This window comes from Ancylomarina sp. YFZ004 (genome assembly GCF_054254355.1).
In genome coordinates this window covers 1-230,686 of record NZ_JBTCHQ010000007.1, presented here as the reverse complement: position 1 = coordinate 230,686, position 230,686 = coordinate 1, and the positions used below count along the sequence as shown (strand labels likewise).

Below are 230,686 nucleotides of genomic sequence, written 5' to 3'. Positions count from 1 at the left end.
GTTTAATTTGGTCGCGCTCATACAAAGCATTCGTTTCTTTCAGCGAGATTTGAGTTTCAACCTGAAACTTCTCTTTCTGATTTAATGCTTTATTCTCAAGCTCCATCTGTTCGTAATTTCTATTACGTATCAACAAATGAGAACGCCAATCGACAATCTGTTTCTCCAATAGCAGACAATCCTTATGCTTTAGTAAAAAAGCATCAATATCAGCCAGTTCTTTTGTCTTCTCTTCCTGGCTTTTATTTTTCGCTTCAAACAAGTCTTGCAATTTGGCAATTTGAATCCTACAATCATCTAGTGATTTCTGTGTTGCAAGTTTCTTCTCATTGCCATTCTTAATATCAGAATCGTGTTTGGCTACTTGATCTAATTTCGGCAACCAATTATTAAAATTCTCCTCAGTTTGCTGATGCTCATACTTAGACTTCGCTTCTTGTTTTTGAGCTTCGGCAATTTTCAAAATCAATTGCTTTAATGCTTCCTGTAGAACCAGAAGTCGAGCTTTACTACTCAACTGTTCTTTTTCAAGGCGTTTAATACCATCAAGCAATTCCTTATGAGGCTCAGCCCTTTTGTGTAATTCTAAAGCTTCAATAGTCGACTGATTTTTCTGCTTCTCAGCCTCTAAAAAGGTAATGCGCTGTTCCAGGCTTTCCTGCTCCTTAATCAGTTCGGTTTTCTTTTTATACCAATCTAAAATAAGCTCGACCTCTTTCAATTCGGCAGCTAGCTTTTCTATATCCTTTTTCAGCAAGTCTTGTTCTGCTTTCAAATCCTGTCGTACCTCATCGGTTAGCAGATCTTCTGCATTTATTTTTGCTCTTATCTCATCTAGTTTTCTTCTTTCTTCACCAATCTTACCACCAATCGTTTCACCTATCTTTTTATAGATATCTTCTCCTGTAATCTGTTCAAGCAGCTTGCCTTTATCTTGCGAACTAGCCGATAAAAAAGCAGCAAATTCACCTTGTGCCAACATAGCTGATCTTAAAAACTGAATGTAGTTCAATTGGATTACACGTTCCACTTCAGTTTTCACCTCGGTTTTCTTCTCAGCAATAATCTTACCTGTGGATAAATCCTTCAAACGCACCTCTTCCTTCGGATTAGCCAACACTTTACCACTTTTGGTCGTAAGTCTCATACTCCAATGCGCCTCGTAGCGTTTAGCTTGACTTTCGAAACTTACCCTCGCCATGGCTTCATTCGCTCCATAGCTTACCACATCAAGTAAATTGGCCTTAGCCGTCGTACTATTAAATCTGGGAACACTATGATATAAGGCAATGGTAATGGCATCCAAAATAGTTGTTTTGCCTGCACCCGTAGAGCCCGTGATTGCATACAAACCAACATCCTTAAACAAGTCACTCTCAAAATCAATAACAATAGGCGTTTTCGATTTCAATGAGTTGATATTCTGTAATTCTATTTTTAAGATTCTCATGGGTGGATCAGTCTAATTCTCTCTGGCTATTTGCAAAGCTTCATTAAAGGCATCAAAAATTTCAATATTTTCATCGATATCAAAATTCTGCTCCTTGCATTTCATTTTAAAAACCTCGAGTGGTTGCAGCTCTTTAATTTGTTTGGAACTCTCTATTAAAGCCTCCAAGCCTTGTATGTTTCGTTCGTTTTTTAAACTGATTTTCAAAACCTCCAAGTTCAGATCTTCAGCTGCCTTATTAATTTCCAGACTCTCAATTTTGGTATTTATGTTGTTATCGATCACCACTTCGACCCATGGTTTTAAAGCATAAGTCAACCTGTCAATCTTCATCAAGTCTGTGATGCAGTCCTCAACCGAACCTTTCACCCGAAGCACTTCCCGAAACTTAGGAACCAGAATATTTTCTATCCTCAGTGGCTTCTCCCCATCACTCTCAACCAAAATCACATTTTTGTCGTAGCCAATTTCGCTAAAGCTTAAGATTGTGGGTGAACCCGAATAGCGAATATGATCTGTTCCCCCAGCCTTTTGAGGGCGATGCAAATGACCCAGAGCCATATAATCGAAAACCTCAGGAAAATCATCAGCACCAATATCACCCAAACTTCCCACATAAATACTCTGCTCACTATCCGATGTAGATCCACCAATAGCAAACAAATGCCCCATACCAATGACAGGCACATTCTCCGATTTTAGGCTTTCACAATAGGCTCCTACTTCAGTATAATGATTCACCAAAGCCATTTTATATCTATCTCCAATATCGTCGAAGGATTCCCCTGCAACAGCTCGCCTGATATCCTGATCTCTCATGTATGGGACCGCTGCTACAATTACCTGTTCATCGCCAACATAAAGTTTAAAAACCTCATCGTCCACATTCTCTGTCACCTTACCAACTACCTGAACTTGCAATGCAGACAGCAAGGCCTTAGGTGCATTTATGGTTCCAGGAGCATCGTGATTACCACCCGTAATCACCACATGCTTACAAAAGCTATTCGCCAATTTAATCAGAAAATCATAATACATTTTCTGACTTTGAGTAGAGGGAACGCCTGTATCGAAGATATCACCTGATACCAACAAAACCGACACCTCCTCGGTTTTAATGTAAGTCTCTAACCAGGCTAAAAACTGCGATTGCTCTTCGTATTGCGATTGCTCATGAAGACGATGCCCCAAATGCCAATCGGATGTATGTAGTATTTTCATTTCTAGTTTTCTTTAATCGATAACTAAACAGCAGTAAAAAAACCCAGAATTTAATTGGGATTAATTCTTCAATATATTGATGCTCTTTGCGCAAGTTTCAGTTAAACTGTAATAAACAAAGTTAAGTAAATTGAATAGAAGATGAGAGAAGAATACTTCAAGTTTTTAATGAGGTTGAAATCTTTTTAGAACCAAGTTTCTGCATCTTTTTATTAAATATTGAGTGTATGAGTTCAAAGAAAACTTAGCTTCGGCATTCTTGTGCCACCAGTGATCTTCTGCGACGTATTTCCTTACTTAAAATGTTTGCTTAGCTAGATATGCTGTTGGGAAGGCATAAATACCCCTAGCCATGCAGATAGGGTTACCTGCAGCAGCTGAGACTTGAGGGTCTCACTCTTACTGTGATCCCGAATACTCGGGACCAATAGACTCTACAATATCAGTCATACCCTGACATTTACACCACGTCTATAGTTTTCGGGACATGACAATGCATAAATAATCATTAAAGTTATAGCTGCCCCAGATTTGTAATCTGGGGTAAAGAATTGGCGATTTTTAATCGCATAAACTGCAAAGAGGAATTATATATTCCCAACTCGAAACCTGCAGATAAGATATCTGCAGCAGTTATAGTCAGAGCCTGACATGTATTAATTTAAAGCCAGCCCTATGTTTATTTGAGGAATCGCGAAAGAAAGCAGACTAGGCTTCGTCAAATTTGGAAATGCTTCCTTCTATTAAAACAAAAAAAGCTTGACAGCTCTGATGATTCAGTTCTGTCAAGCTTACTAATTCTTAGTATTGTTTCCTTTACTTGCGAAAATCTATTAATGCTTTCTCTACTATCTCCAAATCGTTTTCTTCCATACGGATAATTTTATTTTTATCGTTGAAAACAAAATCAGAATAAGAAATTACGACCAAAGAAATTTCATTCTTTGGAAGAACTTTTGCTCTTCGTTCATCGTATATTCTTCGTAGCTCTTCTCTCGTCACAGTATTTGTATCCTCCTCGTCTTCCTCATCTTTATCGCGAATGGCTACAGGTCTAAAGTTCTGTATTTCTTTGTATTCTACAACCAATTGCAATTCTTCATAATAAGCATCAACAGGAAGCATGGTTTTTGTTTTCCCGTCTTTGTGCAGATCACCCATAAGGAAATCAAATCTTTTATGACGATTCGCTTTTAGAGATAATACTTTATCGCATAAACCAATGACATAGGTTTCGTCACTGTTTAAACGAATCGCAATCGGATCATTTTCCGGGTTCTTTTTTTCCTGTTTGTAGGGAGCATCCGGAGTGCTTGCATTGGCTGGAACAAAATACCAATAAGTATGTTCTCCATGTCTTTCGGCATGAACAAAGGGTATTAAAGCCAACTCATTGTTAGTATCGAGTTCTCTAAGGATTAAGCGAATTGGCAATCCTCTTTTAATATCTTTTGTAAAAATTCCAGCTTTAATAAAAGCAGGCATTAAATCTTTTACTGGTGCTATTGTAAGTGAAGCATTTGTGTTAAAATATTCTTCAATTACTGTGTTTATCTTTTCTACTTTGGAAAGATCTTTCATATTGATGTGACTTATTTATATATCTATTTGATCGTACCACAAAAAAGTGGGTAAGCATTATTCAACTTATTTGGCTCTATAATGGGCTGCAAAGATAGAGTTAAATTCACTGATAAAGGCTATGCGATCTTTTCTGTGTATAAAAAAAGGCCTGACAGGTGTTTTTACACTGTAGATTGGTTTTGATGAGCTACAAAAGAGATACATATCCCTAACTCACGGTATGTAGATAGGATATCTGCATGAACACTTGAACCAACTAGAGGAATTGATGTTTGTTGTGTATGCTGGAGATTGATTTTCTGTTTCATTCACAACACCCATAACGATTACAGCAGTTTTAATATCAAATGTATACTTAGACTTCCACTATTCTGTGAAGAAGTTTTAATGTGATTGCATTGTTTGGGTAGCTTGGCTGAAGTGAGGTATAAAAAAAGGGTGTCAAAATTGACACCCTTTTTCTAATTTAGTTATTAAGTTTTACGAATCGTTTCGTAATGACTGTTTCATCTGTTTGAATGGATATTAAATATATCCCTTCTTTTAAATCCTGGACATTCAACCTTAAGCTTTGATAGGCTTGAGCTGTTTTAATAAGCTGTCCTTTCATGTTTAAGATCTTGATATTTTTTAATTTATCCGTTGGGAAATCGATATTTATATAATCCGTTGTTGGATTAGGATACATCTTAATCTCCTCAACAAATACATCATCGATACCTGTTGGATAATCAACAAGAAAGCTTTGAGTTGCTTCTGTTGAATTGTAATTGTCATTCCCAAGCTGATAAGCTCGAATTGTGAATTGACCGATCACGGTTGGGGTAAATACGTTTGCATCTATTTCCCCTAATCCTTCGGTAATCTCAAACTCAATAGACAATAATGAAGTTGAACTTGCATTCAATACTTTAGATTCTTCTCCAAATACATAATCTTCAACTGGATCAAAAGTAATGGTTTGATCAGCCTTAAGCACATTTAAAGTTCGACTTAGTTCAGCTGATAAGATATTCTCATTTCCTGATTGAGTTGCCTTAATAACAATTTCACCAGCACCTGTAATACTTAGCGCTTTTCCTGTAAGACTTGCAGGGCCAGAGATCAATTCAAAGGCTACTTCCAAGTTTGATGTTGATGTAGCTGATAAATCGAAGGCTGCATCACCAAAGGTTTTGTCAGCTAACTCAGCAAAATCGATAGTTTGGTTTGCTTTACTAACAATGAAACTCTGTATTACAGGGTCTGCAGCTAAGTAATTCTCATTCCCTTCCTGAGAAGCTTTTACCACAATTTCACCAGCACCGTTAATCATTAATGAAGAACCAAGTAAAGTTGCAGGCCCACTAATTAATTCAAAACTTACTTTCAAATCAGCTCCTGCATCAGATCTCGCTACTAAATCATAGGATTCATTTTTGAATGGTCTGTCTGGAATTGCATCAAAGCTTATGATTTGAGATGCTTTGCTAACAGTAAATTTCTGAACGATAGGATCTGCAGCAAGATAATTTTCATTTCCTGCTTGGGTGGCCTTTACAGTAATCTCACCAACTCCATTGATCATCAATGAAGAACCAAGTAAAGTTGCAGGCCCACTAATTAATTCAAAAGTTATCTCTAATACATGTGCTGCATTTGAGCTAGCAGACAAGCCATAACTTTCATTTTTAAATGGTCTGTCTGGGATTGCATCAAAGCTTATGATTTGAGATGCTTTACTCACCGTAAATGTTTGTACAACTGGATCAGCAGCTAAATAATTCTCATTACCCGCTTGTGTTGCTTTCACCGTAATCTCACCAACTCCATTGATCATTAATGAAGAACCAAGTATGGTTGCAGGTCCACTAATTAATTCAAAAGTAAGAGGAAGCATAGAACTTGAACCAGACATCAAGCCCTGGCTCTCTGGTCGATACTCTCTGTCTTCTAATTTTGTAAAAGTGATCGTTTGACTTGTTTTCTGAACATCAAATTCACGAGTTTGTTCAACCGATGCATATTCATGATCACCTGCTTGAATGGCTTTAATCACAAAATGCCCTGCTCCTAATATAGAAAGGGTGTTTCCTTGAATTGAGCCATTACCTTCAAGTATCTCAAAAGTCACTTGTTTACCCGATGATACATTAGCTTCAAGAACAACTTCTTCTTTTGTGGTGTATTCAAAATTATCTATAGAAGTAAAGTTTAATGTTTGAGCATTCTGAACGACATTAAATGTATAAGACACCGGAGTGGCTGCGTTATAATTCGCATTTCCAAGCTGTTTGGCTTCAATAACAACTTCACCCAAGGCATTTAATGTTAAAATATTCCCACTTAAAGTCACATCACCTTTGACTATACTATAAGCAATAGTTAAACCAGAATTAGATGAGGCCTTTAGAGTTAAAGTACCCGATGCGAACAAAATGCTTTCTGCTCCAGAGAATGTAATTTCCTGATTTGATTTATTAACCGTTAAGGTATGTGTAATGGCATCTGCTCCCAAATAATTTGTATTACCAGCTTGAGTTGCTTTAATCACAACATCACCTGCTCCAGTTAAGGTTAAAGTTTCACCCACTAAAGTTGCTGGACCTAAAACCAATTCGAAAGCGACATCAAGTGTTGAAGTAGAAGTCGCTGATAAATCGAAAGCGACATCACCAAAGGTCTTGTTAGCAAGTTCTGCAAAAGTGATGGTTTGTGCTTTTTTATTAACTGTTAGGGTACGCATTACTTCTGTTCCAGCTAAATAATTTGTATTACCAGCTTGAGTTGCTTTTATCACAACATCACCTGCACCAGTTAAGGTTAAAGTTTCGCCCACTAAAGTTGCTGGTCCTGATACCAATTCGAAACTCACTTCTAAGTTGGATGTTGAAGTTGCTGATAAATCGAAAGCTACATCACCAAAGGTCTTGTTAGCAAATTCTGCAAAAGTGATGGTTTGTGCTTTTTTATCAACTGTTAGGGTACGAGTTACTTCTGTTCCAGCTAAATAGTTTGCATTCCCAGCTTGAGTGGCTTTAATCACAACATCACCTGCACCAGTTAAGGTCAGCGTTTTTCCAACTAAAGTTGCTGGACCTGATACCAATTCGAAGCTTACTTCTAAGTTGGATGTTGAAGATGCAGATAAATCGAAAGTCACATCACCAAAGGTCTTGTTAGCCAGCTCGGCAAAAGTGATGGTTTGTGCTTGTTTCACTGGAGTTCCGCTTGAAGTCCAAGCTTGATCCGTCTTATCACCCCATATATAATCGACCATTTGAGGGTAATCAATAAATGGGTTACGGTTGTTCTGCCATTCATAGATGACGTTGTTTCTATTTTTTTCAAAATCATCAACAGGATCTTCAGTATGCCATTTTAAAAGGGTCACTAAATCACCAATGGTATGAGAACCTGTCTCACTTGCAAAACCATTAACAACTGTCAAGGCATTATAACGAATTTCCATGTACAATAAAGAACGGGCAACATCGCCACGAGCGCTTAATGGAGGTGAATATGTATTAGTGGTTGTAGCGTCAGAAAAATCTTTATTCCCACGTGAGGAATTTTCATTCTTATGGGCAGCACGCAAATGGTGACCATCAGCATGACCGTGAGCCAAATCGTCAGCAGTCGTTTCGAAATACGCATCTTTCCCATCTGAGGTAGAAGTGGTTCCACTTTTAAAACCGCCTAATGATTGTGCCCAAACATGCTCTCTGTTCCACAGATCAGTTGAACTCGAATGACCATCCTGCTCTCCTTTATCAAGTCCAAGTTCACGATAAATCAACCAAACCTCATTGGGGTTTGCAGGATTTTCATCCGCTTCCTTCAACATCAACCAAATATCACCATAATTTTGACCGTGGGTTGTCGAATTCACAACCACAAGCTGTAAGGCGTCGCGTAAAGTCTGGGACGACTTATTCTCGATACCTGCATAATAATCGCCTGCGAAAGTCGACGTTACAACATCAAATGTTGGATTCTTTGGCGTTCCAAAAGCTTTCGCATTGGATTCAGCATTGGTTATCGTTATTTTTTCAGAATAATGGGATCCAATACTTACGCCATCACTTGCAGAGCTAATGGAAATCAAGGCGACTTCATCAGCCTCTTTATCTGCATCATCAAGCAAAGTAAATGTAACTGATCCTATTGTTGAATTCGCAGCTATGGTAATCGATGGACTGCTTAAACTGTAATCACTTTCAGTAACCTGAAAACCACCTACTGAAAGTTGAACCGTCTGAGGCGCTGTAACAGCAACAGAAGACGTCGCAGTTACAGTAATCTCTGTTTGCTCTTCTTCAACACCTGCATTGGTGGATACAGATAGGCTAACAAAGGGTAGATTGGTAGGTGTTAGATCTACAATCTCAGAATTCCCTTCGAATGACTGATGACTATAATAATTATCTCTATAACCATTAAACGTGATTTTTTTATGTAATACATTTAGATTACTCACCAAATTCCAACTTGGCTTTAAGGCTGTTCCCAACTGCAGATTTAAACACTTGGTAAAATCAACTTCATCCTTGGAATCAGCAACAGTCACATAGTTTCCATTATCAAAGGGAGACTCAAAATCATTACCAACACCAACAATATAGCCTACAGCATAATGAACATCTCTGGATACTCCCAACAAAATAGCCTCCTCGACAGTATAAGGATCCTCCTCGGTACCAGCATGCAAAAACATGTCGTCATCCTGAATAGTTAAAGTATAACTACCATCAATAACATTTACCAATTCGGAATTTGCAGACAACGAAAGCGTTAATTCTTCATCATACTCCTTATCACTTTCGTTTAATATATTTAAGCCAACAGTTCCAGTAGTTGCACCAGCAGGTATGGAAATAGTCGATCCTGATAATGAATAATCAGTATTGGCAATATTGTCACCTGAAATTTCTACATTGACATCAAGAGGAACGCCCAATGCAGCACTCAAGCTAGCTGTAAATACAAAATTTTCCGTATCGGCTTCTTTAGTAATCGAAACTTCGGGATTAACACTTAAAGACAGAACGGGTTTTGTCGAATGAATTGAAATCCCGGTCAGCTTCACATCATCAATAAAATAATGATCAAAAGTATTGTTTTTACTGGTCTTTTCATCGAAAAGAACCTTAAACTCGACTTTCTGAACTCCAGAAGGGATGTTATAAATATAAGGATTGTCAGTAGTCGATCCTGTAGCTAAATGCGGAGTCCCTCCAAAATCATATTTACTACTATTGTAACCGTCCACAAAAGTTTTCTGAACAAAATCGCCATCATCTTCCTTTACCCAAAATTCCAGATCATCACCTGAATCAGGACCATCAGCTGCATACCCGATGGATAATTTAAGATCATTGTATTGTGACACATCAATGGAACTGAAAACGATCCACAAATCACTATTTGAACCACTCGCAGAACCAGTCATTTTTAACGAATTGGCTCCCGATTGATATTTTTCAGGACCAATGGCTATTGTTCCATTATTGACCGTTTCAGTATAAGTCCATGTATCCGAAGCAGATGACTCAAAGCTTTGGAAAGCAATTACATCTTGTCCGAAACTTGGAAGAACGGTTAAAAACACCAATAAGAGACTGGGGAGGATCCTCCTACACCAGCTGATTAAAAAGGAATCTTTTAAAGCATTGTTCTTTAAAAGAATGAATGAGTAAAATTTCTTCATTTAGTTAATTTTAATTATTAGGAATAAGTACATTTTAGCTTTAGAATACATACGTTAAACCAGAGAGTTCGACAATTTTATTGTAAGTACTTCTCTCGTCATACTGGGAGATATGGAGCTATTCACAAACTGTTGAATAAACGATATAAAGACTATAAAACAGCACACAAACAGGCTATTGCGAATGCAAGAGTCATACAGATGCCAGTTTAAATTATAATACAGTAGATTAAGCCGCATAGAAATATGCGATAACGGATGGTTGTTTTAGTAGATCTTCAACTTAGGAATTAAAGAATTCCATCGTTGAGGGGATAACAAAAGTAAAAAAATTATCGAAAGTACAAGTGTTCAATATAATAGAAAATGTATTTTTCCCATGAATTAACAAAAACATATCATAAACCTAATACAAACTTCATGATCAAGGGGCCAGATCTTATGGATACTGTTTTATTTAATGATGAAAAGATGATATCGAATGAATCATTCCTTTGACAGTGATTTGATGTATTTTCTATAAGACGGTGACATTCTTTAGTTAGTTTGAATCGATAAGCTTGTTCATGGACAATTTTATGCAGGATGTTACAAAAGGCCTTCTGATTCTTCCGCTTTTAGTGAGGATATTTTGATACAAGGGTCGTGAGGTTTCAACGAGTTCGTGATTTGAGTTTAACATCTACTTCATGAATATAGATCTAAAAGCGTAAAATTAAATCTCAAGTGATATAAGATCAAATATGAATTCAAAATAGATTCACACTTGAAATTACAAAACACAAGAAGCTTCAATATCAACAAACTTAACAAAGTTACCGTGAAGGGGATCAAGGATTGCAAGTTCAAATCCTAACATCCAGACGAATTTTAAAGGGAGATTTCATGGAAGTCTCCCTTCTTTCATTTGACAAGCTTTAAAAACAATTAAACAGGCACTAAGATTTTTGAAACCCTGACGAACTTTTTGCAGCAGCCCGAGGAAAGAACGCCTTATTTCCTAAAACCTCAAAATTTTAATTTCTGTACGTCTGTTAGCTTGATGTTCGGCTTTGCTACATACCACACCATTTAAACATCGATTAATCAACTTGGATTCACCATATCCTTTGGCTACAACCCGGTCTTTTGAAATGCCTTTTGAAATGATAAAGGCAACAGCAGATTTAGCTCTTCGTTGTGATAATGCGAGGTTATAAGCATCGCTACCTCTAGAGTCGGTATGCGAGCTTAATTCAATTTTTAGGCTTGGATTATCCTCCATAATAAGAACCAATTTACCGAGTTCCATGGCAGCATCCTCTCTAATATTGGATTTATTTAAATCGTATAAAATATTTTCTAAAACAAAGGTTTTACCGACCTCTAAACGATCGAACTCTTCACGAATATGAATTTTATTACCAGTTAAATTATAGGTACTGATCTCATCATATTTCGACATCAAACTTTCTTTACGATACGCCAGCTTGTATTGTGTTTCACGCTTTAGTTGACATGAAAATATTCCTTCAATATCGCTCAATAATTCAAATTTTTCTTTTGTTTGATTATCCTGGACTGAAATCGTCAATCCCTCGATAGGACTTTGTCCTTCTTTTAAAACAAGCAATCCTTCAAAAAACAATGTGTTTTCGGTAGCCTGATGGACCGGAATGTAATAATCGGTTTTGTCCTTTAAGGCAGAGTCCGCGATTACAGCTTCACCATCGATAAAGCTTTCTTTTACCGATCTAATTTGATATGTCTGTCCTCCATGAACAAGAAATTCAAATTTCCCATTCTCTTCAGTAGTTACCCTTTCTATTGGTTGATCATTTTCATCATTTAAGGTGACAAGCGTATTCCCTAGAACCTCATTTGTAACTGCATGAAACACCTGACCTCTAACTAAGCTGGATTCAATTGAAAATTTATAGATATCATCGAAACTTTGCCCTTTCAAACGATTGGAGGCAAAATACCCTTTCCCATTCTTAATAATCAAACCAAAGTCATCTTTCGACGTATTGACAGGGTATCCCAAATTTATGGGCTTCGAATCTTTCTGATTTAAATCTATCGAAAAAAGATCTAGTCCTCCAAGTCCGACATGTCCTTTTGATGCAAAATATAAGTTTTGGTTTTCGGTGACAAAAGGAAACATCTCGTTCTCAAAAGTATTAATATGAGAACCTAAATTTTCGATTATCCCCCATCCGTTCTCGTTTCGATGACACACATACAAGTCTGTTCCACCAAAACCTCCAGGTCTATCTGAGATAAAATACAAGCTTTTAGCATCAGAGGATAATGCTGGGTGTCCTGTTGAATAGCCATCCATATTGAAAGGAAGCAATTTAGGTTCTGACCATTTATTACCTTCCTTTTTGCAATAATAGAGCTTAATACTAACTATTCCTTCCTGATTTCGTTTGACTCTTTTTGAATTAGAAACATGATTTCGAGTCAGAAACATCTCGTCACCTTCTTCATTAAAACAAACTGGGCCGTCATGATAATTCGTTGCCAACTTGTTTTCAAACAAACGTATTTTCATTAATTCACCGTCAGCTTCGACATTAGCCTTATACAATCTAAGGTAATTCTGATTATTCCACTTGTGATTTCTCTTAATCAAAGTATTTTTCTCTCTGGCTGAAGAAAAAACAAGTTGATTTTTATAAAAACAGACCCCAAAATCGGATGCTTCTGAATTTGCCTTTATGGCTTGAACTTTATATCGAATCGAATCTTTCATCAGATCCGAAATATTGATAGGATCGATCCGGGTTAATTTAACTTTTGAGTCACCTTTCAAATACTTATCCATCCATATTTGAGCTTGATTGTATTTCTTATTGCTTTGCAAAGCTTTCGCATAATACAAAAAATCATCATTTTCGGCACTAGACATCTTTACAACGCGAGCATACCATCGCTCCGTTTGTTCAGAATTATTAATCAATCTGTAAGATGTAGCTAGTCGTTTTGCAACAGATTCGTTTAAACTGTCTTTCTGCCAAAGAATCTCATACAACTCAATGGCCTCTTGATATGCAAAGGATTCAAAACATTTGTTAGCTCGTTCTGCTATCTGTGCTTTAACTGAAAAACTGGAAAATAAAATTCCAATAAAAAGTATAATACATGCTATTTTCTTCATGTTCTTTAATTTTATAGTTCCCAATCGCTTAAAAATACCTTGGTGTCATTATTTTCTTTTTGTTGAACTGAAAATCGAAAGCGACCATTATTTCATGCGTCCCATTACTATAACGACGAAGTTCTGATTCTGTTAAATCGAAAGCATAACCCACTCGAATTTGATCTGTTAATTGGTAATGAATTAAGAAGTTCATTGAATCTTCTATTCGATAACCAACACCTAACCATAGTTGATCGTAAAAAATAAAATTGGCAGAAAGGTCGATTGACAGAGGTGCATTCCATACTATTTTAGAAAGAATAGACGGTTTCAATTTGATGTAATTATTCAAATCGAATAAAGCTCCTGTAGTTAAAAAATAATGACGCTCTTTATAACCCAAACTGGTTGTATTGACTCCGTCATTATCATAACTATTCTTTAACACTCTGGGAATAGAGGCTCCTAAAAAGAAACGATCCGTATAGTAATAGAATCCCATTCCAAAATTTAGAATAAACTCCTCCGCGAAGTTCTGTTCAAAAGTTCCATCATTTTGTTGATTTATTGTTAGATTCATCAAATCAATTTGAATCATATCAAAACCACCTTTAATACCCATAGCAAGAGTTCCTCGCTCACCCAGTTTTAAATGGTAAGCAATATCAGCAAAGAAACTATTCTGCTTTACCGGGCCCAACTCATCATTAATAAATGCGAAACCAGCTCCAAGATTATATTTACTTACTGGAGCACTCAATGTCAAAGTGCGCGATTTTGGAGCACCATCGAATCCCACCCATTGTTCACGAGCCAAAAATATAGCACTCAACATATCGGTACTGCCAGCATAAGCTGGATTTACCGTTAATGGGTTATGCATGTATTGCGTGTACATAGGGTCTTGTTGAGCCTCCACTTGTTTAACAGAAACAAAGAGTAACAACAGTAAAACAGTGTATTTTATAGTGTTTAAAGATCTATTCATGTTTCTTTTTCTTAGTAGTTAATGTAAACAAAGCCTTTAATAATTTTCGCTCCGTTTCCAAGATCAATTATATAATAGTAAGTGCCTTCGGGTACAATCTTTGTCCCAACTGTCATATTGTTCTCAGCACGGCCATCCCAATCATTTTGATAGGCTTTCATTTGATATATCTTGGAACCCCAACGATTAAAAATTGATAATTTCGAATTAGGAAAATCCTTAATTCCTTTAATAACGAAGTAATCATTTACGCCATCACCATTTGGCGAAAATCCTTCAGGAACTAGAATATATTCTGCACAATCATCATAAGCATCTAAATAATCAGGTGTTCCATCGTCATCACAATCATCATCACCTTCCTGTTCGTCGGTAAATCCGTCATTGTCGCTATCAATATCCAGATAATCAGGAATACTATCACCATCGGTATCTACAGGAAGATCGGTACATGGATCTGAAATCTGTGCTTCATCTTCATCAGAAATACCATCATTATCACTATCTAAATCTTGATAATTGAGCTCAATATCAGAATCAGAATTCAAGCTTAAAGTTTCAACAGCATCAGGAATACTGTCTTCATCAGTATCCATTACGCCAATCTCAATTGTTACACTTGCTTGATCACATAAACCTGAAGGATCACAAACCTGATAAGTAAATTGATCAGTATTACAATATGAACCTAAATCAGCAATATAAGTTAGTGTTCCGTTCTCATTAACCTGAACCGTACCATTTTTCGGTTCATCAGTAATAACAACTGTTAATTGATCACCATCTACATCCAGATCATTATCAAGAATAGAGATTATTATCTCCTCATTATCTCTAACATCAATTCGATCATCGTCTGCAATAGGTGCATCGTTAATAGGTAAGACTGTAATTGAAACAGTTGCTAAAGACTGATCTCCATTTGCATCCTCAATAGTATAGGTAAATGTATCGACACCATTAAAGTTATCATCAGGTAAATAGGTATATGAACCATCAGCATTTACAAGAACAGTCCCGTTTGCTGGATTTGTGAAATCAGAAACCATCACTGGCCCATCACCCAAATTCGTATCATTACTTAATACATTACCCGAAACTTCTTTTTCTTCATCGGTTGAGTTTGAATCATCAATAGCAACAGGTAAATCATTAACAGGTTTTACTATAATCCTTACAGTTGCGGTAGATTTATCTCCATTTACATCTTCAATAGTATAAGTGAAGGTATCCGTTCCAAAGAAATCAGAATTTGGTGTATAAGTATATGATCCATCAGGATTAACGCTTAATATACCATTAGGAGTATCTGTATTAGAAATAACTGTTACAAGAACGTCTCCTAAATTAGTATCATTATCCATTAATAATCCGCTAATCGATGCATCTTCATCTAGCTCATAATTATCATCAATCGCAATTGGCAGATCGTTAACTGAATTAATGCTTATTGTAACTGTTGCAGTATCTTGATCACCATCGGAATCTTCCAAAGTATAAGTGAAAGTATCCGTTCCAAAGTAATCTGGATTTGGTGTATAGATATAAGTTCCATCGGAATTTACAACAACATTTCCATTCGCTGGATTGGTATTAGCAACAACAACTACTGGATTGTTTATGAAATCTTCATCATTGGCGAATAAATCACCAGTGCTAATCTCATCCTCATTAATGGTATCAAAATCATCCTTGGCAATTGGATCGTAATCCAACGGATCGACAACAATATTTACTTTTGCTGTTGATTCGTCACCATCGATATCCTTTAAGGTATATTCAAATGAATCATTACCAAAATACCCTGTATTTGGAGTGTAAGTAAATGATCCATCAGGATTAATCATCAACACACCATTTGCAGGATTCGTATTTGTTAGCACAACTACTGGAATATCAACTAATCGTTCATCATTATCAAACACATTACCACTAATCGAAGAATCTTCCTTCAACCATAGATTATCATCTACTGCCAATGGTGTATCACTTATCTGAGTAACTGTAATTATCACACTTGCTTCATCACACTTTTGAATTAGTGGAGCAACAGGATCATCACAAACCTGATAAGTAAAGCTTATATCTCCAAAGAAATCGGCATTTGGAACGAATGTGAATGTTCCATCTGCATTGAATATCAAACTTCCGTTGCTGTTTGCTGAACCACCATCAACAAGAGTGTAAATGAAGTTATCAGGCGTATTGTCCGGATCAAAATCAATTCCGTTACCGTTGTCTAACTTAACATCTCCACTTAATGGCGTATCTTCATCCATTGTAAATAAATCATCTTCAGCTACCGGATCATCGTTTACTGCCTCAACAGTAATTGTAAATGTTTGTACTTCCGATGTATCATCACCACCATTAGCAACTCCTCCATCGTCAGAAATGTAAACGCTTACAGTTGCCATTCCAAACATATGGTTTGCTGGTGTGAAACTTAAGTTTCCAGAAGCATCCAATGTTGGTTGAGCACTAAACAATGTGAAATTATCATTTATAATGTGTAAGGTCAAAGCCTGTCCTGCTTCATTAACAGGTCCTATTGATTGTGAATCAATTTGCCCATTAATAACAAGCATTCCAATATCTTCACTTACTTCAATGTCTTTTGGACTCATCAAGCTAAATGATGGTTCGTCATTCACTGCTGTGATAGAAATATTCATTGTATAGGTTTCAAAACTATATGCAATTCCATCGAACACTTTAAACTCGAATGAATCGTAGTTGATTCCATTCTCATTAGTAAGCGGCATGAATTTCAAATTAGAAATATCAGTATTTGCTATCTCCAAACCAGTAATAACAGGCAAGTTATTGAATTCTAAAGAACCTATCGATTCTGTACTTACGATCTTAATCCCTTCAAAATTGTCAGCCTCGGCATCTGAATAATTAGCAGAGAAGTTTGATTCAGAAAAACTCAATTCTTGATCTTCCAGGCCAGTTATACTTTCGTTATTTGCTGTTGGGAAATCATTAATTGTGATTGAAATTTCATCGTAAACATCAGAACATGCACCTGTTCCCAAACCTGTAGCAGTCATTCGAATCACTACATTACTGGTTGTAGATGGTGTAAATACAGGATTCAATGCATTAGCATCATCAAAAGTTCCTCCTGTGCTTGACCAGATAATAACTGCATAATTCTCAGCTGTTGCACCACTAACAGAATAAATTTCACCTTCGTTAATTAAAGCAGTTTCTACACCTGCATCTAGTATAACTGCTTGCCAAATCTTAAGTGTCATCACATCGCTATCAGTTCCACTAATTCCAGAAACACTCAAAGTCAATTGAACTTCGCCATTTGTTCTGTCTGCTTCACCAGGATTGTAAACTGCATTCAAGATATTTGCATCAGTAAACGTACCTGAACCATTCGTTGTCCAGATATATGTACTCGCATTGTTTTGACTTGCATCACTTAAAGCATAATCTGTATCCGAAGAACAAATTTCGGCATCATCCCCTGCATAACAATCAATATCATTATCAATTATTATTGCTGAAGCTGATACTGGTATTCCCAATACAGTGGTAACATCTCCAGAAGTAATTCCTGTCAGACTTACAATAACCGTTTCGGAAACTTCGAACAAATTATCATCTGTTACAAGAAGATCGATTGTGACTGTTTTACTTCCTGCAGGAATAGTAATTGTCCCTGTCAAGCTCGTAAAGTCACTTCCCTCTGTTGCCGTTCCATTTACAGAGTAACTAACAACAGTTGCAACTGTAGATGCTTTACTCAAGGATACTGTGAATTCAGCATTATTTATAGCAGGAGTACCTTCTTGAGCCGTATCATCAGAAGCTACAATTGTTACATCTGTAGAATCATCATCTCCTAAATTCATGTTTGCTGAACTAGTCGTTGATAGAGTTACAGAATTATTTGTAGAATTCAATGTTACAATAAGATCTTCCCCTCCTGATTCAACCAAATCATCATCAATTACCTCAACTGGAATTGTTAGTTCAACTGAATTGGCAGGAATCGTAATTGTTGTACCAAGATTATTAAAATCAGTTCCTTCGGTTGCAATCCCACTCACACTATACGTGATTTCTGTGTCAATATCAATAGGATTTGTAAATGTAAGAGTGAACAATCCGTTAGTTCCTGGCTCACTAGCTTGGGTTGTAACAGCAATACTCACTTCTGAAGAATCATTATCATTAATTGTTCCAGTAGCGTTTCCATCAGCGATAGTTATCTGCTGTGAATTTGTATTACTGACTGTAATCGTAGCAGTAAAAATTTCAGTTGACTCAACTGTCAGATCTCCCAATACCTCAACTGGAATATCAACTGTTGTTGTTCCTGCTAAAATGGTATAAGTCTGATTTGTCTGAGTTGTGAAATCTGTTCCGACTGCACTTGAGTTAGCTGTCGTAAAACTAATCACAATATCACTTTGTGCTGCTCCACTCATTGTGGCAACAAAATTGTGATTCGCATTTACATCACTCTCACTCACGGTGATATCAGAAATACTTATAGTGTAAGCATCATCATCATTAACAGTTGCTATTGCACTGCCTGTTCCGATTGTCACTTGTTGTGCATTCGCATTACTTATTGTAATGTCTGCAGTAAAGCTTTCTTGAGCTTCTGCAATATCGTCACCTAACACCTCAACTGGAATATTCACACTTGTGTTTCCTGCTAAAATGGTATAAGTCTGTCCTGACTGAGCTGTAAAATCTGTTCCAACTGCACTTCCGTTGCTTGTTGTAAAGCTGATCACAACATCTTCTTGTGCTGTACCACTCATGGTCGCCACAAAGTTGTGATTTGCATTAACATCAGTTTCACTTACGGTGATATCTGCAATACTTATAGTGTATGCATCATCATCGTTAATAGTGGCCGTTGTACTTCCAGTTCCGATAGTCACTTGTTGTGCATTCGCATCACTCATTGTGATTGATGCAGTAAAGCTCTCCTGAGCTTCTGCAATATCATCTCCCAATATCGCTACTGGAATGTTCACACTTGTGTTTCCTGCTAAAATGGTGTAAATCTGTGCTGACTGAGCTATAAAATCTGTTCCGACTGCACTTGAGTTTGTTGTTGTAAAGCTGATCACAACATCTTCTTGTGCTGCTCCACTCATGCTAACCACAAAGTTGTAATCAACATTAGCATCTGTTTCACTTATAGTGATATCTGCAATACTGATGGTGTATGCATCATCATCGTTAATCGTTGCTGTTGCATTTCCGGTTCCGATAATCACTTGCTGAGCATTCGTATTACTTATTGTGATTACTGCAGTGAAACTTTCTTGAGCTTCTGCAATATTATCCCCCAATACCGCTACTGGAATTTCAACTGTTGTTGAACCTGCAAGAATCGTATAAGTCTGTGCTGACTGAACAGTGAAATCTGTTCCATTGGCACTTCCATTGCTTGTTGTAAAGCTGATCACAACATCTTCTTGTGCTGTTCCACTCATAGTAGCCACAAAGTTGTGATTCGCATTTACATCACTTTCACTCACGGTGATATTTGCAATACTTATGGTGTAAGCATCATCATCGTTGACTGTTGCTGTTGCACTGCCTGTTCCGATTGTCACTTGTTGTGCATTCGCATTACTGATTGTAATGTCTGCAATGAAACTTTCTGTTGCCTCAGCAATATCATCTCCCAATATCGCTACTGGAATATTCACACTTGTTGAACCTGCAAGAATCGTATAAGTCTGTGCTGACTGAGCTGTGAAATCTGTTCCATCAGCACTTCCGTTGCTTGTTGTAAAGCTGATCACAATATCACTTTGCGCTGCTCCACTCATGGTGGCAACAAAATTGTGATTCGCATTTGCATCACTTTCACTCACGGTGATATCTGCAATACTAATTGTGTAAGCATCATCATCGTTAACTGTTGCTATTGCATTTCCATCAACAATTGTCATTTGCTGTGCATTCGCATTACTTATTGTAATTGCTGCAGTGAAACTTTCTTGAGCCTCTGCAATATCATCGCCTAATACTTCAACTGGAATATTCACACTTGTTAAACCTGCAGTAATCGTATAAGTCTGTGCTGACTGGGCTGTAAAATCTGTTCCAACTGCACTTCCATTTGTTGTTGTAAAGCTGATCACAACATCACTTTGCGCTGCTCCATTCATGCTTACAACAAAATTGTGATTCGCATTTGCATCACTTTCACTCACGGTGATATCAGCAATACTGATGGTGTAAGCATCATCATCGTTAATTGTTGCTATTGCATTTTCAGTTCCGATTGTTACTTGTTGTGCATTCGCATTACTGATTGTGATTGCTGCAGTGAAACTTTCTTGAGCCTCAGCAATATCATCGCCCAATACCGTTACTGGAATGTTCACACTTGTTGAACCTGCAGTAATCGTATAAGTCTGATTTGTTTGAGCTGTGAAATCTGTTCCATCAGCACTTCCGTTACTTGTTGTAAAGCTGATCACCACATCACTTTGTGCTGTTCCATTCATGGTCGCCACAAAGTTGTGATTAGCATTTACATCACTTTCACCTACAGTAATATCTGCAATACTAATTGTATAAACATCATCATCATTAATCGTTGCTGTTGCACTTCCAGTTCCAATAGTTACTTGCTGTGCATTGGCATCACTAATTATAATAGCTGCAGTGAAACTTTCTTGAGCCTCAGCAATATCATCGCCTAATATCGCTACTGGAATGTTCACACTTGTTGAACCTGCAGTAATCGTATAAGTCTGATTTGTTTGAGCTGTTAAATCTGTTCCATCGGCACTTCCGTTGCTTGTTGTAAAGCTGATCACAACATCTTCTTGTGCTGTTCCACTCATGGTCGCCACAAAATTGTGATTCGCATTTACATCAGTTTCACTCACGGTGATATTTGCAATACTGATGGTATAAGCATCATCATCGTTAACTGTTGCCGTTGCACTACCTGTTCCGATAGTTACTTGTTGTGCATTCGCATTACTTATTGTGATTGCTGCAGTAAAGCTTTCTGTTGCCTCAGCAATATCATCTCCCAATATCGCTACTGGAATGTCAACTGTTGTTGAACCTGCAAGAATCGTATAAGTCTGTGCTGACTGAGCTGTGAAATCTGTTCCGACTGCACTTCCATTAGTTGTGGTAAAGCTGATCACCACATCTTCTTGTGCTGTTCCACTCATGGTGGCAACAAAATTGTGATTCGCATTTACATCAGTTTCACTCACGGTGATATCTGCAATACTAATAGTGTAAGCATCATCATCGTTGATAGTTGCCGTTGCACTTCCAGTTCCGATAGTCACTTGTTGCGCATACGCATCACTGATTGTAATGTCTGCAATGAAGCTTTCTTGAGCTTCTGCAATATCATCTCCCAATATCGCTACTGGAATGTTGACACTTGTGTTTCCTGCTAAAATGGTATAAATCTGTGCGGTCTGAGCTGTAAAATCTGTTCCGACTGCACTTGAGTTGCTTGTTGTAAAGCTGATCACAACATCACTTTGTGCTGTTCCACTCATGGTCGCCACAAAATTGTGATTCGCATTTACATCAGTTTCACTCACGTTGATATTTGCAATACTAATTGTGTAAGCATCATCATCGTTAACTGTTGCTATTGCATTTCCATCAACAATTGTCATTTGCTGTGCATTCGCATTACTTATTGTAATTGCTGCAGTGAAACTTTCTTGAGCCTCAGCAATATCATCGCCCAATACCGTTACTGGAATGTTCACACTTGTTGAACCTGCAGTAATTGTATAAGTCTGTGCTGACTGAGCTGTGAAATCTGTTCCGACTGCACTTCCATTGCTTGTTGTAAAGCTAATCACAACATCACTTTGTGCTGTTCCACTCATGGTGGCAACAAAATTGTGATTCGCATTTGCATCACTTTCACTCACGGTGATATCAGCAATACTGATTGTGTAAGCATCATCATCGTTAATAGTTGCTGTTGCACTGCCTGTTCCGATTGTTACTTGTTGTGCATTCGCATCACTCATTGTGATCGCTGCAGTGAAGCTTTCTGTTGTCTCGGCAATGTCATCACCTAACACCTCAACTGGAATGTTCACACTTGTGTTTCCTGCTAAAATGGTATAAGTCTGTGCTGACTGAGCTGTGAAATCTGTTCCGACTGCACTTCCATTTGTTGTGGTAAAGCTGATCACAACATCACTTTGTGCTGTTCCACTCATGGTCGCCACAAAGTTGTGATTCGCATTTGCATCACTTTCACTCACGGTGATATTTGCAATACCAATTGTATAAGCATCATCATCGTTAACTGTTGCTATTGCACTTCCAGTTCCGATTGTCACTTGTTGTGCATTGACATTACTTATTGTAATTGCAGCTGTGAAAGCTTCCTGAGCCTCTGCAATATCATCTCCCAATATCGCTACTGGAATGTCAACTGTTGTTGAACCTGCAAGGATCGTATAAGTCTGATTTGTTTGAGCTGTGAAATCTGTTCCATCGGCACTTCCATTGCTTGTTGTAAAACTGATCACAACATCTTCTTGTGCCTCACCACTCATAGTAGCCACAAAGTTGTGATTCGCATTTGCATCAGTTTCACTCACGGTGATATCTGCAATACTAATTGTATAAACATCATCATCGTTAATCGTTGCTGTTGCACTTCCAGTTCCAATAGTTACTTGTTGTGCATTGGCATCACTAATTATAATAGCTGCAGTGAAACTTTCTTGAGCCTCAGCAATATCATCTCCTAATATCGCTACTGGAATGTTCACACTTGTTGAACCTGCAATAATTGTATAAGTCTGATTTGTTTGAGCTGTAAAATCTGTTCCATCGGCACTTCCATTGCTTGTTGTAAAGCTGATCACAACATTTTCTTGTGCTGTTCCACTCATGGTCGCCACAAAATTGAGATTCGCATTTGCATCAGTTTCACTTACGGTGATATCTGCAATACTGATGGTGTATGCATCATCATCGTTAATCGTTGCTGTTGCATTTCCGGTTCCGATAATCACTTGCTGAGCATTCGTATTACTTATTGTGATTACTGCAGTGAAACTTTCTTGAGCTTCTGCAATATTATCCCCCAATACCGCTACTGGAATTTCAACTGTTGTTGAACCTGCAAGAATCGTATAAGTCTGTGCTGACTGAACAGTGAAATCTGTTCCATTGGCACTTCCATTGCTTGTTGTAAAGCTGATCACAACATCTTCTTGTGCTGTTCCACTCATAGTAGCCACAAAGTTGTGATTCGCATTTACATCACTTTCACTCACGGTGATATTTGCAATACTTATGGTGTAAGCATCATCATCGTTGACTGTTGCTGTTGCACTGCCTGTTCCGATTGTCACTTGTTGTGCATTCGCATTACTGATTGTAATGTCTGCAATGAAACTTTCTGTTGCCTCAGCAATATCATCTCCCAATATCGCTACTGGAATATTCACACTTGTTGAACCTGCAAGAATCGTATAAGTCTGTGCTGACTGAGCTGTGAAATCTGTTCCATCAGCACTTCCGTTGCTTGTTGTAAAGCTGATCACAATATCACTTTGCGCTGCTCCACTCATGGTGGCAACAAAATTGTGATTCGCATTTGCATCACTTTCACTCACGGTGATATCTGCAATACTAATTGTGTAAGCATCATCATCGTTAACTGTTGCTATTGCATTTCCATCAACAATTGTCATTTGCTGTGCATTCGCATTACTTATTGTAATTGCTGCAGTGAAACTTTCTTGAGCCTCTGCAATATCATCGCCTAATACTTCAACTGGAATATTCACACTTGTTAAACCTGCAGTAATCGTATAAGTCTGTGCTGACTGGGCTGTAAAATCTGTTCCAACTGCACTTCCATTTGTTGTTGTAAAGCTGATCACAACATCACTTTGCGCTGCTCCATTCATGCTTACAACAAAATTGTGATTCGCATTTGCATCACTTTCACTCACGGTGATATCAGCAATACTGATGGTGTAAGCATCATCATCGTTAATTGTTGCTATTGCATTTTCAGTTCCGATTGTTACTTGTTGTGCATTCGCATTACTGATTGTGATTGCTGCAGTGAAACTTTCTTGAGCCTCAGCAATATCATCGCCCAATACCGTTACTGGAATGTTCACACTTGTTGAACCTGCAGTAATCGTATAAGTCTGATTTGTTTGAGCTGTGAAATCTGTTCCATCAGCACTTCCGTTACTTGTTGTAAAGCTGATCACCACATCACTTTGTGCTGTTCCATTCATGGTCGCCACAAAGTTGTGATTAGCATTTACATCACTTTCACCTACAGTAATATCTGCAATACTAATTGTATAAACATCATCATCATTAATCGTTGCTGTTGCACTTCCAGTTCCAATAGTTACTTGCTGTGCATTGGCATCACTAATTATAATAGCTGCAGTGAAACTTTCTTGAGCCTCAGCAATATCATCGCCTAATATCGCTACTGGAATGTTCACACTTGTTGAACCTGCAGTAATCGTATAAGTCTGATTTGTTTGAGCTGTTAAATCTGTTCCATCGGCACTTCCGTTGCTTGTTGTAAAGCTGATCACAACATCTTCTTGTGCTGTTCCACTCATGGTCGCCACAAAATTGTGATTCGCATTTGCATCAGTTTCACTTACGGTGATATTTGCAATACTGATCGTGTATGCATCATTATCTGTAATCGTACCTAAACCTTGTGGTTTAGAAATAGAAACTCCTGATTGTCCATTAACAATTAGATTCGATAAGTTGATGTGATACTCTTCTGTTGCTTCCGCAATAGCGTTTTCAATAATATTAACGGTAAAAGATTGAGTACTACTATTTGTATTACCAAAAGTAAATGTCGTAGTAGATATTGCAGTATAGTCAGAAGGTTCAACTGCTGTTGAATTCGCCGTAGCAAAATCTACAGTATAAGCGTTCTGAACTACTCCCGTTTGAGTAATAGTGAAACTAGCTGTTCCTGCTAATTCATTCACACTAACATCATCGATAGCCAGAGTGGCAAAATCATTGTCTGTTATTATTCCTGTAGCATCAGTACTTGCTCCACCGCCGGATAAAGTAACATCTTGACTGTTATTAATCAGGTTGCTTAAGCGTCCGATTATAGTTTCTGAAGGCTCTACAACATCATCATTAGTTAATGAAACTGTTACAGTTTGGCTATCAGCATTCCCAGCTCCAAAAATAAGAGTTGTTGTACCAACTGCTGTGTAATCGGATCCATCAAATGCACTTCCGTCTGCTGTTTCAAAATCAACAGAAATCACATTTTGAACCGAACGATTTAAAGCAATCGTAAAATCAGCTGTTCCTGTACCTTCATCAACGGTAAATCCTGTAATAGAAAAAATAGCGGCATCATCATCATTAATAGTACCTGTTGCAGTATCTGTTCCAAGTGCAATTTGCTGACCGTTTTTATTTACAATCGCAATCGTACCTATAAAAGATTCTTGGGGTTCATTTACCAAATTACTAATCACAACTACTGGAATATTAACACTTAAATCACCAGGTAGAATGGTATACTCAACCACTGATTGTGCTGTAAAGTCACTACCTGCAATTGCTGTACCTTCAGTTGTTGTAAAACTAATCACTACAGGATACTGAGCAACAATATCCATACTAGCAACAAAGTTATACGCCACATTAGCATCCGCTTCTGAATTTGTAAATCCAGTGAGGTTAATTGCTGTCACCTCATCATCATCAGTTATCGTACCTAAAGCCTGATTATCAGAAATTATTGCACTTCCTGTACTCACAATATTGCTTAAATCGATATGATAAGTTTCTGTTGATTCTGCAATTGCATTATCAATTATAGGGATTGTGATTGCTTCTGTTGCTGAGCTCAATGAACCAGCAGCAAAAGTTACAGTATTCATCACTGCAGCATAGTCATCTGGAGCTTCCGCTGTTACATCATTTGTAGTGAAATTAACAGTTAAAGCATCTTGTATATTACCGGTTAAAGTAAGCGTGAAAACTGCCTCACCACTTGCGATATCCTCAACTACACTTACATCATTAATTGCAATACTTGCCGCCTCATTATCGGTAATGGTTCCTGTTGCCGTTGCATCCGAGATACTAACCAAACCACCCGTAATTCCACTTAATGTAATCGTATAAGTTTCAGTGGGCTCTACAAGGTTATCATCTGTTATGGCAACTGTAAAGATTTTTGTCGTTCCACTTGTTGAACCTGCAGGGAATGTAAGAGTTCCTGAAGATAGAATATAATCAAAACCAACAAGAGCACTTGCATTATCACTTGTAGTATAATCTACAGAAAATTCGTCCTGAATATTTCCTGTTAAGCTTACTTTAAAAGTAGCCAGTCCGCCAGCAACATTTTCCGCAACACTAACATCTGCAATTGCAATACTAGCTGCATCATTATCATTAATTGTGTAAACAGCATTTGCATCTGCAATATTAACCTGCTGACTATTGTCATTTGTCAAGCTAATGGCTGCGTTAAATACTTCCTGAGGTTCCAAAATCTCATCACCTAAAACATCAATAGGAATATTAACTGATTTGCTTCCCGCTGGAATTGTTACAACAGTATTTGCCTGAGAAGTGTAGTCACTACCAGTCAATGCTGTACCATTTGAAGTATCAAATCTTAAAACAACATCATTTTCTGCGGCAATATTATTACTTACCACATAATTGATTGGTTGAGTTCCATTGGTTTCGGTTACCGTTTTATCCTCTAATGTTACTTGCATAACATCATTATCATTGATTGTACTTGTTGCACTAGCTGTAGTAATTTGTACCTGCTGTCCGTTCAATGTATTCAATGAAATTGTTCCGGTAAAAATTTCTGTTGGTTCAGCTATAATATCACCTAATATTGGTGTAACGATATTGGTTACTCCAGTTGTTTCTGAAGGTAATGTAACAGCTACATCTGTTAGCTGAGTATAATCACTTCCTTGTTTCGCAGAATCATCTGTTGTTGAAAACAATAATACTATTGTTGATTGAGAAGCAATATCTCTGCTTACAAAGAAGTTTTGAACCTGAGAACCATCAGTTTCAGTAAGTGTAAATCCATTCAATACTAAATGAACAATATCATTATCAGTAATGGTTCCTAGTCCCTGATTATCCGAAATACTAAGCCCTGCCTGATTACTCGTGATTAAGCCTGTTAGATTAATATTATAAGTTTCAGTTGCTTCAGCAATAGTATTCTCAATAATGTCAACAGTAAATGTTTGTACATTATTATTTACATCTCCAAAAGTAAGCTGTGTTGAAGTAATTGCATTGTAATCTGTTGGAGACAGAGCTGTAATATCTGCAGTTGAATAATTTACTGTGAAATCATTCTGAACAGTACCTGTAAGTGTTATTGTAAATGTTGCTGTTCCTGCTGATTCGGCAACACTCATATCATTAATTGCCAGAGTAGCCACATCATTATCTATGATAGTTCCTGAAACCTGAGTTGAAACTCCACCTCCTGAGAATGTTACTGCCTGATTTTTTGCATCAACTTTATTGCTAATTGTTCCATAAAAGCTTTCTGTTGGTTCTACGATACTACCATCGAGAATCGTAACTGTGACTGTTTGGACCAATGGGTTTACTGCTCCAAAATTGAGCGCTGTTCCACTAGTACGTGTGACGGATGTATAATCGGATCCTGCCAAAGTGGTATTGTCCGAAGTCGCAAAATCAATCGTAAATGCATCCTGAACAGCCCTATCCATTGTTATGGTGAAATCAGCAGTTCCTGCAGATTCATCAACAGTAAAACCTGTTATTGAAATAACTGCTGCATCATCATTGGTGATGATTCCTGTTCCAACTCCTTGGGTTGCAGAAATACTAATTGCAGGGTCAACGATTCCATTAACTAGTGCATTGCTTAAGTTGATTAAGAAAATTTCATCCAATTCAATTATTTCATCCCCATTAATTGGAATACTAATTGTTTGAACTTCAGAAGCCGTACCTACAAACGTAAGTGTACCTGTCTTATAGTCATAGTCTGAATTTGCAGTTGTTGCAGTATTATCTACTGTTACATAATCAACAGTTACACCTAATTCTACCGGATTACTTAAGCTTACATTGAAAACCAATTGAGTAGATCCTGAGTCACCTTCTACAATAGAAGGATCTGAAATTGATAAGACTGAAGAATCATCATTTTCAATTGTTCCTATTCCTATTTTATTTGCATTATCAATTGTTACATTTCTTCCAGGAGCAATAACAGAACTTAGAACAAGTTCGAAAGTCTCATCAGGCTCCAAAGCAAGATCTCCATTAACTGCCAAGCTTAATGTTTGTGTTTCATTTAATTGATTTCCAACAAAAGGAAGTAATCCTCCAATTGCTGTATAATCAGATGGTGATTTTGCAGTTCCATTTTGAGTATAATAAGAAACAGTATAGGCACCAACAACTTCAGCTCCAGAATGGGTAACAGTAAATACAAAATTGGTAGTTTCTGAATTGGTTTCGAATGCAGTTACATCATTTATGGCTAATACTGCAGCATCATTATCAGCATTGGTAACCGATACATTATCTGGATCATTCACCTTTGCAGGATCTTTATAAATAGGATCGCTCGTATTGGTTCTATCAACAGTTAAGTTTATAGAATAGGTGATATCACCATCAACAACAATATCTTCAACACTAGTAACCGTTATTGTTTGAGGGCTATTCCAATCTGTATGATCAAAAGTAAGTTGAGTATTATCAATTGTTCCTTCACTTGCATCACCACTTACCAAATCAACAATTACATTATAATTAATTGCATCAGTAGCAGGTTTACTTGTTAACACAACTGTAAAAGTAGCTGTACTTGGAGCAGTTTCACTTGTAGATAATGTTAATGGTGTTACAACAAAGCCTGCCGTATCATTATCAACATTGTTCATACTTGCATCATCAACCACTAAATTGCTGTATTTTGGATCTGTGGATGAAGTATTTCCTGTAATGATGCTGTAATCTACGTCACCATCATCAATATCATCATCCACTCCATTAATTGTTACAGTTTGAGCTGTATCCCAATCGGCAGAGGTAAATATAAATGTTGTAGAACCCAAAACGGCGCCTTCAGTTGAATCATCACTTGAAACAGTAATGCTTACATCTTGAGTTGGTTCTGTATTTAAAACGACACTAAATGAACCTGTACTGCCATCTTCACCTGTTATATTATCGTTTACAGTAACAGCTACTCCAGCCGTATCATTATCCTGATTTACTGCAGCAACAACTGTCGATTGAGATTCCTCATATCCGGAAGCATCATCAGTTCCTGCCTTATTAATGGATAATGTTACATTATAATTAATATCATCATCGGCTACATCATCATTAACACCTGTTACACGAATAGTTTGGGCTATATTCCAATTGGAAGCATCAAAGGTCAATTGACCTTTATCAGGAGTTCCTTCTCCAGCATCATTACTAACAACATCAATTATAACAGTACCTGTAGGAGCAGATTTTAAAAGAACTGTAAATTCTTCATAAGCTAAGTTCTCGCTTGTAGTGATATTAGTTTTATTAGCAATAATAGATTCACCACTTGCATTTACAGTAATCGTAAAGGCGCATAACACTGAACTACCCGCAGCATCAATCGCATGATAATTAACTGTAGTAGTACCTATATTATAATTGAATCCATTTACAGGATTAGTTGTTCCACTAATCGGACTGTTAACGGTACCTGTTCCGGTTGTTGCACCCGTTAACTCCCAATCAAGCTGAGTAACTTCACAGTTGTCATCATAAGTTGAAACTGGAATATCCGAAACTGTTACAAAAGTATCTCCACTTACAGCAAGTTTCGAAATATTTGCTGGACATGATGTAAATTCTGGATTCTCATCATCAGAAACCACAACATCAAAGTTTGTTACTCTATCCGCATTTCCATGATTATCAGAAGCGGTCCAAGTAACTGTAGTTCTACCTTTAGCAAAGGCAATCCCATTTAAAGTACTTCCTGTTCCAGTTGTAGCACCAGATAAAACATACGACATGGTACTTACGGTTCCACAATTATCTATTGGATTCCATGTGTCATCACCGTGTACATAGGTACAGGCAACAGCCGTATTTACATTTCTATCTGTTAAATCATCAACAGTTGGTCCTTGATCATCAACAACGGTAAGAGTTGACGAACAAGTTGCTTTAAGACCTGCTGCATCTGTTACTTCAAGATAAATTATTTGGACTGACAGATCACTACATTCATATGCAAGAGAAGTTGCATAACCAGACAATTCCGCTTTTGAAATTTCAAGCGAAATAGAGCAATTGTCAATGGATACATTATCAATATTAGCAGGAACTACAGTTGCATTACCCGATCGATCAAGAGAAACAGTAAAATCTTTACAGATTGCTGTAGGATTGATAATATCCTGAACAGTTACTGTTGCATCACATGTTGAAGAGTTACCATTTACATCGGTAACAGTTAGAGTAACTGTATTACTTCCTAAATCGCTACAAGTAAAATTGTATTTACTTAAGCTTAATGAAGCAACTCCACAATTGTCTGATGATCCATTATCAATATCAGCATTGATAATAGAAGCATTTCCAGATGCATCTAATTGAATTGTTTTGTTTTGACAAAGAGCTGTTGGCACTACATTATCTTGTATGGTGACTACTGATATACAGCTTGATACATTTCCATTATTATCAGTAACTGTAAGAGTTACCGTATTGGCTCCAATATTTACACAAGTAAAGCTAGAAACATCAATACTTCTTGATGCAATACCACATGCATCGTTTGATCCATTATCAATATCATTTGTAGTAATACTCGCATTTCCAGATGCATCTAACTGTACCGTTTTATCCTGACAAATTACCGTTGGATTTACATTATCCTCAATAGTAATTGTTGATGTACAAGAAGAACTATTACCATTATCGTCGGTAACAGTTAAAGTAACTATATTTGGACCAATATTAGTACAATCAAAAGTCGAGATATCTAAACTCATATTGATTCCACAAGCATCAGAAGAGCCATTATCAACCTGAGAAGGCGTAATTGATGCATTTCCACTGGCATTGAGCTGAACGGTTATGTTCTTGCAGGCTGCAACTGGGTCAATAAGATCCTGAACCGTAACTGCAGATGTACAGATTGCAGTATTCCCATTGTTATCAGTAACGGTTAGAGTAACCGTATTAACACCAATATTCGTACAATCAAAAGTCGATTTATCAATACTCAAAGAAGAAATACCACAAGCATCATTGGATCTATTGTCCAAATCAGAAGCAATAATCGTTGCATTTCCATCAACATCTAATTGAATGCTTATGTTTTGACAGATGGCCGTTGGAGCAATATTATCTTCAACTGTTAGAGTCGATGAACAAGTTGAAATATTCCCATGTTCATCTTCAACTGTTAATGTTATAGGTTGAGTTCCGACATCTGCACAAGTTAAGTTTGTTTTACTTAGGCTTAGTGTTACCGAACCACAAGCATCATTAGAACCATTATCAATATTAGATGTAGAAAGTGTTGCACTGCCAAAAGCATCAAGTTGAGCTGTGAAATTCTGACAAATAGCTACCGGATCAACATTATCTTCAACCAATACTGTGGCTGTACATTGAGAGCTGTTACCATTATCATCGGTAACTGTTAAGGTAACCGTATTGTTTCCGATATTGGAACAATCGAAACTTGTTTTGTCTAAACTTAGATTAACACCACAGGCATCAGTAGAATTATTGTTTATTTGAGCTGGTGTAATCGTAGCGTTTCCTGTTCCGTCTAACTGTACAGTTATATTCTGGCAAATTGCCACAGGGTTAATATTATCAACAATAGTAATTGTTGTGGTGCATTCATCGTAATTCCCCTGAGGGTCGGTGACTCTTAAAGTAACCGAATTTGACCCAATATCAGTACAATCAAAAGTATTTGGAGTTACAGTTTTAGTTAGGTTACAATTATCTGATGAGCCAACGGATAAATTATCGATGTCTGTTCCTGATAAAGTATAATTTCCTAAAGCATCCAAGTTTATTGTGATTGGATTACATACTGCATTTGGATCGATATGATCTTCAACTGTAACAGTTGCATTACAAGTCGATGAATTGCCATTAATATCTGTAACAGTAAGTACTACTACATTAGCACCTACATCAGAACAATCAAAAGTGATTTGCGATGCAGAAACACTTTGGATTCCACATGCATCAGTCGAGCCAGCATCCAACTGACTTGCCAAAATACTTGCTTGACCAAGAACGTCTAATTGAACTGTTATATTATTACATATCGCATTAGGCGGTGTTGCATCTTCTAATACAACAACTGCGGTATTACAAGTTGAAATATTACCCTGATTATCGGTTACAGTTAATAAAACTGTATTATTACCAACATCATTACAAGAGAAACTATTAGGTATTACTTCCATTGAAGCAATTCCCGATGGATCAGAAGATCCACTTCCAATAGCATTGATATCATCTGTATCCAAAGAATAGTTACCTGAGGCATTTAACTGTACAGTAACACTGTTACAATTTGCAGTTGGTACTTCTTCATCAATAACTTTAACCAAATATCTTCCTGTATTTGTATTACCATGGTTATCGGTTCCAGTCCAAACAACTTCATGTGTACCAATTGCAAATTGTACACCTTCAATACTAGTCGTTAGATCTGTTCCTACTTCTCCTGCTCCTTCAACATTGTAAGTTATTATCGTAGCATCACAATTATCTGTTACAAGCGGATTCCAATTGTCTCCTGCTATCACAGTATAATATCCTTGTCCTAGATCTGTATTTCTTGTTTGATTTGCGACCGTAGTTACGCTTGGATTTTCCACGTCAGAAATAGTAAACACTGTGGTACAAGTCGCACTAACATTATCGTCTAAATCATACAAGCGCCATATTACCGTTGTTGTTGGTTCAGAAACTGTTCCAACTGGAATAAACACACCCGCTAAAGTTGTTGTTAAATCTGTTCCTACTTGGGAACCTGAACCTATTTGATAGGTTAATTTTTTCAGCCCATTATTATCTGAGAAGCCATAAGGATCAACTTCGGCGCCAGGTACATCAAATGAACAAGCTCCAATATCTGCATTTTCAGCAACTGTTGAACTTGGGCAATTTGAAATTACAGGTATTTCATTATCCGAAACAATAACTTGAATTGGACAGCTCACAAAATTTCCAGTCATATCTATGGCTGTCCAAATTACATCGGTTGTACCCACTGGGAATGTTGCATTCGCGAGAGTATTACTATTGGTGTAATTATTACTGATAGTCGCAGAACAATTGTCACTAAATGTTGGGTTAAATTCATTTCCTTGAGCCAAATAATATGATTCTCCGGTATCTGTATTTCTATTAAATGGAGAACTTGATGGACACGTTATTGTTGGATTCTCATTATCTTCGACAATAATGTTGAAAGTATATGTAAATTGATTTCCTTTCTCATCAACTGCCATATATGTAACCTCTGTAGTTCCCACATCAAAAATTCCTCCTGAACCAGCATCGGCAGGACTGATAGTTACTGTAATATCTCCAGCAGCAGTTACATTATCAAGAAATTCAGGAGCTGTATAATTTACTACCACATTACATGCACCAGATGTTTGTGCAATCGTATTGGTAGGTTCTGTATCTACGTATGGATTCTCTGTATCAACTACGTATGCATAGAATTTAGCTTCACTTCTATTTCCCTTATCATCTTCGGCAAACCAAGTAATTGTATTTTCTCCCATTTGTAATTGGGTTCCTGCTAATGAGGCTACCGAGAACTCATTTACCAATTTAGTTACAATTCCACAATTATCAGCTGAAGTTACATCGTCAAATTCCAGACCTTGTACTGTATAGTAATTCTTATGAAAATCGGTACTCCTGGTCTGATTCCCTGGTACGGCAATAACTGGAGCCTCTTGATCTTCAATTGTTAGAAGAAATGAACAGGAAGCTTCGTTTCCATTTGCATCGGTTACTGTCCATGTTATTACAGTTTCTCCTGTTTCTCCAGCTCCAAAACCTCTTGAAATTTCAATTCCTGACAAAGTATTCGAACCGGTTCTTTCTAAATTAGTTTCAGCATCAATAAAACTCCAAACAACTGAAGCTATTTTGCAATTATCACTAAATGCTGTTGGATCAAATTCATTACCTAAAACACGATATGAACAATTTCCGGCATTGGTGTTTCGCGTTTGATTAGCAATACACGAAATTATTGGAATAACATCGGTTACAACAACATTAAATATACAGGTTGATTCATTATCATTATTATCAATTGCAGTATAAGTAACTGCAGTTGTGCCTACATCGAACAAACTCCCAGGAGAGTGAGTTGAAGTAAAACTCTTAACTCCACTACAATCGTCGGTAGCAGACAGTGCTGGCCAATTTGCAATTGCCTGACAATTTTCGCCAGATGCTTGCACGGTAATTGTAGAAGGACAGTTAGAAATCACGGGTCCTTCATTATCAACCACAGTAACTGTTTGATAGTGGACAGTAATATTTCCAGCCTCATCTCCAATGGTCCAACGAACTTTAGTTGTTCCAATTAAAAACGGAATTGGAGCGTCATTACTAATCACTAAGTCAATTATTGGCGTACAATTATCTGTTACAAGCGGATTTGATAAAATTGTTGTACTGATACAAGTATTTGGATCAATATTTACAATAACATCAGCAGGTAATGGACTAATAACAGGAGCTACGTTATCGCTTATTGTAACCTGATGGCTACATGTATTTGTATATTCACTTCCTCCAATGTTTTGTCTTGCTGTCCAGGTAATTGTTAAAATTCCCTTTGGGAAAACAGCACCATCAAGAGTTGTGTTATTTGGAGCATAAGGCAATACTCCTGAATCAGTAGTTTGCACATTATGAGTTAATGTTCTTCCAGCAATTATGGATAAATTAGCAAATTGTGCATCCAAATTACTTCCAGAGTTTGTATAAGAACAAGAATTACTTGCTGTATATTCAATTAAATTTGAAGGGCAATCTAAGATTGGATCAAAAGAATCAACTATCGTTACATTAACAGTACAGTTATCAGAATTACTAGAAATGTCAGTAGCTGTCCAAACAATGGCATGATCTCCTATTGATAATTGTACGCTATTTAGATTTCCAGAGTTATTCTTATCATTAACATATGATGTAAGATTACAATTCTCGTCAACATCTGGCTCAAACTCTGTACCAACAACGGTATAGTATATTACTTGAGAATTATTAAACTCTCTATAATGTGTAGATACAGGACAAGTAATAACAGGCGGAATATTATCAACCACCGTAACAAGCTGTGTATGACTAACAACATAACCACGAGAATCTCTTGCAGACCAATAAACATTAGTTACTCCAGCATCAAAATTGTTGCCAGATGGTGTTCGTGAATAAACAATATCTACAGGAGCATCACAATTATCCGTTCCGGTTGGTATTCCTAAATCGACACCAGTAGCTGTACAAGATCCACTATCAACATTAGCAGAAACACCTGCCGGCCAATTAATTGATGGTGCCTGATTATCAATTACAGTAATGGTATAAGTACAACAATTATTTACATCTGATCCATCAGTTGCTGTCCAAATAATATCAGTTACCCCTTTAGAAAGTATTGCTCCGTCAAGCGTATTTGTATTAGGAGCATATGGCGTAATTCCTGAATCTGCTGTTTGAATATTGTGACTTAAAGTAGCTGGAGAGGTAACATCCAATCCTGTACCTGAAACTGTGTAAGTACATACTCCAGCATCAGTATTTACTCGCGCATTTTCACGACAAGCAACAGATGGTGGATCATCATTATTAACAGTTACTGTGATTGTACAAGTAGAAACATTATCAACATTATCAGTAACAGTCCAAACAATATTGTTTACACCAACTGGAATTTGTGCACCACTTAAAGAAGAAGTTCCATTAAAATCATTCACCACACTCTTAATTCCTGAGCAATCAGTATTATAGTAAGGACCAAATTCATTACCATTGGCTGTGTAATAAGATTGTCCTACATCCACCTGACGACACAAATCTGAAGGCGACGGACAATCAATATAAGGAGCATCATCATCAAAAACTGTTACTTTTTGCGATGCCGATGATATATTTCCATGAGTATCCCTTACTCTCCATGTTACTATATTCTCACCAATATAATAAGATGATCGGGCATCATTTTGTATCCAACTAATCCCACAATTATCAGAGGTAGTTGGAGTTCCTAGGGATACACTATTAGCATAACAGCCAGAGTTCGTATTTACTGTAATATCAGCAGGTGCTGTAATTGATGGGAACTCATCGTCTCTAACAGTTACATAAAAACTACAAGAATTTGAATAATTTTGTCCATCAACTGTTCGGGATGCAGTCCAAGTAACCAGTGTTGTTCCTTGAGGAAATACAGCACTGCCAAGCGACGATAAATTGTTAAAGTCATTTACCAAAGTGGCACCATCGGTCGTCGAGCTAGCATCAAATTGAGTTCCAACAGTTATATAACTACATTGTCCTGTCGTATTTGATACAGACTGATCCCCCACACATGTAATTGCAGGATACAAATCGTCTACAATATTAATATTTACAGTACAAGTTGTTGTATTGCCTGTTACATCTAGGGCAGTCCAAATGATTGCGTGTGTACCTGGATTTAATTGTTCTCCGGTAAAACTTGATGTCCCATTTAAATTGTTAGTATAAGTAAACGAACAGTTATCAGAAGCCACAGGCTTAAATTCACCATTCCCAACTGTGTAGTATGTCTTTCCCTGATCCACCACTCGTAAATAATCATCTATTGGACAATCAATAACCGGATCAGTATCATCAACAACTGTTATTTGAATTGTCTTTTTTTGCTCATTTCCAAAATAATCAGCTACTGTCCACTCAACATCAGTTACACCAACTGGAAATTGCTCATAAGCCAATGTTTTATAATTATTCCAATTGTTCGTGATAGAGAAATTATCAGGCGTACAATTATCTACAATTCCCTGAGGATCGAACTCGGTTCCTAACGCTACATAAAAACAATTACTTGCAGACGCTGATCTGGATTCATTTGCAGATAAAGTGTAGGTAGGTTTTGCAATATCATTTACAGTAACCTGATACTGTATGATTGAAATATTACCTGCAGCATCTGTAGCCTTCCATGCCACTATGCTTACACCAACTTGAAATTCAAAATCTGCTAAAGTTGATGTATTGTTTTGATTGTTGACCAAAGTTAAAGTGGTACAATTATCGGTAGCAATTGGGTCAAACTCTGTTCCAACAGTTTTATACGAACACTTATCAGCTGGAGCATCTTTGGTTTGGTTGACAATTGTAGTAATCACTGGCACAGATAAATCAGCCACAGTTATTTTAAAACTACAAGTTTGGCTATTTCCACTTTGATCAGAAACAGTCCAAACAACATCATGGACTCCACCTACTAAAGTAACTCCAGCTAAACTTGTTGATGCGCCTCCCGATGTTCCATTTAAAGTATATGAAATCGTTAAATCGTTTAACCCATCACAATTATCAGTCAATTCTGTTGGATCGAACTCAGTTCCAATAATTACATACTCGCATGCATCAATAGGCATTTCTCTTGTTTCATTTCCATAACAAACAAATGATGGAGCTTGATTATCGGAAATAGTAATATCAAATAGCGTAGATACTACAGTATTGCCATTTACATCTGAAAGAGTCCAGACAACGACATAAGAGTGAGCGTTATCTTTTGGTAACTGCAAATTAGACAATGTGTTATTACCAGTAAAAACACTAAGTCCATTTTTTGTAATTTCATAGGTTGGTATCGCGGCATTACAATTATCTGCGACATTTCCCAAGTCAAAATCAGTTCCGGAAATGGTGTAATAACACTGCCCTGGGTCTGTATCAAAATTATAAGAATATGAATTTATAGGATCACCGTTAGGTTGGGTAAATGTTGGATCCTGATTATCTTCAACTTTTATATAAACAGTACATGTTGAGGTGTTATTACCATCTGTAGCTGTCCATTCAATTGCATGTACTCCAGTAGGTATTTGTTTTCCTTCCAAAGTTGATGTTCCATCAAAATCATTCGTCAACATCAAACTACACTCATCTGTAGCTGTTGGATTAAACTCTAATCCTTGTACTGTATAAAAACAAACACCAATATCAGCAAGCCTTTCAAAGGGTGAAAGCTCTGTACTTGAAGGACAAGTCAGGTCAGGTGGTGTTTGGTCAGCTACTGTAATATTAAAAGACATGTCAGTAACAAGACCAACTGCATCGGTTGCACGATATTTTATCTGAGTTGTTCCAGGAGAGAAAGTACTTCCACTAGCTGGCCCTTGAATTCTAGTCATACTAACTCCAGAACAATTATCGGTAAACGATGGTGCTGACCAAGATACAATAGCTTCACATTGTCCAAGGTCTACATTCTGTACAATGTCGGAGGTTTGCGAAATAACTGGAGCATCATCATCAACCACAGTAGCCTGAAAAGTTCTAGTACTACTGTTAACTCCATCACTAGCTGTCCAAACAACAGAATTTGTTCCTTTCGAAAATACGACTCCATCCAAACTACTAGCATTAACAGCTGTTCCTCCATTAATAGAATAAGTTTGAGAACTTAAAGCACAATTATCTGTAATAGTCACATCAAATTCCCCACCTGTTACCGTATATCCACAATCAGTATTGGTTCCTCTATTTTTATTTGTAGTTGCAGATATTATTGGCGCCTGATTATCGATTACTGTAATTGTAAAAGTTAATGCACTTGATGTTACATTATTACTTGCATCTGTTGCAATCCAGGAAATTAAATTGTCTCCTTTATTTAAATATTGTGATGCTAATGTTCCATCACCACTTAAATCAGTTGCTCCACTAATTACATAAGAAAATATTTCACCTCCACAATTATCTGCAACAATAGGGTCAAATTCTGCACCATTTACAGTGTAAAAACAATCACCCGAATTTGTATTTACTGATTTTGAAACAGTTCCAGATGTAGTTGTTACACTAGGAGTTGTATTATCAATAACAGTAATATTGGCATTACAAGTACTCTCATTACCCGCGGCATCTTTTACTATTAAGTTTACCGCATTTACTCCAATCTCAGAGCAACTAAATGACGTTTTACTCAGAGACATGATCAAATTTTCAGCATCCGTACAATTATCTGAAGAATTATCATTTACATCACTTGGAAGAAGACTTGCAATACCAGATTCATTCAAATAAATAGTTACAGGTTTACAAACTGCAATTGGAGCCTCGTTATCACTAACACTTACAACAAAAGAACAAACAGCACTTGTATTTCCTGCTTCATCAGTTAATATGTAGGTAACTGTTGTATTTCCAACAGGAAAACTTGAGCCTGAAGTATGTGATTTATTCCAGCTTAAAGTTCCAATACAATTATCAGAGCCAGTAGGCTCAGTCCAGCTAGCAGTTCCAAAGCAAGTTCCTTCATTTGTATCTACCGAAATATCTGCAGGACAATTCGCAATAATAGGTTTTTGATTATCCGTAACTGTAACTGTAAAACTACATGTGCTACTTACATTTACTTTTTCATCTGTTGCTGTATATGTAACTGTTGTTTCTCCAACCGAAAATTCGTCGCCAGGAGCGTGAGATTTTGTCCAAACCAAATTCGATGTTGACGTACAATTATCTGTCGCTGTTGGCTCGGTCCATGAAACATTTGCTGTACAAACTCCAGCATCACTTGTTCTTACAATACTTGAAGGACAATTACTTATAATTGGTTTTTCAGTATCATTTACTGTTATAGTAAAACTCTCAGCATGTGTTCTTGCTGCTGCATCGCTCGCTATATAAGTAATTGTTGTTACTCCAACTGGGAAAACAGATCCACTTGCAAGTCCGACAGATTGGCTTATGCTATGTCCTATGCAATTATCGGAAGAAGTTGGTGCAATCCAGTTAACTGTCGCACCACAAACACCAGAGTCGTTATTGACTACAATGTTATCAGGTAAACTTACAATTTCAGGATCTTCGGTATCTGTAATATTAATTGTAAAGCTTTCAGTTTTGATTAAACCAGCAGCATCGGTAGCTGTATATGTTATAGTAGATGTTCCAATAGGAAAAGTAGATCCACTTGCATCTCCGGCAGTTTGGAATATAGAGTGCCCTGAGCAATTGTCGTTTGAATTTGGTTCTATCCAGCTTACAATAGCTCCACAAACACCTGCATCATTCGTTTTGTTGATATCTGCTGGTAAATTTTCAATTACTGGATTTTGATTATCAGTAACAGTAATGGTAAAACTTTCATCAGTTGTTCTTCCCGCTACATCGGTTGCAGTATAAGTAATAGTCGATTCACCAACTGGAAATGTAGAACCTGATGGATCACCAATAGTTTGAGCAATACCAAATCCTGTACAGTTATCGTCAGCCGTTGGTTGGGTCCAACTTACAACAGCGCCACAATTTCCATTATCATTATTTATGGCAATATTTTCTGGTAAATTGATAATCTCAGGATCCTGCAAATCAACCAAAGTAACCTGAAAGACACAGCTTCCTTGATTCCCACTTTCATCCTCTGCCAAAATTGTTACATTTTGGATTATCCCATGACCTCCACTTATTTGGGTACCAGCGATAGGTGATTGACTATAGGTAATATTTCCTTCAAGACTACAATTATCAATTGCTACCACACTTAAAGATGAAATATAATCTGGCAATATAGCATCGCATGCATTGTTAGCCATTGCTAAATCCTGATTTCCCGGACAATTGGAAAATACAGGTGCAGTATTATCATTTACTGTTATGGAATAAGACCATTGTGCTGTATTTCCACTTGCATCTTCAGCGATCCAAACGATATTATTAGCCCCTTTATCTAAAGAGATTCCACTTAAGGATGTTGTATTATCAGTCCCAACTGGTGAACCGCCATTAATAGTATAAGTAAGTAATGTTACTGCACAATTATCTGTTAAAACAGTTGGGTCATAACTATTATCAAGTACAGTATAATTACAAATTGAGCTAGAAGCTGAAACAGTGCTACTGGTTGCAATTCCATTTATACTTGGATTAATATTGTCTTTTACTGTAACAACTGCCACGCATGAATTGAAATTTCCTTCTGCATCGAAAACAGTTAGGCTTACATTATTATCACCTAAATCAGCACAAGTAAAATCAGATTTACTAATTGTTCGGTTTGTGATACCACAATTGTCTGTTGATGAATTGTCCAAATCAGCAGCAACTATACTGGCATTGCCTGAAACGTCAAGGAAGACATCAATATTTTCACATATGGCTATAGGATCTTCATTATCTATTACAATACTTATAGACTGATCAACAGAACATCCCTGATCGCTAACCGCAACTAAGGTATATTGAGTGTCAACATTGATATTACTAACATATGGCAAGTCAGCAATTTTATTTGATTTTGGATTGTCCCATATTTCAATACGAACCTCGCCTGTAGCACTTGCGGTGATATTAAAGTCTAAGCCGGCACAAACCGAAGATAGAGGATTTGTTAAGTTAAGATTGCTTGGTAATGGATGTACAGTGATAGTTTGGGTAGCCGCATCAACAGGTAAATAAGTCCCAAACTTATCCCTAACACTTTCTAAAGAATATATAGTGGTCGATTCCGGGGATATAGCAATGGCATCTCCACCATAAGTTGGACTGTCGGGGTCTCCATCGCTATTATAAGCTGTAACTTCAATAGAAGTTGTTCCTTCCTTGTATACAATCGTATATGGTCCAACACTTGCACCAATAATGACTTGAAGCGAGGAGCTTTCTCCATAGCAAATAGCTTCTACGCCTTTATTGGTTATGAGGGCATCTTGACCGCTTACCTTATTTACAAAGCCAGAGAACAAAAAAATCGTCAACAATAAAAGTGACATCCTTAATCGAGATTTAAATAAATCTCTAACATTAAATTTGGAAAGTAAAATTGTTGCCATATTATTAAATTGAAAATTTAAATGTCATTACTATTATAAAGTTGGTAGCCTTACCAAAAAACTTTCTAAGAAATCACATCAATTAGAGGTAAGGTTATATTGGAATTATTGCTTGCTACTGAATTCGATAAATTAAACTATCAAATTCATAAGCACAAAAACTAACACATATTCGATCAACAAAACTTGAAATCATGAAAGGGTTATTTTCACCTATGTCTCCGAAGAGCTTAGACCATATGAAGAATGATGAAAAGTGGTTCAACAATGGAGCTGCGACTAAAAAAAACAAAACATTCATCATAGATCCCTGGGTGTTTTTTATTTAGACTAAATTCAAATACAGTATATGTAATAATCACACATATTAACACATACAACTATGTTTATTGTGACATAAATATACACAAACACTTGATTAAAAACATATTCCCATAGATAAATGCATCTTTTTTAGTGACTAAAACTCCACCTATCAGAACTAAATAATTATGAAGAACTAAAAATAAACAAGATCAAGCTTTCATAACAATCACAACAGGAAACCTAAAACAAATAACTAACTGACTTATAAAAAGTGTTTTACGTAAAAAACACTCCTAATCAAAGCATTTCACAAAACATCAAAACAAAACCAACAAAAAAACACATAATATTAACATTAGAATATCAAGAAAAATTCTTTAAAATTTTCGAAAAACATAAAACAACTAAGTTAAGCATCAAACTAAGCATCATTTCGTTACACCACAATAGGCTCCTCATAAATCTTTATATAAAAAAAGATCAACCATTTTCACAGTCGACCTTTTATATATTTAAAATTATAGAGTTACTCAATCTAACATACGATCCATATTTATCGATAATCAACCATTTTGAGGTATTGAAAAATAGAAGACACCTCTATCAAGCGATGAACTTAAACCTATCAATCCACTAATTCCTCTACGTAGGCTTTAGCAATACCCGAGACCAAACCACTGAAACTCAATTGCATTTTCCAAAACACACTCATATACAGCACTTGGAGGCAGAAGTTTTAGGAGGGTGTAATCTATGACGGACTTTTGCAACAGCCCAAGAAGAGAACATCTTAGCACCAAATTTTAAGAATCCAGATTATTATTCAAAAAAAGGAATGCCCAAACTGAGCATTCCTTTATATTATAGTGGTTGATAGAATTGACTAAATTTCGAGGATCATACTATTCCGCATTCATACCCATTAGAAAAACGACCAGATTTTCCTCATGCTCCATATTCAATTTCTTACGAAGGCGGTAGCGTTTTACCTCGACACTACGAGGTGAAATATTTAGAAGTGAAGCAATCTCCTTTGAAGTCATATTCATTCTTAAAAAGGCACAAAAACGAAGATCATTCGGTGTTAAATCAGGGAAACCTTTTTTTAAATTTAATAGAAAGGTTTCGTTCGCTTTATCAAAATTTTCATTGAAAACTGACCAGTGATCCTGACTTTTTATACCGGTTTGAATTAACTTATTGATATCAATCAAACGTTTTTTTGCAGCAGAAGCAACGGTGTATTTTTCTAATTTTTCTAATTGTTCCTTTAATTGATTGAGTAATTCATTCTTCTTAGTCACCATCATGGTGTAATTTGCAATCTCTTTTGATTTACTCTCAATTTCGATACGGAGGTGATCATTCTTCAGCTTTATGATCTGTTCTTCATTCTCCGCCTGCAATTTCAGGTAATATTTTTTTTTCTGTTTATCCAGCTTACTGTAATAGATCACTCGGAACAAACCAATAAAGACAAACAAAAGGACTAAATAAGCTATTTTAAATGGTCCTGAAAGATACCATGGAGGGAGGATTGTAAATTGATATTCAGTAATAGATGATAAGTTCCCATAATTATCGGTAGCACGTACTTTAAAGGTATAATCACCATGAGATAATTTTGAATAACGCACTTTATTTCGCCCCACAGGCTCTGACCAAAATGCATCATAGCCATCAAGTTTCCACTGATATTTCATTGCACCATAACGATATACAGGCAAAGCAAATTCAAAATTTAAATTATTATTTGAATTATTAATTTTCAAAGGGTTTTCCAAATCCAAATCGATTTGCTCCCTGGAAGTTTGCGAATTACAGCTGATTTTTTGAAGTATAACGCGATGTCCATCCAAAGATGCAGACGTTTCGTTTTTCTGATCTGTGAAAATTGAAAATCCATCATCCAGACAGATAAGAAACTGATCCTTACCTAAGTCTACAATATTCTCATAGCCATCAAGGGTATTTCCTCGTAAAAGTTGGAACGAAAGCGCATCTATCCTTTTTACCTTGCCATGTTCCATTTCTACTTTGGCACATTTACCTTTATTAAAGAACCAATAGTTATGCCTGTCAATAGATAATATTTTGTGAGATTTTTTAAAACTCTTAAGTTCATTATTCAGTTTCTGATACGGAGCGAGTTGTTCTGTATTATAATCATAGGAAAAAAGAGCTTTACCAGTCGAAAACACAACCTGTTCATCCACCTTAAAAACATTAATATTAAGATCTTCAGTTAAGCCCTCTTCACTGCCGAATTCATCTATATTCAAGACAGATGTCAAGTCCGTATTCAACTGTAGTTTATATAAACCTCTGTATGCATGACTTGCCCATAAATTCCCTTTGAAGTCGAATTCCAGAAACTCAGTAGGCTCATGGTAGCCCAAAATCATACGCGACATGAACCAATTTCCATGTTCTTTTTTGTAAATCACCAATCCAATATAAGTTCCTTGAATTAAGATATCGGGCTGATTGGGAACCTGCTTAAGAACCCAGCCTCCTGAAACATCCGATATCTTTTTAATTCCTTGATTTGAAATAGTAAAAGTGCCACTATTATGACCACAAAATAAAACATCATCAATAAGCTTTAAATCCCATACCTGACCTTGGGTATTTTCTACAAGAGAGAATTCCCCTCGCAATCTAAAATGTGTCATATCCCAATCAGCACAAAACAAGCCATGATTCGTTCCCAGATACAACTTATCTTGAAAAACGGCTGCACTATAGACAGTCCCCAGCTCTCCACTTCGATCTCGGTAGTAACGAAAAGTTGAATTCAAGTTGATAAAATCAATGCCATTATCCAAACTCAACCAAAGATTCTTGTGTTTATCTACCCTTAAACCGAGAATGGTATTATTTTGCAAACCACTTTTCTTCGTTAAATGACAGTATATTTTCCCCTTTCGATCCAATATCACAAGTCCCTGAGTAATGGTTCCGAAAATAAAATAGGATTCAGATCCTATTTCTACAGAAGTTGCCTTATTAAGTTGAGATTTTTTAAATAGAAAGTCCGCATCATTCTTCCAAGCTCTCAACTTGCCTCTACTATAGAGGTACAAACCTCCTAATTCAGTCCCGACCAACAATTCATCAGCAGAATAAGGCATAAGCACATTAATATTTTGTGGTGCTAATTGATCAGACCCCTCTAGTAAAACTAAAGTATCAGCCTTAATTTCATACAAACCCATCTGTTGAATACTCACCAGTAAACGGTTCTTAATCTTAAAAAGGGTAAATATATTGGCTGGCGTATCAATCATCTGCATACGCTTACCATCATAAGAAAAAATGCCAGCAAAAGATTGAAAATAAACCCTATTGTTTAAAACACAAATTTTCCAAATATCTTGATTTCTAATTGATTCCTCCGATACTAAATCAACCAGGGAAAAGTACTTAAACTGTCCTTTCGAATTCCGTTCCCAATAACCAAACTCTTCGTGAGCTCCCACATAAACTCTCCCGAGCGAATCAACAGCCACCGAACGAACAATTTGCTTACTTGGCAGTGGGAAAATCTTCCAGGATGCTCCATCATATTCAACTAAGCCATCAGAATTTGCAAAATACATGATACCGCTTTTTGCCTGGGTCACATCCCAATTCTGATTTGCCCCATGGTAATCTAATTTTTGGAAATTTTTCACAAAAGGGACTAAGAGATGATCTTGTTCAATACCACGATCTGAACATGTGCCTTGCAAATAAGACAAACAAAAAATCAAATTCAGAATAAATAAACGGATAGTCATAAACCAATGTATATATAAGGAGAAATTATTTTTAATTTATTCAACAAAACCTGTCCGATCACATTCGGGACTTGTCAAGAAATTAAATCATGAAACAGAAAGCTTCAGCAATTCAAGACTTCTCCTTCAAAATAAAAACTAAAAACTGACCTAAATAGTCGTCAAATATAAGTCGAAAAGGTTTGCAAACACAAAAAACCACCACAACAACACCACAACATCGCAAAATAAACAGAAGTATCACACCCACTAATAAAACACACTAACTCCTAAACATCAAGCAATTAAGCACCACAACACCGGAAATTAAATCTTGTTCAGTCTAAGTAGCAGTCCATTATTTTTTTTAAAACGTTTGCTCCGCAATATTTGTATCAGAAAAATTGCTTTAAAATTAGAAGCAAACGTTTTAACTAATATCTAAACCTAATACCCTACACTCATGAAAAAAACCCAGACTTACGTTTCCCTAATCAAAACTCTTTTCATTGCGACATGCTTAATCACAACATCATGTTCCAAAAATAAAGACAATAACGAATTCGAAAATGGGACTCTAAAGATTAATCCCGGCATTGCAGTTGATATAACAGTACAAGAACAAACCAAGAGTATAACAAACTCTGGTTTAAATACCGATGATTTTGAAGTTAGACTGAGAAGAACAAGTGCAGATTACAACAGATCATACAAATTAGGAGACATTACAGATAACGTGATTTCATTACCTGCAGCGAATGACTATGCCGTAGAGGTTAGTTCAGACTATTTAGGAGTAGATGATGGTAACGGAGGAATAAGATGGGGTGGAGCCAATTGGGATACCTATTATTATATAGGTGCTTATAGTCCTTTCGCGATAACTGAAGGGGAAACAACAAGCTTAGATTTTACGCTTATTCAAAATACCATTTTAATAGACCTTGATTTTACAAGTATAAAAACGAATATGCCTGCTGGATACGATAAAGTAGAAGCAAAAGTAGAAGCAGGTAACGATGCCAACAGATACTTAGTATACACTTCAGAAGAAACCCGCACAGGGCATTTTATTGCCCCTTTAACTTTCGTTGATGCAACAACAGCTACGGATTATGGCAAAGTGAACTATAAAATCACCGTAAAATTCACTGATACAAATAATGTTAACACTGAAAAAATACAGGAATTCTGGACTGAGGAATTTACTGCTAACCATAAATACAAATTAACAATTAAAAGCAGTGCTAAAGCAGGTTTAAATATAACAGTTGTTGATGAACCTATAGGTGACCCAATAATTTTTGATTTTTACATCAATTAAAAGCTAAATCAGAAGACCACTAAAGAAAAAAGGATACTTTGCAATTAAAATATCCGATCATTAAATAACAGTTACCTAATCTAATGAAACTAGCCATTAGCTAAATGAAATCTGAAAGGATAACAGTCTGAATGGCCACTTCCTACCGTTAACAATCGGGAGGAATAAAAAACACAAACTCATGAAAAGATTTTTTTTGATTCTATTAGCAACATTGCTCTGTAATGTTCTATGGGCACAAGACTTTACCGTAACAGGAAAAGTAAGCTCCCAGGAAGATGTCGAAGGCATACCAGGTGTCAGTGTCGCTGTAAAAGGTACAACTCATGGTACAACAACGGATATTAACGGGAACTACTCCATAAATACAAATTCTGAATCGATACTAATTTTCAGTTTTGTTGGGATGACTACGCAAGAAGTTGGAGTAAACAATCAAAATCAGATCGATATCACCCTTCTATCTTCTGCAACTGGCTTAGATGAAATTGTCGTGGTAGGTTATGGTGTACAAACAAAAAGTGATATAACAGGTTCTATCGTTGGAATTAAAGGTGATCAACTAAAAAACACGAGCTCATTATCACCTATGCAAGCTATACAGGGAAAACTTGCTGGTGTTCAAATTGTAAATTCAAGTGCACCAGGTTCGGCACCAACAATACGTATCAGGGGTGCAGGTACAATGAAGGGTGGAGCCGATCCTCTTTATGTCGTTGACGGTATCATCACAGGAGATGTACGTAATATTAATCAAGCAGATATCGTATCTGTGGATATCCTTAAGGATGCTTCTTCAGCATCAATCTATGGTGTTCGAGGTGCTAATGGTGTCATCATCATCACAACGAAATCAGGTACCAAAGGAAAAATGGAAGTGAATCTGAGTTCAAAAGTTGGAGTACATTCCATAATCAACGATGTAAAGATGGCTAATAGTAAGTTATTTGCTGATTATTCAAATGAAGCTGCTGCCTATGACAATGAAGAAGCACCATACGATCTATCGAAAATCAAATACAACACCGATTGGATGGATGCCATCACAAGACAGAGTTACACTCAAGAACACAATCTTTCAATTAACGGAGGAAGTGATAAAAACAGCTACTATTTCTCTTTAGGTTATATGGAAGATCAGGGAATTCTTAAGAGTAATGACTACAGCAGGTTATCGATAAGAATGAACAATACCTACAAACTAAGTGATAAGGTAAAAGTTGGAAATAATTTAAGTATCTCAAGATACAAATCAAACAATGCACCTTACTCTGCTTTTACCGACGCTTATCGTCAATCGCCTACTGTTCCGGTTCGAGATGAAGATGGTAAATATGGTTCTAGCATTAGAAATAATGTAGGAAACCCTGTGGCTAGCCTTGATTACACCAACAGTAAAGCTTGGGGAACCCGTATTCAGGGATCTGTATTTGCAGAATTAACACCTTTAAAAGGCTTAAGTTTTAAATCAACAATTAGTGTTGATGCGTCCTACTCAAAGGATAGATCTTACACTCCAGTCTATGAAGTATCATCTAACCAAAAAAGTGAAAATTCAAGTTTATCGACTGGCAGAGGAGAATATGCTACTTGGATCTGGGATAATATTCTAAGCTACTCGTTTAAACTTGCCGAAAAGCACGATTTTAAATTGATGGCTGGAACAACTGCTGAAAAAACAGAAACCACATGGCTAGGAGGTTCCAGACAAAATATTCCAGAACAATCACAATACTGGTACCTGGATGCAGGAGATGTAAAAACTGCTACAAATGGCAATGGTGGCGACATCTTCAGTAGAAATTCATATCTGGGACGTTTAAATTATGCTTTCGATAATAAGTATTTACTAACGGCTACACTTCGTAGAGATGGATCTTCTAAAATATCTCCTGATGAACGTTGGGGCACATTTCCTTCAGTGGGTTTAGGCTGGAGAATATCTGAAGAATCATTCATGCAAGATATTCAATGGCTTGATAATTTAAAATTAAGAACAAGCTGGGGTAAATTGGGAAATGATAATATTCCATCGGGTGCATTTATTGTGAACATGTATAATTCTGATTATGTATTTGGTGACACACAAGCCTTTACTAATGGAAGAAATATTGATAGCATAAAAGATCTTGGATTAAAGTGGGAAGTGACAACCGAATATGATTTAGGATTAGAATTTTCTTTCTTGAACAACAAAATAACAGGTGAAATCGACTATTACAACAAACTGACTACTGATGCTTTAATCGATGCACCTATTGACGATATATTTGGAAAAGGTGCCATCCTTACAAACAAAGCTGACATTCGTAACCAAGGCTTTGAATTAGCTTTAAACTGGAGAGAAAAAATCAATAGTGATTTGAATTTCACTATCGGGGTCAACCTAACACATAATAAGAATAGTCTAGAAAATATTGCTGGCGGACTTCCTATCACATCAGGTGATTTAGGTAACGGACAGGTAACAACACGAACAGAAGAAGGTGAAGAACTGGGTAGTTTCTGGGTATTTCAAACTGATGGAATTTTCCAGTCACAGGCCGATATTGACGCTTATACCAATGAAGATGGTGGAAAAATTCAAGCTGACGCAAAACCTGGTGATTTCCGATTAAAAGATACCAATGGTGATGGCCAACTTAATGACGAAGACCGTGAATATATGGGTTCTTATCAGCCTAAATTCTATTACGGATTAAACGCCGCAGTGAATTATAAAAACCTCGATTTCCAAATTGATTTCTACGGCAACGCTGGCAATAAAATTTACAATGGTAAAAAAGCACAACGTTGGGGTAACGAAAACATTGAAGCTTCTTTAGCTGGCAGATGGACTGTAGATAATCCTTCAAATACCATCCCAAGAGCATCAAACAATGTTCCAGTAGCATCTTCATACTATGTTGAATCGGGTAATTATATTAAAATCAGCAATATTACTTTAGGTTATTCACTTCCTAAAACATGGTTAAATACCGTTGGATTGGAAAAAGTAAGATGCTATATGACGGCTGTAAACCCTGTTATTTGGCAAGATTATAGTGGTTATACACCTGAATTACCAGGTGGAACTCTTAATTCAGGTATTGAATTAAATGCCTACCCTACTGCAGCAACCTATCTTTTGGGTGTAAACATTACATTCTAGATATTGAAAACGTACCATTTTAAGCATGGCTTTTAACACTAGTAAAAAAACTTAGAAAAAATGAATAAACGTATCTTAAATATATTAACCTCAGGCTTACTTATTTCCTGTTGTTTCATGCAGACATCCTGCCAGGACGATTTCCTTGAAATTGACTCTCAAGTCAACCAAACACCTGAAGATTACTTCTCATCATCGGATAATGCCGCATCAGAATTGGCCACTTCCGTATATAGCAACCTTCAAAGTTGGGATGAACATGTATTTCCATGGATTGGTGTATCCAGCATCACCTCTGACGATGCAGATAAGGGGAGTGATCCTGGGGATACGGGAACAGATAAACATGAGTTGGATAACTTCACTTTTAACGCCAGCAGCATTTCCTTTAATGGGATTTGGGCGGCCAACTACAGTGGAATCATGTCAGCTAACAAAGCTCTTGATGTGATTAAAAAGATGAGTGATGAGAACGAGTCTAAAAAACGAATTGAGGGCGAAGTGAAATTTTTACGTGCCTATTTCTATTGGAATTTAGTTAGATGTTTTGGTGGTGTTCCAAAAATCGACAAAATTCCTGATCCACTGAGTGAATCAGACCTTACTAATGCCAGAACCAGAGCATCTAAAGAAGCCATCTACGAATTAATTATCGCTGACCTTAAATTTGGAGCCGAGAATTTAGAAGAAAAAAGTCAAATGAATTCGGCTGACTTAGGACGTGCAACTAAAGGAGCAGCTAAGACATTTTTGGCTAAAGTTTATATGTATCAGAAAAACTGGACTGAAGCTCTACGTTTAAGTAATGAGGTGATCCTTTCAAATGAATACTCTTTGACAAGTGATTACGCTATGATTTGGAGAGAAGCAGGCGAAAATAATCAGGAGTCAATTTTTGAAGTTCAAGCAAGAGGAGTAAAACCAGCTAAAGGTATTGGTGGTTATTCTGAAGTACAAGGCGTAAGAGGTCAATTAGGCTGGGGATTTAACTCTCCATCAGAAGACCTTGAGAACAGCTATGAAACAGGTGATCCTCGTAAGGATGCAACTATTATTTACCCTGGAGAAACCTTGTGGGATGGTGTCGTGATTAATAGTGAAACACCTAATCCACGTTACAATGAAAAAGCCTACTTCAGCAAAACAAAAGAAACCTACAACGGAGACGCATGGCAATCAAATAAAAACATTCGTATTTTCCGTTATGCCGAAGTGCTTTTAATTCATGCTGAAGCAGCCAATGAACTTGGTCAGAGCGGAGTCGCATTAAGCTCTCTAAATGAAGTCAGATCAAGAGTTGGTTTAGACAATGCAAGTGCTGATAACTTAAAAGAAAAAATCTGGCACGAGAGAAGAGTAGAATTGGCTATGGAGCATGATCGTTTCTTCGATTTAGTACGCCAGGGCCGAGCTGGTCAGGTTTTGAGAGCACATGGCAAAAATTTTGTTGATGGAAAGCATGAGATTTTTCCAATTCCACAACGTCAAATTGAATTAAGCGAAGGCAAATTAATCCAGAACTCGGGTTATTAATTTTAAAAAATTGGAGACTACGGGAATAATTAAGCTCGTAGTCTCCCAACATAAATAGAAAATGATAATGCTACAAGTCTTTTTTAAATACTACCTTTTATCTATCATCCCTCTTTTGTTTGGGTGTTCGAGCTCTTCACCAGACGAGTTTATACCAGAGGAAGATAAAACACCTGAGGTGAAACTTACAGATGATCAATTAATGGACAAAGTTCAGGAGGCAAATATTGCCTATTTCTGGGATTTTGCTCACCCCGTTTCTGGTCTTAGTCGCGAAAGAAGTAATGAAAAACTAGATACGGTAACAACAGGTGGAACTGGCTTTGGAATCATGTCCATTATTGTGGGGGTCGAAAGAAATTTTATTCCCCGTCAACAAGCTGCAGAGCGCTTGGTAAAAATGACCGATTTCCTTGAAAATAAGACCACACGTTATCATGGTGTTTGGTCACACTGGCTTAGTGGTTCAACTGGAGAGACATTCGCATTCTCTCAAAAAGATAATGGTGGAGATCTTGTTGAAACATCTTTTCTTATTCAAGGTTTATTGACTGCCAGAGAGTTTTTTAATGCAGACAATGCTGACGAAAACAAATTACGCGCAACAATTACTCGTTTGTGGGAAGAAGTAGAATGGGACTGGTATGCTCAATCCGGAGAATACCTGCTTTGGCACTGGTCACCTAACTATCAGTTTGAAATGAATATGCCATTGCGCTCTTTCAATGAAACACAAATTGCCTACATCCTTGCAATGGCCTCTCCCACTCATCCTATCGACAAAACTGTTTACGAAAAAGGTTGGATTGGCAATAATTATGTGAAAGAATTAAATCCAACAAGTAGAGGTGATTATGGAGGACCTTTATTCTTCACCCACTATTCCTATTTAGGATTTAGTCCACACGTCACCGATAAACACATGGCTTTGGCTGGTTACGCATCTTATTTTGATCGTCATAAAAAACAAACCGATCTAAATCGCGAATGGTGTAAATCCAATCAAAGTAAATATGCCTACTATGGTGATAATTGTTGGGGCTTAACGGCTAGTGATGATCCGCAGTACGGTTATATGGCTCATGCGCCTAATAATGATAATGGAACCATCACACCAACTGCCGCCTTATCTTCTATTGTTTACACACCAGAGTTTTCTCTCAAAGCAATGCGATTCTTCTACGAAGATCTGGATGAGATAAACCTGTTTGGTAAATATGGTTTTAAAGATGCTTTCAATATTAGCAGAAACTGGGTAGCAAAATCTTACCTGGCCATTGATCAGGGCCCTATAGTCGTTATGATTGAAAACTACAGAACTGGATTAATCTGGAATACCTTCATGAAAAACCCTGAAATACAAACCGCTCTTGATAAAGCCGTAATGACAAGAACCAAGTAATTATTTTTTACTCATAATAAGAATTTACAAGGGCATTATGCCCTTGTATTAGAATCATATTGCCTAAATCCAAATTAAAAAATAAAACCTATGAGACTAAAAACAAAAGGCTTGAGCCTAATTCTAATGGCATTTTCAGCATTTGCGATTTCTTGCAGTTCTTCTGACAGAGAGGAAGAAATCATTATTGAGCCCATTGATCCCTGTACTGATATTGTAAAAAACATGAATATTATTTCAGACTTTGAATGCCAGCAAAACTTCTTTATTGGTGCAGATGCAAGCCTCGATACACAAGCTGCGATTGTAGATAATCCAAATAAAACAGAAGCTAACAAGAGTGAAAAATCAGGTAAATATATTGATAATGCTACTCAAGCTTGGGATAATATGGTCATTGACTTTTCTTCTGCTTACGACTTAACAAACTGTAGTCAACTCAAACTTAAGATTCATTCAGAACATACAGGTCTGCTTATTGCAAAACTTGAAGGAGGCACTCAAGCCGTGGAGCAACAAGTGCAAATGGAAAAAACCAATGAATGGGTTGAATATGCTTTTAATTTCAGAGAGGCTGTTGATATGGGCAATACCAAACTAATCCTGTTTTTCAATGCTGGTGTTGAAGATGGTCAAACTGAAGAAATCTATTATATCGATGATATTGAATTTATTGAAAATACATTTCCTATCGTTACAGATCCTTGCGAAGGAACCGAAAAAAATATGAGTATCATTTCTGATTTTGAATGCCAACAAAACTTTGCATTCACAGGAAATATTGAAACTGCTGACAATGCCTTTAAAACAGATATTAACCCTAGCGAAAAAATTGGTGAATTTACAGATGATGGGAAAAATGCATGGGATCACCTTTTAATTGATTACGAACAAGCCATTGATCTTTCAACGAAAGACAAACTCAAGTTCCTGATTCACTCAGATAAAAAAGTACAATTCCTAACTAAGCTTGAAGGGGGAACTTCTGATGCTAACGAAATTTGGAGTGATATTACAACAACTGGCGAGTGGACTGAATACACAATTGATTTTAGCTCTCAAGCTAATGAAAATCACACAAAGCTGGTTCTCTTTTTCAATGCAGGAAAAGATGATGGTGGATCTACAGACAGATATTATTTAGACAATATCCGTTGGGAATAAAACATTAAAACTTGAATAAAACGGGCAATCAATCGTCCGTTTTATTCAAACATGAAAATAACCAATAAAACAATTAAACTAGATGCGATTTAAATCTGTATTACTTGTAGTAGGATTAGTGATGTGCGGAGCATTGTCTTCTTTCGGGAAAGGCAACAAGAAAGCGACTCCCTGGGAAAAAGAGGCAAAAATGGAATCCTTTGTTGATTCACTATTGAACCTGATGACACTGGAAGAAAAACTGGGACAACTCACTCTGTTTTCAAGCAGCTGGGATATTACAGGCCCTGTCACTAACAACAACTATGTTGAAGATGTGATGAAAGGAAAAGTAGGTGCCATATTTAATGCATACAGTGCAGATTTCACTTATCGCATGCAAAAAGAAAACATGGAGAATACTCGTCTTGGTATTCCTTTGCTTTTTGGATATGATGTGATTCATGGTCACTGGACAACCTTCCCTATTCCATTAGCAGAATCTTGTTCTTGGGATTTAGACTGGATTGAAAAAAGTGCCCGAATTGCGGCAATAGAAGCCACTTCTGAAGGCCTTCACTGGACATTTGCTCCAATGGTTGACATCGCTAGAGATCCTCGTTGGGGACGTATTGCTGAAGGTGCTGGAGAAGATGTATTCTTAGGTTGTGAAATTGCCAAAGCTCGTGTTCACGGTTTTCAGGGTGATGATCTAAGTCTTGATAATACAATGCTAGCCTGTGCTAAACACTATGCCGCTTACGGAGTTGCTCAAGCGGGTCGTGACTACCATACTGTTGACGTTTCTAACCGAGAATTGTGGAACACTTATATGCCACCTTTTAAGGCGGCCTTAAATGCAGGTGTGGCAACATTCATGACATCTTTTAATGAGTTGGATGGAACGCCTTGTACCGGTAATGAGTACTTATTGGATGACGTTTTAAGAAAGCAATGGGGTTTTGATGGTTTTGTTGTGACTGATTACACATCTATCATGGAAATGACCGAACATGGCAACGTGAAAGATGCGAAAGAAGCTGGTGAAGTTGCTATCAATGCGGGTGTAGATATGGATATGCAATCTGGTATTTTCAATGATTTCTTACCACAATCGGTTAAAGAAGGTAAGGTATTGGAATCTCGTATCAACACAGCAGTTATTCAGATTCTAAAAATGAAATATCGCTTAGGTTTATTCGAAGATCCTTACAGATACAGCGATGTAAAAAGAGCTAAAAAAACTTTGATGAAACCAGAATTCATCAAAGCTTCTCGTGAGCTTGCCAAACGAAGCATTGTATTGTTGAAAAACGACAATCAAATACTTCCTTTGAAAAAGAATATCAAGAAATTAGCATTGATTGGACCTTACGTTAAAAATCGCAGAGATTTAGTAGGAACTTGGTCTGGTGCTGGTAAATGGGAAAAAGCTGTAACTGTAATGGAAGGTATTGAAAAGGCTGTTTCTAAAAAAACAGAGATTCTTTACGCTGAAGGAAGTCAACTATTTGGAGATGATAAATCAGGATTCGCTGAAGCCATAGCTACAGCAAATCAAGCTGATGCTGTTGTTTTATTTGTAGGCGAACCTCACGATTGGAGTGGAGAAGCTGCTAGTCGTACAGAATTGGAACTACCTGGTGTTCAGCCAGAGTTGGTTCAAGCAATTGTTGAAACAGGTAAACCTGTTATCATGGTGATGATGAACGGTCGTCCTTTAACAATCGACTGGGAAGCTGCAAATGTTCCTGCAATTTTAGAAGCATGGCACTTAGGCGTACAAGCAGGTCCTGCTATCGCTGATGTTTTGTTTGGTGACTATAACCCATCAGCAAAACTAACGGTAACATTCCCAAGAAGTGTGGGGCAAATTCCAATCTATTATAACATGAAACATACGGGTCGTCCAATGAATCCAAACCAGAAGTTTACATCTAAATATTTAGATAGCCCAAACACACCTCTATATCCATTTGGATTTGGTTTAAGCTATACCACTTTTGAATATTCTGACATTAAACTTGATACTCGTGAAATGGGTGTTAACGATTATATTACTGCTAGAATCAATGTGAAAAACACAGGAAATTTTGATGGTGAAGAAATTGTACAGCTATATATTCAAGATCTGGTAGGAAGTGTAACACGTCCAGTAAAAGAATTAAAACACTTTAAAAAAGTGTTCATCGCTAAAGGTGAATCTGTTGATCTGGAATTCAAAATTTCAGCCGACGATCTTGCTTTCTATCGTAAAGATATGAGCTACGGCGTTGAGGCCGGAGATTTCAAACTCTTCATCGGAACCAATTCTGATGATCTTAAAGAAACCCACTTTACTTTAACGCAAACCGCTCCCCTTGCGGAGAAATAAACAAAATGATAGGGGGAAGCAATTCTCCCTATTTTTATTTAAAACAAGCATCCATGAAGATTTTAAAACGACTACGATTCTTTTATCTTGCTCCCCTACTGGCTTTATTTGGCAGTGGATGTACTTCTCAAACAACAACCGTTAAATCACCTGATGAGAACATAAGTGTTACAATTGGTCAGGAAAACGGGATACCCTATTACAACCTGACGCTTGGTGAGGATACCCTTATCCAAAATTCCAAACTAGGCTTGCAATTCGCCCAACTTGATGCAAGCAAGAATTTCAAATTAAAAAGCATTAAAACCAGTCAGGCCGATACCCTTTGGGAAACTGTCTGGGGAGAAGATCAATTCATTAAGGAAAAGTCTAATAATATAAAGCTAAACTTTGAACAAACACAAAGTCCAAATCTGAAATTAGAGATGGAATTCCGTGTTTTTAACGATGGGATTGGCTTTCGATACATATTACCCGAGCAACAAAATATTGACAGTCTATTGTTAATTGATGAAAAAACACAATTTAACCTCGCCTCTGACAATAAATCGTGGTGGTTCCCTGTAGACTATGACAGTTACGAAAAACCTTACCAGTCGAACCTAATCAGCGAAATAGATTCAGTTCAAACTCCTTTTACGATGATCAGTCCAAAAGGCGTTTATATGAGTATTCACGAAGCTGCTTTAGTCGATTATGCTTCAATGACACTAAAGAAAAACACCCAGCAAAAACTTTCACTGGAGTGCAACTTAGTACCCTGGCCTGATGGAATCAAAGTAAGAGCCAACAAAACCATAAAAACACCTTGGCGAAGCATACAAGTGGGTAAAGAGGCAAAAGACCTTATCAATTCACGACTAATCCTCAATCTTAACGAGCCTTGTAAAATCAAAAATACAAGATGGATTAAACCGATGAAATATATGGGTATCTGGTGGGGTATGCATTTGGGACAACAAACATGGTTTACCGGACCAAAGCATGGTGCTACCACTCAAAATACAATGGATTTGATCGACTTTGCATCAGATCATCATTTCGATGGAGTTCTTGTTGAAGGATGGAACTATGATTGGAAGAAATTTGGCGAATGGGATTTTAAAAAGCCGTATCCAGATTTTGATATGGAAAAAATCACCAAATACAGTCAAGAAAAGAACGTTGCTTTAATTGGGCATCACGAAACTTCAGGCAATGTAGAACTCTATGAAACACAATTGGATTCAGCACTAAATTTTTATCAACACTATGGTATTCCCGCAATTAAAACGGGCTATGTAGGCCCCATTAAAAACGGACAATACCACCATGGTCAATGGATGATCAAGCATTTTCAGAAAGTGGTAGAAAAAGCGGCAGAACGAGGCATCAGCATCGTGGCTCACGAACCGATTAAGCCAACCGGACTGCGACGTACTTACCCTAACTTTCTTTCACGTGAAGGCGCTCTAGGGCAGGAATTTAATGCACCTTGGTCTTCGATAAATAATACGCCTGCTCATACCACTATCCTTCCTTTTACAAGGATGTTAGCAGGTCCTATGGATTTCACACCTGGTATTTTCAGCCTTACTTACGAAAAATATGGCATAAAGGATAAAAGAGTCAACACCACTTTGGCAAAGCAGTTGGCCTTATATGTGGTTATTTACAGTCCTGTTCAAATGGCTGCTGATCTACAGGAAAACTACGCAAATCATCCCGCATTCGATTTTATTAAAAGTGTGGCTGTAGACTGGGAACAATCCATCGCACTAAACGGCGAAATTGGTCAATATATTACAATGGCTCGTAAAGAACGAAAAGGAGAACGCTGGTTTCTGGGAAGTATTACCAACGAAAAAGAAAGAGATTTAAGCCTGCCTCTAAGCTTTTTGGATCCTAACAGAAAATATCTTGCAAAAATATACGCAGATACAGCTCAAACTGATTGGGAAAGAAACCCCTATCCCTACACCATTTCAGAAATGGAAGTTGATTCACAATCTATATTAAAAATGCATTTGGCAGCTGGTGGCGGTCAGGCTATCGAATTGACACCAATAGAAGAGTAATCGTTTTAGTATTAATAAAGTGTGTGCTTAATCCTTATGACACAAATTGAGATCAGTAATTATTATAAAATAGTCCATTAAAAATTAAACCAGACATTGAAATCAATGTAATAGAACAGGGAAAACCTAGAACGATAAGCACTTCAGGTTTTTCATTTTATAGACCGTTAATTTCTTTCTCTGATCTGAAATCTCACATCTAATTTAAAGTTCAAAATAAGAAAGTATGAATAATACATTTTCATTTTTAGATTACGCGATTTTCATCATCTATGGAATCGTAATATTAGGCGTTGGCTTATGGGTGTCTCGCGATAAGAAAGGGCATCAAAAAAATGCCGACGACTATTTCCTGGCAAGTAAGTCTTTGCCATGGTGGGCCATTGGTGCCTCGCTGATTGCAGCAAATATATCGGCAGAACAATTTATTGGCATGTCGGGTTCGGGTTTTGCTATCGGCTTAGCTATTGCTTCCTACGAGTGGATGGCAGCGATTACCCTGATTATTGTAGGAAAATATTTTCTACCAATTTTTATCGAAAAGGGACTCTATACCATTCCTGAGTTTGTCGAAAAACGTTATTCAACGAATCTGAAAACAATTTTGGCTGTGTTTTGGTTAGGTCTGTACATTTTTGTGAATCTGACTTCAGTGCTATATCTGGGTGCTCTGGCTATGGAAACCATTATGGGAATTCCCATGATTTATAGTATTTTAGGTTTGGCCCTTTTTGCTGCCAGTTATTCTCTTTATGGGGGCTTGTCCGCAGTGGCCTGGACTGATGTGATTCAAGTTGTTTTTTTAACCCTTGGCGGTTTGGCGACCACTTATTTAGCACTGAACCATGTTTCAGGAGGAGAAGGTGTTTGGGCGGGTTTCCAGCATATTTATAAAGCAGCACCAGATAGTTTTCATATGATTTTAGATAAGGCACATGCTCAATATGTGAACCTTCCGGGTATTGGTGTTTTGATTGGTGGTATGTGGGTGGCAAACCTTTATTACTGGGGTTTCAATCAATACATCATTCAAAGAACTCTTGCTGCCAAATCCTTAAAGGAATCGCAAAGAGGGATTGTATTTGCTGGTATATTAAAACTGATTATTCCATTAATCGTTGTGATTCCTGGTATTGCAGCTTATGTGATGGTGAACGATCCTTCAATTATGGCTCGTTTGGGTGATGCAGCTCAAAATAATGTACCAACAATGGAGGCTGCTGACAAAGCCTACCCATGGCTCTTGCAATTTTTGCCTAATGGATTTAAGGGTATTGCATTTGCCGCCTTGGCAGCAGCCATCGTATCTTCATTGGCATCTATGTTGAACTCGACCTCTACCATTTTCACAATGGATATCTACAAACCCTATTTCGATCCAAAGGCTTCGGATAGAAGGACTGTTAATGTGGGTAGACTTTCTGCAGCCGGTGCATTGCTTATAGCTTGTTTGATTGCGCCTTTCCTTAGCGGATTAGATCAAGCCTTCCAATACATTCAGGAATATACAGGTATGGTTAGTCCTGGTATCCTTGCTGTTTTCATTCTGGGCCTATTCTGGAAGAAAGCAACCAATAAAGCTGCGATTTGGGGTGCATTAATGTCGATTCCTGTGGCTCTATTCTTTAAATTTGGTCCTAAGGGCTGGGTTGAAGGAACAGCCATTGAAGGCTTCTTCCCAAATCTGCCTTTCCTTGATCAAATGGGACTGACTTTCCTGATTTCAATGCTATTCATTGTAGTCCTAAGTTATAAGCAAAACAAGGGTGCTGATGATGCTAAAGGGATTGAAATTAGTAGAGAGACCTTTAAAACGGGTAAAACATTTAATATTATAGCCTACTCAATTATTATTGTATTGGTGGCCTTATATGCTCTGTTCTGGTAAATGACATAAAGATTGGATCAGTTTTCACTATGTTGAGAGGTAAGAAATAATTATGGCTAGCTATTTCTGATTCTCACTCATATTAACTCATCCAATTTCTATATAATAAATAAGGCTGATTCTTTTAAGAATCAGCCTTATTTCGTGTGTACCTCATCAAGACAAAAGCAAGCATACACGACTAAAAATATCAAATACTCAAAATGAAAGAACGATTAAGATCTGTAAACTTGATTAAAAATAAAAAGCCATCGCAAGGGATGACTTAATTCAACTGATAAAATCTACTTGTTTTATTTGGAAAAATATTTCTTAAAGAACTTAGTTAAGCCTTTTTTGTTTCTCTGTTCAAAAGAAGGGTGAGCATGATACTCCTCTCCTATTATCTGATAATAAATGGCTTTCCAATTGGGTAGTCCGCCCAAATTTCTATCATCGATATAAATATCCGCATTAATTTTTCTGCTTATGCTGTCATCAAAAACTTCTTCTGGGTAATTTTTATTTACAGCATAAAATTCAAGCCCATTCTCTCTACAAAATCCAATGGCATCATCCAGTTCTTTTCCAGCACGGTAAGTCCACAAAATCAGCTGATGACCTTGTTCTTTTATCAATTTTAAACTTTCAATGGCAAAAGGAATCTCTTTTCCCAAATCAGGATATCGATGTTCTACGATTGTACCGTCAAAATCAACTGCTATAATCATGTCTAACTAATTGGTTTATTGCCTTAAATTATCAAAAGCATACGACATAATAGCAAAAACTGCACATTTTTTATAAATCATACCTTATTCTTTCTAGCAACAATGATTTTAATTCAACTATCACTCCTAAATACAATTTCTGATTCTAAAAAAAGCATCCAGTCAAAAAAAAATATATCCATATTTATCAAAGAAAAAGGAACTCTTTATTCAATAATAACTCAACGAACTTTCCCAACATGAGTATATTAGCAGCATGTAAAAAACGACTTAAATTAAGTTTTCGAATTACATTCCATTCTAAATAAGCTTCATTTACAGATTCCAGTACACATCTTATTGATAAGTAACGTTTTTTAAGACACTGAAAGACTGAACTTAAATAGATATTTTATAGATTTGCTCATTCAAAACTATTTAGAATAAGAACAAAAAAACATAAAATGGATCTTTTTAAGCCTATGAACTTAGAGGAAAAAAAATCGACTACACCTGAAGGTGATATTGAAAGAGTAAAATGTCTAATTGTTGGTTCAGGTCCAGCTGGCTATACTGCTGCTATCTATGCTGCTCGTGCTAATCTTAGCCCAGTTGTTATTGAAGGATTGCAACCTGGTGGACAGTTAACCACAACAACTGAAATTGATAACTTTCCTGGATACGCTGATGGTGTTACCGGTACTGAAATGATGGCTGATCTTAAGAAACAAGCTGAACGTTTTGGTACAGATTGCCGTTGGGGACTTGTTACTTCTGTTGATTTCTCATCACACCCACACAAAGTTGTAGTTGATGGCAACAAAACTATCGAAGCTGAGTCTGTTATTTTAGGAACAGGTGCTACTGCAAAATACTTGGGTATTGAGTCAGAGACCAAATATGCTGGATCAGGTGTTTCTGCTTGTGCAACTTGCGATGGTTTCTTTTACCGTGGTATGGATGTCGCTGTTGTTGGTGGTGGTGACACTGCTGCCGAAGAAGCAACTTACTTAGCTGGTCTTTGTAATAAAGTCTATTTAATTGTTCGTAAGCCTTTCTTACGTGCATCTAAAGCTATGCAAGATCGTGTGAACCGTACTGAGAATATCGAAGTTCTTTATGAGCACAATACAAAAGAGATCACTGGTGATGGTGTTGTTCAAGGCGCTACTTTAATCAAACGTTTAGGTCACGAAGATGAGCAAGAAGTTACAATCAAAGTAGATGGTTTCTTCTTAGCTATTGGTCACACACCAAACTCAGACTTCTTCAAGCAGTTTATTACAACTGATGAGAGTGGTTATGTGATTACTGAACCAGATTCAACTCGAACTAACGTTCCTGGTGTATTTGCTTGTGGCGACCTTAAAGACTCTGTATACCGTCAGGCAGTTACTTCTGCAGGTTCAGGTTGTATGGCTGCAATGGATGCTGAAAAATTTCTTGCTGAACGCGAGTAATACGTCTTCAAAATAATAAATCAAAACGCCACCTATTATGGGTGGCGTTTTTGTTTTCAGAAATCAAAGTTGGAATCAAAAAAAAACGCCCTTTTCAATAAAGAGCGTTTCGTATAATATTATAGAGTTTAGTTTACCACAACTTAAACTTGCTTGTACTCGCAGCCTTTTTAGGGGCTACTTTAGGAACTTCTGAATCTAAAATTGAGTTGATATAACTCATACATTTACCACATCCCGTATTAGCACCTGTGTATCGACGAATTTCCTCGATAGTCGTTGCATGCTTTTCGTGAATAGCCTTATCGATAGTCTCTCTGTCAACCATCTGACAATTACAAACAATATCTCTCATCCTATATTTCTATTTTCAATAATTACACTTTTGTTTAAAGCTCTTTGGCTTTTCTTACTGAAACAAAGATATAAAAAAAGACTCGCTATTTGTAACGAGTCTACATAAATATTATTGATGTATTGATTGAGTTTTACAATTGATTTTCCATAAAAATCTTCATATTCCGATACATATCAATAACATTGTCATTTTTAGGTAATGTTTCGAATATGGCTTTTATATAGCTTTTCTCGCTCACCATTTTAAAACTTCTCTTATGTTTCATATCAAAGACCCATGACATTTGATATAATTTCAAATCATTAAGCGTCTCAACATCTTCTCGTATTGCCACTTTCTCAGCCATAATTGCTTTGCCAATTTTCTTAGCAATAGCAGGCATATCCTTAAGCTCCATATCTAAATGTCTATTAGGATGCACCTTTTTATGGGTGTAATAATCAGAAACGATTCGCAACACATCAATTCTATCCGCATCACGAAGCAGATCAATCATGGCAAGTGATTGCTCATCAGAGATTTTTGGCAATTCGCTTAAATCATGCATGCTCACGCAATCAATCACCAACTGTCTTTCCTCTTCCTCCAAGCTCATTAACACCTCATGCTCTTCAATCACACTCAAACCAATCTTAATATGATTTGATAATTCATTATCAGCATAAGTGCCATGCTTCACCAACTGCTCAAATCGTCCAATATCATGTAAGAGAGCTGCTGTTTGAAGCAGAAATAAATTTGATTCATCAAGATTTACGCTCAAAGCCAACTCATTAACATTCTCTATAACCCAAGAAGCATGTTCTTTCAATAGATCAATATTAATCTGAATTTCAGGATCTTCGCTTGAAAATTCTAAAACGTAAGCATCGTACCAAGTTCTAATCTTATTGTAGGATTCTTCTATCACTGTAAGTTTAATTTGATAATTCCTGCAAAACTACATCTTTTCCTCAAATTGCAAAAGGATTTTGACCATGTACTTGCAAATTTCATCTCAGCATAAAAAAATAAGCAACAAGCCATTAGTTACAAGCAAATTACAAACTAAAAAAAATCGAAAACATGAAGAGAAAACAACACAACAATCAGGATTAATAGCCATCTAACAAAATTTGCACCCCAACTTAAAGCAAATTGCGAGGCGACAACTCCTCCTATAATATTACCGATGGCAGCAATCAGCCCCATACTATAATGCACCTGCCCATTAAGCATATACACCAATAAGGCAAAAGGACTGTATAGAAACACAATGAACACTTTTAGAGCATTAGCTTTGACCAAATCATAGCCGCCTTGTAAAACCAAGGCCGCTAAAAGAAAAATACCAACACCAATATGGATGAAGCCACCATATATTCCTATTAGAAAGAAAAGAAGAAAGGATTTTGGGCCCAAGCGTTTTTTCTGAAGCCCTTCAACACCTTTGAGCCATCTTTGAGGTTTAAAAAAAATAAAGACACCCATGATCAGCATCACAACTCCAATAACAATTTCAAAGACATCCTTATTAATATTAACAGCGATTTGAGCTCCTAAAATAGAACCCAAAACAGTTGGCAAGGCTAGAAACAAACCTCTTCTAATTTCTAAAGCACCTTGCCGTTTGAAATTTAAACTCGCAGATAAAGTCTGCATGATAACCCCTAAACGAATTGTTCCGTTGGCAAAGGGTGCCGATAAACCCAAAAACATAAATAAAGAATAGGATATAACCGTCCCACTCCCTGCTAGTGTGTTAACAAATCCTACCATAAAACCAGCAGTAATCAACAAAGCTATTATAGGCAAAGAGTAGATGTCTAATTCTTTTAGATACAGTATAATTTCAGACATAATCGTGATTTAGCACATTAATTGTATAGCTCTTATGACTATTTATACGACCTGTGAATTTATAGTTTTTATAACACAAATTAGACTGATTTTTAAATCATCAGAGCAATTCAAAAGAAAATCAAGAGACAGTATCCCTTCAATTAATAAATGACATTACACTAAATCGTAACAAACTTAAACGATTGAAATACCACATTCCAACCCATTTTTTGTGGGTAAAACAAGCTTCAATCTTAATTTTAGCTTATTTTTGTGTGAACTAAACCGTTAAAAAGTCCTATTTTCGCAGCAAGATTAAAAGTCTTCGTTCGATAGGAATAAAAAACGATTTCCAAAAAAAATGTTTACAGAAAAAGAGTTTGATTTTTTGATTATTGGTAGCGGATTAGCTGGACTATATGCAGCCAGTTATGCAGCTGACTTGGGACGTGTTGTTCTCGTAACTAAGACTAAACTTAATGTTAGCAATTCCTATTATGCCCAAGGGGGGATTGCTGCTGTAACAGATTCAAACGACTCTCCAGATTTACATTTGAAAGATACTTTTGAAGCTGGACGAGGCTTGTGCGATTATCCGCCTGTTAACATTCTAGTTAATGAAGGGCCTGAAAGAATCAAGGACCTAATAGATATGGGTATGCAGTTTGACACTCTTGAAGGTGAATTATCTCGCGGGCTCGAAGGAGGGCATCTAAGAAGACGTGTTTTGCATGCTGGTGGTGATTCCACAGGGAAAGAGTTGGTTCAGTTTTTAACTCAAAAAATACTTGATAACAAAAACATTGAAGTCATCGAAAACCAGATGGTTTATAAGCTTCTATGTGAAAAGAAACAATGTTTTGGTGCTCTCACCTATAATCCAAATGATCATACCAATCTTAAAATAAAGGCTAAACATACATTTTTAGCCATGGGGGGGGCTTCGGCAATTTATCAACGAACAACCAATCCAGATACTACAGTTGGTGATGGCATTGCTTTAGCTTATGCTGAAGGAGTTGAACTAGCCGATATGGAATTCATCCAATTTCACCCTTCTGCTTTTTACTCTAATGATGGCAGTACTTTTTTAATAAGTGAAGCCGTTCGTGGAGAAGGAGCCCAACTTTTCAATAAAAAAGGTGAACGTTTCATGCTCAACAAACATGAGCTTGCTGAATTAGCTCCTCGTGATGTGGTTGCCCGTTCTATTTTTGAGCAAATGCAAGAGAATAACGATGACTTTGTATATTTAAAACTCGATCATCTAGATTCGGAGAAGATAAAACGTCGTTTCCCTACGCTTTACAAAAGATGTGCTGAATTTGGAGTCGATATGTGCACTCAAGTGCCAATTGCTCCAGCTGCTCATTATATGGTCGGAGGAATTAAGACTGGACTAAATGGTGAAACTAATATTGCTAATCTTTATAGCTTTGGAGAACTTGCCTCTTCCGGTGTAATGGGAGCAAATCGTTTAGCATCCAATTCACTTTTGGAGTGTTTGGTATTTGGTAAACGAGCCATTATACATGCTACAAGTCAATCTACAAATAAAGATACTCCTGAGGTTGAAACAAAGGAATTGCATTATAATGCAGATATAGAAGCTGAGTTTCTAACTCAAGTCAACTTTATTGCTGATGCAATGAATAGCCAATTAGGCATTGTTCGTTGCCAGGCAGATATAAGTACTTTAATTGACAGCTTAGAAAGCATTAAGCAAAATTTCCCTTTCGAGGAAAATGAATATTATAGCACTCGAATGCTAAACTTACTACAAGTTTGCGAACTGATGTCTAACGCTGCACTTCAACGTGAAGAGAGTCGTGGTGGTCATATCAGAAGCGATTTCGAAAAAGAAAACAAAGCCTATATGGCTCATTCAATACAAACAAAGGACAAAGACTTGTACTTTGTTCCCATCGAAAACAAATAATAGAAGAATAAAAATGGAAGAAACCGGACTAAACATAGAGGAAGTCGATTTCATTATAGATCACGCCTTTCGCGAAGATATCGGAAGTGGCGACATTACAAGCAACAGTATAATTCCTGAAAGCACAACGGCTAAAGCTAGCATGACGGCTAAAGCTGATGGTGTTATTGCAGGTTTACCAATTGCTCGAAAAGTTTTTGAAAAATTAGACTCTAATCTTATTTGGAAGCCTCTTGTAAAAGATGGGGACAGCGTAAAAAAAGGAGATTTAATTGTTGAAATTGAAGCAAGTTTCAGAGCCCTGTTAACAGGAGAACGCCTAGCTCTTAATTTACTGCAACGTTTATCAGGTATTGCTAGCGAAACGGCTAAATACGTTAAGGAAGTTGAAGGGACTAAGGTTAAAATCTTAGATACTCGTAAAACGGTTCCTGGTCTACGCACCTTCGACAAGTATGCTGTAAAAATGGGTGGTGGTACCAATCATCGTATTGGTTTATTCGACCTTGCTATGATTAAAGACAATCACATTAAGATTGCTGGTGGAATAGCTAAGGCTGTTGATCAGGTTCGAGAAGCCATTTCTGCTGATATTAAAATCGAAGTAGAAACAACAACTCTTGACGAGGTCGCTCAGGCTGCCAATGCTGGTGCTGACATTATCATGCTAGATAATATGAGTAACGAACTCATGACAGAAGCAGTACAACTAATTGATGGCAGATGCCTTGTTGAAGCTTCGGGAAATATGAATATGGCTCGCTTAAAGGGCGTTGCAGCAACGGGTATCGATGTGATTTCAGTAGGTGCATTAACACATTCAGTTATAGCTCTTGATATCAGTCAGAATATTTGCCAATTATAATCAAAGATTAAGATGGAAAAACAAGAAATAATCAAGCAAATTGAAGACTTGAAAGCGAAGAAGAATGCTGTTATTCTTGCACACTATTATACCGATACAGAAATTCAGGATTTAGCTGATTACGTAGGTGATTCACTAGGTTTAGCACGTCAGGCTGCTGAAACTACAGCAGATATCATTGTATTCTGTGGTGTTCACTTTATGGCTGAAACCGCTGCTATTACATCTCCAGAGAAGAAGGTTTTAATTCCTGCTCAGCGTTGTGGTTGCTCATTAGCTGAAAGCATTACCGGAGCTGATATCAGAAAATGGAAGGACGCTAATCCTGATGGCTTAGTTGTTTCCTATGTCAATACAACTGCCGAAGTTAAGGCAGAGACAGACTATTGCTGTACTTCATCGAATGCTTTACAAGTAATAGAACATTTGGGCAAGGATCAAAAAATATTCTTTACTCCAGACAAAAACCTAGGTGCTTATTTAAATAAGAAAACAGGTTCTAATATGGAGTTATGGGATGGTGACTGTTGTGTTCATGAAAGAATATCTGCTGATATGGTTTTAGATATGCACCAGCAATACCCTGAAGCAGATATTTTAATTCATCCAGAAAGCAACTGCTCTGGAGATGATATGATTTTAGTTCATCCTAAAACATTCTTCTACTCCACTGCCGGAATTATAAAACACGCTAAAGAGTCGGATAAGAAACAATTTATTATCGCAACTGAAAAAGGTACTTTACACCAACTACAGAAAGAGAATCCTGATAAAGAGTTCATTTTGGTACATCCCAAAGTGATCTGTAGTTCTATGAAAAAAGTAACGTTACAAGGCTTATACGAAGCGCTGCTTCATGAGCAATATCGGGTTGTTATAGATCCTGAAATCATAAAAAAAGCTCAACTCTCTATAAACAGAATGTTAGAGATTGGATAAATACAAAAAGCCTTGTCAAATACGACAAGGCTTTTTTTATGTACATAACACATATCGAAAACAATAATTAACCTATCTATCTCAGTCATAATAAAAGCTTAACCCCTTACCACATCAAGCTATTTAGAACTATTCTTATTGATTTCACAAGCGATATCATATAGAAAATCATATCTTTATTCGGCATAAAAAAACAGCTCCATTGTGATGGGTTTTAGTGCATATCTATACCAACTTAACCATATTCGAAGACTTAAATATGTCTAAATTAACCACACCCATAGTCCTCCTTTTAATACTCTGTTCAGCCAGCTTTGGCTTTTCAACAGATAATAAAACAACAGATTCCATATCTGATCATTTACAACAGCAATTCGAAAAATATGAAAAAACGAATATCGATTCAAGTATGTTCTTTGCTCATAGACTCATAAAGCACTCACAAGAAATTTCCAACGACAGCCTATTAATAAGAACTCAACAAGATTTGGGGAGTCTCTTCAGAACAAACAAACAATTAGACTCTGCATTATATCATTACAATACTTCTCTTAAAATCGCAGAAAAAATAGATAAACCTTATTTTATTAGCAGAGCTCATATATTAATTGGAATTTACTATTCAAGCCAATCAGAACTTGAAAAAGCCAAACGTCATTATCAAACAGCTATAGAACTAACTCAACAACCTGATAACCGAAATTATAAAGCATTCGTAAATAATAAAATATACGCATTTAATCAACTTGGCAATATTTACAGGGAACAAGGCTATTTAAAAAAAGCACTTCAGGCTTTCTTAAATGCCAATACTATTGTTGAAGAAAACGATATTAATGACGAAAGGATAAACAGCCTTATTAATATTGCAAATGTATACAGCGCTGATGAACAATGGGAAGCCGCACTTATTAAACTAAATGAGGTCTTGACATTAGCCAAGAATGATAATAATATCTACCAACAAGCGTTAGCTAACAATAATATCGGAACAGTTTACGAAGCTCTAAATGACTATAACAAAGCCCTTATCTACTACCTTAAATCCTTAGAACTACGAAAATCTGGAGATATAACTTTGGGACTTTCATCTAATTATCACAACCTGGGCTCTATAAACTATCGACTTGGTGATTATGAACAGGCCATTTACTTCCTAAACACATCATTAGCGATCGCACAAGAAAATAACTCAAAAGTTGATTACATTTATAATTACGAATACCTGTCGAAAGTTTACATTAAGACAAAAGATTTTAAGAAAGCAGCTCATTTTATTTCAAAGGCCAAATCTGTGGCTGAGGAACTAAACTTGATAAAAAAGAAAGTTGATTTAGCAAAAATACATACTGAATATTATTTTGAGATAGGAAAATTAGTACTGGCGCAAAAAGCCTTCTCTGAATATGATTCTCTAAGAGATGATTTTAGTGAAACTGAAAAATCGGAGAAGATTATTCAAATGCAGACGCTGTATGAAACAGATAAAAAAGAAAAAGAAAACGACCTACTAAAAGCTCAAAATCAATTATCACAGCTTAATCTTGATAAAGAAATTCAAAGAAAAAATCAATTCATTATTGGCTTTGGAATTTCTATTGTGATACTCATTATAATCATCTTCCTTTTGCGAAGAATGTCTGGAGCCCACAAGACAATTAAGGACTTTAATATTAAATTGGAAGATTCAAATGAGAAACTAAGATTAATCAATAGCACCAAAGATAAATTCTTTTCAATTATTGCTCACGACTTACGCTCACCTTTGGGAGCTATTCTTAGCTTTTCAAATTTGATAGACGACGAATGCTCTTCATCAAAAGAGATAGAAACTGTTGCAGAATACAACACCTACTTAAACCAATCTGCACGTAATTTGAATTCACTTCTTGAAAACCTATTGCAATGGGCAAAATCTCAACTTGGTAATATAAAACATCAAGCTGTAGATTTCAACCTGTCTGAAGTGATTGAGGAAAATATCGAAATCCAAAGACTTAAAGCGAAAGAAAAATCAATCGAGATTAACTTTCATATTAAACAAGACATTCGTGTTTATGCAGATATTAACATGACGAATACGGTTATTCGCAACCTTCTTAGTAACGCCATCAAATTTTCACACCCTAAATCAGAAATTAATCTCTTTGCTAAAGTTGATGGCAAAATGCTTCAATTATCAGTTCAAGATTCTGGTGTAGGTATTAGTCAATCTCAACAAAATAAACTCTTTAAAATTGAAAGCAATACCTCAACATTAGGAACAAATAATGAAACAGGGACTGGTTTAGGTTTAATTCTTTGTAAAGAGTTTGTGGAAACTAATGGAGGGACTATCTGGATAGAAAGTAAAGAAAGCAAAGGGGCAAATTTTATATTTACTATCCCCTTACACAATTCTTAATTTATTTATACTGTTTATCAACCTCTGCAATTAACGAACTTAGATCTTTTACACCTAGAATGATTAAAGGTGCAGAAAATATTGCTCCAGATATACTATCAATATCTTTATCTATTTTAAAAGACTCTCCTTTGCTTTTTCCTATAAATTGTTTCAAGCAAGAACTATACATGATTTCGCACCCATAAATTGATCGGTAAACAAGGACTACGACTTTCTTAATAAGTAAGTCTGTATCAAATATCACCATATAATCGAAGTAATCATTTTTCCCATTTGAAGAAGTAAAGCAAACATACCCTAATTCTGATTCCACTGTTTTTAAAAGCGAAACATCCACATCTCTCAACTCAACTCAACTCAACTCAACTCAACTCAACTCAACTCAACTCAACTCAACTCAACCACCTTTTTGGGTGAGAAGTTCCACCAAAGTCTTATCAACTTTCTATAAACAGAATGTTAGAAATCGGATATAAATAACAAGGCTGCTTTTATAGTGCAAAAAACACATCGCGAACAGAAAGCAAGTGATATTTCAGTCATAACAAAACGCTTAATCTCATTAAACACCATACTATACAGAACTATTCTTATTGATTTCACAAGCTATTTCATATAGAAAATCATATCTTTAGTCGGCATAAAAACATGCATCATCATCATGATGTTTTTTACGCATGACTTTACCAATTAACCATATCCCAAGACTCATATATGTCTAAATTAACCACACCCATATTCCTCATTTTTTTCCTCTGTTCAGCCAGCTTTGGTTTTTCAACAGAAGATAAAACACATGATTCCATATCGAATTATCTAAAAACCCAATTCTATAAATACCAAGAAACAGATATTGATTCATGCTCCTACTTTGCCCAAAAACTTATAAAACACTATCATAAAAATTTAAACGATAGTCTTGTAATTACATCACAACAAAATCTAGGCTTTGCATACCAATTACATTTCAAATTAGACTCATCATTACAGCAGTACGAAGAAGCCTTACAACTTGCTAGGACAACAAATAGTCCCTATTTAATAGTCCGATCACATTTATTCATTGCGAATAACTACAAACATCGTTCTCAATTATTCAAATCTGAAAAGCAATATAAAATTGCTTTAAACCTATCTAAAAGTAACAAGCTTCGAAAATATGAAGCTATTTCTTATATCGACTTAGGGAATATTTATTCAGACTTAGGAAACTACTCTAAAGCATTAGATGTGTATTTAAAAGCTAATAACATTGTAGAAGCTTTTAACCTGAAAGATCTTAAATTCAGCACTCTTTTAAATATAACTAATACGTATGCCTATAAAAAACAATGGGATATATCTATAATAAAATTAAATGACTTACTAAAATCCACTAAAGATAGCCAAGCCCAAACTGCAATAATATACAATAATTTAGGTACAGCCTATGAAGAAAAAAAGGAATATCAAAAATCACTTGACTATTACCTTAAGGCTCTCGAAATCAATAAAAAATCGCAAACTCAGCGCAGTACAAGCTTAGGTCGAAACTATCACAATCTGGGATCAGTGCACTACTCCTTAGCCAATTACAATCTAGCAATAGAATATTTAGAGAAGTCTTTAGATATTGCTAAAAAAAGAAAGTCAAAAATAGATTATATTTACAACTATGAGTTTCTAGCAAAGGTTTATACAAAGCTTAAACAATTCAACAAAGCAAGCATCTTTCTTTCAGATGCGATTACCCTTGCAAAAGAGATCAAGATGAAAGATAAAGAACTCAATTTGGTCAAATTTAAAACTGAGTATTATTTTGCAACAGGAGATTTAAAGCTTGCAGAAAAAGCTTTCTTCGAATATGACTCTCTACGAGATCTCTTTATAAAAAACGAAAAATCAGAGAACATTATTCAAATGCAGACTCTGTATGAAACAGACAAAAAAGAAAAAGAAAACGACCTACTAAAAGCTCAAAATCAATTATCACAACTTAATCTTGATAAAGAAATTCAAAGAAAAAATCAATTCATTATAGGCTTTGGAATTTCTATTGTGATACTCATTATTATCATCTTCCTTTTGCGAAGAATGTCTGGAGCTCACAAGACAATTAAGGAATTTAACATTAAACTGGAAGAATCAAATGAGAAACTAAGATTAATCAATAGCACCAAAGATAAATTCTTTTCAATTATTGCACATGATTTACGCTCACCTTTGGGAGCTATTCTCAGCTTCTCAAATTTGATAGACGATGAATGCTCTTCATCTAAAGAGATAGAAACTGTTGCAGAATACAATACCTATTTAAACCAATCTTCACGTAATTTGAATTCATTACTTGAAAATCTATTGCAATGGTCTAAATCTCAGCTAGGAAGTATAAAATACGAAGCTATCATTTTTAACCTTTCAGAAGTGATTGAGGAAAATATAAAAATTCAGAGACTTAAAGCGAAAGAAAAGTCCATAGAGATAATCTCTCATGTAGATAAAAACATGCATGTTAATGCAGATATAAACATGATTAATACAGTCATACGTAACCTACTTAGTAACGGCATTAAATTTTCATTTGCGAATTCAGAGATTAATCTCTATGCTAAAGTTGATGGCAAGATGCTTCAATTATCAGTTCAGGATAAAGGCATTGGGATTAGTCAAGCGCAACAAGACAAACTCTTTAAAATTGATAGCAATCTGTCGACATTAGGAACTAATAATGAAACGGGAACGGGTTTGGGCTTGATTCTTTGTAAAGAGTTCGTGGAAACAAACGGAGGAAGCATTTGGATAGAGAGTGAAGAAAAGAAGGGTGCAAATTTCACGTTTACAATCCCTTTGCAAAATTCTTAATTCGATTCTTCTTGTTTAACAATTTCAGCAATCAACAAACTTAAATCTTTTACAACTAGAGTAATTGAAGGTGCAGAAAGTGTTGCACCTGATATACTATAAATATCTTTATCTATTTGTAAAGACTCTCCTCTGCTTTTTTCTATAAATTGTTTCAATCAAGATCGAGACATGATTTCGCCCCCATAAGTTGATCTGTAAACAAGCACAACAATTTTCTTAATAAGCAAGTATATATCGAATATCAACATATAATCGAGGTAATCATTTTTCCCTTTTGAAAAAGCAAAACAAACATACCCTAATTCTGAATCCGATATTTTAAAAGAGAAACCTTAACATTCTTCACCGATGTATATGATATACATAAAGGTATCCGAAACATCCATATCCATCAAACCATCGATCTTTCAGGGGGAAATCTCACCAAAATCACATCTTTTTTTTTTGAATTGATTTTGAAAAATCAAATAAATACACAAAGCCTTGTCAAAAACGACAAGGCTTTATCTGTACATAAGACACATCGAGAACAAAAAAAAACAGTGACTTACTATAGTCATCACAAATGCTTTATCCTTTTAAACATCAGATAATTTATAAGCATCTCTATTGATCATACATTTTATTTTACATAGAAATGACTACCTTTATTAAGAATTAAATTAATGTGTACCTATATTCCAAGACTAATACATGTCTAAAACAACTATAATTAGATCTCTATTTTACTTATTATCATTTAGTTGGCCCTTTAATTCTATGGCTCAGCAAAAGGATTCTATTTCTATATATCTTCAAGAACAATTCAATATATATGAATATACAAATATTGATTCTAGTGTTTACTATGCTCATCAGCTTATAAAGCACTACAGCAACATTTCAGAAGATAGCTTGCTGTTGAGTACACAACAAAACTTAGGACAAGTTTACAAGAATAATAGTCAAATTGATTCTTCAAATCACTACTATAATTTAACGTTTAAAAATCTTAAAATAAGTAAATACCCATTCTTAAGAGCTCGTTATCATTTATTAACAGGTGACAACTATCTTCACTTATCTAAATTTGATGAAGCTATAAAAGCATACGAGACCTCCTTTGACGTATCCAACAGATATCATTTTTATAAATATGCAACCAATTCTTTAGTAGAAATAGGATATATATACACATATCAAGGAATCTATAAGAAAGCTTTAGAGGCATTCTTAAAATCTGATTCAATCATTGATGCAAACAATTTTAAAGATCTAAAATCGGGTTCTTTGTTACATATCTCAAACATATACCTACACAACAAGCAATGGGATATGGCTATTTGTATGTTGAGAAAGTCAGAAACTTTAGCTATTAAAGAAAATGATATTGAAGGATTATATGTAGTCTACAATAATTTAGGAACAATACATGAGTCTAAATACCAGAATAAAAAAGCTCTCTCTTATTATGCTAAAGCCTTAGAATACCGAAAAAAAAGTGGCGACAAAAAAGATTTTGCGGATATATACCACAACCTTGGATCTGTAAATTATGAGCTCACGAATTATAATGTAGCCATAGATTTTTTAAATAAATCATTAGAAATAGCTATAGCAAATAATACGAAAATTGATTTCATATACAACTACGAATATCTAGCAAGAGTTTATTCAAAACTAAAGGATTTTGAAAAATCAGATGATTATCTCAATAAAGCTATAAATATTGCAAACGAACTCAATTTAACTGATAAGAAAGTTGAATTAGCTAAATTTAAAACTGAATACCATTTTCTTAAAGGAGAATTTGATTTAGCTCAAAAAGCCTTCAAAAAGTATGATTCATTAAAAGAAGCATTCATTAGCAAGGAAAAATCTGAAAGAATCATTCAGATGGAGACGCTGTACGAAATAGACAAAAAAGAAAAAGAAAACGACTTGCTAAAAGCTCAAAATCAATTATCACAGCTTAATCTTGAAAAAGAAATCCAAAGAAAAAACCAACTCTTTATATGCTTTGGAATTTCAATTGTGTTACTCATTTTTATCATCGCCCTTATGCGTCGAATGTCTGGAGCGAACAAGACAATTAAAGATTTTAATATTAAACTGGAAGAATCAAATAAAAAACTTAGATTAATCAATAGCACCAAAGATAAATTCTTTTCAATTATTGCACACGATTTACGATCCCCACTAGGAGCGATTCTTAGCTTTTCAAATTTGATAGACGACGAATGCTCTTCATCAAAAGAAATAGAAACTGTTGCAGAATATAATAGCTATTTAAACCAATCTGCACGTAATTTGAATTCGCTCCTTGAAAACCTATTGCAATGGTCAAAATCTCAACTTGGTAGCATTAAACACCTAGCTATAGATTTCAACCTATCTGAGGTGATTGAGGAAAATATAGAAATTCAAAGACTTAAAGCGAAAGAAAAATCAATCGAGATTAGCTTTCATATTGAACAAGACATTCGTGTTTATGCTGATATCAACATGACAAATACAGTTATTCGCAACTTACTTAGTAACGCCATCAAATTTTCATATCCTAAATCAGAAATTAATCTCTTTGCTAAAATTGATGGTAAGATGCTTCAATTATCTGTTCAAGATAATGGCATTGGTATTAGTCAAGCTCAACAAGATAAACTCTTTAAGATTGAAAGTAATACATCAACCCTAGGTACAAATAATGAAACAGGTACGGGATTAGGCTTAATTCTTTGTAAAGAGTTCGTGGAGACAAACGGAGGAAGCATTTGGATAGATAGTGAAGAAAAGAAGGGTGCAAATTTCACGTTTACAATCCCTTTACAAAATTCTTAATTCGACTCATGCTGCTTAATAATATCAGCGATCAACAAACTTAAATCTTTTACACCAAGAGTGATTGAAGGTGCAGAAAGTGTTGCGCCTGATATACTATCAATATCTTTATCTATTTGTAAAGATTCTCCTCTACTCTTTCCTATAAATTGTTTCAACCAAGAACGAGACATGATTTCCCCTCCATAAGTTGATCGATAAACAAGGACAACAACCTTCTTAATAAGCAGGTCAGTATCGAATATCACCATATAATCGAAGTAATCATTTTTCCCTTTTGAAGAAGCAAAACAAACATATCCCAATTCTGATTCCGCTGTTTTTAAAATCGAAACCTTAACATTTTTCACCGATGTATATGATGAGGTCAAAGTATCCGAAACATCCATATCTCTTAACTCAACAAGCTTTTTTGGGAAAAGTTTCACCAAAGTCTTATCAATTTTTTTTTGAATTGATTTAGGAAAATCGGCAGCATTAAGCAAGAGACTGAAAGTCAGCAAACAAATTAAAATAGCAGTCTTTCTCATAAATAAAGTTTAAAATAGAGATTGCGAAGCACATGGAAAACCACCTACTTCGCAATCAAAGATTATGATATCTTAGTTAATATTCTTTTAGAACCAAACACCAACTCCAAAGTTTACGAAGTGAGTTTTAACATCATTACCATCTTTTGAGTTCTGATAGTCAAATTTAACAACAGCACCCTTTGCTAAATGGTAACTTAAACCTACGAATAAGTCTTGACGATCATATGCTTTGTTAGCCGTTTCACCTGAAACCATTTTGTGTTGCGTATTGTAGTTTTCGTAACGTACAAATGGGATTAAAGATTGCTCTTTACCGTGAAGTAAATCATAACCAGCTTCAACATAGTAACCCATCATTTGCTTACCTAAATCAGAACCATCAGATACTTTATTATACTCATCAACATTATTTAAGAAAGAGTGGATATACTGACCTTTCAAACGCAATGCATCAAGTCTGTAGCGGAAATCCAGACCGATCATACTAATACCAACACGAGTTGAATCGGCAAAATTTTCAGCAATGCTATCATCTTTATCTAATCCATCGAAAGCAGATGACTGAGTCTTACCAAAGTAAGCAGAAAGACCTAAATTTAAACCTTTAACGCCATAGTAATCAACTTTTGCGGATAATGAAGGAGAAGTGAAAGTTGACTCAGCACCCTTCTGACGACCTTTACGTACGCCATCCTTAGCTCTAAGTTTACTTGATCCGTCATAACCATTGAAACCATTCATGATATACATTTGGTATTTCAAAGGCGCATTAGCTAATCGACCATTAACACCGAAACCAATCTCTCTCCATGTAGTTGGAACAATATACTTATCAACACTTGGACGCTCAACACCATTGAAAGTTGTTGGCTCGTGATATTCGTTTACAATACCCATTGGCACCAACATTAAACCTGCACGTAAACTTGTGTTTGGTCTTACATTGTAATTTATGAAAGCCTGCTCTACGTAAACTTCTTTTACGTGTTCAAACTCAAGCTCAGTAACGAATGAGGTCTTATCATTAAACTGATATCCAAAGAACATCACCATACGGTGAACATCCATATTACCATTATAACGGGTTTGTCCACTCACTTGCTGATTGTAGTGAATCTCGCCGTAACCGCCAATAGTTAACTTTTCATCTTTAACTCTTTCTAAAATCGTTGTACCAATACTTTTGTACTCATCCTTTACTTCTTGTGCTTTCAATCCGAAAGCAAAAGCAACAGCCATCAATAACAATAATCCTTTTTTCATTTTTTTATGTAGTTTAGATATATTCCTTTTTTTTAAACAAAAATTAAGCTTTGTTTGACGCTGCTAAACTAGATCTAATCTTAATAAGAGGAAATACCTACATGTAGGTATTTTTCTTGAACATCCCGAAATCACGGCCTACACATATTGAATAATCCATATATTTTTATACTTTCGTTCTTACAAACAGAATTTTAAAAGCCATGGATATCACACTCTATATAAAACAGTTTCTTATCGATTTCATTCAAATTCTTAATGAAATGTCACCCTATCTGCTCTTAGGTTTTCTATTTGCAGGTATTTTAAAAGTTGCCATTCCCCAGAAATTCATCGATAAGTATATGGGACAACAGAATAGTCGCTCCGTACTGAATGCCTCTCTTTTAGGGATCCCCATGCCTTTATGTTCTTGTGGTGTTATTCCGACTGGTATCTCCTTTTATAAAAGTGGAGCAAGTAAAGGCTCATCTGTCTCTTTTCTAATCTCAACACCTCAAACTGGAGTTGATTCAATATTAGTGACCTATTCCCTTCTTGGACTTCCATTTGCTATTATACGCCCTATTATCGCTTTAGTTACAGGCTATGTGGGTGGCATGTTGGCAAATCGCTACGATAAAAAGGATAATGGACTTGAAAAAAACACTCCAATTGAGACTGCCAGCTGCGATACAAATTGCGCTACCGGTTCAGATCAAGATTGTGGCTGTGAAGACTCTTGTGATACGAAAACAGACACAAAGCATTCTAAAATTTACAGCATGTTCAAGTATGCCTTTGTCGATTTCCTTCAGGATATTTCGAAATGGTTGGTTATCGGTTTGTTGCTTGCGGCACTTATTTCGGTAGCCCTTCCGGATGATTTCTTTGCAAGCTATGTCGGGAATGATTTTATTGGCATGCTTATTATTCTAGTTGCTTCAATTCCTCTTTATATCTGTGCAACCTCATCGGTACCTGTTGCAGCCGTATTATTAATGAAAGGCGTTTCACCTGGTGCGGCACTTGTCTTTTTAATGGCTGGCCCAGCAACAAATGCTGCTACCATCACGGTTTTAAACAAAGTTTTGGGAAAGAAAACGACATTCGCTTATCTAATTTCTATCATATTAGGAGCTCTTGTTTTCGGTTTATTGATTGATTATAGCCTACCAAGAGAATGGTTTACTTTAAAAGGCCTGCATTCCCATATGGGCGCACACGAAGGACACTTTTCCTTACCACTTTGGTTACAATGGGGAAGTAGTATTTCTCTTACCCTATTAATCATTAATGGATACATACAGAAGATGCTCTTAAAACGCAAGAATCTATCTTTAAGCGAAACAAAAGAGAAAACAGAAGACTATTTACTCGCCGTATTAGGTATGAGTTGTAATCACTGTAAAAACTCGGTAGAAAAACATATTGGAGCTCTAAAAAATATCGACTTAGCAGAAGTTAACCTAGAACAAAAACGACTTCATATTTCTGGTAAAAAAATCAAATTAGAAACGATTCAAAAAGAACTTGAGAGCTTAGGTTTCGAATATGGCGGTGAGCTTTAGAAAATAATTATTTCATTTTTAGATATTAAAAAAGGCAGCCTAACTGGCTGCCTTTTCGTTTCTAACCTAAACTTGAAGAAGTATAAATCTACTTATTCCATCCCCCACCTAATGCTTTATAAAGTTCAACAGTCGAATTCAATTGCTTGAACTTAGAATTTATCAAGTTGATTTCTGAAGAAAGGGCATTACTTCTGGCTGTTAATACTTCCAAATAGGTTGTATTACCATAAGCATTAATCAATAATTCTTCGGAGTAACTAACAGCATCACTTAAAGCTTTCAATTCCTGTTTTCTAATCTCATAACGTTCTTGTTCAGTCTTATAACTGTAAAGCGCATCTGACACTTCTTTGCTTGCATTCAACAAGGCTTTTTTGAAACTATACTTAGCCTCAGCCTGTCTTGCTTTTGCAACTTCATACTTTGTTCGAATACTTCTTTTATTGAATAAAGGTTGTGCTAAATTCCCGATTATATTACTAAAAATAGAACTGGTACTAAACCAATCTTCGAACTTAATACTTTCAAGACCTACAGTGGCATTAACACTCAAACTAGGATAAAAGTTACTTTTCGCAACATTGGTTAATTCGAAAGCATTTTTAAGCCCTAATTCAGCTGCCATCACATCAGGACGGTTGCTAAATAACTGAACAGGAAAACCCATTTTCAATTCCATACTAATTTGCTGTTCATCAAGCTTGCCTCTGTCAACTTCACCAACAGCTCTACCTAGTAATAATGAAATCGTATTCTCAAGTAAGGCAACATTCTGTTCAAAGTCCAACAGCAAGATTTGAGTACTATAAAGCTGTGCTTCAGTTTGCTTAACTGCAGCTTCGGTTACCCGTCCAGCCTCCTTTAGACTTTTCATTGTTTCAAGACTTTCCTTACGATTGGTAACAGTTCTTTGAGCCACTTCAACCTGAGCATCTAGCGCTAATAGCTGATAATAGGCAGAAGCCATATTGGCGACTAATGCACTTTCTACAGCTCTTCTAGAAGCCTCTGATTGTAAGTAGGCAGCCTGAGAAGCTCTTCGACTACTTCTAATCTTGCCCCAGATATCAGCCTCCCAAGAAATGCTTCCATTCAACTGGTAATTCTCATAATTTGGTCCATTACCTCCAGCAGCAATTCCAGAAGCACTATTATCTGATGCTTCATAATTACCTCCATTTGCACTTAAATTCACAGATGGTAGATAGCCCATCTTTCCTTGTTTAAAATAAGCCTCAGCAGCATTTACTCGCTCCACTGCCATTAATAAATCAAGGTTCGAATCCAGTGCTTCCACCACTAGATTCTTTAATTGTGTATCGGTAAATAAACTCTCCCAAGGCATACTAGCCAAAGTCGCCGAGTCTGATGTGGCTACATTTCTGTACTGATCCTGAATTTCGACTTCAGGTTGTTGATATTTTTTGGCTACAAAACAAGATTGTAAACTTGTTGAGGCTAAAGCCAAAAATATGATTCCGTATATTATTCTTTTTGTGTTCATTTATGTCTAGGATTATTGAACGCTTGTCAGTTCTGTTTCTTCATTTTTTTTTGCTTCTTCCATTTTTGGTGCTCCACTTATTTTCTCTTGAATAGTTTGGAAAATAACGAAGAATACAGGAATAACGAATACACCAAATACAGTACCAATTAACATACCTCCAACGGCTCCCGTACCAATAGAACGGTTCCCTACGGCACCAGCGCCTGTTGATAACATCAATGGCATTAGGCCTAGAATAAAAGCGAATGAAGTCATTAAGATCGGACGTAATCGCGCCTTGGCTCCTTCAATAGCAGCCAGTGCTTTTGTCATACCTTCACGTCGACGCTGAAGGGCAAACTCCACAATCAGAATCGCATTTTTCGCCAATAAACCAATCAACATGATTAGTGCTACCTGGAAATAGATATTGTTATCTAAACCAACCAAATTGATAAATAAAATACTTCCGAAAATCCCGATAGGCAATGACAAGATGATAGAAAAAGGAAGAATATAAGATTCATACTGAGCTGACAGAAGGAAATACACAAAAATCAAACTCAAAGCAAAAACAAGAATCGCTTTATTACCAGCTTTCTGTTCCTCACGAGTCATTCCTGAAAATTCATAACCATAGCTAGCAGGCAATACTTCTGCAGCCACTTCCTCAATAGCCTGAATGGCATCTCCCGTACTGTAACCTGGATTTACATTACCATTTACAGTCGCCGAATTAAACAGGTTAAAACGACTAACCACATCAGGTCCATTGACCTTGCTCAATTGCACAAACTGACTAACAGAAACCAATTCGCCTTTACCATTTTTAATGAAGATATTATCAAGCGATTCAGCAGTAGCTCTATCCTCAGGATCTGCCTGAATCATAACTCGATACTGTTTCCCGAATCGGTTAAAATCTGCTGCATACCAACTGCCATAATAACCTTGCAGAGTCATAAATAATCCGTTAACTGAAATACCTGCCTCTTTCACTTTCTCAACATTCACATCCATTTCGTACTGAGGAAATCCTGTATTGAAAGAAGTAATAGCATACTTGATTTCCGGTCGCTGATTCAATGCCATCAAAAACTTATTGGTATTGTTCATCAATCCATCAAAACTTCCATTGGTTTTGTCTTGCAATTGCATTTCAAATCCATCCGAATTACCAAATCCTCTTACCGTAGGTGGTGTAAAGAATAAGATACGAGCCTCAGAAATACCTGCCGTTTTACCAAACAATTGTCCGACCACAGCATTAACCTTCTGATGATCTTCCTTACGCTGAGCCCAGGGTTTTAACTTAATTACTGCAAAAGCCTTTGATCCACCTCGGGTGCCACTCAGCAAACTAAAGCCATTCACAAACATACGAGTATCAACAATATCCATTTCCTTGATAATAGCATCAACTTTATCAGCCACTTCAGCCGTACGATCAAGTGTTGATCCTGGAGGTAAGGTAATGTCACAAAAAATCATCCCTTGATCCTCGTTGGGAATAAAACCTGTTTGAGTGGTTTTAAACATCCAACCTGCCAACACAACAAACACAACAAGTATTAGACCTGACAACCATTTTTTATTGATTAAGAACCGAACCGAATTTGTATATCTGTCAGTCACTGCGTCAAAACCCGTATTGAATGAGGTATAAAAACGACTCTTTAATCCCTTTTTGTGAGCATCACTAGGATTATGCGGTTTCAGTAAAAGAGCACAAAGAGCAGGACTCAAAGTCAAGGCATTAATAGCCGAAATAACAATAGCTACAGCAAGAGTTAAAGCAAACTGCTGATAGAAAGCACCCGTTGGACCTTCAAGAAAGGAAACAGGTACAAATACCGCCGCCATAACAAGCGTAATGGAGATAATCGCTCCAGTGATTTCGTTCATGGCAGAAAGGGTCGCTTTCTTCCCACTCGTGGCACCTGCATCGAGCTTGGCGTGTACAGCCTCAACCACCACAATAGCATCATCGACTACAATACCAATGGCCAAAACCAAAGCAAATAGAGTCAGCATATTGATAGAAAATCCGAATAATTGCAAGCAAAAGAACGTACCAATAATAGAAACGGGTACAGCAATTGCAGGAATTAGAGTCGATCGGAAATCTTGAAGAAATAAGAAAACCACCAAGAACACAAGGAGAAATGCCTCAATTAAAGTCATGACAACATGATCGATGGAAGCATCTAAAAATTCATTGGTATTAAAAGGGATAACATACTTAATCCCCGGAGGAAAATCATTAGATGACTCTTCAAGCACTTTCTCAATCTCTTTCACAATTTCTTGCGCATTCGATCCTGCAGTTTGATAAACCGCCATAGCAACAGAAGGATAACCCGCCGTTTTATTTTGAATGGAGTAATTAAAGGCACCCAATTCAACTTTTGCCACATCCTTTAATCGCAAAAAGTTGTTATTGCCTTCTGATCGCAATATGATATCTTCATATTCAGACACTTCAGAAAACTTCCCTTTGTAACGTATTACATATTCGAATGACTGGGATGAATTCTCACCAAACTTGCCAGGTGCAGCCTCAATGTTTTGCTCATTCAAAGCATTCACAATATCCTGAGGAGACAAACCGTAAACAGCCATCTTTTCAGGCTTCAACCAAATCCTCATTGAATAATCGCGAGAACCAAATACATTGGCATCACCAACACCATTGATACGTTTGATCAATGGAATCATATTGATACGGGCATAATTCTCAACAAAAGTCGCATCGAAATCTTCATTCTCCGAATACAGAGAAAAGAACATCAACACACCATTCTGAACCTTCTCGGTTGTAAGTCCAGCCTTGATTACCTGTGATGGCAATTTGCTATTGACCGTGGCTACACGATTCTGAACTTTTACTGCAGCAATATCAGCATCAGTACCTAATTCGAAATAAACATTGATAGTTGCAGCTCCTGAATTACTTGAACTCGACGACATATAAGTCATGCCTTCTACCCCATTCACAGCCTCTTCGATTGGTACAACTACCGATTTTAATACGGTTTCAGCATTGGCACCAGGATAAGATGTCGAAATTTTCACCGTTGGAGGTGCAATTTCAGGGAATTGCTGAACAGGTAGAGAGGTTAAACCAAGTACGCCCAGAATTACAATTAATATGGAAATAACAGTCGAGAGTACCGGCCGTTCTATAAATTTTTGAAACATGATATACTTTTAGAATAATAATTATCAATTGATAATTAATGATTATTTATCAGACAAAACTTCTTCGTTAATTCCAGATTTAACAGCTAAACTAATAGAATTTGGTATAATTTGCATGCCTTCACGCAGCTTAATCAAACCATCATTCACAATAACCTCACCTGCTTCTACACCACTTTGTACAATAATTTGATTGCCCACTGTTTCAGAAACGATGACTTCTTTAGACTTCACCTTGTCTTCCTTACCTACCACATAAACAAAGCGTTTACCCTGTAATTCGAAAGTTGATTTCTGAGGCAATAGAATAGCACTTTTTATCTGAGTCGGAAACTTAATTGTTCCACTGTTACCATTACGCAACAACCTATTGGGATTTGAAAACTTAGCTCGATAATTAACACTACCTGTTCTGGGATTTACCATACCATTAATGGTTTCGATTTTACCCTTATACTCATACAAGCTACCATCTGCCAAAAACAATTCCACTTCAGGCATTAGCGCAATCTTCTCTGCCATGCTATTGCCACCTAAGCTTCGAATGAATTCCAAAAGCTGTTTCTCATTCATGGTAAAATAAGCATACATATTCTTAATATCTGAAACAGTGGTTAAGGGTTGAGCTTCGTTACGCCCAACTAAACTCCCTACTTTATATGGAATACTACCTACAATACCATCAACTGGACTACTGATTTTGGTGTAAGCCAAATTTTCCTTAGCATTCAAATAATTAGCCTTAACCGCATTCAATTGTGCAATGGCTGCATTTAGTTTACTCGTTGCAGTTTTCAATTCAATGGAACTGATAATATTTTTCTCAACCAGTGGTCTGATTTTTTCAAGTTCTACCTGTGCCACTTCAACCTGAGATTCAGCAAGCTCAACGTTAGATTTTGCAGCACTCAACTGTTGATTCAAAGTCTCAGCGCTAAGCTTAAACAAAAGTTGTCCTTTTTTAACTGTAGCTCCTTCGTCTATATATATCTTTTCAATAAAACCATCCACTTTAGGACGAATCTCAACATTCTGTTCGCCTTCAATATTGGTTGCATATTTTTTATAAACAGTCACATCCGATGTGGCAAGAGTCTGTACCTTAAAAGGCGAGATCTTATGTGCCATTTGAGGTTTATCCGTCTGATTACAGGATGACAAAGCCAATAGAGCTATGCCTAACATTGCTAGAAAATTTCTTTTTATCATGATATTTTTAATTATTTTCAAGTTTTAAGTATTCCAGTTCGTTTAGTTCGTCAAACACCGAACCTCTAAAACACAAGAACAAATACAGCAATTCTGTATTTAATTAATGAGTCTGATTTTAAATGATTAGTCTTGTGTGTTCATACCACAATTGACGCTTACATTTGTTTTAAGCGTTTCTAGGAGAGTCAGTGAATTTGAAAGAAAGTCGAGATAAGGGTAAGATTTATCAATATTTGTATCATCACTTATTTCATTGATTTCTTCCCTGAAATCAATGATTTCTTTGACAATTTGATATTCCGTTCTATACTGAACAATCTCCTCTTCAACGCGAGCAAGCAGAGACTCCGGCGAAAGGGTAAAGTACTTTTTACGGTCACCGGGTTTGGTATAGTAAGTAAGCATCCCCCTATTCGATAGCAATTGGATATTCGTGGAAATGGTACTCTTGCTGGCAGAAAGAAAAGTGACCAATTCGTCAAAGGTCGTTCCATCTCCCTTATTTACAAACAGGCTGGCAAAAATACGGGCTGCAATTGGAGGCAGGTTATCCTGTCGCTCCATAAAGAGACCAAATTTCTCGACCAATTCTTTTTTACGGATTTCTAAACTCTTCTCTGAATTCATAGTCTTTCATATTTATGATGCAAACATACGATTAGTTCGGTTAATGCCGAACCAAAAAATGTTAAAAAATAAAAAAACGTAAATTGAAGTTTTTAAACCAATAAAATTAGGGCATAAAGAAATCCAGATCGGAATGAATCGCTGATCTGGATTATAGTAAACCTCTATATTAAAACATCTTTTTATAGGTATCCAAATACAATTTTTCCACCTCATCCCTAGCCCATTGTGTCTTTCTTAGGAATTTCAAACTCGATTTCATCGTAGGATTTGACTGAAAACATCGTATCTGTATTCTCTCCCCTAATTCTTTCCACCCATAAACAGCATGTAAATATTCCAATATATCTACCAACTTAACACCATGCAAAAGATTCTTTGGCTGTTCTTGTTTGATCTTATCATTTTCTTCCATCAGGTAATAGCATTGGTTTTATTCGATCGACTTTTTAACTTCAATGCAAATGTAATCAAAGTAAAAAGGAATCTTACTTTCTTAAAGAATAAGACTCCTATTAAACATTTTGGATTATTAGAGAAATAAAACGCTATTACCCAACTTTCACATAAGATCGAGAGTTAGTTTGAAGGCTTGATTATAAATAACGACTTTATCATCTTTTTATCCACTTCAAATAATCATAATGAAAAACAAAGCAAACACACTACTAACCTAACACTTACACCTCAACACCAAAACAATTTTTCATGTCTCAAATACCCCTTCTTCTGTTTTTATTCCAGAGAAAAATAGGAAGAGCTATCTTTTTTTATTTATATTTAGATTGCTTAATTCGAAACTATGCATCAATTAACCACACTTATTTGAGTCAAATCAGATAGGTAATTGATCATAATTTTAATAAAAACCCTAACTATGACCAAAAGAATAACAAGAGTTCTTGTAGCAAATAGAGGTGAAATCGCCTTAAGAGTTATGAGATCATGTAGGGAAATTGGCATACAATCAATTGCTGTATACTCTGACGTTGATAGAACATCAATGCACGTGAGATATGCCAATTATGCCTACCCTATTGGACCTGCTCCATCTAATGAAAGCTATCTTAATATCGATAAGATTATTGAGGTTGCTAAAATATCAAAAGCCGATGCCATTCATCCTGGTTATGGTTTCCTCAGCGAGAATGCTGAGTTTTCAAAAAGATGTCAAGAAGAAGGCATCATTTTTATAGGCCCTACTCCTGAAATTATCTCGACAATGGGCGATAAGATTACAGCCCGAACAACCATGATTAATTCAGGTGTTCCTGTTGTTCCTGGAACCAAAGAAAACCTTAAGGATGACGAAATGGCTCTTCGAGTTATTAAAGAAGTCGGACTTCCGGTTATGATTAAAGCCTCGGCAGGAGGTGGGGGAAAAGGGATGAGAATGGTAGACAAAGAAGAGAATATCTTAAGCTCTCTTCGTGCTGCGAAATCAGAAGCCATGTCATCATTTGGTGACGATGCTGTTTATGTTGAAAAATACATATCCTCCCCTCATCACATCGAATTTCAAATCCTAGGTGATAAACATGGTCATGTTATCCATCTCTGCGAAAGAGAATGTTCGGTACAACGTCGACATCAAAAGGTTGTTGAAGAAACACCTTCACCCTTAATGACGCCTGAACTTAGAGAGAAGATGGGGAATTCTGCAGTTGAAGCAGCCAAAGCAGTAAACTATCATGGTGCAGGAACTATTGAATTCCTCGTTGATAATAATCTCAACTACTATTTCTTAGAAATGAATACTCGGCTTCAGGTTGAGCACCCTATCACCGAAAGGGTAACAGGTTACGATCTTGTTAAAGCTCAAATTCAGATTGCAGAAGGTCACCCTTTAGAAATAAAACAAGAAGATGTTTTCCAGTTTGGACACGCCATTGAATGTCGAATCTACGCCGAAGACACCAATAATGACTTTATGCCAAGTCCGGGAACAATTACACATATTACCGAGCCCATGGGTTTAGGTGTAAGAACTGACGGTTATGTGTACAAAGGTTATGAAATTCCTATTCATTACGACCCAATGATCTCCAAGCTTATTGTTTGGGCAAGAACTCGTTCCGAAGCTATTGAACGAATGCGTCGTGCATTATATGAGTATAAAATCACAGGCGTAAAAACCTCAATTCAATTCTTAGAACGTATTATGGATTGTCCTGATTTTAAAGAAGGCAACTACGACACCCATTTTATTCAGGATAACGAAGATTTCTTAATGGCTCCAGACTCGGCAAAAGATAGATTTGAAGATCTTGCAATCGTTGCAGCTTTTCTAGACTATAATCAAAAACTCAAAAATGCACCAGGTAGCGATGCTATTTCATCGGGAACCAAATGGAAGGAGTTCGGAAGACGATCTGCCATGCATAGAGCCAATAAAAACTAATCCACTTAAAATATAGATTATGTCACTAGAAATAAAACTGGGCGATAGAACCGCCAAAGTCGAATTGCTAGCAGAATCAGGCAATCAAATTAAAATAATGGTGGATGATAATGAATACGATTTGGATTGTTACCAAGTTGAAAAAGGCATTTATTCCATTTTATTCAAAGGGCGTTCGTATAATGTTGAACTCATAGAAACCGATTCTCCTAAAAAATATTCTGTCAATACGTTTTACCACTCATACGATGCTGAAATTATTGATGCTGAAACCAAATATCTACAAGCTAGAAAAGGTGATGAATTGGAAGACGAACAGAGTACTATTATTTCACCTATGCCTGGCAAAGTTGTTAAAATACAAGTTGCCATAGGCGACGAGGTTAAGAAAGGTGATACGGTCATCATCATTTCAGCAATGAAAATGGAAAGCGAATACAAAGCAGGGAAAGATGGTACCATTTCTGAGATTTTTGTAAACGAAGAAGATACAATTAAAGCTAATCAGGCTTTGGTACATATCGAATAATTTACACAATGAAGTGATGGGGTTTCCCTACTAGTTATTCTAATTTCTATCAATAAAAAAAGAAACATGCCTACTATAGAAGATAAAATAAAAAGATTTGAAGAGCTAAGTAAAAAAGCCGAATTGGGTGGTGGCGAAGAACGAATTGCAAAACATCATGCTGGCGGAAAGAAAACGGCTCGCGAAAGAATTAAGGATCTGATGGATCCTGATACCTTCACCGAAATCGACAAGATGGTGACTCACCGTTCTACTGATTTTGGGATGGAAAAGAGTAAGTTCCTAGGCGACGGTGTTGTCTCAGGTTATGGTAAAATAGATGGTCGACTGTGCTATGTATTTGCACAGGACTTTACTGTTTTTGGAGGTTCACTTAGCAGTGCAAATGCCGATAAAATTGTAAAAGTGACCAAGCTGGCGATGAAAATGGGAGCACCAATTATTGGGCTTAACGACTCGGGAGGAGCACGAATTCAAGAAGGTGTTCAATCCCTTGCAGGTTATGCAGACATTTTCTACCAGAATGTTCGTGGCTCGGGTGTTATTCCTCAAATTTCAGCCATTATGGGACCATGTGCTGGCGGAGCAGTTTACTCCCCTGCCCTTACCGATTTTATCATGATGGTAAAGGATACATCTTATATGTTCGTAACGGGCCCTGATGTGATCAAAACCGTCACTCACGAAGAAGTTACCAAAGAAGAATTGGGTGGAGCGATTACACATAACTCAAAATCGGGTGTAGCCCATTTGGTTGCTGACGACGACGAGCAAGCCATGATGATGCTACGAGAGCTGATGACCTTTCTCCCATCCAATAATATGGAAGATCCACCGGTAAAACCTTGTACTGACAATATTCACCGTGAGGATGAGAAATTGCAACACATGGTTCCTGTTGATCCCAACAAACCTTATAATATCAAAGACATTATCGAGATAGTTGTTGATGATAAGAATTTCTTTGAATTAATGCCACTTTATGCTCAGAATATCACCATTGGTTTTGCTCGTTTGGGTGGACAGCCAGTTGGTATAGTTGCTAATAATCCGGCCTTCTTAGCAGGCGTTTTAGATATCAATTCTTCGACAAAAGCTGCTCGTTTTGTACGCTTTTGCGATGCTTTCAATATTCCTCTGGTTACTTTTGTTGATGTACCAGGTTTCTTACCAGGAACCGAACAAGAGTATGGCGGTATTATTAAGCATGGGGCTAAGCTTTTGTATGCCTTTGCTGAAGCCACAGTGCCAAAAATAACTTTGATTACTCGTAAAGCTTATGGTGGCGCATACGATGTGATGGCTTCCAAGCATATTGGTGCCGATATCAATTACTCTTTCCCTACGGGTGAAATTGCCGTAATGGGTGCCGAGGGTGCTGTAAATATTATGAATAAAAACCTTAGCGACGAAGAAAGAGCTGCTGCTATTGAGGATTATCGTGATAAGTTTGCAAACCCTTACAAGGCTGCTGAGATGGGTTATATCGATGAAGTGATACAACCTAAACAATCGCGTTACAAGTTGATACAGGCTTTGGAAATGTGTCGTAATAAGAGCGAACACAATCCTCCAAAGAAACATGGAAATATTCCTCTTTAATCAGTTATATACAACAGAAATAAAGGCTACTGAATGTAATATTCAGTAGCCTTTTTTTTATAACACATAACAGGTATAAATGAATTCCCCCATAATTACAACATTTACAGAATACACATACTTAATAGCTTCCACGCCAAGAGCGTTAATATTTACGCAAAAAACGCAAAGGCATAGGATTAATTCCTACAGCTTTGCTTTCTCCAAGTTTTCCTATGCTTGCTTCATTTGAAATGAAAAGCACATTAAATGACTTCTATTTTTAATACACACAAAAATCTCTTTCTGTTAATTATGAAAATTCTGTAATTCTGTGAATCACCTTATTGAAAATTTCTTTATGAAGCGTCACTTTAAATTCCTTTACATGAAGTGGTTTCCCCTCATTTAAACAAGATTCTGAATAAAACGACACACATCAAAAAAGCACTATTAATCAGGGCCTTGCCCCATCTTTTTTTTTGTTTCCGCAGCGAATAAGCTTTAATTTTACATGTATGCTGAAATAGCATTGGAATAGCTATCAGCCATCGCACACCAGTAATTTTTTTTTAATCAAATCCAGAGGAGGTTTCTATGAATAAGTTGAGCGTAATTTTGGTCATGACTTTTGTATTGATGTTTGCTAATTCCCTGAAAGCACAATACATTATCGAACAAATTGAGTATGAAATCCCAATAAATTATGAGCTTCTTCCTGAAGGAACAAATTTTGAGGATCCTGTAGATGAGGCCAAGTTTTTTTTAAACCTCTCAGAAAAGAAACTAAAAGAATCAGCCTATAGTGAATATGAAGAAATTGACATTCTGAAATCAACAATCTATATAGGTGGTGACAACTTTGCAGTGGAAAGCCAGTCAAAAGAAGACGGCAAAATTACAGTGATATTAAACTATAACACCGGTATGATGTACTATGTCATCTGGTCTCAAAAAAAAGTATTTGAGATGTCAAAAGATGACATGGAAAATATTCAGGAAGAAGCCAATACATCAGTCCAAAAAATGTTGGCTCAACTCTCTCCGGAGATGCGGGAACAAGCAAAACTGGCAATGGAGCAAAAGAGTGACCTTGAGGAATCGAAGCAGGATATCGTATCAACCGGTAAAAAAATGACCAAATACGGCTACAAGTGTGAGCAATATATGATAACAGGTGACCATGATGTCATGACAATCTGGGCTTCTGCCGACCAACTTGGACTGGCTAAAAAAGCCCAAAGCGTATCCGAAAAATTAACCAAGATCTTCCCTACAGATGATCAGAAAAATAAAGATGAATGGGAACTTGTTTCCGGAAGTATCCCTATTGAAGTACGTACCTACCAAATGGATCCTATGGCAGGAGCCAGAATGGAGATACAGGCAATCACAAAAATAAATAAAACCAATCCTCCTGCAGAAAAATTCATTGCCCCTGGAGAAGCTGAGGGATTTACCAGAAGTTCATTCAAAGAGATGATGAACCAAATGATGCAAGGGAAAAGAGACAATTGAATAGATACTAATTTGAGGATGGATTATTAAAAGGAGTCTGTTTTTTTGAAAGGAGGATCACATTTATTACCCATAAATAATCATTAGCTTTCTTTTAATAGATCATCAATTTTTAATTAATATTAAAAATAATACGATGAAAAAACATCATTTACAAAGCTATTTACTGAAACTCACGATCATCTCCCTTCTATTTATGATGGTCGCCTGGACAATTAAGGACGAGGGCAAAATTCCTATCACAAGCTCATCAAGTGAGGCTCTGAACTTCTATTTGCAGGGGCGTGCTCTTTCTGAAAAATTCCTCAATGAGGAAAGTATTCAATACTACGAAAAAGCGATAGAATTAGATTCAAAATTCGCGATGGCCTACTTAAACTTAGCTTTCGCGCAAGCCAGCGCTAAGGGATTTTTTGAACTCTTTAACAAAGCTGTAGCTCTAGTTGATCATGTTTCAGAAGGTGAACGCCTACAGATTATGGGATGGCATGCCTTTTATATTGATAATGAGCCGATGAAACAGATAGAGTACTTCAAAAAACTAGTTGAAGCCTACCCAAAAGATGAGCGATCTCACTTTTCATTAGCTCTTAGTTACTACAATCAACAAGAATGGGAACCAGGGATTGAATCATTTAAGAAAGCGATAAAAATCGCTCCTGATTTTTCCCTAGCTTATAATACAATGGGCTATGCTTATATGTTTTTAGAAAATTATACCGAAGCTGAAAAAGCTTTTAAGAAATATACTGAACTCATTGATGATGATCCCAATCCTCAGGATTCTTATGCAGAGTTATTGATGAAAATGGGTAAGTATGACAAATCGATTGAGCATTATAAAAAAGCCTTGTCTCTGGATCCAAATTTTATTTTCTCATATGCCGGTATTGCCTCAAACCTTAACTATAAAAAGCAACATGAGGAAGCAAGAAAACAACTTCAGAAATACTACGATAAGGCCCACAATGATAGTGAGAGAGGACAAGCTTGCTTTGCTATGGCTATTTCTTATGTAGATGAAGGGAAGTTAGATCAGGCATTAATTGAGCTGAAAAATAAATATGCTTTAGATGAAAAGATTAAAGATGCTGGAGCTATGTCTCGCGACCTGGTTAGAATGGGTGACATTTTGCTGGATATGGGACGCTTTGATAAGGCAATGGCAAAATTCGATAAGGCAGTTCAGGTCATCGAAGAATCTAATCTTAAAAATGAGGTAAAAGAAAATTTTAATCGCAACTATTTCTATAATGCGGCATGTGTTGCAGCTATGAAAAAAGATTTTGTGACGGCAAAAGCCAAATCTGAAGAATTCAGAAAACAGGTTGAAGCCATAAATAATCCAAATCTGATTCGATTCTCTCACCAATTATCAGGCATAATTGCTCTTGAAGAAAAAGATTACGATAAAGCAATTGAAGAACTCCTCCAGGCTAATCAACAAAACCCATATAATCTTTACAGAATGGCCCTAGCGTACAAATACAAAGGAGATAAAGAAAAGGCCAAAAAACTTTGCACAAAAGCAGCAAAATTCAATGCACTTAATAACTTAAACTATGCTTTAATCAGAAATAAAGCAGAGAAACTATTAGCCGGAATGTAAGGACTTTAAAGTTTGACCTTATCAATTGTTTTCCCTTGGTTCTATGCTACCATTAATGAACACAAATACCAACGAAACACGAAAAAATTCCTCTTTAATCAGATTTAGACAACAGCAAGAAAGGCTTCTGAATGCAATATTCAGCAGCCTTTTTTTCTTATTTGTAAGATGTCGTAAAATTCCCCATAATTACAACATTTACAGAATACACATACTCTATACTTTCTGTTAATTATGAAAATTCTGTGAATCATCTTATGGTAAAATTTCCTTATGCATTGTCACCTCAAATTCCTTAACATGAAGAGGTTTTCCTTCGTTGAAAAACTTCGTGATATAAGGTGTTGCACAATGTGCATTGAATGTCTTCTCATCAAACCATTTCTCAATAAAAGTGATACTATTCTCATCTTCAATACACTGATTCAATTCGTATCGAATACATCCACCCTCTTGAAGCGTGGCAGGAATCAATGCGTGAAGATTCTTGATTAGTTCATTCACTTTACCAGGAACGGCAATAAATTTGGCAATACAAACCAACTGGCTTTCGTTTTTTCTAATATCCATTTCTCATTTTTTTTTATACGATTATTAAGATTGTTTCTTCTGCTGACGACGAGCCATCACAACCAGAATATAACCAATAATAACTGGACCATAAGCCGCAAACAGAAATTCCCCTAAAACCAACATCTTAAAATAAACAGCAAAGGTCAACCCACCACCAATCAGCATCAGAGCATAACCAATAAGACGTAAATCTTTAGGTTTCATTTTTCCAGCAGTCTGAGCGTGTTCCAATGTCTTTACATCAATCTCAATGATGATCTTCTTAATCTGAGCATCATCAAGATCTTTAGCTTTTAACTCTTTTCTTATTTCAGAGAAATCCATTCCTGATTTCTTTTTCTCTAAATAATAATCAACTAGTTCTTTAGTTTGACTCATCGTATTCATTTTTAAAGTTCAATAAAGGCAGTTCTCCTTTTTCTTCCTGAGTACACCTTTCCACAAATAGAAGAACCTAAAAATAAGTTTTTATTTGGGATTTGAGAAACGTCTGATGATTATACACAAATCCACAACAAAACGCTAACAGCATAACTTCAAGGACATGAGAGATGTTCCCGCAAAATGCGTAGTTCTATAACATATCTGAATTAAGATAAATAGTCTAAATTTGTATCTCCATCCAATAGAAATATCAATATACTGAATAGAAATCTGCTACACTTTTCTATCCAAAATTATAGCACACATATGAAAGAGAAGCAATCTTCTACTAGATTTCAATCGGGTAATGTGATCCTCGTGGCAGCGTCGCATATGTTACACGATATTTATTCGTCTTTTTTGGCACCACTTAGACCTTTACTGATAGAAAAGTTTGGTCTCAGCTTGGCATTGGCGTCTGTATGGGATCTCATTATGCGTCTCCCTTGGTTATTAAACCCTCTTATTGGAATCATTGCAGAACGAACGGCCCCCCGATATTTTATTATCTTAACCCCAGCCATCACTGCTATAGTCATGAGTCTTTTAGGCTTAGCTCCTTCTTTCACTATTATATGTATACTACTTTTCACAATGGGTATAAGTAGTGCCGTATTTCATGTGCCTGCTCCAACCATGGTTAAACGATTATCTGGTAAATCTACTGGACGTGGTATGAGTTATTATATGTTTGGTGGTGAATTAGCAAGAACTGCTGGACCTCTAATCATTACAGCATCGGTTTCTTACTGGGGACTTGAAGGCATATGGAAGTTGATTCCTTTCGGCTTAATTGCCTCATTTATTTTATTTTTAAAGCTTAGAAACATCAAAATTTCCGATGAGCTTAAAAGAAAGCAAACGGAAAGAAAAGATGTTTTACCCCTATTTAAAAAGTACTTACCTTTTTTCTGTGTGCTTATTGGTATCACACTGTTCAGAGCTATTATGAAATCAAGCTTAACGGCATTTCTACCTACCTTTTATTACTCTGAAAAAGGAGAGAGCCTTTGGTTTGCCAATTCGGCATTAGCGGCTTTTCAGCTTGCTGGTGCAATAGGAACCATTCTTGCAGGTGGTATTTCAGATCGAATTGGACGCAGATCTACTTTACTGGTAATAAGTATCATGTCGCCAATTATGATGTTCATGTTTATTAATACAGTAGGATGGCTCTCATTTGTATTTCTCATCTTATTAGGCTTCTTTGTTTTTGCTCCTGGCCCCGTTTTAATTGCTCTTGTACAAGATAGATCAAAAGATTTTCCCGTATTTATGAATAGTATTTATATGACGGTAAGCTTTATTACTTCAGCCATTGCAGTATTTTGCGCAGGTTTAATGGGAGACTGGCTCGGTCTGGAGAAAACATACCTTATAGCCTCTATTCTATCTTTAGGAGCTATCCCCTTTGTTTTGTTCTTAAAGAAGAAGTAAGAATATAGATACACAAATAAGGATAAACGAAAAGGTCTAATAAAAAGATCGAGATTATCAGTTTAAAATAACATGCGTTGAAGTGGAAACAAAAACAGCATAAACCGCACATATTCCATGGTGGGAATAAGCCTCTTTGACTATAACAATAAGTTTATTCCATTGTAGAGTCAAGGACTTCGACTTATCGCTAAATAATCTCTACTTCCTCAAATTCATATTAAATATGACGTCCCCAAAGACAGTTTAAAACTAATCGCTTTTATTACATCCTTGATAATTATGTTTTTAGCTGATTTTGTAAAATTCCGACTATTCAGTAACTTAAAATAAACTAAAACATAAATTTTGAGAGAATGGCATTAAACGAGATTTTTAACTCATGCCTTTTAATTTCAACTCTTTTTTAGTTCCCAATTCTTTATTTCATACTAGCTTTATAATCACTATAAATATGGATAAATCTAAAACTTCCGAACTTAAATGGCACCTAGAAGGTTTTCTTTTATCAAGAATAGAAGAAGCAATACTAGACGTAAAAGAAATACCCGAAGTAATGCATCGGGTAATAGTAAATCAGATAGTAGAAGATTATTGCCAAGAAATTAAGAACCATTACTCCATTCTTAAAAAGAAATTTGAAGATGAAAAACTAAGTGTTTGTTTCACAATACCCGAATTTAATCAAGTTATAGATGAGGTTGAATCTCATATTCTCAAGCTATTAACGGAATAAAAAGTAAGAAAGACCCTTGAAATAAAAAAGCTTCACAAATCGATGATTTGTGAAGCTTTTTTTTGTGCCCAAATCGGGACTCGAACCCGAACAACCATAAGGTCACCAGCCCCTCAAGCTGGCGCGTCTACCAATTTCGCCACCTGGGCTTGTTTTGCGTGACAACAAAAGTGAAAAATAATTCAGTTCAAATTCGAACAAAAGAAGGTGTATTAAGAACAATTGAATATTCCAACTATTTTATAACAATTAAGATCTCAATTACAGTTCATAAGATTAAAAAATAAATGAGACAGAAAGGTTTTTCTAGGATATATTTGCAGATATAGATTAGAACTAATATAAGGCCAATCTATCTCATCTAATGCAATTATTTTCTCTTCTCTAACAAGTAGATTATCAGAAATAAAATTAATAATGTCAAATAAAGTATAGTTTACATTCAAAGATCTTACTTATCTATAACACTTAAAACAAACCTACCAAATTCATACCGTACTGTCTTTGTAAAATTTACGTACAAAAAAAAGAGCAAAACCCAAAAACATATTTTTCTATCTTCATCCTATCAGTCAGATCAAAGACAATTCAGATGCGAACTTGTGACAAACAACGTCAAACATATTCTATTATGGGTTTTACTCTTTTACCGATCAACTAACAAACTATGATCTTGCGATATGTCTATTGTGGTTCATTCCTTATACTTAAGAATGACTAAGATCAAACTCTACTGAAAGCTTTGTTTCATTATCTGATTGATCTAATACAGACAAAGAAAGAATATACTTTCCGTAACGAGCTTTTTCCGAAATCAGAATATCAAAATTCAATGCTGCTTCCTTTTTCATATCAATGCTTGGTAAAGCATTGCCATGAGCATCCAAATCAGTTAAGCTATTAAATGAATAATCTTCAATATTTTTTCTTTGTTTAGTTCCACTCGATTCGATTTTAAGCACATAGGTTTTTAATTTAATATTATCTAATAGCTTGGCTTTCACTTTTACTATGCCTCCAGCTTTCACCGAAATACTAGTTGTAGGACTACTTAAAAAAATATTGGGTTTTGTATTATCAACTTTATCATTTTTGCTTTTACTACAGCTCATTAAACAAAACAATAAAAGAGAAATTATGACGTATTTTAGTATTTGCATTTCTTATTTTTTTAAAATGATGATGTGAAATTAGGCTACTAGAAAATTCCCTTAATAACAAGTATTTACTGTAAGCGTCACACATTATAATAGCGAATTGAAGAGAGCCAAATTGCTCCCTTTCAATTCACTTTCTTTAAAACTTATTTTACAATTTTCTTAGTAATAACCTCATTGTTATTTAATTCAATTCGAACTAAATACAAACCTGATTTTAAATCACTAAAGTTCAAGTTCATCTCTAACAAACCACTAACGTTATTAGATACCAAAACAAGCTTACCAATTACATTAAAAACTTTAACGCTCTTAATGCCATCACATCTTACTTTTAGATTATTAACAACCGGATTTGGATATAATTGCAATTCCGTTTCCAAAATAGGCTCAATACCTGTAGATATCATCACGCTTATTTCGAACTCTTTCTCAAAAGAAGCCCCTGCCTCATCAGAAACCTTCACAAGAATGCGATAAGATGATTTAGTCTCGAAATCCAGTTCCGTATTCAAAATCAAATTCTCACCCTCAATGCCAAAAGAATCATTATCAGCCTCATCTGTTACCAATTCGAAAGTATGAATATCACTTGCATCGACATCGACTGCCGATAAGGTTCCAATTATTGCTGAAAGAGCTTCCTCTTCAGAAATACTCGTATTGCTTAACATGACATCACTTGGCGCATGGTTCTCATCTACATCAGTTACCTGAATCGTAAATACTTTCTCAAAACTTGCTCCAGCAGCATCCGCAACTTTCACCTTAATGCTATACGACGTTTTAGTCTCAAAATCTAAAGCTGTATTCAGTTTCAAACTTGTACCTACAATTGTGAATGAAGCATTATCCGCACCTCCTGTAACTAGTTCGAAAGTATGAACATTACTCTTATCAGCATCAACTGCTGAGAAGCTACCAATTACAGTACCAACAGCGGCATCTTCAGAAACAGTCGCATTGCTTAGCTCGATACCCGTTGGGGCAAGGTTCTCATCCACGTCAGAAACGTTGATGGTGAATTCCTGCTCAACACTTGCTCCGGCTGCATCAGTCGCTTTCACTTTAATGCTATACGAAGTTTTGCTTTCGAAATCTAAGGCTGTATTCAATTTCAAGCTTGTGCCTACAATTGTGAATGAAGCATTATCAACTCCACCTGTAGCAAAGGCAAAAGTATGTGAATCGTTCTTGTCAGCGTCAACAGCTGATAAAGTACCAATCACGGTTTCAAGACTTGCATCTTCCGAAACAGTCGCATTGCTTAGCTCGATACCCGTTGGGGCAAGGTTCTCATCCACGTCAGAAACGTTGATGGTGAATTCCTGCTCAACACTTGCTCCAGCTGCATCAGTCGCTTTCACTTTAATGCTATACGAAGTTTTAGTTTCAAAATCTAAGGCTGCATCCAACTTCAGGCTTGCACCTGCAATTGTGAATGAAGCATTATCAACTCCACCTGTAGCAAAGGCAAAAGTATGCGTATCATTATTGTCTGCATCGACTGCTGATAAAGTACCAATTACAGTTTCAAGACTTGCATCTTCAGAAACAGTCGCATTGCTTAGCTCGATACCTGTTGGGGCAAGGTTCTCATCCACGTCAGAAACGTTGATGGTGAATTCCTGCTCAACACTTGCTCCGGCTGCATCAGTCGCTTTCACTTTAATGCTATACGAAGTTTTAGTTTCAAAATCTAAGGCTGCATTCAACTTCAGGCTTGCACCTCCAATTGTGAATGAAGCATTATCAACTCCACCTGTAGCAAAGGCAAAAGTATGCGTATCATTATTGTCTGCATCGACTGCTGATAAAGTACCAATTACAGTTTCAAGGGCTGCATCTTCTGAAACAGCTGCATTGCTTAACTCGATACCCGTTGGGGCAGTGTTTGGCTTTTCAATCTCAAGTTGAATGGCTTTAGTATAAACAGCTCCTGCTTTATCGATTGTACGTAAATTCAAGTACAACTTTCCAGTAAGGCTGCTAATGTCTGCATTTAACTTTAAGTAATTGTCTTCAACAATAAACTTAGCATTATCAGCATCTATCACACCATTAGCAGGATATAATCTAAAGCTATGCTCATCACTCTCATCAGCATCGATAGCTTCCAAATCGGCAACTACAGTACTAAGCGACTCATCAGATTTAAGTGTATACTTGCTTAAAAGTATGTCGGTAGGCTTCTTGTTCTCATCTACATCAATTACACTGATTGTAAATTCTTGTACAAATGTTCCTTCATGTTTATCAGTTACCTTTATACAGATATTAAGCACCTCACTTGTTTCAAAATCGAAAATGGCATTAGTAAACAACTCATTATCTCGAATTTCAAACTTGCCATTATCAGTCGAAACTTTACCCGCTTCGTCTACCAATTCGAAAGTGAATTTCTCACCAGCGTCGATATCCTCAGTACTAATGGTGGCTAAAAACACACCTGCTTCAGCATTTTCGGTGATACTTGATTTCGATAATGAAATTGCTGTAGGATTTGAATTCTCAAAAATATCATTCACACTAATCACAAATGCTTTTGTAAATGAATTCCCTTTATCATCGCTTACTTTTAGGTTGATCTTAAGTTCAGATTTTGTTTCAAAATCAAAGCTAGTTATAGCAGACAACTTTGTACCTTTAATACTAAACTTCGTATTATCAGCATCAACAAGGCCATCAGCAGCAACTAACTCAAAAGTATGAGAATCTTCAGTGTCAATATCTTCAACTGACAGATCAGCAACTAAAACAGGAGCTGTAAGATTTTCATCGATAGATAAAGCAGATAAGCTGATATTTGTAGGTGCCATGTTTTCATAAACATCCGCTACATGCACCTTAAATGCTATTTCTACTGTTTCTCCAAGTTTGTCTTTTGCTTGTACATAAATAGCATATTCCGATTTTGTTTCGAAATCGAGAACGGTATTCAATTGTAAAGACGAACCATCTATTGAGAAAAGTGCATTATCAGCATCGTTTGTTCCGTCACCATCTACAAAACTAAATGTATGCGTATCTGCCACATCCTCATCAACAGCTTTAAAGTCACCTATTGCTGTTAATGATTCAGCATCTTCAGCAATAGTATTACTTGACAAGGAGATGTTTAATGGCGTATGATTAGCTGCAGGTTCAGTAACAGAAATATAATCTGCTTTAGTAACAGAATTACTACCATCAGCATAGTTCACTGTCAGTTTAACAGAATAACTACCAGCATTTTCATAACTTACTAAAGGGTTCTGTTCAGTACTTTCAGCAGGACTAGCTCCAGTGAACTCCCATGCCCAAGATATTGCATCAGCTTCAGATTTATCAGAAAAAATAATCGATTTACCTTTTTCCAATTCTGTATTAGTAACAGTAAAACTCACAAAATGTGGATCAGGAGCTATATCAGTTACATTAATAGTATAATCCTCAACTTCTCCAGCATACTCTTTCAAACCACATGGGTTAGAACTGGCACTGTAGGCTGTTCTTATACGCATTAAAGTATGACCAAGTATAGCATCAGCAGGAATTGTAAGATCAAATGAATCAACAGAATCGCCATCTTCGCAATTGGCAGTTCGAACCAATTCGCTTTCTTCGAAAGTTTGATTTTGATTCCAATCAATCCATACAAAAACGGTATTAGGACCCCAATTATTACCGTAAGTAATACTCATAGGATATGCATTACCCATATTAAGATTTGCACGCTGGTTCGAAAAATCAGAATATTCACTTAATTCAGATGTATTATTAATCTCACCCAAAGTAACATTAGTTATTGGCAACCAGTTACCTTCGAATACATTTGAAGCTGTACAATATCCTGTAGGTGGTGTAAATACACTTGACTTTACTGTAATGTATGATACTTTCTCTTCATAACTTATTCCTAAATCATTACTTGCAGTAAGCTTTACTTTATAAACACCTGCAGTTTCGTACATAACAAGAGGATTCTGATCGGATGAAACAGTAGTTTTCGCACCTTCAAACTCCCATGACCAGGCTGTTGGTTCGTTACCAGAAAGGTCTGTAAATTGAATAGATTCTCCTTCATACAGACTATACCTATCAGCTTTAAACTCTGCAACAGGTTTATGAGCTTCACTTACCTTAATTAAATCCTCTGTTGTGACAGTCTCGGTTCCTTCAAGTGTTGTTACACTTAAACTAACAGAATAAGCTCCTTGGAAATAATAAGAAACCTTAGGATTAACTTCAGTACTTGTAGCTGGTTCTCCACCTTCAAAAGTCCACAAGTAAGTAGCATCTTTATTATAATCCGTTAGATTTACAAAACCAACCACATCGCCACTGTTTAAAGCTGTTACGTCAGTACTAAATGCTGGAGAAGGTACTTCTGCTGTTTCAGTAACAGTGATATAAGCAGGCATAGTTTTAATATCAGAACCTATCGCATTTGTTGCTGTAAGCTTAACCTGATAAGTTCCGGCTGTATTATACTGCACATACAAACTTGCCTTATCGCTAGTTAGCGTTTCAGCACTTTCGAATTCCCAAGCCCAACTTGTTGCCTTATTTTCCGAAGCATCTGAAAATAGAACACTTCCTCCTTTAACAATTGTTGTTTTATCAGTGATGAAATTTGCAACAGGTACAGTTGGTGCAGAAACTTGAATGGTATAATCTTCAGTTTCGCCAGCAGATGTCGTGATGCCACAAGGATCACAATTATCAGAATATGCTGTACGCAAACGCATTAAAGTTAAACCTGCTTTTGCATCAGAAGGTACTGGAACTTGAAAATTTGCCAAACCATCTTCATCCTCATTACGTTCAAAGAATACACGTTCCGATTCTTCGAATGTTTTATTCTGATCCCAGTCAATCCAAATAAATAAGCTATTAGGAGACCAACCGTTAGTACCATAAGAAACACTCATTCCATACGATTCGCCAGAAGTAAGATCAGCTACTTGATTTGTAAAATCAGAATATTCTGCAAGTTCTGACTCATTATCGATACCTTCAAGCTTCACACGACTAATATTTAACCAATTGCCATCTAAATTGGTGTTTCTTGCTTCACAATATCCTTCGGAAGAGAAATCCATTACATGAATAAAAGCCTCTTCTATTTTTTGACCTAAGCCAAATGTATTTTCAACGATAAGAGTCACACTGTGTGTTCCCTTAGTGTCATAAGTTACAACAGGATTTATCTCTGTAGAAGTTGCTGGTGTTCCTCCTTCAAAAATCCATTTCCATGAAGTTGGAATGCGTAATGAAGCATCAGAGAAAGTAATTTGACCACCCGTCTTCACAGTCGTTTTGTTTGCCGTAAAGTTAGCAATTGCCGGTCCTTCTTCGTAAACTGTAATAAACTTAGATTTCGTTAAAGTAGCATCACCATCTTTATTGGTAGCTGTTAAACTTACATCATAAACCCCTTTTTCTACATAATTTATAACAGGATTCTGATCAGTACTAGAAAGAGGCTGACCACCTTCAAGTGTCCAGTTCCATGACGTAGGTTCGTAAGTCGTTAGATCTTGAAAAGAAACTGACTCCAACTGGAATATAGAAGATTTATTCGCTGAAAAATCAACTTCAGGTTTAATTGGAATAAACTGTTTTGCTCCAGTAAAAATAGCTTCATTAGGCTTCTCGTTATAAGCGAAGTCTAATACTTGATAAGAACTACCATCGGCAGCCACAGAAATACGTACCCAGGCATAAAAAAAGTAGCCTTTATGATTTAACTGCAAACCAACATAACCTTCTTTGCCTCTCAAATCGGTGTAGGAATTATTACAAACGTCAAGTTGATTGTAATAACTAGAAGCAGGATTAGGATCTGTCCAACCTGCAGTGTTCACATCAATAATCACATTACTCTCTAATAACTTAACCTGTAGAGTTCCTTCATTACGAATAAGCTTGTTATCGTAATATTCCATTTTAAAATAGGTGTTATTTTCGCAATATGGTCCAACACCCGTTAAGCCTGGTATAATGTCAATATTAGTCCAATCATTATCTTTGGTACAAACAACATCTTCGTTATCTACATATACAACCTTATAAACATCTCTGTAATCCAAAGAAAAGGTAGACTCATTATATTCAACCTTATCCAAAGTTTTGTTTGCAAAAATTGCCTCTTTTAATGTAATCGTAAAATCGACATTATCAGATGATAAATGAGAGGGAGCATTACCCTCAATCACAACTTGTAATGAATCAGAACTGATGGCCGAAACTTCAAGATTTAATCCTTCAGGAAAATTTTCAACACTATAATGTGTTCCTAAAATAAGATTACCTGAACTTTGACTAAACTTAGCATTTGTAACCGTTATAAAGTTTTTACCATCAAAATTCCCATCATTTTCATAAGTCTCTTTGAAGGCTTCAATAGTAGCATCCAAGATAGCCTTATCACCAGTTAACTTCTGTCCTGCCTTAATAGGCGCTTCAGGTTCGTCATTATAGGCATAATCAAGAACAGTATACGACATAGCATCCGCAGCAACCGATATACGAATCCATCCAAAATGGTTGTATTCACCATTTTTCATCCTAACACCGACATAAGCCTCTTTGCCTAACCATTCGTGAAAAGTGTTGTTATCCAAATCAGGCTCATCTGGCCATTCCTTACCTTGATACCATTCATTTGAATTGGTTCCAATTAATGTTCCTGCTGAGAGAGGTATTAAATTTGAAGTTCCTGGAGAACAAATGATATAATTCTCATAGGTTTCTAACTTCATTCGCCCATCTTTATTATACCACCAAGCACCAAAACCGTGCGATGTATGCTTAGAACCGAACCATTTAAAAGCGTTGTCTTCATTGGCGGTAATCCCACCTAAATCAGTGTAGATAATATCCCAAGGTCCTTTAAACTTAACCTTAAGATCGAAAGTAGTATTCTCAACTCGATCAGAGATATTAGTTCTAAATAAGATATCTTTTAGGGTAATCGAGATTGCTCCCCCCTCAGATTTTACATTATTTAGAGCCTTTCCTTCCAGACTTACTGTCAGATTATTCGCATCAACAACAGTTATCTTGCATCGTAAACCTGCTGGAATATTTTGAACGGCAAAATGAGTCCCCTGAGTAAGCTCAGCTCCTTTTTCAAGAGTAAATTCATCATTTAACAAATTAATACTTGCTAAACCGTTAACAGCTCCATCGTTTGAATAGAGCTCGACAAATTCTGGATTTTTAACGCTAATTTTAGCATTCGTATTCTTAATCGTTTCACCCGCAATTATGAGTGCATTAGGTTGTTCATTATAAGCCCAATCTTTAACCGTATAGCTTTGTCCATCGGCAGCTACTTCTAAGCGAATCCAAGCGTAACAACGATTACCATTCAAATTAATGACACAACCAAGGTAACCTTCATTACCAACCCATTCTCTGTGATTTGTATCAGTTATAAACATCTCTTCAGGAAAAGCACCAGGTGTCACCCATACGTCTGCATTTGAATCAATTGAAGTTCCTTTAGTAAGCATTTTTGCATCCAACATTCCTTCATGACCAATAACATCGCGTTCATAAGTTTCAAATCGCAAATTTCCCTCATGGTACCATGCTCCGAAACTATTTTCAGATTCTCCTAAAGTAAATTTCTCCCAGGTTTCAACCTTATCCACCGTAATATCATCCATATCGTAATACACAATATTGTATTCATCGATATATTTAATATTGATATCAAAATTAACTGCATTTTTAATTTCAGATGCTTCTAAACCATCAAATAAGTCATCGAAAAATGTGATGTTCACCTTAGTCAAATCAACTTTATTGTGATTTTCTGCATAACCATTAAACTTGATATGAAGATAATCGTTTGGTAACACCTTAATTTCTTGAGTAAAACCAGCTGGTAAGCCTGTTATAGAATAATGTGTCCCGGCTGTTAGAACCGTATTTTCAGCAACAGTAAATGTACTGTTCATAAGTTTCGCAGAAAGAAAATTCTCCAATCGCCCATTATTATTAACTGGATCTTCACGTAGCGTGTCACCATTAAATTTCAGAGCCGATTCATGCGCTTGACCAGCAAGAATAGTTGCATTGGGCTTGGTATAATAAGCAGCATCGTGCACAGTAAATGTATTGCCATCTGCCGATACTGAAGCAGACATCCATCCATTATAAATGTCACCATCAGCCGAAAACTGAACACCTATATAAGCTCTTTTCCCCAACCAATCAGTATAATCCTTACTGTAAACAGTCGGTTGATCTGGATATGTTTCGAAGGCAAACCAGTTGGATTCCGAACTTATTTCGTCTCCATAATTTAAAGGAACAAGCTCATTGGTTCCTTCCTTGCAGATGACAGCCTTATTGTAGGTTTCAAATTTAAATTTAACATCTGGCAAAGCGCTAATGTCGCATCTCCATGCTCCATATTCAGCATTCACTTCACCCAAGTAAAACCATTGAAAAGTATTTCCATCATCAACCTGAACGTTATCAAGAGTTATATATTTGGTCTCATATTCATTACGGAATCGAAAACTGAACTTATTCACCTTATAATTCCAAACCTCATCAATAGGCTCGCTAAAGGCAGCAGGCAAAAATTCGAAGGTGATATCTTGTACTGAACTACTTTTATCGTGACTCGACGCTTTTCCATTAAAAGTAATCTTTACCTCGGTAGCACTCGTTCTTGTAAAAACAGGTATTAAGCCATTAGGCAGATTTAACACTTTAAAATGCGTTCCCAAAACAAACGTTTCATCTTTAAACTCCACATCTGTAACCTCAGTCAACACAGCTTCGATTTCAGAATCGACACTCCCATCATTAACAAGAGCTTCCGTTATTTCATAACTAGCATATGTTACGATATTCTTAGGATCAAAATCATCATTTACACCCGTGGCAATCAAGTTATCGTTCTGCCACAATGTAACACGGGAAGGCGAATTCAAAGCTGCAGTCATACGAATTACCTGATCTTTGGTAAACATTTCGTAATCGTCGGTATAATTCATGATATTCTGAGTATTTGTATACTCACCTTTACAATTCAACTCATCAACTCCCATCTGAGATTTATCTGCAACGGGAGTATCAGCACAATGGTCTCCACCATCAACTTCCGGACAACCTCCTATAAAAGGATGATCCAAATTGAAGAAGTGACCAAATTCATGTGATAAAATTCTTCGGAAATTTTCATCCCCATTATCCCCCAGATAAACACCATTGAAACAAACTCTTGCCAAGTTATTGTCCGACATCCATTTATTTGGTTTCCATGCAACTCCTGAATTATTTACCGAACCATCATCATACAGGTCATTCATTATATATACATTCGCATACTTGTAATTATCCCAAGCATACTTCTGAATTTCAGCATCATAACCACCACCATTCCCAAGTCCACTTTGCTCTGGGTGAAAGGTGACCCCACTACAGAGATTTCCATCGGGATCTATTTTAGCCAATCTAAACTCGACGGGTAACATACCCACAATATCCTTAAAACGCTCATGGATCTTGTCCTGCCCTACGGATTGCTGAGCATAATCTTCGCTGGTACGTCGAAGAGCATCTTCAACTAAACGGTAATTAACCTCTTTTCCCCCCTGCATTTTTCCAAAAACATGAAATACAACGGGTATTATAATTTTGTTATCCTCAACAGTAACATCTCGAAATTGCGATGCCTTTAATTGCTCAATCATCCTTTCCTGGATTTTCTGTTGATCGACATACTGCTTATAAACTTCAGGGTGGGTTTTCCAGAAAGCATCACGCTGCTCTATTTCTTTGTCAGCATGAGAACGTATTTGCTCTTTCTTTGTCTGTGAAAGACCATTCATTGGCAATGCCCAACAGGCAATAATTAAAGCCAATAAAAAATTAGTAGATTTTCTTTTCATTCTTAATGTTTTTGGTTTTCTATTGTCAGTTATTTAGATTAGTCTACGATACTAACCAATTGCACCCTTACCTAAACAAAAAAAAAACTTACAAATCCTAACAAGCACCTTAACACTAACTTACATAACATTGCAAAACACTGTGAGTTAATTCATAACAAACTCACACCACATTAAACAATAATTAAAAATTTATCAATCACATCAATCTTGGAACAAACATTATATGATACACAACAATATAAAACGCCCCTAATAAATCACACACCAGTACCTACTAGTCGAAAAATACATGTAGATTTGATAGATCTAAATTTAAGAACATAATATTATCAAAATGCCACGCCTTATTATTAAATCATAAATAATCTATATGCTAGCTGTCAAAATCAGATTTATTCTCATAACAATTTCATGTAGCTTATTTATTAAAACTGGTACAGCTCAGAATTCTTCAATAACAGAATCTTCATTTCAAATTGATTTGGAAGAATATGATGACGAAAAAAAAATAGAACTGCTAATTGCAAAAGCCGACCAAATAAGGACTAAGAATTTAAATGAGTCCACCTTTTATTACAAGTATGCTCTAGAGTTAGCGGAAAAGAAGAATCATCAAAAAAATGCACTTGTTGCAGCATACCAATTGGCTGGTAATTTTAAATTGGCAAATAGTTATTACTATGCTTTAAAATACTTTATAAGATATGGTGAAATTGCTTCGGCTTTGAAAGAAACCTATGAGATGGGGGTATCTTTCTATTACCAGGGAGAAATGTATTATCGGCTAAAAAATTATGAAAAAGCGGAAATCAGCTATCTTAAAGCGATTGAACACTTTAAAAAAGAGAACAGATATAACGACCTAGGGGATTGTTATTACAATTTGGGACTCCTATACCATAAATCAGATTTAAATAAAGCTTTAAGATATTATGAGAAAGCTCACCATTGCGAACAAAATTATGATCTAAATAGTGATTTTGATATATACTTAAATAATGTTGCCTGCATATATATTCAAAAAGGAGAACTCAAAAAAGCCAAAATCATGTTAGATTCGGCATATTCCATTTCTCACAACAACAACAAATCATTGTCATACCTACAAAGCAGTTATGGTGAGTATTATCAAGAAAAAAAGCAATATAAACAAGCAGAGAAAGCATATCTGGAATCCATTAACATACATCAAAAACTTTCGAACATTGTAGAGATTCATAAATTAAGTCTACAATTAAGCAATGTGTATAAAGAGATGAATAACTATAAATTGGCCTTATCTTTTTACAAACAACATAAAGAAATTCAAGATAGTATTGACAAAATAAATAACATCAAACAATATCAAAAACAAGAGTTTGAAAAAAACCTAAAACAATTAGAACATAATAATAAAATCAAAATACTGAATCAAAAAAGGAATGATCTATACTATAGAATAGTAATATTCTTTTTCTTCATCCTGCTGCTCTCAATAGTAACAACTATTTTATTCAAGAAAAAATTAGAGATGAAAAAAATTCACCTTTCAAAGGAAAACCAATCCCTTAAAGAAAGTTTACTCGTTGAAAAACTCGAAAACAAAAACAAAGAATTAACAACGAACGCTCTACTGCTTGGCGAGAGAAATGAATTGATGAAAAATGTATCCGAAAAATTAAATTCATGCAAGCCCAAACTTAAAAAGGCCAATGTAGAGATCATTCAAGAGGTAATTGATGATCTAAGTTCCAAAATAAATGAAAAGCAATGGGACGAGTTTGAACAAAATTTCTCAAACTTACATCCCGTTTTTTTTAATAATCTATTGGCTGAGTTCCCCACACTAAGTTCGAAAGAAGTTAAATTATGCTCCCTTTTGAAGCTGAATATGACATCAAAGGAAATTGCTCAAATAAACCATATGACCACAAATAGTGTGGAAGTATCCCGATCCAGATTACGCAAAAAACTTGATTTATCTAATTCAAATCTGAGTCTATTTGTCTTTTTATCAAAATATTAATCACTACACATAATTACTTTGGAAAATACAAACACAAAAAAGCATTGCCATTTAGCAATGCTTTTTTGTGTGCCCAAATCGGGACTCGAACCCGAACAACCATAAGGTCACCAGCCCCTCAAGCTGGCGCGTCTACCAATTTCGCCACCTGGGCTTGTTTTGCGTGACAACAAAAGTAATAAATATGTTCTATATGCAATGGAATAAGAGTATCAATTCAAATAAAAAAAGATCGATAATTGATCAAAAAACAGATTTTCAAAGCCTAAGCTCAAAGGTGCTTTCAAGGCTTTTTATATCTTTGTGCCATATTATAATAAATTCGATATGTCAGAACAGATACAAGACTATAGCTATCTCGATCAAATAGCCCTTCAAAAAGAGAAATGGAATGATTTAAACAAGTCTGAATTACAGGTGATGTGCTTCAGAACCTTCATGCTGTACGGGAAATCTCAAAATAAAAACATGATACTCACCATTTTCGAAATGTATGAGTTCCTCGTGGCCAATACCTCTACTACAGAACGGACAAAGATGTTAACGGCACTTAGTGCTAACATCAGAAAAAAGAACACAAAAGCTATTATGGGACTTTTCCCTTTTATTCAGGTGGAAGAAGATGCTAACATCATCCGAACAGCAGTTCAGTTTTTTGTCAATCTATCGGTTATCTCAAACAAGGAAGCCATTTCAGGTGCTAAAATTCTTTTAGAACTGATTCGTGAGGATTTAAACGATTCACGTTCGGCTTACGTTCTTTTAGGTTTGCTTGATATCGATAATGAGAAGCTGAATGCACAGGTTAGTCTTATCTATTCTGAGTTGGGAAGTGAAGTGAAAACTATTCTTCACAATAATGGGGTTAAGATTTAGAGAATTAATTCTCTTTTAAATGATATACAAAAAAACGACTGATCAAATGATCAGTCGTTTTTTGCATCCTATAGATATTGCTCGTAGAACTTACGGCACTCATCTTGTTCTTTAGGACTTCTTCCTTCTAAAGACTGCAATCTATAAAGAAGACATCTTTCATCAGGAGTCAAAATTCTTTCAAGCTGATCAGAATCAGCATGCTCATTCATAATTTCTTTAAGGCTTTCGATTACATTTGAATTCTTTTGTTTTACAAGCCATTCAATTAAATCTAATTTCTCGGATTGTAGATTCATCTTGTCAGTTTTGATTAGGTTTGGAATTAAAAATCTTTGACTACTTGCAAGTTAGGACTTTATGTAATAAAAGAATAATTTAATCACGATTTTTTTCTTTAATAAAACCAACTCTACTTCATTAACTATACATCAAATTCAAATAAATAGGAACAAAAAAAGCGATCCCAAATGGAATCGCTTTTCGAAATTATTTTAGAGATAAACTCTAGTTTGAAGGTACATTCACTAGAATATCCAGTAAGTGCTTCCAGAATTTATCTACAGTCTCAATATTAATTCTCTCGTCTGGCGAATGAACATCGCGTAGAGTTGGTCCAAAAGAAATCATATCCATATTTGGATACTTCTCTAGGAATAAACCACACTCTAAACCAGCGTGAATAGAACGTGCAATTGGCTCAACATTAAACAAACGCTCGTATGATGCAACAGCCACTTTCAAAATTGCTGAGCAAGGGTTAGGAGCCCAACCTGGGTAACCATCAGAATGTACAATTTCAGCACCTGCCATAGTGAAAGCAACACCAACATTCTGTGCAATATTGTATTTCTCGCTATCTACGTCGCTACGCTGCGAAGTGGTAATGAAAATTTTATCGCCATCGATAAACTTAACCGATGCTAAGTTATTTGAAGTCTCAACCATACCTGGCATACGTGTGCTCATGGTAAATACACCATGTGGACAAGCATAAAGGGCATCGAATAGATTATTTGAGGTCTCTTTATCACATACGAAAGCTGGCATATCAGTTGACTCAAGTTCAATTTTCAACTTAGGCTCAGCAATAGACCAAACATTTTCCATTTCAGCTGCATAAAGATTCAAATCGATACGGATTTGCTCCTTAAACTTAGAAGGAATAACAACAAGTGCAGTCGCTTCACGAGGAATAGCATTACGTAAGTTACCTCCTGCAAAATCAGCTAAACGTACATCGTACTTTTTGTTGATCTCCCAAAGGAAACGGTTTAGAATCTTATTAGAATTACCACGGTTCTTGTTGATCTCATCACCTGAGTGACCACCTTGCAAACCGCTTACGTCCAAACGAACAGCGAAATATCCAGCAGGAATATCTTCTCTAGTGTATGACATGGTCGCCAAAGTATCGATACCACCCGCACATCCTAAGAAAATCTCACCCTCATCTTCTGAGTCAAGATTCAAAAGGATGTCACCACTAACAAAACCAGGTTGAAGTGCGAAAGCTCCTGATAAACCTGTCTCCTCATCAACTGTAAACAAACACTCAATCGGGCCATGCTCAATGTCAGTAGAAGAAAGTAATGCCATTTCAGCAGCAACACCAATACCATCATCAGCACCTAGAGTTGTACCTTTTGCCTTCACCCATTCCCCATCAATCCAAGGAATAATAGGATCGGTATCGAAGTTGTGCTCAGTAGAAGAATTCTTCTCACAAACCATATCCATATGCGACTGTAAAACAACCGTCTTAAGATTTCCCTTCCCAGGAGTTGCAGACTTCTTTATTAGTACATTACCAATCTCATCACGCGTGGTTTCAAGATTTAATTTCTTACCAAAATCCATTAGGAATTCAATAATTTTTTCTTCTTTTTTTGATGGACGAGGAACCTGACAAATGTCCTCGAAATGATCCCAAATAACTTTAGGCTCTAATCCGCTAAGTACGCTCATTGTTTATTTTTTTATATGAGTTGATATGTATTCACTTATCAATCTCAATAAGTGTTAGTATTTAATTTTTCAAACCCAAAGGTAATAAAAGCTAGCATAAATTTAATATTCTATCTGTTTCCATTTAATGCGTTTAATGTATCTAAAACTTAAGTATTGCAAAGCTAGCATGATAGGTAAACCAACAATAACACCATATGGAATATATGTCAATCCCCAATGCGTTAATCCTATTAGAGCTGCCGATACCATCATTAAAATCCCCTTAATGAAGTTATCTCCAGAATCTTGCGATAATCTCTCTTTTGAAAAAGGCAATGCTTTGCTTTGCATTACTGTTACAAAGGAAGTTATTAGCGTAATAGATACCAGAGCATAAAGAATATCGGGAAGAACTTTATAGGACCAAAAATAGAGAATAAGACCGCCAATTATAGCGTAGAGAGGCCAAACATATTTTGCAAGTACAGCTTTAATAGTCCCTGACAAAATAACTCCAGGTTTTGAAATTGGCATAGAACTAAAGAACCAACTCGATTTGGGCTCATCGCTATATATGATATTCATACAAACTGCAAAGGCGGCAAAAATGGTAAAATAAAGAAACATCAAATAACTTTTAGATGCCAACAAACTCACCAGTTGATCCTCATCACCAAAACTTTTAACTACCATAATAGCAATAAAGACAAACACATAACCAAAAGCTGGAAAAGCTGTTTGCTTAAACTTTCGCTCTCTCCCACTCATCTTCCAAATCATTTTGAAACTGGTTCTTTCAACAGTACTTTGCGTTAAAAGGAGGGCCAGTTTTTCAGAATATTTTAAGCGTCCTTTTTTTTGAGTTTTAATTTTTTCAGGTTTAGAAGCAACCGCATCCATCTGACTTAAGCGTTGACTAAACTTTGGCGAAAGGTATTTTATAATAACCCAAAGACTTCCCAAAGGAAGAAGAAAGGATAAGGTTAAAAAGATAATATTCTCTAAACTATAAACAGAAGATATGATAGCTGTTATTGAACCAGAAAACCAGGCAGAAGGAACAAAGTATGTAAACCATTCAATGGTCATTTGTGAATTATACAAATCGTTCATCTCAATCAGACGTGGTAAAAGCTGATAAGCTCCCATAAAGATGATGGCCATTCCAATTTGAAAATAAACCATGATATCTTTTAACTTTTCACCATTAACAAATCGCATCAATCCCAAGTAGAATAAATTGGTAAGGAATAAGGTGAATAATGTAGCTAGAAAGATCATTAGTAAAAAGAACAAGCCTGCCACAAAGCCATAATTAATTACAGTAAAAAATAAAGAACCTATGGATAATGATAAGCTCAAATGCAAAAGATAAATAGCAATGTGCAAGAGCTTAGCCATCGTCATTGTCTTACTGTTTATAGGGCGAGGCAGAAGAATCGCATTATCTCTCGTATCAATTAACACAACCGAAAATTCAGATATCATTAACATAGCTATCATCATCATGATCATTGAAAAAACCATGGTATAAGCCGTAAAAGTATGATCCATGAAATCAATCAATATCCCTATAAAAATTCCAATAATCGCATACACAAATGATTGTAACAAGAGTTGATTACTCGAATCCGTCTTCTTTGTTGATGTCGAAAAACCACGACGGTTATCCATCGTTAATTTTACCCTAAGGATACTTTCTAATTGTTGGTAATCCACTCCCATCATTGTGAACAAGCCCTTGAAAAGGCGGATTATTCTAATAATAAAATTATCCATAGCTTAGTTCTCAAATACATTAATAATCTCGTTGGCTGTTTCGCTGTGTCCAGAGTTTCCTGTTAGCTTTGTGAACAGATTCTCTAAAGATTCGTTATTAGAATCTGAGTTCAACTCATCGTAACTACCATCAGCCAAGACAACACCATTATCGATCAAAATAATACGATCTGATATCTTCTCAACCACATCCATAATATGGGAACTATAAAAAATAGTTTTACCTTCTTTAGCCAATTGCTGTAGAACGCGCTTCACAATAATCACCGCATTGGCATCCAATCCTGATAAAGGTTCGTCCATAAAAATGATATCTGGATTATGTATCAAGCCTGATATGATAAGTATCTTCTGCTTCATCCCTTTCGAAAAACTATTCATGCGTTCATTGGCATGTGCTTTCATTTCGAACAAATCAAGAAGCTTGGCCGTTTTAGTCTGTATGTCGACCTCTTCCATCCCATGAAGTTCTCCAACAAATTGCAAGTATTCACTTGGAGTTAATGTATCGTACAAGGCTGCATTCTCTGGAATATAACCGATTCGCTTTTTAACAGCAATATCATCGGTTCTCAAATCCATATCCAAGACTTTAATATCGCCTTCAAAATCGGTCAGTATACCACAAAGAATTTTCACAGTAGTTGACTTACCAGCCCCATTAGGTCCAATATATCCAATAATTTGTCCTGATTTAATTTCCAAATCAAGGCCTTTTAAAACGTGATTGACTGCTCCTCCATTTTTATAAGATTTATGCAGGTTCTTTATTGATATGACTGTATTAGCTTCCATTGGTATTATTTTTTTTGATAAATGTGGCTTAAAACTACAATAAAAACTCAGATAGATACAATGTTAAATGATGAATTCTAGACCACATCTTAATTCAAAATCTATATCTTTTTGATTATAACTCAATTTTGTCAGCTCGCATTACACACAAATCAGCAAACTTTTCTGATTTTATGTCGTTTTGTCAGCCTCAGCTTCGTGGCATAAGCTTTGATCAATGCTCAATCGTAAATTTTAATATAACAATCAAAATTTAAAAATATGTCAACAGGAAAAATTGGTGTTACCAGTCAGGATCTGTTCCCGATTATTAAGAAGTTTTTATACTCAGATCACGATATCTTTTTACGTGAAATTGTTTCGAATGCAATCGATGCGACTCAAAAACTAAAGACATTGACTGCGACAGGCGAATTCAAAGGTGAATTGGGTGAACTTAAGGTTTCAGTGAAACTTGACAAAGAGGCTAAAACTCTAACTGTTTCTGACCGTGGTATTGGTCTAACAAAAGAAGAAGTTGAGAAATACATCAACCAAATTGCATTTTCAGGAGCTGAAGAGTTCATGGATAAATATAAAGATCAAGCCAATGCCATTATTGGTCACTTTGGTTTAGGTTTCTATTCTTCTTTCATGGTATCTGATAAGGTTGATATCATTACTCTTTCTCATAAAGAAGGTGCTGAAGCTGTGAAATGGAGTTGCGAAGGAAATCCTGAGTACACACTTGAAACAGTTGAGAAAGCTGAGCGTGGTACTGATATCGTGATGCATATCTCGGAAGAGGAAAAAGAATTTTTAGAAGAAAGTCGCATTCAGCAGCTTTTAGATAAGTATTGCAAATTCTTGCCTGTTGAAATTACTTTTGGAAACAAAAAAGAATGGAAAGATGGTAAAGACGTTGAGACTGAAGAAGTTAATGTTATAAACGACACCAACCCAGCATGGACTAAGAAGCCAGGTGATTTGACTGACGAGAAGTACAACGATTTCTACCGTCAGCTTTACCCAATGGGCGAAGATCCTTTGTTCCATATTCACTTGAATGTAGACTACCCATTTAACTTAACTGGTATTCTTTATTTCCCTAAGCTTAAGAACTCGGTTGAAATTCAGAAGAATAAGATTCAACTATACTGCAACCAGGTATTCGTTACCGATTCGGTTGAAGGTATCGTTCCTGAATTCTTGACTCTATTACATGGTGTAATCGATTCTCCAGATATTCCATTAAACGTTTCTCGTTCTTACTTACAGAGCGATAGTAATGTGAAGAAGATCTCTAACCATATCACTAAAAAAGTAGCTGATAGTCTTTTCGATATCTTTAAGAAAGACCGCGCTGACTTTGAAGCTAAGTGGGATGATTTAAGAATCTTTGTACAATATGGTATGCTTAGCGAAGAGAAATTCTACGATCGTGCTAAGAAGTTCATGTTGGTTAAGAATAGCGATGGTAAGTACTTCACAATTGAAGAGTACGAAGCAATCGTTAAGGAAAATCAGACTGACAAGGACGGTAACATGATTTGCCTATATTCAACTAACGCTGAAGAACAATACACCTATATCGACCAAGCTAAGGCTAAAGGTTACGATGTTCTAATAATGGACAGTCAGTTGGATAATCACCTGATTAACACTTTAGAGCAGAAGACTACGACAACTAAATATGTACGTGTCGATTCTGATATTGTTGACAAGTTGATTCAGAAAGATGAAGTGAAATCTTCAAGCTTATCTCAGGAGCAGAGAAACGATTTGATTCCTGTTTTCAACTCTCAGTTACCTAAAGAAAAGGTTAACTACATTGTTGCTTTCGAATCTTTAGGAGCAGAATCTCAGCCATTGATGATTACTCAAGCTGAATTTATGCGTCGTATGAAAGATATGGCTGCTATGAATCCAGGAATGGCGATGTATGGCGAGATGCCAGATTCGTACAACTTGGTTGTAAATACGGATCACGCACTTATCGAAACTATTCTTGCAAGTAAAGATGCTGAACTAAGCGATAAAATTGCAGTAGTTGCAGCAAAACTTGCTCCAGTAGTTGCAGAAAGAGAAGCTCTTGAAACTCTTAAGAAGGACAAGAAAGAAGATGAAGTTCCTCAGGAGGAAAAAGATAAAATGGCTGAGGTGCAGAAGCAAATTACTGAGATTAATTCTGAGCGCGAAGCCCTATTAACTGGCTTTGGTAAGGACAATCAAATTGTGAAACAATTGATCGACCTTGCTCTATTAGCTAACAACATGCTTAAAGGTGAAGAGCTTGCTAAGTTTGTGAAACGCAGCATCAACTTAATCAAATAATAAGTTCGAATCTTGTTATTTCAATTTATCTGATGAATTAACATACGGACAAATATTCATCAGATAATTATTAAACTAATAGAAAGCCACAACCTTTGGGAATGTGGCTTTCTTATTTTTATATAAAGCTTATCTTTGACTTAAATTTTGACACAATAATCCTATGGAAAGAACAGAATTCATTAGTTATATATTTGATGCCCTTTACGCTCAGCCAGAAAATGAGTCATTAGATATTGCTTGTTGGGGAATGGAGAATCTTCATACTGAGGACGACAGCCCAATATACGAATCGATTATCGAGGAGTTTTTATCGAACGAATGGGCAAAAGATCAAGGTTTAGGTTTTCTTGTTCTAACGCCTGAAGGTCGTGACATTATCAATGTGTTTGGTTCGTACACCGCTTTCATGGAAACTTACATGAAACCAGCTCCAGAACTTAAACCAGCTGTTACTTTAAAAACAATAAGCTTGGTACTTAACCTGCTTTTGGTCCTATTTATTGGCATGCTATTGATGACAAAAAACAATGATAGTAAGATTATTGAAGATCAAAAAACTCAGATTGAAGGACAGCAGATAACTATTGATTCATTACAAATGACATTGAAAAACAAAGCTAATACTGTAGATTAACTTAATCATTCAGTCGACTATTGAATTAACAAATTCACATAACAATCAACATAAAAGTAACTTGGGGACATTCTCCAAGTTTTTTCATTTTACCACTTCCCATTTACAGAGAATATAATTCCAACATAAATAATTTCTCGCTCATCATAAAAAAAAGACGTATTTTAGTATAAAAGCTACTAAATATGAAAGTTGAGAAAAATTTCAGCAATGATGAAATAAAACAGTTATGGGATGATTTTAGTGCAATAGCACAAGAAGAATTATTTCAAAACTTTAATATACACATTAGCGAACTCCATTCTATTTTAAAAGCCTACACAGAATATTATGGATCTCTACATATTTCAAAATCTGAAGATAAAAGTAATTTTGCCAGCTTAAGCGAATTCAAACAAGCCACACTTAAGCTATTAGTAAAAAGCCAAAAAGACATAAATGATCGTGATTATGGAAAGATGGCTCAGGCATATTTATCTAAACTCAACGCTTTAGATTTAAATAAAACTCTAAGTCGAAAGGAGAAATTCACGCCATACTCTTTCAATAAAAAGGATAGATTGTCCCTTCTATTCAAAAAATTGAGCATAAACACCAAGTTCAAATTAAAAGTTCGAAGAAGAAAACTCTTTAATATCTTCCGTAGAATGTTTAATAAGAATCTTTTGGGACTTGACACTTTCAAAAGGCGTAAAATTCCATATAAAAATATGGTGGATTACTACTTAGGCATTCATCTTCCCAAAGCTCTGGCAAATAGCTTCCAAGAAATTATGCAAGTAAAAAGCTTGGTTTTACTAGACTTATGGCAATTCGATAAGGATTTTGAAATAGATATTCAAAATCAATTATTAGAGAATCATAGCGATCAAATTCAGTTGAATTCTGACAATAAATCAATTAAGGAAGTCATCAACATACAAGAGCAACGTCTCAATGATTTAAGTAACAAACTAAAAGATGATATTGCTATAGCAAACTCAGATCAATTTGAAATGCTTGATCAGGCCTTGCTTTGTGTTGATTCGCCAGAACTAGCCCGGAAAAAATTTCATGCAAATGAAGTCAAGTCTGAACAAAACCAAGTCTTCACCACCATTGATTTGGAAAATCAAAAATGGAATAACACCCATATTACCCTAATTGATGATTGGTCCTTAGATCTTGAGATTGCACTACTTTATTTTACTGTTCTGGATGATTATACGAGTCTACATTCCAAAATAAGCAAGTTTATTGATGAACATTTAAGTCTAAATATTGAGCAATTAAACGAATTCATCACTTCTTCAAGCAAGCGAATTCAAGAAAATGCCACTACTCCCAAGGATCTGACTCAAGTTTTAAATGAAGAAAGGGCCAATATCAAGAATGAATTTATTGGCAAAATACTAGCTACAACAATTAAGAAATTATCAGGCAGTATTAATCAAGATATTGAAAAATTTAATACCAGAACGATCAAACTCATTAATAGTGTTTCAGATAAGCGCAGCTTTATAAAAAGTAAAAATTATGAGCGAGGCATTCGAAGTTCAGAGATCAATTGGCTATCACCCAAAGAACTGTTAAACTTTGAAGCTCTACCCCATTTTGAAGCATCCATAAAAGAGATTAAGCTATTTATTGAAGACAATATGAAAAAAGCAAGATTCAAACTTCTTGCTTTGGGAACTGTTAGTGATTTTAGTCTTGAATCAGCTCAAATCATGTTACAAAATAAAAAGGGGGCTCTTAAATCTACCGTTCAAGTAGCAGAAGAAGGTCTGAGTCGCGCTTTAATCCATTTAGATGAAGCGACAGAACTCATGGATGAGATAAAAAAAGAACCTCAGGAAAAGCTTCATCAGACCATTACAACATTCAATACTGAAATTCAGAAACTCAAAAATACCGATACCATTCTCGAGCTGAATTTAAAGATTGTGAAAATAAAGGCTATTGAACGATCAAAGAAGATTCGAAAAGACACCATATCCTGGATTCTCAACATAATTCCCAAAACTATCGACTTTTTTAAGAAGCATATTTCTGGTTCTACAGGTTATATTGCCGAAATAAAAAAACATCTGGGAATTCATGTAGCAAAAGTTCAAATCTCTCACGAATTACCTGAATTTATTCGTCAAACGGAGCTAGCACTAAAAAAACTACCCTTCGTATATCAACGCCTTTATCAACTAACACCCACCGATGAAGATCGTTTTTTTGTGAATCGTGAAACCGAATTAGAAAGCCTAAAAAAAGCTTTTTCGGATTGGAATAAGGATCGCTTTGTTACAACGGCTCTAATTTCAGAAAAAGGGAATGGAGCAACCTCTTTGTTAAAGATTTTCCTGAATAAAATTGAAACAGATATTCCTATCATTCACCAAGCAGCAGATAAAAAAATCTACAACAGCGAAGTATACTTGGCTTTTTTTGCTGAAATACTTGAAGAGGATAAATTTGAATCCAATGAAGAAATCATAGACTTCCTAAATAATAGATCCGATAGTCTGATTCTCATTCTGGAAAGCCTCCATCACTTTTTCATAAAAAAGGTAAATGGTTTCGAATGCCAGAAAATGCTTTTCGAACTCATGTCAAGAACATCAAAGAAAGTGTTCTGGATTGGGAGTTACACCATTCACTCTTGGGAATATCTAAAGAAAACCGTTGGTGTCTCTGAACATTTCATTAGGGAGGTACACTTGCAAAAATTTGACGGAAAAACTTTAGATGAAGTCATTTTTAAACGTAATAACCTTAGTGGCTATAAAATCGTATTTGAACCATCAAGAGAAAGCAAGAATTCCAAATCCTTTCAAAAAATGAATGAAGATGAAAAGCAAGTGTTTTTAAGAAAACAGTTTTTCATTGAACTCAATCAAATGTCTAATGGGAATGTTAGTTTAGCACAACTCTACTGGCTTCGTTCAACATGCTCTGTCAGCGACGACACCATAAACATTGGTTCGCTTAGAGAGATTGATGTTTCATTTGTTAAAGATCTTCCTGGAGAACATTTGTTTGCCATGCATGCCATACTCATACACGATGGTCTTAAACTGGAAGATTATGCAAGGGCCTTAAATATTCCCGAAAGTATGTGCAGAAACGTATTGAATCCAATGCTCGAAAAAGGATTACTAATTCGACCCAAAGAGAAATTCAATATCAATCCTATCATATTCCGACAGGTCGTCAGCTTATTAAAGTCTCATAATTTTATCAACTAATTGTATCATGATGAAACGTTTTACCATACGCCTTATATTCCTGCTGATAAGCTGCCTAAATCTACAAATATCCTTGGCTCAAGATACAAGCTTAGTCAATACTCTTGTCAGTCAGGATGACTCTTCAGTAAACAATTTTAAGCTAGATTATAAAAAGTCCGATACATTAATCGAGATCAACAAACCTATAGTAAGTAAAGATAGTATTGCCTCGCCGATTGACACAATTGAAGCCAATCATACTGATAATATTAAGCAGGAGCTTGATTATATTGAACTTGACACAACACAATTTAGTGCAAAAAAACTATTCGCCGATATTGAAGGAAAGGTGCCTGATAAGCCTAAAGAAGTATTAGAGATTATTTCTTTATCGAAGATTTTCTGGACCATTGTTCTTTTATTATTTGGCTATTATTTTATCAAATTGGTCATTAAGATACTTGATATCTTTTCTGAGAGAAGTGCAAGATTTCGGATCACGATAAAGGGTGTTATTCCTGTTTTCAGGATTGTATTTTGGGCCATCATCATTTTTGCCATCATAAAAGGGATTTATGATCCGCCCTTCGAAACGGTTATCGCCTTTACAGCCTCGGTTGGTATTGCAGTTGGTTTAGCAGCGCAAGATTTACTCAAAAATGTGTTCGGAGGTATGGCCTTGCTACTCGATAGGCCTTTTATGGTTGGAGATAAAATTGATAGTGGTAAATATTATGGGGAAGTTATTGAGATCGGATTAAGAGCCACACGCCTAGTCACTGCTGACGATTCGGTTGTTTCTGTACCCAATGCTGAACTCGTCAATTCGTCTGTATCTAATGCAAACTCAGGAGAGCTCAATTGCCAAGTGGTTGCTGAAATTTACCTCCCTATTGATATTGACACATTTATGGTGAGACAAATTGCTACCGAGAGTGCCCAAGTATCCCGATACGTTTACCTGAATAAACCCATTACAGTTTTGTTTTTTAACGAGGTAAAAGAAAGACGATCTTATCTTAAAATGAGGATAAAAGCCTATGTTATGGATATTCGCTACGAATTTCAATTCAAAAGTGATATGACAGAAATTGTTATACGTGAATTACTAAGAGAAGAACTTATATCAAAAGATGAGCTGTTTTAGATATCAGTCAAAAAAAATACCGACCTCATCAGAAGTCGGTATTTTCCTTTATATTATATGCGTATCATTCGCTTAGACTAAGTTCTTCATTCTTAAGTTCAGCATAGTAATTACAAAACTGTTCTGTTAATTTCTGATCATCAGCATCCTCAGGGCCTAAGATTTTTAAACACTCAATTTCCCCATCGACATTTAAAATGTATTTCTTCCTTAAAGCAATACTATCTTTACAAAAGTATAGGCAATCTATACGACAGTATTTATTTATCATCTCTAGTTTCAGTTTAATATTAGTCTCTATTCCTTTCACCAGAATTGTATCATGATTATTACTTTGAATATTCAATACATTATCTTTAAGATTACATTGATTTTTACTTGATTCTAAAACCTCTTTAACTCCATCTATATTAAGAACGAAATTAATATTTTCAGCTGTTACATAAGAATCATTAGAAAGTATCACCCTAATATCAAGTACGTTATTTTTAGAAGGAGAAATGTTAATTTTAAATTGAAGATTAGGCTTTTGTCTTTTAAAGAATAAAGCTTCAACAACACCATGTGGAGCTGGTTTAGAATCTCTTTCCAATCTTATATAATATTTCCCCTCATTACTAACTTGGTGAGGTGGAGTAAAGCTTTGTGGAATTTCTAAAATATAAATGTTACCTTCCTTATATTCAACTTCTTTAGCTCTTATCTTAATTGGAGCAGGTGAAATGTTACTAGAAATGCTTCTTACTAAATTATCTAGGTTCTTAATTCTGATTGATGGTATCGGATCACCTATACAAACTTTGACTTCGTTCTTTCCCCTTCTTATTTTTTTTTCAAATGGAGCTCCAACTATTAGAAGACCACCGCCTGTATTTAAAAAAGCACTGACTTCACGAAAAATATCTTCCATTTCAACCTTTCCTGCTTTAAATTCAAGAATCGAACTTTCTTCTTGCTCCGTACCAAAAAAGTCTAAAATATCATCTATCGTTAATTCATATATATCTTTATTAAAAATTATTTTTGAAAATTCCATCTCTTAGTATTTTATATTAATCTACAATATATAAACTACTGTTTAATGTAGAGCCTAGAAAATCAAAATAAATTAGACACACATAAAAAAAATACCGACCTCATCAGAAGTCGGTATTTTTATTATATCATCGCGCTTTAAGCTCCTATTTCACTTAGCTCTAGCCAACGCATCTCCTTTTCATCTATCAAATCCATGACCTCTTGAATACGAGCCGATTTAATCATCAAATCTTCATTCGATAGAGCTCCTGAACTCATAGCTGCTTCAATCTCGTCTTTTTCTTCATTCAAGCTTTCCATATCCTTCTCCAATTGTTCGAACTCACGCTTCTCGTTGAATGACATCTTGGTTTTGATTGTCTGCTTAGGCTTTTCCTTTTTTACTTTAACAGGTTTTTCAATCTGCTTCTGCTTTAGTTCTTCTACTAGCTGAGCATCACGATAAAGGGTATAGTTTCCTGTGAAGTTTCTGATTTGCCCCTGCCCTTCGAACACGAACATATGCTCTACAACCTTATCCATAAAGTAACGGTCGTGAGATACAATAATCAAACAACCTTTAAAATTCATCAGATAATCCTCCAATACATTCAGAGTCATAATATCCAAATCGTTGGTAGGCTCATCAAGAATAAGGAAGTTTGGATTTTTCATCAGTACCGTCATTAGGTACAATCGACGTTTTTCTCCCCCACTCAATTTCGATACCTGATTGTATTGTGTTTTAATTGGGAACAAGAAGTACTCCAGAAACTGAGAGGCCGACATTTCCCTACCATTACCTAGGTCTATGCTTTCAGCTATTTCTTTAATAACTTCAATAATCTTCTGACTCTCGTTTATCTTCATGCCATCTTGCTTATAATAGCCATAGACAACAGTTTCGCCAATTTCGATCTTTCCCGAGTCAGCCTCAATATTTTGAGTGATGATATTCAGGAAAGTTGATTTACCTGTACCGTTCTTACCAATGATCCCAATTTTCTCACCTCTTTGGAATTTATAAGAAAAGTCCTCTAATATTTTCAAATCACCGAAGCTCTTATTCAAATGTTCGAATTCGAGTATTTTGGTTCCTAGTCTGGCTGATTTGATATCAAGATCCAATTTCTCTTCCTTATATCCCGTACCAGCTTTATCTTTTATTTCATAAAAAGCATCAATTCTCGACTTGGCCTTTGTTCCTCTGGCTTGAGGCATACGGCGCATCCATTCCTGTTCTGTTTTTAAAAGGCTTTTAGCTTTGTTAGCTTCGGCATTCTGGTTATGAATTCTTTCTTCACGTTTTTCCAGATAATACGTATAATTCCCCTTATAGCTATGAATGTTATTGGCATCCATTTCGATAATCTCATTACAAACCCTATCAAGAAAATACCTATCGTGAGTTACCATCAAAAGAGTTCCTTTAGATTTTTTAAGAAACTCCTCAAGCCACTCAATCATTTCCAAATCTAAGTGGTTGGTTGGCTCATCAAGCATCAATAAATCAGGATCGGTAATCAAAACCTTTGCCAAACCTATACGCTTCTTCTGTCCTCCAGAAAGTTGAGATATAAGCTGATCGTAGTTGGTAATCTTCAGTTTCGAAAGAATCTGTTTCACCTTCACTTCGTAATCCCAGGCTTTATGCAAATCCATCTTTTCAAGAATCTCTGTCATGCCATCTTCCTGACCTGACTCAACCATCCTCTCATAATCGCGAATAACAGATAATACAGGATCAGTTGAGTTGAAAAGCTCATTGATAACCGTATTGTTCTCATTCATCTCAGGAATCTGCTCCAAATATCCCAGCTTAATATCTTTACGAAAAGAAATATCTCCACTGTCCTGGCTATCTTTTCCAGCAATAATGTTTAAGAGCGAGGTTTTACCCGTTCCATTTTTTGCGATCAGTGCAATCTTCTGTCCCTGCAGAACACCAAAATTTATATCGGTGAATAAAACCTTATCCCCGTAACTCTTGGTTAGGTTTTCTATTTGTAAGTATGATATCATGAATGGCTTTGCTTTCGATTAGTTTGCAAATTTACGAATTAGAAACGACACCCAAGCTTTTAAACTGATCTGAATACAAAAGCAGACTCTACTTTTTGAGATATTAAATAAAAATAAAAGATCTAATAGCAGACAGAGCGATCTCTTATTTAAAATCATTATTTTTATATGATTTTATAATTCATATTTTTGCCATATAGAATTCGCCTTTTAATCATCTTCACTAAAATAGAAGCCTTTATTCATGGCTCATTTCGTAAGCCTAATTAGTAAGAGAATACATGAGAAAGAAAGAACGTTTTGAAAAAGTCATAGCTTGGTTTCAGGAAAATATGCCCATAGCAGAAACCGAGCTTCGTTATACCAATCCATATGAGTTATTAGTAGCCGTTATTTTATCAGCACAATGCACCGATAAGCGTGTGAATATGATGACACCTGCCCTTTTTGAGAAATACCCTACGGCATTCGATCTTTCGCATGCCACACAGGAAGATATTTTTAATTTTATCCGTTCTTGTTCTTATCCTAACAATAAAGCCAAGCACCTATTGGGTATGGCTAAAATGCTGGTTGAAGATTTTAAGGAGGAAGTTCCAGATGATATTAAAGAGCTACAGAAAATGCCTGGAGTCGGTCGAAAAACAGCCAATGTAATTGCCTCTGTTGTTTACGATAAACCAGCCATGGCTGTAGATACTCACGTTTTTAGAGTTTCTGCCCGAATGGGTTTAACGACCAATTCCAAAACCCCTTTGGAAACTGAAAAGCAATTGATGAAGTATATTCCTGAGGAACATGTTGCAACTGCTCATCATTGGTTAATCTTACATGGTCGTTATGTTTGTATTGCCAGAAAACCAAAATGTAAATCTTGTGGTTTAAAGGACTTGTGTAAATTCTATATTAAAGAACAGAAAAAAGAACAAAATGTATAGTTACGAATACCCACGCCCAGCACTAACAGTTGATTGTGCTATTTTTTGTCTGCATAAAAATCAGAAATACATTCTACTAATTGAACGCGCTCAGGAACCATTCGCAAACAGCTGGGCTTTTCCTGGTGGCTTTGTTGATATGGATGAAGATCTGGACCTGGCAGCTTACCGTGAATTAAAAGAGGAAACAGGTTTTGAGAATTGTAAAATCAAGCAATTTAAAACCTACGGCAGTGTTAATCGTGATCCGCGAGGCAGAACCGTATCCGTGGTTTATAAGGGAGAACTCAATCTAGAGGAACTCCCAGAAGTAACAGGTATGGACGATGCCAAGCAAGCGAAATGGTGGCCAATAGATAGTTTGCCCAAATTAGCTTTCGATCATGATTTAATCATGTCTGAATTACTTAAACTGTGATGAGTTAATTTGATGATTTATTGATGCGTTGTTCTGAGCGAAGTCGAAGGATGAGGATGTGAGGATGTGAGGATGTGAGGATGTGAGGATGTGAGGATGTGAGGATGTGAAAAATAAAAAGATAATCTCTCAAACTATATTTGAGTTCTATTTATTTTTCACTTTAACCTTTATACTTTTTTTCTTTAACCTTTAAATTCCTTTATCCTTTAATACTTTGCTCAAGGTGCATCAAGCTATCAGGCCCCATATTAAATAGGAGATCTAGAATACTCAAGTTCTCAATAAAGCTTTGCTTATCGCTAAAGACCTGGTAGTATTCTTTAGAAACAAAAGATGGATCAACAATAGATTTTGATGCTTTGGGATGAATGCCTTCGCGGAAATCAACAAGTTGACCTAAATCTTCAATATAGTCATCCGTCTTCTTAATAGTGCAATCCAACTCAATTAGAGAATTGATCTCGTTCTGAATCTCCATATTGAAATCTAAAAGGAAATCCCACTTTCTATCGAAAAAACGCACCAAGTCATCAATATAAAACTCATAAAATGGTGATGATTTATAAGCGGACTCTATCCCTTTCCAATGTAGCTTCTGCCAATCGGTATCATAAGAAATACGCACATCCTTGCTTAGAATTTTCTTACTGCTTGCTTTCACAACTGGAACCGTTAAAGCCAACTCACCATTAGCTCCAAAAATATTACATCTGTTTCTATAGGATTGCTTCGAGTAGTTCTCAAATTGCTCAATCAAAACATTGGGAAATTGAACCAACTTGCTATAATATTGAATTGGGGCAAAATATGCAGTAGATAATAGGACTGTGTTTTCCATCTTCTTTTCTAGATTTTGTGCGAAGCTACAAAAATATGAATAAAAGAAGTGGCTGTATCGAAAGTTGAGCCACAAATTACTCAGATTAACACAAATTTTAATTTGGCATATATCATGTTCCGAAAGGTTTCATGATTAAATCTAGCTTGTGATAACTTTTTATTGATCTCGGGAGTTAATAATGAGATCCTCAAAAAACACTAATAATAGAGAGTGGGTTGCGTTAAGGGTTGTAGCGGATAGCCCACAGCTTGTTGAGCTTGATCGGGAGGTGAGTATCGTATACCATTGGGTATATAAATGAGCTTTTATAATTGCGAGGACTATGAGCGGAAGACCTGACTTTCGTCTCCTTTTAAGGAGCGAAAGAACGCCCAAAAGAATTTTAAGCACTATACTTAGATATAAAAAGAGGTCGCCTCAAATTAAAATTGAGACAACCTCTTAAATATTTAGATTAAGCAAAAGCTTTATTCAATTCCTTTAAAAAATCGATTCCATCTGATTTTACTCAAGAATGATTTATCCTTATCAAGAGACAACCAAACAAATGAAGCCTTCCCTACAATATGATCTTCTGGCACGTAACCCCAATAACGAGAGTCTGCTGACATGTGTCTATTGTCACCCATCATCCAATAGTAGTTCATCTTGAACGTATAAGAATTAGTTAATTCACCATTGATATATATACCATCCTCTTTCACATCCAGCTTATTTCCTTCATAAGCTGTAATTGCTCTTTCGTATAATGGAAGTGTTTTCTTACTTAAAGTAACACTTACTCCTTTTTTAGGCAATACGAAAGGTCCAAAATTGTCACGGTTCCAATTGTAATCTCTATTAAATGGAAAAACCTCTTCGTACATACCAAGTGGGTATAATACACGAGTTATAGATACCACATTATTAAGCTTCTTAAGTGCTTCAACCTTTGCCCCTGTTAAAGGCATCTCATACTCATTGGTACTTCTCTTTCCTCTATCGGCAAAAGCAATATTTAACTCATCCAATTTTCTTGGGTTAATCGAAGTACCGTTGGTTTTAACAATGTAATTGTATTGCATTTCTTCGATAGTAGCCTGCGCTTTACCATTTACAAACAACTGACCATCTTTCGAAATAAGAGTATCACCCGCTATGCCAACACATCGCTTAATGTAATTCTCACGCTTATCAACCGGACGAGAACGAATATCGTAACGCTGTCTCATAAATTTACGAGCCATATTTTTATAAGCCTTATCAGATTGCAATAAGCGACCTTTGCTCATATCATCTGCTTTAAATTGCTGCCCGTATCGACGGACATAGGAATGGAAGTCTGGATTCTCATTACCAACCCAAATTGTATCTCCAGCAGGGAAGTTGAAAACCACAACATCATCACGCTCAACATCACCAAAACCAGCCAAACGATGGTAAGGCCATTGTATCATTTCTGAATATGACTTCGTCGACTTAGTACCTGGCATAGTATGATGAGCAAAAGGAAATGATAAAGGTGTATTTGGCACCTTAGGACCATAAGCCATTTTACTAACAAAAAGATAATCACCTACCAACATGGATTTCTCCATTGAAGAAGTCGGAATGGTGTAGGCTTCAATAAAGAACATACGAATAAGTGTCGCTGCTATAACTGCAAATATTAAAGCATCAACCCATTCAACAATAAAACCTTGCTTTTTAACGCCACGTTTCTTCCAAAATGCCCAATGCACTTTCTTACTGATATAAACATCAAACAGAATAGGTAAACCTAAGACAAGCCAGAAATTACCGATCCAAATCATCATCAACAGATAGGTAATGGCAGCTAATGAAAACTTAAACCATTTATTCTTTAAAAATTCCTTCATAGGGCAATTATTTTATTTAGCAATCTAATGTCGTATTCAATCGATGCGAATCTACAAAATTATCAATTGTTTTAATGATATATGTACAGCAAAGTTAAATAGACCTAGAGATCAATTCTTATATATGCGCAACGGCTATCTTAAAAAGCTAGCCCTTATTCTTAATTCATTTTTTTATTCAACTCCTTTAAAAATTCGATTCCATCGTATCTTACTCAAAAAGGACTTATCCTTATCTAGAGATAACCATATGAATGATGCTTTCCCCACAATATGATCTTCAGGAACATATCCCCAGTATCGTGAATCAGCCGACATATGTCTGTTATCTCCCATCATCCAATAATAATTCATCTTGAAAGTATAGGTCGAAGCAAGATCTCCATTAATGAAAACACCTTCTTCTTTTACTTCCAACTTATTACCTTCATATGCTGTGATGACTCTAGTGTAAAGAGGTAAATTCTCTTTTGTAATAGAAACCGTCTCACCCTTTTTAGGCAGAACCAATGGTCCAAAATTATCTCGATTCCATTTGAATTTATCAGAGAATGGAAAAACATCTTCGTACACTCCAGCTGGAGATAAAACTCTTGTGATAGAAATCACATTTTTAAACGATCTAAGGGTCTCTACTTTAACACCTGTTAGTGGCATTAAATACTCCGAGGGGCTTAGTTTATCCCTATCTTCAATGGCTATATTAAGCTCATCCAACTTTCTCGGGTTGATCGAGGTCCCATTCGTTTTTACACGATAAAGAAATTGCATTTCCTCGATAGTAGCTTGTGCTTTTCCATTCACGAACAACTGTCCATCCTTCGATACTAAAGTATCGCCAGGCAAAGCCACACAACGCTTAATGTAATTTTCTCGTTTGTCAACAGGACGAATACGAATCTCGTTCTTACTTTCAAGAAATTTATATGCTTTTTTGTTGTAATAGGTATCTGTTTTTAAGGCATTCCCTTTTTGTTCATCTTCTATTTTGAATTGCTTACCGTAGTATCTGATATAAGAATAAATATCAGACTGTGTATCTCCCATCCAGATAGTATCCCCGGCAGGAAAATTGAAAACCACAACATCATCACGTTCAACTTTTCCAAAACCAGCTAATCGATGGTAAGGCCATTTAATCCATTCTGAATAGGACTTCGTAGATTCAGTTCCTGGCATAGTGTGGTGTGCAAATGGGAAGGACAAGGGTGTATTTGGTACCTTAGGACCGTAAGCCATCTTACTCACAAAAAGATAATCCCCCACCAACATCGATTTTTCCATAGATGAAGTCGGGATTGTATAAGCCTCGATAAAGAAAATTCGAATAAGAGTTGCAGCAACTACAGCAAATATGAGAGCGTCTATCCATTCTACAAAATAAGATTGCTTTTTTACACCACGCTTCTTCCAAAAAGCCCAATGTACTATTTTACTCACATATACATCAAACAATGCTGGCAAGCCTAACAAAAGCCATAAATTCCCGATCCATATCATCATCAGAATATAAATGATGGCAGCCAATGAAAATTTAAACCACTTATTCTTTAGAAACTCTTTCATATAATCTTTATAGGGTAAATCTTTATAGTTTTAACAAATCTTTCATTCCGAAGAATCCAGATTTGCCAGGCATAAACTCAGCTGCTAATACAGCTCCAAAAGCAAAGCCTTTTCGGCTATAAGCCTGATGTTGAATCTGAATTTCATCAACCTCAGAATGCCAGGTAATACTGTGAGTTCCTGGAACAGCTCCATGACGCTTAGCCACAATGCTCATTTCAGAATCTTTCGTACTTAAACCTTCAATCCATGAATTCTTCACTGGGTGATTCTCAAGAACGCCTTCGGCTAAAGATAATGCTGTTCCACTAGGTGAATCTAATTTATGGATATGATGAATCTCTTCCATGTCCACATCGTACTGATCGAAGCCAGACATCAGTTGAGCTAATTTCTTATTCAGTTCGAAAAATAAGTTAACGCCTAAACTAAAGTTTGAGGCGTAAAAGAAGCCCTTACCAACTTCACATCGAGACTTAATCCCATCCAATTGATCTAACCAACCTGTTGTACCAGAAACCACAGGAACTCCTGCATCAAAACAAGTCATATAATTCTGATAAGCGGAATCAGGATTTGTAAACTCAATGACAACATCAATCCCTTTTAAATTGTCAACAGTTAAATCAGCTTGGTTATTCTGATCTATTATCAAAGCAATTTCGTGCCCACGATCGAGAGAAATACTTTCGATTTCCTTACCCATCTTACCGTAACCAATCAATGCAATCTTCATGTTTCTTTAATTTTTAATCCCATCCTTTGTTTCTGTGGTTTAGAATGAGAAATGGCGAATAGTTCTTCTTTTCTAGATTGTGTAAAAGCTTAACTAAATATGCAGATATCAACACAATTCTATATTTGTTTATCGAATTTCAAAATTAGCAAATCAAAACAAGATTGCTGCATTTTGAGAGCTTAATAAAACTTAAGATTCCAAGTTTTTCGACAAGCTAGGTATATCACACCATAAATGAAACATTTAGCCATAGAAATAATTATAGATTCTAAGTACGTATTTTGAACCATAAATCTTATATTCATAGGTCAAAAAAATTGGCAATATATTTCGAATGGAACCGTTAACTAATTCCATTTGAATTGCACCTTAGATTTAAAACAATATCAACAGATGAATTATACAATTAGTTGCTTTCTACCTGTGGGAACTCAGGAAGAAACTCAATCTACTATAAAAGAATTACAAAGTTCAAACTTAGTTAATGAAATATTCCTAATTGGAGATCCTGATTTTGAAGTAGAAGGAGCAGGATTCTTATCTACAAAGTCTCTATTATCAAGTGAAACAATACATGAGATTGCAGAAAAATCAATTTCTGATTTCACATTAATCTATACTAAAACGAGTGCCCTAAAACTGGGTCAATTTGCCCTTAACCGCTTTGCCCAAATCGCATCAGACACACAAGCTAGCTTGACCTATTCTGATTTTAAAGTCATTAAGAATGCCACAGTTGAGAATCACCCAGTAATTGATTATCAGGCGGGAAGTTTAAGAGATGATTTTGATTTTGGCTCATTACTTTTCATTAATACGAAAGCTCTAAAAGAAACAATCATTTCAGTTGATAAAACCAATCGTTACGCTGCCTTATATTCACTTCGCTTAGCCCTTTCTGAACAATCAGAATTTATTCGTATTCCTGAATATTTGTATACCGATGAAGAGCTAGATACACGTAAATCAGGTGAAAAGATATTTGACTATGTTGATCCTAAGAACCGTGCTGTACAAGTTGAAATGGAGAAAGTCTGTACTGACTATTTAAAGCGAACCAAGGGATATCTAGAGCCAAAATTCTCTGATGTAGATTATAAATCTGAGAATTTCAAATTAGAAGCTTCGGTTATCATCCCTGTTCTCAATCGTGTCAAAACCCTTGAAGACGCTATTAAGTCCGTGATATCTCAAAAAAGTGATTTTGCTTTCAACTTAATCATTGTAGATAACCACTCGACAGATGGAACAACAGAACTTATTCAAAAATATGCTGAGCAAGATGACCGAATTATTCACCTCATTCCTGAACGCAAGGATTTAGGCATCGGTGGTTGCTGGAATGAGGCTGCACACCATAAAGACTGTGGTCGTTTTGCCATACAGCTTGACAGCGATGATTTGTATGCTGACGAAACAACGATCCAACAAATAATTGAAAGCTTTCATAAAGAGAAGTGTGCCATGGTTGTTGGTAGCTATCAGATGGTCAATTTTAAATTGGAAGAAATTCCTCCAGGTTTAATTGACCACAAAGAATGGACACCTGAAAATGGCCGCAACAATGCCTTACGTATAAATGGTTTAGGAGCTCCTCGTGCTTTCTATACTCCAATTTTGAGAGAGACTCCTCTTCCAAACGTCAACTATGGTGAAGATTATGCCCTAGGATTAGCAATTTCAAGAAAACATCAAATTGGTCGTATATACAATTCGCTGTACTTATGCCGCCGTTGGGAAGAAAATTCAGATGCCTCATTGAGTATTGAAAAAATGAATGCTCACAATAGCTATAAAGACAGAATTAGAACCATTGAGCTAAAGGCAAGACGAATTCAAAATTTATAAACATGAAATTCAAAGCAATATTCATTATTCTTGGTTTAATACTGTTTTTAGCTTCGTGTCAGGCTAAAACAGACAAAAACAAGAATGTTTTACCTCAGAACGAAGCTCAACAAATTGATTCAACTGATGTAGAATTGTTTAAATCCTTGAGCCGGTTTATATCAGATCCATCATTTGATTCTCTTTCAAATGGAAGTCTGATTATTGAAACAGGGAAACTGTTTTTACAAACCCCTTATGTGGGTGGAACGCTTGAGAATAGTGAGATTGAAAAAATGACGATCAATTTACATCAGCTTGATTGCACAACTTATCTTGAGAATGTTTTAGCTCTTTCAAAATTATCAGCCAGATCCGAAATCAATATCAATGAGTTCTCAAATGAGTTGCAATCTATTCGCTATCGCAATGGAGAACTGGGTGATTACACATCTCGCTTACATTATTTTACCGATTGGATATTTGATAATGAAGAAAAAGGCTTAGTCGTTGATGTAACAAAAAAGATTGGTGGAGAATCATACGATAAAACCATCAACTTTATGAGCATGCATATTAGCTCTTACCCAGCTCTAGTTAGTGACTCATCACTAATTAGAACGATTATACAAACTGAGAAAGACATTAATAATAGAAAACATTATTATATTCCTGAGAACAAAATTCAACAGGTAGAGAATCAAATTGAAGATGGTGATTTGATTGCAATAACAACCAAAATCAATGGTTTGGATGTGTCTCATACTGGAATCGCGATACATTTAAACGAGCGATTACACCTAATGCATGCATCTAGCAAAGCAAAAAAAGTCGTTATCTCAGACATGCCTTTAGCTGATATGATTCAAAAGAATCGTTTACAATCAGGAATAATCGTAGCGAGAGTCCTGTTAACAAAATAAACCTTGAGTTAATTATTTTCTCTTCATGAGAATCAACTACACTTAAAAGAGAACTAATGCAGAAAATCAATAAAGAAAACTTACAAGCCTTCTTAAACGAACAAAAGGAGAGTTGGCCTTTAGCAAAAACCAACTATAAAGGCTTAGATAAAGTAGAAGAAAAAGAATTCCAATTCGATGGTTTCAAAATTAAGGTTCAATATAATCCTGAACGAATAACATCCACTGCCGCAAAAGTCGACAAAGAAAGCATTGAAAAAAGACCCTGCTTTTTATGTGACGAGAATAGGCCAGCAGAGCAAGGGAAAATGGAGTTGGAAAATAACTACAGCCTGCTAGTAAACCCCTTCCCTATCCTCAAAGAACATTTCACCATTTCTAAAAACGAACATATCGATCAGAATTTTGTAGATCATATTGGCGAAATGGTTAGCCTTTCTGAAAGCTTAGAAGGTTATTCGGTGTTCTACAACGGACCTAAATCGGGAGCATCTGCACCAGATCATATGCATTTCCAGGCAGGTGAAAACGACTTTATGCCTATCGAAACAGAATACTTCGAAAGGAAGAAAAATTACGGGAAATTAGTCACTTGGAATGGTCGATTTGAAGTTTATCGTTTCAACCATTACTTGCGAAAAATGATCAGTGTTGAAGCTGACAGAGCCCAAGATATAGTCAGTGCTAGTAAAATATTTTATCGCTTTTTCGAAAAGACACAAACTGATGAAAAAGAGCCTTTGCTAAATGCAATTTGTTTATTCAAGAACAATAAATATCGACTTCATATTTTCCCAAGAAAACTACATCGTCCATCTCAGTTTTTTTATGAAGGGAACGAACAATTAATGATTAGCCCAGGTGCTGTAGATATGGGTGGTGTTATTATCACCCCTCGAAAAGAAGATTTCGATAAAATCACAAAAGAAGATATTGAAAGTATCTACAAGCAAGTTAGTTTGGATGATTTAGTATTCGATAAGCTTTGTCAGGATTTCACAAAATTGGTTATGCCTTAAAAATATATAAAACAAGAATGCAAGAACCAAAAATACGTATAGGCATTATGTACGACAAGGAAATCTCATTCAAACTGAATGGGATTTACTTGCTTCATAAAAACGGGAAAAACTATACGGATACGCAAGTCATTAAATACCTAAATGGCAAAATTGAATTTGATGGTTTAATACTCAAACCTGAAGAGTTGATTTTTAGTCCTGAGAATTACGAAAGCGACTCATTCGAATTGTTTGATGTAACCATAGGAATTAAATTTCACTGGGAACGAAAAGAGAATCAGTCCTTCAAAGGTAGCTTGCACTTTCTTTGTGAGGACGAGAAACTAACGGCTATCAATGTTCTTAAACTAGAAGATTATCTGGCAAGCGTTATTTCATCAGAGATGAAAGCGACTAGCAATATGGAGCTTCTAAAAGCGCATGCCGTTATCTCCCGTTCATGGCTAATGGCACAAGTTTTAAAAGGAAAAGCCATACTAGCTTCAGACCAAACCTATCAATCTGTAACTGAGAATTCTGAAGAATTGATCAAATGGTACGACAGAGAAGACCATCACAATTTCGATGTTTGTGCTGATGATCATTGCCAACGCTACCAAGGGATCACACGACAATCAAACAAAGCTGTTTTAAAAGCCATTGAAGCAACCAAAGGCATTCTTCTAACTAGCGATGGTGAAATATGTGATGCACGTTTTTCGAAGTGCTGTGGCGGTGTTTCAGAAACATTTGAAAATGTTTGGGAACCCAAAGCTCACAAATACCTACAAGCTATTATCGATGGAAAAGAATCTAGCTTAAAACTAGATTTAAGGAATGAAGTTAATGCCGAAAACTGGATTCATAGCTCACCTGATGTTTTCTGTAACAACAGCGATAAAGCAATTCTATCTCAAGTCTTGAATGATTACGATATGGAAACACCTGACTTTTTTCGTTGGGAAGTTAGGTACACACAAGATGAATTATCTGAACTAGTCAATAGAAAAACGGAGAAAGACTTTGGTCGCATATCAGATCTCATCCCAATAGAAAGAGGACTCTCAGGACGAATCATTAAGTTGAAAATTATCGGTGAAAAATTAACTTTTACTATTGGTAAAGAATTAGAAATCCGCAAGGCTCTTTCCGAATCACACCTGTACAGCTCAAATTTTATACTTGAAAAAGAAAACAACTCAACGAATTTTGTATTGAAAGGTGCAGGTTGGGGACATGGTGCTGGGCTTTGTCAGATTGGAGCTGCCGTGATGGGAGCAAAGGGCTATTCCCACAAAGAAATTCTATTACACTATTTTAAAGGTGCCGAATTAGAAAAAAAATATTAGAACAACATTTAAGCAATTGTATCGAATATGAATAAACAATCAAGATCACCCTGGGCATGGATTCCATCACTTTACTTTGCAGAAGGTTTGCCCTATGTCGTCGTAATGACAGTAGCAGTAATCATGTATAAACGTTTAGACATTTCGAATACTGATATTGCTTTATATACATCTTGGTTATACTTACCCTGGGTCATCAAACCTCTTTGGAGTCCCTTGGTTGATATTATTAAAAGTAAGCGTTGGTGGATAGTAGCCATGCAATTACTCATTGGTGCAGCCTTGGCAGGTGTAGCTTTCACAATTCCTACAACTAACTTTTTTAGAGCCTCGCTTGCCTTTCTTTGGTTATTAGCTTTCAGTTCTGCCACTCACGACATTGCTGCTGATGGCTTCTATATGTATGGTTTAGATAAGCATAAACAATCCTATTTCATTGGGATTCGCAGTACTTTCTATCGTCTGGCAATGATTACAGGACAAGGTCTTTTGATTATACTTGCAGGTTTTTTTGAGGAAATAAAACTTTTCGGACAAAGTGCTAAAAGCATTCCCCTAGCTTGGTCGTATACATTTGGAATCTTAACTGTCAGCTTTCTGATTATTGCCATATATCACAAATTTGCCCTACCTAAACCACAAGATGATAGTGACAGAAACATAAAAAGCTTTTCCGATGTATTTAATGATTTCGGAGAAACTTTCAGGTCATTCTTTGGGAAGAAAAACATTTGGACAATCATAGGGATGCTTCTTTTCTATCGTTTGGGTGAATCTCAATTGGTAAAAATGGCGTCTCCGTTCCTTTTAGATAGCAAAGAAATAGGTGGACTTGCCCTTTCAACCTCAGAAGTTGGTCTTATTTATGGAACTATTGGTGTTCTATCACTTACCATTGGAGGCATATTAGGTGGTTATTTGGCCTCTCTAAATGGACTCAAACATTGGATGTGGTGGATGGTTTTAGCCATCAACCTTCCTAACCTAGTCTACGTTTATTTGTCACAATCATTACCCGATTCATTCATTCTTATAAGTGTATCTGTAGCTATCGAGCAGTTTGGTTACGGCTTTGGCTTTACAGCTTTTATGCTTTATCAAATTTATGTTTCAGAAGGGAAGCACAAAACAGCTCATTTTGCTTTTTGCACTGGCTTTATGGCTTTAGGTATGATGCTGCCAGGAATGGTTTCTGGATGGATACAAGAAATGATTGGCTACCAACATTTTTTCATTTGGGTTATATTATGTACGATTCCTAGTTTTATAATGGTTAAATTTATAAATATTGATCCTAAGTTTGGGATCAAAGCGAATTAGAAATACCAATTGAAAAATAATTAATGTTTTACAAATAGATAGAAGTCCCTACTTATGAATCCACTCTTTCAATATATTATTGGTGAAACAGTCAGACGTCAACTTAAAGATAAACATCAAACCACATCTTCCGAAGAGTTCGACAGTATACTTATTAAAGCTAAAGTAGAATATACACACTTAATTCGAGAAAGTATATTCATACTAATAGGTATACTATCTGCTTGTTTCGGACTAAAAGGTTTTCTCCTGCCTAATGCATTTATAGACGGAGGAGTAACAGGAATCTCACTTATTGTAAGCGAACTAACAAACATTCCCTTATCCATCTTATTAGTTGTTATAAACATTCCCTTCTTACTAATGGCTTTCTCTACAATTAATAAACAATTTGCTGTAAGAAGTATTATTGCCATTTTTCTACTTGCCATATCGGTTCACTTTATCCCGGTTCCTATTATTACTGATGATAAATTATTAATTGCTGTCTTTGGTGGCTTTTTTCTAGGCGCAGGAATTGGATTGGCAATACGAGGTGGTTCAGTTATTGATGGAACCGAAATTTTAGCCATATTCATTAGTAAGAGAACATCATTGACAATTGGAGATGTTATCTTGGTTTTCAATGTGTTTATTTTCTTAATTGCAGCTTACGTATTTACCATTGAAATTGCCCTGTATGCTATGCTAACCTATTTGGCGGCATCAAAAACTATAGATTTTGTTGTATCCGGAATAGAAGAATATGTTGGTGTGACAATCATTTCGGACAAAAGTGAAGAAATTAGATTGGCTATAGTAGAGAAACTTGGACGAGGGTGTACGATATATAATGGCAAAAAAGGATTTGCACTCAAGGGACAAAAGTTAGAACCAACAGAAATCGTATACACACTTGTGACAAGATTAGAATTAGTGAAACTTCAAACAGAGATCGATAAAATTGATCGTGATGCATTTACTGTTATGCATAGCATTAAAGACGCTAAAGGGGGAATGATAAAAAAAAGACCTTTGCATTAATTCGATTAGTCCTTTTACAATTTTACGGCTTCAACAAAGTTTAAGTATCTTAGTTCTATTGAGAATTAGAACTATTATGGAATCTAAGCTATCCTATAAAGAAAAATGTGACTGTGCAAGAAGTAATTTCTGCACATATGTTAATCATGACAAATATTTCTCATCAAGTGAAAAGACCTATCTCACGAAGATCATCCTGAATGATAACATATCTGGGATATTATACGTCAGTAGTATTCTGGTAGCTTGGGCTTTTATAGCAGGACTCATCGATTCGATTCTCTTTCCAGGCATTATCGTTTATGCTATTTTCCATGGCGTAGTCGATTATAAAGTCCTCACGCCCCCTATCCTCTTCCTCGGAGGTAATATCCTTGCAAAACTGATTTATATATCAATTAGTCTAAGAGGAAAGGTTAAAGTCTACGATATTCTCATATCTGTACTTCCTTATGCAGGATCTGCTTATTTACTAAGAAAGTTTCTTACCAAGGATAAACTTTTATCTCAAGCTGTTTACGCCTTTCTTAAAATGAGGAAACTGGAAATCAAATATCAAGTCATTGCCTTTTTCAAGAGGAAACCCAAACTTTAATTCTGTATTTTAGGTATAAAAAAAAGGACTTGCTCATGAGCAAGTCCTTTTCAAAGTAAAATAATCTATAATGCTATTTAGCTGCTTGAGCTTTTCCCACTACAGCTTTAAAAGCTTCTGGGTGGTTCATTGCTAAATCGGCCAAAACCTTACGGTTAATCTCGATGTTCGCTTTATGCATTAGTCCGATTAATTGTGAATAAGAAAGACCTTCTAGTCTTGCAGCAGCGTTGATACGCTGAATCCACAATGCACGGAAATTTCCTTTTTTCTTTTTTCTATCACGGTAAGCATACTGCAAACCTTTTTCCCATGTATTCTTAGCTACTGTCCATACATTAGATCTAGCACCAAAGTTACCTTTAGTTTCTTTAAGAATTTTCTTTCTTCTAGCTCTAGATGCTACAGAATTAACTGATCTTGGCATAATTTTAAATTTTAGAATGTTAGCGTTCCCAATGGGACTCTTTTGTGCTAAATCACTCGGTTAATAAACTGAAAAAATCAAAAAAATGATTTTTTACAACATGTTAAGCATTAACTTAACGTTCTTTTGGTCAGACTTACTTACAGCACCAAAATAAGTAAGATTTCTCTTTCTCTTTTTGCTCTTCTTAGTCAAGATATGACTTTTAAAGGCGTGCTTTCTTTTAATCTTTCCAGATGCAGTCAAAGTAAATCTTTTCTTTGCGCTGCAGTTTGTTTTCATCTTAGGCATTGTACAAACTTATTGATTATATACTAAATTACTTTTTCTTTTTAGGCGCGATAAACATCGTCATACGCTTACCTTCAAGTCTAGGCAACTGTTCAACTTTCCCAAGTTCTTCAAGATCTTGAGCAAATTTTAACAATAAAATCTCTCCTTTATCTTTGAAAAGAATTGATCGCCCTTTGAAGAATACAAAAGCTTTTACTTTAGCACCTTCTCCAAGAAATTTGGATGCGTGCTTCAGTTTAAAGTTGTAATCATGTTCGTCGGTGTTTGGACCGAAACGAATCTCCTTAACAACAACTTTTACGGCTTTAGCTTTAATCTCTTTTTGTTTCTTTTTCTGCTGATAAAGAAACTTATTGTAATCGATTATTTTACAAACGGGTGGATCGGCGTTAGGTGAGATTTCCACCAAATCTAATTCCTTATCCTGAGCCAATTTTAAAGCTTCGGCAATAGAAAATACACCTGGTTCTACGTCGTCACCGACGATACGAACACTACGGGCTCTAATCAACTGATTTATCTTGTGTTGAGCCTCACGAGGTTTAAAAGCACCTCTTCTGTTTCTGTGTTGAAATCCAGCTATGGCTAGTTCCTCCTATAGTTAGTTAGTAATTTGCGATAGAGGACATTTGACCTTCTACCTCATTATTTATTAATTCAGCAAATTCCTTAATTTGCATCGTTCCCATATCACCTTCTCCTTGTCGACGAACAGAAATCGTATTTTCAGACGCTTCTTTCTCACCTACAATTAGAAGATAAGGGATTTTTTTCAATTCATTATCACGTATTTTACGACCAATCTTCTCATTTCGGTCATCTAACACGGCGCGAATATCGGAATTATTTAACGAATTTAAAACTTTTTTCGCATAATCATTGTATTTTTCGCTGATAGGCATAATCACCGTTTGCTCAGGTGTTAACCACAATGGGAACTTACCTCCAGTATGTTCGATCAAAACAGCAATAAAACGCTCCATTGAACCAAAAGGTGCACGGTGAATCATAATAGGACGATGTTTCTTATTATCGCTACCTACATATTCCAAATCGAAACGCTCAGGCAAGTTATAATCGACCTGAATAGTACCCAATTGCCATTTACGTCCAATTGCATCCTTAATCATAAAGTCAAGTTTAGGACCATAGAAAGCTGCCTCTCCATATTCCACAACTGTATTTAAACCTTTTTCTGCAGAAGCCTCAATAATTGCTTGTTCAGCTTTATCCCAATTTTCGTCGCTACCAATATATTTTGCACTCTTTTCTTTATCGCGTAAAGAAATCTGAGCTGTATATTCTGTAAAGTTAAGCGCTTTAAAGATGATAAAGATAATATCTATCACTTTTTTGAATTCATCTTTCAACTGATCTGGTGTACAGAAAAGGTGAGCATCATCTTGAGTGAAACTTCTTACACGAGTTAAACCGTGAAGTTCTCCACTTTGCTCATAACGATAAACAGTTCCAAATTCAGCATAACGAACAGGAAGATCTTTATACGAACGTGGTTTAAATTTATAAATCTCACAATGATGAGGACAATTCATTGGTTTCAACAAATACTCTTCACCCTCTTGTGGTGTTTTAATAGATTGAAATGAATCTTCACCGTATTTATCGTAATGACCAGAAGTCTTATATAAGTTGATATTACCAATATGTGGGGTGATAACCTGCTCGTATCCGAATTGCTTTTGTACGCGTTTCAAGAAATTTTCAAGACTCTCTCTTAACTGAGCTCCCTTTGGTAACCACAATGGCATTCCCTGTCCCACATTTTGAGAGAAAGTGAAAAGCTCCATTTCTTTACCCAACTTACGATGGTCACGCTTCTTAGCCTCTTCCATCATCACAACATACTCATCCAAGAACTTTTTCTTTGGAAAAGTAATACCATAGACACGAGTCAACTGTTTTCTAGTTTCATCGCCTCTCCAATATGCTCCAGCAATAGAATTTAATTTAATTGCTTTAATATATGACGTGTTTGGTAAGTGTGGTCCACGACAAAGATCTGTAAAGCTACCTTGCTGATAAAAGCTAATGGTACCATCATCTAAATCATTAATCAACTCTACCTTATATCCCTCATCTTTTGAGTTGAAAAACTCAAGAGCTTCAGTTTTCGTTACGTCCTTACGTGTGTACTCATTTTTTGTACGAGCTAATTCCAACATTTTCTGCTCAATTTTTGGCAGATCTTTATCAGTTAGCATAAGATCTTCTCCTAAGTCAACATCATAGTAAAAACCCATTTCGATTGCTGGGCCAATACCAAACTTAACTCCTGGATACAATGCTTCTAGTGCTTCAGCCATTAAGTGAGCTGATGAATGCCAAAAAGCATGCTTTCCTTCTTCATCGTTCCACGTATGAAGCTTAATGCTTGCATCTTCGTTAATCGCACGTGTCAGATCATACAACTGTTCGTTCACGGTAATCGACAAAACCTCTTTTGCCAATCGACTTGAAATGTTTTTTGCGATCTCAATACCTGAGATGCCAGCTTCAAATTCTTTTACTGTTCCGTCAGGAAATGTAATTTTAATCATCCTATCTTTTTAAATTTTTATTCACACCGCTACAAACCGGCATGATATACTTATAATAGAAACTCGAATTTCAGAAAAGTCATTTGACTAAATTGGCTTATTTTCCATGAAAACAAGCCATCCCTAAATTCAATCCACAAAGATATAATATTCTAGATAAAATAGTCTTATTTATCGTCTCCAATTCATGAAGTGATAAAAACTGTACTTTAATGACATAAATCCTTTTCTATTTTTCAAAAAATTGAAACCTTTGGGGCAATATATAAATTGACAGTTCATTTTTAAATGACTAATCGACTTTTGGACAATCTTAAACAAAAATTCAATTCATAAAGTATGAAAAATTTCAAGCAATTGCTTGCCTTAGGCCTATTCTTATGCCTTTCTATTTCACTACTTGCTCAGCAAGGCGTGAAAAAAATCACCATGGAGGATATCATGCTCAATTACACTTTCGGGCAGAAATCAGTTCACGGTCTTCGTTCCATGAATGATGGCGTTCACTACTCTACTCTCGAAGAAAATGGAACTAAAATTGTGAAGTATGCTTATGCTACGGGTAAAGCTGTAGATACACTTCTTGATCTAAACAAATTAAAATCAGAAGAACTAACAAGCATTTTCGATTACGATTTTAATGCTGATGAAAGTCGAATTTTATTAATGACTGACCGCGAACGCATTTACAGACGTTCATTCACAGCAAACTATTTTATTTTCAGCTTTAAGAATAAAGAACTTAAGCCTCTTTCTAAAAATGGGAAGCAACGTTTAGCGACATTCTCTCCTGATGGAAGACGTATTGCCTTTGTTCGTGACAATAACATTTTCATCCACAATATTGCTTTCGGATCAGAAAGTAAAGTGACTAAAGACGGTGAATTCAATAAAATTCAGAATGGAACTCCTGACTGGGTTTACGAAGAAGAATTTGAATTCAATAAAGCATTCGAATGGTCTCCGGACAGCAAGGCCTTAGCTTATATGAAATTCGATGAAAGCGAAGTTCCTGTGTTTAATATGAATAAATTTGAAGGCATGTATCCTCAGGTTAAAGGCAATGCTTTATACCCTGAAAACTACGCTTACAAATACCCAAAAGCTGGTGAAAAGAATTCAATTGTTGAGGTTTACGTTTATGATGTGAACGACAGATTAACTAAAAAGATGGATGTTGGTGCTGAAACAGATCAGTATATCCCTCGTATTAAATGGACAGCTGATGCTAAAATTCTTAGTATTTGTCGCCTAAACCGTCACCAGAACAAGCTAGACATCTTACTAGCAAACTCAAAGACGGGTAAAACATCTATTCTACTTACGGAAGAAAACAAGTACTATATAGACAGCAACACCTTAGACGATTTGACTTTCCTTGCTGGTAACGAACATTTCATTTTCTCTAGTGAAAAAGATGCTTTCCTTCACTTATATCTTTACGATATGAATGGTGAGCAAGTTCAGCAAATCACAAAAGGAGATTGGGATCTTACCGAATTTATTGGTTACGATCAGAAAAAGAAGATTTGTTATTACCAATCGGCAGAAGTTTCGCCAATGGATCGCAACATTTATTCTATCAAACTAAACGGTAGCTCGAAGAAAAATTTAACACCTGCTAAGGGAACCAATAATGCATCTTTCTCTAAAGGTTTTAAATATTTCATCAATAACTTTTCTAGTGTTTCACAACCAAGAACAGTTAGCCTTTACAACGCTAAAGCAAAACTGATTCGTGTTCTTGAAGACAATAAGGAATTGGTTGAAAAGCTTAAAGAGTATCAATATACTTCTAAAGAATTTATTCAATTACCAGCTGCTGATGAGTTGACTCAATTGAATGCATGGATCATCAAACCTTTCGATTTTGATCCAGCAAAGAAATACCCTGTATTAATGACTCAGTATAGTGGTCCAAATTCACAACAAGTATTAAACAAATGGGGAATTGATTGGTACAACTATTTAGCTCAAGAAGGTTATATCGTTGTATGTGTTGATCCTAGAGGAACTGGTGCCAGAGGCGAATTATTCCGAAAGTGTACTTATATGCAATTAGGTCGCTTAGAGTCTGATGATCAAATTTCAGCAGCAAAATCTTTAGCTAAAAAAGATTTTATCGATGGAGACAGAATTGCAATTTGGGGATGGAGCTATGGTGGTTTTATGTCATCACTTTGTTTAGAGAAAGCTAGCGATGTATTTAAATCTGCTATCGCAGTTGCTCCAGTAACTAACTGGCGCTATTACGACAGTGTTTACACAGAGCGTTTCATGAGAACACCTGCTGAAAACCCATCAGGATACGATGATAATTCACCTATCAATCATACAGACAAATTGAAAGGTAACTTATTATTATGCCATGGTACAGCAGATGATAATGTACATGTACAAAACGTATATGAATTTGCAGAGCGCTTGGTACAATCTAACAAGCAATTTGAAATGCAGATTTACACCAACCGTAATCACAGTATTTATGGAGGTGTGACTCGTTTACATCTATATAATAGATTCAATAAATTCTTGAAAAATAATTTATAGAATTTTAGAGCATAAAAAAGAGCTTATTCCAATGGAGTAAGCTCTTTTTCAGTTTAATAATATTCTATCTAAAATCGATAACCAGCTCTGTGCAATTGCTTCAAATTAGTTATAGGCTTATTGGGATTAAGCTCTTTCCCAATGAATTTATAGATTTTCACACGAATCTCCTTGGCTTTTTTCGTATCCATTCTATCGAAAGAATGCCCACCTGGCACATCTTGAAAGATCTCATACTCGAAGGTTTTCCCATCAGCTTTTAATGATTTAATTAAATGCTCCACTTCAATTACATTCACATCATCATCATTTGTATTGGTATGAATCAGTAGAGGGGTATTTTGAAACTTATGGGTATTCCATGCCGGCGAACGTCGTCGGTATTCTGCCAAATCATCATTAGCCGTTTTGCCAATATGGTATTCTGCGGAATATAGATCTCGATATTCTTGAGTCATATACCCCATGCGAGCAACGAGGTCACTAACTGGCACACCTGCGAATCCCACTTTAAAATCATTAGGATGATCAAATAAATTGAAAAGAGTTATCATACCACCATGACTCCAACCCATAATACCCACTCTGTCTTTATCAACAAAATCGTAGTTTTCTATCATATAATTGCGACTGGCATACACATCTTCAACTTCCAGTCCTCCATAATCAATCTTCTCATAGTGTCCCTTACCATATCCTGTACTTCCACGATATTCAGCAGCAACTACAATATATTCCTGAGCAATTAGCTCGCGTATAATATGTGTGTAATAAGTTGTGAAATCGCCATGGACACCACCATGTGGTAAAACAATTAAGGGGTATTTCTTATCAGGATTGATATTTTTAGGAATAAATGTATATGTCCAAAACTTCACAGGATTACCAGCTCCTTTTGCAGTTGGATTCTTTTCTTTCCATTTTGGCGGACCGTAAATATATAGCTTATCGATATGAGCAACATCTCCTACTCTCTCGAACCAAATCAGATCATCTAACATTTTTTGTAGGCGATCCATTCTATGCTCCAAATTCGTATTGTATTTTTTTAGGTCTTTCAGTTCCTCCCGAATGGGTTCCTGACTTTGAGCAATAAGACCTACTACTGAAATGAGTATAATCAGTAGACTTAAGAAAATTCTTTTGTTCATTGTTTGAGTTTTAGGTTAGCAATTAAATTGCATCCCCAATTTACAAAAACAATGGAATTTATATTGAATAAATTTTCTGGACTCAATCCAGTGATTACTTGATGTTTTTATTTTTCCGACTAGATCAGGAATACTTTGGCTTAGATTGAACCCAACTAGGATATGAATGTGATCAGGCATTGTTCCAATAGCAATTAATTTATGTCCGCTATTTTGAACAATACCCGTTATATATTTTTCTAAATCTTGTTTCCAAAAATGATGAATTAAGGCTTTGCGATTCCTAACTGCAAATACGAGATGAAAATAAGCTTTTGAATAGGTGTCTCCCATAATTAAACGAATTAGCAATTATGAATTTATCAATATTATTCATCTAATCCAATTTTATATTACGGTGCTCTGCACCTATTGGTTTCTATTACATGTCCAGGCTACAAAGATGTTGGTGCTCTGCACCAACCAAATCTATAAATCGTTGGGTACAGAGTACCCTGATATTTGTAGAACCAAATTAGATTTTAGAATTAGGTGCAGAGCACCGTAATATCTTACATCAACAATTTTTCTTATATTATTTCAATCTGGTAAATTGATTGTGTCTGCTTAGTAATTTTGAATCTATCATCCATTCGGTGACCAACCAGCCAAACGATATCATCACCTGATACCAAAAGCCAAGCATTTTCCTTATCGGTTAAGGAGAATTTATTGTCGATAAAATAATCGGATATTTTCTTACGTCCTTTCATTCCAATAGGATGAAAGACATCGCCCTCCTGCCATTTACGTAGCTTAAGAGGGAAGTTTAATTTATCAGCATCGAAACAAGCTATTTTCGGGTTGGTTGAAAACTTAAAATCAGCAGTTCGTTCAAAAATATCACAATGAAAACTCTTTTCATTGATTTCAAGATGTCCATTCTCAGAAAGCTCATATTCACCAGACTCTTTTTCTTCTCTTTCAGTCAGAACCAAATACTCCCGGTCACGCAGAAGCTGATACTTTTCAGAGTAAAACAGTTTCCCTGAAATGGCATCCAAGGATTCAATTATATTAGCCACATCTCGAGAATGGAAACCGTAAGGTTTCAATAGTTCAAAGAGGTGAGAATTATTAGCTGGTAAGTTCTTGAGATCAGAAACTGAAATCAATAATTTATCATCTTTCTGATTGATGAAGGTCAATTTCTTATTACTAATCTCGTTATTATAAATCAACTCTACATCAGAAAACCTAGCCACATTTTCATTCATGGTTTTTTGAATGCTAGGGTTAATTTCCTGCAGTACAGGAATAATTTGATGACGAATTTTATTCCTCACAAAATCAATTTGAGCATTGGTATAATCCTCACGATAATTCAAAGCATTTTCTTCGGCATAAGCTTTTAACTCTTCCCTTGAAAAAGGCAGTAAGGGACGAATCAGACAGCCTTTTTTTGCTTTAATTCCTGTTAAGCCATGAATACCAGTTCCACGAGCCAGGTTGATTAAAACTGTTTCAATCACATCATCAGCATGATGACCTGTAAGTATATACTGGCAATGATTTGCCTGACGTATACTTTCGAACCATTCGTATCGTAAATCACGTGCAGCCATCTCAATAGAAATCGCCTTTTCTTTAGAATACGTAGTCGTATCAAACGCTGTCGTACAAAAAGAGAAACCATATTTTTCAGCCAACTTCCCTACAAAAACTTCATCACCATCGGAATCCTCTCCTCTTAAACGGAAATTACAATGAGCCACTACGCAATCCATTTCCATCTTATATAAAAAATGAAGTAAGACTATTGAATCGAGTCCTCCACTAACAGCAACCAGTAGTTTTTCATTTCTACCGAAGAGCTCTTCTTTTTCAATATGGCGGATCAGTTTTCGTAGCATTTCAGTTTTCAATTGTTAGTTATAGATTTGAGAAAATCAAAGGTTTATATATTATTTACTTCCTAACACCTGCTTAATCGCCTTAGCTTTCAACAGACATTCCTCATATTCCTTTTCGGGATCAGATTGCATGGTAATGGCACCACCAACCATGAATGAAAGATAATCATCTTTAGCATTATATTGTATGCTTCTAATTACAACGTTGAAATCGAAATCGGCATCGGGAGTGATATACCCAACTGCAGCAGAAAATAAGCCACGCTTAGTCACCTCGTATTTCTCAATCAATTTCATGGCGCGCACTTTAGGAGCTCCTGTCATCGACCCCATTGGGAAAGAATGCTTGATACAATCCACAAAGTGAGTATCTTCTCTCAATTCAGAAACTACTGTAGATATCATTTGGTGTACTTGAGGGAAAGTATAAATGCCACAAAGCTCTTCTACTTTTACCGATCCTTTAGCTGCTGTTCTCGACAAATCGTTACGAACCAAATCCACAATCATGATATTCTCAGCTCTCTCTTTTGGATCCGAATATAAAAGATCTTTAATCTGAATATCCTCCTCTAGGGTTTGACCTCTTTTAGCAGTCCCTTTTATGGGTTGAGATATAATTTTTGAACCTTGTTTTTTGATATAGCGCTCTGGCGATGCAGAAAGTAAAAATTTATCACCTAACGAATAGTAACATGAATAAGGAGTTGGAGAAACCTCTCGCAAACTTCTGTAAGTATCTAAAGGATCAATTCGAGTATTCTCTGCATAAAACTCCTGACAAAAGTTGACTTCATAAATATCTCCTAAACGAATATGATTTTTCAAAGCATTTACAGCCTCAAGATATTCTTCTTTGCTAATGCGGTGTTGAATATTCGGAACAAATGTAGCCTTAACTTGATCTATTTTGGTAGATAAGATCCGATCAAAAAGTCTAAACACCTCTTCTTTACTATTCTCTTCTTCGAAATATTGTATTTCTAATTGATCTTCCTTCAAAGCCAAAACCCATCGAGGCTGAAAAAAATGAAGAGCTGGCATTTTCACACTATCAATATTTTCTGATGACAAATCTTCCAATTCGTTCTTCAGATCGTAAGTCATAAAACCAAACCACCAATCTTGGTTGGTATCGTAAGTTTGGCGCAAAATTTCAAAACAGTTCTCTTTGGGCTGAATCTCATTTAAAGCATCTATACCCGCAAGCAACTCATATGAATTGTATTCCTTTTTAGAATTCACTTTTTGATTCACCTCATGACTATCGAGAATAGCAAGTCTTTTATACTGCTTGCTCCATAGCAACAATTGCTGCTTAAATTTAGCTGTATCTGATATATGAAAACTTAAGATTTTACGCATGGCGCAAATTTATATAAAAGATACTAAGAATTACATGTCCGTATTAAAATAGAAAGATTGTTACAACAAAATATGTGAAGAAGCCTAGAGAGTAATTCAATCCTATAAGTTATCGAAGATTTATGGCAATAACAGACCTTATTAACTTTAGTTTACTTGTGAACTCAACTCCCGTTTATTTCCAAAAAAACGATGTATCAATGACACCAATTCTTTTTTTCTAATTGGCTTTGAAAGGTATGCATCACAACCTGCTTTAATTACTTTTTCTTCGTCGCCTGCAAGACCAAAAGCAGTCTGTGAAATGATAACAACATCCTTATTAAAATGTCGTAATCTTCGAGTCGTTTCATAACCATCCATCTCGGGCATTTTAATATCCATAAGTATCAAATCAATGTCAGTATTATTGTGGCAAATATCAATCGCTTCATATCCATTTTTAGCATATAAAACTTCTCGGCTCATTTTTTTCAACAATATATTTAATAGCAAAGCCGACTCTTCATGATCTTCGACAACTAATATTTTTAAGTTTTTGACTTCACCCTCTAATTTCTTATTAAGCATCCCATTTGAAACCCTTTCCGCTTCATGAATTTCTGTTTTATAAGGAATTGTAAAATGAAAAGTTGAACCTTTTCCCATCTCACTTTCAACCCACAATTTACCTCCAAGAATTTCCACATAAGCTTTGGAAATAGTCAAACCCAAACCTGCACCTTGGCGGGCTTCTTTATCAAAAATATCAGCCTGTACAAAACGTTTAAAAATTGCATCAAGTCTATCCCTTTCAATTCCAATGCCTGTATCTTTCACATAAAATTCAATGAATTTTCCTTTGTTAATATACCCGAAATCAATTGAACCTTCATGGCTATATTTTATAGCATTTTTCACCAGATTAGTCAGAATTGCAAATAACTTTTCACGATCAGTTAAAATGATCGCTTTATCTAATGGCAAGGAATTATTAAAAGTTAACAGCATTCCCTTAGCTTCAACCTCAGGTTTAAAAAAAGTATAGATGTATTCAATTTGCTGGTTAATGTTTGACTCCTTGATACTGATTTCCATTAAGCCTGCTTCTATTTTAGAAATATCAATAATATCATTGATAATATTTAGCATTCGCACACCACTATCTTCAATTATTCGAATATATTTCTGTTGCTTTTCACTATTTAATTCAGGCTCTTTTAAAAGATCGGCAAACCCGAGTATACCATTCATAGGGGTACGAATCTCGTGGCTCATATTAGCCAGGAAGGCTGATTTTAAGGCATCGCTTTTTTCAGCCTTTTCTTTAGCTTTGATTAATTCTACCTCATGTAATTTACGTTCAGTAATATCTTTCGCCATCGAAACAATGAGCTTTCTTCCGTCCTCAAAACGTCCTAGAGGAGCTGAGCTAAAATCCCAAATAATTTTCTCTCCCCAAGAAGTGAAAATCTTATACTCTCCCTCTTTTATTGTGCTATTAATAAAAGAAGATTCTCCAATATGTTTTTTTTCGACTCGATGTTCTTGTCTAAATGCTCTTGTTCTCCAAGCTGAAATAGTAGGAACATCCTCAATAGAGTATCCAGTCAATCCAGTCCATGTTTCATTTATTGATATCACTTCTCCGTCTTCAGCATATATCATAATGGGGAATGGTGCTGCAATTAATGCACGACTCAACTTTTCTTCACTTTTTTTCAATTCACTTGTTGCAAGTCTAACTTTAAAACGAAAAAAAACAATGAAAACAATCAGTGAAATTAACACAATACTTATAAGAGAGATTGTATTTTTAAACCAATAGGGTAAAACGCGAATAGTACCGATTTTTTCATGTGACCATTTTTGCCTTGCTACATTATAAACTGAATTACTTTTATACTTCCATTCATTTAAATAACTATCGAGAATATCAATCAAATAAGCATTCTTATTTTTCTTAACGGTAAAATAAATATCGAATGGATTAAACACAATACCACTTGAACGCAAGCCATATTCTCTAGATTTAGGAGATCCGTATGTATTATTTACAACTCCAACATCTACTTTTGACGAGGCAACTTGTTTAAATACTTCATCAGAATCATTTGCTTCGATATATCTGCAATTAACCGAAAGTTTTCGTGTTAATTCTTTTAAGTGCCAGCCATTAATATCATTTTTCATGATGGCTATTCGTTTGCCTTTTAAATCTTGAATACCATCTATTTTTGAAGTATCACGAACATATACTTCACCCCAAACTGTAAGTAATGGTGTGGAACAATAATCCATATATTTAGCTCGCTCTTCCGTAAAAGCGACGCTAACCATCATATCAATTTCTTCATTTTTTATTTTTCTAAGTCCGTCATCCCAAGAGCCAAAAACATATTCAAATTTTATATTCTCATTCTTCTCTATTTCGCCGAGTGCATCAACATAAAACCCCTTTATCTCACCATCAGTATCTTTAAATATTGCAGGGTAATAATTAAATGCACCAACTCTAACTACTCTTTGTCCTTGTACATTCAGAAATACCGTAAGAACACAGAATATCGTTAAAAAAATCTTTCTCATTAGGCAGCTTATTTTAAGATACCAGTAAATATAACAAATATTTATGATCAAAAAAAGGCAGCTTTTAGGCTGCCTTTTGTAATATTTTAAATTGAAATCATTAAAGTTTAACGATCACACGACCGCGACTTTTTTTATCAATCATCTTATCAATATAAATATCTAGTTCATTTAAACTAGTTTCAATAACAACTTCGTCAAGAGCTTCGCAATGCCATTCTTTTGCTAACTTATCCCAAACTTTCTGACGCAAGGCCATCGGACAATTTTGAGAATCGATACCAATCAAGCTAATACCCTTCAGAATAAATGGGTAAACCGTTCCTTCCAAATCACCTGATCCAATATTACCACAACAAGTCACATTTCCCATAGGTTGACAAGCCTTCAAAAGAGTTGAAAGTACATTACCGCCTACCACATCGATAGCACCTGCCCACTTTGGTCGTAGCATTGGTCGTCCAGACTGATCATCTGTTTCAGTCTTGTCAATTCTGCTAGTGGCACCCAACTTCTTAAGAACTTCCTCACCATCATTCAAATCGGATGTTGCTGCAATCACTTCGAAACCTAACTTATTTAGAATACACACAGCAACAGCACCTACACCACCAAGAGCTCCAGTTACAACAACAGGTCCCATTTCTGGGGTTTGACCAGCAGCCAATAAACGCTCAACTGATAATCCTGCTGTAAAACCTGCAGTTCCAAAAATCATGGCCTGTTTCAAGCTGATACACTCAGGCTTACGCACCACCCAATCAGCAGGAACACGAATGTATTCGCTAAATCCTCCATCTGCATTCATTCCCAGATCATAAGATGTTACGATAACCTCATCTCCAGCTTTGAATCTTAAATCTGAAGATGCTTCAACTACTCCTGAAGCATCAATACCAGGCGTGTGAGGATAATTGCGTGTTACTCCCTTATTTCCAATACAAGAAAGTGCATCCTTAAAATTCAGTGATGAATATTTTACACGAACAAGTACATCACCCTCTGGCAAATCACTTAATTGACGTTCTTCAATTCTTCTGATATATTTTCCATCGGCTTCGTTTACACGCAAGGCCTTAAAAGTCTGTGTCGATTCCATAATTAATCTCAATTCTATTTGTACTAGATTATCCTTATCTTGTGCAAAGTTACGAGGAGTTTAACTATCAATCAAGAGCTTACATTTAGGTTTGTCACTAACATTCTTTTCGGAAACATTGATTTACAGGTCACTAATTATATTAAATTTTGGAAAAAGGCAACTGCCCCGTTGATACATTCATCAATTTCGTTAAAGGAAAACGAAAAGCTACCATTATATTGCACCTCAAGCAAGGCACCAAACGCTATAAAGAACTGGTAAAGCTCTTGCCTGATATCAGCGACCGTATGCTCAGCAAAAATTTGAAGGAATTGGAAGAAGCTGGCTTGATCAGCAGGAAAGCTTATCCAGTAATCCCGCCAAAAGTGGAATACAGTCTGACAGAATTGGGCGATGAAATTCAGCCTATCCTAAAATCGATGTTTAGAGGCGGAAGACTGTTTGAAAAAAAGATGGAAGAATAAATTGGAGTTTATGAATAAATAAAACGCATTAGTTTAAGATATAATCGCTTCACTCGGCAATTCATCACATAATTTAGGAAATACCAAACAACAGCTATCGTTGTAAGCGTAGGTATATAGCTAGGGTTCGATGGAATAAAATCTAAGTTCACCAATAGAACGGCAAATAAAATCACATAAAACATATACTTATTCACCTTCACATATCGCATAAACAGGGCCTCTTCAACTGCTATCTTCATATTCAATATCTGATTATCATTCCCGCCTATTTTCTCGTAAGCTAATATCGATTTATATTCATCTTTAAGAGATTCTTCTTTTTGATACACTTCGATTTTCAGTAAGGTGAAAATGAGTAAATCTTCGGCATGCTCAGCATTGCTCATATCTTTATCACTCAAAAAATGAATCCTCTGGTCAATTACTTGTATTGCTTTATCAAGCTTGTCGAGCTCTAGATAAGTCCTTGCAAATATTTCATACAAGCATTTAATTTTCTTATCGTCAAAACCATATGAATCAATCTCACTAAAAACAGACTCAAATTTCAGAATCAAGCGAAAATACTCCTTAAAGTATAGGTTTTCAATTTCTTGATACAATTCAGCGGAACTATTGATATTATTTTCTGACATTCTTTCCTCTTAGTTATAATAAAAAACGACAGATATTTATCTGCCGTTCTTTAATGTCTTTATATTAAAATTTATCCCTTAGCAATCAAATCAACTACCTTAAGAATAACATCAACTGCTTTCTGCATTGAATCAACAGGAACATATTCGAAGCGCCCATGGAAATTGTGCCCACCAGCAAATATATTTGGACAAGGTAAGCCCATATATGATAATCGGCTCCCATCAGTTCCACCACGAATTGGCACAATCATAGGGGTAACACCAACATCTTTCATAGCTTGTTCAGCAATGTCAACAATATACTTTACAGGCTCAACCTTTTCGCGCATATTAAAATACTGATCCTTCATTTGAAGACTCACACTCTCTTCGCCATACTTAGCACGAAGATCAGAACAAAATGTCTCGAACTTGTCTTTTCGAGTATTATAAGCCTCCATATCAAAGTCACGAATAATGTACTGTAACTTAGAATTCTCAACGCTGCCTTCCATTCCTAATAAATGATAGAAGCCTTCGTAATTTTCAGTTCTTTCTGGTACTTCATCCTTCGGTAACAAGGCTGCGAATTCCTGCATAATATGCATCGAATTAATCAACTTATCCTTTGCCATTCCCGGATGAACATTTCGTCCTTTAAAAGAAACTTCGGCATAAGCTGCATTGAAGTTCTCGAACTGCAACTCACCTATTTCACCACCATCAAGAGTATAAGCAAAATCAGCACCAAACTTCTCTACATTAAAAAAATCAGCACCTTGTCCAATTTCTTCATCAGGCGTAAAACCAATATGAACAGGACCATGTTTTATCTCAGGATGATTCAACAAATACTCTACTGCAGTCATGATCTCAGCAACACCAGCTTTATCATCAGCTCCTAGTAGAGTTGTTCCATCAGTTGTAATCAAAGTTTGGCCTTGATACATTTTCAAATCTGGAAAATCTGCCACCTTCATAATGATATTCTGCTCTTTATTAAGAACGATATCTCCTCCATTGTAATTTTCAACAAACTGAGGTTTGACATGCTTTCCTGTAAAATCAGGACTGGTATCCATATGAGACACAAAGCCAACTGTAGGAACAGTATTATCAATATTAGAAGGCAATACTGCCATCACATAACCATTCTCATCAAGAGAAACTTGACTCATACCCATCTCCTCTAGCTCTTTAACCAATTCCTGAGCCAAAACCATTTGCCCTGGAGTACTAGGTGTCAATCCTGTTTGAGTATCAGATTCAGTATCAAACTGAACGTATTTTATAAATTTATCTACAACTGCAGTCATTATATATAGGTATCTTATTATTAATTATAAGCGAATTATTTAAACATCATCAGACTTAAACTGGAAACCTAAGCGTTTACCTGTCTTAATTTTTGCATTCTGAATTTTTTCATCAATATCGGCCAATGCCAATATCTTAACATCATCGTAAGGAGGAACCAGTAAATCAAAATTCAATGAATAGTTAATGGCTGTTTCCACAATTTTTCTCAAACTATCTGCATCACTAATCGACTGAGACAAATCATTTTCAAGTAAACTCATTTGGCGCTTACCTTCTACTAAATAATGCTTTTCCTGATTGATAAAAATACGAGCAACTAGATAACCTAAATCTTCTGAGCGCTTATATTTAAAAGAATCATACAAGAAATTATAAATATTGATAACGCCAGAATAGGCATTATTTGGATTATGCTTCACATAGTCCTTATCCCAAACAGCATGATCTCTATCAAACTGAAAAACATTTGAATACATACTAAAAACAAGAATATCTGATGCCACTCGAATTTGAACCTCTGATTCTCCCCTATCCTCAAACTCCAACTTTACAGCATCAGACTCACCTTCAAGTTCAGCATTATATTCATCAACCAAATTGCCTAAGACCAGTTTCAAATCTGAGAAAACTTCAGCAGTATTCTTATAAACCAATTGTTTTAAAATAGATTTTTCGCGTATGGTCTGTAATATGGCTGATTTTGTATTGAGTATATTCATGCTATAGGGGTTTTATTAATCTTGGAAAAGGAATCATTCTTTTGATTCATCTGATAAAGGTAAAAAAAAACCGCCTCCGAAAAATCGGGGACGGTTATTTATAAGTTTAAATTTCGTTAAATAGCGAAATTTTAAAATCTAAATAAATCTAGACCTTAATATGACTTAGCAAAAACGACACGTTCTTTTGATGGTTTTCCTGTAACCATACAAACGCCTTCTTCCTGATCATTATCGAAAGGAATACAACGAATTGTTGCTTTTGTTTCATTTTTAATTTTCTCTTCAGTCTCATCTGTACCATCCCAGTGAGCTAAAAAGAACCCTGTTTTAGTTTCCAACAACTCCTTGAATTCTTCGTAAGTATCAACCTTAGTTGTTTTCTCTGCTCTGAAATCAAGTGCTTTTTGAAAGATGCTATTCTGAATTTCCTCAAGAAGGTTTTCGATCATGTCTTCAACACCATCAACTGCAACGGTCTCTTTAGTTAGAATATCACGACGAGCCAACTCAACCGTTCCATTCTCAAGATCGCGGGCTCCCATAGCTAAACGTACAGGTACGCCTTTCAATTCATATTGAGCAAACTTCCATCCTGGTTTACGGTTATCATTATCGTCAAACTTAACGGAGATACCTTTAGACTTTAGCTTAGCTACAATAGGATCAATTACCTCTGCAAGCTTTGCCAACTCTTCATCCTTACGGTAAATAGGTACAATCACAACCTGAATTGGAGCCAATTTTGGAGGTAAAACTAAGCCATGATCATCAGAGTGAGCCATAACTAAAGCGCCCATCAAACGAGTTGACACACCCCAAGATGTTGCCCAAACATAATCTTCTTTACCTTCTTTATTTGTAAATTTAACATCGAATGCCTTAGCAAAATTCTGACCTAAGAAATGAGATGTTCCAGCCTGAAGAGCCTTACCATCTTGCATTAAAGCTTCAATACAATAAGTATCTTTTGCACCTGCAAAACGTTCTGACGCTGTCTTTCTTCCTTTTAATACAGGAACAGCCATCCAACCTTCAGTAAAGTCACTATAAACATTAATCATTTGCTCAGTTTCAACCAAAGCTTCTTTTTCTGTAGCATGAGCAGTATGCCCTTCTTGCCAAAGGAATTCAGCAGTACGAAGGAATAAACGTGTACGCATTTCCCAACGCATAACATTCGCCCATTGATTAATTAAAATAGGCAAGTCACGGTATGATTGTATCCAGTTTTTATAGGTATTCCAAATAATAGTCTCAGAAGTTGGACGAATAATTAATTCCTCTTCTAAACGTGCATCAGGGTCAACAATAACACCTTTCCCATTAGGGTCGTTCATTAAACGATAATGAGTTACAACTGCACATTCTTTTGCGAATCCTTCTACGTGGTCAGCTTCCTTACTTAGAAATGACTTGGGAATTAAAAGAGGAAAATAAGCATTTTCGTGTCCAGTTTCTTTAAACTTGCCATCAAGTACGGCTTGCATTTTTTCCCAAATAGCGTAGCCATATGGTTTAATCACCATACAACCTCTAACTGCAGAATTCTCTGCAAGATCTGCCTTAATTACTAAGTCGTTATACCATTGCGAATAATTTTCGCTTCTACTGGTTAAAACTTTTGCCATTTTATATTGTTTTGGTATAGTATTTGCTATCTAAATAATACTTAAAAGTTCTTAAATTTTGTTTTTAATTAACAATTATCAGAAACTAAACTTAAGGCTTTCAAATTAGGCTACAAAAGTATAAAATATTATTAGATAATCATATTGAAGGCTAGACATGAAACTTTATAGATTGAATAATTATTAAACACATTTTAGGCTCGATTTTTGCTCTTGTTTAAACAGGTTGATAATCCAATCATAAAAATTACATCAAAGCTAAACCTTAAATCATATCCAGATGAAAGCATACTTTAAATTACTAATCGTTCCCTTGCTAATAGCAACGGCTTGTTCCCCATCCTATGTGGGAACATCAGCATTTCAGGATGATATTTATTACGTTCCTGGAGAAACATCTCTAATCGATACGGAAATGGCAGTCTATACGACTCATGCCGATAAAAAAGAACCGACTATCGAACAAACAACTAGAGTAGAACCTACAACTAAGGCTACTTTTAGCGATGATAGAGAATTTCAACTTATACAAGAGCAGTATCGTCAGATGCTTGCAAATGACTCAATTGAAGCCATTGACACGACCTTTTATAATGAAGAAGAAGGTTATTACATCAATGAATTTCAAGGTAGTGACTACGATCGAGAAGAGGCTGAAAGGCTAAGACAATGGTATCCACAAGGGTTTGGTTACTACGATAATAGTGGCTATAATATGGCTATGTGGTTAGCTGGTGATCCTAACTGGAATGTTTATGTTGACGGAGACAATGTTTGGTGGACACCTAGTTGGACAAACTTCAATCATTATAATGCATTCAGATTCTCACCTACACGTTATGGTCGAAATTTTGCTTACAACTACCCTTCCTACGGGTCAAGTTTCGGTTTTGGCTTTGGAATAGGTTCTGGATTCTACGACGATTTCTATTGGTCATTGAATTTTGGGTGGGGACACTCATATTACAATAACTATCCATATTATGGTCATAATAATCACCATGGTGATTACTACGGTTCTGAAAGACGTTCAAACAACTACTATGGTCATAGAACAAGCATGGGATCAAAAGCTGGTACAAATAGAGCTTATACAAATAGAAGCGCTGCAACGAGAACAAAAGGTACTGTAAGCCGTGTTAATCGCTCAGCTAATTATTCAAAATCAGGAACCACAACACGTCGCTCAGCAGTTACAGCTAAAGATGCTGTAAGAAGAAGTACTGCGGCACAAAAATATGGTTCTCGAAATAGCAGAAGCTCATATGGCAATCGTGTAGGTACAAGTACTAGAAGAACCAATACATCAGGTACTGTTAAACGTTCAAACTACCAAGGCACAACAACACGATATGGTACGCAAAATCGTTCGTCATACCAAGGAAATAAAAGAGGAACAACAACTAGAAGAAGAACTAGTAACTATACAAAACCTCGAAGTAATTCACGTCCTTCGTATAATAGTTCAGGTACAAAACGATCAACTAATGTGAGAGGGACAAGTACAAGATCATCTAGATACAGTAAGGTTAAAAGTACTCCTAGCTATAAGAGAAGCTCAACAAAAAATTCAACGAGAAGTTCTTCTAGCTCATACAAACCTTCAAGATCATCATCATCACGTTCTTCAGGAGCTGTTCGCTCATCAAGTTCTTCATCAAGATCATCTAGTGGCGGAAGCAGATCAACTAGTGGTGGAAGTTCTAGAAGAAAATAAACAATTACATCTGGATATGATTAACTCTTATTTTCTTAACCTACTATAAATACACATGACTATGAAAAGATATATCACATTATTATTCCTAACAGTCTTTTCAGGAATATTATACGCACAAACTGCAGATGACGCTCTGCGATATTCTCAACAACATTATACTGGAACAGCACGTTCAATGGCTATGGGTGGCGCCTTTGGTGCTCTAGGGGGAGATTTCTCTAGCATTGGTATAAATCCAGCAGGACTTGGGGTTTACCAAAGCTCAGAGTTCATGTTCACGCCTACAATGGAAATGAGAAAAAGTACCAGTGGCAATCTTGACGATGACAAATTCACTTTTGGGATTAGCAATATTGGTTATGTTGCCTTTATTAAACCTAGAATAACTTCTAAGGATGGCTGGCAAAATTTCAATTTTGGAATTGGCTACAATCGTATCAATAACTTTAGAAAATCTTCAATGTCTCATATACTAAATTCTGAATCAAGTATGTTGGATGTTTTTGAAGCAAATGCAGATGGTTTCGAATCTGCTCAACTAAACTCAATGACTGAAAGCTTAGCATACGAAACCTATTTATTGAATCCTCAAGATGAAAACCCTCTGGATTATGATCTACCTATCTTCCCTGGAGAAAGAATGAACCAAAGAAAAACCCTAGAAGAAAAAGGTCATATGGGTGAATTCAATATATCCTTTGGAGCGAATTATGCTCATAAATTTTATATAGGTGCATCTCTTGGTATTCAAAGTATTAATTATAAATCAACTGCGCGTTTTACTGAGAGTACACTAACAAACAGTTCATCAGATTTGAGTAATTATTATCTTGAAGAATATGTAAAAACAACAGGTGTAGGAGCTAATCTTAAGTTAGGTATTATTTACAAGCCTAATCAAAATATCAGATTAGGAGCTTCACTTCATACGCCAACCTTCTTCTCAATGGAAGACGAATTCCAGAATAAAATGGCTTCACATTTTAAAACACAAGATCTTGACGGTTATTCAAACTATGCTGATAGAACACAATTATCAAGCTACACGTATGACTATAGAACACCTATGAAATTCACTTTGAGTGGTGCCGTTGTTCTTTCAAAGAAAATGATTCTTAGTTTAGATTATGAATTTGTAGATTACTCAAATGCCAAATTTTCTGATGGACAAGATGATTTTGATTTCAATGGAACTACAGAAGCTCCAGAAGCGAATGATATCATTAAATCATCATATGAAAGTGTTGGTAATTTAAGAGCTGGTTTAGAATATAGATTATCATCAGCCCTTAGCTTACGAGGAGGTTTTGCAAATTTTGGAAACCCATACAAGGCAAGTTCAATTGATGAGTCTTATAATATCTATTCTGCAGGTTTCGGTATTCGACAAGGTAATTTCTTCTTCGATGCTGCCTACAGTTACTCAGATAAAGATGAATCTTACATATACTACAGTACTTCTACTGTTGATGGAGATATAATTTCTTCAGGTAAAGTAGACCTTCAAGACGAAAATCATCAGGTTAGATTAACTTTTGGATTTAAGTTTTAAGAAAATAGAAACCAGTCAGTTTAAAACTAAAAAAGCTCCCAATTGGGAGCTTTTTTTATACTATATAACTAATCGTCTATTATAGACTTCAGTCTTTACTTATCTGATCATACCTGCAGCAACAGTCTCGTTTGTTGCTTCATCAATTAAAATGAAACTTCCTGTATTGCGGTTTTTCTTATATGAGTCGAAGAATAAAGGCTTCGCTGTTTTTAACTTCAAACATGCGATATCATTTAGTCCTATAACTTTATCATCCGTTCTTTCTTCTAAAGAGTTAATGTCAACTTTGAAGTTTACATTACGAACCATACAACGTGTTTCGTTTGAAGTATGCTTAATGGTATATTTACCACCAGTCATCATAGGACGTTCATTCATCCAACAAACCATAGCATCAAATTCTTGCTCCATATTAGGAACATTATCTGCAGCTACAATCATATCTCCACGCGATGTGTCAATCTCATCACTTAATCTTAGCGTTACAGATTGAGGCGTAAAAGCTATATCTAACTCACCATCCAGCGTATCAATCGCTTTAATTGTAGTCTCTCTTCCAGAAGGTAACACTTTTACTTTATCACCTGGCTTGAAAACACCACTTGCTACACGACCAGCGAATCCACGATAGTCATGATACTCATCACTCTGAGGACGGATAACATATTGCACTGGGAAACGAGCATCTTCATGATTTCTATCATCAAGAATTTCAATAGTTTCCAATAGATTCAATAAGGTCTCACCCTTATACCAATCCATATTTTCAGAAGCATCTACCACATTGTCTCCAAATTTGGCTGAGATAGGAATAAATCGAACATCTTTAATATTCAATTTATCAGCAACCCTCTGATATTCGTTTTTAATGGTTTCATAAGTCTCTTCTGAGTAACTCATCAAATCCATCTTATTGATACAAACAATAAGGTGAGGAATTTGCAACAAGTTAGCAATATAAGAGTGACGTAGAGTTTGCTCAATAACACCATGACGAGCATCAACCAAAATAAGGGCACAGTTTGCTGTAGAAGCTCCTGTTACCATATTTCGTGTGTACTGAATATGACCTGGTGTATCAGCAATAATAAATTTACGCTTTGGAGTCGCAAAATAACGGTAAGCGACATCAATGGTGATCCCTTGCTCACGCTCGGCTCTTAAGCCATCGGTAAGTAAAGCAAGATCCACCTCAGTATCACCACGCTTTTTACTAGAAATTTCAATAGCCTCCATTTGATCTTCAAAAATGGCTTTACTATCGTATAACAAACGTCCAATTAGAGTACTTTTTCCGTCATCAACACTACCTGCAGTAGTGAAACGTAAAAGCTCCATATCTAAATATCCTGATGTTTTATCTGACATATCTTTTCTTTAATGATAATTGGTTAATGATTAATGATCAGAAATCATTTAGCATTAAACACTAATAATTAATAATGGATAATTAATAATTATTTTAAAAATACCCTTCTTTTTTACGATCTTCCATGGCAGCTTCCGAACGCTTGTCGTCATGGCGTGTACCACGTTCAGTAGTTCTTGTAGCAGCTACTTCTTCAATAATATCTTCAAGAGTATTTGCCTCTGACTCAATAGCACCTGTACAAGTCGCATCACCAATAGTTCTAAAACGAACGATTCTTTTTTCAACTTTTTCTGTATCGCGCATTGGAATAAAATCAGAAGCTGATAATAGGTTACCATGACGTAAGAAAACATCGCGTTCGTGAGAGAAATAGATATTAGGAATGTCAATATTCTCTAGATAGATATATTGCCATACATCCATCTCAGTCCAGTTAGAAATTGGGAAAACTCTAAAGTGCTCACCCATGTTCTTCTTACCGTTAAATAAGTTCCAAAGCTCAGGTCTTTGATTTTTAGGATCCCACTGACCGAACTCGTCACGGTGAGAGAAGAAACGCTCTTTTGCTCTGGCTTTTTCCTCGTCACGACGACCTCCACCCATTGCACAATCAACTTGCAACTCTTCAAGTCCATCAAGTAGAGTTACAGTTTGTAATTTGTTTCTACTTGCATCAAAACCTGTTTCTTCAATAGCTTTTCCTTGATTAATAGAATCCTGAACGTAACGTACAATTATACGAGTACCAGTCTCTTCCATCAATCTATCACGAAATTCAATTGTCTCAGGGAAATTGTGCCCAGTATCAACATGCATTAAAGCAAAAGGTACTTTCGCAGGTGCAAAAGCTTTTCTTGCCAAATGAAACATGATAATCGAATCCTTTCCTCCCGAAAATAACATTACGGGATTCTCGAATTGAGCTGCAACTTCACGAATCACATAAATCGATTCAGCTTCCAGTTCTCTTAAGTGATTTATATTGTATTCATTCATTCGAAAAAATTTTATTTACTCTTCTGTGATCAAATTCGATCACCAGTATAATACGTTTATATATTCTTTAATTAACTAAGCCTGCTTAATATCTTTTAGAATTGCTTCTACTAAGCATTCTACAGATTTTTCAATCGTCATCTCTGCCGTTTTAATTTCTAAGAAAGCATTTTCAGGGGCTTCAAAAGGTGCATCTAAACCTGTAAAGTTTTTAATCTCACCATTACGTGCTTTTTTATACAAGCCTTTGACATCCCTCTTTTCACACTCCTCGTAAGATGCATTGACATAGATTTCTCTAAAATCGGCATCTCCAATAATCTCTTTAGCTTGTTCTCTTATTGCAAGAGTTGGACTAACAAAGCAATTAATAGTAATGATACCACAATTAACAAACAGCTTTGAAACTTCGGCTATACGACGAATATTCTCTGTTCTATCCTCTTCAGAAAATCCTAGATTTTTATTAATTCCAGTACGAATATTATCTCCATCTAGAACTTGAGTTAAAAACCCTCTTCTCTGAAGCTCCTTTTCTAACCCAATTGCAATTGTTGTTTTTCCAGATCCAGAAAGTCCAGTCATCCAAATAACACGAGCTTTTTGATTTAAAAATTGTTCCTTCTCATCTCGACCAATAATTCGGTCGAAGACTGGATGAATATTAGTTGCTTTGGTGGTCATTAATTTATTTTATATGAACTCAATCAGTTGCTAATTAGCCAATAAAATCTATCAAGAAGATTAATTTCTCCTTTTTAGGTTCTGAATTAGTAAAGACAGAAGAATCTGATTAAGAGTTCCCTATTTGCTAATAATGCCTATTTGTGAAATAAATCTCAAGTCAAGGCGTTCCAAAAAATCAGACACAAATGTACAATTTCTATGGTGATTATAAAAATTTTAGACTAGGAATACACAAGCTAGATTTTACGGTAAAAAAAGAAGTTTTTATCCTTTATTAGAAATAAAGTAATACTGACTCAATGACTTGAATAATAAGCACAAAAAAAGCTCCCTTTGGTAGGGAGCTTATAAAATTACATGTTAGATAAGTAGACTATTTACAGTCACATCTTTCATCAAAGCTCTTATTATACTGTTCCATAGCTCTAAAACTCATACCCATATTCGAGAATCCTCCATCGTGAAATAGATTCTGCATGGTTACCTTTTTAGTTAAGTCAGAGAACAAGGTAATACAGTAATTTGCGCATTCCTGAGCATCAGCATTTCCAAGTGGTGACATACGTTCTGAGAAGTCAATTAGCTTATCGAAACCTTTTACACCACTACCAGCAGTTGTCATAGTAGGCGACTGTGATATTGTGTTAACTCGAACGTGTTTTTCGCGACCATAAATGTATCCAAAACTACGTGCGATAGACTCCAACATAGCTTTTGCATCGGCCATGTCGTTGTACTCATACATGGTTCTTTGTGCAGCTGCATAAGTTAAAGCTACAATTGATCCCCATTCTGCAACAACATCCATTTCCTTAGCTTTCTGAATCACTTTGTGGAAAGAGATAGCAGAAACATCCAATGTTTTTTTAAGGTATTCGTAGTTCAACTCATCGTATGAATTTCCTTTACGAACGTTTGGTGACATACCAATTGAGTGAAGAATGAAATCAACAGGACCTCCTAAAAGCTCCATCGATTTTGTATATAAATTCTCCAAATCTTCAGGATTAGTAGCATCAGCAGCAATAACATGTGCATTACATTTTTTTGCTAGCACATCGATAGTTCCCATTCGAATGGAAACGGGTGTATTTGTTAAGACGATCTCAGCACCTTCTTCAACAGCCAATTCAGCAACTTTCCATGCGATTGACATTTCGTTTAAGGCACCAAAGATGATTCCTTTTTTTCCTTTTAATAAGTTATAGGACATAATTTGAAATTTTCAATTTTATCAACTACAAATTTAACCAATATTATTTAGAATAATTCAAGAAAAGAACATTTATTAAGACTGAATAAATTCTCTAATCACATATGCAACAATAGATCTACCTAGCTAACAAAACCTTAGCATTTTCCATTGCCGCTTGAGTCATATCTGCACCACTAAGCATCTTTGCTAATTCTTCAATGCGACTTTCTCTATCTAAAAGAACAATATTTGAGTATGTTTCCAACTCATCATCAGCCTTGTAAACTTTATAATGATAATTGCCTTTACTGGCAATTTGAGGTAGGTGTGTAATACTAATTACCTGAATATTTTCAGCCATATCTCTCATAACAACTCCCATCTTATCAGCAATTTCACCTGAGACGCCTGTATCAATTTCATCAAACACAATAGATGGCAAAGCAGTCGAAGCTGATATTAAATATTTAATACTCAGCATCAGTCGAGACATTTCTCCACCAGACGCTACCTTTGATATTTCTTCAAGATGCCCGTTCTTATTGGCAGAGAAAAGAATTCTAATGAAATCCCTTCCTAAATACTGATATTCTTCAGCAATAGTTTGATCAAACTTGATTTTTGCGTGGGGAATCCCCAATTGAATCAATTGAGATTCCAATGCTTTTTCAATTTCTGGAATCACAGCCTTTCTACTTTTACTAAGCTTTACAGAAGCTTTAGCAAGTTTTGTATCCTGCATCTGCAATTGCATCTTTAATTCTTCAATCAAATCATCACTCGAAGATATCTTTCTTACTTTATCATCCAACTCTTCTCTTATTAGAATAAGATCTTGCACAGAGTCCACTCGGTGCTTTTGCTGAAGACTATAAATAGCATCTAATCTTTCATTCAAAAAGGTGATTCTTGAAGGATCAAACTCCATCGATTCGTAACTACTTTCAAGTTCAGAGGATAAATCTTGTAATTCTATGCACGAGCTTTCAAATCGATTATAAAATTCTTCCCCTTTAGAAAATACATTCTGGACTTGTCCGACTGTTGAACGTGCCTCTTTCAACAAAGAAATAATAGAGAGCTCGCCATCACTAAGTAAATTTAAGGCCTTAAATAAATTAGACTTAATTTCTTCGGCATGGTTCAAAGTTTCAAGCTCAGTTTCCATATCAACTTGCTCACCTTCTATCAAGTTAACTTCAATCAATTGCTGTAATTGAAACTGGTAATAATCTAGATCAGATTTTTCTTTACGAGCAATCTCTTCTTGGCTTTTCAACTCTCGTTTGATATCCTGATAGGCTTCAAATTGAACTTGATAATCATTCAATAAAGGAGCATGTTGTGCATAAGTATCAACAATCCCCATTTGATACTCAGGATCACTTAGAGAGAGGTTCTGATTCTGAGAATGTATATCAATCAGCCTAAGCCCCAATTCTTTTAACACTTTAATGCTAACTGGAGAATCATTTACAAAAGCACGGGTCTTACCATTAGGTAACACTTCACGTCGCAAAATCGTATCTTCTTCATATTCCATTTCAACTTCAGCAAAAAACTTTTGCAAGTGGTATTTTGAAATATTAAAATTAGCCTCTATAGTACATTTGCGATCTTTATCTTTCAGAATATTGGTTTCTGGTCGTTGACCTAAAACCAATCCTAAAGCACCCAACAAAATAGATTTACCAGATCCTGTCTCACCTGTTATAATCGAAAATCCATTATTGAAGTCAATCTCAATCTGATTTATTAGAGTATAGTTTTGTATGGCTAAGGATTGAAGCATATTATATTTAGAATATAAGTTTAGTAGCAATAATTGAAATAGATATCTCGGCTTACTTAAGTATTTTCTTATACTTGTTCAGGTTTGCTGGGTCGATATCACTTAAAATATTGTAAGCACGTTTTTTCTCATCATTAAACGACTCCGTAAATATTTTAACCAACTCATCTGCTTTAGCATCGAAAAATATCTGAAGAATAAATGAACCTGGCTTAGCACGATGAGCTTTCTGTAATAAACGTAAAGATTCTGCAATCTCAGAACGTCCATCAGTTAGCTTATCTGACATTTTATCCAAGCCTAAACGGTGATAACGATAGATACATTCACGTACGGGTCGATAGGAATTATTCAATATATTTTCAATTAACCAATACCTATTACTCTTGCTTTCAAAAGATTTCCAACCTGGGTATTTTACATTTTGCATCTTATTCACGATAGCTTCTGCTTTTGTAAAATAGGGTGTCCCTCCTTCTAAGGCAAACGAGTCGTAATCAAGTCCAACAATAATATTGGCATAATAAGCTAAAAGAGCAGTTAAGCTAGTAGGAGTATTAGACTCGTTATAGTCCAAGGCTTGATATTCAGCATATTTAAAATGAATATCATTGTCTTTAAAATTTAGAAGAACTGTATTAAATGATGAGTTAAAAACAGGACGTCGTGCCTGAATTTGCATTGTTCCTTTAAATTCATCAGAGGAAATCTGATCTGTAAGGTTTATTAGAATATTACATTCTATTTTCTCATCCTGATCGTAAACATGATCGGTCCAACTTCTATTATTAACAAACTCATACACTGCGGTCTGCATTGTTCTAAAAACCTGTTTATTAGTTCCTTGAATTTGCTGACTCACAACCTGAATATTACATCGCAATTCTTGTGATTTCACATTTGAGGCAGAGAATATAACAAGTAATAGAAAAAGTAATTTACGCATATTCGAATTTTTCAAAAATTAAGACTAAAGTTAATCAAAACAAATGAGCAGTCAAGCCTATAAACCTAACTAAAGAAATTTCCAATTATTGTTTAGATATATAAGTATGGAATGAGCTCTAGTAATTCTGATTCAGAATTAACTCATCAACAATATCTTTTGCGACTTGTGACTTTGGTTTCAAATCATACTTTTTCACTTGACCATTACGAGAAAAAATTGTGATTTTATTGGTGTCATGCTGAAAACCAGCTCCTGAATCATTCAATGAGTTCAGAACAATTAAGTCCAGATTCTTTTTCTCAAGCTTTAACTGTGCATTTTGCTCTTCATTATTGGTTTCTAAAGCAAATCCAACTAAAAATTGTTTATCCGTTTTAATCTGTCCTAGTGAGGCAGCAATGTCTTTTGTTGGAGTTAATTCAATCGTATAATTCGATTTTTCGCGCTTAACTTTTGCATTTACAGGATTAAGTGGCGTAAAATCAGCAACAGCAGCTGTCATTATAGCTCCATCACAATTTGAGAAGTGTTCAAAAGAAGCATCATACATTTCCTGCGCGGAGATAACATCGATTCTATGTATGTTGGGATGATTGGTTTGGCATGCAGATGGCCCAGAGATGAGAGTAACTTGAGCACCCTCCTCAGCTAGTTTTTCAGCAATTGAAAAACCCATTTTGCCAGAAGAAAAATTACCAATAAAACGAACAGGGTCGATCTTTTCGTAAGTCGGCCCTGCTGTTATCATGACCTTTTTGTCAATTAGTCTTTTTTTTTTGAAGATAAGAATCCCTTGAGTTTCTCAACAATTATTTCAGGATCTTCCATACGGCCTTTCCCGAATAGACCACTAGCAAGCTCACCACTTGAAGGCTCAATAAAGCTATCTCCATATGATTTTAAGATATCCATATTACGAAGTGTAGCAGGATGCTTAAACATATCTAAATCCATAGCAGGTGTATGAACCACAGGGCATTTAGCTGACAAGTATGTTGTCAACAACAGATTATCGCAAATACCATGTGCCATTTTAGCCATTGTATTTGCTGTTGTTGGTGCAATTAATAGTACATCAGCCCATAATCCTAGGTCTACATGACTATTCCACTCACCATCATCGTGCTTGAAAAAATCGCTTAAAACAGTATTTTTAGATAGAGTTGCCATGGTTACCGGAGAGATGAACTCTTTAGCCAATGGGGTCATTATTACTTTCACCTGAGCGCCTTCTTTCACAAGTAAGCGCACCAAAGTTGCAGCCTTATATGCAGCGATACTTGCTGTAACGCCAAGTATTATTTTCTTATCTTTTAACATAAGGTATAAAACTAAAAAAGTTCCCTGTTTCGAGGGAACTTAAATATTAAAGCAAAATTTTACTTATTAGTTTTGATTTCGTTTGCAGGATTTCTGTAATAAACGTCACCATTTATAAATTCCTCAACCGCAATTAATGTCGGTTTTGGTAAACGCTCATAATATTTCGAGATCTCGATTTGCTCGCGATTTTCGAAAACTTCCTCCAAATTATCAGTAAAAGATGCAAATTCTTGAAGTTTCTTATTCAGCTCTGTTTTAAGCTCTACAGCAATCTGATTAGAACGCTTTGCCATAATCATCACTGATTCGTAAGCATTTCCTACTTCTCTGCTCAACTCTGTAACATTTCGTGTAATGGTTGAACCTGCTGCATTCGTTTTTTTGTAATCCATACTGTCAAAGAATTATTATCTATTGGTTTATTTTTAGTTCAGCTTGCAAAAATACAATTTTTTAATAGTTTTCCTCTAATTTATAACTAATTATCTTCTTTTGCAGATTTATCTTTTCCAAAATAAGCTTCAATCTCATTGATCATACGCTCCGTATCCTTCTGGTACTTGCTTTTTGGAAACTCATCTACAAAAGCAAAATATTCTTCTTTAGCCAAATTGAAACGCTCATTTTGCTTTTCATCAACCGATAATATAGCATATTCAAAGCGAGATTCTAAAAGCATAAACAGAAGCTCTTCACGATAGGATGAACCTGGATAATCTTTAATTGCATTATCTAATGCGATAATTGCTGATGGAAAATGCCCTCTATCAAAATAGTTACGAGCACTTAAGTAAGATTTATAAACCAATTTATCTTGTAACTCATCTATCAGTTTATTCCCTTCCTCAATTCGAGTTGAGTTTGGATAACGATTAATATACAATTGTAATGCATCAATGGCATCTTGCGTTGAAGTTTGATCCAATCGAGGCTTTGGCGATTCTTTATAATAACAATAGGCACTCATATACAAACACTCTTCTGAATAAGGACTATCAGGAAAATTCTTAACAAAGCTACGGAAATAGTAACCACCTGTTATAAAATCTGACATACCGTAAGCACAATAAGCACTATAATAGCTCACCGTTTCAGCTTTGCTTGTTCCTCTAAACACAGGAGTTAGTTCTTCGAAAAGCGTTGCAGCTTTCACATACTGTTCTTCGTTATAATATACAATGGCTTTCTTGTATTTCAGAGTAGTATCATTACTCTTCAGAAGTTTTTGATATTCGCTACATCCAGCTAAAAGCGTAGAAAGAAGCACGATCAACAAAAGGATTTTTTTCATAGGTATAAGGACTCTACAATTTTCGTATCATGCAAAGATAGAATTTTCCGCCAATTTTGAACATTTCACACTATCATATTGTTGCATTTACATATTTTTAACAAGACTATCAAGTAGATAGATATTCACAATCTTTTTTCAATGTATTAAACCAATACTTAGTCTATAACACAATAAGTGAAAAAGGCTATAAACATAGTGTTCTCAGCTTAATATCATTTATTATTAAATAGTGAGCAAAATCTACTGCATCTATCTCTTGATTTTTTTTTATAAAATGTTACTTTTGCACAGTTATGAATTCATTTCGAAAATTTTTCCGTTCTGAATCCCATAACTCCATTCAGAATATTTAAAATTCAAAAAAAGCATAGACTGTGGATATATTTGACAAAGTTACCTCAAAAAAAGGAAATCTAGGGCAATACGCTAAGCAAGCTCATGGATATTTTGCATTTCCTAAATTGGAAGGCGAAATTGGATCAAGAATGAAATTTCGTGGTAAAGAAGTCTTAACATGGAGTTTGAATAACTACATCGGATTAGCAAATCACCCTGAAGTAAGAAAAGAAGATGCTGAGGCAGCTGCAAGATGGGGATTAGCATATCCAATGGGAGCTCGTATGATGTCCGGTCAAACAAGTCGCCACGAAGAGTTAGAAGCTCAATTGGCTGATTTCGTTAAAAAACCAGATGCCTTTCTTTTAAATTTTGGATACCAGGGAATGGTTTCTATCATCGACGCTATGGTTAATCGTCATGATGTTATCGTTTATGACTCAGAGTCACATGCATGTATCATGGATGGTTTGAGACTTCACCAAGGGAAACGTTTCGTTTACTCTCACAACGATATGGAAAGCCTTCACAAACAGCTTGAGCGCGCTACAAAGTGGACTGAGAACACTGGTGGTGGCATTCTAGTGATTACTGAAGGTGTATTCGGCATGGCTGGAGACCTTGGTAAATTGGATGAGATTTGTGATCTTAAGGATGATTTCAATTTCCGCTTACTAGTTGATGATGCACACGGATTTGGTGTGATGGGAAAAACTGGTGCTGGTGCGATTGAACATTTCGGTGTTGAAGATAAAGTAGATTTACACTTTAGCACTTTTGCTAAAGCAATGGCTGGTATCGGTGCTTTTATCGCGTGTAGCGAAGAAGTTGGTACTTACCTAAGATATACAATGAGATCTCAAATTTTTGCGAAATCATTGCCAATGCCTATCGTAGAAGGATCTCTTAAGCGCTTGGAGTTACTTAAAAATTCTCCGGAATTGCGTGAGAAACTTTGGAACGTAACTAATGCTTTGCAAGAGGGATTAACAAAAGCTGGATTAAATATTGGAGTAACAGAATCTCCTGTAACACCAGTTTATTTATCGGGTAGTGTTGCTGAGGGAACTCAGGTTACAATGGATCTTAGAGAGAATTATAATATTTTCTGTTCTATCGTAGTTTATCCTGTAATTCCTAAAGGACAATTATTACTACGTTTGATTCCAACAGCAACTCATACGCTTGAGGATGTTGAGTACACTGTAAACGCATTTAAGGATGTAGCTGCTAAATTAAAAGAAGGTAAGTATAGCAATGAAAAATTTGCTGATATCTTCAAGCAATAAGCACACTATTGATATAAGTAAAAGCGACACCAGCTGGTGTCGCTTTTTTTGGCTTAAAACTCATCTTAGACATTAAAATTCACGCATATAAAAAAAGGATCGCTTCCGAAGAAACAATCCTTATACTTTTATGCTCATATAATTCATAAATGAATTTTCTGAGCGAGAAACGAGACTCGAACTCGCGACCCCGACCTTGGCAAGGTCGTGCTCTACCAACTGAGCTATTCTCGCAATTTCTTTTTTTTTATAAATCAGAAAAGAAAAACTGATTCGAGCGAGAAACGAGACTCGAACTCGCGACCCCGACCTTGGCAAGGTCGTGCTCTACCAACTGAGCTATTCTCGCAATTTCTTTTTTTTTATAAATCAGAAAAGAAAAACTGATTTGAGCGAGAAACGAGACTCGAACTCGCGACCCCGACCTTGGCAAGGTCGTGCTCTACCAACTGAGCTATTCTCGCAATTTCTTTTTTTTATATAAATCAGAAAAGAAAAACTGATTTGAGCGAGAAACGAGACTCGAACTCGCGACCCCGACCTTGGCAAGGTCGTGCTCTACCAACTGAGCTATTCTCGCAATTTACGCTCTATTCTCAATCGTTATTGAGAAAACAAATCGAAGAATAAATATTAAGTATTATCCTTGTCAATTGCGATGCAAATATAGGTATTCTCTACGTTTCAGCAAGTTTTTCATCAAAAAAATAACAATAAAAAAACACCTCTGAATTTCAGAGGTGTTTTTGAATATATCTATCAAAATGTAGAATAACTCTTACATTAAGAAACTCAATAGAATACCAGCTCCTACTGCTGAACCAATCACACCAGATACGTTAGGCGCCATTGCATGCATTAACAAGTGGTTTGTTGGATCATTCTCCAATCCCATCACTTGTACTACACGAGCACTATCAGGAACAGCAGATACACCAGCCGCACCAATCATTGGATTGATAGGACGATCTTTTGGTGAAAGAAGGTTCATAACCTTAGCAAACAATACACCACCAGCTGTTGCAACAATAAATGATGCAGCACCCAATACGAATATCAAAATTGAATCGGGAGTTAAGAATACATCAGCCTGTGTTGATGCACCAACAGTAACACCAAGCAAGATTGTAATGACATTAATCAATGCATTACTTGCAGTTTCAGCTAAACGGTTGGTTACAGTTGATTCTTTTAGTAAGTTACCAAAGAACAACATACCCAACAATGGAACTGCAGTTGGTGAGATGTAAGCTGTTAATAATAGACCAATAACAGGGAACATAATTTTCTCAAGACGAGTTACGGCACGTGGTGCTTTCATCTTAATCATTCGTTCCTTCTTAGTTGTCAACAAATTGATAATTGGAGGCTGAATAACAGGAACCAAAGCCATATACGAATAAGCCGCAATCGCGATAGGACCGATCAAGTTCTTCACGGTTTCACCGTTAGCCATCACATTCATACCATTAGCTAACTTAGACGAAAGGAAAATCGCTGTAGGACCATCGGCACCACCAATAATTCCAATAGCTCCTGCCTCTGGTGGCGCAAAGCCTAACCAAAGAGCTCCCAAGAATGTAGCAAAGATACCAATCTGAGCTGCAGCTCCAAGAATCATCAAACGTGGGTTTGATATTAATGAAGAGAAGTCAGTCATAGCACCAATTCCTAAGAAAATCAAAGGAGGATACCATCCTTGCAATACACCTGAGTACAGTAAGTTCATTACTGATCCTGGCTCATAAACACCTAACTTTAGGTTAAAGTCTACAGCTTGGAACATTGGAATATTACCAATCAAAATACCTGTTCCAATAGGAATAAGCAATAATGGCTCGTAATCGTACTTAATAGCTAAGAAAAGGAAGAAGATCCCGATTAGCATCATCAATAAGTGACCAGCCGTTACATTAGCAAAACCAGTAAACTCGTAAAAGTTTTTTAATCCAACTACGGCATCTGACTCGTGAGCGCAATTAAATTCAGCATTGTCACCAAACTTAAGAACATCATCACTAATTTGAGCTACACGTGTCCCTAAATCAAGGTTCTCGGTAGATATCCAATAAGATCCTGAGTTTGAGTTTGGATTTCTATTCTTACTAAGGTGCTGAACATTTTTCTTATTAAAGGTCATAATAACCTTATTAGCTTCAATAGTCCAGTGTCCTGTAAAACGCTGCTTAATTGAATCCATAGTAAACGTTTTGTCTGCTTGGAATTCAAAAATCTTATAACGTTTTACTGTTCCTCTACTTTCATCACCTAAGGCATTTGGAATATAACCATCTTGATGATTGATCCATTTCCCTTCAGTTAATTGTTCCTTGACAGTCCCCGTATTTTGAGCTAGAGATGAGAAAGCCATCCCTAGCATCAAAACAAGTGAGAATATCATTTTATATAGGTTTCTCATTACGTTGTATTTGACTTAATTTGATTTACCCTATTTCAATAAGTACATCATCCTGAAGTACTGCATCTCCAACATTTACTTTAATAGCTTTAACAGTACCAGCTTTTTCAGCCAATACGTTGTTTTCCATTTTCATGGCTTCCATTACAAGTAAAGTGTCACCAGAACTAATTGCATCACCTACAGCAACACCAATTTTTATGATAGTACCCGGAAGAGGAGCTTTAACTGCTGAAGCACCTGCAGATTTCTTAATCTGACCTTCACCTGGCTTGTTAATGACAGGTCTACGAATCAACTGAGGTGTTTTATTAGCTTTTTCATCAACTTTAATCTCAACATCGTAAACAGTACCGTTTACTTCAATTTGAGCATTTGAACCTTCGATCTCTTTGATATCAACATCGAAATCTTGTCCTTTTATAGTAAATTTGAACTTTTTCATCGTCTTATCTTGGTTGATTCATTACTCCATAAATCTTAGAACTCCATGGAGAATAATTCTTAGTTACTTTCTTAATGGTAATAATATTGCTCTCTTCATCGTGAATCTGATCGAAGTGCATGTAAAGTGCCATAGCAATTGCCGCATTCACATTTCCTTCAATATCCAAATTCTCACTGTTCGAACTTGACTTACCTTGCTTTTTAAGCTTCGATCTAAGATTGATTTGCAAAAGCTTAGGCAGGTTTACAAAAACAATAACCAAGGCTATCAAAGCGGTAAATACAATACCGTATCCAACCAAGGCAATTGTCCATCCACCCTGACTTCCAATCGATAATAAATTGATATAACTCATAGTTTATTATTTTTTACAATGGAATATTTGAATGCTTTTTAGCTGGATTACATTGCTTCTTAGTCTGTAAAGATTGGAAGGCACGAATCACTCTAAAACGTGTATTACGAGGCTCAATCACATCATCAATGTAACCGTATGAAGCTGCATTGTATGGATTAGCAAATTTCTCGTTATACTCTATCTCTTGCTCGTTAATGAATTTAGTTTTCTCATCATCATTAAGCTCCATCATTTTTCTACCATGTAGTACTTCGATAGCACCTTTAGCACCCATTACTGCAATCTCAGCTGAAGGCCAAGCGTAATTTAGGTCGCCACGTAGTTGCTTACAAGACATTACATCATGAGCACCACCATATGATTTACGTAAAGTGATTGTTACTTTAGGAACAGTAGCTTCACCATATGCAAACATTAGTTTCGCACCGTGAGTAATAATACCACCGAATTCTTGACTTGAACCTGGAAGGAATCCTGGAACGTCAACTAAAGTAAGGATAGGAATATTGAAACAGTCACAGAAACGGATAAAACGAGCAGCTTTTCTTGAAGACTCAATATCAAGAACACCAGCAAGGAAATTAGGCTGATTGGCAACAATACCTACTGGCATACCACCCATTCTTGAGAAACCTACAAGAATATTCTTTGCATAGTGACGGTGAACCTCTAGAAACTCAGCATCATCAACAACAGAATAAATTACATCCTTCATGTCATAAGGCATGTTAGGATTAGCTGGAATAATCTCATTCAATACATCTTCTAATCTATCGATAGGGTCAGTACAGTCAGCCAAAGGAGCTTCTTCAAGATTATTCGAAGGCATAAAAGATAACAGCTTACGAATAATCATGATACCTTCTTCTTCGTCTTCCAATTTGAAGTGAGAAACACCTGATTTTGAAGCGTGCATATGTGCACCACCCAAAGCTTCAGTTGTAATATCTTCACCAGTCACAGTCTTAACAACCTTAGGACCAGTAACGAACATGTATGACTTCTCTTCAGTCATCATGATAAAGTCAGTTAATGCAGGAGAATAAACTGCTCCACCAGCACAAGGACCGAAAATTGCAGAAATCTGAGGAATAACTCCAGACGCCATAATGTTTCTTTGGAAAATCTCAGCATAACCAGCAAGAGCAGTTACACCCTCCTGAATACGAGCTCCACCTGAATCATTCATTCCAATACAAGGTGCACCAACTTTCATTGCCATATCCATAACCTTGCAAATCTTCTGTGCAAAAGTTTCAGATAAAGAACCACCAAATACTGTAAAATCCTGAGAGTATACAAAAATCAAACGTCCATCTACAGTACCTTGACCTGTAATAACACCATCGCCTAAGAATTTAGTCTTCTCCATACCAAAATTGGTACAACGATGAGTCACAAACATATCGAATTCTTCGAAACTGCCTTCATCCAAAAGCATCTCGATTCGTTCACGAGCAGTATACTTACCTTTCTTGTGCTGAGACTCAATACGCTTCACGCCTCCGCCAAGTTTAGCTTCAGCTCTTAAGTCAATTAACTTCTTAATTTTATCCTGACTAGCCATAACTTCTATTAGTTATAATATATAATAATTGAGTATTCTTATTTATTTCCACAAAGCTCAGTCAAAACTCTTTGAGTTGACTTAGGGTGTAAAAAGCCAATAGTTAAGCCTTCAGCTCCACCACGAGGAGTCTTATCAATCAACTGACATCCTGCTTCTTCAGCATCATTCAATGCTTCTTGAACATCTTCCACAGCAAATGCTAAGTGATGCATACCGCCACCTGTCTTCGCTACGAATTTACCAATTGGCCCTTCAGGATCAGTAGACTCAAGTAATTCGATTTTTACATCACCCACTTTGAAAAATGCAGTCTTTACTTTCTGATCAACAACTTCTTCAATAGCATAACACTCTAATCCTAATACTTTCTCGTAAAATGGAATAGCTTCTTCTAAGCTTTTAACAGCAATTCCGATGTGCTCAATATGTGTCGGTTTCATAATTAAATTATATTTTGATTGAATAATTTTCGTGACAAAAATATTGAAATGAAAAACGATAATCAACGTTTTCTTTGATTATTATACTTGTTCTTCAACATGTTCAAATAAGTAAACTCAAACCAGCCTTTCTAAATTGATACAAAGACTGTTACATAATACAAAAATTGCTTGGTATTTTTCAAAACAAAGCTCAAACCTGATTGAAATTCAGCATATACGAAAACCTTTGCACTATTCTTAATTTTCATTTTAACAAATGAAGATGGTTTTCGCCTTTTTAGAAAAAAAAAACAGTTTCCGAAATATAGAGTCAGCTATTTTTTAACAAGGGATTAGTCTTCAAACTCATTTTTTGCACTCAAAACCGAACACCGTTTCAAAATAAGCCAGAACAAATCATCCTTTCAATTTACATCTACGCAATTTAAGACCTCTTTACAACACAAGCAAAACAAATAAGCATATCACTATTGTTTCAACCTAAGAATCAGATCAATCAAGAAAATATTATTTCTCATTAAAAAAGAAGGCTGTTTTACAAAAACAGCAGCATTAAAAACATTGATTTTCCCTTATCTCGGCTCTACAAAATCAAACTCTTTAACTATATTTGCAGCGAAATCTGCTTTCAACCAATTTTTATAAAAAATTTAAGATGATACTATTCTTTAAAAAAGGTAAAGTTCATTACGGAGTACATTGTTCTCTCGAATTAAATGCAATTGACACAGCTAAATTATCTTGGCTATTTAGCGATGCTGAAATCCTAACTAGCGAGACTATAACTGGTAAGTTTGTAGGACCTCGTAAAGAGATGATTACTCCTTGGAGTACCAATGCTGTTGAGATAACTCAAAATATGGGATTAAACGGAATCCTTCGAATAGAAGAATTCATACAAATTGAGACTGAGAATCCTCAGTACGATCCTATGCTTCAAAATTCATATGAAAATTTAGATCAAGAAATTTTCACCATTGAAAAACAAGCTGATCCTGTTATTTACATCGAAGACATTAGAGCCTATAGCAAACAAGAAGGTTTGGCATTAAGCGAAGAAGAAGTTAAATACCTTGAAGAGGTTGAAAAGAAAATTGATCGTAAACTAACTGATTCAGAAGTATTCGGTTTTTCTCAAGTCAACTCAGAGCACTGCCGTCACAAAATATTTAACGGTACGTTTATAATAGATGGTGAAGAAAAAGAATCTTCTCTTTTCCAGCTAATCAAAAAAACCTCAAAAGAGAATCACAACCGAATTGTTTCAGCTTACAAAGACAACTGTGCATTCCTTGGGGGACCTAGAGTTGAGCAGTTCGCTCCAGCCTCACACGATAAAGCAGATTTTTTCTACACCAAAGATATTGATACTGTCATCTCATTAAAGGCAGAAACTCACAACTTCCCTACAACAGTAGAACCATTTAATGGTGCTGCAACTGGTACAGGTGGTGAAATTAGAGATCGTATCGCAGGTGGAAAAGCGTCTTTACCAATGGCAGGAACAGCTGTATATATGACAGCATATCCTAGACTTGAAGCAACAAGAAATTGGGAAAACGCGACTGACCCTCGCAAATGGTTATACCAAACTCCAGAAGAAATTCTTATCAAAGCATCGAATGGTGCAAGTGATTTCGGGAACAAATTTGGTCAGCCATTAATCTGTGGTTCGGTAATGACTTTCGAGCATTTCGAAAACAACAAAAAATACGGTTACGATAAAGTCATCATGCAAGCAGGTGGAGTTGGATATGGCCGATTAGAGCAAGCCCAGAAAGATGTCCCTAAAAAAGGTGACAAAGTTGTCCTTTTAGGTGGTGACAACTACAGAATTGGAATGGGTGGTTCTGCTGTATCTTCGGTTGCTACAGGTGAATTCAATAATTCAATTGAACTAAATGCTGTTCAGCGTTCAAATCCTGAAATGCAAAAAAGAGTCTGCAACGCAATACGTGCAATGGCTGAGTCTGATCACAACCCTATTGTTTCTATACACGATCATGGCGCGGGTGGTCACCTTAACTGTCTATCGGAATTGGTTGAAGAAACTGGAGGCAAGATCGATCTTAACGCTCTTCCAGTAGGTGATCCTACCCTATCTGCAAAAGAAATTGTTGGTAACGAGTCTCAAGAAAGAATGGGATTAGTTATTGGAAAAGATGATGTGGCACTATTAACTCGTATTGCTGATCGCGAACGAGCTCCTATATACACTATTGGTGAAACAACTGGCGACATGCGTTTCACTTTCGAAGATAAAAAAACTGGGATAAATCCTATCGATCTTGGTCTTTCTGAAATGTTTGGTAAACCACCAAAAACTGTCATGATTGACGAAACAGTCGTTGAGACATTCGAAGAAGTTGCTTACGAAGCTGATAAGTTAGAAGATTACCTTGAAGAAGTTTTACAATTGGAATCTGTTGCTTGTAAAGATTGGTTAACTAACAAAGTAGACCGTTCTGTTACAGGTAAAATTGCAATGCAGCAATGTGCTGGTCCTCTTCAATTGCCTCTAAATAACTTAGGAGCTGTGGCTCTTGACTTCCAAGGTGAAAAAGGTATTGCAACTTCTATTGGGCACGCTCCTGTTTCTGCTCTTGTTGATTCAGCTAACGGTTCTCGCCTTTCTATTGCAGAATCGTTAACGAATTTAGTTTGGGCTCCAATTGAGCAAGGTATTAAAGGTGTTTCACTTTCTGCCAACTGGATGTGGCCTTGTAAAAATAAAGGTGAAGATGCTCGTCTTTATAAAGCTGTTGAGTCAATTAGTGAATTCGCAATTGAACTTGGCTTAAACGTTCCAACTGGTAAAGACTCATTATCTATGACTCAGAAATATGGGCAGGATGATGTGGTTTATGCTCCAGGAACTGTAATTATTTCTACTGTTGGTGAAATTGTTGATATCAATCGCATGGTTAGCCCAGTGATGAAAAATGTTGCAAATTCTCACCTATTACATATTGATTTTTCGAAAGATGATTTCCAATTAGGAGGTAGTAGTTTTGCTCAAATCGTCAATAAATTAGGAAAGACTACTCCTAATGTAAACGATGCTAAATATTTTGCTAAAACTTTCGAAACACTTCAACAACTTATTCTAGATAGAAAGATTCTTGCTGGTCACGACATTTCTTCTGGTGGTATGATTACTGCATTACTTGAAATGTGCTTTGCAGATAATAAGCTTGGCGCTTCAATTAATCTTGATGAAATTCAAGAAACTGATTTAATCAAAGTTCTATTTAGCGAGAATCCTAGTGTTATCATTCAGGTAGAAGATTTCAATTCTGTAAGCAAAGTTCTTACTGAAGCTGGAATTATCTTCCATAAAATTGGAACACCAGCTGAAGCAGGAAAGATGACAATCACTAAAGCAGATAAAAACTTATCGCTTGATGTTGCTTCTTTGCGTGATTTATGGTACAAAACCTCATACCTATTAGATCGCAGTCAATCTGGTAATGACTTAGCTTTAGAGCGTTTCAAATCTTATAAAGAGAATAATTTAAGTTACAAGTTTCCAGAGAATTTCACTGGTAAATTTGAGCAATATGGTATCGATCCTAAACGTAAAGACAAATCGGGAATCAAAGCCGCTATCATCCGTGAAAAAGGTGTGAATGGTGATAGAGAGATGGCTTGGATGATGCATTTAGCTGGAATGGACGTTAAAGACATCCATATGACTGACCTAATTTCTGGTCGCTCTGATTTCTCTGATGTTAACATGATTGTTTTTGTTGGTGGTTTCTCTAATTCAGATGTTTTAGGTTCGGCTAAAGGTTGGGCTGGAGCATTCCTTTATAATGAGAAAGCTAAAAAAGCTCTCGAAGATTTCTACAAGCGTGAAGACACACTAAGTTTAGGTGTTTGTAATGGTTGTCAGTTAATCTCTGAGCTAGGCTTAATTTACCCTGAACACGATAAGCATCCAAAACTAATTCATAACGAATCTCATAAATTCGAATCTGGATTTGTCAATGTTGAAGTTGAAGCTAATAATTCAGTTATGCTTTCTACACTTGCTGGTAGTCGTCTTGGTATTTGGGTTGCTCACGGGGAAGGTAAGTTTAATTTACCATATGGTGAAGACAAGTATCAAATTCCAATGAAGTACAGCTTCAAAGATTATCCTGCAAATCCTAATGGTTCTCCATTCGAAACTGCAGCTATTTGCTCTAATGATGGACGTCATTTAGCAATGATGCCTCACTTGGAGCGTGCAACCTATCCTTGGAACTGGGCTTACTATAATGAAGATAGATTAGAGGATGAATTGAGTCCTTGGATTGAAGCTTTTGTTAACGCAAGAAAGTGGATTGCAAAACATAAATAATCACACATCCATATATTTAGAAGCCCTCTTTCCAATAGGAAAGGGGGCTTTTTCATCTACTATAAAAATATACTTTTTTCGATTTTTTTTATACCTTGTGCTTCGAACTAATCAAAACAAGCCATACTATGAAACATTTCGCCTTACTCATATCCATCCTATCTATCACATTTTCATGCGCTAACCAGAAGGACACCCATAAGAAATCGGTAGCTGATTCTGCTCAAGTAAACAAAGAAATTCCAATCACAAAACCCAAGTTTTCACCGGGAACACTTGCTCTAAACATAAAAATAACAAATATTATTTCTCATGATAGTTATAATGAAATAATTGCAACTGTAGAGAAATCATTAGGTTCTGGTGCTGGTATAATTGGTGTCTATTCAAAAGGAAAAGAAGTGTCCTTTGAAAGCAAACGTGACTTTAAACTAGAAGTTAATTCAACGCACAGTTTTCTTTTTAAGGAATCACAAACCATGGGTAATAATAACAGTAATTTAAAATTAATTAGGGAAATTAAGTAATTACTCAAGACTAATTAATGAATTTAAATATAGACTATGGGCAAACCATTCTAGTTTATTTCAAGAAATTAATTTAGACCTACTAACCGCTAACTAACAAAAAAAGAATGACAAAAAATTTACTATTAAGTACAGTGTTTTTGGTGACTTGCTCCTTAACGGGATTAGCACAAACAAAAGATATTGTCATTAATGAAAATACTTACAAGAAGCTTACTGCTACTGGAGTAAACCATGTAAGAATGGCTAAAAAAGCTGATAAACGTAACGGGATTATTCGTGTAAAAGATGCACCTCATGAGCGTTTATTGTTTCAAAAGCTTGTATTGCAAGATCCGAGTATTGAAAAAATACCCACAAACTTCAGAGAACGCGAATTAAAATTCTTATCAGATAATAAGAATCAATTCATATCCAGAACGAAGTCACAAAATATTGATTTGAAACAAACAGGACCATACAATGTAGGTGGAAGAACAAGAGCACTTGCCATTGATGTTACTGATGACAATATTATATTAGCTGGTGGTGTCACTGGTGGAATGTGGCGTACTGAAGATGGTGGTGCTAATTGGACAAAAACAACAAGCACAACTGAACACCAAAGTGTAACTGCTGTTGCTCAAGATCCTCGTGATGGTTTTACAAATATTTGGTATTATGCAACAGGTGAATACTCAGGATCTGCCGGAGCTTCTGGAGCTTTTTATTCCGGTGCTGGTGTATACAAATCGACAGATGGTGGACAAAACTGGACTAAATTTGCTGATACAGACAGATTAGATACACCTTTATTTCAAGAATATTTCGATATTTGTTGGAATATAACTATAGACCCCACCAATGGGGAACTTTATGTTGCAACTTACGGAGGTATTTATAAATATACCGATGGAGGAGTTGAAAGAAAATTTGTTTTGGCATCAAACCCTAATAATGCAAAAAGTAGTACTTCAGCAACAACTGATATTATTTGTACACCATCGGGAAAAAAATACGCTACTTTAAGTGGTGAGGGTGAAGTAAATGGTATCTATACTTCCACAACTGGTAATGCAGGTGATTGGACAAAAATAACCCCAGAAGGTTTTCCTACAGATTTCGATCGTACTGTTTTAGCTTACGCTCCTAGTAATGAGAATGTTTTATATTTCTTATCACAAACACCTAATGGAGGTTTTGAAGGGCATAGCATTTGGAAATTAACAATAGATGGTGATACATATACGTGGGAAGATCGATCAGAAAACCTTCCAGCTGGAGATGCTGAGGGTGTCGCAGGTTATAAATCACAAGGTTCATACAATATGGTTATAAAAGTTGCTCCTGATGACGAAAATATGGTCTTTATTGGTGGAACTAATCTTTATCGTAGTGACAATGGGTTTGAAACCAATGCTAATCCTGTTCTAATAGATGGAAGTGATCCTACTAACAATTCTAAAACATATTGGATAGGTGGCTATGCAACTGAAAACAATGTTAGTCAATATGATAACCAACATCCTGATCAACACGCCTTGGCATTCTTTAATGATGGGAAAACACTATTAAGTGGTCATGATGGTGGTATTAGCAAAACCTCTAACTACAAACAAACTGAGGATTCTGGAACTGAAGATGATATGGCTCATCCTTCTGTTAAGCCAGTTGATTGGGTATCATTAAACAATGGGTATTTAACCACTCAGGCCTACACTGTAGGAATTGATGCTAAGGATTTAGAATCATTTGAAATACTGACAGGCTTCCAAGATAATGGCACTTGGTATACATCAAAAGGTGAAGATGGAGTTCATAAAAGAAATTGGATACAACTAGGAAGTGGTGATGGTTCATATTGTAGTATGCACAACAGTTTAAATGGCTATATCACTTCATCTCAAAAAGGACGTATCTATTTGAATGCTTACAATACTGCAGATAAGGAATGGGAATGGACTAGAGTTGATCCTGATGGCGTTAATTCTGATGATGTTTTATTTATTAACCCATACGAAATTGATGGAAATAATGAAGCCATTATGTATTATGCAGGAGGAACAAACATTTGGAGAAATACAGATATCTATAAGATTCCAAGATTTTCAAATGATGCAGCTAGTTTAGGTTGGGAAAAAATTGAAGGCACAAATGTTACGGGTAAAATCTCAGCGATAAAATCTTCTATCCTTCCTGCGAACCTATTATATTTTGGAACATCAGATGGAAAAATATACAAAACGATAAACTCGCATTCGAGCCAAGCTGTTACAACAGAAATAACAGGATCTCAAATGCCTAAACCTGTTCAAGATAGAGCTGCACCGTATGTTAGTTGCATCGAAACAAATCCTGCAAATGCAAATTACGTGTATGCCACTTTCTCAAACTATGGAGTAGAAAGTATCTTCTTTTCAGAGGATGCAGGTGAAACTTGGACTAATGTTTCTGGAAACTTAGAGCCTATTCAAACTGATGATGAAGGAAAAGAAACAAATATTGGTCCTTCAGTAAGATATATAAATGTTGTAAACGCTGAAAATGGACCAATCTATTTTGCTGCTACAAGTATTGGTCTTTATTCGGCTACAGAACTCAATTCAGATACTCAATGGACACAAGTATCTACTGATAAAATTGGGAATACTGTCGTTGATATGGTGAAAACTAGAAAAGATGGTTTTATAGTAGTAGGAACTCACGGTAATGGTATTTTCCACGCTAATATTACTCCTGGAGAGCCTCAGGTTGATCCTGCAGGACCACTTGTGGGTATTAATGATATAGACGAAGTTAACACTAAACTTAGTATTTACCCTAATCCTATGGTTAATGAAAGTCGCATCGCCTTCCCTAATCAAAATAATGAAAGTTATAGATTAATTGTTATTGATGCTTCTGGTCGTGTTGTTCGTATTATTGAGAATATCACAAATGACAATATCACGATTAATCGTGAGCAGTTAAAACCAGGTATTCACATTATCAATCTTGAAGGTGAAAAAATATACAAGGGAAAACTTCTTGTGAAATAAGCACCCAAATTCTCTAATATAAAAAGACCTAAAAGCTCAATGCTTTTAGGTCTTTTCATTTTAATTCATGTAAGAATTAAAACCAAATATTAATAGCCTATTCCAGCTGCCATAATATTGTTTGGATCGAAAGCATGACAAGGCGTTACACCGTGAACCATATCACATTTAGGACAATGTCCTTCGAATTCTTCCATTGTAAAAGTCTCTTTACAACCATGACAATCGATATCTAATGGCATTGGCATCAACTGCTCTGCAAATCCCATCATTCTTACCTTGTCAACTACTTGTTGACCATTTTCGAAACTTCCTGCGCATCCGTCATGCATAATATCTATATTTTAATGTTAGTTCGTAATTCTATTTTCTTTGATTGAAATGGCAATTTAAAACCCAATATCCTCTTTCTTAATAATCTCACCTTCACGTAATCTGTTTCTCATTTTTTGAACAACAGAATCCATTCTTTCAAGATCACCTAATAACTTCTGCTCCTCATCACTGGTTTCAATCACTTTGTGAATTCCACCATTTTTAATAACAATACGTTTATCGCCCATAAGAGCAAGGATTGGATCATGAGTTGCCATCAAAACAATCTTTTCTTCACCTACTAATAAATCCAAGGCTCGTTTTCTATCGATACCTGCATTCTCAATTTCGTCAATCAAGACAATAGGTGATTTACTAAGAATAGCTGTATCTGCAATCATTAATGCTCTAGACTGTCCGCCACTTAAACTTGTGATTGGAGTTGATAATTCAAACTTCTCTCCAGCCAAGTCGTTTGCTTGTGCAAAAATCTTATTAATCACACTTTCAATATCCTCTACCAAACGAGACTGTGCATGTAACTCAATAAATTCATAAACCGATAAATCCATCACAAAATTCATGTTCTGCGATAATTGAGCTACCAATTTATTTCCCGAATTCAAACGCCATTTTGAGTCACCAACTTCTCCATTGATAAGTACTGAACGTGAAGTTGGTGTATCACCTTTAGCAACCCATTCAATATCGGCCAACAATCGACTTTTACCTGAGCCAGTAGGTCCTACAATACAAACAATCTCGCTCTTCTTTATTGTTAATTCACCAAACTGTTCAGCTTCACCAGACTTATTTGTTCCAGGTAATAATGTGATACTATGAACGCCATCATCCTCATCTTCACCTAAAAATGCGAGCATCTGATCGATGTATATACACATTGAATCTAAGACTTGAACCTTGTCCATAGCTCTATTTGCTTGCTCTTCCTCTTCATCAAGAAAATCCAAGTAATTAACAAGTTTGATATCTAAATTTCCATTTAATTCCAAAGTATGCTCTTCGAAAAAACCAGGTAAGAATGGGTATTTCTCAAATAAATCAGTCAGAGTTTTGCTCTGTATATCGTTAATCGTAATCATCTTCTAAATCTAAATTGGTTAATTGAAATCCTCAACAATCTATTTTTTATCACTCAAGTCAATTTTTCGAACATTACCCATTTGGTAAGATTCTCCTATTCGGGTTTCACCCAAGCAATATGAACATAGAGCAGATGGCATTGAAAATCTCAATTTCTCTCCTACAAGTGTTTTAACTTCAACTTTATCATCATATAAAAGAGTACTTAACTCATATGCACCTTGTCCAGTCAATCCATTCACGTGCATAATTGTAGCTCCTGGGTTCACTGTATTTACTCTTGAAGCAAAAACTTCACGCTCAGCCTGAGAAACGATATCACCTTTTGTGATGATTACAATATCAGCTGTTTTAAGCATTGGTCCGATTTTCTTTGGTGTATTAATACCACTCAAATTATCGATAACACAAACAGCTGTTACAGTCTTAATATAGGGTGAGCAACGGTTACACAAACCAGCACTCTCAGTAATCAAAAGATCCAACCCCTCTTTCAAGCCCCACTGAGTTACCTCTTCGATATTACTCACAAAATAATGATCAGGACAAAGTGAACCGGAAAGTCCTTTTTTCACTTTTACGCCCGCTTTTTCATAAAGGATGTCATCATCGGTATACAAACAATCAAATTTTACAACACCAACTTTTAATCCGCGTTTTTGAACGGAGTCAATTGTCTTTAAAATAACGGCTGTTTTCCCTGATGATGGAGGACCTGATACTGTAACTAGATTCATATCTTAAGGTTATATCTGTTAAAATTATGAGTTAATACAAGCTTGAATACTTGCTGATTTAAAGCCTTAAACTTAATTAATTCTAAATTAAGATTGAGGCGTAAAACTTAAAGGTCCTAAATTTTTAAAGTCGTTATCCTTTATCGCTTTATTAAAGATCCCTTCGCACTTAACGATTAACTCTCCAATATTGTTTGAGTTGATATAATCCCAACCCAACCACATAAATTTATTTTTTTCAGGAAGTCTGTTATCAACTTCAGGATTTATACTTGGGAATAAACCTTGATGTGATAAAATTTCACCTACCCCTTTTGAAGCAAAGAAATCAATTACATCTTGAGTTTTATCCAATTTATCTTTCTTTGTCAACATGAAAATTGGGCTGATAATAGCTCCATCTTCTGGCCAAACGGCTACCATGCTGCCACCTTCTTTTATCATCTTCGTAAAGAAATATGGCATAATTGTAATCGCAGGTCTATTTTTCTTCTTGTTATGAGATTTAACCATTTGAGATGGGTGCATACTCTCCAATAAACATTCTCCTAGCCCTTTTACACCTTCTTCTCCATAAGCTTTATAAATGTGTAACAACATAGAGTTAAACAGGTCAAAATCACTTATTGGAAGACTAACACTGTTCTTGAATTCAGGCTTAAACAAATCAGCCCAAGTGCGTGGCACTGCTCTATCACCTAATTCTGCAGTATTTACGAGGAATACGGCTGGCACAACACCAATCATAGAGTAATGTCCTTCAGGATCTTTCAAGCAGATGTCTTCATTATCAAAATCCTTATTCAAACGATCGAATCCTGTGCTATCAGCAAATACACCTCGCTTCTTAAATTTACCCATCAACTTTTCATCAAAGAACAAATCGAAACCTGCTGAGATAAAGATATCAGCTAATTTATCTGGATTATCTTCATTAATAACATCTCCCATCAACCAATCAAGTCCCATAGAAGCTGCCTTTAAATCATAGACGATCTCTCTATCGTTCTCTTTCTTGTATTCTTCAATAAAAGCATCGATACCTTCGACCAATGGTACACGCACCGGACATGGCAATAAACCTTGAATATGAACAGCATCCTCATCAGTAGTCGTTGGTTTCTGGTTCAAGTCTGCATCAACTTGGTTTCTTGTCAGATCAATCCCCTCAACCAATAGGGAAGCAAAGGCATCAACATTTATCTTTTTCATCTTTAAAGCCATCTCTAGAGTTAAAGACTTACCGAAAAGTTCTCTTTTCTTAGGATCTTCTAGTTGTTTGAATCCATTTGAAACAAAAATCTTAATTGTTTCAGGAAAACGTGTACAAATATCTAGTAAACTATCGGTATTCTTAAAATATTGATTCTCCATATCAGTGAGCTTTTATTTGATTTTCTATTACAAATGTAGAGCTCAGTGATGTTTTAAAATGTAACCAATGTTACACTAAGCGTTTTTTTCTAAAAAAATAATGACTCCTTCTTATTTCTAATTCTTCTACACCCTCTACTAATTAATGATAAACAACCAAATAAACATGATGAATAATCATAAAATGAAGATTAAAAGGAATTTATTTCGTATCTTTAAAACAATTATATATATTACAGTCAGATTTCATTGGTCAAAATAAATTCAATTGCTTGTGGGGTCAACAGCAAAAATAGCGATTAGAGTGCTGAGTACTATGTTATTACTCAGTATCTTTTCGCATGTTTACTCTCAAGATCCAGTCGTTGCATTCATCAATAATTCGAATAAGACACTTTGCCCCCTAAACAATGGAATTGTCACTTCACTGCAAACCTCATCTCTAGAAATATCTGGTCCTACTGATAAAACATGGTTTGCTTCATATTCTGTAAATGGAGGACCTGCAGAAAATATGAATGGAGGCTTGGGTATAAACACTGGCACATTCGATTTTGAAATTAGTTTTAGAAATGATAGCCAAAAACTAAAGACCTTTAGTATAAATATTGAAAAAGCATGGTTAGAAGATGGTACTCAGCTTGATATTTCAGCAGATGACCGAACCAGAGATATAACGGTTTATCCTTTAACCAAACCCACTGTTCAAGCCTATGAGAGTAAAATCAAAACTAGTTCTGAATATGATTACACAGTCCTAATCGGAATGAATTCCATATATACCGGTGAACTACCATCCGGAGCAAATCAGGTAAGTTATCAAACAGAAATTATTGATGCCTATAAGTACATCAATTTTAGAGTTAAGTGGCAAGCAGAAGCGGGCATTACAACTTTCAAATCAATTGAAAGGACTGGTTTTGGTTGTTATAGCGATACCATCTACAGTAATATTGAGCTTAAAAATGAATTCAGCCTCAATTTAGGCGAAGATAGAAACATCTGTTCAGGTGAAGTCATTACCTTAAGTCCAACTATCGATCTTAAATCAGACTATTCCTACCTTTGGAAAACTGGTGAAACAACGGAAACAATAGAAGTTAATGAATCTGGAGAATATGAATTAACCGTTACCGACCTTAAAGACAATCAAAAAATAACAGATCAAATCGTTGTTACAGTACATGATGCGCCAGAAATTGATATAGCTGATGTTATTATGATGGATGGTGCTCCAATTCTAGTGAATATCCAAAAGGAGAATTGTACTTACCTTTGGTCTACAGGAGAAACGACAAGTGAAATTGAAATCTCAAGTCCCGGGGATTATTCAGTAATGATTACATCTGAATATGCTTGCAGTGATTCTAAATCATTTACCGTTAAAGATCAATCGTCATTTTTCACATTAAACCTCCCTAATATTATTCATATGTGTGCACAAGAGACTATGACTCTGAGCCCCTATATGGATATCGATCAAATCTACACTTATATATGGAGTACAGGCTCAACTGACAAGGTTATAGAAATCAGTAGCGAAGGCATATACACACTAACTGCTACTGATCCCAATGGATACACTCAAACAGCCAGTTCACAAATTTATTACCATTCTAAACCCATCGTTGATTTAGGCGACGACTTCATTTTGTGGGATGGAGAATCAAAACAGCTCGATGCTCAAAATGCTGGAGCAAGTTACGAGTGGAATACACTTGAAACAAGTCAAATGATCACAGTAAATTCTGGAGGTAATTTTTGGGTAAATGTTATAGATGAATACGGATGTGCTAATGCTGACACCGTATTGGTTGACTACAGAGAAGGTGAAAAATTCAGAATCGAATTGGGAGAAGACAAATCGATTTGCCAAGGTGATTCTGTACTGATTGTTCCTGAGATAATCGGTCATCCAACAGCACCACTGAGCTATAATTGGATAGATCAAAATCACAATGAATCTGAAATTTACTTGAAAGAAGATGGTGATTTCACATTAGAAGTAACAGACCAACTCGGTAATATTGAGAGCGCTCAAATTCACATCACTGTTCATCCTACCCCTATTGTTAACTTAGGAGAAGATATTATCGATTATCCTAATATAGAACACAAGTTAATTGCTAATATTGATAAGGTAAACTACAATTGGTCTACTGGAGAAATTACAAAATCGATTACCATTCAGAAGACAGGTACCTATTGGGTAGAGGTTATTAATGAAGCTCAATGTTCAGCACGTGACTCCATTTATGTGAAATTCTTAAATGATTACCCCTTTGTTGGTTTACCTAAAGCATTTTCTCCCAATGGAGATAGCCATAACGACTTACTTTTTGTGCGCGGTATTGATATCCATAAAATCAAGCTCACGATATACAATCGAAGTGGTAAAAAAGTGTTTGAAACGTCTGATATTAATCAAGGATGGGATGGAACTTACAATGGTCATTATCAAGAAATGGATAGTTACTATTATAATTTAGACATCACCTACACCAATGGTGTTATCAGAACAAAGACAGGTAAATTTGCTCTTCTCAAGTAATTACCTACCATACTAATCACTTCACACTAATATTTTCACCTTTTACCGATTAACTACATTGGAATTTCTCTTTACAAAAGCATTTTGTTAAATTAGACTCTCTTAACTTAATTATTTAACTTATGCTTAAAGCTTCCAAGCTATCTAAAACATATAAAGACATAAAGGCTTTATCAGGTATTTCACTTGAAGTAAAAAAAGGTGAATTATATGGTTTACTAGGTCCCAACGGAGCAGGTAAAAGTACTTGCATCAATATTCTGAGTTCTCTAATAAAACCAGATTCAGGAGAAGTTTTTTATGATGGGAAATTACTTTCTGAAAACAGAAAAAATTGCAGACAAATACTTGGAGTCGTTCCTCAAGAAATTGCTCTTTACGAAGACCTAACAGCCTTCGAAAACTTGATATTCTGGGGAAAGCTATATGGCATAAAAGGAAAAACTCTTGAAAGTAAGATTGATGAACTTTTGCATATGTTAGGCTTATACGACAGACGCAAGCATAAAGTCAAGACTTATTCTGGTGGTATGAAAAGACGCATTAATATTGCTGCCGCACTTCTTCACGATCCTGAAATTGTATTTATGGATGAGCCCACAGTAGGCATCGATCCGCAAAGTAGGAACCTAATTTTTGAAGTAATAGAACAACTTCATTCCAAAGGCTTAACTATGATTTATACGACGCATTATATGGAAGAAGCCGAGCGTTTGTGTGACAGAATTGGAATTATTGACGAAGGAAAAATACTAAGAGAAGGTACATTGGCTGAATTAAGAAAAGCCTCATCTATTAAAGAAGAGATCAAGCTTAAATTCTCGAATCCGGAGAAGAATGAGCTTATTGACCTAAAGATAAAACACGAACAAAACCTGATTTTAAATGAACATCAACTTGTTCTTTCATCGAATCAGTCAGATGTTGATTTACCCCTATTGATTCAAGATTGCCTAGCCTCCCAATTAAAAATTGAGAATATCAGTATTAGCAATGTGAACCTAGAATCGATATTTCTTGAGTTAACTGGAAAATCACTAAGAGATTAGTTTTCTAAATCATTGAATCCTTCATCAAAACACCCACGAACATGTTCAATTTAGCATTAAAAGATATACAACAATATTTCAAGGACAAAACAGCTGTTTTCCTTTCTTTACTATTGCCAATAGCCCTAATGACAATTTTTGCCTTTATGTACGGCGGTATTGGCTCCTCTAATGAATCTAAACCAATCACCCTTCTTTTTACCGATCAGGATAGTACTGAGATTTCAAAAGAAATTTACACAAAATTGGATTCTCTTGATGGACTCAAGCTTGTAAGCAAGCCCTTAGCTGAAGCAAAAGAATTAATAAAGAAAGGAAAGAGTGCTTCCGCTTTTGTTCTGTATGAGGGCTTTCAAGATTCAGTTAATTCAGGTCAGAAGCTCCCTATGGAGCTTTTCTATGACGAAGCCAAAGAAATTGAGGTTGGTTTGCTTCAACAAGCTCTATGGTCCAACCTGTTTGGCATTACCATGAAGAAAACTATCAAAGGTAAAATCGATGATTGGGTTTTAGAGAAGAATCCTGATTTGTCCTCATCAGAATTGGATGATATTCGCGCACAGGTTTCAGAGCAATTCGATGGTTTTGAACAGTCAGAAGATAATTCTGAAATCAAAGAAGATTCAAAATTACCGATGACTGCACTTGTTGGTGAAAAGAAAAATGGTAACCTAGGCTTGATTCAGTCTGTTGCAGGCATGGCTATAATGATGCTATTATTTAGCGTTTCGGCTAGTGGTGCTTCTTTATTGACAGAGAAGGAAGAAGGAACTTTAAGACGTTTACTTGTGGCACCTATCTCTCCTTCTAGTATCCTTTACGGCAAAATGTTGTCAACGCTATTTCTAGCTATTTTACAACTAACTGTTATGTTCTTGTATTCGTGGTTAGCACTTGGCTTAGATATTCTCATTAATCTTCCAGCATTGATTCTCATGATTCTATCTTCTGCAGTTGCCTGTAGTAGTTTTGGAATTTTTATGGCTTCGGTATGTAAAAGTCGTAAGCAGGTAGAAAGTCTATCAACTCTAATCATTCTTGTCTTATCAGCTCTGGGCGGAAGCATGATGCCCATGATCTTTATGCCTGCTATTATGCAAAAAATTGCCGTTATATCAGTGAACTATTGGGCTATGGATGGTTTCTTTGATATTTTCTGGAGGCAACTTCCAATAATTGATATTATTCCAAATGTCTTAGTTCTTCTTGGTATTGGATTCGGACTAACTGCTGTATCCGTCATCAGTTTCCGAAAGAGTATTCTTAAGATGATGTAATTATAAACGAAATTCAAATAAAATAAGAAAGGCTGCTGGATTACTCCAACAGCCTTTTGTTTTATTCTTTAATTGGGATTACTCCACAATGTTCATTTCTTCCAAAAGGTAACCTGCACCTGCAAATTTATCAACGATAAATAAGACGTAACGGATATCTAATGATACGTTTCTACAGATAGTAGCATCATACATTAAGTCAGACATTACACCTTCCCAGGCACGGTCGAAATTCAATCCGATAAGTTCACCATTAGCGTTTAACACAGGAGAACCTGAGTTACCACCAGTTGTATGGTTTGTTGCTGCAAAACAAACATTCATTTGTCCATTCTGTCCGTAACGACCATAATCTTTACCTGCATATAAATCTCTTAACGTCTGAGGAACATCATAATCGAAAATATTTGGATTATCCTTTTCGATGATACCTTCAAGAGTTGTATAGAAATCGTAGTTTACAGCATTTCTTGCTTTATAACCAGCAACTTTACCAAAGTGAACACGGAAAGTTGAGTTAGCATCAGCATAAAACACTTTATCCGATTCCATAGCCATTAAACCAGCCATATAAGTACGTTGCAACTTATCAACCTTATTCTTTAATTCACCGTACTTAGGGCTAATTGCCGTTTTGTACAAATCAAGAATACTCATTGCTAAAACGTAAGCAGGATCTTTAGCAATTTTCTTCGCATTAGAAGCCTTGTAGTTAGCCAATAGGTTCTCAAGTTTAGCTTGATTTGCCAATAACGATTTAGCCATTGCTTTTTTCGCGTAAGCTTTAAAATCACCTTTATATTTTTTAGCAATCACCTTCAACTCTTCTGGTTGAAATTTAACTTCAACATTGTCAAAATACATGCTCATCATTGCTTCTAACAATTTCTGATCTGTAGGCTGATTGTAGTTCTTATAAAAAGAAGCAGCTTTCTTTTGCAAGCCTTTTACCTCTTTAGCAATTGCTTCTGAATCTTTCTTATCCAAAGAAACAAGCTTTTTGAAGCTACCTGCAAATTTCACAACCTCTGATCCTGATAAACCCGCTTCAATAGCGTAGTCACGAGCTAAACTATATGGAGTCATTTCTTCATAGATACCTTTCATTTGATCAAGAATACCAGCATACTTCGCCTTAAGTTTCTCATCAGAATTAGCCCAAGCTTCAAATTTTGCCTCAAGTTCCTTCTTCTTAGCAATCGCATTCAAACGATTTAAGCCTGTGATCTCACCTTGCCATCTTTTCCAAGAGTTAGCAACACCAGCATATTTTGCAGAGTATTGAATTCTCACCATTGGTGAAGCATCCATATCGGCACGCATTAGGTCAAGCTTCTTAGTTCTCAACTTAATTTTGTGAGGGTTATCAACCTGAGTCATCATCTCCAAAGCGTATGAAGATAAATACTCTGTTGTTGTCCCTGGGTAGCCGAATACCATTGTAAAATCACCTTCGTTAACACCTTTCAAAGAAATTTTGAATGATGTCTTAGGCTGCATTGGCACATTCTCTGTTGAATAAGAAGCAGGCTTGTTATCCTTATTAGAATAAATTCTAAACATTGAAAAATCACCTGTATGACGTGGCCACATCCAGTTGTCAGTATCACCACCAAATTTTCCGATAGCTGATGGAGGTGCACCCACTAAACGTACATCCTGAAAAATCTCATAAACTGAAAGGAAAAACTGGTTACCTGCAAAATAAGCTTTTACATTAGCACGGTACTCAGAATCTTTCTCTGTAGCAGCTTCAATTTTCTTGATATTTTTTTTGATGATTTTAGAACGCTCATCTTCTTTAGTTTCATCATTAATTCCCTTAAGAACTTCAGCAGTTACATCAGCCATACGAATTAGGAAAGAAGCTGTAATACCTTCGTTTACCAATTCTTCGCCTTTGTTCATTGCCCAAAAACCATCCTTAAGATAGTCGTTCTCTAAAGTTGAGTGAGCTTGAATTGCACCGTATCCACAGTGGTGGTTGGTTACAATAAGTCCTTGATCTGAAATCAATTCTCCTGTACAGAAATGACGGAATGGTCTTCCTTCTCGCCCTAATCCAACGACAGCATCTTTCAAGCAAGCCTGATTAACGTCATAAATATCCTCAGCAGTCAGCTTAAATCCAGCTTTCTGCATGTCTTCAATATTGTATTTTTTCAAAAGCATAGGAATCCACATTCCCTCATCTGCTTTTACCTGGTTACCGACTAATAATAGTACGGCCGTCAGTAATAATGTCAATTTTCTTAACATGGTTTGTTGTAGTTTGTTATTTTTTATATAATTATAAATTGTGAGTTATGAATGATGAATTAATTTCATCAAACAAACTCTACTCACTCTTATTCTTCTTTGTTGATAATATGATACTTCGAATTATTTTCAACAATTCACTTGCATCTGATTCTAAGGAATGAAATTCCTCTTTTGTGATATAGTCAGTCTCTTTAAGTAACTCTAACCAATACAAGGTTTCATCAGCTTCTTTTTGAGATATAGCAAGTTTATGAATGAAGTCGGCTTTGCTTTCTGCATTTTGACTTTCTCGTACATTAGCACCAATCGAAGTCCCAGAACGCATAAGTTGTTTGCTTAATATGTATTCTTTCTTTTCACTTTTAAGATACTTATAAAGCATTACGACTCTTACTGCAAACCTAAACGACTTTTCTTTGATTACATTTCCATTCATAATTTATAACTCCTAATTCATAATTAAAAGCAATCGTAATTAATAAATCGTAATTCGTAATTAAAACTTGTTGAGTTCTTGATATAAGCGCTGAATAGGTAATCCTACAACGTTAAAATAAGAACCTTCAATACCATCTATACCAACAAAACCGATCCACTCTTGAATGCCATAAGCACCAGCTTTGTCAAACGGTTTATAATTGTCGATATAATAATTGATTTCCTCGATACTCAATGCCTTAAAATGAACATGTGTCGTGGTTGAGAATGTCGCTTCTTTTTCTTTTGATTTAAGACAAACACCAGAAATTACCTGATGTGATCGACCGGATAAAGTCTTCAGCATGTTTACAGCTTCTTCTCTGTCCTTAGGTTTTCCTAAAACCATATCGTCAACACAAACAATGGTATCGGCTGTAATCACCAATTCCTTTTCATTCATATCAAGCACAAAAGCCTCTGCTTTTAACTTAGCCAAATAGACAGGAATCTCTTCCCCTTTAAGATGATCGGGATAGACCTCCTCAACATCTTTAGTTTGAATTTTAAAATCGAGTCCCAATTCTTTCAACATCTGATGACGTCGTGGCGATTGAGAAGCCAATATCAATTGATAATCTTTAAGATTATTCAACATAAGTTTAAAAATTTGTATTTGAGAGAATATGATTGACTACAAAAGCATATGAAATGCCAGCAAGTATAGCCAATCGTAATAAAAACACCCCGAATTTCAAGCTCTCATCCTTTTTCAGTTTCACAACCAAATAAGAAAGCAAAAGCAATGGGATAATAATTAAAAGACTAAAGTACCAAGGCGTAATCTTATCAACTGGTGCATTTAAGAATTGATACCATACACCAAAAACTGACACACTTAAAAACAAAATTAAGCTGACAATAACTATTTTAGTCCATTTAAAACCAATAACAGAAGGTAAACTTCTTCGCCCTATTTCCTTATCCCCTTTTACTGAAACTAAATCTCGAATAAATTGATGAATCAGCACTGCAAAGAAAGAAAAGAAAGAAAAGGCTCCAACCCAATATAAGAGGTAATCAAAATTTGTTTCTGAGGCTACTAAAACTTCAGCATAAGTTTTATTTAAAGGTGGAATCTCGAAGACAACCACCAAAAATGGAATTGCAGCTCCTATAAAGGCTAAGACTAAATTCCCAAGTATAAAATGGTTCTTATATGAAGTTGAATAAAACCACAATAAGCCACCTGCCATAAAAAAGATCAAGACGAATTGCCAATGCCCAACTTTATAAGACACATAGCCACCCAATACCAAACCAATAAAACTAAGAACCTGATGCAACATGAGTGAAATACGACGACTAATTCGTCTTCCTACTATCACGTCACGCTTATTTAAACGATCGGCTTTGCAATCGAAATAATCGTTAATAATGTAGCCCCCAGCTGCAATAAAAAGAGTTGCTATCACCAAAATTGCAAAATCAATATCGCTCAGTTGTAAGTGAATTCTATTAATCGCCAAAATTGGCTGAATAATAAAATATCGCATCACATATTGCGTAAGAGCAATAATAATCAGATTGGGTAAGCGAATCAATTTTAAAAAGCTGAGCATTATAAATAAGGTTAAAGTGAAAAAGCTTAAAGTAAAGAAATGGTTTTATTCGTCAACAGAAAACGGGTAAACGAGAACCTTAAATACTTTGAATCTTAGTATCTGTAGCATACCAGTCACCATGCGCACGAAGCACCTGCTCCATCACATCGCGAACTGCTGCACATCCTCCGTCCATATCAGAGATATAAGAAGAAATCTCTTTAATCTGAGTCACTGCATTCTTTGGACAGGTTGGCACACCTACACGCTTCATCACTTCATAATCAGGCAAATCATCGCCCATATACATGATGTTTTCCTCAGCAACATTATGCTTTGATAGGAAATCTTCGAAATCGGCAATCTTATCCTTCGACGACATATAAATATCTTGAACACCTAAACCACGGTAGCGCTTTTCAATCGCAGCAGACGTTCCACCAGTAATAATTGCAACTGGATAACCTTTTTTCACAGCATACTGAATCGCATAACCATCCTTCGTATTTGCTGTCCTCAACAACTCACCATCAGAGTCGATAGTAATACACTCGGTAGACAATACTCCGTCCACATCGAAAATGAAAGCCTTAACTTTCATTAAATCTTCTTTAAAAAAGGCCATATATATTAAAATTTACTTTTGTTACACCTGAATTATTCTAAGTTAAATCAACTGATAATCTTGATTTTAATCAATCATTCTCATTAGAATGTGAATGATAAATACTTTCACTTACAAATCTATACAAATTTTGAAAATCAGGATGCATATTTAGGCTTTCCTCGTGTGCTTTTATAACATCTTCGTCAAACCGAACAGCAGGACCTGTTTGTGCTGCTTTGGCTGGCATTTCCTGAACCTTTTCAGCGGTCTCTAAAATCAATGGTTTCAGCAAATCAAAATCCATCCCTTCTTCCTGAAGCAATTCTTGGCCAATTTGATACATATGATTGGTGAAATTACAAGTAAACACGGCTGCCAAATGCAATTGCTTACGCTGATTTGATGATAGTAATTGAACTGAATTCGATATTTTATTCCCCATAAGTACCAATTCCGATTCTAGATCAGTACTTATAGCCTCAATACATAGAGGTATCTTTGAAAAATCAACCTGACGAGCCTTTGAGAAAGTTTGCAAGGGATAAAACACACCAAAAGTAGACGTATAGTTTTCGAACACAGACATAGGTAAACTACCAGCCGTATGCGCGAGAAATTTATTTTTCAGCTGAAGAGCCTCTAAAGCATTAGGCAAAGCCTTATCACTTAAAGCGAATATATATAAATCGGCATCACGCCTCACCTCTGCATAATCGCAACAAGAATCAGCATCAACTTGCTTAGCCAAAGTATCAGCAGAAAGCTGTGTTCTACTATAAACCTGAAGGATATTATAGTTCGCTTGCTTTAAAGCCAAAGCCAAATGTGTTGCCAGGTTTCCAGCGCCAATAAATACAATATTTTTAATCATTTCCGATATCTTATCATTTAGATAAATCTTGTAAAAGTAAATCCTCAGGCGAGGCCGCTATATTTTTCAAAGGAATTTTCCCCTTATCTATCATCGAAAAGAGATGTTTGCAGGCCCCCTTTAAATCGTCGTACATATCCTCTGCAACCAATACCAAACGATCGTCGTGCCACTCTAAATGATTCAATTCTGTTGTTTGCTTATCGCGCGATAGCAGATGTAACGACTTACTTGGCACAAAAGAATGCGTTAACTGATTGCGCAATCTATCATACAACCAATGGTCATTATTAACGACTCGGTATTTATTCCCCATGAGGATATTAAGTGCTTTTGAAAATCGCTTGGACGATTGAGCTTTTGCCTTCATTGGTTTGTTGTCGAGAAAACAACCCAAAGCTTCAATGGCTTGCCCCATCAGTATAAATGAAAAGAAATAAAAGCCCTCTTTCTGCAATCGACCAATCTCATCAATAAAGATTCTCGATATAAATTTCTTCTCCTGTTCTGCCTTTATTTTATCCATCTCACAAATTTATAGCATTTGCCTGATAATATCGATTATATACACTAAAAATCGCTTTAAAGTCTCAGATATGCTAAGCACATCTAATTCTTATTTATTCGTACATTTGCCCAATAATTTAATCATGCACATTCCATCACAAAACATATGAAAGGTAAACTTTATTTAATACCAACGACTTTAGGCGATACAGGCCTTGATTCGGTTATTCCTAAGGATATTCAAGAACTGATTCCAACAATCAAGCACTTTATTGTTGAAAATATTAGAACGGCTCGTCGTTACCTAAAATTGGTTGATCGCAATATCAATATAGATGAACTCAGTTTTTATGAGCTAAACAAACACAGTTCTCCTGATGCTATTTCTGATTATTTGAAGGCGATTAAGGAACACGACATGGGAATTATATCAGAGGCTGGTTGTCCTGGTGTTGCCGACCCAGGTGCTGATGTGGTAAAATTAGCCCACGAGAAAAACATTCGAATTATTCCTTTAGTTGGGCCTTCGTCAATTCTACTTTCTTTGATGGCTTCGGGTTTCAACGGACAAAGTTTTTCTTTCAATGGCTACATCCCCATTAAGGACGGCGAACGAGTAAAAAGAATCAAACAAATGGAAAATCGTTCAGTAAACGAAAACCAAACTCAGATTTTTATCGAGGCCCCTTACCGTAATATGAAACTGTTGGAAGATTTAGCCAAAGAATGTAGCGCTGGAACTAAAATTTGTGTCGCAGTTGATATCACTATGGAAACGGAATTCATCAAAACACTTCCCGCTAAGCAGTGGAAATCACAAATGCCCGAATTACACAAACGACCAACTATCTTTTTATTACACAAGGATAAGTAGAGATCTTTTAAACGATTACAAAAAGGGAATTAATTCCCCATAATGACGAAATTTCCAGGATGAACATATTAAAATGTTATTTTTGAAATTATGCGAATTTTGTAATTATGTGAATATTATTTCAAGATTAGACAATTTCTATGAAGAGCTATCGAGATAATCGGTAGCTCTTTTTTTATTAACACAAATAAAAGCAATATGTAAATAATAATTATATTTACTTCTGATTAAATCCCAACTCTTAACTATGATTTCATTCAAAATAGGTCAATATATTATTTCTAAGAAGGCTATTCTTCATATCATATTTGGATGCTTTGGAACTGGTATGATAATCGGTGCTAATATAGCCGCTGATGTATTTTCTGCACCAATTGTATTCTTGTTTGTTATTCCCATTTGGTTCCCACTCATTAAAGGAATAAGAGAAGGTATTTCAAAAGAAAGTCAAGCCTAATTTAATACAAGATGAGCCCACTCCTTTAACAAGAGTGGGCTCATTCTTTATATCTATTATCCAATGAAACTACAAGCTCTTATAAAAGGCAGGTAATTCTTTTTTAAACTTCTCAATAGCTTTTGGTAAGCTTTCGTAAGTACGACCACCTGCTGCGTTAATATGACCACCTCCATTATAGAAGTCGCGAGCCATTTGGTTGATTGGAATATCACCTTTCGATCGGAAAGATATCTTAACACAATCGTCCTTTTCCATAAAAATGACAGAAATATTAATGCCTTTTATAGATAGAGGGTAGTTGACAAATCCTTCTGTATCGCCATCCTGATATTCAAAATCTGCTAGAGTCTCTTTTGTCAAATGAATAATTGCTGCCTCATATTCAGGTAGGAGTTCCATACCCTCATTCAAACAATAGCCTAATAGCTTCATTCTATTGGCCGAGTAGTTATCAAAAATCTTATCGTGAACCTTAGCTTTATCAATTCCTTTATCCATCAAATCACCAACAATCTCATAAATTCGCTTATTCGACGAATTATAGCTTAAGCTTCCTGTATCAGTAATAATTCCAGTATAAAGACATTCAGCAATATCCTTATCAATTTGGTCGTTACCACCAATCGCATCAATAAATTCATACACCATTTCGCAGGTTGAACACATGGCTGTATCCGAAATGGTGATATCTGCAATATCCTCAGGCATTGGGTGGTGATCGATCATGATTTTAGTAGCTGTATGCTTCTCCAATAGCTTTCCAACATCACCAGAACGCTTAAACGAATTGTGATCAAGAATAAAAATCAAATCAGACTCATTGATGTAAGTTGTACAAGCTTCTTCAGCTTTTTCAAAAACATCCAATTCCTCATCGCCATGCAACCAAGTTAAAAACTCAGGATAAGCATTAGGACAAATTGCTTTCACTTGCTTGCCTTGCTTTTTCAAATAGCGCATTAAAGCTAATGACGAACCGATGGCATCACCATCAGGCCCAGCATGAGGGACAATTACAATTTGATTCGCTTTTAGTATATAATCTTTGGCTGATAAGCTCAATTCTAAATCTATTCTGTTTTGCATGATCCTATTTTTCTCTCTTTAAATTCAAGTTTGCTAAATTACTCATTATTTTAAAAGAATATGGAATAAATTTCATGCGAATTAAGTAGACATAAGATAGACTGTAAATGCCTTAAGATTCGAAGATTTATTAGCTTATTTTTAAAGCTAAACCAATCGATCAAATCATCTAACACAGTGCTCTGCCAGACAATTAGAAGATCAGTCTCATTTTTCTTGCATTTTTATTTAGATTGATTAAATTTGTTTCACTAACCAAAATAGAAGAATTATGAGAAGTGATAGAACTTTTACAATGATAAAACCAGATGCTGTAGCCAATGGATATATTGGTGATATTTTAGCTGCAATTACCAAGGGTGGCTTTAGAATAGCAGCTATGAAATATACGCATATCAGCAAGGAGCAAGCAGAAGTTTTTTACGAAGTGCACAAGGAAAGACCATTTTATGGCGAGCTGACTGACTTTATGAGTTCAGGACCAATTGTAGCTGCTATACTTGAAAAAGAAAATGCTGTTGCTGACTTCAGAAAATTAATTGGAGCAACTAATCCTGCAGATGCTGAAGAAGGAACAATTCGTAAGCAGTTTGCTGAGTCCTTGTCGAAAAATGCCGTTCACGGTTCAGATAGCGATGAGAATGCTTGTATCGAAGGTGCATTCCACTTTTCAGGCTGTGAAATTTATTAAGTAGGCACAAAATAAAACATTGAAAGGTTCAAAAAGGTCCACAACTTTTTGAACCTTTTATCTTATTACGATATCGTCAATAATTTTTTCGTTGACTTCTTTATTTAAAGCCTGAATTAAACCTGTTTTAATCAGCATCAACTCACTGCGAACAATAGATGAACGCACATGCACAAACAATTTTTTATTCTTGATATAAAGATCTGTAGTCGCATTAGCCACATTCTTCCCAATCACTTTCTCCCAAGTCTTAATCAACTCCAATTCCTTCAATTTCACATCCAAGCCTTGTTCTTTTAAAACAAGCTTAACTAGTTCTTCTATTTTTTGTGTTCTCGATCGGCGCATAGTTAAAGGCTAAGGTAATAAGGTTAAAGGATAAAAAAATAAGGTTAAAGTAAAAAGGCTAAAGGGAAAAAAAAGGTGAATGATAAAGTTGATCAGTAATTGGACTTACAAATTGGTTACAGAGCCATCATCTAGTGCGAATAGTTTGTATGTCAAGTTCGACGAAGTCAGAATTTGATCCAAATGATCGCGATTGGTATCGGAAATGAAGATTTGCCCAAAACGGTCTTCTGAAACCAAGTGCACAATTTGCTCCACACGTTGGGTATCCAACTTGTCGAAAATATCATCAAGTAATAATATGGGATTGTAATCTGATAATTTCTTGATAAACTCGAATTGTGCCAATTTTAGAGCAATCAAATAGGTTTTCTGCTGGCCTTGTGAACCCATCTTTTTTATCGGATAATCACCTAAAGATAGGGTCAAGTCATCCTTATGAATACCAACCGTTGTGTATTGCATCACCTGATCTTTCAATCGGGCATGGCGCAACAAATCTCTCATTCCATGATCGTTCAACTGAGATTTATATTCCAGTTTCACAATCTCATTCCCTTGAGAAATGATATTATAGTATTCCTGAAAAACAGGCATAAGCTTATTCAAAAAGTCCTTACGCTTTTCGTGTATCGAAGCCGAAAGAATAACCATTTGCTCATCCCAAATGCTTAAGCTATCCTCTTCGAATTTACCACGGCGAGCAAAATCCTTAAGCAATTTGTTACGTTGTAAAATCACACGATTGTATCGAATCAAGTCATCAAGATATTTTCTATCGTACTGGGAAATCACACTGTCCATATACTTGCGTCTCTCCTCACTTCCATCAGTAATCAATCGCACATCAGCTGGAGAAACCATCACAATTGGTAAAAGTCCGATATGTTCCGAAAGTTTTTTATATTCCTTTTTGTTTCGCTTAAAATTCTTCTTCTGTCCACGTTTTACACCGCAATATATCAACTCATCCATCTCCTTACGCTTGTAACTCCCCTCGAGTACCATAAATAGTTCCTCGTGTTTGATGTTAAGTTGATCTGTTGAAGAAAAATAACTCTTACAAAAACTCAAATAATAAACCGCATCAAGCAGATTGGTTTTCCCCATACCATTATTGCCTATAAAACAGTTGATCTTAGGCGAAAGCTCTATTTCCAACTCTTTTATATTCTTGTAATTTATAAGGGACAAACGCTCTAAATGCATATATTTTATTTTTGCTTTAAGGACTAGACAATCTAATATTTATGTTCAGATTTTCAATTCCGCATCAAAAATACGAATAAAATCAGATACAGACTTAAATTCACACATTAATCAAAGGTAAATTGGCATGCACTTTTTAGTCAAAAGTTGTCGTAATATTCACAAAAAAAATTACATTTGCGTTAGAAAAAATAAAACATTAAATATTTCTAGCATGTCTACAAACAAAAACGATCAGGTTCACGAAGATAATTTTGAAAACTTAGAAGAAGCTTTAGGTAGAACCGAACAATATATCGAGAAAAACCAAAAGCAATTAACTTTTATCGCTTTAGCTATTATCGTAGTGGCAGTTGGTATCTTCTCATATCAGAAATACTACAAAGCTCCTATGGAGTTGAATGCTCAAGCTGAGATGTTCCAAGCACAACGTTATTTCGAAGTAGACTCATTCAACCTTGCTATTAACGGTGACGGTAATTATGATGGTTTCCTTGATATCATTGACAACTTTGGTTCAACAGAAGCTGGTAATTTATCTGCTTACTATACAGGAATCTCTTATCTTCACTTAGGTGAGTACCAAAATGCAATCAACTATTTAGAAGATTTTTCTTCATCAGACTTCATTCTTTCTACTTTAGCAACAGCTGCTATTGGTGATGCATATATGGAACTTGGAAATAACAAGAAAGCTGCTTCAAACTATATGTCTGCAAGCGCTGTTAACACTAACAACTTTACGACTCCTATCTATCTTCAAAAAGCTGGTATTGCTTACGAAATGACAGGTAACTACAAAGATGCATTAGCTGCTTACGAGACTATCGAAAAAGATTTCAAAAAATCTTCTGAAGCTCGTGATATTGAAAAATACATTACTCGTGCAAAATTGAACTTGAAGTAATCAAGTCATTCAGATATAAAAAAAGCGAAGATCAATGATCTTCGCTTTTTTTTGTGCTCTATTTTTTATTGGGTAATTCCCTCTAGAAAATCTTCAACATCGCCAGGTGTACTCATTATCTTCATAAAAGTTCCCATGGTCAGTTCTGGCCAATATAAGGCAAATCGATACTTACCATGTAACATCGTCACCTCTTTCCCCTGAAGGATAATCTCGTAAGGCATAGCTGCAATATGATCTTCACCAATGATAGGAAGGAAATACCCTTCTCCATCTTCTGCATCCATTAGACCTATTCCAAAAACAGCCACTTTTTCATCCGTAAAAACTTGCTCATAAACCAAAGTTGTATTCCCTTTTCCACTTTCTAAGTTCTTGCGAATCTTAGCTAAGCCATCCTCGAAAGAAGTAAAAGTATTCAGTTCAACAGGATCTTCGAAATAAGGCATCATCATTTTATAATGGTACTTCTTCAAGGCTTTTTCAGTTAGGACACCTCCAAAAGCTTCCAGACTTCCACCTAAACTTGTTAGCGCTTCCTTAGCCTCATCAACAATTGTCATCAATTGCGATTTATCACTCTCGTAATTCGACAGATATGCACAAAATACATATTGAGGATTCAAGAGGCTTAAATTAACAGCTTCTCCTTTTTTAGAGATTCCAACACGAATAACTGATGCCAAAGCACCACGATCTTTCGATTTTAAACACAATTCTGAAAGATCTTTGCGAGTAAAGCACAGCACTCTAAAACCTTCATTATTCTCAGGATTATAGTCCCCAATTAATTCAAAGGATTTTCCGACAAAAGCATTTTCAACATTTGTTTTGGCTTGTTCTAAATCAAAACTTTGCTTTGCATTTAGTTTGTAAAAGGGAGATAGTTTTCCATCTTGAGCAAAAGCCATACTAGCTATAAGACAAAGAATGTAAACAAGACTAATTTTCTTCATTTGGGGTCGATTTAAATAAATAGTAAATATTTGGACGTCTCAATATATAAATATATTTAGATATAAATACTGATATATAACTCATGACGAAGTACAGCAAAACACATTGTTAAAAGACACAGGCCTTAAGGCCTATCATCATTGATAAGTACATTTATTTAAAATGGCTGTAAATTAAGGAAACCGAAAAATAAACAATAAAAAAAGCCCCTAAAAAGGGGCTCAATAAAAATATGATGATTCAAACCTTACTCCACTTTCTCAAGTTCAACTGTAAAGTGACGCATTATTGGAGCCTCATCCACAATCTTAAGACCGTGTTTGATATCCATACGTCTGTCCCAAACATTTTTAAGAGCTACAGCAACAACATCCATATGATTGTTAGTGTATGTACGACGAGGAATTGCTAAACGCAATAACTCCAATTTAGGGTAACGATTCTCGCGAGTTTCAGGATCTCTATCAGCTAAGATAGCACCAATCTCAACACCACGAATACCTGCCTCAAGATACAGTTCACAGCCTAAAGTCTGAGCCTGATATTCCTCTTTTGGAATATGGCTTAAAAATTTCTTGGCATCAACGAAAATAGCGTGTCCACCAATTGGCATCTGAATAGGTACACCGTAACTTATTAGTTTCTCACCTAAATACTCAACCTGCTTAATGCGTGTTTCCAAGGTTTCAAACTCAGTTCCCTCATCAAGACCTTGTGCTAAAGCATTCATATCACGACCAGACATACCACCATAGGTCACATAACCTTCAAACATGATATTATAGGTAGAAGCCTCTTTCCATAGTTGCTTATCTCTCATTGCGATAAACCCACCCATATTCACAATTGCGTCCTTCTTAGAACTCATAGTAGCCATATCAGCATATGAATACATTTCCGTAACAATCTCTTTGATTGTTTTATCCTGATAACCTTCTTCACGAAGCTTTATGAAATAAGCATTTTCAGCAAAACGAGCAGAATCGTAACATACTGGAATCTCATACTTATTTGCTAGTTCCTTAACCGCTTTCATATTCGCCAAAGAAACAGGCTGTCCTCCTGATGTGTTACAAGTAACCGTAACAATAATCATAGGAATCTGCTCTTTTGGATAAGTTGAAAGAACTGACTCTAGTTTTACAAGATCAAGGTTTCCCTTGAATGGGTGATCGATTAAAGTATCGAAAGCCTCATCAATCGTACAGTCAACGGCCTTAGCTTTTCTAAATTCGATATGTCCTTTAGTGGTATCGAAGTGTGAGTTTCCAGGAACAACATTGCCTTCTTTAACAAGAACCGAGAACAATACATTCTCAGCCGCTCGCCCTTGGTGAGTTGGTAAGAAATGATCGAAACCTAAAATATTTTGTATAGCCTCTTTCATCTTATAATAAGATCTTGCACCAGCGTAAGATTCATCGCCTAACATCAACTCAGACCACTGTTTATCACTCATTGCACCAGTACCTGAGTCAGTCAAAAGATCGATAAATACGTGATCACTTTTTAAGTTGAATAGGTTATAATTAGCAGCTTTAAGCCATTCTTCTCTTTCTTCTCTTGTGCTTTTCTTAATGGTTTCAACCATCTTGATTTTAAAGGATTCTGCGAAAGGTAATTCCATGATTATATACTTTTAATGTTTTAAAATAAGTGTTTCATTCATCTTCTTACAAAAAAAGTAAGAAGCTTATCTTCACAGATTTAAACAACAAACATTGAACCAAACACCTAATAAATAGAAGGTGCTGAAAATAAAGATCTACAGTTTGTTCTGTAAAGATAAAGTGACTAAAAATTTAAATTGGGATAGCTTAAATAAAGCTTGGTTAGTGGACAATAATTGCCCTAACGACTAATAGTGGTATCCGTCGCGGTTCTTGATATTAAGGAAGATGTTCTGTGTAGGTTTCGAAAGTCGAATATGTATTTTCATAGTCTCAATTTTTACCATTACTCCAAAAATAAGTTTTTTTAAATTCTAAAAAAAGAACAGACGCTATTTTTCGCAAACGATTGAAGTTATTTATACTGGCTTTTTGCTTTTTTTAATGAAATTTATTCTCATTTTTGTTCCTTAGGTAATTAAAATTAGATCTGAAATTTTCTGATCTTAATGGTAAATTATCGCTTACAACTTATACACAACTAAAAGACAAAATCATTAGAATGTATCGTAAACTATTCCTCATACTTTTATTCATTCAATTAGGCTTCCTATTTCCATCGGAATGTAAGGCTGAATCTATCTTCCACCAAGTTAAAGACTCACTGAATATAGACCTTCAAAATCTGGGAACTTACAATATTACGCCAGTAACACCTGTCAGGATAATCGTGAGGGATTCTATTCAAATTAAAGCGACAAAATTTCCAAAATCATATTATAGAATTGCTCACAATCAATCAGCTCTGAATCGCTATTTCGATTTTTCAATAAAAAGCATAAACTTTAATGATCCCTTAGCACATATTGATAATATAGGCTTCAAATATTTGCTTACTGAACTTGAAATTGAGGCTAAAAGTAAAAAAGATAAAAAAGTAGATAAAGCTGTAAATACCCTACTCGATTACGTAAAGAATGACAGCATCAGGAATATGGTAAGTTACCTAAAATCCTATATAGAGCAGCGACAGACCGAAGATGCTTTGAGAGAATTATCAAAAAAAATTAAACAAGAAAATCAGAAGATCTCTCAAATTGATAGCCTTTCGAAAGAGGACAAATTCGACCTGGAAGATGATGCAAGAAAATATACTGACCTATTTGATTATATCGAACATGATGCGGTACATCAGTGGATAAGAGAAATCAGTCGCGATTCGGTTTCATTTGCTGTTAAGAATGCTATGAACGATTCCATTGACTTTTGGATCAATAATGGCAAAACCGATTTCAAACGCTTCTGGCTAAAAAAGAACAAACAAGATTCTATCGGTGTTTGGATTCAAAATACACCAAGTAAAAGTATCCGTATTTTTTACGATGATGATGTTTCTCAAGAATCCGTTAAAAACGCCAAAAGAAAAGGGGCGAAAGTTCTCTTAAAAGAAAGAATATCACCTGATGGATTCAAGCTAGCAAAGCTAAAAAAATACAGCCGTTATGTGGATATCTGGAAGTTTGGAACCATCGTCAAATTAGACTTCAACCAAGGCCATGTGAGTAAAAGTTGGGCTGAAGGTGGAGAAAGTTCTATATCTGCCTTAGCCGGTGTTAAATCTTTTGCTAAATATCAAAAAAACAAAACCACTTGGGAAACGATTATTGATCTTCAATATGGTCTTTTAAAATCGGGTGACAATGATTTCAGAAAAAATCAGGATAAGTTAGAACTCAATACCAAATTTGGCCAATTGGCTTTCGGGAAATGGTATTACACATCCATGTTTAACCTGAAAACTCAGTTTGTGAGTGGTTACAAATATTCTGCCGATGAAAGTCGAAAGCTTATCTCAAACTTTTTTGCACCAGCTTATATACTTGGATCTATCGGTTTAGATTATAAGCCTAAGAAAGATTTCTCTATTCTACTTTCACCCTTTACGGCTAAATACACCATCGTAAGCGATACAGCTAATATAGACCAAACGGCCTTTGGTATCGATGCCGATAAGAAAGTTAAAAAAGAGGTCGGTGCCTATGTGAAGCTTTTGCACAAATGGAAAATCACCAAAGATATTAGTATGGAAAACAAGTTAGAATTCTATTCTTCCTATTCCAATACGCCTAAAAACATTGATGTGGATTGGCAGTTTATTCTGAACCTACCCGTCAATCAATACCTAACCACAACCATTTCAACTTATCTCATTTCTGATAATGATACGGGGTCAAAAGTTCAGTTTAAGGAGAATTTGGCTGTCGGAGTTAGATATCAATTTTAAAAAATAAATGAGTTCACCACTAAACTCAACCCAAGATTATAAAATATAGAATTATAAACTAATAAGTTCAGATTATGAGTATGATTTACGACGTTCCTGGAGTAGGAATTATTGAGATCGACACATTGGTTGTTGACTCAAATGGAACTATCTCTGTAAAAGGAGAAATTGTTCCTGGTGTTGTTGAGAGAATACATAAAATACAAGCGATGGGTGTTAATGTTGTGATGATTTCATCTGACCAACGTGGCAATGCACGTGCCCTTGCTCAATCAAGTGGAATCACTTACTATGAAGCTGCCAATGGTCGCGAAAAAGAAGATGTTCTTATTTCATTGGGTAGTAATAATGTAGCTGCTATTGGTAATGCACGTACCGATATCGGATTGTTTGTTAAATCTGTGATTTCTATTGCAACCCTTCAGGGAGAAGGTATTCACAAAGATATTATCGACCATGTTGATGTGATAATGCCATCGATTAACGATGCGCTGGATTTCTTCTTAGATTCCAACACGTTTATTGCCACAATGAAACGATAAAAATTTAAAGACATCCTGAGGGGTGTCTTTTTTATTTACATATTCATCGTATAAATAATATTAAGATTTGAGCGGGGCTTGTCAGTCTATCGTGAGTCGTGCAACAGTTTTATCCACAAAGAGAAAACAAGGATCAGTCTGACTTGATTTTTGATTCGCTAATTAAGATCACAAAGTTGCTCATATGCCCTCGGGGAGCTTATTTTTTTTGATTTAAGTAAAAAGTAAGAGCCCAGCGGCTAGAGCGAAAAACACCGCTCTGTCCTTCGGACATTTACTCACGTTAAAATTTAAATTAAAAGTATTCGTGATCCATCGGACTCCTCGAAAAAAGGAGAATAATAAAATGAAACATTCGCTGAGATTCATAAAATTTCATTTACGCTCATTCACTTAATATTGTATCTTTGCAAAACTAAATAATCATTTTACAACTTAATATTTATAGAATGCACAGTTTAACAGCTATTTCGCCTATCGATGGACGTTACCGTGATAAGGTTGACGTATTGGGAGAGTATTTTTCGGAGTATGCGCTTATTCGTTACCGAGTATTGGTAGAGATCGAGTATTTCATTTCGCTTTGCGAGCATCCACTACCTCAGTTGGCCGATTTCGACACCAACAATTTTGATGAACTACGCAGTATATATTTAGACTTTACTGTTGAAGATGCACAGAAAGTTAAAGACATTGAGGCTGTAACCAATCACGATGTAAAAGCAGTTGAATACTTCATCAAAGAAAAATTCGACGCTCTTAACTTACAACAATATAAAGAATTCATCCACTTCGGTTTGACTTCTCAGGATATCAACAATACAGCGACTCCATACTCTATAAGAGATGCGGTACACGATGTGTATTACCCTCTTTTAGATGAATTGATCGAGAAGCTTGAAAGCTTATCAAACGACTGGAAAGATATTGCTCTTCTTGCTCGTACACACGGTCAACCAGCATCACCTACTCGTTTGGGTAAAGAGGTTCAGGTTTATGTGTACCGTCTAAAAAAACAATTAGACCTATTAAAATCAGTTCCTTGTTCTGCTAAGTTTGGTGGTGCTACAGGTAATTTCAATGCGCATCATGTGGCTTACCCACAAATTGATTGGAAAGCTTTCGGTAACAAATTCGTAAACGAGTCGTTGAAATTGGAGCGTGAAGAATACACAACTCAAATTTCGAACTACGATAATATGGGTGCGATCTTCGATAATTTCAAGCGCATCAATACCATCTTAATTGATATGAACCGTGATTTCTGGACTTATATTTCCATGAATTACTTCAAGCAGAGAATTAAAGAAGGAGAAGTTGGTTCTTCAGCTATGCCTCATAAAGTGAACCCTATCGATTTCGAAAACTCGGAAGGTAACCTGGGATTGGCTAACGCAACTTACGAGCATTTATCAGCAAAATTACCTATCTCTCGTTTACAGCGTGACCTTACAGATTCAACTGTATTGAGAAATATTGGTGTTCCTTTTGCTCACTCAATCATTGCCTTTAAATCGGTATTAAAAGGTTTAGATAAATTGATTCTTTCTCCTGATACATTCGCTGCTGATTTGGAAGCAAACTGGGCAGTAGTTGCAGAAGCAATTCAGACTATTTTGCGTAGAGAAGCTTATCCAAACCCATACGAGGCATTGAAAGCTTTAACCCGTACAAACACATCAGTTACTCAAAGCAGTATTGCTGAGTTTATCGATACACTTGAGATTTCAGACAGCCTTAAAGCTGAATTGAAAACTATTACTCCAAGTAACTATACTGGAATTTAGTCTCAACCACATATTATATTGAAAGGCCGCAGGAGAATAACTTCTGCGGCCTTTTAATTTTAAACCTCTCTCCTTTTTACAACTCTCACTAAATATTGTTAAATCTTTGCGAATAGCTGGTAAGAATCGTATTTTTACCAGCTATTTTGTTTTCCGTAAGTTCTAAAAAGCTTAGAAAGCTTATTCAATTCATCTGAGATTGCCATGGCATATCAGCAATAACATAAAGGTTTAAATGAAAGATTTCCTTAATATTCTAAAACGATTTTTACCACCATATAAGGGCGACCTTATCATGATGTTTATCTATAACCTGTTGGGAGCCATTTTTGGTGTTTTCTCATTTGGTGCAATGGTTCCAATTTTAGATACATTTTTTAATAAAAATGAAGGATTGGCTGTTTTAGAAAAAATGCCATGGGCTTTCTCCACAGAGGCTGTCATGCATAATTTCAACTATTACATTGCCTTTGTAAAATCAGAATATGGAGCAGAATATTCACTATTCTTTATAGCTGCACTTGCACTAAGTCTGATTTTCTTAAAAGTTACATTCGCCTTCTTAGGATCCTATCATAGTGTTAATATTCGAAACGGTGTTGTACGCGATATGCGTCAGAAAATATATGCAAAAATTGTCAGCTTACCTCTTCCTTTTTTCTCTAAAGAAAAGAAAGGCGATATAATAGCACGGTCTACCGGCGATGTGCAGGAGGTTGAAACCTCAATTATGAGTTCGGTAGATATGTATTTTAAGAATCCTGTTATTATTGTAGTATACCTAACAGGTCTGCTAATCATTAGTCTAAAGCTTACACTTTTTGTTTTCGTCATGTTGCCCATTGCTGGTTATATTATTGGAAAAACAGGTAAAAGTTTAAAGAAATCATCTCGGGATGGACAAAATAAGATGGGTGATATTTTATCAACTATCGAAGAAAGTTTATCGGGTTTGAGAATTATTAAGGCTTTTAATGCCGAGGAAAAGATGAACACTCGATTTGCTGAAGAAAGTAACTCTTACCGCCGAATCATGAACAGCATTATGCGTCGATATGTCTTAGCTCATCCTGTAAGTGAGCTTTTGGGTTCAATAGTCATGCTGGTTATTATGTGCTATGGAGGTATACTTATTATTAATGGCACTGGAAGTTTAAGTGGATCTACTTTCATCATGTACTTAGGTATGTTTTATTCTATTATAAATCCTGCAAAAGCTTTCTCGAAAGCCGCATATAGCATACAAAAAGGATTAGCAGCAATGGATCGTATCGATCAATTACTTAATGCAGAATCGACAATAATCAATAAAGAAAATGCGAAAGAGATCTCAGATTTCGGAAGCAGCATCGAATATAAGAATGTTAGTTTCTCATACGATGGTGAACGTGATGTGCTAAAAAATGTGAGCGTCAGCATTCCAAAAGGAAAAACGGTTGCCTTGGTAGGACAATCAGGTTCAGGAAAAACAACATTTGCAGATTTATTACCCCGTTTCTACGACGTCAATTCTGGTGGTATTTTTATTGATGGTGAAGATATTCGCGATTACAAAATTAGCGATTTACGCCAGCTCATGGGAAATGTGAATCAAGAATCAATTCTATTTAATGATACTATATTCAATAATATTGCCTTTGGTGTAGAAAATGCCACATTGGAAGAGGTTGAAGCTGCAGCCAAAATTGCCAATGCTCATGACTTTATATCAGCTACTGAAGATGGATATTACACCAATATCGGTGATCGTGGTGGTAAGCTTTCTGGAGGTCAGCGTCAAAGATTGAGTATTGCACGAGCTGTACTCAAGAATCCTGAGATTCTAATCCTAGACGAAGCAACCTCAGCGCTCGATACTGAATCAGAACGTTTGGTTCAGGATGCTTTGGAGAAATTACTTCAAAATAGAACCTCACTTGTGATTGCTCACCGCTTATCAACCATTAAAAATTCAGACTTGATTTGTGTTTTCCACGAAGGTGAGATTGTAGAACGCGGCCAGCATAAAGAGTTAATAGAAAAAAATGGCACCTACAAAAAACTGTATGATATGCAGATATTATAAGCTCTGAATAAAAATATTGTGATAGAAAGATGATTCTTAATTGGGTCATCTTTTTTTTGTTTAGGACAAACTTGAAAGCTTAGAATTCCATCTTCGATTAATCGACCTAAACTTTAATACAAATAAATATATTCCGTCGTGAAGAATCCATGTTCTTTTATTAACGACTAGATTTACGACGGATTGTCATGATGCTAATAACCCGAGGCTGCAGTCAATCCATGACTTTACCCCGGGCTATTAAAATTAAAGCCCGTTGGGCTTAATTCTCTCTATAGAAAAAATCGAAAAGCTTAGAATTCCGTCTTCAATTGCTCTACCCAAGCCTTAATACGCTCATCAGTTAAAGCAGCTTGGTTCTCAATATCCAAAGCCAAACCTAAGAATTTGCCATCACGCAAAGCCTCTGAACGCTCAAAAGTGTAGCCTTCTGGACTGGTTAAACCAATCACCTTAGCGCCTCTTTCTTCTAGTGCTTTACCCAATAAACCAATGCCATCAACAAAATTTTCAGAATATCCCACTTGATCACCTAATCCGAAAAGAGCTACTTTCTTTCCTTTTAGTTTCAGTTGTTCAATAGCTGGCATAAACTCATCCCAGTAGTTTGGTAATTCACCATCGAACCAGGTTGGAACACCTAGCACCATATTCTTATGGCTCAAGAATGATTCTTCGTCTATTTCCTCAACATTCACCATTTCAATATCGAAATCCTTACCGAAAGCTTTTTTCACCTTCTCAGCGTTCTTCGAAGTCTTAATGGTATTGAAGCTGTATATTAATCCAATTTTAGTCATCATCTTAATTTTAGTAGTCTAACAAATCTTTAGCTGCAGTATAAATCTTCTCTGTGTTTGGAAGAGTTGCTTTTTCCAAAATTCGATTAAATCCAACTGGAGTAAAGGTTGATCCAACACGTCTTACCGGAGCATCCAAATGTTTAAAAGCTTCCTCTGTGATAGTCGCAGCAATTTCACCACCGAATCCAGCGAAGACCTTATCCTCATGCACAACCAAAACCTTATTGGTCTTAGCAACCGATTTAATAATGGTCTCCTTATCTAAAGGCACAATAGTTCGGAGATCAATCACCTCAACATTTTTGCCTAATTCCTTAGCAATTTGGTCAGCCACCTCAACACACATATGCGTTGTATTACCATAGGTCACAATAGTCAAATCAGAGCCTTCGCGACGAACACGAGCCTTTCCAAATGGCACCTCAAAATCGTCTGGCACTACAGCTGCTGCTTTAGGATCGTTATATAAAGCTTTTGGCTCCATAAATACAGTCATACCTTTCGAACGAATACTGGTACGAAGCAAACCTGCAGCATCATCAGCATAAGAAGGATAAACGATACGAACTCCTGGGAAAGTTGCCAAAGCACCTTCAATATTTTGAGAGTGATACAAACCACCACCAATATAACCACCAGAAGCTAATCGAACGGTAATATTTGGTGAAAACTGACCTTTTGTACGCCAGTATTCATGTGTTGTTTCAACAAACTGCTCCATAGCTGGCCAGAAATAATCGGCAAACTCAGCACCTTCAACAACGATACGAATCTTATCGTTAAAACGACTCATACCATTGGCAGTACCCATGATGAAGTCTTCGGCAATAGGGGCATTAAATACACGCTCAATACCAAACTCTTGCTGCATCCCTTTCGAAACATTGAAAATACCACCCTTATCCTTATTGGCGATATCCTGTCCCCAAATAAAAGTATCTGGATTATGACGGAACTCAGCCTTAAGCGTTTCATTCAATCCTTCGATTAATTTCTTAGGCTGCCCTGTTTCGTTATGAAGTCCTTCTGGGTATTTCTCTGCAGGATAAGCATCCGGAATTACAAAATCGTGAATCGAATTAGGATCTGGATTTGGAGCAGCTAAACCTGCACGGTGTGCTTTCTTAACTTGAAGTTTTACATCAGCTTCAATCGCTACTAATTCCTCCTCAGTAAAACGCTTGTAGCGAATCAATAAACGACGGAATTTAGCCAATGGATCGTATTTCTCTACGTAGCTCAACTCAGCATTGTCACGATACAATTCATGCTTATCTGAATTTGAGTGAGACCCCATACGAACACAATTCGCTTGAACGATAGCTGGCATCAGATTTTCGGTAGCATAAGCTTTCGCTTCAGTCATGGTATTCATCGAATCGAATACATCCTTACCATTACAATGGAAAATCTTCAAATATTTTAGTCCCTTAAAGTTATCCGCAACCTTACGATTAGCAGTTTGATCCTTTTTAGGAACAGAGATACCATATCCATTATCCTGAAATACAAAGATGACTGGAAGTTGTTCTTTTGAAGCACCATTAATCGCCTCATAAACGTATCCTTCAGAAACTGAAGACTCGCCTTGAGAACTAATAGCAACACCTTTACCTTTATAATGCTTTACCGCTCGAGCAATACCCACAGCATGTAAAGTATGATTACCTGTACACGAAGATACATTGTGAACATTCCATTCTGGCTTGGCAAAGTGATTTGACATATGTCGACCACCACCAGCAACATCATTATCTTTAGAAATACCATTTAAAATAACCTCTTCAGCCGTTAAACCTGCTGATAACGAAGTCAACATATCACGGTAGTAAGGAAATAAGTGATCTGTTTTCCTATCGAAAACTTGTCCAATAGCCAACTGAATACCATCATGACCTGCATAAGGCGCATGGTAAGACCAGCCAATAGCTTGTTTCAAATAATTTGGCGCTTTCTCATCAAGAGCTCTACCTAAAGTCATTAAATCAAACCACTCAGCAAGTAGCTTTTTAGGTGTCTCTTGTATGCTATATTTTTTCTTAATTGTCATTGTAATAGTCATTAATAAATTAGTAATCTGTCCTTAAATGATTCTCTAATCAAAAGCAATTAAACGCTTCTACTCACATCAAATTCCTCAAGATAATCGGCAATCTTTCTAAGGAAAGCGCCACCCAAAGCCCCATCAACCACACGGTGATCATAGGATAGTGATAAGAACATTTTCTGACGTGGAACAATAATATCACCAAATTCTGTTTCTATTACGGCAGGTTTCTTTTCAATAGTTCCCACTGCAAGAATTGCAACCTGAGGTTGATTAATAATTGGTGTTCCCATTACATTTTTAAACGATCCGAAATTGGAAATGGTGAATGTACCACCTTGAATATCGTCAGCATCTAATTTGTTATTTCTAGCTTTATCAGCCAAAGTATTCATACCAACAGTTATACCTAAAAGATTTTTCTGATCAGCATTCCTTATAACAGGTACTATCAAATTACCTGAAGGTAGAGCAACAGCTACACCTATATTTATATCTTTTTTCACAATAATCTTATAATCATCAACCGATGAATTGACCATTGGAAAATCACGTAATGCTTTTGAAACGGCTTCGATAATAATTGGCATAAAGGTGATCTTCGTTTTCTCTTTAGCGAAGAACTCATCTTTAATCTTATTTCTCCAATTAACCATATCAGTTACATCAGCCTCAACCATTGCCGTAACGTGAGGTGAAGTTTGTTTAGACATCACCATATGATCAGCAATAATTCGACGCATACGATCCATTTCAATAATCTGGTCGTTTGCACCTACTGACATCGAAACCTTTGCTTTTTGAGGCGTAACAGCAGCTTTTATTGCGACCTCCTTAGCTGGAGCAACAGAACCAACTGCTGGAGTTTGTCTTTCTACAACAAACTTTAAGATATCTTCTTTCTGAACACGTCCACCTTTACCATGCCCCACAATAGCATCTAACTCTGCTTGCGAAATATTTTCCTTTTCAGCAATGGCCTTAACTAAAGGAGAATAAAAACGATCTGAATCAGATTTGATTTCAGCGACTTCATTCAGAACTTTCACTTCATTAACTTCAACAGCTACTTCTTCTATAACTTGAGATCCGGGTTCAGCATCCGCAGCATCCTCGCTCATATTAATAATGGCAACAACCTCTCCCACGGGTACAACATCATCCTCTTTGAAGCGAATCTCAATAACTTTACCAGATACAGGAGAAGGTATTTCAGAGTCCACCTTATCGGTTGCAATCTCAAAAAGCATATCATCCTCTTCAATGACATCATTAAGATTTACAAACATTTTGGTGATGGTTGCCTCCTGAACACTCTCTCCCAACTTGGGCATTAGAATTTCAAAACTTGACATATATTCTTTGATTATTAGTTAGAATCAATATAAATAATGAAACAAATATATTATTTATTTTTATTTAGACTGCTTAAATTTTAACTTTTCTGCTATCTCCAGATAACAAAAATCAAATCATAATTAAGGATCAACGACTTACGGGCTCACTTTTCACAAGTTAGTGAATATTTATTAGCGAAAAAAGGCGTGATTATCAGACTCTAAAGCCTATTTTTAAAAAATATGCTCAAATAATTAGTGAAGTCTATTATTCAAATTATTTTTGCAGAGAAATAAAACGAAGCATCATGAAAGATTACAACTATACTCTGGAGATATCAGCTAATCAAGAAGAGGTATTTAATGCGCTGACAAACGCCTTCCAAATAGAACTATGGACAGGTTATCCTGCTACTATGGACGATCAGGTTGGAACTGTTTTCTCCTTATGGGAAGGTGATATTTCGGGTTGTAATATTCAAGTTGTGAAAGATTACAAATTGGTTCAAGAATGGTTCTTTGGTGATACAGAGCATGCTTCAATCGTAACCTTTACGCTTAAGAAAGTTGGTAAGAATACATCTCTAGAACTAACTCACACAAATATTCCTGATGAAGCCTATGAAGAAATAATTGAGGGTTGGAAAGATTATTATCTTGAGTCAATGCAAAACTTTCTTGAGTTCTCTTAGAGGTCGATAATAAGAAATATAAAAGCCGCAATCTAATGGATTGCGGCTTTTTCATTATATCTATTTAAGATCTTCATTTTAATTGATCCGAGAAATCACGAACCAGTTTAAAAACGCCTTCAAACTGGCTTACTTTTAAATTCTCGTAAGTATCTGTTGTTTCATGATAGTCGGCATTGTCGCCATCAGCATAAAAGAAAACAGCCTTTACATCTTTATTATAAAAACTCGCATGATCAGACGAAGGTACAGGTCGAGTTCCTCTCATATTAGTCAAATACACCTTGTCCTTATTAATTTTCTCATATAGAGCCAACTCTTTAGGGAATGCTTTTCCATTAAATATATAGATGCCCTGACTTCCTGTTCCAATCATATCAAAATTCATTACCATTCTCGTTTTTTCGAGAGGAAACAAAGGGTGTTCCACATAGTGCTGTGATCCTAACAAACCAGCCTCTTCTCCACTAAACAAAAGGAACACTTGTGTATAATGTGGCTTCTTTTTAGCTTTCTTATAATGCTTGGCCAAATTCAAAACCATAGCCACACCACTTCCATTATCGTTAGCTCCGGGATACATTTTAGATCCCATCATGCCTAAATGATCATAGTGAGCACAATAAATAAGACAGGTATCCGTCTTACCTTGAATGTAGCCCAATAGATTCTGAGTTTTATAATTCTCGATAAATCGGTTCTTTATTTTAACTGTAATTTCACTGGTTGTCGTATCAATCTTAGAACTTTTTACTATTAGGGTTGGGAATTCCTTTAAGAAAGTTCTAGCTGTATATTTCAATTTATTCTTTCTCAATAGAACACCTTTTGCTCCAAAAACATTAGCAGTAAGAAGATCTGATGCAAAATTGTAAAGTTCTTTATTATTCAAGCCTAGCGAATCTATGGCCAAAAATGTTTGAGATAAGTCCTTTTTAAGAAAAGCTTTACGAATCTTACTCTTTGTTAGAATCTCAGTATTTAACCAAAGTATATCAAAAGTCCCTTCACAGGATGGTGAATCAGGATAGACAATAAAGTCTTGAGCAGATTCTAGCTTATTTTCACCAAGCTTTAAAATTGGATCTTCAGGAAAAGTATTAATAGGTGTTGAGTAAGCTTGATAAAAATTCGATTCAAAGCCCTTTAATTTAAGATTTTTCATCTCTGCAGATAAATAAACTGCAGCGATACTATCACCTTTATTAATATACCCTCGCCCAAAATAAGCATCAGAACTAAGTTCTTTAATTATTTTTCGAGAATAATTCATATCCTGTGCCCATAAGCTTGCTGATAGCAAATTCAAAGCCAAGATCAAAACAAGTCTTTTGTAATTCATATTATCGTTTTTTTAGTCGGTCAATGTCTGCTAAAGTAAGTTTTCATTTTGAATAAGCCTTCAATTCCTGTGATGCTATATAAACAGAACAAAAAAAAATAATCATTAATGAAAAAAAACATGACTCATTATTTCATCAATAATGGCTGAAATAAGCCCGTTCAATTAAGGAAAGAGATGTATTTTGTTTTTTTTCAAAAAAAAGTTCTAAAATAGTATCTAGGGAATCAAACACTTACATAAAATTGATACTTTTTTCTCGAAAAAATATATCCAGGAGGCTTGTATATTCGGGGAAAGCATCTATATTTGCATCGCAATAGGGAGATAACGATCACCCAATAAACATTGCAATTGGGGAAGATACCAAAGTGGCCAACTGGGGCGGACTGTAACTCCGCTGACTTCGTCTTCGTAGGTTCGAATCCTGCTCTTCCCACAACATTCTGAAGCAACAAAATTTATTCGATAACGATCGATGAATTGCTAAAGATCTGCGGGAATAGCTCAGTTGATAGAGCATCAGCCTTCCAAGCTGAGGGTCGCGAGTTTGAGTCTCGTTTCCCGCTCAATTTTATTGTAATATATTGGGGAGATACCAAAGTGGCCAACTGGGGCGGACTGTAACTCCGCTGACTTCGTCTTCGTAGGTTCGAATCCTGCTCTCCCCACTATTATATTTTCCTGCGGGAATAGCTCAGTTGATAGAGCATCAGCCTTCCAAGCTGAGGGTCGCGAGTTTGAGTCTCGTTTCCCGCTCAATTTAAGGAGAGATGGCAGAGTGGTCGAATGCGGTAGTCTTGAAAACTATTGTGCGGCAACGTACCGGGGGTTCGAATCCCTCTCTCTCCGCTTAAAGCATCAAAGTTGCAAAACTTTGATGCTTTTTTTATGCCCTAAACTTTCTTGGAATTAATCCCGATAAATTTAAAGATGGAGTGATAAATACAAAAAGAGTCGCACATTTGATGTACGGCTCTATTATTAAAAAAAAGGAATATTACAGTTCCAAAACCTCCACTTCTGTTCGGCGATTGGCCTGGTGTTCGCTAGGCTACATTTCACACCATTGGAACAATTTATAATTAACCTGAATTCCCATAACCTTTTGCCTTTAATCGATAGAGAGACGCCTTTCAAAATTATAAAGCTTACAGCAGATTGCTCTCCGTTTAGATAATTCGAGATTGTAGAAAATATTTTCCAACACAAAGGTTTTGCCATCCTATAAGCGATCGAACTCTTCACGAACATGAATTTTATTACCTGAGAAGTCATATGTGTTGATCAGATCATATTTCGTCATAAAACCGGCTTTTAGATATTCAAGTCGATATAGGGTTTCACGCTTCAATTGACATGAAAACTTCCCCTGCCAATCGCTCTTTAATTCTAATCTTTCTTTTGTTTGCTCATCAATCACTGAAACGATCAATCCCACAATAGGATTTTGTCCTTCTTTAACGACGACCAATCCTTCCAGAATCATCGTATTATCAGTAGTCTGATAGACCAAAGTTGTGTATTCTGTTTTATCCTTTAGATCAGAGGTCGCAATAATAATAGCTTCACCATCGGTATAGTTTTCTTTTACCGATATAATATGATAGACTTGTCCGCCCCGAACAAAGAATTTAAATTTCCCATCTTCATCTGTTGTTACCGTTTCTATTGGGTGACCATTTTCATCATTTAAGGTGACAAGGGTATTCCCCATAATCTCATTCGTCATTTCATGAAAAACCTGTCCTTTAATCAATATAAACTCGATTGAAAATTTATAAATATCGTCAAAGCTTTCGCCTTTTAATCGATTCGAAGCAAAATAGCCCTTCCCATTCTTAAGAATCAAACCAAAGTCATCTTTCGACGTATTAAGAGGATATCCCAAATTGAATGGCTTCGTATCTTTCTGATTTAAATCTATCGAAAACAGGTCCAGACCACCAAGCCCAGCATGTCCTTTTGAGGCAAAAAAAAGGTTTTGGCTTTCCGTAATAAAAGGAAACATCTCGTTCTCAAACGTATTGACCTGAGAACCTAAATTTTCGGCTTCTCCCCATCCTGTTTCGTCACGATGACAGACATACAAATCAGTACCGCCATAACCTCCCGGTCGATCTGAAATAAAATACAGGCTTTTAGCATCAAAGGATAATGCCGGGTGCCCTGTTGAGTAGCCATCCATATTGAATGGGAGCAATTCTGGTTCTGACCATTTATCAGCTTCCTTTTTACTATAGTAAAGCTTAATACTTACGATTCCTTCCTGATTTCTTTTGGCCCTTTTTGAATTATAAACATGATTTCGAGTTAGGAACATTTCATCACCTTCCTCATTAAAACAAACGGGACCATCATGATAATGGGTTGTCAACTTATCTGAAAATGGAGTGATGTCATTCAACTCCCCATCAGCCTCAACTTTAGCTTCATACAGTCTAAGGTAATTTTGATTGTTCCATTTGCAGTTTCTCTTACTCTCCATTCTTTTCTCTCTGGCTGATGAAAAAACAAGCTGATTTTTATAAAAACTCACCCCAAAGTCGGATGCCTCTGAGTTTGCCTTTATGGCTTGTATTTTATAACGAATCGAATCTTTCATCAATTCCTTAATATAAACCAGATCAATATTATTTCGTATGCCTTTTGAATCGATTTCCAAATACCTATTCATCCATATTTGAGCTTGAACGTATTTCTTATTGCTTTGCAAAGCTCTCGCATAGTGCAAGAAATCATCATTTTCTAAACTTGACATGTCTACAACGCGAGCATACCATCGCTCCGATTGTTCAGTATTATTAATCAATCTGTAAGAAGCAGCCAGTCGTTTTGCAACAAATTCATTCAAGCTATCTTTTTGCCAAAGAACCTCATACAATTCAATAGCCTCCTGATAAGCGAAGGAATCAAAATACTTGTTGGCCCGATCAGACACCTGTGCTTCCACCGAAGTACTGGTCAATAGGACTCCGATAAATAGTAGTATACATTCAATCCTTTTCATGCTCTTTATTTTAATAGTTCCCAATTGGCTTAGAAATATCTTGGGGTCATTATTTTCTTATTGTTGAACTTGAAATCGAATGCCACCATGATTTCATGGGTTCCGTTACTGTAACGTCGCAGTTCTGATTCTGTTAAGTCAAAAGCATAGCCTACCCTAATCTGATCAGTTAATTGATAGTGAACTAGAAAGTTCATAGAATCTTCAATACGATATCCCGCACCTAACCAAAGCCGATCGTAGAATATAAAATTGGCAGACAGGTCGACTGAGAAGGGCGCATTCCAAACAACTTTTGCGAGTGCGGAAGGTTTCAGCTTAACATAGTCATTCAATTCAAAAAGTGCTCCCATGGTACCAAAGTAGTGACGTTCCTTATAACCCAAACTGCTTGTGTTGATCCCATCATTATCGTAACTATTTCTCAAGATCCTGGGAATGGAGGCCCCAATATAAAATCGATCGGTATAATAATAGATACCTACTCCAAAATTGATAATAAATTCCTCTGAGAAGTTTTGTGTGAAAGTCGCATCATTTCCCTGATCCAAATCCAGATTCATCAAATCAATTTGAATCATATCAAAACCACCTTTTATACCCATTGCAAGGGTAGCTCTATCACTTACCTTTAAGTGATAAGCAACATCAGCAAAAAAACTATTCTGTTTTACAGGTCCTAATTCATCGTTTATGAATGCAAAACCAGCACCCATATTGTATTTGCTAATTGGAGCACTCAATGTTAAGGTTCTTGACTTGGGAGCTCCATCAAAGCCGACCCATTGTTCACGAGCCAAAAATATAGCACTTATCATATCATTGCTCCCTGCATAAGCAGGGTTAACAGTTAGAGGATTGTGCATGTATTGCGTATACATTGGATCCTGTTGTGCTTTCCCCTGTTTTACACAAGAGAAAAGGAACATAAGTAAAACAACGTATTTTATAATATTTAATGATTTGTTCATAGCTTTTGATTAATAGTTGATATAAACGAATCCTTTAATTGGTTTTGATCCGTTCCCCAGATCAATAATATAATAATAAGTCCCTTCAGGAACGATATCGGATCCAATAGCCGTTTTGTTTTTTGGGATTCCATACCAATTGTTTTGGTAACCTTTTGCTTCATATATGATCGATCCCCATCTGTTGAAAACAATCAGTTTTGAATTCGGAAAATCTTTAATTCCTCTGAACACTAAGAATTCATTTACGCCATCGCCATTGGGAGAAAACCCTTCGGGAGTAGATACCTGTTCACTACAATCATCGAAAGCATCAATATAGTCGGCAACACCATCCCCATCACAATCATCATTACCTTCCTCTTCGTCAGAATAACCGTCATTGTCACTATCTAAATCTCTAAAATCAGGAATTCCATCACTATCAGTATCAATCGGAAGATCTGAACATGGATCAGAAACCTGTGCTTCTTCTACATCAGATAATCCATCATTATCACTATCTAAATCAAGATGATCAGGAATAAAATCAGAATCGGTATCAGCTATTAGAGATTCTACTGCATCGGGTATACTATCCTCGTCACTGTCCATCACACCAATTTCTATATTGACTACTGCTTCATCACACAAGCCATCAGTATTGCAAATTTGATAGGTAAACTGATCGGTATTGCAATAAGTGCCCAAATCAGCAATATAAGTCAGGCTTCCATCTTCATTCACCATTACTTCTCCAAATTCAGGATCAGTTAGAATACTTACTGACAAAACATCACCATCTACATATGAATCATTATCAAGGACTGTAATAACAGTTTCCTCATTATCTCTGGCATCAAGCTGATCATCCCTAGCAATAGGAGCACCATCTATCAACACTAGGATTTCGTCGATAGCATCAGCACACACCCCACCCCCTAAACCTATTGCCCTTAGGGTAAGAGTAACATTATCGCCTGTAGTTGGCGTAAATATTGGATTCAATGCATTAGCATCATCAAAGCTTCCTCCTGTACTTGTCCAGATCAAACCGGCATAATTTGCTGCCGTAGCTCCTGAAAGCGTATAGCTTTCTCCTGCCTTAATCATGACTGTTGTCACACCTACATCGACACTTGCAGCTGGCCAGATCTTAAGTAGCATAGCAGAAGAAGAAGTACCACTAGATCCTGACACATTTAATGTTAATTGAACTTGCCCATTATCCCGATCGGAATCACTAGGGAGATAAATCGCATTTAAGACTTCATAATCTGTAAATGTACCTGTACCATCAGTCGACCATGCAAAGCTATTTGCATTGGTTTGGCTTGCTGAACTTAGCTCATACGAATTATCAGAAGAACATATATCAGCATCATCACCTGCATAACAATCAATATCATTATCAGTAATTGATACGGTAGCTACAAGTGGCATTCCCAGATTCGTATTCAAATCATTCGAAAAGATTTCTGTAAGCGTAACAATAACTGTCTCTGAACTTTCAAATAAGATATCATCGATAATATTTATTTTAATTGTGGAACTTAAACTTCCTGCCGGAATACTTAAGATTCCAGGCAATACAGTATAGTCTACTCCTTCAGTTGCTGTTCCACTCACAGAATAAATGACAATAGTTGCGACAGCTGAAACTTTACTTATTGCAACAGTAAACTCAGCATTATTCGTGGCTGGCGTCCCTTCTTGCCCATTGTCATCAGTTGCTAAAATTGTAACAACAGTTGACTCATCATCATTAATAATAGTTCCAATTCCAGTATCACTTGTGACAACTTCTGAATTGATGTTACCTATACCTAAGGCAAGGTTGGCAGTAAATGTTTCATCTGGTTCTACCTGAGTATCCTCACTTGTTGGAACCGTAATGGTTGTTGTTCCTGCAGTTCCGCCACTAAAGATATATTGCTGTGTGCTAGTAGTAAAGTCCGTAGCCTCTGTACTCACATGAGTAAAACTAACATCAACAACAACATCGCCCTGAACATTCTTATCCAAAGTCAAATCAAAACTCAAAATACCTCCCTCGATTATCGTAGCATCACTTATTAAGACTGCTGCATCATCATCATCGATGATGGTACCAATTCCTGTATCACTTGTTATAACTTCCGGATTCCCACTATTCAATGATAAGCTTGCAGTAAAGGTTTCATCAATTTCAAGAATTAAATCGTCGTTCGTACTTAAAGTGATTGTTTGAGTCCCAGGAGTTCCACCTGAGAAAGTAACTTGCTGATTCGCTTCATTGTAATCATTATCAGAGGTACTGATGTTGACAAAAAATACATCGATTACAACATCACCTTCCACATTTTCATCAAGCGTCACATCAAAACTCAAATCACCACCTTCTGTTACCTGAGCATCGCTGATGGTGACATTAGCGGCACCATCATCATTTAGAATCGTTAAGCTAGCCTGATCAGTAATCTGAACATCAAGTATCGTAGCCGACAAATTGTCCATATTGATATTTAGGGTCTCATCTTCTTCCAGAATAGCATCGGAAGTCGGTATCACACTGAAATTTTGAGTCTCCCCCTCTGTACCCGCGAAAATAAGTGTCTGATCTTTTAATTCCGTGTAATCTTTTCCTTTTGTTGTAGCGGTTCCGTCTCCAGTATTCACATCAACTTCAAAGCCTCCCTCTACAGCGAAATCCAATGTCGCTGTCAATATAATTGGCCCCTCATCTTCATTACCAGAGGCATCAGCGATAGTAACGGCAGCTGTGTCATCATTGGTAATGGTTCCAATTCCGGTAGCACTTGTAATAACTGCTGAATTGACATTATCTGAACCCAATGAAAGATTCGCTGTAAAGGTCTCGCTCGATTCTAATTGGGTATCTTCTGTTGTAGGTACCGTTACCGTCTGGATTCCTGAATCTCCGTTTACAAAGGTGATCGTTTGAACACTGCTTGTAAAATCATTATCAGATGTACTTATGTTGGTAAAGGACACAAGAACAACAACATTGCCTTGAACATTCTGATTTAAGCTCACATCAAAACTCAAATCACCACCTTCAACGATCGTAGCATCACTTATTGTGACTGCTGCCGTATCATTATCTATTATCGTTCCTAATCCGGCATCACCGATTGTAATTGCCGTGTTACCACTATTCAATGATAAACTTGCAGTAAAGGTCTCATCTGCCTCAAGTGTTAAATCACCAGTCGTTCCTAATGTAATCGTCTCTATACCTGCTGTGCCACCAGAGAAGGTGACTTGCTGAGTCTGTTCATCGTAATCATTATCTGATGTACTGATATTGGTAAAAAACACAACAACAACAACATCGCCCTGAACATTCATATTTAAGTTCACATCAAAACTCAAATTACCACCCTCAACTATTGTAGCATCACTTATTGTGACAGAGGATGAATCATCATCAATGATGTTTGCCGTAGCACTGGCTGTGCTAATACTGACAGAACCATTGCTTGGGTTACTTATTGTGGCAATTACGGTTTCCGTATTAGCTTCCAATAGGCCATCGTCGATGACTGCTACGGTGAATG

The 230,686-nt window shown here is 36.0% G+C and carries 146 protein-coding genes and 11 tRNA genes (1 of these 157 cut by a window edge); 64 read left to right on the top strand and 93 right to left on the bottom strand.

Going from position 1 to position 230,686, the window contains the following annotated elements:
• The 7 genes from ACXR6G_RS12910 to ACXR6G_RS12880 all read right to left on the bottom strand — a co-directional run.
• Positions 1–1,450 carry the beginning of an AAA family ATPase gene (locus tag ACXR6G_RS12910; protein ID WP_458361848.1) on the bottom strand. It extends 2,210 nt beyond the left edge of the window, so the window shows 1,450 of its 3,660 coding nt (coding positions 1–1,450); the start codon lies at positions 1,448–1,450; its stop codon lies beyond the left edge, outside the window.
• A gap of 12 nt (positions 1,451–1,462) precedes the next feature.
• A complete protein-coding gene (locus ACXR6G_RS12905; RefSeq protein ID WP_458361847.1) occupies positions 1,463–2,671 on the bottom strand; it encodes an exonuclease SbcCD subunit D C-terminal domain-containing protein in 1,209 nt (402 codons plus the stop codon).
• An 816-nt stretch (positions 2,672–3,487) separates the two neighbouring features.
• Positions 3,488–4,252, bottom strand: coding sequence for a hypothetical protein (locus tag ACXR6G_RS12900; RefSeq protein ID WP_458361846.1), 765 nt, complete (start codon positions 4,250–4,252; stop codon positions 3,488–3,490).
• Positions 4,253–4,721: 469 nt separating this feature from the next.
• A complete protein-coding gene (locus ACXR6G_RS12895) occupies positions 4,722–9,944 on the bottom strand; it encodes an endonuclease (protein ID WP_458361845.1) in 5,223 nt (1,740 codons plus the stop codon).
• 1,000 nt (positions 9,945–10,944) lie between these two features.
• Complete coding sequence (locus ACXR6G_RS12890; protein ID WP_458361844.1) at positions 10,945–13,089, bottom strand: OmpA family protein; 2,145 nt, start codon at positions 13,087–13,089, stop codon at positions 10,945–10,947.
• Positions 13,090–13,117: 28 nt separating this feature from the next.
• The gene (locus ACXR6G_RS12885; RefSeq protein WP_458361843.1) at positions 13,118–14,059 is read right to left on the bottom strand and encodes a PorP/SprF family type IX secretion system membrane protein; all 942 of its coding nucleotides are present in this window, start codon (positions 14,057–14,059) and stop codon (positions 13,118–13,120) included.
• Positions 14,060–14,070: 11 nt separating this feature from the next.
• The gene (locus ACXR6G_RS12880; protein ID WP_458361842.1) at positions 14,071–42,129 is read right to left on the bottom strand and encodes a Calx-beta domain-containing protein; all 28,059 of its coding nucleotides are present in this window, start codon (positions 42,127–42,129) and stop codon (positions 14,071–14,073) included.
• Positions 42,130–42,383: 254 nt separating this feature from the next.
• Here ACXR6G_RS12880 and ACXR6G_RS12875 point away from each other — a divergent pair, with 254 nt between their 5' ends.
• Positions 42,384–42,518 (top strand): hypothetical protein, encoded by a 135-nt coding sequence (locus tag ACXR6G_RS12875; RefSeq protein ID WP_458361841.1) that lies wholly within the window; start codon positions 42,384–42,386, stop codon positions 42,516–42,518.
• An 879-nt stretch (positions 42,519–43,397) separates the two neighbouring features.
• Here the strand turns inward: ACXR6G_RS12875 and ACXR6G_RS12870 are convergent.
• On the bottom strand, positions 43,398–46,277 hold the full coding sequence (locus ACXR6G_RS12870) for a triple tyrosine motif-containing protein (protein ID WP_458361840.1): 2,880 nt from the start codon (positions 46,275–46,277) through the stop codon (positions 43,398–43,400).
• A 442-nt stretch (positions 46,278–46,719) separates the two neighbouring features.
• Here ACXR6G_RS12870 and ACXR6G_RS12865 point away from each other — a divergent pair, with 442 nt between their 5' ends.
• From ACXR6G_RS12865 to ACXR6G_RS12830, 8 genes are all read left to right on the top strand, one after another.
• The gene (locus tag ACXR6G_RS12865; protein WP_458361839.1) at positions 46,720–47,580 is read left to right on the top strand and encodes a hypothetical protein; all 861 of its coding nucleotides are present in this window, start codon (positions 46,720–46,722) and stop codon (positions 47,578–47,580) included.
• A gap of 181 nt (positions 47,581–47,761) precedes the next feature.
• Positions 47,762–50,731: a SusC/RagA family TonB-linked outer membrane protein gene (locus tag ACXR6G_RS12860; protein WP_458361838.1), complete on the top strand. Its 2,970-nt coding sequence runs from the start codon at positions 47,762–47,764 to the stop codon at positions 50,729–50,731.
• 60 nt (positions 50,732–50,791) lie between these two features.
• Positions 50,792–52,264 carry a RagB/SusD family nutrient uptake outer membrane protein gene (locus ACXR6G_RS12855; RefSeq protein WP_458361837.1) on the top strand — a complete coding sequence of 491 codons (1,473 nt, stop codon included), beginning with the start codon at positions 50,792–50,794 and terminating at the stop codon, positions 52,262–52,264.
• Positions 52,265–52,331: 67 nt separating this feature from the next.
• The gene (locus ACXR6G_RS12850; protein WP_458361836.1) at positions 52,332–53,666 is read left to right on the top strand and encodes a glucoamylase family protein; all 1,335 of its coding nucleotides are present in this window, start codon (positions 52,332–52,334) and stop codon (positions 53,664–53,666) included.
• 90 nt (positions 53,667–53,756) lie between these two features.
• Positions 53,757–54,830 (top strand): hypothetical protein, encoded by a 1,074-nt coding sequence (locus tag ACXR6G_RS12845; protein WP_458361835.1) that lies wholly within the window; start codon positions 53,757–53,759, stop codon positions 54,828–54,830.
• 82 nt (positions 54,831–54,912) lie between these two features.
• Entirely contained in the window at positions 54,913–57,183 is a 2,271-nt protein-coding gene (gene bglX, locus ACXR6G_RS12840; RefSeq protein ID WP_458361834.1) for a beta-glucosidase BglX, read from the top strand.
• Between the two features lie 53 nt (positions 57,184–57,236).
• A complete protein-coding gene (locus ACXR6G_RS12835; RefSeq protein ID WP_458361833.1) occupies positions 57,237–59,240 on the top strand; it encodes a glycoside hydrolase family 97 protein in 2,004 nt (667 codons plus the stop codon).
• Positions 59,241–59,466: 226 nt separating this feature from the next.
• The gene (locus ACXR6G_RS12830) at positions 59,467–61,128 is read left to right on the top strand and encodes a sodium/sugar symporter (protein ID WP_458361832.1); all 1,662 of its coding nucleotides are present in this window, start codon (positions 59,467–59,469) and stop codon (positions 61,126–61,128) included.
• Positions 61,129–61,421: 293 nt separating this feature from the next.
• Here ACXR6G_RS12830 and ACXR6G_RS12825 read toward each other — a convergent pair whose 3' ends face one another.
• Positions 61,422–61,838 (bottom strand): BT0820 family HAD-type phosphatase, encoded by a 417-nt coding sequence (locus ACXR6G_RS12825; protein ID WP_458361831.1) that lies wholly within the window; start codon positions 61,836–61,838, stop codon positions 61,422–61,424.
• Between the two features lie 443 nt (positions 61,839–62,281).
• Here ACXR6G_RS12825 and trxB point away from each other — a divergent pair, with 443 nt between their 5' ends.
• Positions 62,282–63,277 carry a thioredoxin-disulfide reductase gene (gene trxB / locus ACXR6G_RS12820; RefSeq protein WP_458361830.1) on the top strand — a complete coding sequence of 332 codons (996 nt, stop codon included), beginning with the start codon at positions 62,282–62,284 and terminating at the stop codon, positions 63,275–63,277.
• A gap of 133 nt (positions 63,278–63,410) precedes the next feature.
• Here trxB and ACXR6G_RS12815 read toward each other — a convergent pair whose 3' ends face one another.
• The 3 genes from ACXR6G_RS12815 to ACXR6G_RS12805 all read right to left on the bottom strand — a co-directional run bounded on the left by ACXR6G_RS12815 (position 63,411) and on the right by ACXR6G_RS12805 (position 65,474).
• A complete protein-coding gene (locus ACXR6G_RS12815) occupies positions 63,411–63,632 on the bottom strand; it encodes a (2Fe-2S)-binding protein (protein ID WP_458361829.1) in 222 nt (73 codons plus the stop codon).
• 133 nt (positions 63,633–63,765) lie between these two features.
• Positions 63,766–64,545 carry an HD domain-containing protein gene (locus tag ACXR6G_RS12810; protein ID WP_458361828.1) on the bottom strand — a complete coding sequence of 260 codons (780 nt, stop codon included), beginning with the start codon at positions 64,543–64,545 and terminating at the stop codon, positions 63,766–63,768.
• Between the two features lie 137 nt (positions 64,546–64,682).
• On the bottom strand, positions 64,683–65,474 hold the full coding sequence (locus tag ACXR6G_RS12805) for a sulfite exporter TauE/SafE family protein (RefSeq protein ID WP_458361827.1): 792 nt from the start codon (positions 65,472–65,474) through the stop codon (positions 64,683–64,685).
• A 343-nt stretch (positions 65,475–65,817) separates the two neighbouring features.
• On the opposite strand from ACXR6G_RS12805, the gene nadB reads away from it, so the two are divergent.
• From nadB to ACXR6G_RS12785, 4 genes are all read left to right on the top strand, one after another.
• Positions 65,818–67,395: an L-aspartate oxidase gene (nadB, locus tag ACXR6G_RS12800; protein WP_458361826.1), complete on the top strand. Its 1,578-nt coding sequence runs from the start codon at positions 65,818–65,820 to the stop codon at positions 67,393–67,395.
• 13 nt (positions 67,396–67,408) lie between these two features.
• A complete protein-coding gene (gene nadC / locus ACXR6G_RS12795; protein ID WP_458361825.1) occupies positions 67,409–68,260 on the top strand; it encodes a carboxylating nicotinate-nucleotide diphosphorylase in 852 nt (283 codons plus the stop codon).
• A 12-nt stretch (positions 68,261–68,272) separates the two neighbouring features.
• Positions 68,273–69,199 carry a quinolinate synthase NadA gene (gene nadA / locus ACXR6G_RS12790; RefSeq protein ID WP_458361824.1) on the top strand — a complete coding sequence of 309 codons (927 nt, stop codon included), beginning with the start codon at positions 68,273–68,275 and terminating at the stop codon, positions 69,197–69,199.
• 259 nt (positions 69,200–69,458) lie between these two features.
• On the top strand, positions 69,459–71,603 hold the full coding sequence (locus ACXR6G_RS12785; RefSeq protein ID WP_458361823.1) for a tetratricopeptide repeat-containing sensor histidine kinase: 2,145 nt from the start codon (positions 69,459–69,461) through the stop codon (positions 71,601–71,603).
• A gap of 1 nt (position 71,604) precedes the next feature.
• Here ACXR6G_RS12785 and ACXR6G_RS12780 read toward each other — a convergent pair whose 3' ends face one another.
• On the bottom strand, positions 71,605–71,919 hold the full coding sequence (locus ACXR6G_RS12780) for a hypothetical protein (protein WP_458361822.1): 315 nt from the start codon (positions 71,917–71,919) through the stop codon (positions 71,605–71,607).
• A gap of 401 nt (positions 71,920–72,320) precedes the next feature.
• On the opposite strand from ACXR6G_RS12780, the gene ACXR6G_RS12775 reads away from it, so the two are divergent.
• Positions 72,321–74,447 (top strand): tetratricopeptide repeat-containing sensor histidine kinase, encoded by a 2,127-nt coding sequence (locus tag ACXR6G_RS12775; RefSeq protein ID WP_458361821.1) that lies wholly within the window; start codon positions 72,321–72,323, stop codon positions 74,445–74,447.
• Here the strand turns inward: ACXR6G_RS12775 and ACXR6G_RS12770 are convergent.
• Positions 74,444–74,605, bottom strand: coding sequence for a hypothetical protein (locus tag ACXR6G_RS12770; protein WP_458361820.1), 162 nt, complete (start codon positions 74,603–74,605; stop codon positions 74,444–74,446). The two genes, ACXR6G_RS12775 and ACXR6G_RS12770, sit on opposite strands and share 4 nt — an antisense overlap.
• A 604-nt stretch (positions 74,606–75,209) precedes the next feature.
• On the opposite strand from ACXR6G_RS12770, the gene ACXR6G_RS12765 reads away from it, so the two are divergent.
• A complete protein-coding gene (locus tag ACXR6G_RS12765; protein WP_458361819.1) occupies positions 75,210–77,267 on the top strand; it encodes a tetratricopeptide repeat protein in 2,058 nt (685 codons plus the stop codon).
• Here ACXR6G_RS12765 and ACXR6G_RS12760 read toward each other — a convergent pair.
• A complete protein-coding gene (locus tag ACXR6G_RS12760) occupies positions 77,264–77,797 on the bottom strand; it encodes an FMN-binding protein (protein ID WP_458361818.1) in 534 nt (177 codons plus the stop codon). The two genes, ACXR6G_RS12765 and ACXR6G_RS12760, sit on opposite strands and share 4 nt — an antisense overlap.
• Before the next feature lie 87 nt (positions 77,798–77,884).
• The gene (locus ACXR6G_RS12755) at positions 77,885–79,063 is read right to left on the bottom strand and encodes a hypothetical protein (RefSeq protein ID WP_458361817.1); all 1,179 of its coding nucleotides are present in this window, start codon (positions 79,061–79,063) and stop codon (positions 77,885–77,887) included.
• 203 nt (positions 79,064–79,266) lie between these two features.
• Between ACXR6G_RS12755 and ACXR6G_RS12750 the strand changes: the two genes are divergently transcribed.
• Positions 79,267–80,613 (top strand): SO_0444 family Cu/Zn efflux transporter, encoded by a 1,347-nt coding sequence (locus ACXR6G_RS12750; protein WP_458361816.1) that lies wholly within the window; start codon positions 79,267–79,269, stop codon positions 80,611–80,613.
• An 88-nt stretch (positions 80,614–80,701) separates the two neighbouring features.
• Here ACXR6G_RS12750 and ACXR6G_RS12745 read toward each other — a convergent pair whose 3' ends face one another.
• The 5 genes from ACXR6G_RS12745 to ACXR6G_RS12725 form a co-directional block, all read right to left on the bottom strand.
• On the bottom strand, positions 80,702–82,120 hold the full coding sequence (locus tag ACXR6G_RS12745; protein WP_458361815.1) for an efflux transporter outer membrane subunit: 1,419 nt from the start codon (positions 82,118–82,120) through the stop codon (positions 80,702–80,704).
• Between the two features lie 12 nt (positions 82,121–82,132).
• On the bottom strand, positions 82,133–85,303 hold the full coding sequence (locus ACXR6G_RS12740) for an efflux RND transporter permease subunit (protein WP_458361814.1): 3,171 nt from the start codon (positions 85,301–85,303) through the stop codon (positions 82,133–82,135).
• A gap of 42 nt (positions 85,304–85,345) precedes the next feature.
• Complete coding sequence (locus ACXR6G_RS12735; protein ID WP_458361813.1) at positions 85,346–86,512, bottom strand: efflux RND transporter periplasmic adaptor subunit; 1,167 nt, start codon at positions 86,510–86,512, stop codon at positions 85,346–85,348.
• A gap of 126 nt (positions 86,513–86,638) precedes the next feature.
• Positions 86,639–87,142, bottom strand: a complete 504-nt coding sequence (locus ACXR6G_RS12730; protein WP_458361812.1) for a GbsR/MarR family transcriptional regulator — start codon at positions 87,140–87,142, stop codon at positions 86,639–86,641.
• Between the two features lie 169 nt (positions 87,143–87,311).
• Positions 87,312–87,557, bottom strand: coding sequence for a VF530 family protein (locus tag ACXR6G_RS12725; RefSeq protein ID WP_458361811.1), 246 nt, complete (start codon positions 87,555–87,557; stop codon positions 87,312–87,314).
• Positions 87,558–88,019: 462 nt separating this feature from the next.
• Here ACXR6G_RS12725 and accC point away from each other — a divergent pair, with 462 nt between their 5' ends.
• From accC to ACXR6G_RS12700, 5 genes are all read left to right on the top strand, one after another.
• A complete protein-coding gene (gene accC / locus ACXR6G_RS12720) occupies positions 88,020–89,543 on the top strand; it encodes an acetyl-CoA carboxylase biotin carboxylase subunit (protein ID WP_458361810.1) in 1,524 nt (507 codons plus the stop codon).
• Positions 89,544–89,562: 19 nt separating this feature from the next.
• The gene (locus ACXR6G_RS12715) at positions 89,563–90,072 is read left to right on the top strand and encodes a biotin/lipoyl-containing protein (protein ID WP_458361809.1); all 510 of its coding nucleotides are present in this window, start codon (positions 89,563–89,565) and stop codon (positions 90,070–90,072) included.
• A 66-nt stretch (positions 90,073–90,138) separates the two neighbouring features.
• A complete protein-coding gene (locus ACXR6G_RS12710) occupies positions 90,139–91,674 on the top strand; it encodes an acyl-CoA carboxylase subunit beta (RefSeq protein WP_458361808.1) in 1,536 nt (511 codons plus the stop codon).
• A 576-nt stretch (positions 91,675–92,250) separates the two neighbouring features.
• Positions 92,251–93,171 carry a DUF4412 domain-containing protein gene (locus ACXR6G_RS12705; protein ID WP_458361807.1) on the top strand — a complete coding sequence of 307 codons (921 nt, stop codon included), beginning with the start codon at positions 92,251–92,253 and terminating at the stop codon, positions 93,169–93,171.
• Positions 93,172–93,307: 136 nt separating this feature from the next.
• Positions 93,308–94,780 carry a tetratricopeptide repeat protein gene (locus tag ACXR6G_RS12700; RefSeq protein WP_458361806.1) on the top strand — a complete coding sequence of 491 codons (1,473 nt, stop codon included), beginning with the start codon at positions 93,308–93,310 and terminating at the stop codon, positions 94,778–94,780.
• Between the two features lie 255 nt (positions 94,781–95,035).
• On the opposite strand, the gene ACXR6G_RS12695 is transcribed toward ACXR6G_RS12700, so the two are convergent.
• Entirely contained in the window at positions 95,036–95,350 is a 315-nt protein-coding gene (locus tag ACXR6G_RS12695) for a putative quinol monooxygenase (RefSeq protein WP_458361805.1), read from the bottom strand.
• A 24-nt stretch (positions 95,351–95,374) separates the two neighbouring features.
• Positions 95,375–95,731 (bottom strand): hypothetical protein, encoded by a 357-nt coding sequence (locus ACXR6G_RS12690; protein WP_458361804.1) that lies wholly within the window; start codon positions 95,729–95,731, stop codon positions 95,375–95,377.
• A gap of 312 nt (positions 95,732–96,043) precedes the next feature.
• Between ACXR6G_RS12690 and ACXR6G_RS12685 the strand changes: the two genes are divergently transcribed.
• Together ACXR6G_RS12685 and ACXR6G_RS12680 are read left to right on the top strand one after the other, a co-directional pair.
• Positions 96,044–97,213, top strand: a complete 1,170-nt coding sequence (locus ACXR6G_RS12685; protein ID WP_458361803.1) for an MFS transporter — start codon at positions 96,044–96,046, stop codon at positions 97,211–97,213.
• A 454-nt stretch (positions 97,214–97,667) separates the two neighbouring features.
• Positions 97,668–97,949, top strand: coding sequence for a hypothetical protein (locus ACXR6G_RS12680; RefSeq protein ID WP_458361802.1), 282 nt, complete (start codon positions 97,668–97,670; stop codon positions 97,947–97,949).
• A gap of 65 nt (positions 97,950–98,014) precedes the next feature.
• On the opposite strand, the gene ACXR6G_RS12675 is transcribed toward ACXR6G_RS12680, so the two are convergent.
• The 3 genes from ACXR6G_RS12675 to ACXR6G_RS12665 all read right to left on the bottom strand — a co-directional run bounded on the left by ACXR6G_RS12675 (position 98,015) and on the right by ACXR6G_RS12665 (position 109,005).
• Positions 98,015–98,098: transfer RNA gene (locus ACXR6G_RS12675), tRNA-Leu, on the bottom strand.
• Positions 98,099–98,656: 558 nt separating this feature from the next.
• Entirely contained in the window at positions 98,657–99,109 is a 453-nt protein-coding gene (locus tag ACXR6G_RS12670; RefSeq protein ID WP_458361801.1) for a DUF4625 domain-containing protein, read from the bottom strand.
• A 143-nt stretch (positions 99,110–99,252) separates the two neighbouring features.
• Complete coding sequence (locus tag ACXR6G_RS12665; protein ID WP_458361800.1) at positions 99,253–109,005, bottom strand: cadherin domain-containing protein; 9,753 nt, start codon at positions 109,003–109,005, stop codon at positions 99,253–99,255.
• A 484-nt stretch (positions 109,006–109,489) separates the two neighbouring features.
• On the opposite strand from ACXR6G_RS12665, the gene ACXR6G_RS12660 reads away from it, so the two are divergent.
• Positions 109,490–111,013 (top strand): tetratricopeptide repeat protein, encoded by a 1,524-nt coding sequence (locus ACXR6G_RS12660; protein WP_458361799.1) that lies wholly within the window; start codon positions 109,490–109,492, stop codon positions 111,011–111,013.
• A gap of 70 nt (positions 111,014–111,083) precedes the next feature.
• Here ACXR6G_RS12660 and ACXR6G_RS12655 read toward each other — a convergent pair.
• Positions 111,084–111,167: transfer RNA gene (locus tag ACXR6G_RS12655), tRNA-Leu, on the bottom strand.
• A gap of 173 nt (positions 111,168–111,340) precedes the next feature.
• On the opposite strand from ACXR6G_RS12655, the gene ACXR6G_RS12650 reads away from it, so the two are divergent.
• Positions 111,341–111,889 carry a hypothetical protein gene (locus ACXR6G_RS12650; protein ID WP_458361798.1) on the top strand — a complete coding sequence of 183 codons (549 nt, stop codon included), beginning with the start codon at positions 111,341–111,343 and terminating at the stop codon, positions 111,887–111,889.
• A gap of 68 nt (positions 111,890–111,957) precedes the next feature.
• Here the strand turns inward: ACXR6G_RS12650 and ACXR6G_RS12645 are convergent, their stop codons facing one another.
• From ACXR6G_RS12645 to ACXR6G_RS12630, 4 genes are all read right to left on the bottom strand, one after another.
• The gene (locus tag ACXR6G_RS12645) at positions 111,958–112,188 is read right to left on the bottom strand and encodes a hypothetical protein (protein WP_458361797.1); all 231 of its coding nucleotides are present in this window, start codon (positions 112,186–112,188) and stop codon (positions 111,958–111,960) included.
• Between the two features lie 208 nt (positions 112,189–112,396).
• The gene (locus ACXR6G_RS12640; protein WP_458361796.1) at positions 112,397–113,857 is read right to left on the bottom strand and encodes an aminoacyl-histidine dipeptidase; all 1,461 of its coding nucleotides are present in this window, start codon (positions 113,855–113,857) and stop codon (positions 112,397–112,399) included.
• A gap of 102 nt (positions 113,858–113,959) precedes the next feature.
• On the bottom strand, positions 113,960–115,618 hold the full coding sequence (locus tag ACXR6G_RS12635; protein WP_458361795.1) for a hypothetical protein: 1,659 nt from the start codon (positions 115,616–115,618) through the stop codon (positions 113,960–113,962).
• Positions 115,619–115,621: 3 nt separating this feature from the next.
• Entirely contained in the window at positions 115,622–116,413 is a 792-nt protein-coding gene (locus ACXR6G_RS12630) for an ABC transporter ATP-binding protein (RefSeq protein WP_458361794.1), read from the bottom strand.
• 261 nt (positions 116,414–116,674) lie between these two features.
• On the opposite strand from ACXR6G_RS12630, the gene htpG reads away from it, so the two are divergent.
• From htpG to ACXR6G_RS12610, 4 genes are all read left to right on the top strand, one after another.
• On the top strand, positions 116,675–118,726 hold the full coding sequence (htpG, locus tag ACXR6G_RS12625; RefSeq protein WP_458361793.1) for a molecular chaperone HtpG: 2,052 nt from the start codon (positions 116,675–116,677) through the stop codon (positions 118,724–118,726).
• A 163-nt stretch (positions 118,727–118,889) separates the two neighbouring features.
• Positions 118,890–119,363, top strand: coding sequence for a hypothetical protein (locus tag ACXR6G_RS12620; RefSeq protein WP_458361792.1), 474 nt, complete (start codon positions 118,890–118,892; stop codon positions 119,361–119,363).
• A 185-nt stretch (positions 119,364–119,548) separates the two neighbouring features.
• On the top strand, positions 119,549–122,584 hold the full coding sequence (locus ACXR6G_RS12615) for a hypothetical protein (RefSeq protein ID WP_458361791.1): 3,036 nt from the start codon (positions 119,549–119,551) through the stop codon (positions 122,582–122,584).
• Positions 122,585–122,591: 7 nt separating this feature from the next.
• Positions 122,592–123,713 (top strand): mechanosensitive ion channel family protein, encoded by a 1,122-nt coding sequence (locus ACXR6G_RS12610; protein ID WP_458361790.1) that lies wholly within the window; start codon positions 122,592–122,594, stop codon positions 123,711–123,713.
• A 64-nt stretch (positions 123,714–123,777) separates the two neighbouring features.
• Here the strand turns inward: ACXR6G_RS12610 and ACXR6G_RS12605 are convergent, their stop codons facing one another.
• On the bottom strand, positions 123,778–124,749 hold the full coding sequence (locus tag ACXR6G_RS12605; protein WP_458361789.1) for an AlbA family DNA-binding domain-containing protein: 972 nt from the start codon (positions 124,747–124,749) through the stop codon (positions 123,778–123,780).
• 137 nt (positions 124,750–124,886) lie between these two features.
• Positions 124,887–126,752, bottom strand: a complete 1,866-nt coding sequence (locus tag ACXR6G_RS12600) for an ABC-F family ATP-binding cassette domain-containing protein (protein ID WP_458361788.1) — start codon at positions 126,750–126,752, stop codon at positions 124,887–124,889.
• Between the two features lie 281 nt (positions 126,753–127,033).
• On the opposite strand from ACXR6G_RS12600, the gene nth reads away from it, so the two are divergent.
• Together nth and ACXR6G_RS12590 are read left to right on the top strand one after the other, a co-directional pair.
• A complete protein-coding gene (gene nth / locus ACXR6G_RS12595) occupies positions 127,034–127,690 on the top strand; it encodes an endonuclease III (protein WP_458361787.1) in 657 nt (218 codons plus the stop codon).
• Complete coding sequence (locus ACXR6G_RS12590) at positions 127,683–128,108, top strand: NUDIX domain-containing protein (RefSeq protein ID WP_458361786.1); 426 nt, start codon at positions 127,683–127,685, stop codon at positions 128,106–128,108. Before nth ends, ACXR6G_RS12590 begins: the two co-directional genes overlap by 8 nt.
• Positions 128,109–128,310: 202 nt before the next feature.
• Here the strand turns inward: ACXR6G_RS12590 and ACXR6G_RS12585 are convergent, their stop codons facing one another.
• The 4 genes from ACXR6G_RS12585 to dapB form a co-directional block, all read right to left on the bottom strand.
• Entirely contained in the window at positions 128,311–128,949 is a 639-nt protein-coding gene (locus ACXR6G_RS12585; RefSeq protein ID WP_458361785.1) for a WbqC family protein, read from the bottom strand.
• A 470-nt stretch (positions 128,950–129,419) separates the two neighbouring features.
• Positions 129,420–130,811 (bottom strand): signal peptidase I, encoded by a 1,392-nt coding sequence (gene lepB, locus ACXR6G_RS12580; RefSeq protein ID WP_458361784.1) that lies wholly within the window; start codon positions 130,809–130,811, stop codon positions 129,420–129,422.
• Positions 130,812–130,985: 174 nt separating this feature from the next.
• Positions 130,986–132,377 (bottom strand): signal peptidase I, encoded by a 1,392-nt coding sequence (gene lepB, locus ACXR6G_RS12575; protein WP_458361783.1) that lies wholly within the window; start codon positions 132,375–132,377, stop codon positions 130,986–130,988.
• A 22-nt stretch (positions 132,378–132,399) separates the two neighbouring features.
• Complete coding sequence (gene dapB, locus ACXR6G_RS12570; protein ID WP_458361782.1) at positions 132,400–133,113, bottom strand: 4-hydroxy-tetrahydrodipicolinate reductase; 714 nt, start codon at positions 133,111–133,113, stop codon at positions 132,400–132,402.
• A 396-nt stretch (positions 133,114–133,509) separates the two neighbouring features.
• Here dapB and ACXR6G_RS12565 point away from each other — a divergent pair, with 396 nt between their 5' ends.
• The 7 genes from ACXR6G_RS12565 to ACXR6G_RS12535 all read left to right on the top strand — a co-directional run bounded on the left by ACXR6G_RS12565 (position 133,510) and on the right by ACXR6G_RS12535 (position 141,154).
• Positions 133,510–134,964, top strand: coding sequence for a glycosyltransferase family 2 protein (locus tag ACXR6G_RS12565; protein ID WP_458361781.1), 1,455 nt, complete (start codon positions 133,510–133,512; stop codon positions 134,962–134,964).
• Between the two features lie 2 nt (positions 134,965–134,966).
• Positions 134,967–135,866: an N-acetylmuramoyl-L-alanine amidase-like domain-containing protein gene (locus ACXR6G_RS12560; protein WP_458361780.1), complete on the top strand. Its 900-nt coding sequence runs from the start codon at positions 134,967–134,969 to the stop codon at positions 135,864–135,866.
• A gap of 56 nt (positions 135,867–135,922) precedes the next feature.
• On the top strand, positions 135,923–136,885 hold the full coding sequence (locus ACXR6G_RS12555) for a DUF4922 domain-containing protein (protein ID WP_458361779.1): 963 nt from the start codon (positions 135,923–135,925) through the stop codon (positions 136,883–136,885).
• Positions 136,886–136,902: 17 nt separating this feature from the next.
• On the top strand, positions 136,903–138,216 hold the full coding sequence (locus ACXR6G_RS12550; protein ID WP_458361778.1) for a SpoIID/LytB domain-containing protein: 1,314 nt from the start codon (positions 136,903–136,905) through the stop codon (positions 138,214–138,216).
• 27 nt (positions 138,217–138,243) lie between these two features.
• A complete protein-coding gene (locus ACXR6G_RS12545; RefSeq protein ID WP_458361777.1) occupies positions 138,244–139,536 on the top strand; it encodes an MFS transporter in 1,293 nt (430 codons plus the stop codon).
• Positions 139,537–139,590: 54 nt separating this feature from the next.
• The gene (locus ACXR6G_RS12540) at positions 139,591–140,559 is read left to right on the top strand and encodes a YitT family protein (protein ID WP_458361776.1); all 969 of its coding nucleotides are present in this window, start codon (positions 139,591–139,593) and stop codon (positions 140,557–140,559) included.
• A gap of 76 nt (positions 140,560–140,635) precedes the next feature.
• Positions 140,636–141,154: a hypothetical protein gene (locus ACXR6G_RS12535; protein WP_458361775.1), complete on the top strand. Its 519-nt coding sequence runs from the start codon at positions 140,636–140,638 to the stop codon at positions 141,152–141,154.
• Positions 141,155–141,227: 73 nt separating this feature from the next.
• Here the strand turns inward: ACXR6G_RS12535 and rplT are convergent, their stop codons facing one another.
• The 4 genes from rplT to thrS form a co-directional block, all read right to left on the bottom strand.
• Positions 141,228–141,581 (bottom strand): 50S ribosomal protein L20, encoded by a 354-nt coding sequence (rplT, locus tag ACXR6G_RS12530; RefSeq protein ID WP_458361774.1) that lies wholly within the window; start codon positions 141,579–141,581, stop codon positions 141,228–141,230.
• A 93-nt stretch (positions 141,582–141,674) separates the two neighbouring features.
• Positions 141,675–141,863: a 50S ribosomal protein L35 gene (gene rpmI / locus ACXR6G_RS12525; protein ID WP_458361867.1), complete on the bottom strand. Its 189-nt coding sequence runs from the start codon at positions 141,861–141,863 to the stop codon at positions 141,675–141,677.
• Positions 141,864–141,900: 37 nt separating this feature from the next.
• A complete protein-coding gene (gene infC / locus ACXR6G_RS12520; RefSeq protein ID WP_458361866.1) occupies positions 141,901–142,458 on the bottom strand; it encodes a translation initiation factor IF-3 in 558 nt (185 codons plus the stop codon).
• A 22-nt stretch (positions 142,459–142,480) separates the two neighbouring features.
• Positions 142,481–144,433 carry a threonine--tRNA ligase gene (gene thrS, locus ACXR6G_RS12515; protein ID WP_458361773.1) on the bottom strand — a complete coding sequence of 651 codons (1,953 nt, stop codon included), beginning with the start codon at positions 144,431–144,433 and terminating at the stop codon, positions 142,481–142,483.
• 339 nt (positions 144,434–144,772) lie between these two features.
• Here thrS and ACXR6G_RS12510 point away from each other — a divergent pair, with 339 nt between their 5' ends.
• Positions 144,773–146,983: a DPP IV N-terminal domain-containing protein gene (locus ACXR6G_RS12510; protein ID WP_458361772.1), complete on the top strand. Its 2,211-nt coding sequence runs from the start codon at positions 144,773–144,775 to the stop codon at positions 146,981–146,983.
• Between the two features lie 68 nt (positions 146,984–147,051).
• On the opposite strand, the gene ACXR6G_RS12505 is transcribed toward ACXR6G_RS12510, so the two are convergent.
• The 6 genes from ACXR6G_RS12505 to ACXR6G_RS12480 form a co-directional block, all read right to left on the bottom strand.
• Positions 147,052–148,134, bottom strand: a complete 1,083-nt coding sequence (locus ACXR6G_RS12505; protein WP_458361771.1) for an alpha/beta hydrolase family protein — start codon at positions 148,132–148,134, stop codon at positions 147,052–147,054.
• A gap of 15 nt (positions 148,135–148,149) precedes the next feature.
• Complete coding sequence (locus ACXR6G_RS12500; RefSeq protein ID WP_458361770.1) at positions 148,150–148,467, bottom strand: IS200/IS605 family transposase; 318 nt, start codon at positions 148,465–148,467, stop codon at positions 148,150–148,152.
• A 236-nt stretch (positions 148,468–148,703) separates the two neighbouring features.
• On the bottom strand, positions 148,704–150,026 hold the full coding sequence (tilS, locus tag ACXR6G_RS12495; RefSeq protein ID WP_458361769.1) for a tRNA lysidine(34) synthetase TilS: 1,323 nt from the start codon (positions 150,024–150,026) through the stop codon (positions 148,704–148,706).
• A gap of 51 nt (positions 150,027–150,077) precedes the next feature.
• Entirely contained in the window at positions 150,078–151,391 is a 1,314-nt protein-coding gene (locus ACXR6G_RS12490; RefSeq protein ID WP_458361768.1) for an anthranilate synthase component I family protein, read from the bottom strand.
• A gap of 147 nt (positions 151,392–151,538) precedes the next feature.
• A complete protein-coding gene (locus ACXR6G_RS12485) occupies positions 151,539–154,010 on the bottom strand; it encodes an ATP-binding protein (RefSeq protein ID WP_458361767.1) in 2,472 nt (823 codons plus the stop codon).
• A 49-nt stretch (positions 154,011–154,059) separates the two neighbouring features.
• Positions 154,060–155,058 (bottom strand): YhdH/YhfP family quinone oxidoreductase, encoded by a 999-nt coding sequence (locus ACXR6G_RS12480; protein WP_458361766.1) that lies wholly within the window; start codon positions 155,056–155,058, stop codon positions 154,060–154,062.
• Between the two features lie 149 nt (positions 155,059–155,207).
• On the opposite strand from ACXR6G_RS12480, the gene ACXR6G_RS12475 reads away from it, so the two are divergent.
• Entirely contained in the window at positions 155,208–155,525 is a 318-nt protein-coding gene (locus ACXR6G_RS12475) for a winged helix-turn-helix transcriptional regulator (protein WP_458361765.1), read from the top strand.
• Between the two features lie 8 nt (positions 155,526–155,533).
• Here ACXR6G_RS12475 and ACXR6G_RS12470 read toward each other — a convergent pair whose 3' ends face one another.
• The 4 genes from ACXR6G_RS12470 to proS all read right to left on the bottom strand — a co-directional run bounded on the left by ACXR6G_RS12470 (position 155,534) and on the right by proS (position 159,815).
• Entirely contained in the window at positions 155,534–156,163 is a 630-nt protein-coding gene (locus ACXR6G_RS12470; RefSeq protein ID WP_458361764.1) for a hypothetical protein, read from the bottom strand.
• Between the two features lie 71 nt (positions 156,164–156,234).
• On the bottom strand, positions 156,235–157,461 hold the full coding sequence (gene pepT, locus ACXR6G_RS12465; RefSeq protein WP_458361763.1) for a peptidase T: 1,227 nt from the start codon (positions 157,459–157,461) through the stop codon (positions 156,235–156,237).
• 39 nt (positions 157,462–157,500) lie between these two features.
• Positions 157,501–158,184, bottom strand: a complete 684-nt coding sequence (locus ACXR6G_RS12460; protein ID WP_458361762.1) for a hypothetical protein — start codon at positions 158,182–158,184, stop codon at positions 157,501–157,503.
• A gap of 155 nt (positions 158,185–158,339) precedes the next feature.
• Entirely contained in the window at positions 158,340–159,815 is a 1,476-nt protein-coding gene (gene proS / locus ACXR6G_RS12455) for a proline--tRNA ligase (protein WP_458361761.1), read from the bottom strand.
• 280 nt (positions 159,816–160,095) lie between these two features.
• Between proS and ACXR6G_RS12450 the strand changes: the two genes are divergently transcribed.
• Positions 160,096–161,532 (top strand): hypothetical protein, encoded by a 1,437-nt coding sequence (locus ACXR6G_RS12450; RefSeq protein ID WP_458361760.1) that lies wholly within the window; start codon positions 160,096–160,098, stop codon positions 161,530–161,532.
• A gap of 61 nt (positions 161,533–161,593) precedes the next feature.
• The gene (locus tag ACXR6G_RS12445; RefSeq protein ID WP_458361759.1) at positions 161,594–163,087 is read left to right on the top strand and encodes an OmpP1/FadL family transporter; all 1,494 of its coding nucleotides are present in this window, start codon (positions 161,594–161,596) and stop codon (positions 163,085–163,087) included.
• A 99-nt stretch (positions 163,088–163,186) separates the two neighbouring features.
• Here ACXR6G_RS12445 and cysN read toward each other — a convergent pair whose 3' ends face one another.
• The 10 genes from cysN to ACXR6G_RS12395 form a co-directional block, all read right to left on the bottom strand.
• Positions 163,187–164,458 (bottom strand): sulfate adenylyltransferase subunit CysN, encoded by a 1,272-nt coding sequence (cysN, locus tag ACXR6G_RS12440; RefSeq protein ID WP_458361758.1) that lies wholly within the window; start codon positions 164,456–164,458, stop codon positions 163,187–163,189.
• 94 nt (positions 164,459–164,552) lie between these two features.
• Entirely contained in the window at positions 164,553–165,458 is a 906-nt protein-coding gene (cysD, locus tag ACXR6G_RS12435; protein ID WP_458361757.1) for a sulfate adenylyltransferase subunit CysD, read from the bottom strand.
• Positions 165,459–165,533: 75 nt separating this feature from the next.
• Positions 165,534–166,142 carry an adenylyl-sulfate kinase gene (gene cysC, locus ACXR6G_RS12430; protein ID WP_458361756.1) on the bottom strand — a complete coding sequence of 203 codons (609 nt, stop codon included), beginning with the start codon at positions 166,140–166,142 and terminating at the stop codon, positions 165,534–165,536.
• Positions 166,143–166,518: 376 nt separating this feature from the next.
• The gene (locus ACXR6G_RS12425) at positions 166,519–167,358 is read right to left on the bottom strand and encodes an enoyl-ACP reductase FabI (RefSeq protein ID WP_458361755.1); all 840 of its coding nucleotides are present in this window, start codon (positions 167,356–167,358) and stop codon (positions 166,519–166,521) included.
• Between the two features lie 118 nt (positions 167,359–167,476).
• Positions 167,477–169,132 (bottom strand): DNA repair protein RecN, encoded by a 1,656-nt coding sequence (locus ACXR6G_RS12420; RefSeq protein ID WP_458361754.1) that lies wholly within the window; start codon positions 169,130–169,132, stop codon positions 167,477–167,479.
• 52 nt (positions 169,133–169,184) lie between these two features.
• On the bottom strand, positions 169,185–170,078 hold the full coding sequence (gene porD / locus ACXR6G_RS12415; RefSeq protein ID WP_458361753.1) for a type IX secretion system protein PorD: 894 nt from the start codon (positions 170,076–170,078) through the stop codon (positions 169,185–169,187).
• Between the two features lie 118 nt (positions 170,079–170,196).
• Positions 170,197–170,829 (bottom strand): phosphopantothenoylcysteine decarboxylase domain-containing protein, encoded by a 633-nt coding sequence (locus tag ACXR6G_RS12410; RefSeq protein WP_458361752.1) that lies wholly within the window; start codon positions 170,827–170,829, stop codon positions 170,197–170,199.
• 14 nt (positions 170,830–170,843) lie between these two features.
• Entirely contained in the window at positions 170,844–171,401 is a 558-nt protein-coding gene (locus ACXR6G_RS12405) for a flavoprotein (RefSeq protein WP_458361751.1), read from the bottom strand.
• Between the two features lie 59 nt (positions 171,402–171,460).
• Complete coding sequence (locus tag ACXR6G_RS12400) at positions 171,461–171,796, bottom strand: DNA-directed RNA polymerase subunit omega (protein WP_458361750.1); 336 nt, start codon at positions 171,794–171,796, stop codon at positions 171,461–171,463.
• Positions 171,797–171,882: 86 nt separating this feature from the next.
• Positions 171,883–172,695: an outer membrane protein assembly factor BamD gene (locus tag ACXR6G_RS12395; RefSeq protein WP_458361749.1), complete on the bottom strand. Its 813-nt coding sequence runs from the start codon at positions 172,693–172,695 to the stop codon at positions 171,883–171,885.
• Between the two features lie 377 nt (positions 172,696–173,072).
• On the opposite strand from ACXR6G_RS12395, the gene ACXR6G_RS12390 reads away from it, so the two are divergent.
• Entirely contained in the window at positions 173,073–174,323 is a 1,251-nt protein-coding gene (locus tag ACXR6G_RS12390; protein ID WP_458361748.1) for an aminotransferase class I/II-fold pyridoxal phosphate-dependent enzyme, read from the top strand.
• Positions 174,324–174,484: 161 nt separating this feature from the next.
• Here the strand turns inward: ACXR6G_RS12390 and ACXR6G_RS12385 are convergent.
• The 9 genes from ACXR6G_RS12385 to mce all read right to left on the bottom strand — a co-directional run bounded on the left by ACXR6G_RS12385 (position 174,485) and on the right by mce (position 179,558).
• Positions 174,485–174,557 (bottom strand) — tRNA-Gly (locus ACXR6G_RS12385).
• Between the two features lie 42 nt (positions 174,558–174,599).
• Positions 174,600–174,672 (bottom strand) — tRNA-Gly (locus ACXR6G_RS12380).
• 42 nt (positions 174,673–174,714) lie between these two features.
• A tRNA-Gly gene (locus ACXR6G_RS12375) sits at positions 174,715–174,787 on the bottom strand.
• 43 nt (positions 174,788–174,830) lie between these two features.
• Positions 174,831–174,903: transfer RNA gene (locus ACXR6G_RS12370), tRNA-Gly, on the bottom strand.
• Between the two features lie 198 nt (positions 174,904–175,101).
• Positions 175,102–176,742, bottom strand: coding sequence for a sodium ion-translocating decarboxylase subunit beta (locus ACXR6G_RS12365; RefSeq protein WP_458361747.1), 1,641 nt, complete (start codon positions 176,740–176,742; stop codon positions 175,102–175,104).
• A gap of 25 nt (positions 176,743–176,767) precedes the next feature.
• Positions 176,768–177,187 carry a biotin/lipoyl-containing protein gene (locus ACXR6G_RS12360; protein ID WP_458361746.1) on the bottom strand — a complete coding sequence of 140 codons (420 nt, stop codon included), beginning with the start codon at positions 177,185–177,187 and terminating at the stop codon, positions 176,768–176,770.
• A gap of 4 nt (positions 177,188–177,191) precedes the next feature.
• Positions 177,192–177,545, bottom strand: a complete 354-nt coding sequence (locus ACXR6G_RS12355) for an OadG family protein (protein WP_458361745.1) — start codon at positions 177,543–177,545, stop codon at positions 177,192–177,194.
• A gap of 13 nt (positions 177,546–177,558) precedes the next feature.
• A complete protein-coding gene (locus tag ACXR6G_RS12350) occupies positions 177,559–179,115 on the bottom strand; it encodes an acyl-CoA carboxylase subunit beta (RefSeq protein ID WP_458361744.1) in 1,557 nt (518 codons plus the stop codon).
• Between the two features lie 38 nt (positions 179,116–179,153).
• Positions 179,154–179,558 (bottom strand): methylmalonyl-CoA epimerase, encoded by a 405-nt coding sequence (gene mce, locus ACXR6G_RS12345; protein WP_458361743.1) that lies wholly within the window; start codon positions 179,556–179,558, stop codon positions 179,154–179,156.
• Between the two features lie 658 nt (positions 179,559–180,216).
• On the opposite strand from mce, the gene purL reads away from it, so the two are divergent.
• The 3 genes from purL to ACXR6G_RS12330 all read left to right on the top strand — a co-directional run bounded on the left by purL (position 180,217) and on the right by ACXR6G_RS12330 (position 187,450).
• A complete protein-coding gene (gene purL, locus ACXR6G_RS12340; protein WP_458361742.1) occupies positions 180,217–183,906 on the top strand; it encodes a phosphoribosylformylglycinamidine synthase in 3,690 nt (1,229 codons plus the stop codon).
• 128 nt (positions 183,907–184,034) lie between these two features.
• Positions 184,035–184,433: a hypothetical protein gene (locus ACXR6G_RS12335; RefSeq protein WP_458361741.1), complete on the top strand. Its 399-nt coding sequence runs from the start codon at positions 184,035–184,037 to the stop codon at positions 184,431–184,433.
• A gap of 107 nt (positions 184,434–184,540) precedes the next feature.
• Complete coding sequence (locus ACXR6G_RS12330; protein WP_458361740.1) at positions 184,541–187,450, top strand: T9SS type A sorting domain-containing protein; 2,910 nt, start codon at positions 184,541–184,543, stop codon at positions 187,448–187,450.
• Positions 187,451–187,539: 89 nt separating this feature from the next.
• Here the strand turns inward: ACXR6G_RS12330 and ACXR6G_RS12325 are convergent, their stop codons facing one another.
• The 4 genes from ACXR6G_RS12325 to ACXR6G_RS12310 all read right to left on the bottom strand — a co-directional run bounded on the left by ACXR6G_RS12325 (position 187,540) and on the right by ACXR6G_RS12310 (position 190,980).
• Positions 187,540–187,782: a hypothetical protein gene (locus ACXR6G_RS12325; protein ID WP_458361739.1), complete on the bottom strand. Its 243-nt coding sequence runs from the start codon at positions 187,780–187,782 to the stop codon at positions 187,540–187,542.
• 57 nt (positions 187,783–187,839) lie between these two features.
• The gene (locus tag ACXR6G_RS12320; RefSeq protein WP_458361738.1) at positions 187,840–188,868 is read right to left on the bottom strand and encodes an ATP-binding cassette domain-containing protein; all 1,029 of its coding nucleotides are present in this window, start codon (positions 188,866–188,868) and stop codon (positions 187,840–187,842) included.
• Between the two features lie 39 nt (positions 188,869–188,907).
• The gene (locus tag ACXR6G_RS12315; RefSeq protein ID WP_458361737.1) at positions 188,908–189,606 is read right to left on the bottom strand and encodes a GTP-binding protein; all 699 of its coding nucleotides are present in this window, start codon (positions 189,604–189,606) and stop codon (positions 188,908–188,910) included.
• Positions 189,607–189,693: 87 nt separating this feature from the next.
• Complete coding sequence (locus ACXR6G_RS12310; RefSeq protein ID WP_458361736.1) at positions 189,694–190,980, bottom strand: ABC transporter substrate-binding protein; 1,287 nt, start codon at positions 190,978–190,980, stop codon at positions 189,694–189,696.
• A 274-nt stretch (positions 190,981–191,254) separates the two neighbouring features.
• Here ACXR6G_RS12310 and ACXR6G_RS12305 point away from each other — a divergent pair, with 274 nt between their 5' ends.
• From ACXR6G_RS12305 to ACXR6G_RS12295, 3 genes are all read left to right on the top strand, one after another.
• Positions 191,255–193,531 carry a T9SS type B sorting domain-containing protein gene (locus ACXR6G_RS12305; RefSeq protein ID WP_458361735.1) on the top strand — a complete coding sequence of 759 codons (2,277 nt, stop codon included), beginning with the start codon at positions 191,255–191,257 and terminating at the stop codon, positions 193,529–193,531.
• 122 nt (positions 193,532–193,653) lie between these two features.
• Entirely contained in the window at positions 193,654–194,580 is a 927-nt protein-coding gene (locus ACXR6G_RS12300) for an ABC transporter ATP-binding protein (RefSeq protein ID WP_458361734.1), read from the top strand.
• Between the two features lie 41 nt (positions 194,581–194,621).
• Positions 194,622–195,857, top strand: a complete 1,236-nt coding sequence (locus ACXR6G_RS12295; protein ID WP_458361733.1) for an ABC transporter permease — start codon at positions 194,622–194,624, stop codon at positions 195,855–195,857.
• Positions 195,858–195,935: 78 nt separating this feature from the next.
• Here ACXR6G_RS12295 and ACXR6G_RS12290 read toward each other — a convergent pair whose 3' ends face one another.
• From ACXR6G_RS12290 to ACXR6G_RS12260, 7 genes are all read right to left on the bottom strand, one after another.
• Positions 195,936–198,116 carry a S46 family peptidase gene (locus ACXR6G_RS12290; RefSeq protein ID WP_458361732.1) on the bottom strand — a complete coding sequence of 727 codons (2,181 nt, stop codon included), beginning with the start codon at positions 198,114–198,116 and terminating at the stop codon, positions 195,936–195,938.
• Positions 198,117–198,195: 79 nt separating this feature from the next.
• On the bottom strand, positions 198,196–198,555 hold the full coding sequence (locus ACXR6G_RS12285; RefSeq protein ID WP_458361731.1) for a four helix bundle protein: 360 nt from the start codon (positions 198,553–198,555) through the stop codon (positions 198,196–198,198).
• Positions 198,556–198,615: 60 nt separating this feature from the next.
• Positions 198,616–199,194: a Maf-like protein gene (locus tag ACXR6G_RS12280; protein ID WP_458361730.1), complete on the bottom strand. Its 579-nt coding sequence runs from the start codon at positions 199,192–199,194 to the stop codon at positions 198,616–198,618.
• Positions 199,195–199,198: 4 nt separating this feature from the next.
• A complete protein-coding gene (locus ACXR6G_RS12275) occupies positions 199,199–200,158 on the bottom strand; it encodes a UbiA family prenyltransferase (RefSeq protein ID WP_458361729.1) in 960 nt (319 codons plus the stop codon).
• A gap of 79 nt (positions 200,159–200,237) precedes the next feature.
• Positions 200,238–200,765 (bottom strand): KdsC family phosphatase, encoded by a 528-nt coding sequence (locus ACXR6G_RS12270; protein WP_458361728.1) that lies wholly within the window; start codon positions 200,763–200,765, stop codon positions 200,238–200,240.
• Between the two features lie 70 nt (positions 200,766–200,835).
• Positions 200,836–201,618, bottom strand: a complete 783-nt coding sequence (locus ACXR6G_RS12265) for a Rossmann-like and DUF2520 domain-containing protein (protein WP_458361727.1) — start codon at positions 201,616–201,618, stop codon at positions 200,836–200,838.
• Between the two features lie 13 nt (positions 201,619–201,631).
• Positions 201,632–202,144 (bottom strand): hypothetical protein, encoded by a 513-nt coding sequence (locus tag ACXR6G_RS12260; RefSeq protein WP_458361726.1) that lies wholly within the window; start codon positions 202,142–202,144, stop codon positions 201,632–201,634.
• Between the two features lie 147 nt (positions 202,145–202,291).
• On the opposite strand from ACXR6G_RS12260, the gene ACXR6G_RS12255 reads away from it, so the two are divergent.
• On the top strand, positions 202,292–202,999 hold the full coding sequence (locus ACXR6G_RS12255) for an SAM-dependent methyltransferase (protein ID WP_458361725.1): 708 nt from the start codon (positions 202,292–202,294) through the stop codon (positions 202,997–202,999).
• A gap of 247 nt (positions 203,000–203,246) precedes the next feature.
• Positions 203,247–203,456 (top strand): hypothetical protein, encoded by a 210-nt coding sequence (locus ACXR6G_RS12250; protein ID WP_458361724.1) that lies wholly within the window; start codon positions 203,247–203,249, stop codon positions 203,454–203,456.
• A gap of 69 nt (positions 203,457–203,525) precedes the next feature.
• Here ACXR6G_RS12250 and ACXR6G_RS12245 read toward each other — a convergent pair whose 3' ends face one another.
• Positions 203,526–204,545, bottom strand: a complete 1,020-nt coding sequence (locus ACXR6G_RS12245; RefSeq protein ID WP_458361723.1) for a DHH family phosphoesterase — start codon at positions 204,543–204,545, stop codon at positions 203,526–203,528.
• Positions 204,546–204,816: 271 nt separating this feature from the next.
• Here ACXR6G_RS12245 and ACXR6G_RS12240 point away from each other — a divergent pair, with 271 nt between their 5' ends.
• Positions 204,817–205,236, top strand: a complete 420-nt coding sequence (locus tag ACXR6G_RS12240) for a nucleoside-diphosphate kinase (protein ID WP_458361722.1) — start codon at positions 204,817–204,819, stop codon at positions 205,234–205,236.
• A 57-nt stretch (positions 205,237–205,293) separates the two neighbouring features.
• Here ACXR6G_RS12240 and ACXR6G_RS12235 read toward each other — a convergent pair whose 3' ends face one another.
• Together ACXR6G_RS12235 and recF are read right to left on the bottom strand one after the other, a co-directional pair.
• Positions 205,294–205,584 carry a DUF721 domain-containing protein gene (locus tag ACXR6G_RS12235; protein ID WP_458361721.1) on the bottom strand — a complete coding sequence of 97 codons (291 nt, stop codon included), beginning with the start codon at positions 205,582–205,584 and terminating at the stop codon, positions 205,294–205,296.
• A gap of 105 nt (positions 205,585–205,689) precedes the next feature.
• Positions 205,690–206,793, bottom strand: a complete 1,104-nt coding sequence (gene recF / locus ACXR6G_RS12230) for a DNA replication/repair protein RecF (protein ID WP_458361720.1) — start codon at positions 206,791–206,793, stop codon at positions 205,690–205,692.
• A 214-nt stretch (positions 206,794–207,007) separates the two neighbouring features.
• Between recF and ACXR6G_RS12225 the strand changes: the two genes are divergently transcribed.
• A complete protein-coding gene (locus ACXR6G_RS12225; RefSeq protein ID WP_458361719.1) occupies positions 207,008–207,700 on the top strand; it encodes a tetratricopeptide repeat protein in 693 nt (230 codons plus the stop codon).
• A gap of 65 nt (positions 207,701–207,765) precedes the next feature.
• Here the strand turns inward: ACXR6G_RS12225 and ACXR6G_RS12220 are convergent, their stop codons facing one another.
• Positions 207,766–208,656, bottom strand: coding sequence for a hypothetical protein (locus tag ACXR6G_RS12220; protein WP_458361718.1), 891 nt, complete (start codon positions 208,654–208,656; stop codon positions 207,766–207,768).
• Positions 208,657–208,904: 248 nt separating this feature from the next.
• The gene (locus tag ACXR6G_RS12215; protein WP_458361717.1) at positions 208,905–210,284 is read right to left on the bottom strand and encodes a tryptophanase; all 1,380 of its coding nucleotides are present in this window, start codon (positions 210,282–210,284) and stop codon (positions 208,905–208,907) included.
• Between the two features lie 545 nt (positions 210,285–210,829).
• Here ACXR6G_RS12215 and ACXR6G_RS12210 point away from each other — a divergent pair.
• The 4 genes from ACXR6G_RS12210 to ACXR6G_RS12195 all read left to right on the top strand — a co-directional run bounded on the left by ACXR6G_RS12210 (position 210,830) and on the right by ACXR6G_RS12195 (position 216,945).
• Positions 210,830–212,551, top strand: a complete 1,722-nt coding sequence (locus ACXR6G_RS12210; protein WP_458361716.1) for a DUF3078 domain-containing protein — start codon at positions 210,830–210,832, stop codon at positions 212,549–212,551.
• Between the two features lie 74 nt (positions 212,552–212,625).
• Positions 212,626–213,093, top strand: a complete 468-nt coding sequence (locus tag ACXR6G_RS12205; RefSeq protein ID WP_458361715.1) for an HAD family hydrolase — start codon at positions 212,626–212,628, stop codon at positions 213,091–213,093.
• A 449-nt stretch (positions 213,094–213,542) separates the two neighbouring features.
• Positions 213,543–214,880: an adenylosuccinate lyase gene (purB, locus tag ACXR6G_RS12200; protein ID WP_458361714.1), complete on the top strand. Its 1,338-nt coding sequence runs from the start codon at positions 213,543–213,545 to the stop codon at positions 214,878–214,880.
• A 235-nt stretch (positions 214,881–215,115) separates the two neighbouring features.
• Positions 215,116–216,945 (top strand): ABC transporter ATP-binding protein, encoded by a 1,830-nt coding sequence (locus tag ACXR6G_RS12195; RefSeq protein ID WP_458361713.1) that lies wholly within the window; start codon positions 215,116–215,118, stop codon positions 216,943–216,945.
• A 293-nt stretch (positions 216,946–217,238) separates the two neighbouring features.
• Here ACXR6G_RS12195 and ACXR6G_RS12190 read toward each other — a convergent pair whose 3' ends face one another.
• The 3 genes from ACXR6G_RS12190 to ACXR6G_RS12180 are packed head-to-tail and all read right to left on the bottom strand — an operon-like array spanning position 217,239 to position 221,150.
• Complete coding sequence (locus ACXR6G_RS12190; RefSeq protein WP_458361712.1) at positions 217,239–217,745, bottom strand: flavodoxin; 507 nt, start codon at positions 217,743–217,745, stop codon at positions 217,239–217,241.
• Positions 217,746–217,755: 10 nt separating this feature from the next.
• Positions 217,756–219,798 (bottom strand): alpha-ketoacid dehydrogenase subunit alpha/beta, encoded by a 2,043-nt coding sequence (locus ACXR6G_RS12185; RefSeq protein ID WP_458361711.1) that lies wholly within the window; start codon positions 219,796–219,798, stop codon positions 217,756–217,758.
• Positions 219,799–219,857: 59 nt separating this feature from the next.
• Positions 219,858–221,150, bottom strand: a complete 1,293-nt coding sequence (locus ACXR6G_RS12180; protein ID WP_458361710.1) for a dihydrolipoamide acetyltransferase family protein — start codon at positions 221,148–221,150, stop codon at positions 219,858–219,860.
• A gap of 290 nt (positions 221,151–221,440) precedes the next feature.
• Between ACXR6G_RS12180 and ACXR6G_RS12175 the strand changes: the two genes are divergently transcribed.
• Positions 221,441–221,824 carry an SRPBCC domain-containing protein gene (locus ACXR6G_RS12175; RefSeq protein ID WP_458361709.1) on the top strand — a complete coding sequence of 128 codons (384 nt, stop codon included), beginning with the start codon at positions 221,441–221,443 and terminating at the stop codon, positions 221,822–221,824.
• A 73-nt stretch (positions 221,825–221,897) separates the two neighbouring features.
• Here the strand turns inward: ACXR6G_RS12175 and ACXR6G_RS12170 are convergent, their stop codons facing one another.
• The gene (locus ACXR6G_RS12170; protein WP_458361708.1) at positions 221,898–223,166 is read right to left on the bottom strand and encodes a M28 family metallopeptidase; all 1,269 of its coding nucleotides are present in this window, start codon (positions 223,164–223,166) and stop codon (positions 221,898–221,900) included.
• A 357-nt stretch (positions 223,167–223,523) separates the two neighbouring features.
• Here ACXR6G_RS12170 and ACXR6G_RS12165 point away from each other — a divergent pair.
• From ACXR6G_RS12165 to ACXR6G_RS12145, 5 genes are all read left to right on the top strand, one after another.
• Positions 223,524–223,605, top strand: a tRNA-Tyr gene (locus ACXR6G_RS12165).
• A 57-nt stretch (positions 223,606–223,662) separates the two neighbouring features.
• A tRNA-Gly gene (locus tag ACXR6G_RS12160) sits at positions 223,663–223,735 on the top strand.
• A 20-nt stretch (positions 223,736–223,755) separates the two neighbouring features.
• A tRNA-Tyr gene (locus tag ACXR6G_RS12155) sits at positions 223,756–223,837 on the top strand.
• Between the two features lie 15 nt (positions 223,838–223,852).
• Positions 223,853–223,925 (top strand) — tRNA-Gly (locus ACXR6G_RS12150).
• An 8-nt stretch (positions 223,926–223,933) separates the two neighbouring features.
• Positions 223,934–224,018: transfer RNA gene (locus ACXR6G_RS12145), tRNA-Ser, on the top strand.
• A 373-nt stretch (positions 224,019–224,391) separates the two neighbouring features.
• Here the strand turns inward: ACXR6G_RS12145 and ACXR6G_RS12140 are convergent.
• The 3 genes from ACXR6G_RS12140 to ACXR6G_RS12130 form a co-directional block, all read right to left on the bottom strand.
• Positions 224,392–226,176: a hypothetical protein gene (locus ACXR6G_RS12140; protein ID WP_458361707.1), complete on the bottom strand. Its 1,785-nt coding sequence runs from the start codon at positions 226,174–226,176 to the stop codon at positions 224,392–224,394.
• 29 nt (positions 226,177–226,205) lie between these two features.
• Positions 226,206–227,147 carry a PorP/SprF family type IX secretion system membrane protein gene (locus ACXR6G_RS12135; RefSeq protein WP_458361706.1) on the bottom strand — a complete coding sequence of 314 codons (942 nt, stop codon included), beginning with the start codon at positions 227,145–227,147 and terminating at the stop codon, positions 226,206–226,208.
• A gap of 9 nt (positions 227,148–227,156) precedes the next feature.
• Positions 227,157–230,686 (bottom strand): Calx-beta domain-containing protein (locus ACXR6G_RS12130; protein ID WP_458361705.1); only part of this gene is annotated, 3,530 nt, incomplete at its 5' end.

Coding starts and splice junctions, on each gene's coding strand:
- ACXR6G_RS12250 (WP_458361724.1), top strand. CDS start 203,247: ATGATTTCATTCAAAATAGGTCAATATATTATTTCTAAGAAGGCTATT.
- ACXR6G_RS12735 (WP_458361813.1), bottom strand. CDS start 86,512: ATGATAAAAAGAAATTTTCTAGCAATGTTAGGCATAGCTCTATTGGCT.
- bglX (WP_458361834.1), top strand. CDS start 54,913: ATGCGATTTAAATCTGTATTACTTGTAGTAGGATTAGTGATGTGCGGA.
- ACXR6G_RS12710 (WP_458361808.1), top strand. CDS start 90,139: ATGCCTACTATAGAAGATAAAATAAAAAGATTTGAAGAGCTAAGTAAA.
- ACXR6G_RS12545 (WP_458361777.1), top strand. CDS start 138,244: ATGAATAAACAATCAAGATCACCCTGGGCATGGATTCCATCACTTTAC.
- ACXR6G_RS12480 (WP_458361766.1), bottom strand. CDS start 155,058: ATGGAATCGACACAGACTTTTAAGGCCTTGCGTGTAAACGAAGCCGAT.
- purL (WP_458361742.1), top strand. CDS start 180,217: ATGATACTATTCTTTAAAAAAGGTAAAGTTCATTACGGAGTACATTGT.
- ACXR6G_RS12830 (WP_458361832.1), top strand. CDS start 59,467: ATGAATAATACATTTTCATTTTTAGATTACGCGATTTTCATCATCTAT.
- ACXR6G_RS12865 (WP_458361839.1), top strand. CDS start 46,720: ATGAAAAAAACCCAGACTTACGTTTCCCTAATCAAAACTCTTTTCATT.
- ACXR6G_RS12310 (WP_458361736.1), bottom strand. CDS start 190,980: ATGGAGAATCAATATTTTAAGAATACCGATAGTTTACTAGATATTTGT.
- mce (WP_458361743.1), bottom strand. CDS start 179,558: ATGAAACCGACACATATTGAGCACATCGGAATTGCTGTTAAAAGCTTA.
- ACXR6G_RS12265 (WP_458361727.1), bottom strand. CDS start 201,618: ATGATTAAAAATATTGTATTTATTGGCGCTGGAAACCTGGCAACACAT.
- nadB (WP_458361826.1), top strand. CDS start 65,818: ATGTTTACAGAAAAAGAGTTTGATTTTTTGATTATTGGTAGCGGATTA.
- recF (WP_458361720.1), bottom strand. CDS start 206,793: ATGCATTTAGAGCGTTTGTCCCTTATAAATTACAAGAATATAAAAGAG.
- ACXR6G_RS12825 (WP_458361831.1), bottom strand. CDS start 61,838: ATGATTATAGCAGTTGATTTTGACGGTACAATCGTAGAACATCGATAT.
- ACXR6G_RS12190 (WP_458361712.1), bottom strand. CDS start 217,745: ATGACTAAAATTGGATTAATATACAGCTTCAATACCATTAAGACTTCG.
- thrS (WP_458361773.1), bottom strand. CDS start 144,433: ATGATTAAAATTACATTTCCTGACGGAACAGTAAAAGAATTTGAAGCT.
- dapB (WP_458361782.1), bottom strand. CDS start 133,113: ATGAAGATTGCATTGATTGGTTACGGTAAGATGGGTAAGGAAATCGAA.
- ACXR6G_RS12510 (WP_458361772.1), top strand. CDS start 144,773: ATGAAAAATTTCAAGCAATTGCTTGCCTTAGGCCTATTCTTATGCCTT.
- ACXR6G_RS12505 (WP_458361771.1), bottom strand. CDS start 148,134: ATGAACAAAAGAATTTTCTTAAGTCTACTGATTATACTCATTTCAGTA.
- ACXR6G_RS12835 (WP_458361833.1), top strand. CDS start 57,237: ATGAAGATTTTAAAACGACTACGATTCTTTTATCTTGCTCCCCTACTG.
- ACXR6G_RS12890 (WP_458361844.1), bottom strand. CDS start 13,089: ATGAAGAAAATAGCATGTATTATACTTTTTATTGGAATTTTATTTTCC.
- ACXR6G_RS12255 (WP_458361725.1), top strand. CDS start 202,292: ATGAAAGGTAAACTTTATTTAATACCAACGACTTTAGGCGATACAGGC.
- ACXR6G_RS12235 (WP_458361721.1), bottom strand. CDS start 205,584: ATGCGCCGATCGAGAACACAAAAAATAGAAGAACTAGTTAAGCTTGTT.
- ACXR6G_RS12400 (WP_458361750.1), bottom strand. CDS start 171,796: ATGGATTACAAAAAAACGAATGCAGCAGGTTCAACCATTACACGAAAT.
- ACXR6G_RS12550 (WP_458361778.1), top strand. CDS start 136,903: ATGCAAGAACCAAAAATACGTATAGGCATTATGTACGACAAGGAAATC.
- ACXR6G_RS12445 (WP_458361759.1), top strand. CDS start 161,594: ATGAAAAGATATATCACATTATTATTCCTAACAGTCTTTTCAGGAATA.
- ACXR6G_RS12360 (WP_458361746.1), bottom strand. CDS start 177,187: ATGAAAAAGTTCAAATTTACTATAAAAGGACAAGATTTCGATGTTGAT.
- ACXR6G_RS12460 (WP_458361762.1), bottom strand. CDS start 158,184: ATGAATATACTCAATACAAAATCAGCCATATTACAGACCATACGCGAA.
- ACXR6G_RS12195 (WP_458361713.1), top strand. CDS start 215,116: ATGAAAGATTTCCTTAATATTCTAAAACGATTTTTACCACCATATAAG.
- ACXR6G_RS12755 (WP_458361817.1), bottom strand. CDS start 79,063: ATGAAAAAAGGATTATTGTTATTGATGGCTGTTGCTTTTGCTTTCGGA.
- ACXR6G_RS12785 (WP_458361823.1), top strand. CDS start 69,459: ATGTCTAAATTAACCACACCCATAGTCCTCCTTTTAATACTCTGTTCA.
- ACXR6G_RS12700 (WP_458361806.1), top strand. CDS start 93,308: ATGAAAAAACATCATTTACAAAGCTATTTACTGAAACTCACGATCATC.
- cysC (WP_458361756.1), bottom strand. CDS start 166,142: ATGACCACCAAAGCAACTAATATTCATCCAGTCTTCGACCGAATTATT.
- ACXR6G_RS12680 (WP_458361802.1), top strand. CDS start 97,668: ATGGATAAATCTAAAACTTCCGAACTTAAATGGCACCTAGAAGGTTTT.
- ACXR6G_RS12205 (WP_458361715.1), top strand. CDS start 212,626: ATGAGTATGATTTACGACGTTCCTGGAGTAGGAATTATTGAGATCGAC.
- ACXR6G_RS12220 (WP_458361718.1), bottom strand. CDS start 208,656: ATGAAGAAAATTAGTCTTGTTTACATTCTTTGTCTTATAGCTAGTATG.
- ACXR6G_RS12670 (WP_458361801.1), bottom strand. CDS start 99,109: ATGCAAATACTAAAATACGTCATAATTTCTCTTTTATTGTTTTGTTTA.
- ACXR6G_RS12215 (WP_458361717.1), bottom strand. CDS start 210,284: ATGGAATTACCTTTCGCAGAATCCTTTAAAATCAAGATGGTTGAAACC.
- ACXR6G_RS12240 (WP_458361722.1), top strand. CDS start 204,817: ATGAGAAGTGATAGAACTTTTACAATGATAAAACCAGATGCTGTAGCC.
- ACXR6G_RS12765 (WP_458361819.1), top strand. CDS start 75,210: ATGGCTCAGCAAAAGGATTCTATTTCTATATATCTTCAAGAACAATTC.
- porD (WP_458361753.1), bottom strand. CDS start 170,078: ATGCGTAAATTACTTTTTCTATTACTTGTTATATTCTCTGCCTCAAAT.
- ACXR6G_RS12365 (WP_458361747.1), bottom strand. CDS start 176,742: ATGAGAAACCTATATAAAATGATATTCTCACTTGTTTTGATGCTAGGG.
- ACXR6G_RS12555 (WP_458361779.1), top strand. CDS start 135,923: ATGCAGAAAATCAATAAAGAAAACTTACAAGCCTTCTTAAACGAACAA.
- ACXR6G_RS12170 (WP_458361708.1), bottom strand. CDS start 223,166: ATGAATTACAAAAGACTTGTTTTGATCTTGGCTTTGAATTTGCTATCA.
- ACXR6G_RS12635 (WP_458361795.1), bottom strand. CDS start 115,618: ATGGATAATTTTATTATTAGAATAATCCGCCTTTTCAAGGGCTTGTTC.
- ACXR6G_RS12295 (WP_458361733.1), top strand. CDS start 194,622: ATGTTCAATTTAGCATTAAAAGATATACAACAATATTTCAAGGACAAA.
- ACXR6G_RS12695 (WP_458361805.1), bottom strand. CDS start 95,350: ATGGATATTAGAAAAAACGAAAGCCAGTTGGTTTGTATTGCCAAATTT.
- nth (WP_458361787.1), top strand. CDS start 127,034: ATGAGAAAGAAAGAACGTTTTGAAAAAGTCATAGCTTGGTTTCAGGAA.
- ACXR6G_RS12875 (WP_458361841.1), top strand. CDS start 42,384: ATGAAAGGGTTATTTTCACCTATGTCTCCGAAGAGCTTAGACCATATG.
- ACXR6G_RS12665 (WP_458361800.1), bottom strand. CDS start 109,005: ATGAAAAGAAAATCTACTAATTTTTTATTGGCTTTAATTATTGCCTGT.
- ACXR6G_RS12140 (WP_458361707.1), bottom strand. CDS start 226,176: ATGAAAAGGATTGAATGTATACTACTATTTATCGGAGTCCTATTGACC.
- ACXR6G_RS12540 (WP_458361776.1), top strand. CDS start 139,591: ATGAATCCACTCTTTCAATATATTATTGGTGAAACAGTCAGACGTCAA.
- ACXR6G_RS12775 (WP_458361821.1), top strand. CDS start 72,321: ATGTCTAAATTAACCACACCCATATTCCTCATTTTTTTCCTCTGTTCA.
- ACXR6G_RS12320 (WP_458361738.1), bottom strand. CDS start 188,868: ATGATTACGATTAACGATATACAGAGCAAAACTCTGACTGATTTATTT.
- ACXR6G_RS12845 (WP_458361835.1), top strand. CDS start 53,757: ATGAGACTAAAAACAAAAGGCTTGAGCCTAATTCTAATGGCATTTTCA.
- ACXR6G_RS12745 (WP_458361815.1), bottom strand. CDS start 82,120: ATGAACACAAAAAGAATAATATACGGAATCATATTTTTGGCTTTAGCC.
- ACXR6G_RS12740 (WP_458361814.1), bottom strand. CDS start 85,303: ATGTTTCAAAAATTTATAGAACGGCCGGTACTCTCGACTGTTATTTCC.
- ACXR6G_RS12850 (WP_458361836.1), top strand. CDS start 52,332: ATGCTACAAGTCTTTTTTAAATACTACCTTTTATCTATCATCCCTCTT.
- nadA (WP_458361824.1), top strand. CDS start 68,273: ATGGAAAAACAAGAAATAATCAAGCAAATTGAAGACTTGAAAGCGAAG.
- ACXR6G_RS12325 (WP_458361739.1), bottom strand. CDS start 187,782: ATGCATGACGGATGCGCAGGAAGTTTCGAAAATGGTCAACAAGTAGTT.
- ACXR6G_RS12860 (WP_458361838.1), top strand. CDS start 47,762: ATGAAAAGATTTTTTTTGATTCTATTAGCAACATTGCTCTGTAATGTT.
- trxB (WP_458361830.1), top strand. CDS start 62,282: ATGGATCTTTTTAAGCCTATGAACTTAGAGGAAAAAAAATCGACTACA.
- ACXR6G_RS12300 (WP_458361734.1), top strand. CDS start 193,654: ATGCTTAAAGCTTCCAAGCTATCTAAAACATATAAAGACATAAAGGCT.
- ACXR6G_RS12335 (WP_458361741.1), top strand. CDS start 184,035: ATGAAACATTTCGCCTTACTCATATCCATCCTATCTATCACATTTTCA.
- ACXR6G_RS12805 (WP_458361827.1), bottom strand. CDS start 65,474: ATGTCTGAAATTATACTGTATCTAAAAGAATTAGACATCTACTCTTTG.
- ACXR6G_RS12715 (WP_458361809.1), top strand. CDS start 89,563: ATGTCACTAGAAATAAAACTGGGCGATAGAACCGCCAAAGTCGAATTG.
- ACXR6G_RS12885 (WP_458361843.1), bottom strand. CDS start 14,059: ATGAATAGATCTTTAAACACTATAAAATACACTGTTTTACTGTTGTTA.
- ACXR6G_RS12285 (WP_458361731.1), bottom strand. CDS start 198,555: ATGAATGGAAATGTAATCAAAGAAAAGTCGTTTAGGTTTGCAGTAAGA.
- ACXR6G_RS12815 (WP_458361829.1), bottom strand. CDS start 63,632: ATGAGAGATATTGTTTGTAATTGTCAGATGGTTGACAGAGAGACTATC.
- ACXR6G_RS12210 (WP_458361716.1), top strand. CDS start 210,830: ATGTATCGTAAACTATTCCTCATACTTTTATTCATTCAATTAGGCTTC.
- ACXR6G_RS12175 (WP_458361709.1), top strand. CDS start 221,441: ATGAAAGATTACAACTATACTCTGGAGATATCAGCTAATCAAGAAGAG.
- ACXR6G_RS12730 (WP_458361812.1), bottom strand. CDS start 87,142: ATGAATTCAGAGAAGAGTTTAGAAATCCGTAAAAAAGAATTGGTCGAG.
- ACXR6G_RS12685 (WP_458361803.1), top strand. CDS start 96,044: ATGAAAGAGAAGCAATCTTCTACTAGATTTCAATCGGGTAATGTGATC.
- ACXR6G_RS12180 (WP_458361710.1), bottom strand. CDS start 221,150: ATGTCAAGTTTTGAAATTCTAATGCCCAAGTTGGGAGAGAGTGTTCAG.
- ACXR6G_RS12590 (WP_458361786.1), top strand. CDS start 127,683: ATGTATAGTTACGAATACCCACGCCCAGCACTAACAGTTGATTGTGCT.
- ACXR6G_RS12280 (WP_458361730.1), bottom strand. CDS start 199,194: ATGTTGAATAATCTTAAAGATTATCAATTGATATTGGCTTCTCAATCG.
- rpmI (WP_458361867.1), bottom strand. CDS start 141,863: ATGAAAACAAACTGCAGCGCAAAGAAAAGATTTACTTTGACTGCATCT.
- pepT (WP_458361763.1), bottom strand. CDS start 157,461: ATGACTGCAGTTGTAGATAAATTTATAAAATACGTTCAGTTTGATACT.
- ACXR6G_RS12560 (WP_458361780.1), top strand. CDS start 134,967: ATGAAATTCAAAGCAATATTCATTATTCTTGGTTTAATACTGTTTTTA.
- ACXR6G_RS12330 (WP_458361740.1), top strand. CDS start 184,541: ATGACAAAAAATTTACTATTAAGTACAGTGTTTTTGGTGACTTGCTCC.
- ACXR6G_RS12900 (WP_458361846.1), bottom strand. CDS start 4,252: ATGAAAGATCTTTCCAAAGTAGAAAAGATAAACACAGTAATTGAAGAA.
- ACXR6G_RS12185 (WP_458361711.1), bottom strand. CDS start 219,798: ATGACAATTAAGAAAAAATATAGCATACAAGAGACACCTAAAAAGCTA.
- tilS (WP_458361769.1), bottom strand. CDS start 150,026: ATGCTACGAAAACTGATCCGCCATATTGAAAAAGAAGAGCTCTTCGGT.
- ACXR6G_RS12705 (WP_458361807.1), top strand. CDS start 92,251: ATGAATAAGTTGAGCGTAATTTTGGTCATGACTTTTGTATTGATGTTT.
- proS (WP_458361761.1), bottom strand. CDS start 159,815: ATGGCAAAAGTTTTAACCAGTAGAAGCGAAAATTATTCGCAATGGTAT.
- ACXR6G_RS12640 (WP_458361796.1), bottom strand. CDS start 113,857: ATGAGCGTACTTAGCGGATTAGAGCCTAAAGTTATTTGGGATCATTTC.
- ACXR6G_RS12410 (WP_458361752.1), bottom strand. CDS start 170,829: ATGATAACAGCAGGGCCGACTTACGAAAAGATCGACCCTGTTCGTTTT.
- ACXR6G_RS12760 (WP_458361818.1), bottom strand. CDS start 77,797: ATGAGAAAGACTGCTATTTTAATTTGTTTGCTGACTTTCAGTCTCTTG.
- ACXR6G_RS12905 (WP_458361847.1), bottom strand. CDS start 2,671: ATGAAAATACTACATACATCCGATTGGCATTTGGGGCATCGTCTTCAT.
- lepB (WP_458361783.1), bottom strand. CDS start 132,377: ATGAAAGAGTTTCTAAAGAATAAGTGGTTTAAATTTTCATTGGCTGCC.
- ACXR6G_RS12245 (WP_458361723.1), bottom strand. CDS start 204,545: ATGCAAAACAGAATAGATTTAGAATTGAGCTTATCAGCCAAAGATTAT.
- ACXR6G_RS12135 (WP_458361706.1), bottom strand. CDS start 227,147: ATGAACAAATCATTAAATATTATAAAATACGTTGTTTTACTTATGTTC.
- ACXR6G_RS12630 (WP_458361794.1), bottom strand. CDS start 116,413: ATGGAAGCTAATACAGTCATATCAATAAAGAACCTGCATAAATCTTAT.
- ACXR6G_RS12645 (WP_458361797.1), bottom strand. CDS start 112,188: ATGAATCTACAATCCGAGAAATTAGATTTAATTGAATGGCTTGTAAAA.
- ACXR6G_RS12870 (WP_458361840.1), bottom strand. CDS start 46,277: ATGACTATCCGTTTATTTATTCTGAATTTGATTTTTTGTTTGTCTTAT.
- ACXR6G_RS12610 (WP_458361790.1), top strand. CDS start 122,592: ATGATGAAACGTTTTACCATACGCCTTATATTCCTGCTGATAAGCTGC.
- cysD (WP_458361757.1), bottom strand. CDS start 165,458: ATGAATGAATACAATATAAATCACTTAAGAGAACTGGAAGCTGAATCG.
- ACXR6G_RS12500 (WP_458361770.1), bottom strand. CDS start 148,467: ATGGGAGACACCTATTCAAAAGCTTATTTTCATCTCGTATTTGCAGTT.
- ACXR6G_RS12405 (WP_458361751.1), bottom strand. CDS start 171,401: ATGTTAAAAGATAAGAAAATAATACTTGGCGTTACAGCAAGTATCGCT.
- ACXR6G_RS12355 (WP_458361745.1), bottom strand. CDS start 177,545: ATGAGTTATATCAATTTATTATCGATTGGAAGTCAGGGTGGATGGACA.
- cysN (WP_458361758.1), bottom strand. CDS start 164,458: ATGTCAGATAAAACATCAGGATATTTAGATATGGAGCTTTTACGTTTC.
- ACXR6G_RS12260 (WP_458361726.1), bottom strand. CDS start 202,144: ATGGATAAAATAAAGGCAGAACAGGAGAAGAAATTTATATCGAGAATC.
- ACXR6G_RS12690 (WP_458361804.1), bottom strand. CDS start 95,731: ATGAGTCAAACTAAAGAACTAGTTGATTATTATTTAGAGAAAAAGAAA.
- ACXR6G_RS12600 (WP_458361788.1), bottom strand. CDS start 126,752: ATGATATCATACTTACAAATAGAAAACCTAACCAAGAGTTACGGGGAT.
- ACXR6G_RS12395 (WP_458361749.1), bottom strand. CDS start 172,695: ATGAAAAAAATCCTTTTGTTGATCGTGCTTCTTTCTACGCTTTTAGCT.
- ACXR6G_RS12895 (WP_458361845.1), bottom strand. CDS start 9,944: ATGAAGAAATTTTACTCATTCATTCTTTTAAAGAACAATGCTTTAAAA.
- ACXR6G_RS12535 (WP_458361775.1), top strand. CDS start 140,636: ATGGAATCTAAGCTATCCTATAAAGAAAAATGTGACTGTGCAAGAAGT.
- ACXR6G_RS12490 (WP_458361768.1), bottom strand. CDS start 151,391: ATGCGTAAAATCTTAAGTTTTCATATATCAGATACAGCTAAATTTAAG.
- nadC (WP_458361825.1), top strand. CDS start 67,409: ATGGAAGAAACCGGACTAAACATAGAGGAAGTCGATTTCATTATAGAT.
- ACXR6G_RS12620 (WP_458361792.1), top strand. CDS start 118,890: ATGGAAAGAACAGAATTCATTAGTTATATATTTGATGCCCTTTACGCT.
- ACXR6G_RS12615 (WP_458361791.1), top strand. CDS start 119,549: ATGAAAGTTGAGAAAAATTTCAGCAATGATGAAATAAAACAGTTATGG.
- ACXR6G_RS12750 (WP_458361816.1), top strand. CDS start 79,267: ATGGATATCACACTCTATATAAAACAGTTTCTTATCGATTTCATTCAA.
- accC (WP_458361810.1), top strand. CDS start 88,020: ATGACCAAAAGAATAACAAGAGTTCTTGTAGCAAATAGAGGTGAAATC.
- ACXR6G_RS12420 (WP_458361754.1), bottom strand. CDS start 169,132: ATGCTTCAATCCTTAGCCATACAAAACTATACTCTAATAAATCAGATT.
- ACXR6G_RS12565 (WP_458361781.1), top strand. CDS start 133,510: ATGAATTATACAATTAGTTGCTTTCTACCTGTGGGAACTCAGGAAGAA.
- rplT (WP_458361774.1), bottom strand. CDS start 141,581: ATGCCAAGATCAGTTAATTCTGTAGCATCTAGAGCTAGAAGAAAGAAA.
- ACXR6G_RS12350 (WP_458361744.1), bottom strand. CDS start 179,115: ATGGCTAGTCAGGATAAAATTAAGAAGTTAATTGACTTAAGAGCTGAA.
- ACXR6G_RS12725 (WP_458361811.1), bottom strand. CDS start 87,557: ATGGAAGAAAATGATAAGATCAAACAAGAACAGCCAAAGAATCTTTTG.
- ACXR6G_RS12270 (WP_458361728.1), bottom strand. CDS start 200,765: ATGGCCTTTTTTAAAGAAGATTTAATGAAAGTTAAGGCTTTCATTTTC.
- purB (WP_458361714.1), top strand. CDS start 213,543: ATGCACAGTTTAACAGCTATTTCGCCTATCGATGGACGTTACCGTGAT.
- ACXR6G_RS12450 (WP_458361760.1), top strand. CDS start 160,096: ATGAAAGCATACTTTAAATTACTAATCGTTCCCTTGCTAATAGCAACG.
- ACXR6G_RS12290 (WP_458361732.1), bottom strand. CDS start 198,116: ATGTTAAGAAAATTGACATTATTACTGACGGCCGTACTATTATTAGTC.
- lepB (WP_458361784.1), bottom strand. CDS start 130,811: ATGAAGGAATTTTTAAAGAATAAATGGTTTAAGTTTTCATTAGCTGCC.
- ACXR6G_RS12585 (WP_458361785.1), bottom strand. CDS start 128,949: ATGGAAAACACAGTCCTATTATCTACTGCATATTTTGCCCCAATTCAA.
- ACXR6G_RS12650 (WP_458361798.1), top strand. CDS start 111,341: ATGTCAGAACAGATACAAGACTATAGCTATCTCGATCAAATAGCCCTT.
- ACXR6G_RS12470 (WP_458361764.1), bottom strand. CDS start 156,163: ATGTCAGAAAATAATATCAATAGTTCCGCTGAATTGTATCAAGAAATT.
- ACXR6G_RS12855 (WP_458361837.1), top strand. CDS start 50,792: ATGAATAAACGTATCTTAAATATATTAACCTCAGGCTTACTTATTTCC.
- ACXR6G_RS12225 (WP_458361719.1), top strand. CDS start 207,008: ATGTCTACAAACAAAAACGATCAGGTTCACGAAGATAATTTTGAAAAC.
- ACXR6G_RS12880 (WP_458361842.1), bottom strand. CDS start 42,129: ATGTCACTTTTATTGTTGACGATTTTTTTGTTCTCTGGCTTTGTAAAT.
- ACXR6G_RS12425 (WP_458361755.1), bottom strand. CDS start 167,358: ATGTCCTATAACTTATTAAAAGGAAAAAAAGGAATCATCTTTGGTGCC.
- ACXR6G_RS12275 (WP_458361729.1), bottom strand. CDS start 200,158: ATGCTCAGCTTTTTAAAATTGATTCGCTTACCCAATCTGATTATTATT.
- htpG (WP_458361793.1), top strand. CDS start 116,675: ATGTCAACAGGAAAAATTGGTGTTACCAGTCAGGATCTGTTCCCGATT.
- ACXR6G_RS12605 (WP_458361789.1), bottom strand. CDS start 124,749: ATGGAATTTTCAAAAATAATTTTTAATAAAGATATATATGAATTAACG.
- ACXR6G_RS12315 (WP_458361737.1), bottom strand. CDS start 189,606: ATGAATCTAGTTACAGTATCAGGTCCTCCATCATCAGGGAAAACAGCC.